General features: G+C 67.8%; 204 protein-coding genes, 2 other RNA genes, 2 pseudogenes and 1 riboswitch (1 of these 209 cut by a window edge). Of the genes and pseudogenes, 115 read left to right on the forward strand and 93 right to left on the reverse strand.

Features of this window, described 5'->3' with window-relative positions:
• Positions 1–3,108: 3,108 nt before the first annotated feature.
• Together EV667_RS18565 and EV667_RS18570 are read left to right on the forward strand one after the other, a co-directional pair.
• Positions 3,109–3,738, forward strand: coding sequence for a TetR/AcrR family transcriptional regulator (locus EV667_RS18565; RefSeq protein WP_131836859.1), 630 nt, complete (start codon positions 3,109–3,111; stop codon positions 3,736–3,738).
• 1,266 nt (positions 3,739–5,004) lie between these two features.
• Positions 5,005–5,502, forward strand: coding sequence for a hypothetical protein (locus EV667_RS18570; protein ID WP_131836860.1), 498 nt, complete (start codon positions 5,005–5,007; stop codon positions 5,500–5,502).
• A 935-nt stretch (positions 5,503–6,437) separates the two neighbouring features.
• Here the strand turns inward: EV667_RS18570 and EV667_RS18575 are convergent.
• Positions 6,438–7,448 (reverse strand): peptidylprolyl isomerase, encoded by a 1,011-nt coding sequence (locus EV667_RS18575; RefSeq protein ID WP_131836861.1) that lies wholly within the window; start codon positions 7,446–7,448, stop codon positions 6,438–6,440.
• A 424-nt stretch (positions 7,449–7,872) separates the two neighbouring features.
• On the opposite strand from EV667_RS18575, the gene secA reads away from it, so the two are divergent.
• Both secA and EV667_RS18585 read left to right on the forward strand, forming a co-directional pair.
• On the forward strand, positions 7,873–10,668 hold the full coding sequence (secA, locus tag EV667_RS18580; RefSeq protein WP_131836862.1) for a preprotein translocase subunit SecA: 2,796 nt from the start codon (positions 7,873–7,875) through the stop codon (positions 10,666–10,668).
• 10 nt (positions 10,669–10,678) lie between these two features.
• A complete protein-coding gene (locus tag EV667_RS18585) occupies positions 10,679–11,071 on the forward strand; it encodes a nuclear transport factor 2 family protein (RefSeq protein WP_131836863.1) in 393 nt (130 codons plus the stop codon).
• A 19-nt stretch (positions 11,072–11,090) separates the two neighbouring features.
• On the opposite strand, the gene EV667_RS18590 is transcribed toward EV667_RS18585, so the two are convergent.
• The 4 genes from EV667_RS18590 to EV667_RS22635 form a co-directional block, all read right to left on the reverse strand.
• Positions 11,091–12,809: a L,D-transpeptidase family protein gene (locus EV667_RS18590; RefSeq protein WP_131836864.1), complete on the reverse strand. Its 1,719-nt coding sequence runs from the start codon at positions 12,807–12,809 to the stop codon at positions 11,091–11,093.
• A 144-nt stretch (positions 12,810–12,953) separates the two neighbouring features.
• Entirely contained in the window at positions 12,954–13,907 is a 954-nt protein-coding gene (locus EV667_RS18595) for an acetyl-CoA carboxylase carboxyltransferase subunit alpha (protein ID WP_131836865.1), read from the reverse strand.
• A gap of 117 nt (positions 13,908–14,024) precedes the next feature.
• The gene (locus EV667_RS18600) at positions 14,025–15,008 is read right to left on the reverse strand and encodes a site-specific tyrosine recombinase XerD (protein WP_131836866.1); all 984 of its coding nucleotides are present in this window, start codon (positions 15,006–15,008) and stop codon (positions 14,025–14,027) included.
• Complete coding sequence (locus tag EV667_RS22635) at positions 15,005–15,148, reverse strand: hypothetical protein (protein ID WP_165901653.1); 144 nt, start codon at positions 15,146–15,148, stop codon at positions 15,005–15,007. Before EV667_RS22635 ends, EV667_RS18600 begins: the two co-directional genes overlap by 4 nt.
• Before the next feature lie 233 nt (positions 15,149–15,381).
• Here EV667_RS22635 and EV667_RS18605 point away from each other — a divergent pair, with 233 nt between their 5' ends.
• From EV667_RS18605 to EV667_RS18615, 3 genes are read left to right on the forward strand one after another with little or no spacing between them, the layout of a single operon-like run.
• A complete protein-coding gene (locus EV667_RS18605) occupies positions 15,382–15,972 on the forward strand; it encodes a shikimate kinase (protein ID WP_131836867.1) in 591 nt (196 codons plus the stop codon).
• Positions 15,969–17,123 (forward strand): 3-dehydroquinate synthase, encoded by a 1,155-nt coding sequence (gene aroB, locus EV667_RS18610; RefSeq protein WP_131836868.1) that lies wholly within the window; start codon positions 15,969–15,971, stop codon positions 17,121–17,123. The genes EV667_RS18605 and aroB overlap by 4 nt, the downstream gene beginning before the upstream one ends.
• A 9-nt stretch (positions 17,124–17,132) precedes the next feature.
• The gene (locus EV667_RS18615; RefSeq protein WP_131836869.1) at positions 17,133–18,443 is read left to right on the forward strand and encodes an HlyC/CorC family transporter; all 1,311 of its coding nucleotides are present in this window, start codon (positions 17,133–17,135) and stop codon (positions 18,441–18,443) included.
• Here EV667_RS18615 and EV667_RS18620 read toward each other — a convergent pair.
• Positions 18,440–18,958, reverse strand: coding sequence for a hypothetical protein (locus EV667_RS18620; RefSeq protein WP_131836870.1), 519 nt, complete (start codon positions 18,956–18,958; stop codon positions 18,440–18,442). The genes EV667_RS18615 and EV667_RS18620 overlap by 4 nt on opposite strands.
• Before the next feature lie 419 nt (positions 18,959–19,377).
• Here EV667_RS18620 and EV667_RS18625 point away from each other — a divergent pair, with 419 nt between their 5' ends.
• Positions 19,378–20,166 (forward strand): META domain-containing protein, encoded by a 789-nt coding sequence (locus tag EV667_RS18625; RefSeq protein ID WP_165901654.1) that lies wholly within the window; start codon positions 19,378–19,380, stop codon positions 20,164–20,166.
• 109 nt (positions 20,167–20,275) lie between these two features.
• On the opposite strand, the gene EV667_RS18630 is transcribed toward EV667_RS18625, so the two are convergent.
• Positions 20,276–20,560, reverse strand: coding sequence for a BolA family protein (locus EV667_RS18630; protein ID WP_131836872.1), 285 nt, complete (start codon positions 20,558–20,560; stop codon positions 20,276–20,278).
• A 290-nt stretch (positions 20,561–20,850) separates the two neighbouring features.
• Between EV667_RS18630 and EV667_RS18635 the strand changes: the two genes are divergently transcribed.
• The 3 genes from EV667_RS18635 (at position 20,851) to cobT (ending at position 24,588) form a co-directional block, all read left to right on the forward strand.
• Complete coding sequence (locus EV667_RS18635; RefSeq protein WP_131836873.1) at positions 20,851–21,471, forward strand: J domain-containing protein; 621 nt, start codon at positions 20,851–20,853, stop codon at positions 21,469–21,471.
• Positions 21,472–21,524: 53 nt separating this feature from the next.
• Positions 21,525–22,511: a cobaltochelatase subunit CobS gene (cobS, locus tag EV667_RS18640; RefSeq protein ID WP_131836874.1), complete on the forward strand. Its 987-nt coding sequence runs from the start codon at positions 21,525–21,527 to the stop codon at positions 22,509–22,511.
• A 76-nt stretch (positions 22,512–22,587) separates the two neighbouring features.
• A complete protein-coding gene (gene cobT, locus EV667_RS18645) occupies positions 22,588–24,588 on the forward strand; it encodes a cobaltochelatase subunit CobT (protein ID WP_131836875.1) in 2,001 nt (666 codons plus the stop codon).
• A 445-nt stretch (positions 24,589–25,033) separates the two neighbouring features.
• On the opposite strand, the gene EV667_RS18650 is transcribed toward cobT, so the two are convergent.
• From EV667_RS18650 to hemC, 4 genes are all read right to left on the reverse strand, one after another.
• On the reverse strand, positions 25,034–26,659 hold the full coding sequence (locus tag EV667_RS18650) for a heme biosynthesis protein HemY (RefSeq protein WP_131836876.1): 1,626 nt from the start codon (positions 26,657–26,659) through the stop codon (positions 25,034–25,036).
• Complete coding sequence (locus EV667_RS18655; RefSeq protein WP_245516263.1) at positions 26,656–27,831, reverse strand: COG4223 family protein; 1,176 nt, start codon at positions 27,829–27,831, stop codon at positions 26,656–26,658. The genes EV667_RS18650 and EV667_RS18655 overlap by 4 nt, the downstream gene beginning before the upstream one ends.
• 302 nt (positions 27,832–28,133) lie before the next feature.
• Positions 28,134–28,835 carry a uroporphyrinogen-III synthase gene (locus EV667_RS18660; protein WP_131836878.1) on the reverse strand — a complete coding sequence of 234 codons (702 nt, stop codon included), beginning with the start codon at positions 28,833–28,835 and terminating at the stop codon, positions 28,134–28,136.
• Positions 28,836–28,845: 10 nt separating this feature from the next.
• Entirely contained in the window at positions 28,846–29,775 is a 930-nt protein-coding gene (hemC, locus tag EV667_RS18665; protein WP_131836879.1) for a hydroxymethylbilane synthase, read from the reverse strand.
• A gap of 178 nt (positions 29,776–29,953) precedes the next feature.
• On the opposite strand from hemC, the gene tsaD reads away from it, so the two are divergent.
• From tsaD to acs, 6 genes are all read left to right on the forward strand, one after another.
• Positions 29,954–31,138 carry a tRNA (adenosine(37)-N6)-threonylcarbamoyltransferase complex transferase subunit TsaD gene (tsaD, locus tag EV667_RS18670; RefSeq protein ID WP_131836880.1) on the forward strand — a complete coding sequence of 395 codons (1,185 nt, stop codon included), beginning with the start codon at positions 29,954–29,956 and terminating at the stop codon, positions 31,136–31,138.
• Positions 31,138–32,127, forward strand: a complete 990-nt coding sequence (locus EV667_RS18675) for an NAD(P)H-dependent glycerol-3-phosphate dehydrogenase (RefSeq protein ID WP_131836881.1) — start codon at positions 31,138–31,140, stop codon at positions 32,125–32,127. The genes tsaD and EV667_RS18675 overlap by 1 nt, the downstream gene beginning before the upstream one ends.
• Before the next feature lies 1 nt (position 32,128).
• Positions 32,129–32,548: an EVE domain-containing protein gene (locus tag EV667_RS18680; RefSeq protein WP_131836882.1), complete on the forward strand. Its 420-nt coding sequence runs from the start codon at positions 32,129–32,131 to the stop codon at positions 32,546–32,548.
• Positions 32,509–33,255 (forward strand): class I SAM-dependent methyltransferase, encoded by a 747-nt coding sequence (locus tag EV667_RS18685; RefSeq protein ID WP_207907809.1) that lies wholly within the window; start codon positions 32,509–32,511, stop codon positions 33,253–33,255. The genes EV667_RS18680 and EV667_RS18685 overlap by 40 nt, the downstream gene beginning before the upstream one ends.
• A gap of 11 nt (positions 33,256–33,266) precedes the next feature.
• Complete coding sequence (locus EV667_RS18690) at positions 33,267–33,677, forward strand: ester cyclase (RefSeq protein ID WP_165901655.1); 411 nt, start codon at positions 33,267–33,269, stop codon at positions 33,675–33,677.
• Positions 33,678–33,840: 163 nt separating this feature from the next.
• Positions 33,841–35,799 (forward strand): acetate--CoA ligase, encoded by a 1,959-nt coding sequence (acs, locus tag EV667_RS18695; protein WP_131836884.1) that lies wholly within the window; start codon positions 33,841–33,843, stop codon positions 35,797–35,799.
• 79 nt (positions 35,800–35,878) lie between these two features.
• Here acs and EV667_RS18700 read toward each other — a convergent pair whose 3' ends face one another.
• Positions 35,879–40,732 carry an NAD-glutamate dehydrogenase gene (locus EV667_RS18700; RefSeq protein WP_131836885.1) on the reverse strand — a complete coding sequence of 1,618 codons (4,854 nt, stop codon included), beginning with the start codon at positions 40,730–40,732 and terminating at the stop codon, positions 35,879–35,881.
• Positions 40,733–40,982: 250 nt separating this feature from the next.
• Here EV667_RS18700 and EV667_RS18705 point away from each other — a divergent pair, with 250 nt between their 5' ends.
• Positions 40,983–41,693 carry an OmpW/AlkL family protein gene (locus tag EV667_RS18705; protein ID WP_207907810.1) on the forward strand — a complete coding sequence of 237 codons (711 nt, stop codon included), beginning with the start codon at positions 40,983–40,985 and terminating at the stop codon, positions 41,691–41,693.
• Between the two features lie 64 nt (positions 41,694–41,757).
• Here EV667_RS18705 and purH read toward each other — a convergent pair whose 3' ends face one another.
• The 3 genes from purH to rsmB all read right to left on the reverse strand — a co-directional run bounded on the left by purH (position 41,758) and on the right by rsmB (position 46,639).
• On the reverse strand, positions 41,758–43,371 hold the full coding sequence (gene purH, locus EV667_RS18710) for a bifunctional phosphoribosylaminoimidazolecarboxamide formyltransferase/IMP cyclohydrolase (protein WP_131836886.1): 1,614 nt from the start codon (positions 43,369–43,371) through the stop codon (positions 41,758–41,760).
• 88 nt (positions 43,372–43,459) lie between these two features.
• Positions 43,460–45,178 (reverse strand): heparinase II/III family protein, encoded by a 1,719-nt coding sequence (locus EV667_RS18715; RefSeq protein WP_131836887.1) that lies wholly within the window; start codon positions 45,176–45,178, stop codon positions 43,460–43,462.
• Between the two features lie 135 nt (positions 45,179–45,313).
• Positions 45,314–46,639, reverse strand: a complete 1,326-nt coding sequence (gene rsmB, locus EV667_RS18720; protein WP_131836888.1) for a 16S rRNA (cytosine(967)-C(5))-methyltransferase RsmB — start codon at positions 46,637–46,639, stop codon at positions 45,314–45,316.
• A 182-nt stretch (positions 46,640–46,821) separates the two neighbouring features.
• Between rsmB and EV667_RS18725 the strand changes: the two genes are divergently transcribed.
• A complete protein-coding gene (locus EV667_RS18725) occupies positions 46,822–47,778 on the forward strand; it encodes a glucokinase (RefSeq protein ID WP_131836889.1) in 957 nt (318 codons plus the stop codon).
• A 23-nt stretch (positions 47,779–47,801) separates the two neighbouring features.
• The gene (locus tag EV667_RS18730) at positions 47,802–48,119 is read left to right on the forward strand and encodes a Dabb family protein (RefSeq protein WP_131836890.1); all 318 of its coding nucleotides are present in this window, start codon (positions 47,802–47,804) and stop codon (positions 48,117–48,119) included.
• A gap of 106 nt (positions 48,120–48,225) precedes the next feature.
• Here the strand turns inward: EV667_RS18730 and EV667_RS18735 are convergent, their stop codons facing one another.
• From EV667_RS18735 to EV667_RS18745, 3 genes are all read right to left on the reverse strand, one after another.
• Positions 48,226–49,005 carry an RluA family pseudouridine synthase gene (locus EV667_RS18735; protein WP_131836891.1) on the reverse strand — a complete coding sequence of 260 codons (780 nt, stop codon included), beginning with the start codon at positions 49,003–49,005 and terminating at the stop codon, positions 48,226–48,228.
• 60 nt (positions 49,006–49,065) lie between these two features.
• Positions 49,066–49,848, reverse strand: coding sequence for a 3-hydroxybutyrate dehydrogenase (locus EV667_RS18740; RefSeq protein WP_131836892.1), 783 nt, complete (start codon positions 49,846–49,848; stop codon positions 49,066–49,068).
• 125 nt (positions 49,849–49,973) lie between these two features.
• Complete coding sequence (locus EV667_RS18745; protein WP_131836893.1) at positions 49,974–50,423, reverse strand: hypothetical protein; 450 nt, start codon at positions 50,421–50,423, stop codon at positions 49,974–49,976.
• Positions 50,424–50,617: 194 nt separating this feature from the next.
• Between EV667_RS18745 and EV667_RS18750 the strand changes: the two genes are divergently transcribed.
• From EV667_RS18750 to EV667_RS18780, 7 genes are all read left to right on the forward strand, one after another.
• Positions 50,618–51,202, forward strand: coding sequence for a Fur family transcriptional regulator (locus EV667_RS18750; RefSeq protein ID WP_131836894.1), 585 nt, complete (start codon positions 50,618–50,620; stop codon positions 51,200–51,202).
• Positions 51,203–51,296: 94 nt separating this feature from the next.
• Positions 51,297–52,595 (forward strand): flavodoxin-dependent (E)-4-hydroxy-3-methylbut-2-enyl-diphosphate synthase, encoded by a 1,299-nt coding sequence (gene ispG / locus EV667_RS18755; RefSeq protein ID WP_131836895.1) that lies wholly within the window; start codon positions 51,297–51,299, stop codon positions 52,593–52,595.
• Between the two features lie 5 nt (positions 52,596–52,600).
• Complete coding sequence (locus tag EV667_RS18760) at positions 52,601–52,996, forward strand: rhodanese-like domain-containing protein (protein ID WP_131836896.1); 396 nt, start codon at positions 52,601–52,603, stop codon at positions 52,994–52,996.
• A gap of 172 nt (positions 52,997–53,168) precedes the next feature.
• A complete protein-coding gene (locus tag EV667_RS18765) occupies positions 53,169–53,465 on the forward strand; it encodes a GIY-YIG nuclease family protein (RefSeq protein WP_131836897.1) in 297 nt (98 codons plus the stop codon).
• A 373-nt stretch (positions 53,466–53,838) separates the two neighbouring features.
• The gene (locus tag EV667_RS18770; RefSeq protein WP_131836898.1) at positions 53,839–54,876 is read left to right on the forward strand and encodes an aspartate-semialdehyde dehydrogenase; all 1,038 of its coding nucleotides are present in this window, start codon (positions 53,839–53,841) and stop codon (positions 54,874–54,876) included.
• 163 nt (positions 54,877–55,039) lie between these two features.
• Positions 55,040–55,678 carry a DUF1007 family protein gene (locus EV667_RS18775; RefSeq protein ID WP_131836899.1) on the forward strand — a complete coding sequence of 213 codons (639 nt, stop codon included), beginning with the start codon at positions 55,040–55,042 and terminating at the stop codon, positions 55,676–55,678.
• Positions 55,669–56,634: a nickel/cobalt transporter gene (locus EV667_RS18780; protein ID WP_131836900.1), complete on the forward strand. Its 966-nt coding sequence runs from the start codon at positions 55,669–55,671 to the stop codon at positions 56,632–56,634. The genes EV667_RS18775 and EV667_RS18780 overlap by 10 nt, the downstream gene beginning before the upstream one ends.
• Positions 56,635–56,641: 7 nt before the next feature.
• On the opposite strand, the gene EV667_RS18785 is transcribed toward EV667_RS18780, so the two are convergent.
• The 9 genes from EV667_RS18785 to EV667_RS18825 form a co-directional block, all read right to left on the reverse strand.
• The gene (locus tag EV667_RS18785) at positions 56,642–57,382 is read right to left on the reverse strand and encodes an acetoacetate decarboxylase (RefSeq protein ID WP_131836901.1); all 741 of its coding nucleotides are present in this window, start codon (positions 57,380–57,382) and stop codon (positions 56,642–56,644) included.
• Positions 57,383–57,483: 101 nt separating this feature from the next.
• Positions 57,484–60,909 (reverse strand): autotransporter family protein, encoded by a 3,426-nt coding sequence (locus EV667_RS18790; protein ID WP_131836902.1) that lies wholly within the window; start codon positions 60,907–60,909, stop codon positions 57,484–57,486.
• A 182-nt stretch (positions 60,910–61,091) separates the two neighbouring features.
• On the reverse strand, positions 61,092–62,087 hold the full coding sequence (locus EV667_RS18795) for a WD40 repeat domain-containing protein (protein ID WP_131836903.1): 996 nt from the start codon (positions 62,085–62,087) through the stop codon (positions 61,092–61,094).
• Positions 62,088–62,161: 74 nt separating this feature from the next.
• The gene (locus EV667_RS18800; protein ID WP_245516265.1) at positions 62,162–62,335 is read right to left on the reverse strand and encodes a hypothetical protein; all 174 of its coding nucleotides are present in this window, start codon (positions 62,333–62,335) and stop codon (positions 62,162–62,164) included.
• A 39-nt stretch (positions 62,336–62,374) separates the two neighbouring features.
• Entirely contained in the window at positions 62,375–63,349 is a 975-nt protein-coding gene (locus EV667_RS18805) for a CobW family GTP-binding protein (RefSeq protein ID WP_131836904.1), read from the reverse strand.
• Positions 63,350–63,485: 136 nt separating this feature from the next.
• Complete coding sequence (locus EV667_RS18810) at positions 63,486–64,493, reverse strand: metal ABC transporter substrate-binding protein (RefSeq protein WP_131836905.1); 1,008 nt, start codon at positions 64,491–64,493, stop codon at positions 63,486–63,488.
• Positions 64,494–64,505: 12 nt separating this feature from the next.
• Positions 64,506–65,372 (reverse strand): metal ABC transporter permease, encoded by an 867-nt coding sequence (locus EV667_RS18815; RefSeq protein WP_131836906.1) that lies wholly within the window; start codon positions 65,370–65,372, stop codon positions 64,506–64,508.
• Positions 65,372–66,121: a zinc ABC transporter ATP-binding protein AztA gene (aztA, locus tag EV667_RS18820; RefSeq protein ID WP_131837087.1), complete on the reverse strand. Its 750-nt coding sequence runs from the start codon at positions 66,119–66,121 to the stop codon at positions 65,372–65,374. Before aztA ends, EV667_RS18815 begins: the two co-directional genes overlap by 1 nt.
• On the reverse strand, positions 66,121–66,426 hold the full coding sequence (locus EV667_RS18825) for a hypothetical protein (protein ID WP_131836907.1): 306 nt from the start codon (positions 66,424–66,426) through the stop codon (positions 66,121–66,123). Before EV667_RS18825 ends, aztA begins: the two co-directional genes overlap by 1 nt.
• Positions 66,427–66,669: 243 nt before the next feature.
• On the opposite strand from EV667_RS18825, the gene ppa reads away from it, so the two are divergent.
• The gene (gene ppa / locus EV667_RS18830; protein WP_131836908.1) at positions 66,670–67,194 is read left to right on the forward strand and encodes an inorganic diphosphatase; all 525 of its coding nucleotides are present in this window, start codon (positions 66,670–66,672) and stop codon (positions 67,192–67,194) included.
• Positions 67,195–67,270: 76 nt separating this feature from the next.
• Here the strand turns inward: ppa and EV667_RS18835 are convergent, their stop codons facing one another.
• Genes EV667_RS18835 through EV667_RS18845 form a run of 3 tightly spaced genes read right to left on the reverse strand, consistent with a single transcriptional unit; the run spans position 67,271 to position 69,566 of the window.
• Positions 67,271–68,320 carry an Ldh family oxidoreductase gene (locus tag EV667_RS18835; RefSeq protein ID WP_131836909.1) on the reverse strand — a complete coding sequence of 350 codons (1,050 nt, stop codon included), beginning with the start codon at positions 68,318–68,320 and terminating at the stop codon, positions 67,271–67,273.
• A complete protein-coding gene (locus EV667_RS18840) occupies positions 68,320–69,138 on the reverse strand; it encodes a creatininase family protein (protein ID WP_131836910.1) in 819 nt (272 codons plus the stop codon). The genes EV667_RS18835 and EV667_RS18840 overlap by 1 nt, the downstream gene beginning before the upstream one ends.
• A 38-nt stretch (positions 69,139–69,176) precedes the next feature.
• Positions 69,177–69,566: a RidA family protein gene (locus EV667_RS18845; RefSeq protein WP_131836911.1), complete on the reverse strand. Its 390-nt coding sequence runs from the start codon at positions 69,564–69,566 to the stop codon at positions 69,177–69,179.
• A 159-nt stretch (positions 69,567–69,725) separates the two neighbouring features.
• Between EV667_RS18845 and EV667_RS18850 the strand changes: the two genes are divergently transcribed.
• From EV667_RS18850 to EV667_RS18895, 10 genes and pseudogenes are all read left to right on the forward strand, one after another.
• Complete coding sequence (locus EV667_RS18850; RefSeq protein WP_131836912.1) at positions 69,726–70,751, forward strand: ABC transporter substrate-binding protein; 1,026 nt, start codon at positions 69,726–69,728, stop codon at positions 70,749–70,751.
• Positions 70,752–70,788: 37 nt separating this feature from the next.
• Positions 70,789–71,604 carry an ABC transporter ATP-binding protein gene (locus EV667_RS18855; RefSeq protein ID WP_131836913.1) on the forward strand — a complete coding sequence of 272 codons (816 nt, stop codon included), beginning with the start codon at positions 70,789–70,791 and terminating at the stop codon, positions 71,602–71,604.
• An 11-nt stretch (positions 71,605–71,615) separates the two neighbouring features.
• A complete protein-coding gene (locus EV667_RS18860) occupies positions 71,616–72,398 on the forward strand; it encodes an ABC transporter permease (RefSeq protein WP_131836914.1) in 783 nt (260 codons plus the stop codon).
• A gap of 2 nt (positions 72,399–72,400) precedes the next feature.
• Positions 72,401–73,707 (forward strand): annotated as a pseudogene (locus EV667_RS18865) (cytosine deaminase).
• Complete coding sequence (locus EV667_RS18870) at positions 73,704–75,155, forward strand: FAD-binding oxidoreductase (RefSeq protein WP_245516267.1); 1,452 nt, start codon at positions 73,704–73,706, stop codon at positions 75,153–75,155. Before EV667_RS18865 ends, EV667_RS18870 begins: the two are co-directional and overlap by 4 nt.
• Entirely contained in the window at positions 75,155–75,742 is a 588-nt protein-coding gene (locus EV667_RS18875; RefSeq protein WP_131836916.1) for an NAD(P)H-dependent oxidoreductase, read from the forward strand. The genes EV667_RS18870 and EV667_RS18875 overlap by 1 nt, the downstream gene beginning before the upstream one ends.
• 123 nt (positions 75,743–75,865) lie before the next feature.
• Positions 75,866–76,360, forward strand: a complete 495-nt coding sequence (locus tag EV667_RS18880; RefSeq protein ID WP_131836917.1) for a MarR family winged helix-turn-helix transcriptional regulator — start codon at positions 75,866–75,868, stop codon at positions 76,358–76,360.
• 88 nt (positions 76,361–76,448) lie between these two features.
• Positions 76,449–77,432: a 2-hydroxyacid dehydrogenase gene (locus EV667_RS18885; protein WP_131836918.1), complete on the forward strand. Its 984-nt coding sequence runs from the start codon at positions 76,449–76,451 to the stop codon at positions 77,430–77,432.
• A gap of 10 nt (positions 77,433–77,442) precedes the next feature.
• The gene (locus EV667_RS18890; RefSeq protein ID WP_131836919.1) at positions 77,443–78,189 is read left to right on the forward strand and encodes a protease inhibitor Inh/omp19 family protein; all 747 of its coding nucleotides are present in this window, start codon (positions 77,443–77,445) and stop codon (positions 78,187–78,189) included.
• Between the two features lie 114 nt (positions 78,190–78,303).
• On the forward strand, positions 78,304–79,779 hold the full coding sequence (locus EV667_RS18895; protein ID WP_131836920.1) for a flavin monoamine oxidase family protein: 1,476 nt from the start codon (positions 78,304–78,306) through the stop codon (positions 79,777–79,779).
• 5 nt (positions 79,780–79,784) lie between these two features.
• Here EV667_RS18895 and radC read toward each other — a convergent pair whose 3' ends face one another.
• From radC to EV667_RS18910, 3 genes are all read right to left on the reverse strand, one after another.
• Complete coding sequence (gene radC / locus EV667_RS18900) at positions 79,785–80,507, reverse strand: RadC family protein (RefSeq protein ID WP_425359049.1); 723 nt, start codon at positions 80,505–80,507, stop codon at positions 79,785–79,787.
• A 59-nt stretch (positions 80,508–80,566) separates the two neighbouring features.
• Positions 80,567–81,394, reverse strand: coding sequence for a type I methionyl aminopeptidase (gene map, locus EV667_RS18905; protein WP_131836922.1), 828 nt, complete (start codon positions 81,392–81,394; stop codon positions 80,567–80,569).
• Between the two features lie 106 nt (positions 81,395–81,500).
• Positions 81,501–82,694 carry a GNAT family N-acetyltransferase gene (locus EV667_RS18910; protein WP_131836923.1) on the reverse strand — a complete coding sequence of 398 codons (1,194 nt, stop codon included), beginning with the start codon at positions 82,692–82,694 and terminating at the stop codon, positions 81,501–81,503.
• A 132-nt stretch (positions 82,695–82,826) separates the two neighbouring features.
• Here EV667_RS18910 and EV667_RS18915 point away from each other — a divergent pair, with 132 nt between their 5' ends.
• The 5 genes from EV667_RS18915 (at position 82,827) to EV667_RS18935 (ending at position 87,587) form a co-directional block, all read left to right on the forward strand.
• Positions 82,827–84,035 carry a pyridoxal phosphate-dependent aminotransferase gene (locus tag EV667_RS18915; RefSeq protein ID WP_131836924.1) on the forward strand — a complete coding sequence of 403 codons (1,209 nt, stop codon included), beginning with the start codon at positions 82,827–82,829 and terminating at the stop codon, positions 84,033–84,035.
• Positions 84,036–84,064: 29 nt separating this feature from the next.
• Positions 84,065–84,640 carry a lysozyme inhibitor LprI family protein gene (locus EV667_RS18920; RefSeq protein WP_245516268.1) on the forward strand — a complete coding sequence of 192 codons (576 nt, stop codon included), beginning with the start codon at positions 84,065–84,067 and terminating at the stop codon, positions 84,638–84,640.
• Between the two features lie 109 nt (positions 84,641–84,749).
• Positions 84,750–85,511, forward strand: coding sequence for an SDR family NAD(P)-dependent oxidoreductase (locus EV667_RS18925; protein WP_131836925.1), 762 nt, complete (start codon positions 84,750–84,752; stop codon positions 85,509–85,511).
• A 148-nt stretch (positions 85,512–85,659) separates the two neighbouring features.
• Positions 85,660–86,568, forward strand: a complete 909-nt coding sequence (locus EV667_RS18930; RefSeq protein WP_131836926.1) for a sugar kinase — start codon at positions 85,660–85,662, stop codon at positions 86,566–86,568.
• 131 nt (positions 86,569–86,699) lie between these two features.
• A complete protein-coding gene (locus EV667_RS18935; protein ID WP_131836927.1) occupies positions 86,700–87,587 on the forward strand; it encodes a cation diffusion facilitator family transporter in 888 nt (295 codons plus the stop codon).
• A gap of 4 nt (positions 87,588–87,591) precedes the next feature.
• On the opposite strand, the gene EV667_RS18940 is transcribed toward EV667_RS18935, so the two are convergent.
• On the reverse strand, positions 87,592–88,839 hold the full coding sequence (locus EV667_RS18940) for a lytic murein transglycosylase (RefSeq protein WP_131836928.1): 1,248 nt from the start codon (positions 88,837–88,839) through the stop codon (positions 87,592–87,594).
• Between the two features lie 117 nt (positions 88,840–88,956).
• A riboswitch (TPP riboswitch) is annotated at positions 88,957–89,084 on the forward strand.
• 94 nt (positions 89,085–89,178) lie between these two features.
• On the opposite strand from EV667_RS18940, the gene thiC reads away from it, so the two are divergent.
• Both thiC and EV667_RS18950 read left to right on the forward strand, forming a co-directional pair.
• Positions 89,179–91,002 (forward strand): phosphomethylpyrimidine synthase ThiC, encoded by a 1,824-nt coding sequence (thiC, locus tag EV667_RS18945; RefSeq protein ID WP_131836929.1) that lies wholly within the window; start codon positions 89,179–89,181, stop codon positions 91,000–91,002.
• A gap of 60 nt (positions 91,003–91,062) precedes the next feature.
• On the forward strand, positions 91,063–91,506 hold the full coding sequence (locus EV667_RS18950) for an NUDIX hydrolase (RefSeq protein WP_131836930.1): 444 nt from the start codon (positions 91,063–91,065) through the stop codon (positions 91,504–91,506).
• 163 nt (positions 91,507–91,669) lie between these two features.
• Here the strand turns inward: EV667_RS18950 and oxlT (EV667_RS18955) are convergent, their stop codons facing one another.
• On the reverse strand, positions 91,670–92,977 hold the full coding sequence (gene oxlT / locus EV667_RS18955; protein WP_207907816.1) for an oxalate/formate MFS antiporter: 1,308 nt from the start codon (positions 92,975–92,977) through the stop codon (positions 91,670–91,672).
• 671 nt (positions 92,978–93,648) lie between these two features.
• Positions 93,649–94,968, reverse strand: a complete 1,320-nt coding sequence (oxlT, locus tag EV667_RS18960; protein WP_131836932.1) for an oxalate/formate MFS antiporter — start codon at positions 94,966–94,968, stop codon at positions 93,649–93,651.
• A 370-nt stretch (positions 94,969–95,338) separates the two neighbouring features.
• On the opposite strand from oxlT (EV667_RS18960), the gene EV667_RS22640 reads away from it, so the two are divergent.
• The 6 genes from EV667_RS22640 (at position 95,339) to frc (EV667_RS18985) (ending at position 102,137) form a co-directional block, all read left to right on the forward strand.
• Positions 95,339–95,497: a hypothetical protein gene (locus EV667_RS22640; protein WP_165901656.1), complete on the forward strand. Its 159-nt coding sequence runs from the start codon at positions 95,339–95,341 to the stop codon at positions 95,495–95,497.
• Positions 95,498–95,510: 13 nt separating this feature from the next.
• Positions 95,511–96,212 (forward strand): GntR family transcriptional regulator, encoded by a 702-nt coding sequence (locus tag EV667_RS18965; RefSeq protein WP_131836933.1) that lies wholly within the window; start codon positions 95,511–95,513, stop codon positions 96,210–96,212.
• Positions 96,213–96,608: 396 nt separating this feature from the next.
• Positions 96,609–97,334, forward strand: coding sequence for a GntR family transcriptional regulator (locus EV667_RS18970; protein WP_131836934.1), 726 nt, complete (start codon positions 96,609–96,611; stop codon positions 97,332–97,334).
• Between the two features lie 43 nt (positions 97,335–97,377).
• Entirely contained in the window at positions 97,378–99,117 is a 1,740-nt protein-coding gene (gene oxc / locus EV667_RS18975; protein WP_131836935.1) for an oxalyl-CoA decarboxylase, read from the forward strand.
• A gap of 100 nt (positions 99,118–99,217) precedes the next feature.
• On the forward strand, positions 99,218–100,495 hold the full coding sequence (gene frc, locus EV667_RS18980) for a formyl-CoA transferase (protein ID WP_131836936.1): 1,278 nt from the start codon (positions 99,218–99,220) through the stop codon (positions 100,493–100,495).
• 391 nt (positions 100,496–100,886) lie between these two features.
• The gene (gene frc, locus EV667_RS18985) at positions 100,887–102,137 is read left to right on the forward strand and encodes a formyl-CoA transferase (RefSeq protein WP_131836937.1); all 1,251 of its coding nucleotides are present in this window, start codon (positions 100,887–100,889) and stop codon (positions 102,135–102,137) included.
• Positions 102,138–102,471: 334 nt separating this feature from the next.
• On the opposite strand, the gene EV667_RS18990 is transcribed toward frc (EV667_RS18985), so the two are convergent.
• Positions 102,472–103,290 carry an IclR family transcriptional regulator gene (locus EV667_RS18990; protein WP_131836938.1) on the reverse strand — a complete coding sequence of 273 codons (819 nt, stop codon included), beginning with the start codon at positions 103,288–103,290 and terminating at the stop codon, positions 102,472–102,474.
• A gap of 382 nt (positions 103,291–103,672) precedes the next feature.
• On the opposite strand from EV667_RS18990, the gene gcl reads away from it, so the two are divergent.
• The 7 genes from gcl (at position 103,673) to sucD (ending at position 111,709) form a co-directional block, all read left to right on the forward strand.
• Positions 103,673–105,436, forward strand: a complete 1,764-nt coding sequence (gene gcl, locus EV667_RS18995) for a glyoxylate carboligase (protein ID WP_131836939.1) — start codon at positions 103,673–103,675, stop codon at positions 105,434–105,436.
• 183 nt (positions 105,437–105,619) lie between these two features.
• The gene (otnI, locus tag EV667_RS19000) at positions 105,620–106,405 is read left to right on the forward strand and encodes a 2-oxo-tetronate isomerase (protein ID WP_131836940.1); all 786 of its coding nucleotides are present in this window, start codon (positions 105,620–105,622) and stop codon (positions 106,403–106,405) included.
• Positions 106,406–106,454: 49 nt separating this feature from the next.
• Complete coding sequence (locus tag EV667_RS19005) at positions 106,455–107,345, forward strand: 2-hydroxy-3-oxopropionate reductase (protein ID WP_131836941.1); 891 nt, start codon at positions 106,455–106,457, stop codon at positions 107,343–107,345.
• 371 nt (positions 107,346–107,716) lie between these two features.
• The gene (locus EV667_RS19010; protein WP_131836942.1) at positions 107,717–108,694 is read left to right on the forward strand and encodes a 2-dehydropantoate 2-reductase; all 978 of its coding nucleotides are present in this window, start codon (positions 107,717–107,719) and stop codon (positions 108,692–108,694) included.
• A 12-nt stretch (positions 108,695–108,706) separates the two neighbouring features.
• On the forward strand, positions 108,707–109,480 hold the full coding sequence (locus EV667_RS19015) for a fumarylacetoacetate hydrolase family protein (protein ID WP_131836943.1): 774 nt from the start codon (positions 108,707–108,709) through the stop codon (positions 109,478–109,480).
• A 133-nt stretch (positions 109,481–109,613) separates the two neighbouring features.
• A complete protein-coding gene (sucC, locus tag EV667_RS19020) occupies positions 109,614–110,813 on the forward strand; it encodes an ADP-forming succinate--CoA ligase subunit beta (protein WP_131836944.1) in 1,200 nt (399 codons plus the stop codon).
• Positions 110,813–111,709: a succinate--CoA ligase subunit alpha gene (gene sucD, locus EV667_RS19025; RefSeq protein ID WP_131836945.1), complete on the forward strand. Its 897-nt coding sequence runs from the start codon at positions 110,813–110,815 to the stop codon at positions 111,707–111,709. The genes sucC and sucD overlap by 1 nt, the downstream gene beginning before the upstream one ends.
• 307 nt (positions 111,710–112,016) lie before the next feature.
• On the opposite strand, the gene EV667_RS19030 is transcribed toward sucD, so the two are convergent.
• Positions 112,017–113,558, reverse strand: a complete 1,542-nt coding sequence (locus EV667_RS19030; RefSeq protein ID WP_131836946.1) for a hypothetical protein — start codon at positions 113,556–113,558, stop codon at positions 112,017–112,019.
• Positions 113,559–113,586: 28 nt separating this feature from the next.
• Positions 113,587–114,879 (reverse strand): adenylosuccinate synthase, encoded by a 1,293-nt coding sequence (locus tag EV667_RS19035; RefSeq protein ID WP_131836947.1) that lies wholly within the window; start codon positions 114,877–114,879, stop codon positions 113,587–113,589.
• Positions 114,880–115,160: 281 nt separating this feature from the next.
• Between EV667_RS19035 and EV667_RS19040 the strand changes: the two genes are divergently transcribed.
• On the forward strand, positions 115,161–116,060 hold the full coding sequence (locus EV667_RS19040; protein WP_131836948.1) for a VOC family protein: 900 nt from the start codon (positions 115,161–115,163) through the stop codon (positions 116,058–116,060).
• Between the two features lie 173 nt (positions 116,061–116,233).
• A complete protein-coding gene (locus tag EV667_RS19045) occupies positions 116,234–117,202 on the forward strand; it encodes a DMT family transporter (RefSeq protein WP_131836949.1) in 969 nt (322 codons plus the stop codon).
• Here the strand turns inward: EV667_RS19045 and EV667_RS19050 are convergent.
• Positions 117,143–117,982, reverse strand: a complete 840-nt coding sequence (locus EV667_RS19050) for a GNAT family N-acetyltransferase (RefSeq protein WP_131836950.1) — start codon at positions 117,980–117,982, stop codon at positions 117,143–117,145. The two genes, EV667_RS19045 and EV667_RS19050, sit on opposite strands and share 60 nt — an antisense overlap.
• A 35-nt stretch (positions 117,983–118,017) precedes the next feature.
• Here EV667_RS19050 and EV667_RS19055 point away from each other — a divergent pair, with 35 nt between their 5' ends.
• Entirely contained in the window at positions 118,018–118,539 is a 522-nt protein-coding gene (locus EV667_RS19055) for an ion channel (protein WP_131836951.1), read from the forward strand.
• On the opposite strand, the gene EV667_RS19060 is transcribed toward EV667_RS19055, so the two are convergent.
• The 3 genes and pseudogenes from EV667_RS19060 to EV667_RS19070 all read right to left on the reverse strand — a co-directional run bounded on the left by EV667_RS19060 (position 118,479) and on the right by EV667_RS19070 (position 120,549).
• Positions 118,479–118,841 carry an MliC family protein gene (locus EV667_RS19060; RefSeq protein WP_131836952.1) on the reverse strand — a complete coding sequence of 121 codons (363 nt, stop codon included), beginning with the start codon at positions 118,839–118,841 and terminating at the stop codon, positions 118,479–118,481. The two genes, EV667_RS19055 and EV667_RS19060, sit on opposite strands and share 61 nt — an antisense overlap.
• Positions 118,842–118,864: 23 nt before the next feature.
• A pseudogene (puuE, locus tag EV667_RS19065) lies at positions 118,865–119,776 on the reverse strand (allantoinase PuuE); the annotation flags it as partial.
• A 113-nt stretch (positions 119,777–119,889) separates the two neighbouring features.
• Positions 119,890–120,549: a TetR/AcrR family transcriptional regulator gene (locus EV667_RS19070; protein WP_131836954.1), complete on the reverse strand. Its 660-nt coding sequence runs from the start codon at positions 120,547–120,549 to the stop codon at positions 119,890–119,892.
• A 54-nt stretch (positions 120,550–120,603) separates the two neighbouring features.
• On the opposite strand from EV667_RS19070, the gene EV667_RS19075 reads away from it, so the two are divergent.
• Both EV667_RS19075 and eda read left to right on the forward strand, forming a co-directional pair.
• Entirely contained in the window at positions 120,604–121,437 is an 834-nt protein-coding gene (locus EV667_RS19075; protein ID WP_131836955.1) for an oxidoreductase, read from the forward strand.
• A gap of 171 nt (positions 121,438–121,608) precedes the next feature.
• Positions 121,609–122,256, forward strand: coding sequence for a bifunctional 4-hydroxy-2-oxoglutarate aldolase/2-dehydro-3-deoxy-phosphogluconate aldolase (gene eda / locus EV667_RS19080; RefSeq protein WP_131836956.1), 648 nt, complete (start codon positions 121,609–121,611; stop codon positions 122,254–122,256).
• Between the two features lie 78 nt (positions 122,257–122,334).
• Here eda and serA read toward each other — a convergent pair whose 3' ends face one another.
• Both serA and EV667_RS19090 read right to left on the reverse strand, forming a co-directional pair.
• Positions 122,335–123,921 carry a phosphoglycerate dehydrogenase gene (gene serA / locus EV667_RS19085; protein ID WP_131836957.1) on the reverse strand — a complete coding sequence of 529 codons (1,587 nt, stop codon included), beginning with the start codon at positions 123,919–123,921 and terminating at the stop codon, positions 122,335–122,337.
• Positions 123,922–124,142: 221 nt separating this feature from the next.
• Positions 124,143–125,318, reverse strand: coding sequence for a phosphoserine transaminase (locus EV667_RS19090; protein ID WP_131836958.1), 1,176 nt, complete (start codon positions 125,316–125,318; stop codon positions 124,143–124,145).
• A 289-nt stretch (positions 125,319–125,607) separates the two neighbouring features.
• Here EV667_RS19090 and EV667_RS19095 point away from each other — a divergent pair, with 289 nt between their 5' ends.
• From EV667_RS19095 to EV667_RS19105, 3 genes are all read left to right on the forward strand, one after another.
• The gene (locus EV667_RS19095; RefSeq protein WP_131836959.1) at positions 125,608–126,213 is read left to right on the forward strand and encodes a hypothetical protein; all 606 of its coding nucleotides are present in this window, start codon (positions 125,608–125,610) and stop codon (positions 126,211–126,213) included.
• A gap of 193 nt (positions 126,214–126,406) precedes the next feature.
• A complete protein-coding gene (locus EV667_RS19100) occupies positions 126,407–126,910 on the forward strand; it encodes an invasion associated locus B family protein (RefSeq protein WP_131836960.1) in 504 nt (167 codons plus the stop codon).
• Positions 126,911–126,945: 35 nt separating this feature from the next.
• Positions 126,946–127,446, forward strand: a complete 501-nt coding sequence (locus EV667_RS19105; protein WP_245516270.1) for an SH3 domain-containing protein — start codon at positions 126,946–126,948, stop codon at positions 127,444–127,446.
• 15 nt (positions 127,447–127,461) lie between these two features.
• Here the strand turns inward: EV667_RS19105 and EV667_RS19110 are convergent, their stop codons facing one another.
• Complete coding sequence (locus EV667_RS19110) at positions 127,462–128,169, reverse strand: outer membrane protein (protein WP_131836962.1); 708 nt, start codon at positions 128,167–128,169, stop codon at positions 127,462–127,464.
• 225 nt (positions 128,170–128,394) lie between these two features.
• The gene (locus EV667_RS19115; RefSeq protein WP_131836963.1) at positions 128,395–129,231 is read right to left on the reverse strand and encodes a tellurite resistance TerB family protein; all 837 of its coding nucleotides are present in this window, start codon (positions 129,229–129,231) and stop codon (positions 128,395–128,397) included.
• 265 nt (positions 129,232–129,496) lie between these two features.
• Here EV667_RS19115 and EV667_RS19120 point away from each other — a divergent pair, with 265 nt between their 5' ends.
• From EV667_RS19120 to EV667_RS19145, 6 genes are all read left to right on the forward strand, one after another.
• Positions 129,497–130,747 carry a sarcosine oxidase subunit beta family protein gene (locus EV667_RS19120; protein ID WP_131836964.1) on the forward strand — a complete coding sequence of 417 codons (1,251 nt, stop codon included), beginning with the start codon at positions 129,497–129,499 and terminating at the stop codon, positions 130,745–130,747.
• 12 nt (positions 130,748–130,759) lie between these two features.
• The gene (locus EV667_RS19125; protein ID WP_131836965.1) at positions 130,760–131,059 is read left to right on the forward strand and encodes a sarcosine oxidase subunit delta; all 300 of its coding nucleotides are present in this window, start codon (positions 130,760–130,762) and stop codon (positions 131,057–131,059) included.
• Between the two features lies 1 nt (position 131,060).
• Positions 131,061–134,111 carry a sarcosine oxidase subunit alpha gene (locus EV667_RS19130; RefSeq protein ID WP_131836966.1) on the forward strand — a complete coding sequence of 1,017 codons (3,051 nt, stop codon included), beginning with the start codon at positions 131,061–131,063 and terminating at the stop codon, positions 134,109–134,111.
• A gap of 10 nt (positions 134,112–134,121) precedes the next feature.
• The gene (locus EV667_RS19135; RefSeq protein WP_131836967.1) at positions 134,122–134,688 is read left to right on the forward strand and encodes a sarcosine oxidase subunit gamma; all 567 of its coding nucleotides are present in this window, start codon (positions 134,122–134,124) and stop codon (positions 134,686–134,688) included.
• 149 nt (positions 134,689–134,837) lie between these two features.
• A complete protein-coding gene (locus EV667_RS19140; protein ID WP_131836968.1) occupies positions 134,838–136,202 on the forward strand; it encodes an L-serine ammonia-lyase in 1,365 nt (454 codons plus the stop codon).
• Positions 136,203–136,284: 82 nt separating this feature from the next.
• Positions 136,285–137,340: a GlxA family transcriptional regulator gene (locus EV667_RS19145; protein WP_131836969.1), complete on the forward strand. Its 1,056-nt coding sequence runs from the start codon at positions 136,285–136,287 to the stop codon at positions 137,338–137,340.
• 12 nt (positions 137,341–137,352) lie between these two features.
• Here the strand turns inward: EV667_RS19145 and EV667_RS19150 are convergent, their stop codons facing one another.
• The gene (locus EV667_RS19150; protein WP_131836970.1) at positions 137,353–138,084 is read right to left on the reverse strand and encodes an anti-sigma factor; all 732 of its coding nucleotides are present in this window, start codon (positions 138,082–138,084) and stop codon (positions 137,353–137,355) included.
• Complete coding sequence (locus tag EV667_RS19155) at positions 138,081–138,650, reverse strand: sigma-70 family RNA polymerase sigma factor (RefSeq protein WP_131836971.1); 570 nt, start codon at positions 138,648–138,650, stop codon at positions 138,081–138,083. The genes EV667_RS19150 and EV667_RS19155 overlap by 4 nt, the downstream gene beginning before the upstream one ends.
• A 166-nt stretch (positions 138,651–138,816) precedes the next feature.
• Between EV667_RS19155 and EV667_RS19160 the strand changes: the two genes are divergently transcribed.
• The 3 genes from EV667_RS19160 to EV667_RS19170 all read left to right on the forward strand — a co-directional run bounded on the left by EV667_RS19160 (position 138,817) and on the right by EV667_RS19170 (position 142,508).
• Entirely contained in the window at positions 138,817–139,605 is a 789-nt protein-coding gene (locus tag EV667_RS19160) for a DUF4394 domain-containing protein (protein WP_131836972.1), read from the forward strand.
• 197 nt (positions 139,606–139,802) lie between these two features.
• Positions 139,803–141,062: an aromatic ring-hydroxylating oxygenase subunit alpha gene (locus EV667_RS19165; RefSeq protein ID WP_131836973.1), complete on the forward strand. Its 1,260-nt coding sequence runs from the start codon at positions 139,803–139,805 to the stop codon at positions 141,060–141,062.
• A 279-nt stretch (positions 141,063–141,341) separates the two neighbouring features.
• A complete protein-coding gene (locus tag EV667_RS19170; protein WP_131836974.1) occupies positions 141,342–142,508 on the forward strand; it encodes an FAD-binding oxidoreductase in 1,167 nt (388 codons plus the stop codon).
• A 171-nt stretch (positions 142,509–142,679) separates the two neighbouring features.
• On the opposite strand, the gene EV667_RS19175 is transcribed toward EV667_RS19170, so the two are convergent.
• Positions 142,680–143,417, reverse strand: a complete 738-nt coding sequence (locus EV667_RS19175; protein ID WP_131836975.1) for a hypothetical protein — start codon at positions 143,415–143,417, stop codon at positions 142,680–142,682.
• Positions 143,418–143,580: 163 nt separating this feature from the next.
• Between EV667_RS19175 and EV667_RS19180 the strand changes: the two genes are divergently transcribed.
• The 7 genes from EV667_RS19180 to EV667_RS19210 all read left to right on the forward strand — a co-directional run bounded on the left by EV667_RS19180 (position 143,581) and on the right by EV667_RS19210 (position 152,965).
• Positions 143,581–144,561, forward strand: coding sequence for a GlxA family transcriptional regulator (locus tag EV667_RS19180; RefSeq protein ID WP_131836976.1), 981 nt, complete (start codon positions 143,581–143,583; stop codon positions 144,559–144,561).
• Between the two features lie 122 nt (positions 144,562–144,683).
• Positions 144,684–145,478, forward strand: a complete 795-nt coding sequence (locus EV667_RS19185; RefSeq protein ID WP_245516271.1) for a YoaK family protein — start codon at positions 144,684–144,686, stop codon at positions 145,476–145,478.
• A gap of 122 nt (positions 145,479–145,600) precedes the next feature.
• Entirely contained in the window at positions 145,601–147,640 is a 2,040-nt protein-coding gene (locus EV667_RS19190) for an NADH:flavin oxidoreductase (RefSeq protein WP_131836978.1), read from the forward strand.
• Positions 147,641–147,692: 52 nt separating this feature from the next.
• Entirely contained in the window at positions 147,693–149,624 is a 1,932-nt protein-coding gene (locus tag EV667_RS19195) for a DUF3483 domain-containing protein (RefSeq protein WP_131836979.1), read from the forward strand.
• Positions 149,621–150,814, forward strand: a complete 1,194-nt coding sequence (locus EV667_RS19200; protein WP_131836980.1) for an electron transfer flavoprotein subunit alpha/FixB family protein — start codon at positions 149,621–149,623, stop codon at positions 150,812–150,814. Before EV667_RS19195 ends, EV667_RS19200 begins: the two co-directional genes overlap by 4 nt.
• A 10-nt stretch (positions 150,815–150,824) precedes the next feature.
• Positions 150,825–151,601: an adenine nucleotide alpha hydrolase family protein gene (locus EV667_RS19205; RefSeq protein ID WP_131836981.1), complete on the forward strand. Its 777-nt coding sequence runs from the start codon at positions 150,825–150,827 to the stop codon at positions 151,599–151,601.
• A 410-nt stretch (positions 151,602–152,011) separates the two neighbouring features.
• A complete protein-coding gene (locus EV667_RS19210; RefSeq protein ID WP_131836982.1) occupies positions 152,012–152,965 on the forward strand; it encodes a phosphatase PAP2 family protein in 954 nt (317 codons plus the stop codon).
• A 140-nt stretch (positions 152,966–153,105) separates the two neighbouring features.
• Here EV667_RS19210 and betA read toward each other — a convergent pair whose 3' ends face one another.
• Positions 153,106–154,776, reverse strand: a complete 1,671-nt coding sequence (betA, locus tag EV667_RS19215; protein ID WP_131836983.1) for a choline dehydrogenase — start codon at positions 154,774–154,776, stop codon at positions 153,106–153,108.
• Positions 154,776–156,947, reverse strand: coding sequence for a betaine-aldehyde dehydrogenase (gene betB / locus EV667_RS19220; protein WP_131836984.1), 2,172 nt, complete (start codon positions 156,945–156,947; stop codon positions 154,776–154,778). Before betB ends, betA begins: the two co-directional genes overlap by 1 nt.
• Positions 156,948–157,327: 380 nt before the next feature.
• Here betB and EV667_RS19225 point away from each other — a divergent pair, with 380 nt between their 5' ends.
• The 3 genes from EV667_RS19225 (at position 157,328) to choV (ending at position 160,518) form a co-directional block, all read left to right on the forward strand.
• Positions 157,328–158,290, forward strand: a complete 963-nt coding sequence (locus tag EV667_RS19225) for a choline ABC transporter substrate-binding protein (protein WP_131836985.1) — start codon at positions 157,328–157,330, stop codon at positions 158,288–158,290.
• A gap of 179 nt (positions 158,291–158,469) precedes the next feature.
• On the forward strand, positions 158,470–159,321 hold the full coding sequence (gene choW, locus EV667_RS19230) for a choline ABC transporter permease subunit (protein WP_091441659.1): 852 nt from the start codon (positions 158,470–158,472) through the stop codon (positions 159,319–159,321).
• Positions 159,322–159,324: 3 nt separating this feature from the next.
• Entirely contained in the window at positions 159,325–160,518 is a 1,194-nt protein-coding gene (gene choV / locus EV667_RS19235) for a choline ABC transporter ATP-binding protein (protein WP_131836986.1), read from the forward strand.
• 21 nt (positions 160,519–160,539) lie between these two features.
• On the opposite strand, the gene glmM is transcribed toward choV, so the two are convergent.
• The 12 genes from glmM to EV667_RS19295 all read right to left on the reverse strand — a co-directional run bounded on the left by glmM (position 160,540) and on the right by EV667_RS19295 (position 172,893).
• The gene (gene glmM / locus EV667_RS19240; RefSeq protein WP_131836987.1) at positions 160,540–161,883 is read right to left on the reverse strand and encodes a phosphoglucosamine mutase; all 1,344 of its coding nucleotides are present in this window, start codon (positions 161,881–161,883) and stop codon (positions 160,540–160,542) included.
• Positions 161,884–162,167: 284 nt separating this feature from the next.
• Positions 162,168–164,090 (reverse strand): ATP-dependent zinc metalloprotease FtsH, encoded by a 1,923-nt coding sequence (gene ftsH, locus EV667_RS19245; protein ID WP_131837088.1) that lies wholly within the window; start codon positions 164,088–164,090, stop codon positions 162,168–162,170.
• A 148-nt stretch (positions 164,091–164,238) separates the two neighbouring features.
• Entirely contained in the window at positions 164,239–165,297 is a 1,059-nt protein-coding gene (gene tilS / locus EV667_RS19250) for a tRNA lysidine(34) synthetase TilS (protein ID WP_131836988.1), read from the reverse strand.
• Positions 165,272–166,141 (reverse strand): tol-pal system protein YbgF, encoded by an 870-nt coding sequence (gene ybgF, locus EV667_RS19255; protein WP_245516272.1) that lies wholly within the window; start codon positions 166,139–166,141, stop codon positions 165,272–165,274. Before ybgF ends, tilS begins: the two co-directional genes overlap by 26 nt.
• 179 nt (positions 166,142–166,320) lie before the next feature.
• Positions 166,321–166,815 (reverse strand): peptidoglycan-associated lipoprotein Pal, encoded by a 495-nt coding sequence (gene pal, locus EV667_RS19260; protein ID WP_131836990.1) that lies wholly within the window; start codon positions 166,813–166,815, stop codon positions 166,321–166,323.
• 156 nt (positions 166,816–166,971) lie between these two features.
• Positions 166,972–168,342: a Tol-Pal system beta propeller repeat protein TolB gene (gene tolB / locus EV667_RS19265; RefSeq protein WP_131836991.1), complete on the reverse strand. Its 1,371-nt coding sequence runs from the start codon at positions 168,340–168,342 to the stop codon at positions 166,972–166,974.
• A gap of 26 nt (positions 168,343–168,368) precedes the next feature.
• The gene (locus EV667_RS19270) at positions 168,369–169,349 is read right to left on the reverse strand and encodes a cell envelope biogenesis protein TolA (protein ID WP_131836992.1); all 981 of its coding nucleotides are present in this window, start codon (positions 169,347–169,349) and stop codon (positions 168,369–168,371) included.
• A gap of 3 nt (positions 169,350–169,352) precedes the next feature.
• Entirely contained in the window at positions 169,353–169,805 is a 453-nt protein-coding gene (tolR, locus tag EV667_RS19275; protein WP_165901657.1) for a protein TolR, read from the reverse strand.
• 3 nt (positions 169,806–169,808) lie between these two features.
• On the reverse strand, positions 169,809–170,486 hold the full coding sequence (gene tolQ, locus EV667_RS19280; protein ID WP_131837089.1) for a protein TolQ: 678 nt from the start codon (positions 170,484–170,486) through the stop codon (positions 169,809–169,811).
• Positions 170,487–170,894: 408 nt separating this feature from the next.
• Positions 170,895–171,419, reverse strand: a complete 525-nt coding sequence (gene ybgC, locus EV667_RS19285) for a tol-pal system-associated acyl-CoA thioesterase (RefSeq protein ID WP_131837090.1) — start codon at positions 171,417–171,419, stop codon at positions 170,895–170,897.
• 7 nt (positions 171,420–171,426) lie between these two features.
• On the reverse strand, positions 171,427–172,323 hold the full coding sequence (locus tag EV667_RS19290) for a hypothetical protein (protein WP_131836994.1): 897 nt from the start codon (positions 172,321–172,323) through the stop codon (positions 171,427–171,429).
• Positions 172,324–172,476: 153 nt separating this feature from the next.
• Entirely contained in the window at positions 172,477–172,893 is a 417-nt protein-coding gene (locus EV667_RS19295) for a DUF2852 domain-containing protein (RefSeq protein WP_131836995.1), read from the reverse strand.
• Positions 172,894–173,029: 136 nt separating this feature from the next.
• On the opposite strand from EV667_RS19295, the gene EV667_RS19300 reads away from it, so the two are divergent.
• A complete protein-coding gene (locus EV667_RS19300; RefSeq protein WP_131836996.1) occupies positions 173,030–173,509 on the forward strand; it encodes a hypothetical protein in 480 nt (159 codons plus the stop codon).
• 12 nt (positions 173,510–173,521) lie between these two features.
• Here EV667_RS19300 and EV667_RS19305 read toward each other — a convergent pair whose 3' ends face one another.
• The 5 genes from EV667_RS19305 to EV667_RS19325 form a co-directional block, all read right to left on the reverse strand.
• Positions 173,522–174,154, reverse strand: coding sequence for a TetR/AcrR family transcriptional regulator (locus tag EV667_RS19305; RefSeq protein WP_131836997.1), 633 nt, complete (start codon positions 174,152–174,154; stop codon positions 173,522–173,524).
• 54 nt (positions 174,155–174,208) lie between these two features.
• Positions 174,209–175,246, reverse strand: a complete 1,038-nt coding sequence (gene ruvB / locus EV667_RS19310; RefSeq protein WP_131836998.1) for a Holliday junction branch migration DNA helicase RuvB — start codon at positions 175,244–175,246, stop codon at positions 174,209–174,211.
• Entirely contained in the window at positions 175,243–175,860 is a 618-nt protein-coding gene (ruvA, locus tag EV667_RS19315; RefSeq protein ID WP_131836999.1) for a Holliday junction branch migration protein RuvA, read from the reverse strand. The genes ruvB and ruvA overlap by 4 nt, the downstream gene beginning before the upstream one ends.
• Positions 175,857–176,408: a crossover junction endodeoxyribonuclease RuvC gene (gene ruvC, locus EV667_RS19320; protein ID WP_131837000.1), complete on the reverse strand. Its 552-nt coding sequence runs from the start codon at positions 176,406–176,408 to the stop codon at positions 175,857–175,859. Before ruvC ends, ruvA begins: the two co-directional genes overlap by 4 nt.
• A 113-nt stretch (positions 176,409–176,521) precedes the next feature.
• Positions 176,522–177,451 (reverse strand): DMT family transporter, encoded by a 930-nt coding sequence (locus tag EV667_RS19325; protein WP_131837001.1) that lies wholly within the window; start codon positions 177,449–177,451, stop codon positions 176,522–176,524.
• A 236-nt stretch (positions 177,452–177,687) separates the two neighbouring features.
• Between EV667_RS19325 and EV667_RS19330 the strand changes: the two genes are divergently transcribed.
• The gene (locus EV667_RS19330) at positions 177,688–178,434 is read left to right on the forward strand and encodes a sulfite exporter TauE/SafE family protein (RefSeq protein WP_131837002.1); all 747 of its coding nucleotides are present in this window, start codon (positions 177,688–177,690) and stop codon (positions 178,432–178,434) included.
• Positions 178,435–178,452: 18 nt separating this feature from the next.
• On the opposite strand, the gene EV667_RS19335 is transcribed toward EV667_RS19330, so the two are convergent.
• The 6 genes from EV667_RS19335 to EV667_RS19360 all read right to left on the reverse strand — a co-directional run bounded on the left by EV667_RS19335 (position 178,453) and on the right by EV667_RS19360 (position 182,943).
• A complete protein-coding gene (locus EV667_RS19335) occupies positions 178,453–179,199 on the reverse strand; it encodes a YebC/PmpR family DNA-binding transcriptional regulator (RefSeq protein ID WP_131837003.1) in 747 nt (248 codons plus the stop codon).
• Between the two features lie 135 nt (positions 179,200–179,334).
• The gene (locus EV667_RS19340) at positions 179,335–180,135 is read right to left on the reverse strand and encodes an FkbM family methyltransferase (RefSeq protein ID WP_131837004.1); all 801 of its coding nucleotides are present in this window, start codon (positions 180,133–180,135) and stop codon (positions 179,335–179,337) included.
• Between the two features lie 56 nt (positions 180,136–180,191).
• On the reverse strand, positions 180,192–181,007 hold the full coding sequence (locus EV667_RS19345; protein WP_131837005.1) for a TIGR00282 family metallophosphoesterase: 816 nt from the start codon (positions 181,005–181,007) through the stop codon (positions 180,192–180,194).
• Positions 181,008–181,010: 3 nt separating this feature from the next.
• Positions 181,011–181,616, reverse strand: coding sequence for a 5-formyltetrahydrofolate cyclo-ligase (locus EV667_RS19350; RefSeq protein WP_131837006.1), 606 nt, complete (start codon positions 181,614–181,616; stop codon positions 181,011–181,013).
• A gap of 11 nt (positions 181,617–181,627) precedes the next feature.
• A non-coding RNA gene (gene ssrS / locus EV667_RS19355) (6S RNA) lies at positions 181,628–181,783 on the reverse strand.
• A 158-nt stretch (positions 181,784–181,941) separates the two neighbouring features.
• Positions 181,942–182,943 carry an NAD(P)H-quinone oxidoreductase gene (locus EV667_RS19360; protein ID WP_131837007.1) on the reverse strand — a complete coding sequence of 334 codons (1,002 nt, stop codon included), beginning with the start codon at positions 182,941–182,943 and terminating at the stop codon, positions 181,942–181,944.
• Between the two features lie 147 nt (positions 182,944–183,090).
• On the opposite strand from EV667_RS19360, the gene EV667_RS19365 reads away from it, so the two are divergent.
• A complete protein-coding gene (locus EV667_RS19365) occupies positions 183,091–183,297 on the forward strand; it encodes a DUF1192 domain-containing protein (protein ID WP_131837008.1) in 207 nt (68 codons plus the stop codon).
• A 271-nt stretch (positions 183,298–183,568) separates the two neighbouring features.
• A complete protein-coding gene (locus EV667_RS19370; protein ID WP_131837009.1) occupies positions 183,569–184,141 on the forward strand; it encodes a DUF1465 family protein in 573 nt (190 codons plus the stop codon).
• 137 nt (positions 184,142–184,278) lie between these two features.
• Here EV667_RS19370 and rpmE read toward each other — a convergent pair whose 3' ends face one another.
• Positions 184,279–184,503, reverse strand: coding sequence for a 50S ribosomal protein L31 (gene rpmE / locus EV667_RS19375; RefSeq protein WP_091441615.1), 225 nt, complete (start codon positions 184,501–184,503; stop codon positions 184,279–184,281).
• A 102-nt stretch (positions 184,504–184,605) separates the two neighbouring features.
• On the opposite strand from rpmE, the gene EV667_RS19380 reads away from it, so the two are divergent.
• On the forward strand, positions 184,606–186,450 hold the full coding sequence (locus tag EV667_RS19380) for an ABC transporter transmembrane domain-containing protein (protein WP_131837010.1): 1,845 nt from the start codon (positions 184,606–184,608) through the stop codon (positions 186,448–186,450).
• Positions 186,451–186,489: 39 nt separating this feature from the next.
• Here EV667_RS19380 and EV667_RS19385 read toward each other — a convergent pair whose 3' ends face one another.
• The 6 genes from EV667_RS19385 to EV667_RS19410 all read right to left on the reverse strand — a co-directional run bounded on the left by EV667_RS19385 (position 186,490) and on the right by EV667_RS19410 (position 190,888).
• Positions 186,490–186,987, reverse strand: coding sequence for a GNAT family N-acetyltransferase (locus EV667_RS19385; RefSeq protein ID WP_131837011.1), 498 nt, complete (start codon positions 186,985–186,987; stop codon positions 186,490–186,492).
• Between the two features lie 17 nt (positions 186,988–187,004).
• A complete protein-coding gene (locus EV667_RS19390; RefSeq protein ID WP_131837012.1) occupies positions 187,005–188,039 on the reverse strand; it encodes a peptidoglycan -binding protein in 1,035 nt (344 codons plus the stop codon).
• A complete protein-coding gene (locus EV667_RS19395) occupies positions 188,039–189,118 on the reverse strand; it encodes a flagellar motor protein MotA (RefSeq protein WP_207907813.1) in 1,080 nt (359 codons plus the stop codon). The genes EV667_RS19390 and EV667_RS19395 overlap by 1 nt, the downstream gene beginning before the upstream one ends.
• Before the next feature lie 139 nt (positions 189,119–189,257).
• On the reverse strand, positions 189,258–190,046 hold the full coding sequence (locus tag EV667_RS19400; RefSeq protein WP_207907814.1) for an inositol monophosphatase family protein: 789 nt from the start codon (positions 190,044–190,046) through the stop codon (positions 189,258–189,260).
• A gap of 149 nt (positions 190,047–190,195) precedes the next feature.
• Positions 190,196–190,579, reverse strand: coding sequence for a cell division protein ZapA (locus EV667_RS19405; RefSeq protein ID WP_131837014.1), 384 nt, complete (start codon positions 190,577–190,579; stop codon positions 190,196–190,198).
• 9 nt (positions 190,580–190,588) lie between these two features.
• Complete coding sequence (locus EV667_RS19410) at positions 190,589–190,888, reverse strand: DUF4164 domain-containing protein (protein ID WP_131837015.1); 300 nt, start codon at positions 190,886–190,888, stop codon at positions 190,589–190,591.
• A gap of 438 nt (positions 190,889–191,326) precedes the next feature.
• Here EV667_RS19410 and tkt point away from each other — a divergent pair, with 438 nt between their 5' ends.
• From tkt to EV667_RS19430, 4 genes are all read left to right on the forward strand, one after another.
• On the forward strand, positions 191,327–193,318 hold the full coding sequence (gene tkt / locus EV667_RS19415; protein WP_131837016.1) for a transketolase: 1,992 nt from the start codon (positions 191,327–191,329) through the stop codon (positions 193,316–193,318).
• 155 nt (positions 193,319–193,473) lie between these two features.
• Complete coding sequence (gap, locus tag EV667_RS19420; RefSeq protein WP_131837017.1) at positions 193,474–194,484, forward strand: type I glyceraldehyde-3-phosphate dehydrogenase; 1,011 nt, start codon at positions 193,474–193,476, stop codon at positions 194,482–194,484.
• A 79-nt stretch (positions 194,485–194,563) separates the two neighbouring features.
• Complete coding sequence (locus EV667_RS19425; protein WP_131837018.1) at positions 194,564–195,763, forward strand: phosphoglycerate kinase; 1,200 nt, start codon at positions 194,564–194,566, stop codon at positions 195,761–195,763.
• A gap of 129 nt (positions 195,764–195,892) precedes the next feature.
• Positions 195,893–196,915, forward strand: coding sequence for a class I fructose-bisphosphate aldolase (locus EV667_RS19430; RefSeq protein ID WP_131837019.1), 1,023 nt, complete (start codon positions 195,893–195,895; stop codon positions 196,913–196,915).
• Positions 196,916–197,051: 136 nt separating this feature from the next.
• On the opposite strand, the gene EV667_RS19435 is transcribed toward EV667_RS19430, so the two are convergent.
• Positions 197,052–199,568: a carbohydrate-binding family V/XII gene (locus EV667_RS19435; RefSeq protein WP_131837020.1), complete on the reverse strand. Its 2,517-nt coding sequence runs from the start codon at positions 199,566–199,568 to the stop codon at positions 197,052–197,054.
• Between the two features lie 314 nt (positions 199,569–199,882).
• Between EV667_RS19435 and EV667_RS19440 the strand changes: the two genes are divergently transcribed.
• The 3 genes from EV667_RS19440 (at position 199,883) to EV667_RS19450 (ending at position 204,981) form a co-directional block, all read left to right on the forward strand.
• Positions 199,883–200,542 (forward strand): thiamine phosphate synthase, encoded by a 660-nt coding sequence (locus EV667_RS19440; protein WP_131837021.1) that lies wholly within the window; start codon positions 199,883–199,885, stop codon positions 200,540–200,542.
• 206 nt (positions 200,543–200,748) lie between these two features.
• Positions 200,749–201,621 (forward strand): tetratricopeptide repeat protein, encoded by an 873-nt coding sequence (locus EV667_RS19445; RefSeq protein WP_245516273.1) that lies wholly within the window; start codon positions 200,749–200,751, stop codon positions 201,619–201,621.
• Positions 201,622–201,909: 288 nt separating this feature from the next.
• Entirely contained in the window at positions 201,910–204,981 is a 3,072-nt protein-coding gene (locus EV667_RS19450; protein WP_245516282.1) for an EAL domain-containing protein, read from the forward strand.
• Positions 204,982–205,035: 54 nt separating this feature from the next.
• On the opposite strand, the gene EV667_RS19455 is transcribed toward EV667_RS19450, so the two are convergent.
• Positions 205,036–205,662 (reverse strand): YqgE/AlgH family protein, encoded by a 627-nt coding sequence (locus tag EV667_RS19455; protein WP_131837023.1) that lies wholly within the window; start codon positions 205,660–205,662, stop codon positions 205,036–205,038.
• 108 nt (positions 205,663–205,770) lie between these two features.
• On the opposite strand from EV667_RS19455, the gene EV667_RS19460 reads away from it, so the two are divergent.
• Together EV667_RS19460 and EV667_RS19465 are read left to right on the forward strand one after the other, a co-directional pair.
• The gene (locus EV667_RS19460; RefSeq protein ID WP_245516274.1) at positions 205,771–206,649 is read left to right on the forward strand and encodes a protein-disulfide reductase DsbD domain-containing protein; all 879 of its coding nucleotides are present in this window, start codon (positions 205,771–205,773) and stop codon (positions 206,647–206,649) included.
• Between the two features lie 132 nt (positions 206,650–206,781).
• On the forward strand, positions 206,782–207,267 hold the full coding sequence (locus EV667_RS19465; RefSeq protein ID WP_131837024.1) for a peroxiredoxin: 486 nt from the start codon (positions 206,782–206,784) through the stop codon (positions 207,265–207,267).
• 118 nt (positions 207,268–207,385) lie between these two features.
• On the opposite strand, the gene EV667_RS19470 is transcribed toward EV667_RS19465, so the two are convergent.
• Complete coding sequence (locus EV667_RS19470) at positions 207,386–207,592, reverse strand: YdcH family protein (protein ID WP_131837025.1); 207 nt, start codon at positions 207,590–207,592, stop codon at positions 207,386–207,388.
• 209 nt (positions 207,593–207,801) lie between these two features.
• Between EV667_RS19470 and EV667_RS19475 the strand changes: the two genes are divergently transcribed.
• Positions 207,802–207,978, forward strand: coding sequence for a YdcH family protein (locus EV667_RS19475; protein WP_131837026.1), 177 nt, complete (start codon positions 207,802–207,804; stop codon positions 207,976–207,978).
• A 221-nt stretch (positions 207,979–208,199) separates the two neighbouring features.
• Complete coding sequence (locus EV667_RS19480; protein WP_131837027.1) at positions 208,200–210,128, forward strand: propionyl-CoA synthetase; 1,929 nt, start codon at positions 208,200–208,202, stop codon at positions 210,126–210,128.
• Positions 210,129–210,214: 86 nt separating this feature from the next.
• Here the strand turns inward: EV667_RS19480 and EV667_RS19485 are convergent, their stop codons facing one another.
• Entirely contained in the window at positions 210,215–210,925 is a 711-nt protein-coding gene (locus EV667_RS19485; protein ID WP_131837028.1) for a DUF1013 domain-containing protein, read from the reverse strand.
• Positions 210,926–211,184: 259 nt separating this feature from the next.
• Here EV667_RS19485 and EV667_RS19490 point away from each other — a divergent pair, with 259 nt between their 5' ends.
• From EV667_RS19490 to EV667_RS19515, 6 genes are all read left to right on the forward strand, one after another.
• Positions 211,185–211,808: a YceI family protein gene (locus tag EV667_RS19490; RefSeq protein ID WP_131837029.1), complete on the forward strand. Its 624-nt coding sequence runs from the start codon at positions 211,185–211,187 to the stop codon at positions 211,806–211,808.
• A gap of 67 nt (positions 211,809–211,875) precedes the next feature.
• Positions 211,876–212,856, forward strand: coding sequence for a 4-hydroxy-3-methylbut-2-enyl diphosphate reductase (ispH, locus tag EV667_RS19495; protein WP_131837030.1), 981 nt, complete (start codon positions 211,876–211,878; stop codon positions 212,854–212,856).
• A gap of 15 nt (positions 212,857–212,871) precedes the next feature.
• Positions 212,872–213,852, forward strand: coding sequence for a homoserine kinase (locus EV667_RS19500; RefSeq protein ID WP_131837031.1), 981 nt, complete (start codon positions 212,872–212,874; stop codon positions 213,850–213,852).
• Entirely contained in the window at positions 213,849–214,373 is a 525-nt protein-coding gene (gene rnhA / locus EV667_RS19505; RefSeq protein ID WP_131837032.1) for a ribonuclease HI, read from the forward strand. The genes EV667_RS19500 and rnhA overlap by 4 nt, the downstream gene beginning before the upstream one ends.
• 151 nt (positions 214,374–214,524) lie before the next feature.
• Positions 214,525–214,650, forward strand: coding sequence for a type B 50S ribosomal protein L36 (gene ykgO, locus EV667_RS19510; RefSeq protein WP_013167868.1), 126 nt, complete (start codon positions 214,525–214,527; stop codon positions 214,648–214,650).
• A 95-nt stretch (positions 214,651–214,745) separates the two neighbouring features.
• Entirely contained in the window at positions 214,746–215,405 is a 660-nt protein-coding gene (locus EV667_RS19515) for a tetratricopeptide repeat protein (RefSeq protein ID WP_131837033.1), read from the forward strand.
• A 10-nt stretch (positions 215,406–215,415) separates the two neighbouring features.
• Here the strand turns inward: EV667_RS19515 and EV667_RS19520 are convergent, their stop codons facing one another.
• The 5 genes from EV667_RS19520 to EV667_RS19540 form a co-directional block, all read right to left on the reverse strand.
• A complete protein-coding gene (locus EV667_RS19520) occupies positions 215,416–215,925 on the reverse strand; it encodes a dihydrofolate reductase (RefSeq protein ID WP_131837034.1) in 510 nt (169 codons plus the stop codon).
• Entirely contained in the window at positions 215,922–217,211 is a 1,290-nt protein-coding gene (locus EV667_RS19525) for a flavin monoamine oxidase family protein (protein WP_131837035.1), read from the reverse strand. The genes EV667_RS19520 and EV667_RS19525 overlap by 4 nt, the downstream gene beginning before the upstream one ends.
• 71 nt (positions 217,212–217,282) lie before the next feature.
• Positions 217,283–218,131 (reverse strand): SspB family protein, encoded by an 849-nt coding sequence (locus EV667_RS19530; RefSeq protein WP_131837036.1) that lies wholly within the window; start codon positions 218,129–218,131, stop codon positions 217,283–217,285.
• Between the two features lie 52 nt (positions 218,132–218,183).
• Positions 218,184–218,537: a transfer-messenger RNA gene (ssrA, locus tag EV667_RS19535) on the reverse strand.
• Positions 218,538–218,574: 37 nt separating this feature from the next.
• Positions 218,575–218,892 carry a hypothetical protein gene (locus tag EV667_RS19540; RefSeq protein ID WP_131837037.1) on the reverse strand — a complete coding sequence of 106 codons (318 nt, stop codon included), beginning with the start codon at positions 218,890–218,892 and terminating at the stop codon, positions 218,575–218,577.
• Positions 218,893–219,087: 195 nt separating this feature from the next.
• On the opposite strand from EV667_RS19540, the gene EV667_RS19545 reads away from it, so the two are divergent.
• The gene (locus tag EV667_RS19545) at positions 219,088–219,882 is read left to right on the forward strand and encodes a thymidylate synthase (protein ID WP_131837038.1); all 795 of its coding nucleotides are present in this window, start codon (positions 219,088–219,090) and stop codon (positions 219,880–219,882) included.
• 103 nt (positions 219,883–219,985) lie between these two features.
• The gene (locus EV667_RS19550) at positions 219,986–220,465 is read left to right on the forward strand and encodes a GNAT family N-acetyltransferase (RefSeq protein WP_131837039.1); all 480 of its coding nucleotides are present in this window, start codon (positions 219,986–219,988) and stop codon (positions 220,463–220,465) included.
• Between the two features lie 128 nt (positions 220,466–220,593).
• Here the strand turns inward: EV667_RS19550 and EV667_RS19555 are convergent, their stop codons facing one another.
• Both EV667_RS19555 and fumC read right to left on the reverse strand, forming a co-directional pair.
• Positions 220,594–221,214: a Spy/CpxP family protein refolding chaperone gene (locus EV667_RS19555; protein ID WP_131837040.1), complete on the reverse strand. Its 621-nt coding sequence runs from the start codon at positions 221,212–221,214 to the stop codon at positions 220,594–220,596.
• A 132-nt stretch (positions 221,215–221,346) separates the two neighbouring features.
• Entirely contained in the window at positions 221,347–222,738 is a 1,392-nt protein-coding gene (gene fumC / locus EV667_RS19560) for a class II fumarate hydratase (RefSeq protein WP_131837041.1), read from the reverse strand.
• 413 nt (positions 222,739–223,151) lie between these two features.
• On the opposite strand from fumC, the gene EV667_RS19565 reads away from it, so the two are divergent.
• The 6 genes from EV667_RS19565 to EV667_RS19590 form a co-directional block, all read left to right on the forward strand.
• A complete protein-coding gene (locus tag EV667_RS19565) occupies positions 223,152–223,340 on the forward strand; it encodes a DUF4169 family protein (RefSeq protein WP_131837042.1) in 189 nt (62 codons plus the stop codon).
• Positions 223,337–223,615 carry a ribbon-helix-helix domain-containing protein gene (locus tag EV667_RS19570; RefSeq protein WP_131837043.1) on the forward strand — a complete coding sequence of 93 codons (279 nt, stop codon included), beginning with the start codon at positions 223,337–223,339 and terminating at the stop codon, positions 223,613–223,615. Before EV667_RS19565 ends, EV667_RS19570 begins: the two co-directional genes overlap by 4 nt.
• Before the next feature lie 180 nt (positions 223,616–223,795).
• Entirely contained in the window at positions 223,796–224,950 is a 1,155-nt protein-coding gene (gene hflK / locus EV667_RS19575; protein ID WP_131837044.1) for an FtsH protease activity modulator HflK, read from the forward strand.
• Positions 224,947–225,891, forward strand: coding sequence for a protease modulator HflC (gene hflC, locus EV667_RS19580; protein WP_131837045.1), 945 nt, complete (start codon positions 224,947–224,949; stop codon positions 225,889–225,891). Before hflK ends, hflC begins: the two co-directional genes overlap by 4 nt.
• A gap of 12 nt (positions 225,892–225,903) precedes the next feature.
• Positions 225,904–226,089 (forward strand): DUF2065 domain-containing protein, encoded by a 186-nt coding sequence (locus EV667_RS19585; RefSeq protein ID WP_131837046.1) that lies wholly within the window; start codon positions 225,904–225,906, stop codon positions 226,087–226,089.
• 231 nt (positions 226,090–226,320) lie between these two features.
• Positions 226,321–226,738, forward strand: partial view of a Do family serine endopeptidase gene (locus tag EV667_RS19590; protein WP_131837094.1) — the start only. 1,070 nt of this gene lie beyond the right edge of the window; the window shows 418 of its 1,488 coding nt (coding positions 1–418); it begins with the start codon at positions 226,321–226,323; the stop codon falls past the right edge of the window.

Consider the following 226,738-nt stretch of genomic DNA (forward strand, 5'->3'; position numbering starts at 1 on the left):
GCCCCCCCCCCCCCCCCCCCCCCCCCCCCCCCCCCCCCCCCCCCCCCCCCCCCCCCCCCCGCGCGGCCCCCCCCCCCCCCCCGCGCTCGGCCGACTATGCGCGTGGCTGCTTGGCGCGTGGCTGCTTGGCGCTTGGCTGCTTTGCGCTTGGCCGCCTATATGCCCCCCTTCGGCAGGCCGGTCGCCTTTCGCGTAAGCGGCCGCGCGGCCGCTTACGCCGCGCGTGACGCTGCAGCGCCCCCCAACGTCATCATCTTCCCATCGTCACGCAAGCTTGGACTATCTCCAGGCCTCTCCCCGTGTCTTACGGTAGCTACGTCGAGTGGAAGGGATGGGACGGCGACAATTTCTCCAGCGCCTGTGCACTACACATCGAGTGGGGGGCAATGGCGTGCCCGCGCGGCAACTTCTGCAGTGGGCCGTGTGCCTGGGGCAAAATTCCGCCCGCCTGAGCGCTCGCCCGACGCGCCCGACCGGTCACCGCGAAGGCGCGCTAAAGTCTCCAAAAGCCTGTCTAGAGGTTCCCCGGGACACCCGTCCTGCCGGCCGCAGCCTCCCGCTGCGATTGGGATGTAGCTCTCTCGGGGGCGTCGAACAGATCCCTGGCGCGAGCGCTTATTCACTAGACACGAAGCCGGCTAAGTAAGTCGACTATGGTTCACCGCCATGATCAGGAGCACGGCGTCACGCGCCGGCACCGTACCCCGGATAGACGGCCATCGAGGCTTCGCTCCGTCCCGGCCTGCACCCCACTCGCCATGGATGCTCTGGCGGGCCGGCGTTGATCGCAGACGCCATTCGGGAGCCCCGCCAAGACAGAAGCGGACATCGACATCTGAGCCTCGACGCCGCGGCCGGCCACCCCTGCCCGTTCGGCCGGAAACCTTTGAAGTACGGGCGCGGCGGGAGACAGTTCATCGAAACGGGGTGGGCGCCGGCCGCCGTGGCTGGAATGCAGGATGGCGCCCCGAGTGTTCCGGCGCGCCGGTGAGATTGCTTGGCCTCAAGGCACCGATCCGGGCGGCAGGGTACTGCACCAGCGCGCGCGGGGCCATAGTACCGACCCAGCTACGGGCTTTCACAGTTGCACGACGCGCGCGCCGCTCGTGGCGACATGCAACGGCTGGAGAACGTCAGCCTCGTAGCAGAAAGAGCCGCTTAAATGGTCACGCGCAAGCATGCGCTGACGAACAGTTTGCCGGCTTTCAATATATCGAAGGCGAGGTGCAACAACCCGGAGGGCGCACCAGGATGACCATTTGTCCGCAGAACGCGTGTCATTCGCCATGATGGCCTCCACCCCCCGTGCGCATCGGGACTGCTTCAGCCGGGTGTTTGCACCCTGGGTCGAGAAGTTGTTTGACGTAATCGAAGGCCGACGGATTTGCGGCATAGAATACCGTTCGACCTCCGACGCAGCCGGGAGAGGATCGCTATTTTCTGATCAGGCTTTCGTCACTAAGGCGGCTGTCGATCCATTCTCTCGGAGCAACGCAAGGCGGCCTCGCATTTTCAGTTCCGCCGGCCTTGTCCGGCATATCAACAGCAGGCGGATGGGATATTCGCCAGATGCGACGCGACGTTCGCGCCTGCACGCCGCAATGGGTATCATCGCCGGGGGCACCCATCCGATGCCTCAGCCTTTCAGACGGCATACTCCCCGGAGATGAGACGCCTTTGCGAGCCATTCTTGGTGCACCAGGGTTGGAGCGCCTCGAACCGCCGGGGCAACGCGGCTGCCGGGCCCGCGGGAGCGGTGGCGTGACGACCCGGCCGATGCGGCGCACGAATGCGCGGCCAAATCGCACCGCAAGGTACGAACGCCAGTGTGAACGGACCGTCGACGCGTAGGGCTCCGGCCCCGCGAAGACGCCAGTCGTGGAAAAAGGCCGGGGCGTTCCCGAATGAGGCTGTGTTCCGCACATTCCCCCGCATCCCCGTGAGAACAAAAGACAGTGCGCCTACCTGATGCAGAGCACCGGCCCAACGAGAAACCACCCGTGCGGGAGGCTTGGCGCCAATCGCCGGGACTGTCACGAGACCAGATTGCTGATGGACCAGGGATGAGCGAAGTGGGCACCCAAAGACCAGGTGCCGAAACACCGCGTGACCAGAGATGGGGCGAGGGGGGGACACGAGACGGGGCCGAGAGACGGGCGCTAGAGACGGGCGCTAGAGACGGAGGCAACAAAACCGCCCCGAAACCATAGGGATCGCAAGCCGGGCCGCCCGAGCGCCAAGACCTTTATGGTGAGTGGAATAGAGGACTGGCTTGGCATGTCCACGTCGAACCGCATCAGCCGCACCCCGCCCAAGGAATCCCCGACCGAGCCGCTCACTACCCGTCGGGGATGATCGCGCCGTGACGCGACGTCGAACGGCTTAGCCCCTCAGCCGGCGCTGGAGCGTAGCCACTTTAGCGGAACGGCCCACTACTGGAACGGCCAGGACTCGCCTCGGGCGGCCCTTCGCAGCCCCCCTCACTTGCGTCGGCTGCCTCCCCCTTCCCTTCCCTTCCCTTCCCTTCCCTTTCCTTTCCTTCCCTTCCCTTCCCTTCCCTTCCCTTCCTTTGTCCCCGCCGTCCCTTTCTCCTTCCCTTGTCGCGTGCTGCTTTCTTCTCGTCCTGACCCCGGCCTTCTGCTTCTGCCGCTGCTGTCCGTCGTGGAAAATCCGCATCACGCGGCGCCCGACCTAACCAGCGTCCGACCAAACTCACGCGGTCCCAACGCCCGCCCCCCACCCGCCGCTCCATATTCCGCCCAGTTGGCGCCGCACCTGCGAAAGTCTTTACCTTCGGCGGGGAACAGGCGAGAAAGGGGGCGCCGCTGGTGCGAGTGATTCGGCCATATCCGACGGTATGGCGGGAAGGGATGCGGGCCCCATAGATGGCAGCAGGCCGCCGACGCATGCCGGCAAGTCGTTCCGTCACGTTAAGAAAAACTTATAAGTGTCATTTAGTTACAATCGTTACGAAACGTACCGTTTTATAACTTAAAACGTTTTGTTTCGTTTTATTGCGTTTGGATAGGGCCTTGTTATGGGGGCAACGCGGCCCGTTTGAACGCCTCGATAATCGTCTCGACACCCTCGTCCTTGTGGTTAATGAAGATGGTTAACGGAACCTTTCGGCAAAGGCCTGTTCGTGCGTTGGGCCGCGCGGGTCGGCGCAGTTCGGCCGGGCCGCGCCGCAGCAAAGCGGCGGCCGAGGCCATTCTTGAGGCGGCCGAGGCGGTGCTCGCGGAAGTGGGGTACGCCGGGTTTACCATCGAACAGGTGGCGCGCCGCGCGGGCGCCGGCAAGCCGACCATTTATCGCTGGTGGAACGGCAAGCCGGCCCTGCTGATCGAGATCTACGCACGACAGCCGCTGGACCTGTCCGACACCGACACCGGGTCGCTGGAAGGCGATCTCGTCGCCGCGCTGGCTCGCCTGCTGACGTTCTGGCGTGAGACCCCGGCTGGCGAAGCGTTCACTGCCCTGCTGGTGGAGGCCCAGCATGATCCGGCGGCGCTGGAAATGCTCCGCGCTTTCCTCGCCGAGCGCAGCTTTCCGTTCGCCGACCTGTTCGATCGGGCCGCGCGGCGTGGGGAACTGGCAGCGGATTTCGATCTCGCGGCCGGCCTTGATCTCGTCAGCGGCTATGTCTGGGCGCGCCTTCTGACACGACGGCTCGACAACGACGCGCCAAGCCTCTCATCCGCCGCCCGGCAGATGGCACGTGGCTGCCTCCGACGCTGAGCCCGCGCCGCCGAACGATGCCGCCGCGCGCACCTGTCTGCCGAAGGTGTGAGGCGGCGACGGCGCGGACGCCCCCACGGATGTGCAGCCGAGCAGGAGAGGATATGCCTCCGGGGTCTCTGAAACCGGACACTTGCGTGCCACGTCGGGTTTCGCACGACAGGGACAGTGCCATAACCAAGTGACAGCCTGTCATCGGCTGAGAACAGTTACGCGTCGCCTCGCCCTTTTCCTCCGGCAGGACTCTGCGCGCCCCACTACCTGGACGCTATCGCCGCCGGGCGCGCCGCGATCGAGGGGGCTCCCCCGGTGATCTTCGAGGCCGGAAGCGGCGGTTACGACTATCGCATTCCCGCATTGGCCGAGCGTATCAATCGACCTTCCCTCGTCACCCCCGCCGGCCAGACAGTTCGCCGGAGCCTGCGTGTCTTGGCCCGCACCGGCACGTCGATGCTACAGGCTTGTCCGGACGTGTCTGACCCCAGGCCTGCCGGTCACCCCCGCCCGCAGTCAACGTGGCAATTTCCTGGTCTTCGCAGACCATCGGCGAAATTGAGCAAGACAGGAAATTCGCGGCGCAGCATCCGTCAGGGCGAAACGGCACTGGAGCGGTTTCGACGTGAACCGATTCGAGTGCGGGCTCCAGGATCAGCGGCCCTCTGGTTCCTGGCCTGCCAGCAAAGTCGATGGAGCTGTAACGTGCATGCAGCCCGGCTCAGCGAGCTCGGACGATCGACGCCAACTCCAGCTGCAGGGAGGATGTGTCGGCGCGCGGCGTCGGGTGGCCGCAGCGGTGGTCCGAAAGCCGCGCGCTCGCGAAACCGGGCTGCGGCCGGGCCAAGCCCAGCGACCTGCCGAACGGCCCGAAGCTCGGCTCTCGCCGGGAGACGCTCCCGGGGGCGGCGACGAGAAGGACGACATTCCCGTCGCGGACATCCGTCAGCGGAGCCGAGAACGGGGCGGGCGCCGGCGGCGTTACGGCCGGGCGTTTCCTCGACAGGAGAGGCCGCACCTGCATCAAGTCCGCGCCCGCCCCCGAGGCGAACCCCGGACGTTCGAGTGGGGCGGAGCGTGGTTCGACGGCCAACTCAACGTCGATCCCGCGCGCCCGGTCCAATAAAGCGCGACCTGATCGACAACACCTGATCGACAACACCCGACGGCGAAATCAGAACCCCAGCCAGAATAGCGCTGCGTGGCTATGAGCCATGGAGGGCGAGCGGTGGCGCGCGGCTGACCCACGGCCATTGGAGAACGACCACCTTCGTGGCGAGCCTGCGCTTGTCCGGGGTCGCCACGCCCTTCGTGCCCGCCGGCCTGATCGACCGCCCCGCCCTCGAGACCTCTGTGGACGCGGTTCGCGTGCCGGAGTTGGCGCCAGGCATCATCGTTGTCATGGGCAACCCGCCGAGCCACGAGGGCCCGAGGGTCGGCGGGATGGTCCACGCAGCCGGCGCAACGTCGCTCCACCTCGCGCCCGACAACCCCGACCTCGACCCCATCAACATGACCTTCTCCCAGCTGAAGCCCCTGCGCGAAGCCGCAGAACGCACGGTCCCGGCGCCGCCGAACGCCATCAGATGCCTGATAGACCCCGTGACGCCGAATAAGCCGGCACAGTCCGGGCCGGCTTTATGTCGGCGCGCGATCGGCGTCTCCGTGCGCTCCACGCCTCGCCGCCTGCACGACGCCATGTGCTTCAAGGGAAAGACGCAGGGCCATCCTTATCGCCGTCCCGCACCCTTCATCGACGCGATGATCTGAAGATCAGCCCCGTCCACTGGCTGGAGCAGTGTTGCCGGGTCGGCAGCACGAGGCGCGCGCCAGCCGCTCTGGCCGATGCCGCCGGCGCGCGGACGCCGGTCGGCATGGTGAGGTTTGGCGCAGAACAGCCGGCAAGCGGCGCCGCAGTTGCGGCCGGCTGAATGCATGGAGGCCTCTCGGCCCGGCAACGGCGGGCGCCGCAGGGGTGCGGCCAGAAGTACCGAGGCCCGTGGGAAGAACCCGTCGGAGGTTCGGCTCATCGGCGAGAGCGTCTCGGCCTGCCTTGTTTGCGAGGGCGGACGGCGTCGGCCTGGCGGAGAAGATTCGGAACCGCCCCCCCCCCACTCGCGCGGCCCTGGACGTTAGACGGGGCCCATCGGACAGTAGCCATGCGCGAGCACCGGCTTCGTCATCCCGTCCTAAGGGCCCACCCCACCCTCGCATCCGGGCAGGCCCTCGCACGCTCGACCAGCACGGTCCGAGCCTGCCGCAGTTCCTGCCCTGTCCTCCACCGCCGCCACGCATGCGAAGGGCCACGGCTCTTGGAACGCGGGACCCTTGATCGTCGACCCGCCTCCGCCGCAGGGCACGGGCCTCTGGCGGATACGTCCAACGAGCGCTTCGAGCCCCAATCGGCGCGTTCGGGCCTGAGGCCGGAAAAATCACGCCCGGGGTCAGCCCCGAAATGCACGCCTGTGCCGGAGCCGGGCGGCGGCTTGCGCGCCGGGGGCCATGCACTCTTGAGCCCAGGCAAATCTGGCCGCGACGGTGAGGTCGCGGCCGGATAACGCTCACGCGCCGGAGCGTCTCGCCGAACAGCCGTTCAGCGGCAGCGCCCCGGCGTGCTGTGAACCGGCCCCGCCCTGCAGGGCCCGGCGCCGCTTGCCCGAAACATCGTGCAAGGCCGCCGGGCGCGGCTCACAGCGTAGCGCGGCTCACGGGGTGGCGGGCTTGGCGGCGGGCGGGGTGAGGAGGTCGCCGGGCTTCGGCGCCGCTTCGGTCTTCTCCACCTTGGCGGCGTCGCGCGTCTTCTGCACCACGTCGGCCTGCGCCTTCTGCGCCACGAACTGCTCGATCTGCGGCTTCACTTCCTCGAAGGTCGGCACGGGCCGCTCGCGCTCTTCCTCAAGCTTGATGACGTGCCAGCCGAACTGCGTCTTCACCGGCTTCGACACGTCGCCGGGCTTCATCTCGAAGGCGACTTCGGCGAATTCCGGCACCATCTGCTCCTTGGTGAAGAAGCCGAGATCGCCGCCATCTTCCTTGCCCGAGGGGTCTTCGGTCAGTTCGGTGGCCAGTTTGGCGAAGTCCGCGCCCTTCTTCAGCTGGGCCTCGACATCCTGTGCCTTCTTCTCGGCGGCGGCACCGGCGGCGGGGTCCTTCGGGTCGGCGCGGAACAGGATGTGGCGGGCGCGCACTTCCTTTTCCGGCTTCTGCTGCGACGCCGCTTCCTGGTAGGTCTTCTGCATGGCCTCGTCGGTGAGGGCAGCCTTGGTGGCCTTGGTGAGAATGGCCTGCATCAGCACGCGCTTGCGGATGAAGTCCATCTCGCGCTTGAAGGCGTCGGTCTCATAGAGCTTCTCGGCCTCGGCGGCCTGCGCCATGGCGTTGAGGTCGATGAGGAAGCCGAGCACATATTCGTCGCGCGCCGCGCCCTGGATCTGCTGGGGCAGGTTCGGCGCCAGTTCGGCGGCGGCGGCGGTCACGTCGCTGCGGCGGATCGGGGTGCCGTTGACGGTGGCGAGCACCGGGTCATCGCCCTGCGTGGCAGCGGTCGCCGGCGTGGCCGCGGGTGCCGCCGCGTCCTGCGCGAGCGCCGGCAGCGCCGGAACGAGGGCCGCGCCGATCAGGGCGGCGAGAAGACCGGCGCGCAGCGGGCCGGCGGTGACCCGGCCGGCGGGGCGATGGGCCCCCTTGGGCGCGGTGTGCGGGCGATGACGGGTCATGAAGCGTTCCTCAATTTTCAGTTGGCCGCTGCGGGCCGCGAAAGCTGGCCCAGCCCGGTTCAGGTTGCAAGCGTGTAAGATCACCGGCGCCAGATATTTCGCCGCCGGAGCGCCGGCGAATGGACCGCCGGGGCGAGAGCCCGCTGGGAAGCAAAACTGTCGCCCGGCCTGCGATTGACAACCCCCAAACCCGTTCATAAGTGTGGCACGCGGTGCGGGTTCTTGCCGGCACTCGCGCTTATGTGACGCAAGAACCCGCAAGCCGTTCGCGGCGGCACGGCCCTGAAGACCCATTTCGGCCGCAAATGGCGTCTCGATGAGGCTTCAGCCCGCGCTCTCGCGCCCGCAGCTTGCTCAAGAGGATGCGGCGGCCCGTCACCGCCCGTTCGACACCTGCTCCTGGCGGACTCGGATTGGAAGTCTCATGTTCGGCGCTCTCGCGCGAAAGCTCTTCGGATCGGCCAATGACCGCCGCGTGCGCGGCTATCAGCCCAAGATCGCGGCCATCAATGCGCTGGAACCGGAGCTGAAGGCACTCTCCGACGACGCTCTGCGCGCCCGCACCGTCATGTTCCGCGAGCAGCTGGCAAACGGCGCCAGCCTTGACGACCTGCTGGTTCCCGCCTTCGCTACCGTGCGCGAGGCGTCCCTCCGGGCACTGGGCCAGCGGCATTTCGATGTGCAGCTGATCGGCGGCATGGTGCTGCATGAGCGCGGCATCGCCGAGATGCGGACCGGCGAAGGCAAGACCCTGGTCGCCACCGCGCCGGTCTATCTCAACGCGTTGACCGGCAAGGGCGTCCACGTCGTCACCGTCAACGACTACCTCGCCAAGCGCGACGCCGAGTGGATGGGGCGCGTCTACCGCTTCCTCGGCCTCACCACCGGCATCATCCATCACGGCCTGGACGATAATGAGCGCCGCGCCGCCTATGCCTGCGATGTCACCTACGCCACGAATAACGAGCTCGGCTTCGACTATCTGCGCGACAACATGAAGTATGAGCTGAACCAGATGGTCCAGCGCCCGCACTTCTATGCCGTGGTCGACGAGGTGGATTCGATCCTGGTCGACGAAGCCCGCACACCGCTGATCATTTCCGGCCCGCTCGACGACCGCTCGGACTTCTACACCACCATCGACGCCTATATCCCCAAGCTCTCGAAGGAAGATTACGACGTCGACGAGAAGCAGCGCTCGGTCGCCCTGACCGAAGCGGGCATGGAAAAGACCGAAAACCTGCTGCGCGACGCCGGCATCCTCAAGGGCGAGAGCCTCTACGACATCGAGAACGTCTCGGTCGTCCACCACGTCAACCAAGCCCTGCGCGCCCACACCCTGTTCCAGCGCGACAAGGACTACATCGTTCGCAGCAACGAAGTGGTCATCATCGACGAGTTCACCGGCCGCATGATGCCGGGCCGGCGCTATTCCGAAGGGCTCCACCAGGCGCTGGAAGCCAAGGAGCGGGTCCAGGTCCAGCCCGAGAACCAGACGCTGGCCTCCATCACCTTCCAGAACTATTTCCGCATGTATGAGAAGCTGTCCGGCATGACCGGCACGGCCAATACCGAGGCGGCGGAATTCCAGGACATTTACAATCTCGAAGTCATCGAGATTCCGACCAACCTGCCGGTGAAGCGCGTCGACGACGACGACGAGGTCTACCGGACGGCGGGCGAGAAATACAACGCCATCATCGACCTCATCGTCGACTGCAAGAGCCGGGGCCAGCCGGTGCTGGTGGGCACCACCTCGATCGAGAAATCCGAACTTCTGGCCGAGCTGCTGAAGAAGCGCGGCTTCAAGCAGAAGGACTTTTCCGACCCGGACGCCTTCCGCCCGCTCTATGACGGCGACCAGGGCACGGGGGACGACCAGGTGTTCGCGGTGCTCAATGCCCGCCACCACGAGCAGGAATCCTACATCGTCAGCCAGGCCGGTGTGCCCGGCGCCGTCACCATCGCCACCAACATGGCTGGCCGCGGCACCGACATCCAGCTCGGCGGCAATGCCGACATGCGCATCTCCCACGAAATCGGCGACATGCCGGAAGGCGAGCAGCGCGCCGCCGCCGAGGCCGGCATCCGCGACGAGGTCGCCAAGCTGAAGGCGAAGGCGCTGGAAGCCGGCGGGCTCTACGTCATCGGCACCGAGCGCCACGAGAGCCGGCGCATCGACAACCAGCTGCGCGGCCGCTCCGGCCGCCAGGGCGACCCCGGCCATTCGCACTTCTTCCTGTCGCTGGAAGACGATCTGATGCGCATTTTCGGGTCGGACCGGCTCGACGGCATGCTGCAGAAGCTCGGCCTCAAGGAGGGCGAGGCGATCGTCCATCCCTGGATCAACCGGGCGCTGGAAAAGGCGCAGCAGAAGGTCGAGGCGCGCAATTACGACATCCGCAAGAACCTGCTGAAATATGACGACGTGATGAACGACCAGCGCAAGGTGGTGTTCGAGCAGCGCGTCGAGCTGATGCAGGACGAGGACGTCGCCGAGACGGTGGCCGAGATGCGCCATGGCGTCATCGAGGACATCGTCATCAAGCACGTTCCGCCCAGCGCCTATCCCGAGCAATGGGACACGGACGGGCTGGACGAAGCGCTCCAGCGCGTGCTGGGGCTCGACTTGCCGGTCAAGGAATGGGCGGCCGAGGAAGGCATCGCCGACGAGGAGATGCGCGAGCGCGTGCAGCGCCGGGCCGACGAGGCGATGGCGCTCAAGGCGGCCAAATACGGCCCCGACATCATGCGCTATGTCGAGAAGTCGATCCTGCTGCAGACGCTGGACCATCTCTGGCGCGAGCATCTGGTCACGCTCGACCATCTGCGCCAGGTCGTCGGCCTGCGTGGCTACGCCCAGCGCGACCCGCTGAACGAGTACAAGTCGGAAGCCTTCCAGCTGTTCGAGGCGATGCTTGCCAGCCTGCGCGAGGCCGTGACCGCCCAGCTCATGCGCGTCGAGGTGATGTCCGCGCCGCAGACCGACGACATGCCGCCCATGGTGCCGCACCACATCGACCCCGCGACCGGGGAGGACGAGTTCGCGCTTGCCGATTCCGAGATCGCCGCCGAGGCGACGCTGGCGCCGGCGGAGGACGCAGCCGCGCCGGCGCGCAACCCTGATGACCCCGCCACCTGGGGCCGGGTCGGGCGCAACGAGGCCTGCCCCTGCGGCTCGGGCCTCAAATACAAGCACTGCCACGGCAAGTTTGTCTGAAGCCGTGGCCATGGATCAGGGCGGCTCGACGGCCCACGACCTGGAGAGCGTCGAAGCCGCCGAGCGGCTTCTGTGCGAGGCCGCTCTCGCGGGCGACGTTGCCGCGCTCGACGCGCTGCTGGCCGACGACCTGGTCTTCGTCAACCAGTTCGGCCATGTGCTGAGCAAGGAAGACGACCTCGACCTTCACCGCACCGGCGCGTTCCGGCTGGAGACGCTGGCCTTCTCGGCCTACCGGCTGAGCCCCATCGCACCGGGCGTGGTGCTCGCGGTGCTGCGCGCCGAGGCCACCGGCACGGCGGGCGGCGCGCCCTTCGAGGCGACGCTGCGCTTCACCCGCATCTGGCGGCAGGACCCGGCGGGCTGGCGCGTGGCCAGCGCCCACAGCACAGCCATCGCCTGAAACGGCCCAGCCGACGTTTTTACTGGACGGTGGAGAAGCTGCCTGGCGCCAATATGCCGGCGGCACCCGGCAGGGTCGGCACCGCCCCGGGCAACGCCTCGCTGCCTGACGATGCCACGGAGGGCGACCCCACTGAGGACGAGGCGGCGGTGGGCGCAGCGGCAGCCGGCCGGCTCACGCGCGCAGGCTGTGCCGCGGGCGCTGCCGTCGCCTGGCGCGGCACCGGCGGACGGGCGGGCGGCATCGGCACATCGGCGATCGGCTCGGCCGGTGCGGCAGCCGGCGGTGGGCTGCCGCCGAACCAGTTCTTCAAACTGTCGAGAAAGCCGCCATTGCTGCCCGCGTCGAGCGAGGCCAGCTGTGGCAGCGCCGCCCGCTCCGGCGGCCGTGCCGGGGTGCCCGCCGTCGCCGCCGGGGCGTCCCCGGCCTGCGGAGGCAGGAGCACCATGTTGGGCGCCGCACCCGCCGACGTGGTGGACGCTGCAGCCTCGGCCGGTGCGGGCGTGGCAGGCGCCGGCGACAGGCCGCTGAACAAATTGTCGAAGAACCCGCCCGAGGCCGGGGCGGCGGCGATAGCGGTGCGCGGGCCTCCCGGCGCGTCGTCGGGACGCGCCGCCGGCAGCGGGACATTGACGGTCTCGCTCACCGTGTCGGCATTGGCCAGCGCGATACTCTCGGCCGGCGCCGGCTCGGTAGTGGAAACCCCATAGTCGACGCCCGGCGGCTTCACCACCGGCGGCAGCGAGCCCGGGGCGGAAAGCTCGGGATTCTCCAGCTTGGCGAGGAACACCTTGTGCATGCCGCCATCCTTGCCGGTCTTGACCGGGGCGGCCGGCTGCAGCGTGCCGGCGCTGGCGATCTTGGTGCTGACGTCCTTCTGGCGGGCGGCAAGCGCCTCCTCCAGCCCTTCCGGCAGGGTGTAGTCCGGGCAGGGAGCGGAGGCCTGCAACTTCTGGCCGGGGTCGGTCGGCGTGGCGTTGAACACGTAGCGCTTGCCGCAATAATCCACCTTCGGCGGCGCCTTGGTCAGCTCGAACACGTCGCTGCCCTGCTTCAGCATCTTCCAGAAGGCGAGGTGCGGGTTGTTGCGGTGGCGAACCAGATTGTCGGTGGTCATACGGAACGGGTAGGCCTGCACCTGGAACGAGCGCTGGCCGCCGAAGAAGCTCTCGCGCCCGAGCGCGAAAATCTCCTGCACCTGCTCGTCGGTCATGGCGTAGCAGCCACGCGAGGAGCAATCGCCATGCACCATCAGATTGCTGCCCGAGCGGCCCCAGGCGCGATCATAGGCGTTGGGGAAGCCAAGGTCGAAGGCGAGGTAATAGCTGGAATTCGGGTTCATCTGGCCGGGGGTGATGGTGTAGAAGCCCTCCGGCGCCTGCCGGTCGCCCTCCTTCACCTTCGGCCCCAGTTCGCCGGACCAGCGGCAGATCGGGTAGGTCTTCAGCAGCGCATAGTCGCCGCCGGCGGTTTCCTTCCAGACCTCCAGCTCGGATTCTTCCTTGAAGATCCGCACCACGATCGGGCTGGACTTGGTCATGTCCTTCTCTTGGATCAGCGCAAGCGTCTTCGGCGACAGGGTCCTGCTGGCCTTGGACATGGGCGAGTTGCTGTCGCCGCCATTGCAGCCCGCCAGCACCAGCGCGGTACAGCCGGCGAGCAGGGCCGCGCGCCAGGGCGCGCCGAGTCCCCGGTCACGCGCCTGGCGCGAGAGGCTCGATAACCCGTGAAACCTCAACCCCGGAGTCTCCCCGAAAGCCCGGCGCTCGAAGCACCAGGCCAAAGCGTTATACCGAGCCGACGGGGCGCGCAATCCCGTCCCCGGCTACCACCGTCGTCTGCCCCGCCCCGCCGGGATCGCCCCCGAGCGCGCGGCCGCGCTCTAGAGGGTCCGGCCGATGGCGAGGAACTTCTCGCGGCGCGCCTTGCGCAGCGCTGCCGGGTCCATTCCGTCCAGCTCGCCAAGCGCCGCCTCGATGGCATCGCCCGCCGCCTGCATCGCCGCCTCGGGCCCGCGATGGGCGCCGCCGGCGGGTTCGGAGATGATCGAATCGATGACATGGAAGCGGAGCAGGTCCTGCGCCGTGATCTTCATGTTCATCGCCGCTTCCTGCGCCTTGGCGGTGTCCCGCCAGAGAATGGAGGCCGCGCCTTCCGGCGAGATGACGCTGTAGATCGAATGCTCCAGCATGAGCACCCGATTGGCCGTGGCGATGGCAATCGCGCCGCCCGAGCCACCCTCGCCGATGATGACGGCAACATTGGGAACGCCGAGCGAGAGGCACGCATCGGTGGAGCGGGCGATCGCCTCGGCCTGCCCGCGCTCCTCGGCGTCGAGGCCGGGGAAGGCGCCGGCGGTATCCACCAGCGTGATCACCGGCAGCGAGAAACGGTCAGCCAGTTCCATCAGCCGCACCGCCTTGCGGTAGCCCTCCGGCCGGGCCATGCCGAAATTGTGCTTGATCCGGGTCTCGGTGCTGGAGCCCTTTTCCTGCCCGATCAGGCAGACGGCGCGCCCGCGAAAGCGCGCGAGGCCGCCGAGAATGGCGTAGTCGTCGCCGAACTTGCGATCGCCGGCCAGCGGGTCGAATTCCTCGAACAGGTGCGCGGCATAGTCGGAGAAGTGCGGGCGCAGCGGGTGGCGCGCCACCTGCGTCTTCTGCGAGGGGGAGAGATTCGCGTAAAGCTGGAGCAAAGCGTCGCGCGCCTTGCCCTCCAGCCGGACGATGTCATCGCCAATGGCGACCGCGTCGCCCTGCGCCGCCATGGCGCGCAATTCTTCCAGCTTGGCCTCAAGCTCGGCCACGGGCTTCTCAAAATCGAGGTAGCTGCGCATTGGAAATGACTGAACCGGCTGACAAGATAAGGGGGGCTGCCCGGAGAGGCGACCCGCGAAGTTGCGCGGAAGCTGCCCCGAGAGGGTGGCGACGTCAAGGCAAGGCCGCAAATGCGCTTAATCGCCGCTGCCGTCGCCCAGCGGATGCAGATCGCGCACCAGACTTTTCAGCCGCTCGTCCAGCACATGGGTATAAATTTGCGTGGTCGAGATGTCGGCATGGCCGAGCAGCGTCTGCACGATGCGCAGCTCCGCCCCATGCGCCAGAAGATGGCTGGCGAAAGCGTGGCGCAGCACATGCGGCGAGAGTCGTGCCGGGTCGATCCCCGCCGCCAGAGCGAGGTCCTTCAGGTCCAGCGCCACCTGCTGCCGGGTAATGTGGCCAGTGGCGGCACCGGAGGGGAACAGCCAGCGCGTGCGCTCCTGCGGTACCTTGCCCTGGCTCTTCGCCGCCTTCCCGGCCGCCGCCCTGTCCAGCGCGGCGCGATAGAGCCCCATGGCCGCCTTGGCCGGCTCGCCCAGCGGCACGAGGCGCTCCTTGTTGCCCTTGCCGCGCACGATGAGCGCATCTCCCTTCATGGTCGCCGCCGAGGCGGGCAGCGCCGCCAGCTCGGAAACGCGCAGCCCGGTGGCGTAGAGCAGCTCGATGAAACAGGCGGTGCGCGCCCGCCGCGCGCCGTCGGCAAAGCTCGACACCGCTTCGCCGGCCCGCGCATGGGCGGTGGCGATGAGGCGGCTCACCTCTTCCAGCGTCAGCACCTTGGGCAGAGGCCGGCTGCGGCGCGGCCCTTCCAGCACGGCGGCGGGGTCGTCGCCGCGATGGCCCTCGGCGTAGAGAAAGCGGTGGAACTGGCGCACCGCCGAGAGCTTTCGCGCCACGCTGGCGCTGGCAAGGCCGCGCACGGAGAGCGCCGCCAGCCAGGCCCGCAGGTCGCGGGTTGCCGCGCACGCGGCATCCGTGCCCTGCGTCGCCAGAAACCCTTCATAGTCCTCAAGGTCGCGCTGATAGGCGCCCAGCGTGTTCGCCCCGGCCCCGCGCTCGGCCGCCATCATGTCGAGAAACAGCTGCGCCAGCCCGGGCGACAGCGCCGGCGCGCTCATTTGGCGAACCGATCCGGCGGCACCACGACGCTCATCTCGCGCATCTGCGGCTTCACCAGATTGGCGAAGGCCCACAGCGTGCCATAGCCGATGCCGCCGAGAATGCCGAGGATGACGAGAAGACGGATGAGGCTCGGCATGGGGAGGCAGGGCCTTGCGCGATTCGATGGTGGGTGGCGCCGATCCTACGGCCTTAGGGGGCCGTCGGAAACGCGCGCGACACGGGCGATTTCGGTTTCACCCTGCCATCTCTATCTGAACGGAGCGTTACACCGCCACCGTCACGCGCGGCCGTTTCTCTTTGCGCCCCCCTCGCATTGCGTCACCCTTGCGCCAATGCTAGTCCGCGCTTGGTTTGAGCGAGCATGGTGCCATGACGGCGGAACCCGAACAGGACGAGAAGGCGACGCGCCTGCGCGAGCTTCAGGGCGCGCGCTCCATCGTGCTCGTCGGCATGATGGGCGCCGGCAAGTCATCCGTCGGCAAGCGCCTCGCCCGCCGCCTCGCTTTGCCCTTCGCCGACGCCGACACCGAGATCGAGCAGGCGGCGGGAATGACGATCCCCGAGATCTTCGCCCTGCATGGCGAGCCCGCCTTCCGCGACGGCGAGAAAAAAGTGATCGCCCGCCTGCTGGAGGCCGGGCCAATGGTGCTCGCCACCGGCGGCGGCGCCTATATGAGCGAGGAAACGCGTGCCGCCATCGCCGCCCGCGGCATATGCGTGTGGCTCAAGGCCGAACTCGACGTGCTGCTGCGCCGCGTGCGCCGGCGCGACGACCGGCCGCTGCTGAAGAACGACCCCGAGGCGACGCTGGCGCGGCTGATCGACCAGCGCTATCCGGTCTACGCGCTGGCGGACGTCACCGTGGTGTCGCATGACGTGCCGCAGGACGTGATGGTCGACACCGTAATCGAGGCGCTCACGGGCCATCTCGCCGCGCCGGCTTCGGGAGACGAGACATGAACACGCCCGCCGCATCTGCGGCTGCCGCCCCTTCCGCCGCCGACCGCACGCAGCTGCGCGTCGGGCTTGGCGAGCGCTCCTATGACATCGTCATCGGCCCGGGCCTGCTCGCCGAGGCGGGGGCGCGCATCGCCGCCCTGCGGCCGGGCGCCCGCGTCGGCATCGTCACCGACCACAATGTCGCCGACCGCCATCTCGGCACGGTGGAGACATCGCTGCGCGAGGCCGGCCTGTCCCCCACCCCGGTGCATGTCGCACCCGGCGAGAAATCCAAGTGTTTCGCCGTCTTCGAGGACGTGGTGGACGCGCTGCTCGCCGCGCGGATCGAGCGGGGCGACCTCGTCCTCGCGCTCGGTGGCGGCGTGGTCGGCGATCTCGCGGGCTTCGCCGCGGCGGCGCTGCGGCGCGGCGTCGATTTCGTCCAGGCCCCGACCAGCCTGCTGGCGCAAGTCGATTCGTCCGTCGGCGGCAAGACCGGCATCAATTCGCGCCACGGCAAGAACCTCGTCGGTGCCTTCCACCAGCCCATCCTGGTGCTCGCCGACACCGGCGCGCTGGACACGCTGCCGCTGCGCGAGTTCCGCTCCGGCTATGCCGAAGTCGCCAAATACGGGCTGATCGACAACGCACCCTTCTTCGCCTGGCTGGAGCGCAAATGGCAGGCCGTGTTCGGCGGCGGCCCCGAGCGCATCGAGGCCATCGCCACCAGCTGCGCCTCCAAGGCCGCGGTGGTCAGCCGCGACGAGAAGGAGACGGGCGATCGCGCCTTGCTCAATCTCGGCCACACCTTCGGCCACGCGCTGGAAGCGGGCGCGGGCTTCTCGCAGCGCCTGCTGCATGGCGAGGCGGTGGCCATCGGCATGGCGCAGGCCTTCCGCTTCTCCGCCGCGCAGGGCCTGTGCGCGCAAGGCGATGCGGCGCGGGTGGAAGCGCATCTGCGCAGCGTCGGCCTGCCCACCCGCATCGCCGACATCCCGGGCGAGCTGCCGGACACGGACGGGCTGATGAACCTGATCGGCCAAGACAAGAAGGTCTCGCGCGGCGCGCTCACCTTCATCCTCGCCCGCGGCATCGGCCAGAGCTACATCGCCCGCGACGTCGACCCCTCGCAGGTGCGTGCCTTCCTTGAGGTGGAACGCCGGCCCGGCTAAGAAGGCCCCATGACCTCTTATGACTGGATTGCCCTCGGCGCCGTCGTCATCTGCCTCCTGCTGTCCTTTTTCTTCTCGGGCAGCGAGACGGCACTGACGGCCTCCTCCAAAGCGCGGATGCACACGCTTGAAAAGAATGGCGATACCCGTGCCGCGCTGGTGAACCGGATGATGGGGCAGCGCGAGCGCCTCATCGGCGGCATCCTGCTCGGTAACAACCTCGTCAATATCGCCGCGTCCTCGCTCACGACAGGGCTGCTGCTGGCCTGGTTTGGCACCGCCGGCATCGCCTATGCGACGGTGGGCATGACGATCGTCGTCGTCATCTTCTCCGAAGTCCTGCCCAAGACCATCGCCATCAACCACCCCGACCGCGTCTCGCTGCTGGTGGCCGGGCCGATCCGTTTCATCGTCGGCCTGTTCGGGCCGCTGACGCTGGCGATCGAGGCGCTGGTGCGCACGATCCTGCGTGCCATGGGCGTGCCGCTCGGCGCGACCACCAATGTGCTCTCCGCCTCGGAGGAACTGCGCGGCACGGTCGACCTGCTGCACCGCGAGGGCAGCGTGGTGAAGGACGAGCGCGACATGCTCGGCGGGCTGCTCGACCTCGGCGAGCTGGCCGTCTCCGACATCATGGTCCACCGCACCAAGATGGCCAGTCTGAACGCCGACGAGCCGCCCGAGAGGATCGTCAACGAGGTGCTCGCCTCCCCGCACACCCGCCTGCCGCTGTGGCGCGAACGGCCGGATAACATCGTCGGCGTGCTGCATGCCAAGGACCTGCTGCGCGAGTTGATCGCGGTCGGCAACGACACCTCGAAGCTCGACGTCGAGAAAATCGCCCGGGCGCCCTGGTTCGTGCCGGACGTGACCTCCCTGCCCGACCAGCTCAAGGCCTTCCGGCGGCGCAAGCAGCATTTCGCCCTCGTCGTCGACGAGTATGGCGAGGTGATGGGTCTCGTGACGCTGGAGGACATTCTGGAGGAGATCGTCGGCGACATATCCGACGAGCACGACAAGGCCTTCACCGGCGCCCGCCGCAACCCCGACGGCTCGGTCAGTGTCGAGGGCACGGTGGCGATCCGCGACCTCAACCGCGCCATGGGCTGGCATCTGCCGGACGAGGAGGCGACCACCATTGCCGGCCTCGTCATCCACGAGGCCCGCATCATCCCCGAGCCGGGACAGGCCTTCATGTTCCACGGCTTCCGCTTCCAGGTGATGCGCAAGCAGCGCAACCGCATCACCCTCCTGCGCGTCTCGCCGCTGCGGCGGACGACGGTGGCGGCGCCCGGGAGTGCCGCCACCCGTCAGACCTAGCCTTTCGCGTCGCGGCGGGCCTGTGCGGCCTTGGTGCGCTGGGAAACGCGCCCCACCTTTCCGGGATGAACCGAGGTACGCCGGCGCCGGCTGGCAATAACCTGCATGCCCTCATTCGCGGTGTCGGGGGCGGTCGGCGCCGTGAAGTTCTCCCGGCGCATCGCCAGGGCCTTCTCGGCCAGTTCGACCTGCGGCGCACGTGCCTCAAGCCGCGCCCGACGCTCGATTTCCTTGCTGAGCCGCTTTACCGCGGCGGCGAACACCTGCTTGCGCTGGCTCGGACGTTCCTGGGTCCCGGGAAAGCTGCCGCCACGCGGCTCGGCCTTGCCGCGCGAGATGCGCCGCTTCTCCCACGCCAAGGTGCGCGCCTTCTGCTGCAGGTCGCGCAGGCGCTTGCGGGTGGCGTGGAGATCGTCGCTGGTCACATCGTAGATCTCGGGATGATGCGTCAGCCGGACAATCTCGTATTCTTCGTGGTTTATCAGGCTTCTCTCGGCCCGGTTGGTCAGAGACATCAATACCCTCCCACATTTTTCAACGTAACGAACGGCTACCCCGGCGAATGATGAACGTACACGCAGGGAAATCAGGCCATCCGGTCCGACGGTACACTTTGAATATGGAAACAATGAGCACAAAGGCAACAAGGCGACGCTACGTCAATTCCGCCCGGCGCGAGTCGCCCTGACGGGCATCGGCGGGCGGCATCGGGGGCCGGCGGCACCCCCCCGGCCGCAGGGGAAGGCGGCCATCTCAGGCGCCTCTCGAACGCCCCGGCCCGGCCTGTCGGCGCCCGGCGCGGCGGTATCAAGATGAACGGCGGCTAAACCTCGATTTCATCGCCAGTTCAGCCGCGAGCGCCATTATCCTACCCGTGTCGAGCAGGACATTGGGGAGCATCATGATTATTTCAGTCGTAAGGAAATTTCTGGCCGTGTCTTTCGTAACCGGCCTTCTGAGCGTCCCGGCCCTGGCGGCCGATATCGTCATCCAGTGGGCGTCGACCAATGCCAATGTGACCGTGCGGTCGGGCATGCTGGTCGCCGCCGGCAATACGCGCGACGCCGCCCGCTTCGATGTGGTGCGGCTCGAAGGCCGGCGCATCGCCCTGCGCGCCAAGGATGGCACCTATGTGCGCGCCGGCATCGGCCCGCGCACCCTGCTCGGCACGGGCAGCCCGCACATTCGCGGGTGGGAAACCTTCGAGATGGACGCGCACGGCAATTCCGTGTCGCTGCGCTCGGTGCAGAACGGAAAATACGTGACGGTCGAGCGAAACGGCGAACTCGCCGCCTCGTCGGACCGGCGCGGCACCCATGCCGAATTCCGCTTCATCACCGTGCCGGACCGCGCCCCGCCTCCGCGCCCCGAGGCGCCCGCCGTCAATTGGCAGGGCCAGTGGAACCGGATCTGGATCGCCGGCGCCGACGGCCGGGGCGTTCCGGCCCCACGCGAATCGCGCGCCAGCCTCACCGTCGGCCCGAACCTGGGAGTGTCCTTCACCGCCGGATGCAACAGCCTTGGCACACGGATGGAACTGCGCGGGCGCAACGTGACCTTCGCGCCCGTCATGTCGACCCGCCGCGCCTGCAACAATGCGCAGCAGGTCTATGAGCAACAGGTCGCCTCGGCGCTGCGCGCCGTGCGTTCCTGGGACTTCCGCGAGGGCCAGATCGCCTTCCTGGACGGCTCCGGCCGCAGGGTCCTGCAGATCGGCAGATAGAATTCGGCGGACAGATTTGGCAGGTGGATTCCGGCAGGTGGATTTCGGCAGATGGATTTTCGCGCCGTGCCACCCATATAGGGCACAAGCAAACGAACGGGGCGTCCGGCTACTCGCCGGGCGCCTTCGCCTCGATGGAGAGGGCGTGCAGGCCGCGCGCGATTTCTTCCGCCAGCAGGCCGTTCACCAGGCGATGGCGCGCCAGCCGGCTCTGGCCGAGGAACGCCTGCGCGACAATTCGCACGCGAAGATGCGTGAGCTGACCGGGACGATGCCCGCCATGGCCTTCATGCCGATGACTTTCATCTTCAAGTTCCAGGACGCTCGGCGACAGTTCGGCCAGCGCCGCGCGCACGCGGGCCAGCGCCTGCGCTACGGCGTCGTCGGAGGGCATGGGCGGGCTTGGGATTTGCGTGCTCATGAGCGATGCGGTACGCCCACCCCCTAGCCGCGTCAACATCCCGGGCCGGCCTCCCGGGCCAACATCCCGCCATGGCCTCCGCCGACCCGATAGAACCGTAATCGGATCGGATACTCCCTTCTCCCCCGCCCGGTCAGGTGAGGGAATCACCGATCCTGCACACCGCAATCCGATCGGCTCAGGCTCCGCAATGATCCTGCGGGGCGGTGACGAACCAGCGGTTTCTTGTATACCTGCTCCAGCAACAGCATAATCGTCAGACCATGAAGCTCGACTCCCCCCTCTTCGATCGCATCCGCGTGAAGCCCAATCGCGATCGCCGCCTGAAGGCGGAAGGCCCCGCTTGCGAGTGGGAGGGCTGCTGCAACCCTGCGACTCATCGCGCGCCGAAGGGCCGGCAGATGGAGGGGCAGTTCTGGCGCTTCTGCTTCGAGCATGCTCGCGCCTACAACCAGTCCTATAATTATTTCAACGGCATGGCCGACGACGCCGTGGCCGCCTACCAGAAGGACGCCGCCACCGGCCATCGCCCGACCTGGAAGATGGGCTCGAAGGGCGGGGCGGCCCGCGCCGCCGAGCACGCCAAGCGCCACGCGACGGAGAACATCGCCGATCCGTTCGGCATGTTCGGCGAAGTGGGCGGACGTGCCCGCCCGGAGCCGGAGCCCCCGCGCGAAAGCCGGATGATCCGCAATGCCGAGCGCCGCGCCTTCGAATCCCTCGGCGTGGAGATTTCCGCCACGCCCGAGGAGATCAAGGCCCGGTTCAAGGTGCTGGTGAAGAAATATCACCCCGACGCCAATGGCGGCGACATTTCAACCGAGGACCGTCTGCGCGACGTGATCCAGTCCTATAATCATCTCAAGAACGCGGGCTTCTGCTAGGAAGTGCGCGTGCCAGACCAGCCCGCGCGACCACGCGCGGCAACGGAGGAAGAATGACCGCCCCGCTCACGCAAGCGCCCGCGCTGCCGGACATGAAGGTCTCTGTTCGTCAGGTATTCGGCCTCGATGTCGATCTGGATGTGCCGGCCTACGCCGAACCGGACGCCCATGTGCCGGAAATCGATCCCGATTACCTGTTCGACCGGCCGACCACCCTCGCCATCCTCGCCGGCTTCGCCCATAACCGCCGGGTGATGGTCACGGGCTATCACGGCACCGGCAAGTCGAGCCATATCGAGCAGGTCGCCGCCCGGCTCAACTGGCCCTGCGTGCGGATCAATCTCGACAGCCACATCAGCCGCATCGACCTGATCGGCAAGGACGCCATCGTGGTGCGCGACGGCCTTCAGGTCACGGAATTCCGCGACGGCATCCTGCCCTGGGCCTACCAGAACAACGTCGCGCTGGTGTTCGACGAGTACGACGCCGGCCGCCCGGACGTGATGTTCGTGATCCAGCGCGTGCTCGAATCCGCCGGGCGCCTGACCCTGCTGGACCAGAACCGCGTCATCCGCCCGCACGGCGCCTTCCGCCTGTTCTCGACCGCCAACACCATCGGCCTCGGCGACACCACCGGCCTCTATCACGGCACCCAGCAGATCAATCAGGCGCAGATGGACCGCTGGTCCATCGTCACCACGCTGAACTATCTGGCCCATGACAAGGAGGTCGATATCATCGTCTCCAAGGCCAAGAACCTGCAGACCCCGGAAGGGCGCGACACCGCCGCCCGCATGGTGCGGCTGGCCGATCTCACCCGGCAGGCCTTCATCAATGGCGACCTGTCCACCGTGATGAGCCCGCGCACCGTCATCACCTGGGCCGAGAACGCCGAGATCTTCCAGGAGCTGGCCTTCTCGTTCCGCGTCACCTTCCTCAACAAGTGCGACGAGCTGGAGCGCCCGCTGGTGGCCGAGTTCTACCAGCGCTGCTTCGGCAAGGAACTGACCGAATCGGCCATCAACGTCGTCATGTCCTGACGGCCTCCCCGGGACCGGCCGGCCGCCGGTCCCGCCTTCTCCATCGGGAGAGGGCCGCCAACCTCCAAGGCTTGCCATGTCCACGTCGAACCGCATCAGCCGCACCCCGCCCAAGGAAGCCCCGACCGAGCCGCTCAAGCGCGCCGTCACCGGCTGCCTGCGCGCCATTGCGGGCAATCGCGAGATCGACGTCACCTTCGGCTCGGAAAAGCCTGGCTATGCCGACGGGCGCGCCCGCCTGCCCGAGCCGGCGCGCCGCATGTCGAAGCAGGACGCCGCCATCATGCGCGGCCACGCCGATTCCATGGCCCTGCGCATGGCCTGCCACGATCCCAAGGTGCATCAGCGTCTCGTGCCGATGGGCCAGGAGGCCCGCGCCGCTTTTGAAGCCGCCGAGCAGACACGCTGCGAATCGCTCGGCGCCCTGCGCATGGACGGCGTCGCGCTGAACCTCTCGGCGATGCTGGAAGACCGCTACCAGAAGGCCAATTTCGCCAATCTGTCCGACCGCTCCGACGCGCCGCTGGAGCATGCGCTCTCGCTCATCCTGCGCGAGCGCATGACCGGCATGGCCCCGCCCGCCGCCGCCCGCGAGATGGTCAACCTCTGGCGCGGCTTCATCGAGGAGCACGGCGCCAGCGCGCTCGACGAGCTCTCCGGCGCCGCCGACAACCAGGCCCGCTTTGCCGAAGCGATGCGCGACCTGCTTTCCTCGCTCGGCATGGGCGAGGATATCGCCCCCTTCGACGAGAACAACGACCCCTCCACCGAGGCCGACGACAGCCGCGACGACGACAACGGCAAGGGCAGCGACAGCGAGGAAGAGGACAACGCCGACGGCCAGACCGAGGTCGACACCGAACTGTCCTCCGACCAGAACCCGGAAGAATCCGAGGAGCAGCAGGACCAGCCCAATTCCGAGCTTTCCGACGACGCGGAGCTGGGCGAATCCGACGACGCCTCCGAGCCCTGGAAGCCCGAAAACGCGGTGCCGGCCGAGCCGCGCGCGCCGGAATATCATCCCTTCACCCCGCGCTTCGACGAGACGGTGAACGCCGACGAACTGTGCGACGCCGACGAACTGGCGCGGCTGCGCGCCCATCTCGACAAGCAGCTGGTGCATCTGTCCGGCATCGTCGCGCGTCTTGCCAACCGGCTGCAGCGCAAGCTGATGGCGCAGCAGAGCCGTGGCTGGGAGTTCGACCTGGAAGAGGGCATGCTCGACCCGGCGCGCCTGCACCGCATCATCCTCGACCCGATGCAGCCGCTGTCCTTCAAGCGCGAGCGCGACACCGATTTCCGCGACACCGTCGTCACCCTGCTGCTCGACAATTCCGGCTCGATGCGCGGGCGCCCGATCACGGTCGCCGCCGCCTGTGCCGACATCCTGGCGCGCACGCTGGAGCGCTGCGGCGTGAAGGTCGAGATCCTCGGCTTCACCACCAAGGCGTGGAAGGGCGGGCAGGCGCGCGAATCCTGGCTCTCGGCCGGCAAGCCGGGCGCGCCCGGCCGTTTGAACGATTTGCGGCATATCATCTACAAATCCGCCGACGCCCCCTGGCGCCGCGCCCGCCGCAATCTCGGCCTGATGATGCGCGAGGGGCTGCTCAAGGAGAACATCGACGGCGAGGCGCTGGAATGGGCGCATAATCGCCTGCTGGCACGCACTGAATCCCGCCGGATCCTGATGATGATCTCCGACGGCGCGCCGGTCGACGATTCCACCCTCTCGGTGAATCCCGGCAATTATCTGGAGCGGCATCTGCGCTGGATGATCCAGCAGATCGAGGACAAGTCCCCGGTCGAGCTGATCGCCATCGGCATCGGCCATGACGTGACGCGCTACTACAAGCGCGCCGTCACCATCGTCGACGCCGAGGAGCTGGGCGGCGCCATGACCGACAAGCTCGCGGAACTGTTCGGCGAGCAGAGCCCGCGCGGCGGCGCGAAGGAGCAGAAGGGCCGCAGCGCGGCGGCCTTTGCGCCCGCAGCCAAGGCGGCCAAGCCTGCCGCGCCCGGGTCTGCCGCGCCCGGGCCTGCCGCACTCAAGCCGCTGTCCACCCGCCGGGTACATTGAGCCGAAGCGGCGTGGCAGCGACGGCATTGGCCGAAGCGCGGCCGTGCCGCCCCGCGATCGTCAGGGCCGCGCTCGGCCCGGCCGGGCATGAGGGCCTGAGAGCGGAAACGGGCAACGGGCGAAGACCGCACGAGATGCCTCTCGCCGAGACACCCCTTGCAAAGCCGGCGTGGCATCCCACATAGGTGACAACCCAGTCAGAACAGGGCTTCCGGCATGTTGACACCTCGTCAGTGTCTCGCCGGATGAAGCGCGGTCAGGACGGATGTACTCCGACTGCACTTGCACCCTCCGGCCGCTTGACGAGCGGCCGGCTTCTGACCGGGCACCTTTAGGGGAAATCAGCGCGCCGCTCCGGCGCGCTTTTTTTGTGCTCTTCATCGGCCGGAAGAGGCCGGCGAGGCGCACCGCCCAGCCGGCCATCGCCCGTCCTCGGCAAGGCGCCTCACATATAGGGTCCGCGCGGCACCGCGCCGGGCTCGTCGGCGAAGGGCGCGCCGGGGCCGGGGTCGTCCGGCAAATGCGGCATCGCCACCACGGGGGTTGCCATGGCCGGCTGAGGCGAGGCCTTCGCCACCACCTTCTCCGGTTTCGCCTTCTCTTCCGGCTCCAGCATCGGATTGGCCGACACCGGCGTTGACTGCACCGGACTTGCCGGCGCCAGGGTCGGCGAGGCGCCCGCAGGCCCCAGATCGACCACCGGGCCCTCCGCTGCGGGCGGACGGCTCTCGATGGCGGCCGCGATCGCCAGCTTCACCCGCTCCGCCTCGTTCTCCAGCATCGGCGTCGTGGCGAGGCCCGGCGGCAGTTTCCATTCAAAGGCGTCGAGCCGCCCGCTGACCGGGGAGATCGGCCCCCAGGCCTCGGCCACCACGCCATCGGCTACCCAGGCGGGGTCGCGCTGGGCGCGCACGGCGCGGGCGGTCCATTCGCGGGCCTTGCCGACATCGCCATGCTCGCCCGCTTCCAGCTCGGCCATCAACAGGCAGGCGCGCTGCGTCGGCGACACCATCAGCGGCGCCAGCGCCGTGCGGGCGACGTCGAAATCCTGCGCATCGAGCGCGGCGCGCGCCAGCGCCATGGCGCTTTCCGGATGCGCCGGCTGGTGGGCGGTGAGCGTGCGCACGCGCTTCAGCCGCTCGCGCGAGGCATCGCCCGGCCGCAGATGGAGATAGGCATCGGCGAGATCGGGGTGGGGGGTGGCGGCATAAGCCGCCTCGATGATCTTGGCCGCCTTGCGCACATCGCCGGCGGCGCCGAGCAGGCGTCCGGCAATATCGGCCGCCGGAACCAGCGTCGGGGCGAGGCGCGCGGCTTCCTGCGCCTTGTCGCGTGCGCCAGCGGGGTCGGAGAGTTCAAGCGCCTGTGCCTGCGCCGCCAGCAGCACCGCGCGCCGGCGACGATGGGTCGCCCGGTCCAGCGCGCCATGCGCCGCCTCGCGCTCCAGCATGGCCAGGGCCCCGGCGAAATCACCATTGAGGCAGCGCGCCTCGATCACCGCGTCAGCCGCCCAGGCAAGGCCGGGCTCGTGCCGCGCCGCTTCCTCCGCCGCCTGCAGGGCCGCGCTCTGGTCGCCGCGCCGGCGCGCCTCCACATGCAGGCCGCGCAGGCCGAGAAGGCGCGTGCCGGGGGTTTCGGTCATCGAGCGGAACACCGCTTCGGCGCCGGCGGCATCGCCGGAAAGCTGGGCCGCCTGCGCCGCCAGCAGCTTGCTCAACGGCTCCTCGCCGAGCAGGCGCTGGGCGTCGTTGGCCGCCCTGCGCGCGCCCACCGCGTCACCCGAGCCCACCGCGACAAGGCCGCGCGTCACCGCCGACCAGCCGCGATTGCGGCGCCGGTTGCGCCAGGAATGGGCGATGGTATCGGGCGAGCGCACGATCAGGCGCAGCAGCGTCCACAGCAGGATCACCGCCGCCAGCAGCGCCAGCAGGGCGCTGGCCGCGACCAGGATGCTGGTCTCGACCTGCCAGCCCTGCCAGTCGATCACCACCGCGCCCGGCCGGTCTGCCAGCCAGGCGATGCCGAAGGCCACAAGGGCGAGGACGAGGAGATAGACGACAAGCCGGATCACTGGCTTCCTCCCGCAACAGATGCAAGCACGCGACGGTCAAGCTCGGCGAGGGTGGCAAGCGCGGCCTGCCGGGCATCGAACGTGGCGAGGACCGGCTGCGCGGCGGCACGCTGCGTCTCGGGCAGGGTGGCGATAGCCGCGCGCGCGGCCTCGACATCGCCCTTCGCCAGCGCCGCCTCAGCCCTGGCAAGGTCAGGCGTCGCCGCCGCCTCGTCGGTGCGACGGACGGTGACGAGCTTCTGCGCTCCCTGCAGCAAGGCGGCGACGATCCCTTCATCCGCGCCCGTGCCGGAGGCCGGCTCCGTCGTCGGGGCGGGTGCGGTGGCGGCGCGCAACTGCGCGGCCAGCCCGGCGTCGGTGGCGAAGCCGGTGGCAGCAGTGGGCTCCAGCGTGGCCAGCGGCGTTGCCTCGTCCGCCAGCAGCGCCTGCGCCGCCTTCAGTTCGGTGGCGAAGGGGCGACCGGCGACGATGGCCTCGCGCAACCGGCCGAGCACCACGAGTTGCGCCGCGCCTTCACCGCTGGCGCGCTGGGCGTCGGTGGTGGCGGCGACCTTGCTTTCCAGCGCGCCGAGGCGGGCCGTGGCGGCGGCGAGCGCCTCGGGCGAAGCGGTGGGCATGGGGGCCGGAATCGCACTCACCCGCTGCTCCAGCGCCTCGACCTGGCCTTTCACCGCCGCGACATCCTCGGGCGACGCCGCCGGCGTCGTCTCGGACGGGGCGGAGGCCGGAAGGGCATCGACGCTGGAGCCGAGCGCATTCAGCCCGCTTTCCAGCGCGTCGAGCCGGGTCGCCAGCTCGGCGGGTGCGGCGAGGCCGGCAGCCGTCGCCTCGCCGGCGCGGGCCTCCAGCAGTTCCACCCGCTGGCGCAGGTCCAGCGCCCGCGCTTCAAGCTCGGTGATGGCGTCGACATTCTCCTCGGCGCCGTAGAAGGTCGACACCACGCCCAGCGCGAAGGCGCCGCCGATCAGGCCGGAGATCAGCGCGACGACGAGCGTGCCGAAAATGCCGAGCTGGCGCTTCGGGCGCGGTTCGGCGGGCGGGGGAACGGGATGCACCGGCTGGGGCACCTCGTCCGCCTCGCCCTTCGCGCTGCCGCCCTCGCCCCCGGCGTCGAGCACCGGCACGTCATCGGCCACAACGGCGGCATCGGGCTTGAGTGTCTCTGGGGGCATGTCCGGGGATGTATCCGCTTTGGTGGGCTCGGGCGTGGAAGCCTCTGGACCGGGGGCTGGCCCTGCCGGCTCGCCTGTCTTCGCCTCGTCGGAAACGGGCGTCACTTCCCGAGCGGAAAGGTCGAGCGTCGGCGGCTTGCGGCGCGTGGGCTTGCCCCCGGCCTCAACCTTGTCCTCAGCAGCCTTTTTCGGATCGTCTGTCGCCACGTCCTTACCTCTACGTTGATAAAGCGCCGGGCCGGCCCTTGTTCCGGGATAGACCGCCTGTTCCTGCGCCGCAACCTCCCGGAGACCGCAATGGCCTACCCGCCGAGAAGCGCGAACAACCCCTCTTCCGTCGGCGCGGCGGCGATCCGGGTCGGCCAGCCGGCGGCCGCCAGCGGCTTCGCCACATTGGCAGAGAAGCACAGATGCTCGACATGGCGGAAATACGTCGCCACGCCGGCGGCCTCCGCCCGGTCGGCAAGGGTGGCGGCGGTGCGCGGCGAAAAGTGGAAGGCCGCGTCGATCCGCCCCGCCCTCGCCGCCTCCGCCGTCGTGCCCGCCAGTGCCTTGGCCGGGACGGTGCGGTAGATCACGAAAAGTTCGGTGGAAATGCCGTCCCCCGCCAGCACGGCGCCGAGGTCCACCGCCCGCTCCTCGCCGGCGACATAGAGCAGCCGCGCCCCGCGCGGCAGTCTGGCGCGCAGCAGTTCGGCCAGCGCCGCGCCATCGCCCCCGGCGACATGCACCGCGCCGAACGCCGCCGGCGCCGCCGCCGCCGTCCGCCGGCCGACCGCGTAGAGCGGCAGCGCGGCCAGCGCCGGCAGTTCCGGGCGGGCCGCCAGCAGGCGGGCGCCGTTGACACTGGTCAGCGCCACCGCATCGAAGGCCCCCGGCGGCAGGCGGGCTTCCACCGCCTCCACCGCGAGCATGGGATCGACGAGCGCGCCATGCCCGGCAGCGGCGAGCCGTGCGGCAGTGGCCTGCGCGTCGGGCTGTGGCCGCGTCACCAGCACCCGCATGTCGCGCCCCTCAGTGCGGAAGGAGTTCGGGCGGCACCAGAGCGCGCATCTCCTGGCCGGCGGCGATGCCGAGTTCCAGCGCGCGATTGCGCGGCCCATAGCGCACGATCTCGTAATAGCGCGCCCCGTCGGGCGAGAGCACGGCGCCGCGAAAGCGGATCTCGTCGCCTTCCAGCTGCGCCAGCCCGCCGATCGGCGTGCGGCAGGAACCGTCGAGCTGGCCGAGATAGGCCCGCTCCACCCGCAATGCCAGCCCGGTGGCCGGGCACGCCACCGGCACCACCAGCGCGTCCACGGCGATGTCGCCGAAGCGCGTCTCGATCGCCACCGCCCCCTGCCCGACGGCGGGAAGGAAATCGGCCGTCTCCAGCACCGAGCTCACTTTGTCGGCGAGGCCGAGGCGGCTCAGCCCGGCATAGGCGAGCAGCGTGCCGTCGAACTCGCCGCTCTCCACCTTGGCGAGGCGGGTGTGCACATTGCCGCGCAGCAGCGAGACATGGAGGTCCGGCCGCAGTCGCCGCAGCTGGGCCTCGCGCCGCAGCGAGGCGGTGCCCACCTTTGCCCCCGGCTTCAGGTCGCGCAGCGCCACGCCTTCGCGCAGGATCAGCGCGTCGCGCACATCCGCGCGCGGGAGATAGCCGACCAGATGCAGCCCGTCCGGCAGGCGGGTCGGCATGTCCTTGGCCGAATGCACCGCGAGGTCGATGCGCCGGTCGAGCAGCGCTTCCTCAAGCTCCTTGGTGAACAGCCCCTTGCCACCGGCCTCGGAGAGCGCGCGGTCGGTGATCGCGTCGCCGGTGGTGCGGATCACCTGCACCTCCACGGCCTCGTCCGGCCAGCGATGGGCCTTGAGCAGCGCGTCGCGCACCGCATGCGCCTGCCAGAGCGCCAGCGGGCTGCCGCGCGTGCCGAGCCGGAGTTTGGGAAGCGATTGCGTCATGCGGTCCTGCGGTGCTAGTGGGTAAAATCCGGCGGCTGAAACTCAGATGTCGGGTTTTTGGCCACAATATCAATATTTTGTGGGCCGATAGGACCGTATCATTGCAGAGCCGGATGATACGGTCGGGCCACAAGCGGTTCGGTGCCGGCTCAGTTCACTGTCCAACCCCGTAAAGTCAATGCGCGATCTTCTCCTGCTCGGGATCGAGACCACCTGCGATGAAACCGCCGCCGCGGTGGTGCGCCGGCGTGCCGACGGCACCGGCACGATCCTGTCCAACATCGTCCATTCCCAGACCGAGGACCACGCCGAATTTGGCGGCGTGGTGCCGGAGATCGCCGCCCGCGCCCATGTCGAGGTTCTCGACCATCTGATCGCGCGCGCCCTGCGCGCCGCCGGGCTCACCCTCGCCGAGGTCGATGGCATCGCCGCCGCTGCCGGGCCGGGGCTGATCGGCGGGGTCATCGTCGGCCTCACCACCGCCAAGGCGCTGGCGCTGGCAGCGAAGAAACCGCTGATCGCCGTCAACCATCTGGAAGCGCACGCCCTCACCGCGCGCCTCACCGACAAGGTGCCCTTCCCCTTCCTGCTGCTTCTGGTGTCGGGCGGCCACACCCAGCTGGTCGCCGTTACCGGCATCGGCGAGTATGCCAAGCTCGGCGGCACCATCGACGATGCCGTCGGCGAGGCCTTCGACAAGACCGCCAAGATGCTCGGCCTGCCCTATCCCGGCGGCCCGGCGGTAGAGCGCGCGGCGCTGAAGGGCGACCCCGGCCGCTTCGCCCTGCCGCGCCCGCTGCACGGCAAGCCGGTGCCCGATTTCTCGCTCTCCGGCCTCAAGACCGCCGTGCGGATCGAGGCTTTGAAGATCGCCCCGCTGAGCGAGCAGGACGTGAACGACCTGTGCGCCTCCTTCCAGGCGGCCATTGTCGACGTCCTGTCCGACCGTGTGCGCTGCGCCCTTCGGCTGATGCGCCAGCGGGGGCTCAAGCCCTCGGCGCTGGTGCTGGCCGGCGGCGTCGGCGCCAACCAGGCGGTACGCCGGGTGCTGCACAAGGTGGCGGCCGATGGCGGCACCCGCCTCGCCGTGCCCCCGCCGGAACTGTGCACCGACAATGGCGCGATGATCGCCTGGGCGGGCGCCGAGCGGCTGGCCCGCGGCCTCCAGGACGGGCTCAACGTCTCCCCCCGCGCCCGCTGGCCGCTGGCCGAGGTGGACGCGGCTACCCTCCCGGCCTCTGGCAACGCAGCGGGTGCGGATGCGACGGCCCCGGCGGTTGCGACCGACGTGGTGGCAGCAGTCGACGCGGCGGCTCCCGTTCTTCCGGTACCGTCCTTTGGCCCGGCCGGGGCCGGCGGCTGATGGCCGCACGCTACGCCTCCATCGGTGTGGTCGGCGCCGGCGCCTGGGGCACCGCGCTCGCCAATGCCAGCGCCCGCGCCGGCCGCGAGGTGGTGCTCTGGGGCCGCGACCGCGACCTCGTGGCAGCGATGGCGCGCAGCCGCACCAACCCGGCCCATCTGCCGGGCGTCGTTCTCGCGGATACGGTGCGCCCGACCGCCGATCTCGCGGCTCTGGCGGGCATGGATGCCATTCTTCTCGTCGTTCCGGCGCAGGCGAGCCGCAGCGTGGCCGCCGAACTCGCCCCGCATCTGGCCCCCGGAACCCCGGTCGTCACCTGCGCCAAGGGCATCGAGCGCGGCACCTCGCTGTTCATGACGCAGGTGCTCGGCGAGGCCTGCCCGCAGGCGGTCCCCGCCATCCTCTCCGGCCCCAGCTTCGCGGCCGATGTCGCGGCCGGCCTGCCCACCGCCGTCACCCTCGCCTCGCGCGATCCCGGCATTGCCGAGGCGCTGGCCGCCGCGCTCGGCTCCTCCTCGTTCCGGCTCTACCACAGCGCCGATGTGCGCGGCGTCGAGATTGGCGGCGCGGCCAAGAACGTGCTCGCCATCGCGGCCGGCATCGTCGGCGGCCGCAAGCTGGGCGCCAGCGCCGGGGCCGCGCTGGTGGCGCGCGGCTTTGCCGAGCTGATGCGGTTCGGCAAGGCGTATGGCGCCCGCGCCGAGACGCTGACCGGCCTGTCGGGCCTCGGCGACCTCATCCTCACCTGCTCCACCGCGCAGTCGCGCAATTACGCGCTCGGCCTCGGCCTCGGGCAGGACGAGGGCCTGCACCCGCCCGGCAAGCTGGCGGAAGGCGCGCTCACCGCCAGCGTGCTGGTGGCGATGGCGCAGGCGCGCGGCGTCGACATGCCCATCGCCCGCGCGGTGGAAGACGTGCTCGCCGGGCGCAGCGATATCGAACAGGCGATCGGGTCGCTGCTGGCCCGCCCCCAGAAAGCGGAAGCGTGAGATGGCGCACTGGCTCTACAAGTCCGAACCGTTCAAATGGTCCTGGGAGAACCAGGTCGCGGCGGGTGCCAAGGGCACGCACTGGGACGGCGTGCGCAACCACCTCGCCAAGCAGCAGCTTCTCGCGATGAAGCTCGGCGACCGGGGGTTCTTCTACCATTCCAACGAGGGCAAGGAGATCGTCGGCATCGTCGAGGTGATCCGCGAGGCCTATCCCGACCCTTCCGACCCCTCGGGCAAGTTCGTCATGGTCGATGTGAAGGCTGTGGAGCCGCTGAAGAACCCGGTGTCGCTGGCCGCCGTCAAGACCGAGCCGCGCCTCGCCGAGATGGCGCTGATGAAATTCTCCCGCCTGTCGGTGCAGCCCGTCACCGATACCGAATGGGACATCGTGCTGGAGATGGCGGGCGGCACGCGGTGACGCCGCGCGCCGTCGCCGATCCCGCCGCCTTCATCCGCGCCGAGACGCGCCGCCTCGCCCCGCCGCTGGTGCCGGAAATCACCCTCCACCTCGCCGAGGAATCCCTGCCGATCTGGCAGCGCACCGAGGAGGAACTGGGCGAAATCGGCCTGCCGCCGCCCTTCTGGGCCTTCGCCTGGGCCGGCGGCCAGGCCCTCGCCCGCTACATCCTCGATCATCCCGAGACGGTGCGCGGCCGGCGCGTGCTGGATTTCGCCGCCGGCTCGGGGCTGGTCGGCATCGCCGCGGCAAAGGCGGGAGCGGCCTATGTCGACTGCGCCGACATCGACCCTTTCGCCCACGCCGCCATCGCGCTGAACGCTGCCCTGAACGAGACCGATGCCATCACGGTGCGGACCACGGACGTGATCGGCACGACCGGCGGCTGGGACGTGGTGCTCGCCGGCGACATCGCCTATGAGCGCGACCTCGCGGCCAAGGTCTTCGCCTGGCTGGAGGCGCTCTCCAACGAGGGCGCGCGGGTGTGGATCGGCGATCCCGGCCGCTCCTACCTGCCGCGCGAGAGGCTGGAAAAGGTGGCAGACTACGCCGTCCCGGTCCCGCGCGAGTTGGAGGATGCGGAGATCAAGGCCACCAGCGTCTGGCGCCCGCGCCCCGAACGCACGGGCGGTGCCGCGCCTTCCCCGATATCAGGCCACGAGCCATGACAGGAACGGATATGACCGAGGATAACAAGCAGTTGGTCCGCGACTTCATCGAGCGGGCGATCAACGGTCACGACCCCGACGTCGCCGGCGACTACATGGCCGAGGACATGATGGAGCAGGTGCCGTTTCCCGGCCAGGGACCGGGTCTGGCGGGGCTGAAGGATGTCTTGCGGGGCCTGTTCTCCGCCTTTCCGGACATGCATTGGACCGTCGAGGAGCAGATCGCCGAAGCCGACAAGGTGCTGACGCGCTTCACATGGACCGCCACCCATGGCGGCGAATTCTTCGGCATGCCGGCTTCCGGCAGCACGGTATCGGTCTGGGGCATGGTGATCGACCGCATCGAGGACGGCCGCATCAGGGACACCCGTATCCTGATGGACGTGCCGGCGCTGATGCGGCAGATCGGGGCCGGGGCCTGAGCGCGGGCCGACCGAGCCCTCGGACCGTGCGGCAAGGCCGCACCCGACCAAAGTTCGGCGCACCCGCGCTTGTCGCGCGTCAAGGCGCCGCCCATAATTTCATGAGAAACAGGAGCGAGGCGGCCCCAGAGAGGCCGCCGCCCGAGCCTTGGAGGGAGACGCCATGACCGACAAGATTTACGATGTGCCCGCGGAATGGGCCAAGCGTGCTTTCCTCGATGATCGCGCCTATCAGGCGAAATACGAGGCCTCGCTGCGCGACCCGGAAGCCTTCTGGGCAGATGAGGGCAAGCGGATCGAGTGGTTCGAGCCCTATAGCGTGGTCAAGAACACCTCGTTCGCACCCGGCAACGTCTCGATCAAATGGTTCGAGGACGGCGTGACCAACGTTGCCTGGAACTGCATCGACCGGCATCTGCCGACCCGTGCCGACCAGGTCGCCATCATCTGGGAAGGCGACGACCCGTCCGAGCAGCGTCACATCACCTATCAGGAGCTGCATGACGAGGTCTGCCGCTTCGCCAATGTGCTGCGCAATCGTAATGTCGAGAAGGGCGACCGCGTCACCATCTACATGCCGATGATCCCCGAGGCGGCCTTTGCGATGCTCGCCTGCGCGCGGCTCGGCGCCGTTCATTCGGTGGTTTTCGGCGGCTTCTCACCGGACAGCCTGGCCAGCCGGATCAGCGACTGCAGCTCAAAGGTCGTCATCACCGCCGATGAGGGCCTGCGCGGCGGCCGCAAGGTTCCGCTGAAGGCCAATGTCGACGCCGCCATCGCCAAGCTCACCGACATCGAGGTCGATCACGTCGTGGTGGTCCGTCGCACCGGGGGCACGGTCAACATGGAGCCCGGCCGCGACGTCTGGTATCACGAGGCCGCCGAGCTGGTGACCCGCCATTGCCCCGCCGCCCATGTGAACGCCGAGCACCCGCTGTTCATCCTCTACACCTCGGGCTCGACCGGCCTGCCCAAGGGCGTGCTGCACACCACGGGCGGCTATCTCGTCTATGCCGCGATGACCCACCAATACGTGTTCGACTACCATGAGGGCGACATCTACTGGTGCACCGCCGATGTCGGCTGGGTCACGGGCCACAGCTACATCGTCTATGGCCCGCTCGCCAATGGCGCCACCACGCTGATGTTCGAGGGCGTGCCCAACTACCCCACCAATTCCCGCTTCTGGGAGGTGATCGACAAGCACAAGGTCAACATCTTCTACACCGCCCCCACCGCCATCCGCGCCCTGATGCAGGGCGGCGACGCCCCGGTGAAGAAGACCAGCCGCGCCTCGCTGCGCCTGCTCGGCTCGGTGGGCGAGCCGATCAACCCGGAAGCCTGGGAATGGTATCACCGGGTGATCGGCGACGAGCGCTGCCCCATCGTCGACACCTGGTGGCAGACGGAGACCGGCGGCATCCTCATCTCGCCGCTGCCCGGCGCCACGGCGCTCAAGCCCGGCTCGGCCACCCGCCCCTTCTTCGGCATCATCCCGGAAGTGGTGGACGCCGAGGGCAAGCCGCTCGACGGCCCCGCCGAGGGCAATCTGGTGATCGCCGATTCGTGGCCGGGGCAGATGCGGACGGTCTATGGCGACCATGAGCGCTTCATGCAGACCTATTTCTCCACCTATCCCGGCAAGTATTTCACCGGCGACGGCTGCCGCCGCGACGCCGACGGCTATTACTGGATCACCGGCCGCGTCGACGACGTGATCAACGTCTCCGGCCACCGCATGGGCACGGCCGAGGTCGAGAGCGCGCTCGTCGCCCACCCCAAGGTGTCCGAGGCCGCCGTGGTCGGCTATCCCCACACCATCAAGGGACAGGGCATCTATGCCTATGTGACGCTCATGTCCGGCATCGAGCCGACCGAGGAATTGCGCAAGGAACTGGTGATCTGGGTGCGCCAGGAAATCGGCCCCATCGCCTCGCCGGACCTCCTCCAGTTCGCCCCCGGCCTGCCCAAGACCCGCTCCGGCAAGATCATGCGCCGCATCCTGCGCAAGATCGCCGAGGACGAGTTCGGCAATCTCGGCGACACCTCGACGCTGGCGGACCCCGCCGTGGTCGACGACCTCATCTCCCACCGCCAGAATAAGAAGCACGCGACGGTGTAGGAGGAATCAAACTTCCGCACGGAGGGGGGCCTCCCCTCCGTCATCCCGGCCGAAGCGCAGCGCAGAGCCGGGCTCTCTACTACCCCCGCACCAGATCGCCGATCAGGCTGGCCGCCACCGAGAGCTTGGACACGCTGAGCCCCGAGCCGGCGATCTCGTGCACGCCGTTGCGCGCCCGCTCCACCACCTCGCCGCGAGCCCGCGCCCAGCTCGACACCCCGGCGACGCCGGCCCCGTGATCTTCGATCACCTCGGCGGTGAGCCGCCGCACCGCAGCCTCGAAGGCGGCGAGCGCCCGCTCCAGCGCCAGCCGGTCGTAATAGTCGCTCACCGAAAGGGTGCGCGCCGGGCCGAGGATACGGTCGAGGCGGAACAGCAGGGCGACGGCGAAGAAGGTCACGGCGGCGTCCGCCAGCGGCGCCCGGGTGCGGTCGGCGATCAGCACGATGTCCGTCGCGCTCTCCACCGCCGGCAGCCGGGCGATGCGCCGCGCCAGCACTTCGGGCACGCCGGCCTGCGTCCACTGGCTGATGCGGGCATCGTGCAGCACCCGCGTCTCCTCGGGCAGCAATTCGCGCACCGGGCCGGCGAGCACCTTCTCCACCGGGCCGATGCCGGCGGCGTAATGGCCGACAAGCTCGTCGAGATTGCGCCGGAGGTCGACATTGCGCAGGAACCAGATCGAGCGGTCGAGCAGCATGTCCTGCACGACGCCATAGAGGTCGAGCTGCACCGCGCCCGACACCAGCCCGTCCAGCGCGTCGATCTCGCCGTTGAGCGCCGAGAGCCCGAAACCGTCGCGCACCACGGCGAAGGCCTTGGCGATGCTGTCGATCCCCGCCCCGGTCTCGTCCGTCAGCCGGGCGACGAAGGCCGGGCCGCCATGGTTGATCATGGCGTTCGACAGGCGGGTCGCGATGATGTCGCGCCGCAGCCGGTGGTGCTCGATACCCTCGGGGAAATGCTCGCGCAGCTCGGCGGGAAAATAGGCCACCAGTTCGCGCGCCAGATAAGGGTCATCCGGCACGTCGGTGTCGATCAGGTCGGCCTGGGCGGAAAGCTTGGCATAGGCCAGCAGCACCGCCATTTCCGGCCGGGTAAGCGCCTCGCCCCGGCCGCGCCGCTCGTTCAGCTCGCTGTCGGTCGGCAGATATTCGACGGCGCGGTCGAGCAGCTCGCGCTCCTCCAGCCGCTGCATCAGGCGCTGGAGAAAGCCGAGATCGTCGAGGCCGCGCATCTCGGCCAGCGAGAGCGCCAGCGTCTGCAGGTAGTTGTTGGCCAGCACCAGCGCGGCGACATCGCCGGTCATGCCCGCGAGCACCTGCGCCCGCGCCTGCGGGTCGAGCCGCCCCTCGCGCAAGGCGGGGGCCATGGCGATCTTGATGTTCACCTCGATATCGGAGGTGTTCACCCCTGCGGAATTGTCGATGGCGTCGGTGTTCAGCCGCACGCCGCGCCGCGCCGCCTCGATGCGCCCGCGCTGGGTGACGCCGAGATTGGCGCCCTCGCCGATCACCCGCGCCCGCACCTGGCTGCCGGTGATCCGCAGGCCGTCATTGGCGCGGTCGCCCGCCTGCGCGTCGCTCTCGGCGGTGGCGCGCACATAGGTGCCGATGCCACCGAACCACAACAGGTCGACCGGCGCCCGCAGAACCGCGCTGATCACCTCGGAGGGGGAGGCCGAATTCTTGTCGAAGCCCAGCACCTCGCGCATAGCGAGGGTCAGCGGGATGCTCTTGGCGGTGCGCGGGAATACGCCGCCGCCGGGCGAGATCAGCGACTTGTCGTAGTCCTGCCAGGAGGAACGCGGCAGCGCGAACAGCCGCTGGCGCTCGCGGAACGAGGCTTCCGGGTCCGGATTGGGATCGAGGAAGATGTCGCGATGGTCGAAGGCGGCGACAAGGCGGATCGTGTTCTCCAGGATCATGCCATTGCCGAACACGTCGCCGGACATGTCGCCGACGCCGGCCACGGTGAAGGGCGTGCGGCGGATGTCGACATCCATCTCGCGGAAATGCCGGCGCACCGCCTCCCAGGCGCCGCGCGCGGTAATGCCCATCGCCTTGTGGTCATAGCCGACCGAGCCGCCGGAAGCGAAGGCGTCGCCCAGCCAGAAGCCGCGTTCCAGCGAGAGCGCGTTGGCGGTGTCGGAGAAGGTCGCCGTGCCCTTGTCGGCGGCCACCACCAGATAGGGGTCGTCCTCGTCGTGCCGCACCGTGTGCGCGGGATGGACGGTGCGGCCGTCCTCGATATTGTCGCTCACGTCGAGCAGGCTGGAGATGAACAGCTTGTAGGCCTCGACGCCCTCGGCCTGGATGGCCTCGCGCGGGCCGGCGGGAAGCTGCTGGGGCACGAAGCCGCCCTTGGCGCCCACCGGCACGATGACCGCGTTCTTCACCTGCTGCGCCTTGACGAGTCCCAGCACCTCGGTGCGGAAATCCTGCGGCCGGTCGGACCAGCGCAGTCCGCCCCGCGCGACGCGGCCGAAGCGCAGATGGATGCCCTCGACACGCGGCGACTGGACGAAGATCTCGAACAGCGGGCGCGGCTGCGGCAGCCCCTCGACCTCGGCGCTGGCGAACTTGAAGGCGATGGTCGGCCGGTGGCTGCCCTGCGGCCCGCGCTGGAAGAAACTGGTCCGCACCGCCGCGCCTATGAGGTTGACGAAGCGGCGCAGGATGCGGTCCTCGTCGAGGCTCGGCACGTCGGCCAGCGCGGTCTCGATGGCGGCCCGCAGTTCCTCCTGCCGCTCCGCCCTACGCTCGGCGTGGTCGGGGTCGAAGCGGGCATGGAACAGCGCCACCAGCTTCTGGGCAAGGGCGGGATGGGCGTTCAGCGTCTGCCAAAGATAGTCCTGGCTGAAGGGAATGCCGACCTGGCGCAGATAACGCCCCAGCGCCCGCAGCAGCGCGATGTCGCGCCAGCCGAGCTGGGCGTTCAGCGCCAGCGCGTTGAAGCCGTCGCTCTCGCCGCCGCGCAGCACCGCCATCAGCGTCGCATGCAGCCTCGGCCCGAGCGTATCGAGCGCGATGTCGCCGCCGCCGCGCCGCGACAGCAGCATGTCGTGCAGATAGACCGGCGCGCCGCCGGCGGGCCGGACGGTGAAGGTGCGCTCGTCGATGACAACGAAGCCCATCGATTCGAGCAGCGGCACCCGCTCGGAGAGCAGGCGCGGCACCTTGTGGCTGAACACCTTCAGCGAAACCCGCCCACGCTCGCCCAGCGCCGAAGCCCGGAAATCCGCTGCCACCGGGCTCGCATCGCCCAGATCCTCGATCAGCCTGAGATCGTCGATCGCCTCGGCCGGCGCGGTGGCCGCCTGGTAGCCGGCCGGGAACGCCCTGGCGTAGCGCTCCATCAGCTCGCTCGCCTTGCTGGCGGGCACGGTCGCGGCCAGCGCTTCGGCAAAGCCATCGCCCCAGGTGCGGATGATGGCGCCGATCGCCTCTTCCAGCGTGGCACGATTGACCGTCGGCACCTCGCCGGGGCCGCGCTCGATGATGAAGTGGACGCGGATGAGCGGCCCCTCCAGGAACATCGGCCGGAAGGCGACGATCTGGCCGCCGAAGCTCGATGCCAGCAGGTTGCCGATCTTCTCGCGCGCCTCGCTGTCGTAGCGCTCGCGCGGCACGAAGACGAGGATCGAGACGAATCGGTCGAACCGCTCATTGAGCGCCAGCACCCGCACGCGGGGGTGCTCGTCGAGCTGGAGAATGGCGAGCGAGAACTGATAGAGCGCGGTCGTGTCGATCTGGAACAGGTCGTCGCGGGGATAGGTTTCGAGCACCTTCACCAGCGCCCGGCCGGAATGGCTCTCGGGGGCGAAGCCGGCCCGCGCCAGCACGGTGGCGGCCTTGCGCCGCAGCATCGGGATGGTGCGGACGGAGCTCGTATAGGCGGTGGCGGTGAACAGCCCGGCGATGCACAGCCCGCCGACCACGCGCCCCTGCGAATCGTAGCGCTTGACCAGCACGACATCGATCCAGGCCCGCCGGTGGACATTGGACACGGCGCGCGACTTGGTGACGATCAGCGGGCTGGGGTCGGCCAGCGCGTCGGCAAGGTCGGTGCTCACGGTCCGCGGGTCGCCGGTGGGGCGGAACAGCCGGAATTCCTCGTCCGTCATCAACCCCAGCGCGTCTTCCATGCGCCGCTCGAACACCGTCGCCTTCGTGCCGCCGGGCGTGCCCGTGGCCTGGTAATGGCGGCAGCCGAGAAAGGTGAAGCGCCCGGCCAGCAGCCATTCGAGAAAGGCGATCGCCTCTTCGCGGTCCTCGCGCGGCACCATGGCAGGGGCGAGGGTGAGGTTGGTCACGGCGGCGCGCACCTGCGCCATCATCGGCTGCCAGGCGCCCACCACCACGCGCACCTGGTTCAGCACCAGGCCGAGGTCCTCGATCAGCGCGGCGCGCCGGCCCTCGTCCTCGATGCGCGGAACGTGGATCTGGATCAGGCTCTCGCGCCGCATGCGCGCGCCGGCCGGCGTCTCGCCGGGGACGAGGCCCGTCACCTGCCCGCTCGCGTCGCGGTCGACGCCCATGATCGGGTGCACCACGAAGCTCGCCGTCAGGCCCTGCGCGTTGAGCGCGCCCATGACCGAGTCGAGCAGGAAGGGCATGTCGTCATTGACGATCTCGATCACCGACACCCGGGCGAGCCGGTCGCCGCCCTCGGCGGGCTCGGGCTGGTCGATGCGGATGTCGAAGCTGTCGCGCCGCCGGACCCTCAGATGCGCATAGGCGAGGCGTGCCAGGCCGGCGAGTTCGTGCGGGGTGTAGACACGCACATCCTCTGCCACTGCCCGACCGAACAACCCGTGGGCGAACCGGGCCGGCACATCGCCGTCGGTCGCTTGCAGGATAAGGTCCGCCTGCTCGACGAGCTGGCGCGCGACGCGCTCGTCTTCGCTGGCCAGGAACCCTTCGACGCCCATCATTTCCCCCCGCCGGATGCCGCAGGCCCCGCATGGGCGCCCGCGTACCGGCTGTAGCCGATTGTTCTAGTATACGTCTATTCCACCCGCTGAAATGCCGCGACGGCCGTCGCTGTTCCCCCTGTTGCGCCCCGGTCACAGGAATACAAGAGTATCGCCGGATTGATCTCGATCAAGCTCACGGCCGTCCCCTCCCCCCACCACTAGCCGCGTGCTCCGCACAGGGGCAGGGGAATCAAGGGGTTTGGGCATGCCGTCCATCGGATCAACATTACATCGTCTTTCCGCTCCGGCGGCGGGTCTGGTTCTTCTCGGCGCCGTACTCGGCGGAGCGCCGGCGCGCGCGGCCGACATGGCAGGCACGCCCCCGCTCGCCTACAAGGTCCCCGCCCCGGTGGTGGAACAGAGCCCGTGGCAGATTCGCCTGCGCCTGCTCGGCGTGTTCCCGGAGGATGGCGGGTCGGTACACGGCGTCAACGGCTCGAATCTCGACTATTCCGACGCCGTCGTCCCGGAACTCGACATCACCTACTATTTCACCAAAAACTGGGCCGCCGAGCTGATCCTCGGCGTCACGCCGCACGACATCAGCGGCGCCGGCACGATTTCCAGCCTCGGCAAGATCGCCGAGGTCTGGCTGCTGCCGCCGACCCTGACGCTGCAATATCATTTCACCGATTTCGGCGCCTTCAAGCCCTATGTCGGCGCCGGCATCAACTACACCTTCTTCTTCGATCAGAAGGCCTATTCGGCCGATTCGATCGACGTGAAGGACACGTTCGGCTGGGCGCTGCAGGTCGGCTTCGACTACATGCTCGACGACCATTGGGGCCTCAACGTCGATGTGAAGAAGCTCTTCCTGAAGCCCGATTTCGACGTCGTGGTCGCCGGCCAGGCCCTCTCCGGCACCGCCGATCTCGACCCGTGGATCGTCGGCGTCGGCGTCACCTACCGCTTCTGAGGGCGGTCGCCGCCTCCATCGAAGGGCCGGCCGCACGCCGGCCCTTTCGCGTTTCGCCCTCCGCTCAGTGCCGGAAGTGCCGCACGCCGGTGAACACCATGGCGATGCCGGCCGCGTCCGCCGCCGCGATCACGTCAGTGTCGCGGATCGAGCCGCCCGGCTGGATCACGGCGGTGGCTCCCGCCTCGATGGCGGTGACCAGCCCGTCGGCGAAGGGGAAGAAGGCGTCGGAGGCCACCACGCTGCCCCGCGTCAACGGCTCGGCCATCCCGGCGGCGGCCGCCGCGTCGCGGGCCTTGTGGGCGGCGATGCGCGCCGAATCCACCCGGCTCATCTGCCCGGCGCCAATGCCGACCGTGGCCAGGCCCTTCGCGTAGACGATGGCGTTCGACTTCACATGCTTCACGACGCGGAAGGCGAAGGCGAGGTCGGCCAGTTCGGCCTCGGTCGGCGCGCGCTGGGTCACCACCTTCAGCGTCATGTCGTCCACCACCGCATTGTCGCGCGACTGCACGAGATAGCCGCCCGCCAGCGACTTCACCAGCCGGCCGCCCCCGCGCGGGTCCGGCAGCGCGCCGGTGACCAGCAGGCGCAGGTTCTTCTTGGTGGCGATGATGGCGGCGGCTTCCTCGGTGGCGTCGGGGGCGACGATCACCTCGGTGAAGATGTCGACGATGGCACGGGCGGCCTCGGCGTCCAGCGTGCGGTTCAGCGCGACGATGCCGCCAAAGGCCGAGGTCGGGTCGCAGGCCAGCGCCTTGCGATAGGCCTCGACCAGCGTCTCCCCCTCGGCGACGCCGCACGGGTTGGCGTGCTTGACGATCACCACCGCCGGCGCCCGCGCCGGGTCGAACTCCGCCACCGCCTCGAAGGCGGCATCGGTGTCGTTGAGGTTGTTGTAGGAGAGCGCCTTGCCCTGAAGCTGGCGCGCCGTGGCGACGCCGGGCCGGGCCGGGCCGCCGACATAGAAGGCGGCGCTCTGGTGCGGGTTCTCGCCATAGCGCAGCGCCTCGGCCAGCCGACCGCCGAAGACGCGGCTTTCCGCCGCCGCCCCGGCGCCCTCGCCAGCGTCTTCCTTCGCCTCCACCTCGGCGAACCAGCTCGCGATCGCCCCGTCATAGGTGGCGGTGCGGGCATAGGCGAGCTGCGCCAGCTTGCGGCGGGTGGCGAGCGTGGTGCCGCCCTTGTCGTTGAGATCGGCCAGCACGGTGGCATAGCTCGACGGGTCGACCACGACCGCGACATCGGCGTGGTTCTTGGCGGCGGCGCGGATCATCGCCGGCCCGCCAATGTCGATGTTCTCGACGCAGTCGTCATAGCCCGCACCCGCCGCCACCGTCGCCTCGAACGGGTAGAGATTCACCACCACGAGGTCGATCGGCAGGATGTTGTGCGCGTCCATCGAGGCGCGGTGGCCGGCATCGTCGCGAATGGCGAGAATGCCGCCATGCACGCCCGGGTGCAGCGTCTTCACCCGCCCGTCCATCATTTCGGGAAAGCCGGTGAGGTCCGACACGTCACTCACCTCCAACCCCGCCTGCGCCAGCGCCTTGCGCGTGCCGCCGGTGGAGACCAGCGCGATTCCCTTTTCGGCCAGCGCCTGCGCGAAGGGCACGAGGCCGGTCTTGTCGGACACCGAAAGGAGGGCGCGGGCGATGGGGCGGATGTCAGCGGACATGGGAGCGGCCAGTGCGTTGAAAACAGGATGGCCGCCGCCCTATCACGTCTGGCCTTCCGGGTGAACCTTCCACCACGCGGCCCGCCCGCTATCCCCGCAGCGCCCGCAGCTGGACGAAGGTCCATTCCACCCGCGGCGTCTGCCGGGCCGTGCCTGTTATCACCAACTGCTCGGTGCGACGGGGACCGGCGCCGCTGCCGAGGAAGATGCTTTCCTCGATGACGACGGCACTGTCCGGGGCGGTGAAGGCCCAGTCGTCGCCGTCGGGCAGCCGCAGGATCACCGTCTGCCCGTCCGAGGCACGGGAGGGCTCGACCGAGGGGTGCAGGTGGAAGCGCACCGCATAGCGGCCCGGCTGGTCGGCGGGGAATTCCTCGCCCTGCGAAACGCGGAACAGGTCCTCGCCGTCCAGCCGCATGCCGTCTGCCGACAGCCGCCAGGAGCGCTGATGGACCACGCCGAAGCGCCGGGCATAGCCGTCATGGCTGGCGCGCAGCACATCGGCGCCCCCACGCTCGCCACGGTCGACATGCAGGTCGCCCGGGCCGCCCAGCACCGGCGCTCCGCACAGCCGGGTCAACGGCCCGGCGGAGAGGAAGCGGCAGGATGACGCGTCTTCCACCACCACGGTGGAATGGGCCGCCGTCTGCCGTGCGATCGCGCGCCATTCCTCCCGCCCGGCGGCAGGCAGGCCGCAATTGACCACGATACGGTGCCGCCCGGCGGAGAGCTCGAAGGAAAGGCAGCCGGCATGCGCTTCAAGGCTCAGCGGCATGGGCGGCGGCGCGCCGGTGTCGGCGATCACCACCGTCGCGCCCGCCTCCATGCGCTGATAGCCGGAATAAGGCGCGTTCGACACCGGGCGCCCGCGCGCATCGTCATAGGCGAGCACGGTGGCGAGCACATCCGCCGGCGTCGGTCCCATGCCGTTGAACAGCCCGAAGGCGCCGTCCACATGCCGGAAGAAGCGCAGCATCGGCATCATGCGGTCGATGGCGTTGAGCAGCGCCGGCGGCGGCGGCAGATGGCGGGCGGCGTAGCTCTGGCGCAGCGGCAGCAGGTCGAGCAGAACCTCGACCAGCATGCCGGGATTGCGGCTGACATGGCCGCCATCTCCCAGCACCTGCCGATCAAGTTCGTCGACCAGGCGCTTCTGCGCAGTGCGCATCAGCCGGGTCTGGTCGGCCATGCACAGGCTGGCCAGCGCCAGGGTGAGCGCACAGGCAAGGCGCGCCCTCCCGTCCGGCGCGTGCGGGCCGACGCTCTTGATGTAGCGCACCTGCGCGGTGAGGCTGCGGATGAAGCGGCGGTGAAAGCCGGGGTCGGCATCCTGCAGGATCAGCGGCGCCTGGGTGAGCCAGCTCGCCACCCGCCGCGCCGCTATTTCCGGCAGCGAGGCCTGTGGCAGCCGGTGGCCGCGCATGGCGATCCAGTCACCCACCAGCGCGCGGGCATGCGCCCGGGCGAGGGGCGAAGCGGCGGCCTGCAAATGCCGCAGCCAGCAGAAGGAATAAAGGTCGCGCGCCCATTCCGGCGAGGGCGGCAGCATCTCGAAGGGCGAGGCGCCATCGGTCAGGACCAGCTTGCCGGCGAAGCTGTAGCGCCCGGCATACAAGTCGGCGGCCCGCGCCGGGTCGCCGGTGCGCAGCTCATGCGGGGCGAACAGCAGGCGCGAGGGCACCGGCACGGCTGTCGCGCGCCACGGAAACCACGGATGCGCCAGGGTTCGCGCCACCAGGCCGTTCCAGCCGGTTTCGGCCGCGAACCGCGCCAAACGGGCACGGTCCGCAAAGATATCGCGGGCCATCAGCGTCTCAGCCCCACTCGAAGACGCCGGGAATCACCAGCTCTGCCATGGCCGCGAGCTTAGCGAAGCGAGTCCGCACGTCCAGCCGCACCCACCCACGCCCGCGAACCGGCCTGCCGGTCCCTGTGAAATCCCTCACCCCTTGCGCAGCCGCGCGGCGAAGAAGCCGTCGAGGCCGGCATAGCGCGGGTCCTCGTCCGGCAGATGGGTGGGCAGGGTACGAACCTCGCCCTCTCCATTGATCCATTCCGCCGGAATGCCGCACTCGCCGGGCACCACCGGGTCGCGGACGAAATCGGGGCGGAGGGCGAGGAAGGCGGCGATCTGCCGCTCGCCCTCTTCCGGCTCCAGCGAGCAGGTGGAATAGACCAGCACCCCGCCCGGCCTCACCAGTTCGGCGGCGTTGGCGAGAAGGCGGGCCTGCAGCGAAGCGAGGCTGACAATATCGGCCGGCGCCTTGGTCCACGCCACTTCCGGGTGGCGGCGTATGGTGCCGGTAGCCGAACAGGGGGCGTCGATCAGCACGCCATCGAACGGACCGGCCTTGAGGCGGGTGGCGTCGGCCTCGATGATGTCGGCGGCAAGGCTGAGCCGCTCCAGATTGGCCTTGAGCCGACGCAGGCGCGGGGCGGAACGGTCGACCGCCACCACCCGCGCGCCGGCAGCGGCCAGCTGCGCCGTCTTGCCGCCGGGTGCAGCGCAGAGGTCGGCAATCGTCATTCCTGCAGCAGGGCGAAGCAGCAGCGCCGGCAGTGCCGCTGCCGCGTCCTGCACCCACCATTCGCCTTCGTTGAAGCCCGCCAGCGCGGTGACGTTGCCGGCCTCGACAAGACGTACCGAGCCTGTCGGCAGCAACCGGCCGCCGAGCTTTTCCGCAAGCGCTTCAGGATGTTGCCGGGCGGTGAGGTCAAGCGGGGCCTCACTGGCCAGCGCCCGCGAAATCGCCTCGCCCGAGGCCGGGCCATAGGCGGCCGTCCAGCCCTCAACCATCCATTCCGGCTGGTCCGCGACGTCGGGAAGGATCGCCTTGCCCTCCCGCGCGATCCGCCGAAGTACAGCATTTGCAAGGCCTTTGAAGCCGGCGGTGCTGGCCTGCTCGCCCACCAGCGTCACGGTGGTGCCCACCGCCGCGTGGTCGGGCACGTCCATGAACAGGATCTGCGCGGCGCCAACCAGCATCAGAACCTCGACCCGCCGGGCCTTTTCGGGGATGGCCCGCTCCATCAGGCTGCGCAGCAGCGCGCGCAGGCTCCCCAGCCGCCGCAGCGTGGTTGCAGCGAGCATCCGCGCCAGCCCCCGATCCCGCTCATCCAGTTCGCGGGTCAGCCGTTCAAGGGTTTCCTCCAGCGGATGGCCGTTTTCGAGCACGGCTTCGACGGCATCGGCCGCCGCCCGGCGGGCGGCAAGGCCGGGCGCTTCTGCGGCGGGAGCGGATCGGGAGGCGGAGCGCGGTTCTTTCATCGCGATGGGACTAGGCCCAGCCACGCGGGAAGGCAACCTTATCCGTCGATCGCGCCGGGGCGAGGCATCCAAATAGCCGCTCGGGGGTTGTCGAACCGGGCGAGATTGGGTCCTATCCCCCTTCAGCCCGCCCACCCGCCTTCCCGGCCCGCCTCACGCCTTGCGCCAGCAGCGAACGGAACATGCCCAACCTGATCCTCATCGCCGATATCGGCGGAACCTCCTCGCGCCTGGCCCTTGTCGACACGGGCGGTGTCCCGCGCGACATCCAGATCCACCGCAATGACGACTTCGGCGGCTTCAAGCAGATGATCGAGGCCGACCTCGCCCAGCGTGGGTCGGAGGCCCGCGCGGCGGTCGGCGGCGCGGTGCTCGCGGTGGCCGGGCCGGCGGATGAGGAGGTCATTCGCCTGACCAACCGCGACTGGTCCTTTTCCAAGCGCGACATGCGCCGCCATTTCGGCTGGCAGAAATTCGCCGCGCTGAACGATTTCGAGGCGCTCGCCCTCGGCGTGCTGGCGCTCACCCCGGAACACCTCGTCGCGGTGGGCGCCGGCCGGGCGGAGCGCGATGCGCCCATTCTGGTCTGCGGCCCCGGCACCGGCTTCGGAACCGCCATGCTGGTAAAAGCGGGTCGCAACCGCATGGTGCTGACCGGCGAAGGCGGGCGCGTGCGGCTCGGCGCCGCCGATTCCGAGGAGGCGCTGCTGCTCGGCCACATGGTGCAGGAGCTTGGCCCTGTCGTGGTAGAGCATGCGCTCTCCGGCTCCGGCCTTGCCCGCATCCACCGCATCTTGTCCGGCGCCAGCCTTTCGCCGGAGGAGGTGATCGCGGCCGCCTTGCGGGGCGAGGATGCGGCGCATCACAGCTGCGCTGTTTTCCTTCGGTTGTTCGGTCGCATCGCCGGGGATCTCGCGCTCATCACCAATGCGCGCGGCGGCGTCTATCTCGCCGGCGGCGTCTCGGTCGGGCTTGCCACCCTGTTCGCCGGCTCGGCGTTCCGCGCCGCCTTCGAGGAGCATCCGCCCTTCGAGGCGCGGCTCGCCGAGATGCCGGTGCAGGTCATCACCCATCCGACACCCGGGCTGATCGGCTGCGGCCAGTTCGGCGGCCGGCTGGCGAAGACCCTGAAGAGCTAGCGCCCCCGGAGACATGGCAGACCATGATCACGCACATTGTTCTTCTGCGCTTTCCCGACAACATGCCCGGCGCTCGCATCGATGAACTGCTCGCGCCGTTTCTCCGGCTTCCCGAGGTCATTCCCGGCCTCGTCGCCGTGAGCGCCGGCAGCAACACCAGCCCGGAAGGCCTGCACAACGGCTATCGCCATGGCCTCGTCATGCAGTTCAGTTCCGCCCTTGACCGCGACGCCTACCTCACCCATCCCGCCCATGTGCGCCTTGCCGAGCCGCTCGTCGCGGCGCTCGCGCACGGGGTTGGCGACGTTGCGGTGTTCGATCTGGAATCGGGTGACCGCTAGGAACTAGAGCATTTTCGAGCGAAGTGGGTTCCGGTTCGCGTGAATAAAATGCGTAAAAACAAAAACCTCGAGGACGTCCGGCGAGCCGGAATTCACCGAGCGTGCTCTAGCCACCCAGCTTTGTGAAGCCGGCTTCATCCGCCAGCGCCTCCAGCGCGGCCGGGTCGAACCCGGCCCGCTCCAGCGTGGCGCGCATATGAGCGGGCAAAGGCGCGCGCGCATCGACCGGATCGCGGCCCTTCTTCTGCGGAATGATCGCCCGCCGCGAATGCAGGTGCAGGATCGGCCCGCCCGGCAGGCGCGAGGCGCCGCCATAGATGCTGTCGCCGAGAATCGGGTGGCCGATGGCGTCGAGATGCACGCGCAACTGGTGCGTGCGCCCGGTGAGCGGCGAGAGCGCCAGCACCGCCAGCCCCTCGCCCTCAGCGATCTTACGCCATTCGGTGATGGCTTCCTGGCCCTTCGGGTCGACCGCCATCCACCAGCCACGCGTCGGCGAGCGCTTGGCGAGCTTCAGTTCGATGCGCCCGCCTGCCTCGGCCGGCACGCCGCGCACAACGGCCATGTAGGTCTTGCCCACCGTCCCGTCGGCAAACGCCTTGCCAAGATCGGCCAGCGCCTTGCGGTGACGGCCGAGCACGAGGCAGCCGGAGGTGTCCTTGTCGAGCCGGTGAGCGAGTTCCGGTGCATTGGGCAGGCCGAAGCGCAGCGCGTCGAGATGGTCGGCCAGCGTCTCACCACCCTTCGGCCCCTTGTGGACCGCAAGGCCGGGCGGCTTGTCGATGACGAGCATCATCCCGTCGCGGTGCAGCACGCGGGCGGCTATGTCGAACGTCCCCTCATTGGCGGGGACGGCGTCTTCGGAAGACGAGGCGGTCTGGCTCATCGCGCCGTCACACCACAAAGCCGGCCGCGCGTCGAGAGGCGCCTGCTTTTAGCGAAGCGGCTATTTCGCCACCCAGCCGCCATCCATCTGCTGCAACGCGCCGGTGATCGAGCGGGCATTGTCGCCGGCGAGGAACACCGCCAGAGCCGCTACCTCCTCGACCGTGACGAACTGCTTAGTCGGCTGCTCGGACAGCAGCATGTCCTTCACCTGTTGCTCGGTCATGCCACGCGCCTTCATGGTGTCGGGAATCTGCTGCTCCACCAGCGGCGTCCAGACATAGCCGGGGCAGATGGCGTTGACGGTGATGCCGAACGGCGCGGTTTCCAGCGCCACGGTCTTGGTCAGGCCGGCAATGCCATGCTTGGCGGCGACATAGGCCGATTTGAACGGCGAGGCGACCAGCGCATGGGCCGAGGCGGTATTGATGATGCGGCCCCATTTGCGCGCCTTCATGCCGGGCACGGCGGCCTTGATGGTGTGGAAGGCGGCGGAGAGGTTCAGGGCGATGACGAGGTCCCATTTGTCGTCCGGGAATTCGTCCACCGGCGCGACATGCTGCACGCCGGCATTGTTCACGAGGATGTCCACCGAACCGAGCGCTTCCTGCACAAAGGCGATCAGCCCGGCACAGGCGGCCCCCTTGGTGAGATCCGCGTCGGAATAGAGCGCCGCGACGCCGAAATCGCTCTCGATGCCGGCCCGCAGCCGCTCGATCTCGGCCGCGTCGCCGAAGCCGTTCAGCGTGACATTCACGCCCTCGGCAGCGAGGGCGCGGGCTATGGCGAGGCCTATGCCGCTGGTCGACCCGGTGACGACGGCGTTCTTACCCTTCAAGGACATGCACGGTACCTCATTCGACAGGACGAGCGGCAAAGCACGAGCAGCATTTGGCCGCCCGCCGGAACTTAAGGCGGGGCGATGACGCGCGCATCACCGCCCCGCCTGGAAGATCGGCTACCGGAGGATCACGGCTGCTTGAGGCAGACCGCGACGACTTCCTTCACCGGGTGCTCGCACGCCACCACGGTCTTGCCGCCATCATCGGCGAAGGACGCGATGTGCTGGAAGCTGCGTTCGGTGTTGACGCAATAGCCCGAGACGATCACCTCGCCGCTCTCGCAGCCGCTGGTGCAGCCTGCCGACGGGCAGGGCGCGCTGCGCACGGTGATGGCGGAGGACCCCGGCGCGCCGGGCGTGCCCGCCGTGCCGGCAGGACCCTGCGGACCCGTGGGACCGGCAGGGCCGGAAGGACCCGCAGGCCCGGCGGGCCCGGTGGCGCCGGCAGGGCCTGCCGCCCCGGCGGGACCGGCCATGCCGGCCTCGCCCTTCGGACCCGCAGGACCGGAAGGCCCCTCGAAACACCCCGCCAGAGGCAGCGCGAGCGCCGCGACCAGAATGAATTTGAAAGCCTGCATGGAACCCCCAATGAACGAACCGGCGGCCGTATCCTGCTCCGGCGCACAGAGCCTCACAAGGGCGAAGCGCATGCGACCATCAACCTTTGCGCCAACTCGTTCGCCATGCCCGGCCGGCCGGCGTGATGGCGGGGTGATCGCAGCGTGATAGCGCCGTCATGGCGCCGTGACCGGGGAAGGTTTATATTGGCAGCATGTCGACCACCTCTCCCCCGCCCGGTGGCCCGCAAGGGCATGACCATGATGGCCACGACCACGACCATGCCGCCTGCGTGGCCGGCGCCATCGCCCGCTTCGAGCAAAGCTGCGCCCGCAGCGGCGCGCGGCTGACGCCCTTGCGCCGCCGTGTGCTGGAGGAACTGGCCGACAGCCACACCCCGCTCGGCGCCTATGATCTGGTGGAGCGCCTCGGCAATTCCGGCGAGAAGCCGCCGCCGATGTCGGTGTACCGGACGCTGGATTTCCTCGTGAGCGAGGGGCTGGCCCACCGCATCGAGAGTCGCAACGCCTATCTGGTCTGCGGGCGCGAGCATGGTGCCGACGACGTCATCGTGTTCCTCATCTGCGAAGGCTGCGGCGTGACGGCGGAAGTCGCCTCGCACGCTATCGGCCGCGATCTCGCCTGGGCGACGCGGGCAGCCGGCTTCACCCCGCGCACGCCTGTCATCGAGATCGCCGGCACCTGCGCCCGCTGCCGCACGGCGGCCGGAGCGGATGCGGCCGCAAACGACGCGCGGGAGGCGGCCCACCCTCACGCCCATGCCGAGACGACGCCGTGAGTTCCCGCCCGAGCCCCCGCCCGTTGACGCACCGCCCGCACCGGCTTAACCCCAGCCGCACGCTGCGCACCCCAGTCCCCGGACGATGAACGCCATGGACGCCCTCTCCCCCGCCTCCGTCGTCGCGCCCGATCTCGAAGCCGCCGGCCCTGCCCCGCGCCGTGCCACCGTCGCGGTGAAGGTCGGCAGCGTCACCGTGGGTGGCGGCGCGCCGGTGGTCGTTCAGTCGATGACCAATACCGATACCGCCGACGCCGACGGAACCGCCCGGCAGATCGCGGCACTCGCCCGCGCCGGCTCGGAAATCGTGCGGATCACGGTGGATCGCGACGAGGCCGCCGCCGCCGTGCCCGAAATCAAGGAGCGCCTGCTGCGCATGGGGCTCGACACCCCGATCGTCGGCGACTTCCACTACAATGGCCATCTGCTGCTGACGAAGTACCCGGACTGCGCGCAGGCGCTCGACAAATACCGGATCAATCCCGGCAATGTTGGCTTCGGTCAGAAGCGCGACCGCCACTTCGCCACCATCGTCGAGCAGGCAATCAAATACGCCAAGCCGGTGCGCATCGGCGCCAATTGGGGCTCGCTCGACGACGACCTGCTCACCGCGCTGATGGACGAGAACGCGAAGCTGCCGAGCCCGGCGCCGGCGCGCGCGGTCACCCGCGAGGCGCTGGTGCGCTCGGCCCTGCTCTCGGCGGCGCTGGCCGAAGACATCGGACTCCCGCGTGAAAAAATCATCCTCTCCGCCAAGGTCTCGGCGGTGCAGGATCTCATCACCGTCTACGCCGAGCTGGCGCGCCGCGCCGACTATGCGCTGCATCTGGGCCTCACCGAAGCCGGCATGGGCTCGAAGGGCATCGTCGCGTCCTCGACCGCGATGGGCGTGCTTTTGCAGCAAGGCATCGGCGACACCATCCGCGTCTCGCTCACCCCGGAGCCCGGCGGCGACCGCACCCGCGAAGTGACGGTGGCGCAGGAAATGCTGCAGACCATGGGCCTGCGCACCTTCGTGCCGCTGGTCGCCGCCTGCCCCGGCTGCGGGCGCACCACCTCAACCACCTTCCAGGAACTGGCCTTCGAGGTGCAGGACTTCATCCGCACCTCCATGCCGGAATGGAAGAAGCACTATCCCGGCGTCGAGACCCTGAACGTCGCGGTCATGGGCTGCATCGTCAACGGCCCGGGCGAGAGCAAGCATGCCGATATCGGCATCTCGCTGCCCGGTACCGGCGAGTTTCCCACCGCCCCGGTCTATCTCGACGGCAAGAAGGCGATGACCCTGCGGGGCCCGAGCCTGCGCGAGGATTTCAAGAAGATCGTCGAGGACTATGTCGAGCGCCGCTTCGGCGTCGGGCGCCCGGCCTCCGGAGCCGACGCCGCGGAGTGACCGCGATGAAGAAGGGCTACAAGCAGCTTTTGGCGGAAGCCGAGGCCGTGGTCACGGGAATCGAGGTGGCGGAAGCCGCGGCCCTGCAGGCCCGCGACGACGTGGTCTTCGTCGATCTGCGCGACCCGCGCGAGCGAGAGCGCGAAGGCTCCATCCCTGGCGCCTTCCCCTGCCCGCGCGGCGTGCTGGAATTCTGGATCGACCCGGAAAGCCCCTACGCCAAGGAGGTTTTCCAGCAGGACAAGCGCTTCGTGTTCTACTGCTCGCTCGGCTGGCGCTCGGCGCTGGCGACAAAGACGGCGCAGGAGATGGGGCTGGAAAAGGTCTGCCACCTCAAGGGCGGTTTCACCGCCTGGAAGGCCGCCGGCAGCGCGGTGGAGACGATGGCGGCGAAGGGGTGAACGGGGATCCTGGTTGCCAAACGACCATCCTTCGAGGCTCGCTGCGCTCGCACCTCAGGATGACGTGGCTCTCACGGCCGCCGAAGCGGGGTTCTTGTCTTCCACCCACACACCGTCATCCTGAGGCGCCCGGCGCAGCCGGGCCTCGAAGGATGGTCATCCGGGAGCGACGATGGGTGCGTTCGTCTACATGCTCCGCTGTGCCGACGGCTCGTTCTATGTCGGGTCGACCAGCGGCCCATTGGACAAGCGCCTCGCCGAGCACGAGAGCGGCAGCTATCCCGGCTACACGTTTCGGCGACGTCCGGTAACGCTGGTCTGGTCGGAAGCGTTCGAGCGCATCACCGACGCCATCGCGGCCGAACGGCAGATTAAGGGCTGGACCCGGGTCAAGAAGGAAGCCCTCATCTGCAGTGACTGGGAGACACTCCGTCATGCCGCTCGGCGACAGTCTGTGCGGGAAGGGTGACGCGCCTGGGCGACCATCCTTCGAGGCTCGCTACGCTCGCGCCTCAGGATGACGTGGCTCTGTGAGCGACCGGCAGAGACTTGACCTCATCTGAGCATCACCGTCGCCCCGAGAAGCCCGGCATCGCTGGGCTTCCAAGGAGGATCAACCACACCACTTTGCCTTCCCCTTGCCCGCCGTCATCCTGAGGTGCGAGCGTAGCGAGCCTCGAAGGATGGTGATCCGGGAACAGTCCGCAGGCGCCTGTCCGTATGGGTGAGGAAAACGCCTTCGCCCGCCCCCTCCTCCCACCCGTTGCCCTTGCGTCCCTTATCGCGTAAAAGCCCGCGCTCGCCCGAGCCTGTGAATGGCAGGGCCTTCAGGAGATCAGCACATGGGCTACAAGGTCGCCATCGTCGGTGCCACGGGTAATGTGGGCCGCGAAATGCTCGACATCCTCTCCGAGCGCGGGTTTCCCGCCGACGAGGTGGTCGCGCTTGCTTCTCGCCGCTCGGTCGGCACCGAGGTTTCCTTCGGCGACAAGACGCTCAAGTGCAAAGCCCTGGAGAATTACGACTTTTCCGACACAGACATCTGCCTGATGTCGGCCGGTGGCGACGTTTCCAAGGAATGGTCGCCGAAGATCGGCCGCCAGGGCTGCGTGGTGATCGATAATTCCTCCGCCTTCCGCTACGACAGTGACGTGCCGCTGATCGTGCCGGAAGTGAATGCCGACGCCATCACAGGCTTCACCAAGAAGAACATCATCGCCAACCCGAACTGCTCGACCGCCCAGCTTGTCGTGGCTCTCAAGCCGCTGCACGATCTGGCGACGATCAAGCGCGTGGTGGTGGCGACCTATCAGTCCGTCTCCGGCGCCGGCAAGGACGCGATGGACGAACTGTTTGCACAGACCCGCGCGGTGTTCGTCTCCGACCCGGTGGAAGCCAAGAAGTTTCCCAAGCGTATCGCCTTCAACGTCATTCCTCACATCGACGTCTTCATGGAAGACGGCTACACGAAGGAGGAATGGAAGGTGATGGTCGAGACCAAGAAGATCCTCGACCCCAAGATCAAGCTCACCTGCACCGCCGTGCGCGTGCCGGTGTTCATCTCGCATTCGGAAGCCGTGAACGTCGAGTTCGAGAAGCCGATCACCGCCGAGGAGGCGACGCAGGCGCTGCGCAACGCGCCGGGCGTGCTCGTCATCGACAAGCGCGAGCCCGGTGGCTACATCACCCCCTACGAGGCCGCCGGCGAGGACGCCACCTATGTCTCGCGCATTCGCGAGGACGCGACGGTGGAGAACGGCCTCTCCTTCTGGTGCGTGTCGGACAATCTGCGCAAGGGCGCGGCGCTGAACGCGGTGCAGATCGCCGAAGTGCTGGTCAACCGCAAGCTGATCAAGCCGAAGGCCCGGAAGGCGGCGTGACCTGCCTTCAGTCGCTTGCTGCAATCGCTTGCTGCACGCGCTTGTGAACCTATAGAACGGCCGCCTCCGGGCGGCCGTTGCCGTTTGCGGTGCAATCCGTCACCATTCCGCCGAACTCCACCGCCACCAGTCCGTCACCTTGGCGGCTTCGGAGAGGCCCGACGTGATTCAGCGACTTCTGGCGACGCTCGTCATTCTCACGGCCCTCACCGGCGCCGCGCTCGCCCATCCCCATGTATGGGTCGAGGTGCATTCCGAGCTTGACTACACGCCCGCCGGCACGCTTTCCGGCGTGCGCCACCACTGGAAGTTCGACGAGGCGTTCTCGACCTATGCGCTGCAGGGGCTGGAAACCACGCCCGACGGCAAGCCGAGCGAGAAGACGCTGAAGGAACTCGCTCAGGTGAACATCGAATCCCTGCACGAATTCGATTTCTTCACCTATGCCAAGCGCGGCAAGCAGGACATCAAGTTCCTGCCCCCCAAAGACTATTCCCTCACCTATGACGGCACGGCGCTGACCCTGCACTTCACCCTGCCCTTCGCGGAACCCCCGGCGAAGAAAGGGGAGATGGCGCTTGATGTGTACGACCCCACTTATTTCGTCGCCTTCCAGCTCGCCGACAACGATCCTGTGAAACTCGCCGGCAATGCGGGCGATTGCGCGCTGACGCTGCACCGGCCGGACCCGGCGGCGACCGGCAACTCGACGACGCTCTCGGAAGGCTTTTTCAACGCCCTCACCTCGGCCAGTGAGTTCGGCTCGCAATTCGCCAACCGCGTCACGGTGAAATGCTCGTGAGCCGGCGGGCTGCGGCCTTCGCTCTGGCGCTGGTCGCTGGTGCGCTCCTGCTGCACCCCGCCTTCGCCCAGAGCCCGTTCGGCGTCGGCGCCCCGGCTGCGCCGGAAAGCGGGGGGATTGCCGGCTTCATCCTCGCCAAGCAGGCCGAATTTTATCGCCTGCTCACCTCGGCGGTGCGCGCCTCGAAACAGGACGGGCACGCCGTGTTCCTGCTCGGCGGCATCTCCTTTGCCTATGGCGTCTTCCACGCCGCCGGCCCCGGCCACGGCAAGGCGGTGATTTCGTCGTACCTGCTCGCCAACGAGGCGACGCTGAAGCGCGGCGTCGGCCTCGCCTTCGCCAGCGCGCTGGCACAGGCGCTGACCGCCATCCTCGTCGCGGGCATTCTCGCCGCCATCATCGGCGCCACCGCCGCCACGATGAGCCGGGCGGTTGCGATCATCGAACTTGCCGCCTATGGGCTGATCGTCGTCGTCGGCCTGCGGCTGGCCTGGACCAAGGGCCGCGCCGTTCTTTCCGCGTGGCGCGGTACCCCGGCGCATCGGCATGGGCCCGATTGCGGCTGCGGCGACGACCACGCCCATATGCTGGCGCCGGACGACCTGCCCCGCAGCAATGGCTGGCGCGAATGGTGGGGCGCCGTGATGTCGGTAGGTCTACGGCCCTGCTCGGGCGCGATCCTCGTTCTGGTCTTCGCGCTGGCGCAGGGCATCTTCTGGGTCGGCGCCGCCTCGGCGCTGCTCATGGGCGTCGGCACCGCGCTGACGGTAAGCGCCATCGCCGCGCTCGCGGTGTTCGCCAAGCACGCGGCCGTGCGGCTCGCCGCCAACCGCTCCGGCTCGACGGCGGCGCTGGCGTTGCGCGGCATGGAATTCCTCGCCGCTCTGATGCTGCTGGCCTTCGGGCTGGCGCTCTTCTTCGGCTTCATGGCTACTGAGCGACTGACACTGGGATGACGCCCGCTCAGTCCTTCAGATAGTCGTGCACCACCTTGCCGAGGCCGAGGGTGAGATCGGTGCGGAAATGCGCCGCTGAGATCACCTCCAGCACGGGCAGCTTGGCGACATCGGCCAGCGCATGTGGAAACAGGCCCAGCGCCCCCGGGCCGGTCCACGCCTCCTGCACGGTGATATCTTCGAGATAATACTCGACCAGTTCGCACACCCGCGTCGTGCCATCGACATGGGGAATGATCTTGATCACCCAGTTCGGCCCCAGCAGCGATTGATGCAGGGCCGCCTTGTCGAGCGCCGCGTATTTGTAGCCCATGGTGGCGGAGGCGACGAGCACGCTGCCATAGTGCAGCGTCCCCACCAGCGTGTCGCTCTCAACCTTCAGGCTGGGTCGCGCGAGCTTCTTGGGGAAACCCCACAGCTCGCGCCCGCCGGCGATCGGCGCCTCGTCGTCGAGATACATGGAGTGGACATAGCCGCCCTTCACCCCATTCAGCTCGACGGGGATCACCTGCCCGGTCTCCGTATAGTCGCCGAAGCCGGTCGAATCCGGCATGCGGATGAACTCGTATTTGACGATCGGCTCGATCACCTTCAGCGGCTCGGGCACCACCTTTTCCAGCGCAGCCATGTCGGTGCGATAGGTGACGACGAAGAATTCGCGGTTGAAGAACTTGTAGGGCCCCTTCGGGTAGGACGGGCTCGTGAGCGGCATGGAATAGGCGGTGCGGCGAACGTCCTCGATCTTCATGCGGGGCAAACTCCTGTGATGCGTGAGCGTAGCCCATTTGCCGCGCGGCGGTAGGGGCGTGCGGCCGGACCTGATGCATTCAGGCCCGGCCGCACGCCACCTCAGAAGCGGTAGGTAAAGCCGCCCTTGATCGCGTTGCTGTTCACGTCGCTGGCGAACTGCCCCTCATAGCCGATATTGAGCAGCACGTTCTCCCCCACCGCGAAATCGACGCCGGCGCCGAACAGGAAGCTGTCCTCGGCAATAGGCGCCCCGGCCACGGAGAAGGCGATGCCGGTGGAGGCGAAGGTCATGCCCAGCTCCGGGGTGATGTCGCCATAGGCATGGCGCCAGGCGAGGCTGGCATGCGGCGTCACCGTGCCCTCGCCCAGGGCGAGCGTGGTGGCGAGGCGCAGGCCAAGCGTGGAATAGGGCACGTCATAGGACAGGCCGGAGGAGGCGAGCCCGCTGGTGAAGGCACCCGTCTCGGTGAAGCTGTCCGTATCGATCCAGCTCCATGCCATCTGCGCGAAGGGCTCGAAGGCGATGCCGCCGGCCTCCATCGCATAGGCGGCCTCGACGAAGACGTTAGCCGTCGCGCCGTCATAGGAACCGAGCGGATTCTCGAACAGGCTGAGCATCGCGACGCTGCGCGTCGTGTCGATGTCGCTCCAGCCATAGCTGGCGCCACCGCGCAGGCGGAAGGCGTCGAAGCTCGCTCCGGCATAGGCGGCGAGGAGCACCGTGTCGGCATCGGCGCTGCTCATCCGGTCGTCGACATCGAGGGTCGCGGAGGCATAGCCGGCCGCCAGACCGAAGGTGTAGTTGCCGGAGGTGACGTCGCCGCCGGCAAGGAAGCCGCCGAGCGAGGAATCGACATCGGCGGAATTGCCGGTGCCGTTCGCCGAATTCCACTGGCCGAAGCCCTGCGCCCAGGCGGCGTAGACCGGACCCACCGGCTCCACGGGCAGGGCCTTGACCGGGAAGGGGCTCGTCGCTTCCGGCGCCTTCGCCGCGTAAGCGGTAGTAGGTCCGCCGGTGGCGAGCGCCACCAGTGCCGGCGAAGCCCCACTCGCGGAGGTCTGGCGCAGGCGGCCGATCAGCGTGTCGGCCACCAGCGTCGACTGGAAGTAGAGCGTCGTGCCGACCGAGGCATGCACCTCGCCGGAGAGCAGGTCATAGCCGGCGCGGATAGCCTGCGATTGGGCGCCTGTGCCGGCGAGCACCGTGCCTTGCAGCAGGCTGCCATCGGCGCGGTCGAGAGCGCCGGCGACGCTCGCCTGGTTGGCGGTGTGTGCGAGGCTGGCGAGGGCAACCTCGTTACGGGTAATGGTGAGCGTCACCGAAGCGTCATCGCGGCCGAGTTCGGCATCGACGAACAGGAAGTCGGGGTCCTCAAGCGCGAACTGCGCCATCGGCGTGGTCGTGGCGGAGGCCGAGACGATGTCGTAGACGGTGCCATCATAGAGCGGCCCGATCGCCGAGAGTGTCACCGTGCCGCCATTGAGGGCGAGGGTGTCGGTAACGATCTGGTCCGAGGCGAGCCCGCTCAACTCGACCTCGTAGACCGAGCCGGCCGCGAATGTCGTGGTGCCCAGCACAGTGACGGTGCCGATGGAATTGCCGGGCGACACCGTGCCGCCGGCGCCGACGGCGAGAGCGCCCAGGGTCGCGTTCCCGCCGAGGACGGCATCCTCGCCGATACCGACCGAGGCCGAGCCGAGCGAGCCGTTCAGCACGAAGGTGCCGTCGATCTGGACCTCGCCATCGAAGGTCGAGCTGCCAATGCCGATGAAGCTGGAGCCCTCATCCACGAAGAGCGTGCTGAAATCGCGGTACTGCGCGTCGTCGCCGAGCAGCGACAGGTCGAACGTGCCGAGGCCACCGAGTTCGAGGGTATTGTAGCCGTCATTGCCGATGACGAGGCCGACGACCTCGCTGCCGTCGACATAGACGAACAGATCGTCGCCGCCGCCCATATCGACCGCGACGTCGTTGTCGCTGGAGATCAGGCCGGTATTGACGATGGTGTCGTCCTGCGAGCCGATCAGGGTGATCGCCGTGCCGTCGGAGCGGATGATCCCCTCATTGACGATCTGGGTCGCAAAAGGCGCCGCCCCTTGCGAGCTGTCGTCGATCAGGATGGCGCGGCCGACATCATCCAGACCGTCATTCGGGTAGTTGTCGAACGCTTCGATGACGGCGCCCGCATGATTGATGATCGTGCCGCCGCCAGCGGCGATGCCGTCGGCCGTGTTCGGGTCGCCATCATTGGTGCCGGTGGCGCCGGTGCCCTGGATCAGGCCGTAATTGCTCAACAATATCTGGCCGTCGACATCGACGCCGTCGCCATCGCCGTCCGGCACGCCATCGGGATCGCCGTCATCGTCGATGAGGCCCGTCACCTCGCCGCGGATGGTGCCGTGATTGACCACTGTGACTACCGTGTCGCCGGAGCTGTCGACATTGATGCCCGACCCGTTGCGACCGACGATCAGGCCGCCGGCCTCGTTGAGAACCGCGATCGCGCCGTCGCCAGTCACGCCGTGCTTGGCACCGAGGATCTGGCCGGTCGCCTTGTTGAACACGGTGCCGCCGGCGTCCTGGAAATCAACGCCGTCGCCGTCGCTGGTGAGGTCGGTCGACTGGATGATGCCGTGATTGGTCACCACGGCGCCGGCACCGGGGCGGATGCCGTCGGCGACGGAGGACTGAAGCGTACCGTAATTGACGATGGAAATTTTGTTGTCCGGCGAGGTCAGGTCGGCGAAGTCGAGGGCCTGGCCGATGCCGCCGTCGATAAGGCCATGGTTCTCGATGTAGATCGTTGCGTCAGACGTGTCGGAATCGGCGGCGAATTTGAAGCCGTCGTCGAGGCCGAGAATCTGCCCGCCTTCCTTGTTGATCAGGGTGAACGAGACCAGCGTGTCGATATTTTCGTCGCCGTCGAACTTCAGGGCGCGGCTCTCGGCCTCCAGCGTCTGGATCGTCCCCGAATTGGTGAGGACGATGGTGCCGGCGCCGAAGCGGATGGCGTCGTTGTCGAGCGCGGTGATCGTGCCGCTGTTGTCGATGTTCACATAGGCGCTTTCCGCCGTCGCCTTGTTGAGATCAAAGACCTGGCCGCTGGTGGCGGTCATCGAGCCGGTATTGACGACGTACAGCTCGCCATCGGCAAAGGCGCCGTTGATCCGCACCGTGTCGTCGCCAGAAGTGATGTCGCCATTGTTGGTCAGGGTCAGCGTACCGCTTACATCGGACGCGGTGTCGAGCGCCCGGCCGGTGCTGGCGATCGTGCCGTTATTGCGCAGATCGACACCCGCTCCCGTCGCCGGTGCGCTCCAGGTGATCGCGGTGCCGTCGACGTCGAGCGCGCCACGCTCGGCGATCACGCCGCTATCCGTGCCCGCCACACTTTGCGGCGCGGTCTCGGTCACGCCGGTCGGCACCGTGAAAGATTGGGCGCGAGCCCCGGCAATCGGCACAACGAACAGGGCGCCGGCGGCAAGCAGGGCCGCAGGGCTGGCAGATGAAAACAGGCGGTTCATGGCGGTCAGTTCCCCGGATATCGCGTTCTGATATCCGCGCTACCGAGGAGGGATGACAGGCAGGTGACTATTGGGCGACACGCGCCCGCTTGTTCGCCCGACGGCGACATGCCCCGCGCAAGCGTGGTGCCGGTGCAACAGGGGAGACGGCCAGAGCCCTCATTTTACGGTACTAAATAACCTCAAAAGGTGGTGAGCCCGCCCATCCCGCTCTCGGTGCCGATGGCGAGCGCGCTGCCATCGCCGCGCCACGCCAGGGCGGTGACGGCGCCACCGTCGGGCGCGCGCAGCAGGATTTCGGCGCCGTCCGAAATCCGCACCATCAGCACCAGCCCGTCCTCATAGCCGCAGGCGATCACCTCGTCGCGCGGATGGGCGGCAACGGCGCAGACGCGCACGTCGCGCGGCGCCAGCATGGAGGGCTGCTTGCCCATCGGCCCCTCCTTGCTCGAGAAGGGCCAGAGGATCGCCTCGCTGGAACCGGAGGTGGCGAGGAATTTGCCACCGGCGGTGAAGGCCATCGACGTCACCCGCGAGGGATAGCCGGTCATCCGCATGTGGCCGGCGTCGGCGAGGCGCCAGCCATGCAGCGCCGCCTCCTGCATGGTCGTCACCACGAAACGCATGTCCGGGCTCCACATCACGCCGCGATGCGAACCCTTCCACTCCAGCCTTTCCGGCTTGGCGACCGCGTTGGGAAACCACAGCGAGACGCCGCCATAATGGGCGATGGCAAGGCGTGTGCCCTTCGGCGCGAAGGCGAGCCCGCCCACGGTAGAGGGCAGGTCAAGCGACTTCGCCTCGCCCTTGGCGGGCTGGAAATGGGCCGTCTTGCCTGCCGAGAAGGAGAAGGCCCCATCGGCGCCCGCCGCCACCTGGTCGATCCAGCGGCCCTTCTGCTCGAACAGCACCTGCGCCGAGCCGTCGGCCCGCGTCGCCACCACACGGCCGTCATCGCCTCCGGTCAATATCCGCTTGTCGTCGCCAGCGACCGAGAGCACCGCACCGTGATGCGCCCGCACCCGGGCTTCGTCGTCGCCCACCAGCACGATCTCGCCCTCGCCCAGCACGAAGGCGGCCAGCGGGCCGAGGAAGCGCAGGCCAACCACCGCGCCGCCGAGGTCGAGCGGACGCAATTTCGAGGTGAGGGAAGACGGAGGGGAGGAGGGCAAGGCCATGACGCTATCGTTGTTCGCAAAGGGCCACAGGCTTAGCCGATGCCGGAGACCGCGTCACGCCCCAGAGCGGGCGATCAATGCGCGATCCAGGCGCCATCGACCAGGGCGAGGGTCTCGCGCCCGCTCTCCTCGTCAATGTCGGTGATAACGACATGGGCGCCTTCGCGCGCGAAGGCGAGCGCGGTCACCCGCCGGAGTCCCCGCGCCGCGCACGTCACCAGCGCGACACGACCCTCGAACTCCCCCATCGCCCCTCTCCGCTTACGCCGGGCACCTGTGCCGGCCGTTCACGCCACGCAGCTGAGAAAACCCTTTTCCAGTGCCGCCGCGTCCAGCTGCCGGCCGATGAACACGATGCGGCTCAGCTTCGGCTCGTCGGCCCGCCACGGGCGCTGATGGTCGCCGTCGAGGATCATGTGCACGCCCTGGAAAACGAAGCGCTCCGGGTCGTCCTTGAACGCGAGAATACCCTTGGAGCGCAGGATGTTCGGCCCTTCCGTCTGGGTCAGGTTCTGGATCCAGGGGAAGAACTTGTCCGGGTCGAGCGGCTTGTCCGAGGAGAACGAATAGGAGCGCATCTCCTCGTCGTGAAAATGCCGGTGGCCGCCTTCCAGAAAATCGGGGTCGATCGCCTGGATGCGGTCGAGGTCGAACGCGCCCTGTCCCAGCACCTTGTCGATGGCGATCTCGGAGCGCTGGGTACGGTGGATGCGGGCGAACGGGTTGATGGCGCGGATCCGCATCTCCACGTCCTTGAGATCGGTCTCGGTGACAAGGTCGGTCTTGTTGAGCAGGATCACGTCGGCGAAGGCGATCTGACTTTTCGCCTCGGGCGCGTCCTTCAGCCGGTCCTTCAGCCATTTGGCGTCGGCCACCGTCACCACCGCGTCGAGCGTGGTCTTGGCACCCACCGTCTCGTCGACGAAGAAGGTCTGGGCCACCGGGGCCGGGTCGGCAAGGCCCGTGGTCTCGATGATGATGCCGTCAAAGTCGTTCTTGCGGCGCAGCAGGCCGTCGATGATGCGGATGAGGTCTCCGCGCACGGTGCAGCAGATGCAGCCGTTGTTCATCTCGAACACTTCCTCGTCGGCGCCCACCACGAGGTCGTTGTCGATGCCGATCTCGCCGAACTCGTTCACGACGACGGCGAATTTCTTGCCGTGCGGCTCGGAGAGGATGCGGTTGAGCAGCGTCGTCTTGCCGGCACCGAGATAGCCGGTGAGCACGGTGACGGGAATCTTGGTGGAAGCCACGTCGGGCATGGTGAACTCCAGTGGTCATTTAAAAAGCGTCATCCCGGATGCCGCCACGCGGCGATCCGGGCTCGCTTGTTCCGTTCAACGGTGCCGAGCGATCCCGGATCGGCCTGCGGCCGTGCGGGATGACGACAGACCAGCGTCAGCTCGAAAGGGCCGAGGAGAGCTGGGCGACGTTGTTTTTCATCATGTCGATGTAGGTGCTGGCCGGGCCTTTGTCATCGGAGAGCGCATCGGAAAAAAGCTCGCCGCCGACCTTGGCCTTGGTCTCCTTGGCGATGCGCTTGACGAGGCGCGGATCGGAGATGTTCTCCATGAACACGGCCGGGATCTTGGCGGCCTTGATCTGGCGGATGATGCGGGCAACATCCTTGGCGGAGGCCTCGGAATCGGTGGAGACGCCCTGCGGGGCGATGAACTCGACGCCATAGGCGGCTCCGAAATAGCCGAAGGCATCGTGCGAGGTGATGATGCGGCGGTTGTTTTCCGGAATGGTCGCAACGGCCGCCTTCACTTCGGCGTCGAGCGCCTGCAGCCGGGCGGTGTAGGCGGCCGCGTTCGCCTCATAGGCCGCCTTGCCTGCGGGATCGGCGGCAATCAGCGCGTCGCGGATATTGGCGACATAGACCTGCGCATTCGCCACCGACTGCCAGGCGTGCGGATCGACGCCGCCATGGTCGTGCCCCCCGTGGTCATAGTCATGCCCGTCCTTCTTGGCATGGTCGTCATGATCATGTTCCTCGTCACCCTTGCCGTGGTCGTGCGAAGCGTGGTCGTGGCCTTCCTCGTCCTCCTTGGCCATCGCGCGCGGCGCGATGCCGTTGGTGGCGACGACGATCTCGGCCTTGGTGCCGGACGCCTTCACCAGCCGGTCGATCCAGCCCTCGAAACCGAGGCCGTTTACGAAGACGATCTGCGCGCCCGCCACCTTCTTGGCATCGCCGGGAGCCGGCTGGAACACATGGGCGTCGCCATTGGGGCCGACGAGGGTCGTGACCTCGACGCGGTCGCCGCCGACCTGCGTCACGAAATCACCGAGGATCGAAAAGGAAGCGACGACGGGGATTTTCGGCGCGGTGTCCTGCGCGGCAGCGGGGAGAGCGAGGCCGAGCGCGAGCGCGCCGGCGAGAGTGAGGCGGCGGGTGAGCATGCGGGGGGCTCCTCAGGCTTCAAGATGGCGGTTGGGCAGGAAGCGGGGCAGCAGCCCGCCCACCGGCCCGAACAGCACGGACAGCGCATAGGCGCCGCCGGCGACGAGGATGATGGCGGGCCCGGAGGGCACGCCAGAATGATAGGACACCAGCAGCCCCAGCACGCCGGAGGCACAGGCGATCAGCACCGAGAGGCCGACCAGCGCGGTCAGCTCGCGCGTCCAGAAGCGACCGGCGGCGGCCGGCAGCATCATCAACCCGACGGCGAGCAGCGTGCCCAGCGCATGGAAGCCGCCGACGAGATTCATCACCACCAGCGCCAGGAAGATGAGGTGGGTGGGCGCCCCGGCCCGGCTCACCGAGCGCAGGAAGCCGGGATCGACGCTCTCCAGCACCAGCGGCCGCCAGGCCAGCGCCAGCGCCAGCAGCGTGAGGCTAGAGATCGACACGATGAGCAGCAGCGTCGCGTCGTCGAGCGCCAGCACGGTGCCGAACAACACATGCAGCAGGTCGACATTGGAGCCGCGCAGCGACACCAACAGCACGCCGAGTGCCAGCGAGATGAGGTAGAAGGCAGCCAACGCCGCGTCTTCCTTCATCTGCGTCGCCCGCGCCACCGCGCCGGCGCCGAGCGCCACCGCAAAGCCGGCCACCAGCCCGCCCACCGTCATGGCGAACAGGTTGAGCCCGGCAGCGAGGAAGCCGACCGCCGCGCCGGGCAGGATGGCATGGGCCATGGCGTCGCCGGCAAGGCTCATGCGGCGCAGCATCATCAGCACGCCGATGGGCCCGGCCCCCACGCCGAGCGCCAGCACGCCGACCAGCGCGCGGCGCATGAAATCGAACTCGGCGAACGGCCCGATGACATAATCATACATCACGCCGCCCTCCCCGAAGTCGGGGCGCAGGCGGGGGCGTCCTCGTCCCAGGCCTCGCACATGCGCCGCGCCTGCGCGAGATTGTCCGATGTCAGCACGTCCCCAGTGGCGCCCCAGGCCACCGCCTCGCGCGCCAGCAGCAGCGTGCGGGGGAAATGCCCGCGCACCAGCTCGAAATCGTGCAGAACCGCGATGACGGTGCGGCCTTCCCCGTTCCAGCGCTTCACCAGCGCGGTGAGATCGGTGATGGTGCCGGCGTCGAGCGCGGTGAAGGGCTCGTCGAGCAGCAACAGGCGCGCATCCTGCAGCAGCATACGGGCGAACAGCGCGCGCTGCATCTGTCCGCCCGACAGGGTGCCGATGGGGCGCGCCTCGAAGCCTTCCAGCCCGACGGCAGCCAGCGCCTGCTCGATGCGCGCACGATCGGCGCGGTTGATGCCGCCGAACAGCCCGGCTCGGCGCCAGAGGCCCATGGAGACGAGGTCATAGACGTCGATGGGGAAGGAGCGGTCGACCTCCGCCGCCTGCGGCAGATAGGCGATTTCCCGCGCCGGCACATGGCCCTCGATGCGGCCGGTGAGCGGCGTCAGCACGCCTGCGATACCCTTGAGCAGGGTCGATTTGCCCGCACCGTTCGGCCCGCAAATGGCGAGCAGGTCGCCATCGGGCACCTCGCCCTCGAGATGGTGCACCGCCGGGTGGCGGTCATAGCCGAGGGTGAGGTTGCGAAAGGCCAGGACGTTTCCCATCACGCGCCCACTCCGATCACTGCCAGCGCCAGTACCCAGAGCGCTGCCGCCAGCGGCAGGGCGATGGCGAGGCGCTGCAAAGCGGAGAGCCGCAGCAGCGAAAAGCCCGGGCGGGCCGGAGGGTGGCGTTCGCCCGCCGCGTGGGAATGGCGCCGGTGGCGAGACGCGCCGGCCGGGTGCCCGTGACCATGATCATGGTCTGCAGAATGAGCATGCCCGTGCCCGCCGGCTCCTGTCGTTCCACGCCCTTCCGAAGGGGCGGAACCGTGGGCGTGGTCGTGCAGGCGGACGGGGGCGACGGACATGCTCAATCTCCAGAGACGGAATTGATACTGTATATCGGCGCCACTCGTCCAGATGAAAGATATACTGTATCAAGCGACAGACGGAGCGTCCTCGCTTCCGCCTTCCTGCCGCAGCAGCGGCCTGCCCGTCGAATTGATGGGACGACACATCTCGACGGCGCGCCCGCATCGACCTATGAGAGGGCGCCTTTGTGCCCGCCGGCCTTGCCGGCCCCGTCGACCTGGAGCCGTTGGAGCCCATTCATGGATATTTCGCGCATTTCGGTCGGGCCCAACCCGCCTGACGAAGTCCACGCCATCATCGAAATCCCGGCCGGCGGCGCGCCGGTGAAGTACGAGATCGACAAGGAATCGGGCGCGCTGTTCGTCGACCGCTTCCTGCACACGCCGATGTTCTACCCCGGCAATTACGGCTTCGTCCCGAACACGCTCGGTGACGATGGCGACCCGATCGACGTGATCGTCATCTCGCCGATGCCGCTGCTCGCCGGCTCGGTCATTGCCTGCCGGCCGATCGGCGTGCTGATGATGACGGACGAGAAGGGCGGCGACGAGAAGATCCTCGCCGTGCCGGCGGACTCGGTCTACCCCTACCATTCCAAGATCAAAAGCTACGAAGACCTCCCGGGACTGATCATCGAGCAGATCGGCCACTTCTTCACCCATTACAAGGATCTGGAGAAGGGCAAGACGGTCACGGTCGCCGGCTGGGAAGGCCCGGAGCGCGCCCGCGAGTTGATCCTCAAGGCGATCGCCGCCTATAAGTGAACGGAGCGCCGGTCCGGCACCGCGACGCGCGAAAGGCCCGGGCATGCCCGGGCCTTTTTGTATCTCCCGTTGCGATTCAGTCGGTGGTGTCCACGAACCCCATCTGCGCCAGCGCCCGCTGCACGCCCGCGCTAAGCGTTACGCCTTCCCGCGCGGCGCGCTCGCGGTTGAACAGCCGCCTTGTGCCCGGCAGCCGCGCGCCTGGCTCGCTTTCGATTGCCAGCGCCAGCCGCTCCAGATGGTCGAGATAAGCGTCGCCCGCGACCGCACCGGGATTTATGGCGATGACGACATGGCCGACCGCCGCCGGCGGCCCATCGCCGTCGAAGAAGCTCGGGGCGTCTAAGGCGAAGGTCGAGGCGGTCAATGCCGCCGCCATCACCTCGATGACGAAGGCGAGCGCCGTGCCCTTGGCCTCGCCCATCGGCACCATGGTGCCGGCGAGCCCGGCCTTGGCATCGGTGGTCGGATTGCCCTCGCTGTCCAGGGCCCAGCCCTCGGGAATGGCGGCCTCGCCGCGCTGCACGGCGGCAAGAATATTCCCGCGCGCCACCTTGGCGACCGAAAGGTCCACCACAGCCGGCGCGCGACCCTTCAGCGGTGTCGCGAACGCTATGGGGTTGGTGCCGAAGACCGGCCGCTTGCCGCCCCAGGGCGCAATGGCGGCCGGAGCATTGGAAAAGGCGAGGCCGACCAGCCCCTCATGGGCCAGCGCTTCCACCGGCTGGCCGGCGACGCCGAAATGACTTGAGCGCCGCACCGCCATCAGCGCGATGCCGCTCGCGCGCGCCATCCCGGCGAGCGCCGGCAGGCCAAGCGCAAGGGCGGGATAGGCGAAGCCATTGCCCGCATCCACCGCCAGCACGGAGGGCGCGACGCGGCGCATCTTCGGCACGGCGTGGCCGTCGATCTTGCCGGCCGCCGCCATGGCGCCATAGCTCGGCAGCCGGGTCAGGCCATGCGTGCCGAGCCCGTCCGCCTCGGCCCGCATCAACGCGTCGGCCGTGACGGCGGCATTCTCCGGCGAGGTGCCGAAACGCTCCAACACCCGCGCGGCATAGGCACGCGCCGCCGGGAGGTCGAGAGACCGACTGTGGAAAGCCGGGCGGGCGATCGACCCTTCCATCAGACAGCCGCCCCGCCGAGTGGACCGGCCGGCAGCCGCGACAGGTCGAAGCGATGCACGTCGGCGAGCAGTTCCACAAAGGCGCGCGCGCCATAAAGCGAGCAGGCCTCCCCCTTCTCGAGGCTCGCCTCGCGTGCATCGCCCATCGCGCCCGAGGGCTGGATATCCTGCGCCATCCAGCCGAAGCCGGCCGGCGAGCCGGCGCGCAGGAAGGCAAATTCCTGTTCCATAGCGAGCGTCACCGGCGGGAAGTCGCGCACCTCGTCAACCCGCACCGTGTCGGGCCGGAAGGCCAGCATGAGCGACGTTTCCACCCCGCCGGCATGGATGCCGTGCTGGCGCTCCTGTGCGGTGAACAGCCCCTCGGGGTAGCCGAAGCGATGCCAGGACACCATCACCGCCAGCATGCCGAGCCGGGCGCGCAGTTCGCGCGCCACGATGTCGAGGATTGGCACGTTGCCGCCATGCGAATTGACCAGAACCAGCTTACGCACCCCGGCGCGGTGGACGCTTTCGCCGATCTCGGTCCAGGCGCGGATCACCGTTTCGGCCGAGAGAGTCAGCGTGCCGGGAAAATCAATGTGCTCGTTGGACTTGCCGATCGCCTGCATGGGCAGGAACACGGCAGGAATGTCGTCGGGCAGCAGGCGCGCCACTTGATTCAGATAGCCCTCGCCGATGAAGGCATCGACCCCGACCGGCAGATGCGGCCCGTGCTGTTCCACCGCCGCCACCGGCAATATGGCGATCCAGTTCTCGGTGTCGCCTTGGGCGAAATCGGTCCAGCTCAGTTCGGTCCAGAAGCGTTTGGGAGGCATGGCAGCAAGTCCGGTGTGGGAATGGGCGCGTTCTAGGTTCAATCCACCCGCGAGGCTAGCGCCTCGATCTCCACCTTGAACTCCGGCCGAGCGAAGCCGGAGACGATCATCAGCGTCGAGGCCGGCGGCGGATCGGCGATGAAGCGGTCGCGCGCCGCCATGTAGCCGGGCAGATGGGCGCGGTCGGTGACGTAGGCGTTCAGCCGCACGATATCCTCGCGCGCCATTCCCGCCTCACCAAGACAGGCGGCGATGGCGGCGAAGCAGAGGGCCGCCTGCGCTTCCACGCTCTCGGGGATGACGTCTTCCACCGAAATGCCGAGCTGGCCGGAAACCAGCAGCAGCCGCGCCCCTGCGGAAATCTCGACGGCGTGGCTGTAGCGGGCGAAGGGCGGGCGGATGGTGGGCGGCACGAGATGGCGGAGCATTGGCGGCGTTCTCGGGTTTGGCCGGCCGGGCTGTTGCCGGCCGATGCTGCGCATGCACAGTCTAATCGCCGCAGCATATGTGCATGACGATTAAGCTCGCCTATCATGAGGGCATGGGTTTCGTCACGCACCGCCCTTTTTAGTCGGATGGAGATTTCGATGCGCCCGCGTCTGTCGCGCTTGCGTTGCCTCTTCCCCCTCGCCGCGCTCTGTGCGCTGGTCGCCGCCACCCTGCTGCCCACTGCTCCGGCACGGGCGGCCGACAAGGTGACGTTCGGCACAAACTGGGTGGCCCAGGCCGAGCATGGCGGTTTCTACCAGGCGTTTGCGGACGGCACCTATGCCAAATACGGGCTGAACGTCACCATCCTGCCGGGCGGACCGCAGGCCAATAACCGGCTGCTGCTGCCGGTCGGCAAGATCGACTTCTACATGGGCGGCAACATGCTGCAGGCGATTTCCTCGGTGGTCGAAGAAATCCCCACCCAGGTGGTAGCCGCCATGTTCCAGAAGGACCCGCAGGTCCTGATCGCCCATCCGGATGTCACCGCCTTCGAGCAGCTGAAGACGCGGACCCTTTTCATCTCCAAGGAAGGGCTGGCAAGCTATTATCAATGGCTTGTCGATGCCTACGGGTTCAGCGAAGACCAAGTGAAGCCCTACACCTTCAACGCGGCGCCGTTCCTCGTGGACAAGAACAGCGCCATGCAGGGCTACATCACCTCCGAGCCCTATGCGGTGGAGCAGCAGGGCGGGTTCAAGCCGACGCTCTTCCTCCTCGCCGATTACGGCTTCCAGACCTACGCAACCACCATTGAGACGCGCAACGAGCTGGTGAAGCAGAACCCCGATCTGGTGCAGCGCTTCGTCGATGCCTCGATCATCGGTTGGTACAATTATCTCTACGGCGACAATGCCAAGGCCAATGCCCTGATCAAGCAGGACAACCCCGAAATCACCGATGCCATGATCGCCTTCACCATCGCCAGGATGAAGGAATACGGCATCGTCGATTCCGGTGATACGGCCTCGCTCGGCATCGGCGCCATGACCGATGCGCGGATGAAGGGGTTCTACGACACGATGGTGAAGGCCAAAGTACTGGAGCCCGGCATCGACATCGCCAAATCCTACACGCTGCAATTCGTCAACAAGGGCGTCGGCAAGGAGCTGGCGCCGAAATGAGCCGCCCCGTTCCCGTTGCTCCATGCGCGTGCCGGGCATGAACGCTGCGACGCTTGACCTCTTGCCCCGCGCGGAGGCGGACGGCGCGCCGCTGCTGCGCCTTTCCGGCGTCGGCAAGCGCTTCGCCAATGGCGTCACCGCGCTGGAAGGGCTCGACATGGCGGTGCGCGAGGGCGAATTCGTCTCGCTGCTCGGCCCGTCCGGCTGCGGCAAGTCGACCGCGCTGCGCCTCATCGCCGGACTGACCGAGCCGAGCGAGGGCCGGCTCGACTGGGACGAGGACGAAACGGCCCGCCGCGGGCGGGAGCGCCACTCCATCGGCTTCGTGTTCCAGGACCCGACGCTGATGCCTTGGGCCAGCGTGTTCGGCAATGTCCACTTGCCGCTCAAGCTCGCGGGCGTCGGCCGGCGCGAGGCCGAGCCCGCCATCATGGAGGCGCTGGAGCTGGTCGGCCTTGCCGCCTTCCGCGATGCCTATCCGCGCGAACTTTCCGGCGGCATGAAGATGCGCGTCTCCATCGCCCGGGCGCTCGTCACCAAGCCACGCCTGCTGCTGATGGACGAGCCCTTCGCCGCGCTGGACGAGATCACCCGCTTCAAACTCAATAACGACCTGCTGGACGTGTGGCGACGCCTGCGCTGCACCATCGTCTTCGTCACCCATTCGGTGTTCGAATCGGTCTACCTGTCCTCGCGCATCCTGGTGTTCCGGGCCCGGCCGGGGCGGGTCTCTGCCGAACTCGTCATCGACCCGAACCAGCCGCGGGACGAGACCTTCCGCACCTCGCCGGAATATGCGGGCCTGTGCCGCGAAACCTCCCTCGCCCTCGCCCGGGCGATGGACGCGCCGTAGCGGAGGCGGCGATGTCCACCTCGCCGCTGCGCTGGCTCCTGCCCTTCGGTGTGCTGGCGGCCCTCATCCTCGCCTGGGCAGCGGTGGTGAAGCTCAACAACCTGCCGCCCTATGTGCTGCCGGCGCCGGGCAAAGTGCTGGAAACACTGATCGAGGACCGTGCGGTCCTCTTCGCTTCCATGCTGGTAACGCTGAAGACCACGGTGATCGCGCTCCTGCTCGCGGTCGCTGGCGGGGCGGCGCTGGCGCTGCTCTTTGCCAGCGCCCGCATCGTCGAATTCTCCCTGTTTCCGATTGCCGTCATCCTGCAGGTGACGCCTGTGATCGCGGTGGCGCCGCTTATGCTGATCTACCTCTCCACCGATGCCGCCGTGCTGGTTTGCGCCTGGATCGTCGCCTTCTTCCCGGTCCTGTCCAACACCACGCTGGGGCTGAAATCGGTCGATCCCAATCTGCGCGACCTATTCCGGCTGTCTGGCGCCACGCGCTGGCAGACGCTGGCGCAGCTCAAATTGCCGACTGCCCTGCCCTATTTCCTCGGCGGGCTGCGCATTGCCGGCGGGCTGGCGTTGATCGGCGCGGTGGTGGGCGAAATCGCCGCCGGCTCGGCCGGGCAGGGTTCGGGTCTCGCCTTCCGCATCGTCGAATCCGCCTACCGACTGAACATCCCGCGCCTGTTCGCGGCGCTCCTGCTCATCTCGCTCACCGGCATCCTCATCTATGCCGGGCTGAGCCTGCTCTCCTGGCTGGTGCTGCGGCGCTGGCACGAGAGCGAACTGGGCGGCCGGGCGTGATGATGGCGGGCCTCAAAGCCCCGCCCGCCGCCTTCGTGCTCGCCCATGCGCGGGTGCCCGCCGGCCTCGTCCCCAGCTTCGCCGGGCCGGTGGATGCCGAGGGCTGGTGGCGCTCGACATCGCGCTGGAAGGGGCGCGTATCGCCCGCCTCGCGCCGGTCGGCACGCTCATGGACGCCGGTCCGCGCCTCGACCTCCAGGGCCGGCTGGTGCTGCCCGGCCTCGTCGATATCCACACCCATCTCGACAAGGGCTTCATCTGGAAGCGGGCGGCGAACCCCGATGGCACCTTCGACGGGGCAGTGCGGGCCGTCGCCGCCGACCGGGCGGCGAACTGGAGCGAGGAAGATATAAGCCGACGTTTCGACTTCGCCCTGCGCTGCGCCCATGCCCATGGCACGGTGGCGATCCGCACCCACATCGATTCCGACGGCCCGCGTGCCGCCACCGCATGGAAGGTCTTCGCGCAGATGCGCGAGACCTGGCGCGGGCGGATCGAACTGCAGGCCGTGGGCCTGACGGCGATCGACAGCGTGCTGGACGCCACCGCTTTCGCCAGCCTGCTAAGCCTGGTGCGGGAGCATGGTGGGCTGCTCGGCAGCTACACCTATGCGACGCCCCAGCTCGAAGCCGGGCTGGAGCGTCTGTTCGAGGCCGCCGAGCGCTTCGGCCTCGGCCTCGACCTGCATGTGGACGAGCGTGACCGCGAGGGGCGTGGCCTCGACCTGCTGGCGCGGATGGCGCTGGCGCGCCGCTTCGAGGGGCCGATTCTCGCCGGCCATTGCTGTGCCATCGCAGCGCAGGACGCGGACGAGGCCGACCGCACGCTCGACCGCGTCGCGCAGGCGGGCATCGCTGTCGTCTCCCTGCCCATGTGCAACCTCTATCTCCAGCACCGGGAGGCCGCCCGCACCCCGCGCTGGCGTGGCGTCACCCTGCTGCATGAGATGAAGGCGCGCGGCATTCCCGTGATGGTGGCTAGCGACAATGCGCGCGACCCGTTCTTTGCCTATGGCGACCTCGACCTTGCCGAGGTCTACCGGGAGGCCAGCCGCATCGCCCATCTCGACCATCCCCATGGCGACTGGCCGACCAGCATCACCCGCGCACCCGCGACCCATATGAACGTCGCTGCCGGTACGCTCGCCCCCGGCGCGGTGGCCGACCTCTCGCTGTTCGCGGCGCGCAGCCTCAACGAATGGCTCTCCCGCCCGCCGACAGGCCGCACCGTGTTGCGGGGCGGGCGCGCCATCGACAGCACGCCGCCCGACTATGCCGAACTCGACGACCTAATGGAGCGCCCCGCGTGAGCCAAGGCAAGAGCTTCAGCCACGGCAAGAGATTCGACCTCGCCGCCCTCAAGGCCCGGCTGGAGGGCATCCGCACCGAGGACAATCCCGCCCTCCTGCGTCAGAAGAGCCGCGACTTCTACTGGTACTCGCCGACATTGAAGCGCCAGCTCGACGGAGTTGTCGCCGACATCGTCGCCTCGCCCGTTGGCGAGGAGGAGGTGCTGCGCGTCCTCGCCGCCTGCTTCGAGCTCGGCATTCCCGTCACCCCGCGCGGCGCCGGCACCGGCAATTACGGGCAAGCCATGCCGCTGGCCGGCGGGCTGGTGCTCGACCTCTCACGCCTCGACAGGGTGCTGGAGATCGCCCCCGGCCGGGCGGGGGCGCAGGCCGGCGCCCTGCTCGCCGATATCGACGCCGCTTGCGCGCCAAGCGGACAGGAGTTGCGCCTGCACCCCTCCACCTACCGCACGGCGTCCATCGGTGGCTTCATTGCCGGCGGCTCGGGCGGGGTCGGCTCCATCACCTGGGGTGGGCTGCGCGACCTCGGCAACATCCTCTCGCTGCGCATCGCCACCATGGAGGCGACGCCACGTATCTTCACGCTTTCCGGCGAGGAGGTGCAGAAGGTCGCCCATGCCTATGGCACCAACGGCATCCTGCTTGAGGTCGAGATGCCGCTCGCCCCGGCTTATACCTGGATCGAGGCCATTGTCGGCTTCACCGACTTTCTTGACGCCGCCGCCTATGCGCAGGCGCTGGGCGAGCAGGACGCGCTGCTGAAGAAGCTCGTCTCGGTCATCGCCGCGCCGGTGCCGCAAACCGCCTTCCTGCGCCATCGCCGCTTTCTGCCGGACGGAATGCATGCCGTGCTGGTCATGCTCGCGCCGATGGGATGCGCGGCGTTCGAGAGCTTCACCGCCCGCCATGGCGGGGCAATGCTGTTCCGGTCCGACCTCTTGCCGCCGCAGGAGACGAAGGGCCTGCCGCCGCTCTATGAGCTTGCCTGGAACCACACGACGCTCAGGGCACTGCGGGTCGAACCGTCCATCACCTATCTGCAAACCCTTTATCCGCACCCCGACCCGCTGGCGCGGCTGGCGCGCATCCACTCTCTTCTCGGCGACGAATTGCCGGCGCATCTGGAATTCGTCCGCTTCGACGGCCGAATCACCTGTTTCGGCCTGCCGCTGGTGCGCTACATCAGCGACGAGCGGCTGGACGCCATCGTCGCCCTGCACGAGGAATGCGGCATCCCGGTTTTCAACCCCCACCGCTACACGCTTGAGGAAGGCGGCATGAAACAGACCGACCCGGCGCAACTGGCGTTCAAGCGGCAGGCGGACCCTCAAGGCCTGCTCAACCCCGGCAAGATGATCGCCTGGGAGAACCCCGCCTTCGATTTCGCCACCGGACGCACCTATCTCTTCCCCGGGCTGGACAGCCGCAACGCGGGAGAGGCCGGCTGATGCGCGCGCTTGTCGTCTATTGCCACCCGGTGGCCGAAAGCTTCAACGCTGGCATGCGCGATGCCGTGATCCGCGGGCTGAGGACCGCCGGGCATGAGGTCGATCTGATCGACCTTCACGCGGAAGGGTTCGATCCGGTGATGGACCGCGACGAGCGGCTCGCCTATCACGAGCCGGGGGTTAATGTGCGGCCCGTTGCCGGCTATCTCGAACGGGTAAAGCAGGCTGAGGCCCTCATCTTCGTGGCGCCCACCTGGTGGTACGGGCCGCCCGCCGTGCTGAAGGGTTGGCTCGATCGCGTGCTGGTGCCGCACGAGACGTTCGGCATGCCCCAGCCCTATCGCCAGTTGGAACGCCGGCTCACCAATATCCGCCTCGTCGCCGCCGTCACCTCGCTCGGCTCGCCCTGGTACTGGTGGCTGTGGATCGGCCAGCCGGGCCGGCGGATTCTGCTCGATGGCGTCGGCGGGATCGTGCATCCGCGCGTAAAAAAGCTCTGGCTGGCCCTGCATGGCATGGATTCCGCCAGCGCTGAGCACCGCGTCGCCTTCCTCGCGAAGGTCGAGGCGCGCTTCGCCCGGCTCTGAAATCAATGCGCGACAAGGTGCCTTCGCCGCACCCCTGGGTGCCGCCTGTTTTGTGTCACGGCAATGGGTTATCATTGCGTTGGATAATTGTACCGTGGCGTGTTTTGGATCGCAGGGGCACCCATGAAGGACGGCTTCGACAAGAAGATTGGCCAGCGGCTGCATCACGTGGCCCGGCTCCAGCGCGCCCTGGCGGCGCGCCGTCTTCAGGAGATCGGTCTGTTTCCCGGGCAGGAAACGGTGCTCAAGCTGCTCTGCGAAACCGACGGGCGCACCATGACGGAGCTCGCCGCCGCGTTGAAGGTTCGCCCGCCAACCGCCTCCAAGACGGTGGGCCGGCTGTCCGCCCAGGGGCTGCTGGTGCGCCGCGCCTCGGAAGGCGACGCGCGCCTGGTGCGCGTCCATCTCACGGAGGAAGGCCGCCAGCGGTCCGGCGCGATCGACGAGATTTCCGATTCGATCGAGGACACGATGACAGCCGGGCTCGACGGCAAAGACCGCAAGCGGTTCCGCAAGATGCTGCGCCGGATCGAGCGCAACCTTTCGACCCAGCTTGGCACTGTGACTTCTGACGCGGACGAGGACACCGAGGATGGGCTGGAGGAAGAGCCGGCCTGAGAACGAAAGGATATTTCGGCCGAATCGGGCTTGAAACGTGCCCGGCTTTGGTGAGGAATGTCGGCCCCTTCGTCCGCAGGAGTGCCCCATGTCCGGCCGCCCCGACCTTCTCCAGACCGGCCCGATGATGGGCATGATCGAGGCGCAGTTGAACGAGCACTTCACCGTTCACCGCCTAGACGCGCCCGACGCCGAGGCCGTGCTGGCCGAGATCGGCCCGCGCATCCGCGCCGTCGCCACCGGCGTCGGCTCCACCGGCGGCGGCGCCCGCCGGGTGACGGACGCGCTGATGGCTCGATTGCCGGCGCTGGAAATCGTCTCCAATTTCGGTGTTGGCTATGATTCGGTGGATGCTGAGGCCGCCGGCCGGCGCGGCGTCGTCGTCACCAACACCCCCGGCGTGCTCGACGACGAGGTGGCCGACCTCACCATCGGGCTGCTGCTCGCCACCATTCGCCAGATCCCGCAGTCCGAGCGGCATCTGCGGGAGGGGAAATGGCCCTCCGGCGGCTTCCCGCTGACCGCGACCTTGCGCGACCGCACGCTCGGCATCGTCGGCATGGGCCGTATCGGTCGCGCCATCGCCCGCCGGCTGGAAGGCTTCGGCCGGCCCATCGCCTATCACAGCCGCCGCCCGGTGGCGGATGTGCCCTACACCCATTACCCTGAACTGATCGGGTTGGCGAAGGATGTTGACGCGCTCATCGTCATCGTGCCCGGCGGGGCCGAAACCGATCGCATGATCAATGCCGAGATACTGGCGGCGCTCGGTCCGAAGGGCGTTCTGATCAATGTCGCGCGCGGCTCAGTGGTCGACGAGCCGGCGCTGATAAAGGCGCTCGAAGACGGCACCATCGCCGCCGCCGGGCTCGATGTCTTCGCCAATGAACCGCATGTGCCCGACGCGCTGATCGGCATGAGCAATGTCGTACTGCTCCCCCATGTCGCCTCCGCCACCCATGTCACCCGCGACGCCATGGGCCAGTTGGTGGTCGACAATCTCCTCGCCTGGGTGGCCGGCAAGCCGGTTCTCACCCCGGTCCCGGAAACGCCCGTGAAACAGGCCGGCTGAGGGCGTGCGCATGTCAGCGCCCCGGATAGTCACGCGCCGCACCATCCGCGTGGGCGCCGCCCTCGCGGCCGGTGCGCTCGCCCTTTCGCTCGCGGATCGGGTTTTCGCGCAGGAAAGCGACGCTCCCTCGGCCACATCGCTGGCGGCAGACTACCGGCTAACCAACGCCGATGGCGACAGGGTCTGCGCCATCACCCTTTCCGACAAGCCGGAGGGCCGCACCCGCTCCGGCCCGGCGCGCTTTGACCTCGCCTTCGACCGGCCGGCCTGCGCCGACGCCATCCTGTTCAGCGTCGACATCGCCTCCTGGGCCCCCGGCCCCGGCCAGTCCATCCGCCTGCACGGGCCGGACGGGGCGCTGGTGGCCGAATTCACGGAAGGCGTGGGCGGCACCTGGGAAGCGCTGCGCGAGGGCGATGGCGTCTATTTCCTGGTCAATCCCCGCCTCGCCGATCCCGGCCTGCACGCCGGCGACCTCGTTGGCGCCTGGGATATCTCCGAGACCGCGGCCAAGCCGGTGTGCCGGCTTGAGCTCACCGCCACCGACGCCGGCGGCGGCACCTTCCGCGCCCGGCTCCTGGCGGGCTGCCCGGCGCGCTTCGTCGCGCTGGCGCCCGATCGCTGGCGCCTCGACAGCGGCAGCCTTGTGCTGCTCACCGCCGGCGGCGAGGGCCTGCGCTTCGCCGCGCAGGAGGATGGCGGCTGGGAGAAAGTGCCACCGGACGAAGGAGCCCCGCTGCTGCTCAGCCGGCCGTGAACGGCGCTTCTAACTCTCGCAAAGAGGTTCTACTTTGAGCTGTTCCGGGGACGGCAAAAGACTCCTTAACAGGTCTCCTGCTAAATTCCGTGAAGCATGGCGGAGCTTGGACAGATGACCACCGACACTTCCCCCCGCACGTTTTCCCGTCGTTCGCTGCTGGCCGGGACCGCCGCAACGGTAGGCGCCCTGGCGAGTGTGCCGCTGGCAGGCCCCGCGCTGTCCCAGACCCAAACGGGGCAACCGATCGAGGTCCTTGTCCTTGGCGCCGGCATGGCCGGCCTTACCGCCGCATTGGCGCTGCAGCGGCGCGGCCACAAGGTGACGGTGATCGAGCGGCAGGGACGCATCGGGGGCCGGCTTCTCTCCATCCCGCTGGGCGACGGCATGTTCACCGAGGCCGGCGGCGGCCATTTCCGCTCCGACATGCCGCTGGTGCTGAACTATGTGCGCCGCTTCAACCTGCCCCTGCTCAGCCTGAATGATGGGCTGCCGGTCTACATGGTCGACGGAAAGACCGCGAAGTCGGCCGACGTCACCAACTGGCCGTGGGACCTCACGGCGGAAGAACGTAACGTCACCGTATCGGCAAATCTCAACCGCTACCTGTTCCGCGCCGGCCTCGACACCCACACCGTGCTCGGCCCGGACTGGCCCGACCAGGACCTGCTCGACCGGCTCGACGACATCACCCTGGAGGACCTGCTACGCCCCGTCGGCGCGTCGCCCGCCTTCCTCAAGCTGCTCGCGGCAAATGCGGGACTGTTCACCCCCTACGCGCAGACGCTGAGCATCATTCCCGACCTCGCCTATCATTTCGGCGACCAGAACGTTTTCCGCATCCAGGGCGGCAATAACCGCCTGCCCATGGCGATGGCGAACTCGCTTGGCCGCGGCAACATCGTGCTCGACGCGCAGGTGACGGCCATCGACCAGACCGGCGCGCGGATCCGCGTCGGCACAAAGGGCGGAAAGGAATTCATCGGCGACGCCATCGTCTCCACCATCCCCTTCAGCGTGATGGACGAGGTCGAGGTCACGCCCCGCTGGTCCGCCGGCAAGGCGCGGATGATCGCCGAGATGGAATGGGACAAGACGGTCAAGGTCATCGTCAAGACGCAAAAGCCAAGCTGGCTCACGCAGAATGTGCGCGGCTGGCCTATGGCCGGCGGCGACCGGCCCTGGGAGCGCTTCATCGACATCACCGGCAACGAGCCGGGTGGCCATGGCAGCGGGTTCTTCTATCTCAATGGCGAGAATGCGGACCGCGTGCTCGCCGCCCCGCGCGACGTGCGCGCCCAGCAGGTCGTCGATATCTTCCAGCAGGACCTGCCCGGCCTGCTCGGCGACGTCGTCAGCGTCAGCGATTTCGCCTGGAGCGAGCAACCGTGGATTCGCGGCTCCTTCGGCTCCACGCCCATCGGCGGCGGCTGGATGGTGAAAGAATGGACCGTGCCGGAAGGGCGTATCCATTTCGCCGGGGACTTCACCACGCTGAAGACCGGCTGGGTGGAAGGCGCCATCGAATCCGGCCTGCGCGCCGCCCGGCAGATCGACCCGGAGGCAAGGCCGCTTTCCGGCCCGCGCTGACCGCGTCAGATCAGCCGCAGGCCGCGCAAGGACGCATGGCCGTCCTTGCCGACGATGATGTGATCATGCACCTCGATGCCGAGGGGCTTGGCCACATCAATTATGGTCTTGGTCATCTGGATGTCGGCAGTGGAAGGCGTCGGGTCGCCGCTCGGGTGGTTATGGACGAGGATGACGGCGCTCGCCGCTACCTCCAGCGCCCGCTTCACCACTTCGCGTGGATAGACCGGGGTGTGGTCCACCGTGCCGCGCTGCTGCACCTCGTCGAGGATGAGCTGGTTGCGCTTGTCGAGAAACAGGATGCGGAACTGTTCCTGCTCGACAAAGGCCATGCTGGCGCGGCAATGGGCGATCACAGCGCTCCAGGAAGAGAGCACGGGGCGCGCCCGCACTTGCCCGCGCGTCACCCGCTCCACCGCAGCGCCGATGAGCTTCAGCTCGGTGACGATGGCCTCGCCCACGCCCTTCACCTCGCGCAGCCGCCCGGGCGGGGCCGTGACCACCTCGGCAAAGGAGCCGAAGCGGTCGATCAGCGCCTTCGCAAGCGGCTTCACGTCCGCCCGCACGACGGCGCGGAACAACACCAGTTCAAGCAGTTCGTAGTCGGGCAATGCCTCGCCGCCCGCCTTTCGAAAGCGCTCGCGCAGCCGCTCGCGATGGCCGAGAAAATGCGGCTCCGCCTCGGCGAAGCCGGCCGGCGCGGCTCCTGAATCAGGATCGGCCGGCAGGTCGTCACGGCCGCCGCTCCGCCCTGTTCCGTTGCGCGCCATGCGGGCTCCCGCCTCGCTCAGTCGTTGCTGAAGATCGGCTTGTCGTAGCCCTTGGGCGAACGGGTGAAAATCTCACACCCGGTCTCCGTCACGCCCACCGTGTGCTCGAACTGGGCGGAGAGCGAACGGTCGCGCGTCACCGCCGTCCAGCCGTCGGACAGCACCTTCACATGCGGGCGACCGAGATTGATCATCGGCTCGATGGTGAAGATCATGCCGGGCATCAGTTCCGGCCCGTCGCCGCGCCGCCCGACATGCACGATGTTCGGCTCGTCGTGGAAAATCTGGCCGACGCCATGGCCGCAGAAATCGCGCACCACGCTCATGTGCAGCGGCTCGACGAAAACCTGGATCGCCGCGCCGATATCGCCGACATGGCGGCCCGGCTTCACCTCGGCGATGCCGCGCATCATGGATTCGTAGGTCACGTCCAGCAACCGCTCGGCGCGGCGGGGAATTTCGCCCACCGGGTACATGCGGCTCGAATCGCCATACCAGCCGTCGACGATCAGCGTCACATCGACATTGACGATGTCGCCCTCGCGCAGCGGCTTGTCATTGGGAATGCCGTGACAGACCACATGGTTGATCGAGGTGCAGGTCGACTTGCGGTAGCCGCGATACATCAACGTCGCCGGCAGCGCGCCATGGTCCATGGCGAACTCGAACACCAATTGGTCGATCGCCTCGGTGGTGACGCCCGGCGCCACCAGCTCGTGCACGAGGTCCAGCGCCTGCGCCGTCATCTGCCCGGCCTTGCGCATGCCGGCAAAGCCCTCGGGGCCGTGCAGCTTGATATGGCCGGTCTTGCGCAGCGGCGCGCCGGCCGCCTCCACATAGTTCATCGTCGAACGTCCAACAGCACAGGTTCAGGGCGAATGCCCGCGCCGAATGTAAGCCATCCGCGCTCTGGCGCAAGGAAAGCGCGCGCGGAACAGGCGCGCACCGCCCTCACCCCACCGGATCAGCCAGGGGTTTGGCCATATGCACCAGCCGCCTGTCCGGCAGTTGCTCGACCCTTTCGATGGCGTAGCCCTTGCGGCGGTACCAGTTGATGTTGGCCGATAGCGGCTCGCCGGTATAGAGTCGCAGCGTGGTCCGGCCGAGCGCACGGGCCCGCGCCTCGGCCGCTGCCAGCAGCAGATTGCCATAGCCGAAGCCCTGCGCCCGCGGGCAGGCGGCGAGGCTGTCGGCTAGCAAATCCTCGCTGCGCGGCTGCAGGATGGCGACGGCGACGACCCCCTCGCTGCCGTCGAGCACCCAGACCTCCCGCTCGCGAAACACTTGGCCATAATCCCACAGCAGCGGCACAGGCTCCACGCCGAGCAGGATGCGGTTGCGTGCATAGGCTGCGCGCTGCAGAGCCTCCACGGCGGCGAGATCGGAAAGGTCGGCGCGGCGTAGCTTACGGCCCTCGACCTCCAGCTCGCGCGCATTGAGCACCGCGAGCGAGACCTTCTGCCGGCCTGCCGCGTCGAAATTCTCCGCCGCCAGCCACGCTTCCATCGCCACTGCGATCTGCGGCCATTCCTCCGACAGGATGGAGAACCACGCCGTGTCGCGGTTGCGGCCCTTCACGATCATGTGGTGGCGGAACAGCCCCTCGAAGCGGAAGCCATAGCGTTCCGCCGCGCGGCGCGAAGGAGCGTTGAGCGCGTTGCACTTCCACTCATAGCGCCGGTAGCCGAGCGTCTCGAATGCGTGCCTGGCCATGAGATACATGGCCTCGGTGCCGCCCGGCGTCCGCATCAGCGCCGGTGTGTAGAGGATATGGCCGACCTCGATCGTGCGGTTGGCCGGGTCGATCCTGAGATAGGTCGCATGGCCGACCGCGACGCCGCTCGCCTTGTCCACGATCGTGAACATCAGTGGATCGTCGCGCTCCGCCGCCGCGCCGTAATAGGCCTCGAAGGCGGCGTAGTCCTCATAGGGACCATTGGGCAGATAGGCGAAGATCGCCTCGCTCTCCGGCCCGTGGCTGGCGGCGAACAGCGCCGGGCCGTGGGCCGCGAGATCGAACGGCACCAGATCGACGTGCTGCCCGATGAGGCGGGTGCGCGCGGGCCGCAGCGCCGGCGCGGTGTCGACGGGGGCGCCGAGGGGCAGCGTCTGCGGCGGGGAGGTCTGGTCGTGCGGCACACCCATCAGCATCTCACCCAACTCACGCGCCACCGGCCCCTTGAACCTCGCCCCGCTCCCGTGTGACACGAATGCGAAAGACTGCAAGAGCTTTGATGCACCGCCCCGACGGAAACGCCAACGGAACGCGACGAGGACATGATGACGCCTGCCACACGCCTGCCCCTGCACCCCGTCGCGGCCTTTGACCGGATCGGCGAGGAGAACGCCTTCGCCGTGCTGGCGCGCGCCGCCGCCCTCTCGGCACAGGGGCGCGACATCATCAATCTCGGCATCGGCCAGCCCGATTTCGCCACGCCCGGCCACATCGTCGAGGCCGCCATCAAGGCGCTGCGCGACGGCCAGCATGGCTACACCCCTTCCGTCGGCATCCAGCCGCTGCGGGAGGCGGTGGCGGGCGACATTCACCGCCGCTTCAACCTCGACATCGACCCCGGCCGGGTGATGATCGTGCCCGGCGGCAAGGTGACGATGTTTTCGGCCATCCTCATGCTGGGCGAACCTGGCGCGGAAATTCTCTATCCCGATCCCGGCTTCCCCATCTACCGCTCGATGATCGAGTTCACCGGCGCAACCCCCATTCCGGTGCCGGCGCGGGAGGAGAACGGCTTCGCCTTCTCCGCCAGCGAGGCTCTCTCCCTCATCACCGAGCGCACCCGCCTCGTCATACTCAACTCGCCGGCCAATCCGACCGGCGGCGTCACCCCGAAAACCGAGATCGACGCCTTCGTCGCCGGTCTGGCGGCGCATCCCCATGTCGCCATTCTTTCCGACGAGATCTACGACCAGTTCCTGTTCGACGGCGAGGCGCATACCACGCTGCTGGCCTATCCCGAGATCCGTGACCGGCTGATTCTGCTCAATGGCTGGTCGAAAACCTATGCCATGACCGGCTGGCGGCTCGGCTGGGCGTTGTGGCCGGAAGGCCTGTTCGACGCCGCGCGAAAGCTGGCGGTCAATGCATGGTCCTGCGTCAATGCCCCGGCGCAATATGGCGCGCTCGCGGCACTCACAGGGCCGCAAGACTGCGTGGCGGAAATGGTGGCGGAGTTCGACCGCCGCCGGCATCTGGTGGTCGATGGCCTTAACGCCCTGCCGGGCGTGCGCTGCGCCGTGCCGAAGGGGGCCTTCTACGCCTTCCCCAACATATCAGGCACCGGCTGGAGTTCGGCGAAGGCGCTCGCCACCGCCTTGCTGGATGAGACCGGAGTCGCCACCATTGGCGGGCCGGATTTCGGCGTGTTCGGCGAGGGCTATATCCGCCTGTCCTACGCCAACTCGGCCGAGAATATTTCCCGCGCTCTGGAGCGCATGGATGCCTTCCTGCAGACAGCCCGCGCCGCCTGAGCACGCTATCGCGGCAAGGAGCGAAGACGATGACGCACCCGCTTCGCCTCCTCGGCTCGCTTGCCGCCGTGGCGCTTTTGTTCTGCGCGCCGGCGCGGGCTGCCGTCGCCGGGAGCCCAGGGGAATGCCGGCGCCAGCATGCCGAGCCGCGCGCCTATCTCGACTGCCTTACCGCTCTGCAGGTGGCGGGCGAGCGGGACCTCCAGCGCAGCGTCGAGGGCGTCGCAGCGACGATCGAGGCGCGGGCCGATCTGCAACCCTCGCAGCGCCGACGCTGGATCGGCCTGTTCGAGGAAGCGCAGGGCCGGTTCGTCCACTGGCGAAACTTCGAGTGCCAGAGCATCGCCCCGTTCGAGGGCGAAGGCCCGCGCCAGAGCATTGGCGGGCGGCTCGGCGGCTCGGGTGTCATCGAGCAGCGGCTGATTTGTCTTCTCAGTCACAACGAGCGCCGCGCCCGCGACCTCGAATCCCGCTACGCTCCCGAGGGCGACTGGCCGCCGGCGCCGCCCGCACCGGCCGCCACGGCGCCGGGGCCAGCCGACGCCACCGCAGCCGCGCCGCCGGCCCAGCCCACCATCGCGCCGCGCATCATCATCGCGCCGTGAACGCCTCGCCGCACGCCGCACTGGGATAAACCGGCGCGGCGGCTTGTGCCTTTGCCATGGTGCGGGGATCATGGGTCGAGACACCCCCGCTCGTTAAGGATCACCGACCATGGATCTCGGACTCAAGGGACTGCGCGCCGTTGTCACCGGCGGCACCAAGGGCATCGGCCTCGCCATCGCCGAAACGCTGGCGGCCGAAGGCTGCGATGTCGCCGTGTGCAGTCGCCACGAGGCGGAGGCGCAGGCCACCGCCGCCCGGCTGGGCGGGAGCGGCGTGAAGACGCTCGGTGTCGGGGCCGACGTGGCCGATGGCAGCGCCCTTGCCGATTTCGTGGAGAAGGCGGCCAGCGCGTTTGGCGGCCTCGACATCGTCGTCGCCAATGTCAGCGCCCTCGCGGTCGGCCATGAGGAAGAGCACTGGAAGAAGGGCTTCGATACCGACCTCATGGGGACGGTGCGCCTCGTCAACGCCGCCATGCCTTATCTGGAGAAGAGCGCCGCCGGTTCCATCGTCACCATTTCCTCGGTATCGGGCCGCGAGATCGACTTCGCCTGCGGGCCCTATGGCGTGTTCAAGGCGGCGCTGATCCACTACACGCAAGGCCTCGCCTTCCAGCTGGCGCCGAAGAAAATCCGCGCCAACACCGTCTCCCCGGGCAACACCTATTTCGACGGCGGCATCTGGAACCAGATCAAGGACGGCAACCCCGCTTTGTACGCCGAGGCGCTGGCGCTCAATCCGACCGGACGCATGGCGACGCCGCAGGAAATCGCCAACGCCGCCGTGTTTCTCGCAAGCCCGGCGGCCAGCTTCATCTACGGCACCAATCTGGTGGTCGACGGCGCCCTGACCCGCGGCGTCCAGCTCTGAGCGCGTCTTTTCCGTCGCGTCGCGTCGCGTACGGGACGGAAAACCGCTGTGACCTTGCCGAGCGGGGCGGGAAAACGCCCCGACCTTGCCTCGCGGGGGGAATAAAGCGAGGCTCCCGCGCGAATCGGCACGCGATAGGGAGGGACGCATGACCCGGGTAATTTCGATCGGCGAAGTCATGGTCGAGCTGGCGCGCGGCGCCGATGGCCGCTTCGGCCAGTCCGTCGGAGGCGACACCTTCAATACCGCCGTCTATCTCGCCCGCGCCGGCGTGGAGACCGCCTACGCCACCGCGCTTGGCGACGATCCCTATTCCGACGCCATCCGCGCCTCTGCCCAGGGCGAGGGCCTCGACACAACGCTGATGGCGCGCGTGCCGGGGCGGACAGCCGGCCTCTATCTCATCGACACCGACCCGCAGGGCGAGCGCAGCTTCACCTATTGGCGCGATACCGCCCCGGCGCGCGAGTTGTTCGAGCTGCCGGGTTGGGAAGCGATGTGCGAGGCGCTGATCGAGGCGAACCTCATTTATCTCTCCGGCATCACTCTCTCGCTCTATTCCAATGCCGGGCTCGGGCGCCTGCTGGCGACGCTGGAATTCGCCCGCGAGCGCGGCACCCGCATCGTCTTCGACGGCAATTTCCGTCCGCGCAACTGGCGCGGTGACGTGTCCCGGGCGCGCGCCGTCTATGCCGAGGCGCTCAAGCGCAGCTCGATTGCGCTGCCCACCTTCGAGGACGAAGCGACATTGTGGGGCGACGGCTCCCCCACCGCCACCGCCGAGCGCCTTGCCACCTTCGGCGTTCAGGAAATTGTGGTGAAGAACGGCGCCGAGGGCGCGCTGGTGGTTAGCGGCGGCACCTCGCAGCTCGTGCCCATTCCCCAGCCGGTCGAGCCGATCGACACCACGGCGGCGGGCGACAGCTTCAATGCCGCCTATCTCGCCGCCCGCCTCGCGGGCGAGGTGCCCGCAGCAGCGGCAGAGGCCGGCCATCGCCTCGCCGGCCGCGTCATCCGCCATCGCGGCGCGCTCCTGCCGCGCCACGCCAACGCCTGAGACGCCCGGCTCAAACGACTGCGAATGCTTCTGCGAATGACTTGCAAGTCATTGGTCTTGCTTGATTTTCGCCCGCTGACCGACTAAGCGCTGCCGTATCGGGCGCGCGGCGCCATAACGGGTATGCGCCGATGGCTCTCTCCTCGCGGATCGCCTTGATCAATGTCGGCATCAGCCTGGTCGTGCTCGGGCTGAAATACGCCGCCTTCCTGCTCACCGGCAGCGTGGCGCTGTATTCCGATGCGCTGGAAAGCATCGTCAATGTGGCCACCGCCATCGCCGCCGTGGTGGCGCTGCGCGTCAGCGCCAAGCCGGCCGATGCCGCCCACCCCTATGGCTATGCCAAGGCGGAGTATTTTTCCGCCGTCATCGTCGGCGTGCTGATCGTCGTCGCCGCCATCACCATCTTCCGCGAGGTCTATCTCGGCTGGCTCGAACCGCACAGCTTCGAGGCCTCGCCCTTGGGTCTGGCGATCAACGCCGCCGCCACCGTCATCAACGGCATCTGGTGCGCGGTGCTGATTCGCGAAGGACGGCGCGCCCGCTCTCCCGCGCTGGCGGCCGACGGGCGGCACCTGCTGACCGACGTGGTCTCCTCGGCCGGTGTGCTGATCGGCGTCGCGCTGGCGGCGGTCTCGGGCTGGGAGAAGCTCGACCTCGTGCTGGCCGGGCTCGTCGCCGTCAACATTCTGTGGTCGGGCTTTTCGGTGCTGAAGGAAAGCGTAGGCGGACTGATGGACCAAGCGGTGCCGGCGGAGACGCTGGAGCGCATCCGCAAGCGCATCGCCGCCGAGGCCACCGGCGCTATCGAGGCGCACGACCTGCGCACGCGTCAGGCCGGCCGCGTGATCTTCGTCGACTTCCACCTCGTCGTGCCCGGCGACATGCCGGTGAGCCACGCACACGCCATCTGCGACCGCATCGAGGACGCGCTGGAGGCGGAAGTCGCGGATGTCTTCGTCAACATCCATGTCGAGCCGGAAGTGAAGGCCAAGCAGCAGGGCGTCCCGGTGCTGTAGGCCGTCACTTCCCCGCGCGCAGCGCCGCCACCAGTTCCGGGGTCGGGTAGGAATCGGCCGGCAGGCCGAGCCGCATCTGTTCCACCTTGATCGCCTGTCGCGTCGCCGCGCCGACAATGCCGTCGATCCGACCGACATGGTGACCACGCGCGTTGAGCAGCGTCTGCAGTTCCTTCGCCTGCGCCATGGAGAGCACCGGGATCTTGTCGCCCTGCCCCCGTTTGAACGGCCCGGCCCCGGCAACGCGCGAGGCGAGATAGGCCGCCGAGGTGGCGTAGACCAGCGAGTTGTTCCACTCGGTGAAGACGTCGAAATTGGGATAGACGAGGAAGGCCGGGCCATTGCGCCCCATTGGTAGCAAAAGCGAAGCGGGAAGCTGGTCAGCGGGAAGCTGGCCGCCGCCCGCCCGCACCACACCCATGCGCGCCCATTGGGAGCGGGGAACCTTGATCGAGAGGTCCGCCTGGTCCCAGGGCAGGTTGGGCGGCACGCTCACCTCCTCCAGCCAGGGCTGGCCGGGCTTCCAGCCCAGCGCCTTGACATAGTTCGCCGCCGAGGCCAGCGCGTCGGGCGCCGAGCGGATGAGGTCGACCCGCCCGTCACCGTCGAAGTCGACGCCGTAATTGAGATAATGGTCGGGCAGAAACTGGAACTGGCCCAGTTCTCCCGCCCAGGGGCCGCGCATGGTCTGCACGGTCAGGTCGCCCCGGTCGATGATCTTCAGCGCCGCCATCAGCTGGGTGCGGAACATCTCCGACCGGCGGCAGTCCCACGCCAGCGAAGCCACCGAGCGAATCGTCTGCTTGTCGCCCATGAAGGCGCCGAAATCGGTCTCCAGCCCCCAGAAGGCGACCAGCACGGCGCCCGGCACGCCGAATTGCTGCTCGATCCGGCTGAACAGCGCCGGATTCTTCTGCATCTGCTGCCGGCCCTGCTGGATGCGGTAATTGGCGACCATACGGTCGGAGAACTGGAAGAAGCTTTGCCCGAAAACCTTCTGCCCGCGATCGGTGCCGACAATGTCGGGGGCATAGCTCACGCCGTTGAGCGCGGCCGCCACCGTGCGCGGCGAGACGCCCTGCGCCACCGCCTGCTGCTTGAAGCCGGCGAGCCAGGCGTCGAAGCCGGCGCCCGAAGTGCCGCAATTCTGCTGCGCCGAGGCCGCGGCAGGCGCGAGCAATCCGAAAGCGAGCGCGCCGGCGATCAGTGCGCGGCGTGCGGCAGTGCGGGGCAGAAGCGTCTGGCTGGCCATGGGTCCCCCGATATCTCAGGCATCGTTTCGTTGCGATCAGCAATCTACAGGAAATACGGCAGCCGCAGGGTGACGGTTCAGCTGAATTGACCCCGCGCCGACTTTCGTCGAAGATCATTCTGTTCCAAGGGGAGCCCCGCTAGGGGGCTGAGAGAGCGCCGGCTGTGCCGCAAGGCATGGCAACGCGATGACCCTTCGAACCTGATCCGGGTCATGCCGGCGAAGGGATCGGAACCGAATGGCGTCGCCGCTGCGGGCATGGTCCCGCGCCGTGCATTGTCATCCTTCCCCAACGTCAAACACCCGGATCTCCCCAACCTTTGGTTCTGGAGATCCATGATGACGACCAAAAATCCTGAGAGCACCGCCATCGGCGTCGCCACCGGGCCGATTCCGGGCTCGCGCCGAATCTATGCCGAGTGCCCGGCGCGCGGCTTTCGCGTGCCGTTCCGCGAAATTCTGCTGCACCCCTCGGCGAACGAGCCGAACCTCGCGGTCTATGACGCCTCGGGGCCCTATACCGACGCAAGCGCCCACATCGACATCGCCGCCGGCCTCGCGCGCCCGCGCGACGCCTGGGTGCGTGCGCGCTCGGACGTAGAGGCCTATGACGGGCGCCTCGTGAAGCCGGAGGACAATGGCAATGTCTCCGCCGACAAGCTGGTGACGCCCTTCCCGCTGCGCCATCGCCCGTTGCGCGCCAAAGCCGGCGCGGTGACGCAGATGGCCTATGCGCGGGCCGGCATCGTCACGGCGGAAATGGAATATGTCGCCCTGCGCGAGAACGGCCTGCGCGAGCGGATGCGCGACATCATCCGCGACGGCGAGGATTTCGGCGCGGCGATCCCCGATGTGGTGACGCCGGAATTCGTGCGCGACGAGGTGGCGCGCGGGCGCGCGGTCATCCCCGCCAACATCAATCACGGCGAATTGGAGCCGATGGCGATCGGCCGCAACTTCCTCGTCAAGATCAACGCCAATATCGGCAATTCCGCCGTCACCTCCTCGGTCGCCGACGAGGTGGACAAGATGGTGTGGGCGATCCGCTGGGGCGCCGACACGGTGATGGACCTCTCCACCGGCCGAAACATCCACAACATTCGCGACTGGATCGTGCGGAACTCCCCCGTGCCGATCGGCACCGTGCCGATCTATCAGGCGCTGGAGAAGGTCGGCGGCATCGCCGAGGACCTCAACTGGGAAGTGTTCCGCGACACGCTGGTCGAACAGGCCGAGCAGGGCGTCGATTATTTCACCATCCATGCCGGCGTGCGGCTGCCCTATGTGCCGCTGACCGCGAATCGGGTGACGGGCATCGTCTCGCGCGGCGGTTCCATCATGGCGAAGTGGTGCCTCGCCCATCACCGCGAGAGCTTCCTCTATGAGCGATTCGCCGAGATCTGCGAGATCATGCGCGCCTATGACGTCACCTTCTCGCTGGGCGACGGGCTGCGCCCCGGCTGCATCGCCGACGCCAACGACGCCGCCCAGTTCGCCGAGCTGGAGACGCTGGGCGAACTGACGCAGATCGCGTGGAATCACGATTGCCAGGTCATCATCGAGGGGCCCGGCCATGTGCCGATGCACAAGATCAAGGCCAACATGGACAAGCAGCTCGCCACCTGCGGCGAGGCGCCCTTCTATACGCTCGGGCCGCTGACCACCGATATTGCCCCCGGCTATGACCACATCACCTCCGCCATCGGCGCGGCGATGATCGGCTGGTTCGGCACGGCCATGCTTTGCTACGTCACGCCAAAGGAGCATCTGGGCCTGCCCAACCGTGATGACGTGAAGACCGGCGTCATCACCTACAAGATCGCCGCCCACGCCGCCGATCTCGCCAAGGGCCACCCGCTGGCGCGGGCGTGGGACGACGCGCTCTCGCGGGCGCGGTTCGAGTTCCGCTGGCAGGACCAGTTCAGCCTCGCCCTCGACCCTGATACGGCGATGGCCTTCCATGACGAGACGCTGCCGAAGGAGGCGCACAAGCTGGCGCATTTCTGCTCCATGTGCGGGCCGAAATTCTGCTCGATGAAGATCAGCCACGAGATTCGCGACAACGCCCGGCAGGCGGAAGCTGAACGGGGCATGGAGGAGATGGCCGGGCGCTTCCGCGCCGGCGGCGGCCAGCTCTATCGCGACGCGAGCGCGGCGGAGTAGGCTTTTTCCCTGCGCGGCCGGGCTTCGTCCGGCCGCGCACCGCTCAGGAGTACGCCAGGAATGTCATCGCCGCCTCCGGTCCGCCCTATCCCCGCCGTTCTCGCCCTCGTCGCGCGGGGGGAGGAGATGCTGCTGGTGCGCCGGGCCAATCCGCCCGACCAGGGTCTCTGGGGATTTCCCGGCGGCCGGATCGAGCCGGGCGAGACCTATCTCGACGCGGCGCTGCGCGAACTCCACGAGGAAACCGGCATTGCTGCCGACGCACCGCGCCTGCTCACCGTGCTCGACTTCATCGAGCATGACGGTTCGGGCGCGCTGGCCCATCATTTCGCGATGATCGTGGTGCTGTGCCGCTGGCGCTCCGGCGAGGCCGTGGCCGCGGACGACGCGCTTGAGGCCCGCTGGTTCGACCGTTCGGCCGTCGCAGATCTCGGCTCCCGTGCCAGCCTCAAGGTGACCTACCTCGCCGACCTCGCCCTCGCTCTTCCCGGCGAGGCTAGTTGAACCGCCCTCCGGGGGGGGGGGCACGCGAATAAGCTCGAAGCGGCCCCCGAAACCTCGCGCGCGAACGAAAAGGGGGCCCGCGAGGGCCCCCAAGTCGAGAAGGTAACGTCAGGAACGTATCTGCGAGACGTTCCGGCCGGCGGCCGCGCGGGCCGCCGATGGATCAGGCATGCGCCGAAGCGGTCGCCGTCTTCTCCACGGCAGGCGGCATGGTGGCGGAACGTACCACATGCGCCTTGAGCACCTTCGGCAGGACCGCGATGGCCAGGAAGGCCGCGAACAGGTCCATGGCGGCAACCGTGTAGAGCACGGTCGACCAGGTGCCGGTCGCTTCCATCAGCAGGTTGCCGACCGGCACGAACAGCGCGCCGATACCCTTGGCGGTGTAGAGCACGCCGTAGATCTTGCCGATGTGCTTGGTGCCGAACGCGTCGCCAGCGAGAGCCGAGAACAGCGAGTAGACTTCACCCCAGGCGAGGAACACCACGCCGGAGAGGATGAGGAACGCCCACGGATTGTGACCGAAGGCGCCGAGCGCGATGATGCCGATGCCTTCGAGCGTGAAGGCGATGACCATCGTCTTCTCACGGCCGATATGGTCCGAGATCCAGCCGAACAGCGGGCGCGAGATGCCGTTCATGACGCGGTCAAGCATCAGGGCGAGCGGCAGCGCGGCCATGACGAAGAAGTACAGGTCGACCTGGAACTCCTTCACGCCGAGATCCTGCGCGATGACGCCGAGCTGGGCCACCGCCATCATGCCGCCGGTGACGACGCAGATGAACATCAGGAACATGAGCCAGAAGAGCTTGGTGCTCATGGCTTCGCCGAGCGTGTAGTCGCGGCGGCTCTGGTTGAGCTTGCTGGAGGCCTTGACCTCACCGACCTTGGGCGAGCGCAGGAACCAGGCGGCGACAAAGGCGAGACCGCCCTGCAGCAGACCGAAGAAGAAGAAGGTCTCCTGAAAGCCCGACGTCTCGATCATCGCCGCGATCGGCAGGATCGTGGCGGCCGAGCCGGCGCCGTAGCCGCCCGCCGTCAGGCCGACGGCGAGGCCGCGGCGATCCGGGAACCACTTCAGGGCGTTGTTGATGCAGGTCGCGTAGATCGAGCCCACGCCGATGCCGCCGATGGCCGCGCCGAGGTAGAAGCCCATCAGGCTGGTGGCCTGCGAGTTGATCACCCAGGCCGCGCCGATGAACAGGGCGCCGAAGGCGACCATCAGGCGGGGGCCGAGCTTGTCGATGAAGAAACCTTCGATCGGCGCGAGCCAGGTCTGCACCAGAACGAAGATGGTGAACGCGATCTGGATCGACGCGCGCTCCCAGCCGAAGGTTTCCTGAATCTCAGGAACGAACAGCGTCCAGGCGTACTGGATGTTCGCGGTCGCCACCATACAGACGACGCCGACGACGAGCTGAAGCCAACGACGGCTTTCCGAATAATCCTTGCCCGGCCCGACGGCCGCCATGGTCTTGGACGTATTCAAGGGCGATCTCCTCTCCCAAATCGATAAATGCCGCGGATCGGCTTTTTATTGCGGTCGTTCCGTTGCCTTTCGGCTCGGCGCCGGCTTGTCGTTGGCCCCGGGGGCGCTTTCTGCGTCGCCCCCGCGACGGCCGCTTGAGCGGCATTTCATTCCCAAAGGTTGCGCGGTATCCGCCCCCTTACGTCGCGTTCCGAAACCTCGGAGGCGCCCTGACGCAGGGTTGCGGAACCGACCCGCTGGGGGCGGATCATAATCGACAATATTATGTATGCCAATTGCGATTTATGACTCACCACACGTTCCGTAAGCCAAAAGACGCCGTAGAATTTCCACTTGCCGTCGAACCACCCTTTAATAGATGTCACATCGTTGTCGCGTAGCGACCTTGCGTCAGTTGAGATCTAAATAGAAGATGAATAACAAGAACCTTCGGGAACGTTAACTTGCCGTTGTCGCTAACGACATCCATATCGATGTGGCGATGACATGAAAGAGAACGTCTCGCGCCCCATTTTCGTCGCGAGTTTACAATTTTAATGCTGGCCGCTTTCCAATTCCCCGCGCAAGTGCGCAGAGCCTTCGGCGCTGCGGACAAGAAAAAGGGCCCGTCCGAGGACGGGCCCTGAAAGAAATCTGGCCGTAGGGAGAGGCGGCTACTCGGCCGCCACCACCTTGGTCGGCCCCTTCGCCGCGCCCGCAGCAGCAGCCGCCGCGCGGCGGCCATGGGCGTTGGCCAGCGGCTTCAACACCGCGAGCGCCATCACCGCAGCGACGATGTTCAGCACCGCTGCCGTGATGAACACGGCGTGCCAGCTGCCCGTCACGGTGGTGAGAATGCTGGTGAAGGGCACGATCAGCGCCGCCGTACCCTTGGCGGTGTAGAGCAGGCCCGCATTGGTGGTGGCGAACTTCGAGCCGAACGCATCGCCGCACATCGCTGGGAACAGAGAGTAGATCTCGCCCCAGGCGAAGAACACCAGGCCGGTTAGGATGACGAACATCACCGGGTTGTGGCCGAGCACGCTCAGCGCGTAGATGCCGACGCCCTCGATGGCGAAGGCCACGAACATCGTGTTTTCACGGCCGATCTGGTCCGACACCCAGCCGAAGAACGGGCGGGTAAGGCCGTTCAACACGCGGTCGATCGCGGCGGCGAAGGTCAGCGCCGGAAGGGTGATGCCGATCAGGCTCACCGGAATATCGGCGATGCCGAAATCCTTGGCGATCGGGCCAAGCTGGGCGGTCGCCATCAGGCCACCGGCGGCCATCATGACGAACATCGCGTACATCACCCAGAAAAGCGGGGTGGAGAGCATCTCCTTCGGCGCGAAATCGCGGGCCGACTGCGAGACCTTGGCGATCGCCTTCGCGGCGAAGGCAACGATCTGCTCCTTCTTCGGCGCGGCAAGAAAAAGCGCGACCAGCGTGATCACGATGCCCTGACCCACGCCGAAATAGAAGAACGCGGCCTCATAGCCCTGGTTCTTGATCATGTTTTGGATCGGGATGACCGTCAGCGCCGAGCCGGCGCCGAAGCCGGCGGCAGTGATGCCGGCCGCAAGGCCGCGGCGATCGGGAAACCACTTAAGCGAATTGCCCACGCAGGTGCCGTACACCGCGCCGGCACCGACGCCGCCCAGCGCCGCACCGACATAAAGCATGGTGAGCGTGTCGGCGTAGGAGTTGATCACCCAGGCGAGGCCGCAGAACACGCCGCCGAAAAGCACCACGACGCGCGGGCCGTATTTGTCGACGAACCAACCCTCGACCGGCACCAGCCAGGTTTCGGTGACGATGAAGATGGAGAACGCCACCTGGATCGCGGCGCGATCCCAGCCGTGGGCTTCCTGCATCGGATTGACGAAGAAGGTCCAGCCATACTGCATGTTGGCGATCATGCACATGCAGATCACGCCGAACACCAGCTGAAGCCAGCGCTTTTTATTAATGGATGCCGTTGCGTCAGATGTCATGTTGTCCTCGAACGTTTCCCAACGTAAAGAGAGTCGATAATCTCTGTTATTCTTTTTGAATGCCCGTCTTTCGTGACCACATAAACGGGTCGTCGATCAGCCATTCCGGCGACCCTACTACGTATTTTCGGTAATGCAAAATTCTGCATACCACAAACAACTAAAATTCTATGGAGAACGACTGACCTAACGGCACCTTACCGAAGGGAATACTTGTTCTTTATTACCCAACGTCAGATGAGCAGGAACCCTTGGCGCGACTGAACCGGCGCCCGGTGGCGCATCGCGGCGCGGCGGCGATCGGGAAAAGACTGCCGAGGCGAGTGCGGGCGCGGATCGTCCCGGCTTCGTGCGCCCCGGACCCTCCCGCATGGACATTCTGTATGTGTTATACGATGCTCACAAAGGCCGTTCCGCCCTAGAGAATCGCGAAAGATCCCGAGGAATGGCACGTATTGGCCGGGCGAAAGCGGCCGCCCTGCAGAAAACTGCAGCGGACAACAACAAGAACAACATCTTCAGCAACTGACGAGGAAACGCCCGTGGAAAGCGCCGACACCCAGACGAGACTGAACATCGCCCCTCTCGCCGCCAATACCAGCCTTCGTACACTGGCCTATGACGCCATCAAGAAGGCCATCACCGAGATGGACATGTATGGGCAGGACAGCGAGATCCGGCTCGACGAGCGGCAGTTGTCGCACGATCTCGGCGTGAGCCGCACCCCGATCCGCGAGGCTCTCACCGTCCTCGAACAGGAAGGCTTCGTGCGCTCGGTGCCCCGGCGCGGCATCTTTGTGGTGCGCAAGTCCAAGCGCGAGATCATCGACATGATCGTCGTCTGGGCGGCGCTGGAGAGCATGTCCGCACGGCTCGCGGCCAGCCGGGCCAGCGACCGTGAGCTCGCGGAACTGCGGGAGCTGTTCCACGACTTCGAGGGCGAAGCGCCCGCGGACCACATGAACGAGTATTCCAACGCGAATATCCGGTTCCACCAGAACATCATCCGGCTCGGCGGCTGCGATATGATCGCCGAGATGACGGAAAACCTGTTCATCCATATTCGCGGCATCCGTGCTGTTTCAGTGCGGCAGGAAAACCGCTCGGAACGCTCGCTGCAGGAGCATCGCGGCATCATCGCCGCTCTGGTCGCCCGTGACGCCGATCTCGCCGAGCGGCTGGTGCGCGAGCACACGCTAGGCCTCGCCGCCCATGTCGAGAAGCACGGCAAGTTCCCGTCCTGAGCCCGCACCGGCCCCGTCTCACTGTCCCGCGCCGCCCTCGCCCGCGTTTTCGACCCCTGCGCCACACGGCGAAGGCGCCTTTCGTATCAAGGGCTTGCGGTGATGGCAGCACGGGAGCGGCCTGTCCGGGCGCCGCCGGAGGCGAACTTTTGGCTGCGCCACGCCGCAAAGTGTTCCAGCGCTCTCGCATTGCCCGATCGTCCGTGGTATATTGCATACGCAAGTGCGCTCCACCCTCCTTACCAAAGGTCAGGAACGGCTGAGAAGGCGCTCGGCAAAGGTGAGGAAAAGGAGCCGGAGGCGCCCCCGTGACGGGGGCATACGAATTGACATGTTGGTATTTGGTATGCCACTTTTTCGGAAATCCGCTGTGGGTTTTCCGCAGAGGACGCTTCCGTGAGCAGCAAGGCAGTTGTGAGCAAGCACTGGCAAAGCGGTGAGAATGGTCTGACCATCGAGCGCCTGCCGGCCAAGGAGAGCTTCAAGAGCAAGGCCTATGCCGCTCTCAAGGAAGCCATCACACACATGAATATCTACGGCTCTAGCGAGCCGATGCTGCTCGACGAGCGCGATATTTCCGAGCGTCTCGGCGCAAGCCGGACGCCGATCCGCGAGGCGGTCGCGATGCTGGAGCAGGAGGGCCTGCTCCGCGCCGTGCCCCGGCGGGGAATTATGGTGGTTCGCCGCTCCAAGGCCGAGATCATCGAAATGATCGAGGCCTGGGCGGCGCTGGAAAGCATGGCGGCCCGCCTCGCCACGCAGCGCGCAAGCGATGAGGCGATCGCCGAGCTGAGGACGTTGTTCAAGAAGTTCGATCTGGCGCGGATCGAGCGTGATCGGTGCGACGAATATTCGAGTGCGAATATCGCGTTTCACCAGGCGCTGATCCGGCTGAGCGGCTCTTCGCTGCTCGTGGCGATGACGGAAAACCTGTTCTTCCATGTACGGGCCATCCGCCACCGCACGATCTTTGAGATGGACCGGGCGCAGCGTTCGGCATCCGACCATCTGGAGATCATTGTTGCACTCGAGGCGCGGGACGCGGACCGCGCCGAGCGTCTGGTCAGAGGCCACACGCTCCGGCTCGCCGAGCATGTCGAGAACCACGTAGACCTAGATTAGGGCGGCAAAAACCCGCCGAAGGACGTTTGGGAGGGAATACGGGATGTCCGCAGTCGCACAGGTAATTGACGTGAATGCCGCAGCTGAGACCGAACAGGAGCTCACCGATGGCTTCCACCTGGTCATTGATGCGCTCAAACTGAACGATATCGACACCATTTACGGCGTGCCGGGGATTCCGATCACGGATCTGGGCCGCATGGCGCAGGCCGAAGGCATCCGCGTCGTCTCGTTCCGCCACGAGCAGAACGCGGGCAACGCCGCCGCCATCGCCGGCTTTCTGACCAAGAAGCCGGGCGTGTGCCTCACCGTTTCGGCGCCGGGCTTCCTCAACGGCCTCACCGCCCTGGCGAACGCCACCACCAACTGCTTCCCCATGATCCTCATCTCCGGCTCTTCGGAGCGCGAGATCGTCGACCTGCAGCAGGGCGACTATGAGGAGATGGACCAGCTCGCCATCGCCAAGCCGCTGTGCAAGGCCGCCTTCCGCGTTCTGCACGCGGCCGATATCGGCATTGCGGTCGCCCGCGCCATCCGCGCGGCCTGCTCCGGCCGTCCCGGCGGCGTCTATCTCGACCTGCCGGCCAAGCTGTTCTCGCAGGTGATGGATGCCGATGCCGGCGCCAAGTCGCTGGTCAAGGTGATCGACCCCGCCCCGGCGCAGCTCCCCTCCCCGGCCGCCATCACCCGCGCGCTCGACGTGCTGAAGTCGGCGAAGAAGCCGCTCATCATCATCGGCAAGGGCGCCGCCTATGCGCAGGCCGATGACGAGATCCGCTCCTTCATCGAGACCTCCGGCATTCCCTTCCTGCCGATGTCGATGGCCAAGGGCCTGCTGCCCGACAACCATCCGCTCTCGGCCGGCGCCGCCCGCTCGACGGTGCTGAAGGATTCCGACGTCGTCCTGCTGATCGGCGCCCGCCTCAACTGGCTGCTGTCGCACGGCAAGGGCAAGACCTGGGGCGACGCCCCGAAGAAGTTCATCCAGGTCGACATCGAGCCGAAGGAAATGGACTCGAACGTCGAGATTGCCGCGCCGCTGGTCGGTGATATCGGCTCGGTCGTCGAGGCCCTGAGCGAGGCCATCAAGACTGGCTGGAAGGCGCCCGCCGCGGAGTGGATCGACGCCATCAACGCCCGCAAGGAAGTCAATATCGGCAAGATGTCTCAGCGCCTGCTGAAGAACTCGACCCCGATGGATTTCCATTCCGCGCTCGGCGCGCTGAAGCAGGTCATCAAGGAGCGCCCGGACGCGATCCTCGTCAATGAGGGCGCGAACACGCTGGACCTCGCCCGTGGCGTGATCGACATGTACCAGCCGCGCAAGCGCCTGGACGTCGGCACCTGGGGCGTGATGGGCATCGGTATGGGCTTCGCCATCGGCGCGGCGGTCGAGACCGGCAAGCCGGTGCTGGCCGTCGAGGGCGACAGCGCCTTCGGCTTCTCCGGCATGGAAGTTGAAACCATCTGCCGCTACAACCTGCCGGTCTGCGTCGTTATCTTCAACAATAACGGCATCTATCGCGGCACCGACACCGACCCGACGGGTCGCGATCCCGGCACCACCGTGTTCGTCGCCGACTCGCGCTACGACAAGATGATGGAAGCCTTCGGCGGCGTGGGCGTCCATGTCACGACCCCGGACGAGCTCAAGCGCGCCGTGGACGAGGCGATGGATAGCGGCAAGCCGACCCTCATCAACGCCGTGATCGACCCGGCCGCCGGCAGCGAGAGCGGCAATATCGGCAGCCTCAACCCGCAGAGCGTCGTGAAGAAGAAGTAAGTCAAACCGGGACGGGTGGGGAGCGGCAAATTCCCCACCCGTCCCATCCCCGCTGCAACGACACAACGGCGAAAAGCCGGGTCATCTCGAGAGGAACCCCATGGGCAAGGCATTGGACGGCGTTCGCGTCCTCGATTTCACCCATGTTCAGTCCGGCCCCACCTGCACGCAGCTTCTCGCGTGGTTCGGGGCCGATGTGATCAAGGTAGAGCGGCCCGGCGAGGGTGACGTGACCCGCGCCCAGCTGCGCGATGTCCCCAACGCGGACAGCCTCTACTTCACGATGCTGAACTCCAACAAGCGCTCCATCACGCTCGACACCAAGAACCCCGAGGGCAAGAAGGTCCTTGAGGAGCTGGTGAAGATTTGCGACGTGATGGTCGAGAATTTCGCACCGGGCGCGCTCGACCGCATGGGCTTCACCTGGGAGCGCATCCAGGAACTCAACCCGCGCATCATCCTCGCCTCGGTGAAGGGCTTCGGTCCCGGGCCGTTCGAGGATTGCAAGGTCTATGAGAACGTCGCCCAGTGCACCGGCGGTTCGGCCTCGACCACGGGTTTCCGCGACGGGCTTCCTCTCGTCACCGCCGCCCAGATCGGCGACAGCGGCACCGGCCTGCACCTCGCCCTCGGCATCGTGACGGCGCTCTACCAGCGCACGCTGACCGGCCGTGGCCAGAAGGTGCTCTGCGCCATGCAGGACGCCGTGCTGAACTTCTGCCGCGTGAAGATGCGTGACCAGCAGCGCCTGGAGCGCGGCCCGCTGCGCGAATACAGCCAGTTCGGCGAGGGCCTGCCCTTCGGCGATTCGGTGCCGCGTGCCGGCAATGATTCCGGCGGCGGCCAGCCCGGCCGCATTCTCAAGTGCAAGGGTTGGGAAACCGATCCCAACGCCTATATCTATTTCATCACCCAGGCCCCGGTCTGGGCGAAGATCTGCGACGTCATCGGCGAGCCGGACTGGAAGACCGATCCGAACTACGCCACGCCGGCGGCGCGCCTGCCCCACCTCAACGAGATCTTCCACCGCGTCGAATCGTGGACCATGGCCCACACCAAGTTCGAAGCGATGGAAATCCTCAACGAGGTCGACATCCCCTGCGGCCCGGTGCTCTCGATGAAGGAGATCGCCGAGGACAAGTCGCTCTACGCGACCGGGACGCTGGTCGAGATCGACCACCCCACGCGCGGCAAGTACCTCACCGTCGGCAACCCGATCAAGCTGTCGGATAACGATGTCGAGGTCGAGCGTTCGCCGCTGCTGGGCGAGCACACCGAGGAGATTCTCGCCGGGGTGCTTGGGTTCGGCGGCGACGAGATCGCCCGCATCAAGGCGTCCGGCGCCGTCGGCGAGCCGGTGCGCCTCGCGGCCGAGTGACGCCCGTTGCGTGAGGCTTTGCCGCCTGCGGGCGGCACAGGAAATTGACGGTCGGCGTTCACGCCGGCCGTCAAGCAGGCCTCCCGGCGGCGGGAGGAAACGAACGAACGGGGCGCCCGGCGAATAGCGTCGCGGCGCGTCGCGAGGAACGGTCTGCCGGGCGAAGAGCGCGATCTGCGCCGACGCCCGATGGAACGTGAGACCAGGGTGGACGAACAAAATCGTGAGTCGTTCCGAAGTCGATCCCCCCCTGGGAGATGTCTGCCGATCCCGTCGGGAATTGGGGGCATGGGGAGAAGTATGATGTCCATCCAAGAGGGATGGGCGTCTCATTCCGGCGGCAGGGTGAGCCTCCGTCGGACTGTTAACGGAAAAAGGGAAGTCGACTACAATGTCTAAGCCCCTCGAAGGTATTAAGATCATCGATTTCACGCACGTCCAGGCCGGTCCGGCCTGCACGCAGCTTCTTGCCTGGTTCGGCGCCGACGTGATCAAGGTCGAGCGCCCCGGTTCGGGCGACGTCACGCGCTCGCAGCTGCGTCATGTCAAGGACGCCGACGCGCTGTATTTCACCATGCTGAACTCCAACAAGCGCTCGCTGACGCTCGACACCAAGACGGCGCAGGGCAAGGAAGTTCTCACCAAGCTCATCAAAGAGTCGGACGTGATGGTCGAGAATTTCGGCCCCGGCGCGCTCGACCGCATGGGCTTCACCTGGGAGCACATCCAGTCGCTCAACCCCGGCATGGTTCTCGCCTCGGTCAAGGGCTTCTCGGAAGGCCACGCCTATGAGGACCTGAAGGTCTACGAGAACGTCGCGCAGTGCGCCGGCGGCGCCGCCTCCACCACCGGCTTCTGGGATGGCCCGCCGACCGTGTCGGCCGCCGCTCTCGGCGATTCCAACACCGGCATGCATCTGGCCATCGGCATCCTCACCGCCCTTCACCAGAAGGGCAAGACCGGCAAGGGCCAGAAGGTCGCCGTGTCGATGCAGGATTCGGTGCTCAACCTCTGCCGCGTCAAGCTGCGCGACCAGCAGCGCCTGGATGCTCTCGGCTATCTCGAAGAGTACCCCCAGTACCCCCACGGCGAGTTCTCCGACGTCGTGCCGCGCGGCGGCAATGCCGGCGGCGGCGGTCAGCCGGGCTGGGTGCTGAAGTGCAAGGGCTGGGAAACCGACCCGAACGCCTACATCTACTTCACCATTCAGGGCCATGCCTGGGCGCCGATCTGCAAGGCGCTGGGCAAGCCGGAATGGATCGACGACGCGGCCTACAACACCGCCGAAGCGCGCCAGGACAAGATCTTCGACATCTTTGCCTTCATCGAGTCCTGGCTCGCCGACAAGACGAAGTTCGAGGCCATCGACATCCTGCGCAAGTTCGACATCCCGTGCGCCCCGGTGCTGTCGATGAAGGAAATCGCCAACGACCCGTCGCTGCGCAAGAGCGGCACCGTGGTCGAGGTCGATCACCCCAAGCTCGGCAAGTACCTGACCGTCGGCTCGCCGATCAAGTTCTCCGACGTCGAGGTCGAAATCACCGCCTCGCCGCTGCTCGGCCAGCACACCAATGAAGTGCTCGCCGATCTCGGCTATTCGCAGGAAGAGATCGTCGCCCTGCACGACGCCAAGGCTGTCTGACCACTTTGGTCTGATCAACTTCCGGGCGGCGCGCCGGTCGCGCCGCCCGCCTCCCCGCGGGAAACCGCGCGGACCTATCGGCATTTCTCTCGAAGCTGCGCGGCTAGAGCATTTTCCGCGAAAGTTGAACGACTTTCGCGACGAGAAAATGCTCCAGCTTCTTAATTAATGAGCACCTTCTCTTCGATCAGGTGATTCCACCTGATCGGAAAGGGCTAAGCGGCGGAGTGGAATAGCCAACGAGCCTCCCGGAGCAGGACGAAGGTTTACCCGACGTTCGGTTCCTCCTAGGCGACTGGTGCCGGCGCTCAATGCGCCGGCATTTTTTTGCCGTCTACCGCCCCGAATATTGCGTCGTCAGCCGCCGCGCGGCCTCGCGCACGCGGGCGCCGAGATCGGCGATGCGCTCGGGCGGCATCCGCACCGTCGGCGCCGAAATCGAGATCGCCCCCACCGGCTCGCGCCATTCGTCCAGTACCGCCGCCGCCACGCAGCGCATGCCCGGCGTGTGCTCCTCATCGTCGATGGAGAAGCCGCGCTCGGCAATCTCGGCGAGGTCCGCCTGCAGGGCGCGCCGGCTGACATGCGTATGCTCGGTGTAGCGCTGGAGTTGATCACCGCCCAGCCAGGCGCGCCGCGCCTCCAGGTTCATGCCCGAGAGGATCGCCTTGCCACCACCCGACGCATGGATCGGCAGGTCGCCGCCGATGCGGAAGAAGGCGCGCACGGCCGCATGGCTTTCCACCTGCGCGACGCAGACCAGATGCGGCCCCTCGATCAGCGACAGGTTCACCGTCTCGTTCACCCCGTGCGACAGCTCGCGCAGCAGCGAACGGGCGATTTCCGGCAGCTTGCGGATGCGCAAATACGCCGAGCCGACGCGGAACAGGCCGATGCCGACCATCCACAGCCCGGTCGCGGCATCGTGGCCGACAAGGCCCCGCCGCTCCAGCGTGGTCAGCAGCCGGTGCACGGTGGAGGTCGGCAGTTCGGCGGCGCGCGCCACCTCGCTCAGCGTCAGCCCGTCCGCGAGCGCCAGCACTTCCAGAAGGGCGATGGCGCGGTCAAGCGACTGCACCTCGCCCCCGCCCTCTGTGCCGGTGGCGGAGGAAGGACGGCCACGGCGGCGCACGGTCGGAACAGCCTGGTTCATCCGCAGATAACCTCCGAAATTCGGGGACGGGAACACGGTCCCTGCCCACTCTCCGCTCGCCGCCGATCCATGCCACCGCTCGGTCGCGTCGCTTCCCCCGCATAAAGGCGCATCCGTTCTTTTTTCGCAAACTAGAAATACATCCCGTATTGCGGAAATGAGGATGACGTGGCATGTTTTCCGCGATTTCGGAAATTCATTCCGCAGCGCGGAAAGAATGATGCCGCTTTGCAGCATGCACCCGGTTCTCTGAACCCGGTGCCTGACAAGGCGTGCGGTGGCCGAATAAACGTTTTGAACAGGTCGGAATGGCCGGTGCCGGGCGCCGCCAGCCCCATGAGGGGCGAGCCCCCGCCAGCCTGCGACGCGAGGAGGAAGTGCCATGGCCAAGATGCGTGCCGTCGATGCCGCGATCCGGATTCTTGAGAAGGAAGGCATCACTGTCGCCTTCGGCGTTCCCGGCGCCGCGATCAATCCGTTCTATTCCGCCATGCGCGCCCGCGGCTCGATACGGCATATCCTTGCCCGTCACGTCGAAGCCGCATCGCACATGGCCGAGGGTTACACCCGCGCCGCCGCCGGCAATATCGGCGTGTGCATCGGCACCTCCGGCCCGGCCGGCACCGACATGATCACCGGCCTGTATTCGGCCGCCGCGGATTCGATCCCGATCCTCTGCATCACCGGCCAGGCGCCCCGCGCCCGCCTCTACAAGGAAGACTTCCAGGCCGTCGACATCGAATCGATCGCGAAGCCGCTCGCCAAGTGGTCGGTCATGGTCCGCGAGCCGGCGCTCGTGCCGATGGTGTTCCAGCAGGCCTTCCACGTCATGCGCTCCGGCCGTCCCGGCCCGGTGCTGATCGACCTGCCGATCGACGTGCAGATGGCCGAGATCGAATTCGACGAGGAGACCTATTCCCCGCTCGAGGTCTACAAGCCCAAGCTGACCCGCAAGCAGGCCGAGAAGGCCATTGCCATGCTCAACGAGGCGGAGCGCCCGCTCATCGTCTCCGGCGGCGGCGTCATCAACGCGGATGCGTCCAAGCAGCTCGTCGAGTTCGCCGAATTGACCGGCGTGCCTGTCATCCCGACCCTGATGGGCTGGGGCACGATTCCCGACGATCACGACCTGATGGCCGGCATGTGCGGCCTGCAGACCTCGCACCGCTACGGCAATGCCACGATGCTGGCCTCGGACTTCGTGTTCGGCATCGGCAATCGCTGGGCGAACCGCCACACAGGCTCGGTGGACGTCTACACCAAGGGCCGCAAGTTCATTCACGTCGACATCGAGCCGACCCAGATCGGCCGCGTGTTCGGCCCCGATCTCGGCATCGTCTCCGATGCCGGCGCGGCGCTGGACATGTTCCTCGATGTCGCCAAGGAAATGAAGGCCGCCGGCAAGCTGAAGGATCGCAGCGGCTGGGCCAAGGAATGCCTCGACCGCAAGAACACCATGCTGCGCAAGACGCATTTCGACAATGTGCCGCTCAAGCCGCAGCGCGTTTATGAAGAGATGAACGAAGCGTTCGGGCGCAACACCCGCTACGTCTCGACCATCGGCCTCAGCCAGATCGCCGGCGCGCAGATGCTGCACGTCTATGAGCCCCGCAACTGGATTAATTGCGGCCAGGCCGGCCCGCTCGGTTGGACCCTGCCGGCGGCGCTCGGCGTGCGCGCGGCGGACCCGGACGCGGAGATCGTGGCGCTCTCGGGCGATTACGACTTCCAGTTCCTCATCGAGGAACTGGCGGTGGGCGCCCAGCACAAGCTGCCCTACATCCACGTCGTCGTGAACAACTCCTATCTCGGCCTGATCCGTCAGGCCCAGCGCGGGTTCAACATGGACTTCGAGGTCTCGCTCGCCTTCGACAACATCAACGCCGAGGAAAATGCCGGCTACGGCGTCGACCACGTGGCGGTGGCCGAGGGCCTCGGCTGCAAGGCGGTCCGCGTCTCCTCGCCGAACGAGTTCAAGGACGCCTTCGTCCGCGCCAAGGCGCTGATGAAGGAGCACCAGGTGCCCGTCGTGATGGAATTCATCCTTGAGCGCGTCACCAACATCGCCATGGGCACCGAGATCGACGCCGTGAACGAGTTCGAGGACGTGCTCGACCTGCCGCTGGAAGGCGCTTCCAAGGCGTGAGCATGGGTTCGCGTTCATTCGCGGGCCGAATAATCTTTACTTTCCTCTCCCCGTTGGGGAGAGGTCGCCGCGTAGCGGCGGGTGAGGGAAAAAGCCTCCGCAGTGCGGTAGCTCCCTCACCCCACTCCTCTCCCCGCCGGGGCGAGGGGCCCGTCCATCTTCCGAATGCCCCAGGAGCGGTCCATGCCCCGTTTTGCCGCCAATCTCACCATGCTGTTCAACGAGGTGCCCTTCCTCGATCGGTTCGAGAAGGCCGCCGCCGCCGGTTTCACCGGCGTCGAATACCTGTTCCCCTATGACTTCCCCGTCGATGAGCTGGTCGCCAAGCTGAAGGCCAACAACCTGAAGCAGGTGCTGCACAATCTCCCCGCCGGCAATTGGGGCGGCGGCGAGCGCGGCATCGCGATCCTTCCCGAGCGCGTGGACGAGTTTCGCGCCGGCGTCGACAAGGCGATCGAGTACGCCACGGCGCTCGGCTGCCCGCAGGTCAACATCCTCGCCGGCATCGTGCCCGCCGGTGCCGACCGCGAGCTGCTGCACAACACCTTCGTCAACAATTTGAAGTTCGCCGCGCCGAAGATCAAGGAAGCCGGTCTCAAGCTGCTGATCGAGCCGATCAACACGCGGGACATTCCCGGCTTCTTCCTGAACTACACGAAGCAGGCGAAGGCGATCATCGAGGAAGTCGGCTCCGACAACCTCTTCATCCAGTACGATATCTACCACATGCAGATCATGGAGGGCGATCTCGCCCGCACCATCGAGGCGAACCTTGCCTCCATCGCGCATGTGCAGCTTGCCGACAATCCCGGCCGTAACGAGCCCGGCACCGGCGAGATCAACTACCCCTTCCTGTTCCGCCATCTCGATGCCATCGGCTATGAGGGCTGGGTGGGCTGCGAATACAAGCCGAAGGGCGACACCGAAGCGGGCCTCGGCTGGCTCAAGGAACTCGCTGGCGCGGCGTGAGGCCATGCCGGTCAAGAAACGAAACTCCTAGGAAAACGAGGATAAGACGATGGCGAATGTTGGATTTGTCGGTCTCGGCATCATGGGCGCGCCCATGGCCGGTCATCTCATCGACGCGGGCCACACGCTCTATCTCTACGACGTCAAGCCGGTTCCGGCCGAGCTGACGGGCAAGGGCGGCGTCGCCTGCGCCAGCGGCACGGAAGTGGCGAAGAACGCCGACATCATCATCACCATGGTGCCGGACACCCCCCACGTCGCCGCCGCCCTGTTCGGCGAAAACGGCATCGCGGCGGGCCTCTCGGCCGGCAAGATCGTCGTCGACATGAGCTCCATCGCTCCGGTCGAAACGAAGGAGTTCGCCAAGAAGATCAACGAGCTCGGCTGCGACTATCTCGACGCCCCGGTTTCCGGCGGCGAAGTGGGCGCCAAGGCGGCTTCGCTCACCATCATGGTCGGCGGACCGGATGGCGCCTTCGCCACGGTGAAGCCGCTGTTCGAGAAGATGGGCAAGAACATCACGCTCGTCGGCGGCAATGGCGATGGCCAGACCACCAAGGTCGCCAACCAGATCATCGTCGCGCTAAACATCCTCGCCGTCGGCGAGGCTCTGCTGTTCGCCTCCAAGGCGGGTGCGGACCCGGCCAAGGTGCGTCAGGCGCTGATGGGCGGCTTCGCCAATTCGCGCATCCTGGAAGTCCATGGCGAGCGGATGATCAACCGCACCTTCAACCCGGGCTTCCGCATCGAGCTGCACCAGAAGGACCTGAACCTGGCCCTGAACGGTGCGCGGCAGATGCAGATGGCGCTGCCCTCGACGGCTCTGGCGCAGCAGCTTTTCAGCACCTGCGCGGCCAATGGCGGCTCGGCCTGGGATCACTCGGCGCTCGTCAAGGCTCTGGAACTGATGGCAAATCACACCGTCGCGCCGGATGCCTGATACCATCTGAATTCATAATTCAGAAAGACCTTCGGGGGCGCTTGGCGCCCCCGAACTGTTTTTGGCGAGAAAAGTAAGCATTGCTGTCCGGCCAGTGAAACGCGGCACCCCGCGCCGTCTTTTGCGTATTCATTCAGACAATTGTTCTGGCCTATACACCGTGGACAAGGCGGTGTCGGCCGAAGTAACTTAAGTGACCCGTCGCAAACACGCCCCGCGAGGAAATGCGAAGCGGCTAAACATGCGCGACGTTTTATCACGCCCGTGCCTTCGCTCTTGACTAGGGGCTCATCGCACCTAATCATGGCATACAAAATACCAAACAAAGTTCCGGGCGCCGCGGGGGTAGCCTGGACATAGGAGGGAATCCCATGAAGGTCTGCATCTATGGTGCCGGCGCCATCGGCGGTTATGTCGGCGTTCAGCTCAAGCGGGCGGGCGTCGATGTCAGCCTCGTTGCCCGTGGCGCCCATCTCGAAGCCATGAAGAAGAACGGCCTCAAGCTGCTCATCGACGGCGAAGAGCGTGTCGAGCACATTCCCTGCTCCGACAACCCGGCCGAACTCGGCCCGCAGGACTATGTCATCGTCGCCCTCAAGGCCCATTCGGTGCCGGGTGTGGTCGATGCCATGCAGCCTCTGCTGGGCAACGACACCGCCGTGGTCACCGCCGTCAACGGCGTGCCCTACTGGTACTATTACAAGCATGGCGACCACCTCGAAGGTAAGACGCTGGAAAGCGTCGATCCCGGTGGCAAGCAGTGGGCCGGCCTGCGCCCCGAGCGCGCCATTGGCTGCATCGTCTATCCCGCCACCGAAGTGGTCGAGCCGGGCGTCATCAAGCACGTCTATGGCGACAAGTTCCCGCTGGGCGAGCCCTCGGGCGAGATCACCGAGCGCGCCACCAAGCTGTCGGAAGCCTTCACGGCGGGTGGCATGCGCGCGCCTGTGCTTCCCAACATCCGCGACGAGCTGTGGCTGAAGCTGTGGGGCAATCTCTGCTTCAACCCGATCAGCGCCCTCACCCACGCCACGCTGGACGTGATCGCCTCCGATCCCGGCACCCGTGCCATTGCCAAGGCGATGATGCTTGAGGCGCAGGAAATCGCCGTCCAGTCCGGCGTGAACTTCCGCGTCGGCGTCGAGCGCCGCATCGACGGCGCGGGCGCGGTCGGCGCGCACAAGACCTCGATGCTGCAGGATCTCGAACGGTCCCGCGCCATGGAGATCGACGCGCTGGTCACGGTCGTCCAGGAAATGGGCCGCCTCGCCGGAATCCCGACCCCCACCCTCGACGTCGTGCTCGCCCTGGTTCGCCAGCGCGCGCAGATCGCCGGCTGCTACAACTGAGTTCGGCGACACATGGCACACTGGGTTCGTTACCAGCGCTCGGGCGCTGCCGGCTTCGGCACGCTTGAGGGCACCACCATCACCGTCTACAGCGGCGACATGTTCAATGACGCCACCCCGACCGGAGAGCGCGTCGCGCTCTCCGAGGTCGACCTCCTCGCCCCGACGGAGCCGACCAAGATCATCGCGCTGTGGAACAATTTCCATGCCCTCGCGGCAAAGCTCAACTCGCCCGTCCCGGCCGATCCGCTCTATCTGCTGAAGGCCGGCTCCAGCCTCACCAGCCCCGGCGCCACCGTCCACCGGCCGGCTTCCTATGACGGCAAGGTCGTCTATGAGGGCGAGCTTGGCATCGTCATCGGCCGGAAGGCGACCGCCGTCTCCGAGGAACAGGCGGGCGACTACATCTTCGGCTACACCTGCGTAAACGACATCACGGCGGCGGACATCATCAACAAGGATGCTACCTTCGCCCAGTGGGTGCGGGCCAAGAGCTTCGACGGCTTCGGCCCGTTCGGCCCCGTGGTCGCGACCGACGTCGATCCCGCGAGCCTCGTCGTCTGCACCGTGCTCAACGGTGACGAGCGCCAGCGCTACCCGATCAGCGACATGGTGTTCTCGGCCCACCAGTTGGTGAGCCGCATCTCGCACGACATGACGCTGAACCCCGGCGACATAATTTGCTGCGGCACGTCGGTGGGCGTCGGCGTGATGAAGGCCCCGAGCAACACGGTGGATATCGTGATCGAGGGCATCGGCACGCTCAGCAACACCTTCGTGCAGTAGCGGCATAGGGCGCCTGCGTTTCGGCGCAGTAGCGTCTTGGCGCGTCAGCGCCTATAGGGAAATAGGATACGCCAATCGACGGGGGGGCCTTCGGCAGCCCTCCCGACCGTCCGGTTGTGGAGGAGCGGAATTTATGAACATCCATGAGTATCAGGCCAAGGGAGTGCTCCGCGAATACGGGGTCCCGGTGCCGAACGGCGTTGCCATTATCGACGCCGCCGAGGCGGAAGCCGCTGCGGCCAAGGTCGCCGGCCCGGTCTGGGTGGTGAAGAGCCAGATCCACGCCGGCGGGCGCGGCAAGGGCAAGTTCAAGGAGGCCGATGCCGGCGAGAAGGGCGGCGTGCGCGTCGTCAAGTCCGCCGCCGATGCCGCCGCCAATGCCAAGCAGATTCTCGGCAAGACGCTGGTGACGATCCAGACCGGACCGGCCGGCAAGCAGGTCAACCGCGTCTATATCGAGGAAGGCTCCGAGATCGAGAAGGAGTTCTACCTCTCCGCCCTCGTCGACCGCGCCACCTCGCGCGTCGCCTTCGTCGTGTCCACCGAAGGCGGCATGGACATCGAGGAAGTCGCCCACTCGACGCCCGAGAAGATCCACACCTTCTCCATCGACCCGGCCACCGGCGTGATGCCCCATCACGGCCGCACCGTCGCTCAGGCGCTCGGCCTCACCGGCGACCTCGCCAAGCAGGCCGGCGACATCGTCTCCAAGCTCTATGCCGCCTTCGTCGGCAAGGACATGGCGATGCTGGAGATCAACCCGCTGGTCGTCACCAAGGACGGCAAGCTGAAGTGCCTCGACGCCAAGATTTCCTTCGATTCCAACTCGCTCTACCGCCATGCGGACGTGGTCGCGCTGCGCGACGAGACCGAGGAAGACGCCAAGGAGATCGAGGCCTCGAAATATGACCTCGCCTATATCGCGCTCGACGGCTCGATCGGCTGCATGGTCAACGGCGCCGGCCTCGCCATGGCCACGCTCGACATCATCAAGCTCTACGGCGAAGAGCCCGCCAACTTCCTCGACGTCGGCGGCGGTGCCACCGAGGAGAAGGTGACGGCGGCGTTCCAGATCATCACCTCGGACCCGAGCGTGAAGGGCATCCTCGTCAACATCTTCGGTGGCATCATGAAGTGCGACGTCATCGCGCGCGGCGTCATCGCTGCGGTGAAGACGGTCGGCCTCAAGGTTCCGCTGGTGGTGCGCCTCGAAGGTACCAATGTCGAGGAAGGCAAGACCATCATCCGTGAAAGCGGCCTGAACGTCATCCCGGCGGACGATCTCGACGACGCCGCCCAGAAGATCGTCAAGGCTGTGCAGGGAGCCGCCTGATGTCCATTCTCATCAACAAGAACACCAAGATCATCACCCAGGGCTTCACCGGCAAGAACGGCACCTTCCACTCCGAGCAGGCCATGGCCTATGGCTCGAACGTGGTCGGCGGCACCTCGCCGGGCAAGGGTGGCGCGGTCCATCTCGGCCTGCCGGTGTTCGACACCGTCGCCGAGGCCCGTGACAAGACCGGCGCCGATGCGTCGGTGATCTATGTCCCGCCCCCGGGCGCGGCGGACGCCATCTGCGAGGCGATCGCGGCTGAGATCCCGCTCATCGTCTGCATCACCGAAGGCATTCCGGTGCTCGACATGGTGAAGGTGCGCCGGGCGCTGGACGGTTCCAAGTCCCGCCTCGTCGGCCCCAACTGCCCCGGCATCGTCACCGCCGGCGAGTGCAAGATCGGCATCATGCCGGCCAACATCTTCAAGCAGGGCAAGGTCGGCATCGTCTCGCGCTCCGGCACGCTCACCTATGAAGCGGTGTTCCAGACCTCGCAGGAGGGCCTGGGCCAGACCACCGCTGTCGGCATTGGCGGCGATCCGGTCAAGGGCACCGAGTTCATCGACATGCTGGAGATGTTCCTGGCCGACGACGCCACCGAGTCCATCGTCATGATCGGCGAAATCGGCGGCTCGGCCGAGGAAGAAGCGGCGCAGTTCATCAAGGACGAAGCCAAGCGCGGCCGCAAGAAGCCGATGGTCGGCTTCATCGCCGGCCGCACGGCTCCCCCCGGTCGCCGCATGGGCCATGCCGGCGCCATCATCTCGGGCGGCAAGGGCGGCGCGGAAGACAAGATCGCGGCGATGGAAGAGGCCGGGATCGTCGTGTCCCCCTCGCCCGCGCGCCTCGGCAAGACGCTGGTGGATGTGCTGAACAAGCGCGCCGCCGCCTGACCTCTCAGGCAGGCCTGCAACACAAAGCCCCGTGGCAGCGATGCCGCGGGGCTTTTTCATATGTCCGGCCGGCCAAGCATCCCGGCTCCCGTGCCGCGCCCTCTTCCGCGCCCGGCCGTTCCGCAAACACGGCCGCCATTATTCTAGCCCCGCCGGGTTGCTCCTGCCGACTGCCGCTCACGCCCGGACGCATGACGCCGCAGACGGGGGCATGCTCGTGGCGCGCGGCGCCCCGTACCGGGCCCAACAAAAAGGGGGAGCGCGACGCTCCCCCCGAATAGCCGACCGAGACCGTGGCGGTAGCCTGTCAGTTGGCGTTCTGCGCCGGGCCAACCGGAAGGCCCCAGGCCGTGAAGGCCTCGCGGAACGCCTGATCGCCCGCACCGCCCTTTTCCAGAACGAGAATGGCGCGGCGGCCGTTCTCGAACACTAGCGGCAGGTCGAGCCAGTTGCGGGTGATGATGAAGCCGAGATTGCGCTGCACATCCGCCGGCAGCGACGACAGGCCGACCAGGAAATAGTTCGGCGCCACGCGCACGGCGAGGCCGACCAGCGGCGCCCCCTGGGCGCCCTCGGAAGCCTTGGCCCGCATGCCCGGCACGCTGGAAATGCTGCCGAGATCGAAGCCTGCCGGCAGCTTGAACTGGATTTCGAGAATATGCGAGGCCGGAATCGACGGGTCCTGATTGCGGCGGAAGGTCAGCGTGGCGCTGACATTGCGGGCCGGGATCGAGATTTCCGCCCGCACGCCGATATCGGCCGGCTGGCCGTCGCTGGCGCTCGCACTTTCCGTGCTCCACTCGACCGTGCCGACATATTGCTGCAGGCCCTGCTCGCCGCCGCCCGGGCTCTCCTCGAACAGCACGGCGCGCTGCTCGGCGCCGATGGCCGTGCCGGCGGCACTGCCGGCTTGCGGAGCGGTCGAGGCCGCCGGGGCGGCCACGTCGTCGGCCTGCACGATACGGTCGGTCGACTTGGCGGCATCCGCAGGCGCGGAGGTCGCCGGAGCCTCGGCCGAGGGCGATGAGGTGACACCGCCGGCCCCATTGATCAGCGCGACAATGGTCTCGCGCTGGGTATAGCCGACAACGCCACCGGCGATCAGCAGCAGCAGGAAGACAAGAATGGCCACGAGGCGGCCGCGTCCGCCCTTGGCAGGCGGCGGCACCTCGGCAGCGGCGGGCTCGTGTGCCGACGGTTCTTCGGCGCCGGCGTGATACGCGGCTTCTTCCGCTTCCCGCTCGCGCACCAGCCGCGTGGCCTCCCGGCGCCAGTCGGACGAGCCGCCGGCGCTACGGGGAGGCTCCAGCCCGGCGGCAACCGCTTCCGCTTCGGTCGGATGGAACCCCGTCGTCGGCTCGGCCGCACGCTCGAACGGCCGCTCCGGGGTACGCGCGGGAGGAGCTGCAGCAGGAAAGGTCGACGGCGCAGGGGGGGCTGTCAACGGCGCCCGGGCGGCGGGCGGCGGCGCGGGCACTGGCGGCACCGGAGGGGGAGAAACCGGCGCCGAAGGCGCGGAAGCGGCCGGTGGCGGCGCGGACGCTGCAGGTGGCGCTGCCGGCGGCGCGGCAGGCGTGAGGCCGGCAGGCGGCCAGCTCGGAGCCCGGGGCGGCGGCGCGGCGGCAGGCGGCGGCGCCACGGTGCTGAAGTCGGCTTCCGCCCGGCTGATCGCCGTCTCAAGCGCCTGCTGCTCCCGGGCGACATCGGGCTGGGAGAGGGGCGGGTCGACGGCTGTCAGCTGGGCGAGAAGCGCCCGCCGGGCCCGCTCATAGACAGCCTTGCGCGCCTCCCCGGTCTTTTCGGGGAGGCCGCCAATGGCGCGGGCGATGAGCGGGTAGTAGTCGGCCATGGGGAGCGATCGGGTCCGGGGTGGAGCGTCAGGATTCGAAAGGGTTCTGCACGAGAATCGTATCATCCCGCTCGGGGCTGGTGGACAGCAAAGCCACCGGGCAGCCGATCAGTTCCTCGATGAGGCGCACATACTTCACCGCTTCGGCCGGCAGATCGGCCCAGGAACGGGCGCCCGCCGTCGATTCGGTCCAGCCCTCGATGGTCACATAGATCGGCTCCACCCGCGCCTGAGCGTCCTGCCCGGCGGGAAAATAGTCGATCTCCTGCCCGTCGAGGCGGTAGCGCGTGCAGATCTTCAGCTCGTCGAATCCGTCGAGCACGTCGAGCTTGGTCAGCGCGATGCCGTTGATGCCGGAAGTCCGCACCGTCTGGCGCACCAGCGCCGCGTCGAACCAGCCGCAGCGGCGCGGACGGCCGGTGACGGTGCCGAATTCGCGGCCGCGCTCGCCGATCCGGCGGCCGGTGTCGTCGTGCAGCTCGGTCGGGAACGGGCCTTCGCCGACGCGGGTGGTGTAGGCCTTGGTGATCCCCAGCACATAGCCGATCGCGCCCGGGCCGAGGCCGGAACCCGTGGCCGCCTGCGCCGCCACCGTGTTGGACGAGGTGACGAAGGGATAGGTGCCGTGGTCGACATCTAGCAGCGCGCCCTGCGCGCCCTCGAACAGGATCTTGGCGCCGCGCCGGCGCTCATCGTCCAGCAGGGCCCAGGCGCGGTCCATATAGGGAAGAACCTTCGGCGCGATCTCGGTCAGCTCGTCGCGCAGCCGCGCGCCGTCGACCTCCTCGATGCCAAGGCCGCGCCGCAGCGCGTTGTGGTGCGCCAGCAGCCGGTCGATCTTGGCGTCGAGCGTCTCCGGCGTGGCGAGATCGACGAGGCGGATGGCGCGCCGGCCCACCTTGTCCTCATAGGCCGGGCCGATGCCGCGCTTGGTGGTGCCGATCTTGGTGCCGGCGGAGGCGTTCTCGCGAATCGCGTCCAGTTCGCGGTGCAACGGCAGGATGAGCGCGACAGTCTCCGCCACGCGCAGCCGCTCCGGCGTCACCTCGATGCCCTGCCCGGTGATGCGGGTGATCTCGTCGACCAGCGCCCACGGGTCGAGCACGACGCCATTGCCGATGATCGACAGACGCGCGCCGCGCACTACGCCGGACGGCAGCAGCGACAGCTTGTAGGTCTTGTCGCCGACAACGAGCGTATGGCCGGCATTATGCCCGCCCTGGAAGCGGACAACGACGTCCGCCTGCTCGCTGAGCCAATCGACAATCTTGCCCTTTCCCTCGTCGCCCCACTGGGAACCGACGACGACCACATTCGCCACTGAGCCACGCTCCTGCATTGCGAGGCGGGGTGCGGCGGCGTGCCGTGCCCGCGCACAGACAAAGCCCCGGCGAAACGTCCGACCGGGGCTGCATCGTCTTAAGGGATGACACCGGGAGAGGCAAGAACGCCGGCACTGCCAGCGATGCGGTGCACATTTCGCCGGTCTTCGGGCGGCAATGGCAGGGCGGTATTGCGAGCCTGCAATCATCTGCCGATTGCGGGGCGGCGGGCGTTGCACGACCTTAGGGACAGTGAACGCCGTCGTCGCGAGGACCCGATATGACAACCACCTCCATTGCCCCGCCCCCCTCCGCCGGCCCGGTGCCGACCCTGCCGGCCGGGCTGCGCATGGGGGCGGTGCGCCTGCGCGTACGTGACGCGGCCCGCGCGGCGGCGTTCTACACCGGCACGGTGGGGCTTGCTCTCCTTGGCAGGAACGACGACGGCAGCCTGCGCCTGGGCGTCGAGGGGGAGACGCTGATCGAACTGGTGGGTGCGCCCGACGCCGGCGCCCGCCCGCGCGGCACCACCGGCCTGTTCCACGTGGCCCTGCTGGTGCCGGACCGGCCCGCCCTCGCCGTCGTGCTCCGCCGGCTGATCGCGCAGGGCGTGCGGCTCGGCGCTTCCGACCATCTGGTGAGCGAGGCGCTTTATCTCGACGATCCCGACGGCAACGGCATCGAGATCTATCGCGACCGGCCGGAAAGCGACTGGCGTTGGGACAGGAAGACAGTCGAGATGGCGACCCAGCCGCTCGACCTGCGCCAGTTGCTGGGCGACGCGCCCGAGGCCGTCCCGCTCGACGCGCCGATGCCCGAGGGCACGCGCGTCGGCCATGTGCATCTCCAGGTCGGCGATCTTGCGGCCGCGCGCCGCTTCTATGTCGATGGGCTCGGCTTCACGGTGACGACGGATCGTTATCCCGGCGCGCTGTTCGTCAGCGCGGGTGGCTATCACCATCATCTGGGGCTCAACATCTGGCAGAGCCGGGGCGGCGAGCAGGCCCCCTCGGGCAGCGTCGGCCTGGTCGCGTTCGAGGTCATCCTGCCCGATACCGCCTCGGTGGAAGCGGTGCGAGACCGGCTCGCCGCGTCGGGCGAGGCCGTGACGATACGCCCACAGGGTTTTGCCGTCGCCGACCCCTGGGGCACGAGGCTGCACATCCGCGCCGAGGCTTGAACATCGCCCCTCCCGTGCGCCCGCGCCTGCCACCGCGCCGCGCCGCACACATCGCCTCCGCGCGAGGATGGATCAGAATATTTCATGGAGGCGCCAAGGGGCGCGGCAGCGCCAGCGCGGCGAAATTGCTTTAGAGCCTCGGTGGGCCACCCGTTCCGCACCCGGCCTTGCTGATGTTCCGCCGCCTGTTCGACGCGCCCTATCTGCTGCTCACCCTCGTCTCGCTCTTCTGGGCGGGCAACATCGTGATGGGGCGCCATGTGGCCGGGCATGTGCCGCCGGCGAGCCTTGCCTGGCTGCGCTGGGCGCTGGCGGTGCTGATTCTACTGCCCTTCGCGTGGCAGGCGATGCGGGCGGACTGGCCGCTGCTGCGCCGCCACTGGAAACTGGTCGGCCTGCTCGCGCTCACCGGCATCACGCTGTTCAACACCATGCAGTACCACGCGCTGGAATTCACCCCGGCGCTCAACGCCCTGCTGATCCAGTCGACGGGACCGCTGCTCATCGCCCTGTGGTCGCTGCTGATAAATGGCGAACGGCTCTCGATGGGCCAGGCGGCCGGCATCTTCCTGTCGCTGCTGGGCGTGCTGACCATCATCTGCCGGGGCGATCCAGCGGTGCTGGTGAACATCGCGTTCAATGAGGGCGACCTCTGGATGATCGCGGCGATGGTGCTCTATGGCGCCTATTCTTCGCTGCTGGCGCGCCGACCGGCCTTCTCCGCCCTCGGCTTCCTCGGCTTCAGCCTCGGCCTCGGCATGCTGATGCTGACGCCGCTCTTCCTCGTCGAACGGGCGGTCGGCCCGCCGCTCGTCTTCGACGCGAAGGCGCTCACCGCCATCATCTATGTCGCGCTGTTCCCCTCGGTGCTGGCCTATCTGTTCTTCAATCGCGCGGTGCAACTGGTTGGGCCGAACCGCGCCGCGCCGTTCTTTCACCTGATGCCGGTGTTCGGCTCGGCGCTGGCCATCGTCTTCCTCGGCGAGCGCCCCCATCTCTACCACGCCGCCGGCTATGCGCTGGTGCTGGCCGGCGTGGTTATTGCCACGCTGTGGGCGCCGAAAACCGGGCGTCGCAGGGGTTCAGCCGAGCTCGAAGCTGGTGACGCCAAAGAGCGGCTCAAGCGTCGCCGGGCGGAGTGAGCCGCGATACATCCGGGCAGTCTCGAACACCGGGCCGAGCCGATGCCGCTGGGCCAGCGCCACCGCCTGCACATTCGGTTCGGGCACGTCGAGCACGATCGGCGCGTCCCCCGCCGCCGCCCGAAGCGCCCGAAACAGCTCGTCCGCGACTTCGGCGTCTTCGGCGATGAGCGGGCCGATCTTCCACCCCGCCCGCGCCGGGCGGACCACGCCCCAGCCTTTGAGCCGCCCCTCGCGCAGCACCGCCCGGCCGGCATGGCGTGGGGCTGTAAGCCAGGCTTTCAGGAACGCCGCGCGGGGAGCGGGAAACACCTGCGCGTCGGTCGTCGCTATCGCCTCGAACGGTACCTGCGCGAGATCGACCGTCGCACCGGCCTCGCCCGGCCCCGGCACGCCCTCAAAGCGGATGTTCCGATGGGCGAAGACAAAGCCTTCCCGCGCATAGTTCGCCTGCTGCGCCAGCACACCGTCGAGCCCGATCGTGCGTTCCCCGGCATGGGCCAGGCCCGCCTGCCACAGGCGAAAACCAATCCCCCGCCCGCGCATCTCCGGCCGCACGATGTAAAAGCCGAGAAAGGCGAAGCGCGCGTCGTAATTCACCACCGAGATCACCGCCGCCGGCGCGCCCTCCATTTCCGCCACAAGAAAGCCGCCCGGGTCCACGGCGGCAAAGCAGGCGGCGTCACCAAGACCAGGATTCCAGCCCTCCGCGCCGGCCCAGTCGAGCGCCAGCTGGATTTCCGCCGTATTAAGCGCGCGAATGCTTATATCCTGAGGCATTTCTTCCCTCCTCCGCCGCCCCCCGGGAGACCACGATGTTCTTCAACGAGGTCGCCACCGGCATCACCGTGATGCTGCTGGTGATGCTGGTCCACCTGATGGCGACCTATGTCCTCATCGACTACACGGACCCGTATGAAAACCTGCTGTCCCATCACCCGCGCCTGCGTCTGATGGTGGCGCTGATGGTTGCCAACGTCGTGCTGCTCGCGGCTCATCTGGTGGAGGTCGGCATCTGGGCCTTCGTCTATGCCCATAAGGGCCTCGTGGTGCATCACGAGGACGCCTACTACTCTGCCTTCGTCAACTACACCGCCCTCGGCTATGGCGATTCGCTCCAGCAGACCACGACGCGCCTGATCGGCCCGATGACGGCCGGCAGCGGCATCATGATGTTCGGCTGGACCACCGCTTTGCTGTTCCAGGTCATCCAGCGCCATCTTCCCGAAGTTCGCCGCCCGCCGCGCAAGCGTCCCGCGCATCGAGAGGAGCCCGCTCAGGGCGTCGTGGAACAGGAGGCGACCGGCGCCGCATCCTCGCCCAAGGTCACGTCGTAGAGGTCGGCCTTGTTGCCCTTGGTCCACCAGATGTATGTGCCGCCGGCATAGCGCGCGCCCGAGCCGGCGATGACATTCGACACCACCATGAACTCGCCCTTGAACGCCAGGCTCGCCAGCGCCACCGGCGGCGCGTTGAAATAGCGCGCCTCGACAGTGCCGAAGGTGCCGCAGGTGTAGTGCGCCTTGATGGTCTCGGCCTTGGCACCGGCCGGCAGTGGAATGACGAGTTCCCCCGCCTGCGCGACGGCTGGCGCCCCGGCGAGCAGCAGGCCGGCGAGGAAGGTCTTGCGAGCGTTCATGGGGTCACTCCGGCGTCGGGGGATGGCGTGTGGTGTGTGTGCCAGTGCCGGGCGATGTCGATCCGGCGCGGCACCCACACCCGGTCATGCCGCGCGATGTGGTCGAGGAAACGCTGCAGCGCGAGGAAACGCCCGGGCCGCCCGGCGAGCCGGCAATGCAGCCCGACGCTCATCATCTTCGGCGCCTGTGCCCCCTCGGCATAGAGCACATCGAAGCTGTCGCGCAGATAGGCGAAGAACGGTTCGCCATGATCGAACCCGGCGGGAATGGCGAAGCGCATGTCGTTGGTGTCGAGCGTGTAGGGAATGCTCAGATGCGGCCCGCGCGGCCCTTCCACCCAGAACGGCAGATCGTCGGAATAGATATCGGAATCATAGAGGAAGCCGCCATCCTCCATGACGATACGGCGCGTGTGCTCGGAGGTGCGGCCGGTATACCAGCCGAGCGGACGCTCGCCGACAATCTCTGTGTGCAGGCGCAACGCCGTCGCGAAATCGACTTTCTCGGCGGCGTAGGAGTGGTTGCGATAGTCGATCCATTTCAGCCCGTGGCTGGCGATCTCCCACTCCGCCTCCTTCATCGCGGCGACTGCTTCAGGGTTGCGCGCCAGCGCGGTGGCCACGCCATAGACCGTGACCGGCAGGCCGCGCGCGGTGAACAGCCGCCACAGCCGCCAGAAGCCGGCGCGCGAACCGTATTCGTAGATCGACTCCATGTTCATGTGTCGCTGCCCCGGCCAGGGCTGGGCCCCTACGATCTCGGACAGGAAGGCCTCGGAAGCGGCGTCGCCATGCAGCACGCAGTTCTCCCCGCCCTCCTCGTAATTGATGACGAACTGCACCGCGATCCGCGCCCCACCCGGCCATTTCGGGTCCGGCGGGGTGCGGCCATAGCCGACCAGATCGCGGGGATAGATCGAATCGATGTTGAACATGGCTCACTCGGGCCGGGGGAGGTGTCGTCCGTCAGGCTAGGTCATCAACGCGAAAACGGCTAGGCGATGCCGACTGTGTCGACCCTTGCCGCACCACATGCCGAACGGGGCGTTCAGCCCGGCGGCGGCGCGGTCGGGCCCTGATCGGCTTCGAGAAGAGAAAGAAGTCTGGCCCGGTCGGCGGGCCCGCTGAACCCGAGAAGAACACCCGCCGCCGCCGCGCGCGCTTCTGGGCCAAGCGCTTCGTCCGAAAGCTCGCCCGCCGTCCAGAACGACAGGACGCCGCGAAAAGCGATGGCGAGTTGCCGGGGAAGCACGGCGATCGCCAGAGAGCGCACCCCGGCCGGCAGGTCGGCACCCGCGCCAAGCGCCTCGGCCCACCACGCACCGGAGCGCAATGCCACACTGCCGGGCGGGTCATTGGGCGCGCCTACCGCCGCCATGACGGCGCGATTGACGGCGGACGAACCCAGCATGACCGCCGTCGCGATATCGGTCGCCACAAGCACACGCTCCACCGCCGTCGCCGGAAGCGTCGCGCGGGCAAGCCGGTCCCGCATGGCATCGATGCGGCGCTCTGATAGGGCGAGCATGATGCCGGCCTTGCTGCCGAACTGGTTGAACGGCGTGGCGAAGCTCACTCCCGCTTCCTCGGCAAGCTCGCGCATCGAGAAGCCGGCGCCGCCCTGCCCCAGCAGCCGCTCGGCCGCATCCAGAATGCGCTCACGCGTCGTTGATTTCGGCCGGTCGGGCCGGGGCTTGCTTTGGTCCATATCGAAATTATATCATGATATAAATTCACGATCGATCAACAGCAGGAATCCACCATGACCAACTCCAAAACCTTCCTTATCACCGGCGTCGCCTCCGGTCTCGGGCGGGCCTTCGCCGCCGCCGCCCTCGCCGATGGCCACCGGGTGATTGGCACCGTGCGCCGCGCGGCCGACGCCGAAACCTTCGGCGCGTCGGAACGCGCCTTTCCGCTGCTGCTGGATGTCACGGACTATGCCGCCATACCCGAGGCGGTCCGCGCCGCCCAGCGCGAGGCCGGCCCGATCGACGTCCTGGTCAACAATGCAGGGTACGGCCATGAGGGCATCCTCGAAGAATCCTCCATCGACGACCTTCAACGCCAGTTCGCGGCCAACGTGTTCGGTCCGGTCGCGATGATGAAGGCCGTGCTGCCGGGCATGCGCGAGAGGCGGCGCGGCCACATCGTCAACGTCACGTTGATGGGCGGCTTCATCACCATGCCGGGCATAGCCTTCTACTGCGGCAGCAAGTTCGCGCTGGAGGGCATTTCCGAATCCCTCGGCAAGGAGGTCGCCCCCTTCGGCATTCACGTCACCGCACTGGCGCCGGGCCAGTTCCGCACCGATTGGGCGGGGCGCTCGATGGATCGCACCGCGCGGAGCATAGGCGACTACGACGCGGTGATGGATCCCCTGCGGACGGCGCGCCAGGCAAAAAATGGCCACCAGCCCGGCGACCCGGACAGGGCAGCGCAGGCCCTGCTTCGGCTGGTGGAGGCGGAACATCCCCCGACCCGCCTGTTCCTCGGCGAGGATGCGCTCGGCCTCGTGGCGCAGAAGCTCGATCAGGTGAAGGCGGAAATGGCGGCGTGGGACGCGCTCTCCCGCTCGACCAGCTTCGCCTCCTGATCGGCAGGGCCGGTGCGCGGGCCGCTGCCCGGCGGATGGCCAATGGCGGGGCGGGGAAGGGCTCAGGATTTACCCCGCAGCGCACAAAACTTGCCGCTGGCTCTCGACAAGGCGGTGCCCGGCGGTCTTCATGGGCCAAGCAACTCTCGCCAGATCCCCGCAAGGTGCCCGATGTCGCTTCCCGATCCCAGCTTCCTGCTCGCCCGCGCCCCTGTCGTCCCCGTCGTCACCGTGGCGAGTGTCGCCGCCGGCGTGAAGCTGGCGAGGGCGCTGGCCGAGGGCGGCCTGCCGCTGATCGAGGTGACGCTGCGCACGCCGGCCGCGCTGGAAGCCATCGCCGCCATCGCCGCCGAGGTGCCGGACGCTATTGTCGGTGCCGGCACGGTGACGCGGCCGGACCTGATCCAGAAATGCATTGATGCCGGCGCCCGCTTCCTTGTCAGCCCCGGCTGCCCGCCGGCGCTGGCCGAAGCGCTGGCCGAGGCGCCGGTGCCGGTCATGCCCGGCTGCGCTACCGCCACCGAGGCGATGGCGCTGCACGCGATGGGCTTTCCGGTGCTCAAGCTGTTCCCGGCCGAAGCGGTCGGCGGCGTCGCCCTGCTGAAATCGCTGGCCGGCCCGCTGCCCGATCTGCGCTTCTGCCCGACCGGCGGCATCGGCCCGACCAATGTCGGCACCTACCTTGCCCAGCCCAATGTGCTCGCCGTCGGCGGCTCCTGGGTGGCGCCGAACGATGCGGTGACGATGGGCGACTGGGAGCAGATCGTCGCGCTGGCCAAGGCCGCCGCCAAGCTGCACCGCGCCGCCTTCCCGCTCTGAGCGACGCCGCACACTCGCCACGAAAAAGGCCCTCCGGAGCGTTTCCGGAGGGCCTTTTCATGTAGCTGGAGGCGCGGCTCAGAACGCCAGCGGCTTGGCCTGCTTCACGGAAGGCAGCTGCTGCACCTTGTCGACAAGCTCGGCCGGTACCTTGCCGTCCACCTCGACCAGCGCGATGGCGTCGCCGCCCTGCCGGTCGCGGCCGAGCGCGAAGGTGGCGATGTTCAGCCCGGCATCGCCGAGCAGGCTGGCGAAGCGGCCGACGAAGCCGGGCCGGTCCTCATTGGTGACATAGAGCATGGAGGGCGCGAATTCGGCGTCCACCTTGATGCCCTTGATGTCGACGATGCGCGGGCGCCCATCGGCGAACACCGTGCCAGAGATGGAGCGCTCCATCTTCTCGGTGATGACGGTAAGGGTGATCAGGCTCTCGTAGTCACCGGCAATTTCGCGGGTGGTCTCTTCCACCACGATGCCGCGCTCCTTGGCGATGGAGGGCGCCGAGACGACGTTGATGTCGGCCAGCGCCGGGCGCAGCAGGCCGGCCACCGCCGCAGAGGTCAGCGCCTTGATCTTCAGCCCGGCGACCGCGCCATCATAGGTGATGCGCACGGTCTGGATGTCGGTGTCGGTGAGCTGCCCGGCAAACGAGCCGAGCTTTTCCGCCAGCTCGATGAAGGGCTTCAGCTTCGGAGCTTCCTCAGCCGTGATCGAGGGGAAATTCACCGCATTGGAAATGGCGCCGCGCAGCAGGTAATCGCTCATCTGCTCGGCCACCTGCAGCGCGACATTCTCCTGCGCCTCGGTGGTGGAAGCGCCCAGATGCGGGGTGCAGATCACGTTGGGATAGCCGAAAAGCGGGTTCTCGGTCGCCGGCTCGGTGATGAACACGTCGAAGGCCGCGCCCGCGACATGGCCGCTCTCCAGCGCCTGCGCCAGTGCCGCCTCGTCGACCAGCCCGCCACGCGCGCAGTTGACGATGCGCACGCCCTTCTTGGTCTTGGCGATCGCCTCGGCCGAGAGCACGTTGCGGGTCTTGTCGGTCAGCGGCGTGTGCAGGGTGATGACGTCGGCGCGGGCAAGCAGGTCGTCCAGTTCCACCTTCTCCACGCCGATATCCTTGGCGCGCTCGGGCGAGAGGAACGGGTCAAAGGCGATGACCTTCATCTTCAGGCCAATGGCGCGGTCGGCGACGATGGAGCCGATATTGCCGCAGCCGATGATGCCCAGTGTCTTGGCTGTCAGTTCCACGCCCATGAAGCGGTTCTTCTCCCACTTGCCGGCCTGGGTGGAGGCGTCGGCGGCGGGAATTTCGCGGGCCAGCGCAAACATCATGGCGATGGCGTGCTCGGCGGTGGTGATGGAGTTGCCGAACGGCGTGTTCATCACGATCACGCCCTTGGCGGTCGCGGCCGGGATGTCGACATTATCGACGCCGATGCCGGCGCGCCCGACCACTTTCAGCCGCGTCGCGTTGGCCAGGATCTTCGGCGTCACCTTGGTGGCGGAGCGGATGGCGAGGCCATCGTAATTGCCGATGATCTCGGCCAGCTTGTCCTTGTCCTTGCCCAGCGCCGGCTGGAAGTCGACCTCGATGCCGCGATCCTTAAAGATCTGCACGGCGGCGGGGGAGAGAGCGTCAGAAATGAGAACGCGGGGAGCCATGGGCTTCATCCTGTTCGGAAAAAGGGTGAGATCGACCCGCGTCGCGCGGGAAAGAAGGAGGCTTCCCGCCGCTGGCGGGAGAGGACGACGAAGCGTTCGTCGGGCGCACGCGGGAAGAGTTTGAGGGCGAAACGCGGCCGGGAGAGGAGCCATTCGCCATCAAGCCACACGCGGCCCCTTCGCCGTCCCCTTGCGTCAGCGGCGGGACTTTCGAAGGGTGTTCAGGCGGCCTGCTTGAGGCCCGCCTTGGCGCTGGCGAAGGCCCAGTCGATCCAGGGCAGCAGCGCTTCGAGATCGGACGTCTCGACCGTGGCCCCAGCCCAGATGCGCAGGCCCGCCGGCGCGTCGCGATAGGCGCCGATGTCATAGGCGACGCCGGCCTTTTCCAGCGACGCCGCCAGCGCCTTGGCGAAGGCCGCCTGCGCGTCCGGCGCCAGTGCCTTCACCTCGGGGTCGGCGACCACCAGGCACACGCTGGTGTTGGACCGGGTCTCCGGCACTTTGGCGAGGAAGTCGATCCACGGAGTCTTCGCCACATAATCGGCGAGCACCTTGAAATTGGCGTCCGAACGCGCGCGCAGGCCCTTGAGCCCACCGACCGCCTTCGACCAGTTCAGCGCGTCGAGATAGTCCTCGACGCAAAGCATGGACGGGGTATTGATCGTCTCGCCCTCGAACGTGCCCTCGATCAGCTTGCCGCCCTTGGTCAGGCGGAAGATCTTCGGCAGCGGCCAGGCCGGCACGTAGCTCTCCAGCCGCTCGACCGCGCGGGGGCTGAGGATCAGCATGCCGTGCGCCGCCTCGCCACCCAGCACCTTCTGCCAGCTATAGGTCACGACATCGAGCTTCGACCAGTCGAGGTCCTGCGCGAACACGGCAGAGGTGGCGTCGCAAATGGTCAGGCCCTGCCGGTCGGCGGGAATGAAGTCCGCGTTCGGCACGCGGACACCGGAAGTAGTGCCGTTCCAGGTGAAGACCACGTCATGGTCGAAATTCACCTGCGCAAGGTCCGGCAGTTCGCCATAGGACGCCTTCAGGACGCGGGCGTCCTTGAGCTTGAGCTGCTTGACAACATCCGTCACCCAGCCTTCGCCAAAGCTTTCCCAGGCCAGCAGGTCGACAGGCCGGGCGCCGAGCAGCGACCACAGCGCCATCTCCACCGCGCCGGTGTCGGAGGCGGGAACGATGCCGATACGGTAGTCGGCGGGAATATCGAGGATTTCGCGGGTGAGGTCGATGGCGAGCTTCAGCTTTGCCTTGCCGACCTTGGCACGGTGCGAGCGGCCGAGCGGTGCGTCGCTCAAGGCCTCAAGCGTCCAGCCGGGACGCTTGGCGCAGGGGCCGGACGAAAAATTGGGATGGGCCGGCTTGGTCGCCGGGAGAGCGGTGTTCGTCATGGTGCCATCCTTTCAGATGGAAGCCTCTCGTTGGGGAGAGGTGGCCCGAGGAGCGAATTACTCCCGCCGGTGGGGAAACGCAAGGGGGCGTCGCACGGGCGTGCGGACGGGTGGCTCGCCCCGACAGCCGGCATGGCGCGCACATTTTCTCTGGCGTCGCCCGCCGCAATCGCGACACTCGGTGCTACGCGGCCGCTCTCGCCTTGAGGGCTGCGACAACATGCCGGAGGGGCCGCCCTCGGCTCTCGTCCGGCATCTGAGGGACGGACAGCACCAAGAAGGACGCAGGATGAGTTCGATCGAACCCACGGACGACGTCACGACGGAATATAGCGAGCGCGAAGCCGTGGCCGTCTTCAGCTCGGAGGCCGCGCTGCACGCCGCGGTCGATTCGCTGCTGCAGATCGGCCTTGAAGAGAAGGACATGAGCGTTCTGGGCGCACATGGCGCTTTCTCGTTGAAGTCGCTTAGCGAACTCGAAGAAGCCGGGGACGTGCCACGCGGGGCCTATGTGCCGGCCGATGAACGGGCGGAAGGCCTGGCCGCGTTGGCCGGCAGCCCGGCGCTGGTCGCCGGCCTGTGCGCGGCGCTGGTCGCCGGCACGGGTGGCGCGGCGTTGATTCCCGCCATTGCCGTCACCGCCGGCAGCACGGCGGCGGGCGGCGTGGTCGGCCTGCTGCTCGCCCGCGTGTTCGGACGCAAGCACGCCGCCTTCATCGAGCGCCAGATCGGCGACGGCGGGCTACTGCTGTGGGTGCATGCCCCCGACACAGCCAAGGATACGCAGATCGCCGAAATCCTCGCCGCCGAGGGCGGAAAGGACGTGCATTTCCACACGGTGCAGCGCCAGTGGACGCTACACGCCCTGAACCCCGATCCGCTGCTGCGCATCTGATCTGCCAGCCATCCGGACCCGGCGGGCGGCCCGCATCGGCCGCCCGCTTCCAGGCGCGGCGGCCGCGAAAACGTCGTCAATCCGCCGGCCTGTCCACATTGTGATCGCGATCCGGCCCCCCGCCTTAACGCCGTCTTAACGCTGACCGACAAGTGTCCTCCGCTCAACCACAGACGAGAGGAGGCTTCCCCCCATGATTGGACGGACCGCCATCGCACTGAGTGTGATGTTCCTTGCCAGCACCGGCGCCATGGCTGCCAAGCCGACAGCAATGGGCGAATACAAGGACTGGAGCGCCTGGCGCTTCAACACCAACGGCAAGCCGCAATGCTACACGATCAGCACGCCGACCTCGGCTATGCCCGCGCAGCTTACTCATGGTGACGTCACGTTCTTCGTTACCGCCCTGCCCGACACGGCACAGCGCACCGAGGTCAGTTTCCAGACCGGCTACACTTTTGCCAGCGGTTCGCAGGTCGTTGCCAGCATCGGCGACGACAAGTTCGTGATGATGACCGAGGGCAGCAGCGCCTGGCTGCGGCGGGCCGAGCGCGAACCGGCCTTTCTGGAGGCGCTGCGTGGCGGCAGCCAGATGAACATCAGCGCCACGTCGGCGCGCGGCAACGATACGAGCTACGCGTTCTCGCTCGACGGTGTCACCGCCGCCACCAACCGCATCCTCTCGGGCTGCCGCTGAAAGGCGACCGGCGCGGCAGGGACAGACAGAGGAGCATGGTCGTGAGGAACGAGGGAGCAACAGTGCTTTTCGTCCTCGCGACCCTCTTTCTGTCGGGCGGGCCGGCGCTCGCCGAGCGCGAGCTTCCCTATTTCGCCGCGCTCAGAAACGGTGTCACCAATGTGCGCGTCGGGCCGGGAGTCACCTATCCCGTTCACTGGGTGTTCCATCAGCGCGGCTGGCCGGTCGAGGTGGTCAACCGTTTCGGCAACTGGCGCCGCATCCGCGACAATACCGGCGATGTCGGCTGGGTCCACAGCGCGCTGCTCACGGTGCGCCGGACGGCGGCGATCCGCACGCGCGACGGTCAAAATGTCGCCTTGCGCGTCGCCCCAGACGCCGAGGCGCCCATTCGCGCCTATCTCGCGGCTCATGTGCTGGTGCGCCCGGCAAGCTGCACGGGCGGGTGGTGCGCGGTGGAGGTGACGGGCCACGGCCTTGAAGGCTTCGTCAAGCAGGCGCGGCTCTGGGGCGTCTATCCCGACGAGAATTTCTGACGGCGCGGCGGGCGTTCAGTCGAACAGGTAGCGCACGCCGAGCCGCACTTCATGCGCGCTCTGGCTGAGGTCGGAGAATATCCCGTCGATCGCGACGTTTTCGATGCCGAGATAGCGGTAGCCGAGGTCAAGCTGCCAGTTCGGCGCCAGCGTCACCGCCACGCCCCCCGTCACCGCCCAGGCGAAGCCCCAGCCGTCGGCATCACCGACGCCGGCGGGAGCAAATCCGGAGAGCGAGACATGGCTAGCGCCAAGGCCCGCCCCGACATACGGGGTCAGCCCGTGCCAGGTGCCGAGGTCGAGATAGAGATTGCCCAGAACGGTGGTCGCGCTGGCCTCGCCGCTTATCCCGCGCGTGGAAAAATCCGCCGGGCCGCGGTAATCGGCCGTGATGTCGACCCGCACGAGATCGCTCAGCCGCGCGCCAACACCGAGGCCGAACACGCCGGCATCGTCGAGTGGGGCGTGGCCGGCGGCCCCGAAGTCGGCCGCCTCATTGAAGACGTAACCAATATCGCCGCGCAGATACCAGTTGCGCCCCTCGTCGATCTCCGGCGCCATCGCCAGCAGGTCGTCGGCCAGCAGATCGTCGCCGCCCAGCCCATCGATCGGGTCCGCCGCCTGCGCTGCGCCGCCGAGCAGCACGACGGCCAGCGCCGCCGCCAGAAGCCGGCCTCCTCGGCGCAGGCCCGCCCCACGCTTCAACGCCCCGAAAACTCGCATGCAACCATCCCGGATGAGCCGGGAGATTCCCGGCGCTCTTCGACGGCTGCACTGTGCCCGCGAGTGATTAAGAGTGGCTTAACCTTAACGCTTAACCTTGATTACCTCCGGCAAGAAGCAGGGCTTTGCCTCCGCGGGATCTCTTGGTCCTGCCGCCCCGGCGGAGCTCTTGGTCCTCGGCTCCGGCCGGGATGACGGGCGTTCAGGGGCGAAGGCCAAGACGCCTCAGCCCACGCGGGCGGCGCGGGCGCTGGCCTCCAGATGCGGCACCAGCGCGGGGTCGAGCTTGAGCGCCGTCGCCAGCCGGGCGAGGAACACCCGCTCCGAGGTGGTGTCGGCGTCGATGGCGAGCAGGGCAGTCATGTAAATCTCGGCTGCCTGCTCGGGCGAGGTGGCCTCGCCCGCCAGCGCCTCGGGCGTGGCCGGCGCGCCGAGTTCATTGGTGAGGAAGCGCTCGGCCTCGTCGAGCTGGGCGCCGCCCAGCTTGGCCGAGATCACGCCGCGCTCGGTCTCGTCCACATGCCCGTCCGCGAGCGAGGCGGCGATCATGGTGCGCAACAGCGTCACGTCGAAATGGCTGCGCTCGGCCTGCGCCGGGTGAAAGGGCGACTGCGCCGGGGGAAGCTGCGTCGGCACCGGCTCGGCCGCCGTCTGCTGCGGCTTCTGGCCCTGCTGGTAGTTCTGGTAGGCCTTGTAGGCGAGCGTGCCGACCAGCGCGAGGCCGCCCAGCGCCGCTGCATTGCCGGCCATCTTGCGCCCGCCCTTGCTGCCGAGCACCAGCGAGACGAGCGCACCAGCCGCCGCGCCGGAGGCGAGCGAGCCGCCATTATTGCCAAGGTAGTCCTTGGCACGCCCCATCAGGTCGCCGCCGCCGGCGGTTCCCGCCCCGGGGGGCTGGGCGTTGGCACTGCCGGTAATGCCGCCGGAAAGGCCGCCCGTCAGCCCGCCGAGCAGCCCACCCAGCGAGTTCTGCTGCGCCGGGAGCCCTCCCTGCGTGCCCGTCTGCGGCGTGAGGAACTGGTCGAGCAGCCGCTTGGCGTCGAAACTACCGCTGTTGAACATGGTGCATCCCGTGTTGCTGTGTCGGCACGCAGGTAATCAGCGATCATGGCTTCCGCAAGGAAAGCCCGGTGCCTTCCGTCACCAGCGCGTGAAGAGGCTGTCAAAGCCGCGCGCCGCGCCGCAGGGTGATGTCGCATCCAATGTCGCATCTGTTCAACGCCGGCGCCGAAACAGTGCTCGCGCCCGCAGGGACGCCGCGCAACCATGCGGCTCAGGTTAAAGGCGGTCAGGGTACCGCAGGCGTCTATCTCCGTCGGAGGCGAATGTGCAGAAATTCTCCGGCTTTGAACTGTTCCGCCGCGCGCTTGGTGGCCACAAGAGCTGGCAGCCGCAATGGCGCAATCCCGAGCCGAAGGCCGAGTACGATGTCGTCATCGTCGGCGCCGGCGGGCATGGCCTCGCGGCGGCGTATTACCTCGCCAAGGAACACGGCATCACCAATGTCGCGGTGATCGAGCGCGGCTGGCTCGGCGGCGGGAATACCGGGCGCAACACCACCATCGTGCGCTCCAACTATTTGTTCGACGAAAGCGCCGGGCTCTACGAGCACGCGGTAAAGCTGTGGGAAGGCCTTTCGCAGGACCTCAACTACAATGTGATGTATTCGGCGCGCGGCGTGCTCATGCTGGCGCACAATCATCACGACGAGATCAGCTTCAAGCGCCATGTCCACGCCAATCGCCTGAACGGCGTCGACAATGAATGGCTGACCGCCGAGCAGGTGAAGGAATTCTGCCCGCCGCTCAACATCAAGTCGATGCGCTACCCCATCATCGGCGGCGCGCTGCAGCGGCGCGGCGGCACCGCCCGCCACGACGCGGTGGCCTGGGGCTATGCCCGCGCGGCGGATTCGCGCGGCGTCGACATCATCCAGAACTGCGAGGTCACGGGCATCCGGCGCGGCCCTTCGGGCGCGGTCGAAGGCGTGGAAACCTCGCGCGGCTTCATCCGGGCGAAGAAGGTCGGCGTGTCCGCCGCCGGCCATTCCAGCGTGGTGATGGCGATGGCCGGCGTGCGCATGCCGCTGGAAAGCTATCCGTTGCAGGCGCTGGTGTCGGAGCCGGTGAAGCCCGCCTTCCCCACCGTGGTGATGAGCAACACCATCCACGCCTATATCTCGCAGTCCGACAAAGGCGAGATGGTGATCGGCGCCGGCACCGACGCCTACACCTCCTATTCCCAGCGCGGCGCGCTGCACATCGCCTCGCACACGCTGGACGCCATCTGCGAACTGGTGCCGCAGTTCCGGCGCCTGCGCATGCTGCGCAACTGGGGCGGCATCGTCGACGTCACCCCGGACCGCTCGCCGATCATCGCCAAGACGCCGGTGCCGGGCCTCTACGTGAATTGCGGCTGGGGCACCGGCGGCTTCAAGGCGACGCCGGGCTCGGGCCATGTCTTCGCCCACACCATCGCCCGCGACACCCCGCACGCGATCAACGCGCCGTTCACGCTGGAGCGTTTCCGCGACGGCTTCCTGATCGACGAAGCGGCCGCCGCCGCCGTCGCGCACTGAGGAGGGCAGGACATGCTCATCATCACCTGCCCCTGGTGCGGCGCCCGGCCGGAAGTCGAATTCCGCTATGGCGGCGAGGCCCACATCGCCCGCCCGGCCGACCCTTCCGCCCTCACCGACCAGGAATGGGCGGATTTCCTCTACAACCGCACCAACCCCAAGGGCCTGCACGCCGAGCGCTGGCGCCACATGCATGGCTGCGGCCGCTATTTCAACGCGCTGCGCGACACGGTGAGCGACTTCTTCGTCACCACCTACAAGGCCGGCGAGCCGCGCCCGGATATCGACGGCTCCAGCGGCGGGAACCCGTGACATGACCAACCGCTTCCGCACCGCTTCGGGCGGGCGCATCGACCGCGCCGCGCCGCTGTCCTTCCGCTTCGACGGGCAGACCTTCTCGGGCTTCAAGGGCGACACGCTGGCCTCGGCGCTGATCGCCAATGGCGTCCACCTCGTCGGCCGCTCGTTCAAATATCACCGCCCGCGCGGCCTGCTCTCCGCCGGCTCGGACGAGCCGAACGCGCTGGTCAACGTCGCGCGCGACGCCGCCCGCGCGGCACCGAACCTGCGCGCCACGCAGGTGGAAGTCTATGAGGGGCTGAAGGCGGAAAGCCAGAACCGCTGGCCCTCGCTCGCCTTCGACGCCGGCGCGGTCAACGACCTCGCCTCGCCTTTCCTGCCATCGGGCTTCTACTACAAGACCTTCATGTGGCCGGCCGGGGCGTGGAAGCGCTTCTACGAGCCGAAGATCCGTGCCATGGCGGGCCTTGGCGTCGCCCCCACCTTGCCGGACCCGGACCGCTACACCCAGAACCACGTCCATTGCGACGTGCTCGTCGTCGGCGCCGGCCCGGCTGGGCTTGCCGCCGCGCTGGCCGCCGCCGAGAGCGGGGCGCGTGTGATCCTGTGCGACGAGCAGGCGGAACTCGGCGGCTCGCTGCTCAGCGAGACCACCGCCACCATCGAGGGCCAGCCGGCGGCCGACTGGCTCGCCGCCACGCTGGCGACGCTGGCCGGCAAGGACAACGTCACCCTGCTGCCGCGCACCACCGCCTTCGGCTATTACCCGCACAACCTCGTCGCATTGGCCGAGCGCGTGACCGAGCATCTCGCCGTCCCCGGCGCCGGCCTGCCGCGCGAGCGGCTGTGGCAGGTGCGGGCGAAGGAAGTCGTGCTCGCCGCCGGCGCGCTGGAGCGCCCGCTGGTGTTCCCCGAAAACGACCGGCCCGGCGTGCTGCTGGCCGATTCCGGCCGAACCTATGCCAACCGCTACGGCGCCAAAGTCGGCGAGCGCGCGGTGATCTTCACCGCCTGCGATGCCGGCTACCGCACCGCCCTGGACCTCAAGGCCGCTGGCGTCACCATCGTCGCCGTCGCCGATCTGCGCACTGAGGTCTCGGGCGAGCTCCCGGCTCGCGCTCTGGCCGCCGGCATCGACGTGCGCCCCTCCACCGTGCTGGTGGGCACCAAGGGCCGGCTGCGCGTGTCCTCCGCCCAGTTCGCCAAGGCCAGGAATGGCGAGGTTGGCCCGACTGAGACGATCGCCTGCGACACCGTGCTGATGTCCGGCGGCTTTACGCCGAGCGTGCATCTGTTCTCGCAGTCGCGCGGCAAGCTGGTCTGGGACGGCGCGGCCGGCGCCTATCTCCCCGGCACCTCGGTGGAGCGCGAGCGTTCCGCCGGGTCCTGTCGCGGCGTCTACGGCCTCCAGCGCGTGCTGGAGGATGGCTATGCCCAGGGCGAGGCCGCCGCCCGCGCTGCAGCCACCTTCACCTCCCCCGCACGCGGCGCCACGCCGGCCCCGGCCACGCCCTCGCGCACGATCCCGGCCAGCGCCGACGATCTCGGCACCGCCGGCTTCATCGGCGCCACCCCGCACGGGCGCAACCCGGCACTGGCGAAGGCCTTCGTCGACTGGCAGAACGACGTCACCTCCAAGGACATCCTGCTCGCCACCCGCGAAGGCTTCCGCTCCATCGAGCATGTGAAGCGCTACACCACCACGGGGATGGCGACCGACCAGGGCAAGACCTCGAACATGAACACCCTCGGCATCGTGTCCGAGGCGCTCGACACGCCGGTGCCGAAGATCGGGCTCACCACCTTCCGGCCGCCCTTCACCCCCACCACGTTCGGCCTGTTCGCCGGAGCGGCGCGCGGCGATGTGTTCGATCCGCTGCGCAAGACCGCCATCCATGACTGGGCCGCCGAACAGGGTGCCGCCTTCGAGGATGTCGGCAACTGGAAGCGGGCGCTCTACTTCCCGCGTGCAGGAGCAGGCGGGCGCATGGAGGACATGCACGCCGCCGTCGCCCGCGAGTGCAAGGCGGTGCGCGCCAGCGTCGGCATGTTCGACGCCTCCACCCTCGGCAAGATCGAGATTGTCGGGCCGGATGCGGCGGAGTTCATGAACCGCATGTACACCAACGCCTGGGCCAAGCTGGAACCCGGCCGGCTGCGCTACGGCGTCATGCTGCGCGAGGACGGCTTCGTGATGGATGACGGCGTGGTCGGCCGCATGGCGTCGGATCGCTTCCACGTCACCACCACGACCGGCGGTGCCCCGCGCGTGCTGGCCCATATGGAGGACTACCTCCAGACCGAATGGCCGGATCTCGACGTGTGGCTCACCTCCACCACCGAGCAGTGGTCAGTCATCGCCGTGCAGGGGCCGAAAGCCCGCGAGGTCATTGCCCCGCTGATCGAGGGCATCGACCTTTCCAAGGAGGGCTTCCCGCATATGTGCGTGCGCGAGGGCACCATCCTCGGCGTGCCCACCCGCCTGTTCAGCGTCTCCTTCACCGGCGAACTGGGCTTCGAGATCAACGTCCCCTCGGCCTATGGTCGCGCAGTCTGGGAGGCGGTCCATGCGGCGGGCGAGCGCTTCGGCATCACGCCCTACGGCACCGAGACCATGCACGTGCTGCGCGCCGAAAAGGGCTACATCATCGTCGGGCAAGAGACGGATGGCACCGCCACACCGGACGACGCCAATCTCGGCTGGGCGGTCGGCAAGGCGAAGAAGGACTTTGTCGGCAAGCGCTCGCTGGCGCGGGCGGCGATGAGCGCCCCGGACCGCCGGCAACTGGTCGGGCTGAAGACCACCGATCCGGCCGTCGTGCTGGAGGAAGGCGCGCAGATCGTCGCCGATCCGTCGGCGCCCGTGCCGGTGCCGATGCTCGGTTTCGTCACCTCCTCCTATCACAGCGCCGTCCTCGGCCGCTCCATCGCGCTGGCCATGGTCAAGGGCGGGCGCGCCCGCATCGGCACGAAGCTCATGGTGCCGATGCCCACCCACGCCATCGAGGTCGAGGTGGTCGAGCCGGTGTTCTACGACCCCAAGGGAGACCGCCTCAATGGTTGAGAGCGCATCCATGACGACGCCCCTGACTCCGGCCAACCCGCTTCATGTTCTCGCCGCCGCGTCGCGCGATGTCGCGGCCGTGCGACTGGCCGCGCTCGCCCCGGCCGCCCGGCTGGTGTTTCGCGGCCGCGAGGCGGCGATCGGGCCGGCGGGGGAAGCCTTCGGCGTGCCCCTGCCGCGCGAGGCCTGCCGCTTCAACACGGCGGGTGGCCGCTTCGCCTTCTGGCTCGGCCCCGACGAGTGGCTGCTGCTCGTTCCCAATGCCGAGGCCGCGCCGCTCTTCACCGCCATCGAGGCCGCCACTACGGGCCTGCCGCATGCGCTGGTCGACGTCTCGGAACGCAGCGTCGGCATCGAGGTGGCGGGCGAAAAGGCTGCCTTCGTGCTGAACCAGGGCAACCCGCTGGACCTCTCGCTGGCGGCGTTCCCCATCGGCATGTGCACCCGCACCGTGTTCCACAAGGCGGAAATCCTGCTGGTGCGCCATGCTCCTGACGTGTTCCACCTCGATGTCTGGCGCTCCTTCGCGCCCTATGTCTGGGAACTGCTGGAAGACGCCCGCCGCGAGCTGGCCTGACTTTTGCCGATCAGAACCTGAATTCGACACAGCAGATACTCAACGTCATCCCGGACGGCCGCAGGCCGATCCGGGATCGTAGCCGGATGGAGAGCGATCCCGGCTCTTCACTCCGCTTTGGCCGGGATGACCTATCGGGACAGGCAGCCATGATCAGCGCCTTCGAGCTCTTCAAGATCGGCATCGGCCCGTCATCGTCGCATACGGTGGGGCCGATGCTGGCGGCGCTGCGCTTCGCCGAAAATCTTGCAGCGGACGACCTGCTGGCCCGCACCGCCCGGGTCGAGGTGACGCTCTACGGCTCGCTCGCCTGGACCGGCAAGGGTCACGGCACCGACAAGGCGGTGATCCTCGGCCTCGCCGGCCTGCACCCGCGCAATGTCGACCCCGACCGCGCCGACGCGCTCGTCGCCGGGGTGGCCGACGACAGCCGCCTGCCGCTCGGCGGCAGCCATGGCCTCCGCTTCGACGCCGCCCGCGACATCGTCTTCGACGGCGTCTCGCCCACCCCGCAGCACCCCAACACGCTGGCTTTCCGCGCTTTTTCCGCCGAGGGCACCCTCATCGCCGAGGCCCGCTGGTGCTCCATTGGCGGCGGCTTCGTCGTACCGGAGCACGAGGTGGGCCAGCCGCCCGGGCCAGACGAGGTCGCCCTGCCCTATCCGTTCCGCAACGCCCGCGAGCTGCTGGCCTATGCGGCGCGCGAAAACCTCTCCATCGCCGAGCTTGTGCTCGCCAATGAGCACGTCCGCCGCCCGCCCGCCGAGGTGGAAGCGCGGCTGGACGGTGTCGTCGAGGCGATGATGGCCTGCATTGATCGCGGCCTTGCTACGTCGGGCGAACTGCCCGGCGGGCTGCAGGTGAAGCGCCGGGCCAAGGCGATCCGCGACGCCCTCCTCGCCCGCAACGCCCCCACCCCGCACGAGATCATGGACTGGGTGAGCCTCTACGCCATCGCGGTCAACGAGGAGAATGCCGCCGGCGGGCGCGTCGTCACCGCCCCCACCAACGGCGCGGCCGGCGTCGTGCCGGCGACGCTGCGCTATTATCGGGATCATTGCCCCGGTGCCGACCGGGCCGGGCTGCACACCTTCCTACTCACCGCCACCGCCATCGGCGCGCTGTTCAAGATCAACGCCTCCATCTCCGGCGCCGAGGTCGGCTGCCAGGGCGAGGTCGGCGTCGCCTGCTCAATGGCGGCGGGCGGGCTCGCGGCCGCACTGGGCGGCACGCCGGCGCAGGTGGAGAACGCGGCCGAGATCGGCATGGAGCACCACCTCGGCATGACCTGCGACCCGATCGGCGGGCTGGTGCAGGTGCCCTGCATCGAGCGCAACGCTTTTGGCGCCATCAGCGCCGTCAACGCCGCCTCGCTGGCCCTGCATGGCGACGGCACGCACATCGTCTCGCTCGACAAGGTCATCGTCACCATGCGCGAAACCGGCCGCGACATGGCCTCGAAATACAAGGAAACCTCGCTGGGTGGCCTCGCGGTCAACCTGCCGGAATGCTGACCTCGACCCCCGCCCGCGCGAAACCTCAACGCGCTTGCACCCGGGGGCTGCAAATTTGCTATGGTACCGGCAGGAGCAGGCCATGAACCATCAGCGACCCATCTCCCCCGGTACATCGAGCCCGTCGCACACGACGGCCGCACCGGCGCTGAATGTCGGGTTCATCCTTGCCGACAATTTCACCCTGTCCGCCTTCTCGCTGATGGTCGACCAGCTGCGTCTCGCCGCCGATGATGGCGACCGTTCGCGCCCCATCCTCGCCCGCTGGCAGGTGATGTCGTCGCGGCCGGAGCCGATCCGCGCCAGCTGCGGCATCACAGTGGCGCCCTCCGGCCCGTTCCTCGACCCCGCGAACTTCGCCTACATCATCGTGGTCGGCGGCCTGCTGCACGGTGGCCAGCAGCTCGACGAGGAGAGCATCGCCTATCTCAAGCGCGCCGCCCGCGCCGGCGTGCCGCTGGTCGGCGTGTGCACCGGCAGCTTCGTGCTGGCGCGCGCCGGTCTGATGACCGGACGACGCTGCTGCGTTTCTTGGTATCACTACCAGGACTTCATGGAGGAGTTTCCGCACCACACCCCGGTGGCGGACCGTCTCTATGTCATCGACGGCGACCGCATCACCTGCGCCGGCGGCGGCGGCGCGGCAGACCTCGCCACGGCGCTGGTGGAGAAGTATCTCGGCCGCTCCATCGCCCAGAAGAGCCGCCATGTGCTGCTGCTGGATCGCCAGCGCCCCGGCACCGAATCCCAGCCGCACCCGCCGATCGCCGATCTCGTCGCCGATGACCGCGTGCGCCGGGCGCTGCTGATGATGGAGCAGCACCTCGCCGACCCGCTGCCCATCGCCGACATTTCCCGCCGGCTGCAGCTTTCCACCCGCCAGCTGGAGCGCCTGTTCCAGACCGTGATGGGCCAGCGGCCGGCCGAGTTCTATCGCCGGCTGCGGCTGCGCTATGCCCGCTTCCTGCTCGATACGACAGGCCGCTCGGTCACCGATATCGCGCTGGAGGCCGGCTTTTCCGACTGCGCGCATTTCTCCCGCCAGTTCAAGGCCCAGCACGGCTTTACCCCGTCCGATGCGCGCTCGCGCGCGCCGGTGGCGGTGCAGAGCATGGCGGCGCAGCGGCTGTTCGAGTAGCGGGCGCCGCCCTCAGATTCCAACCTCGGTCGGGCTGGCATTGCCCTTCATAAGGATCGGCCCGGTCGGGCGGCCGGTGGGTGAGCCCCCCGCCGGCTCCAGCGTCACCTCATAGAGCTGCGCAGCGGCCGGGCGCGGCAGGCCCTCGACGCTCAGCTCCACATTGCGCATCGCTTCCAGCAGGCCAACCGAGACCGGCCCGCGCTCCCGGTCCCACAGCGTCCACACCTGCAGCGACTTGCCCTCCGGCGCCCTCAAGGCGCTCAGCGCCAGAAGCTCCGTGCGCCCGTCGCGGAAGGCGTTCACCACCGCCGCCGGCTGGTTCTGGTCGGAAAGCAGCACCGCCACCAGCACCGGCGCCTGCGCCGCCTGCCGCGCCAGATGAAGGGTGCCGAGGGCGAGCAAGACGAGCGCGGCCGAAGCCGCCAGTCCATAGCCTCGCCACAGGCTCAGGCTCTCCCACCACGTCGCGATCCGGGAGGGCCGCGCGGGCGTCTGGCGTGGCGTCTGCGGCGCAGGGGCAATCGGCCCGAGCGCCGCCTCGATGCGCGTCCACAGCGCCGGATCGGGCGTCACCGGCGCGGCCGTGGCGTCGAGTTCGGCGAGGCGCGCCCGCCACAGCTCCACCTGAAGCGCGAGCCCGGCGTCGCGCGCCAGCCTTTCCTCGCAACGGCGCGTCTCATCGGCATCGAGCAGGCCGAGCACATATTCGCTCGCCAGCCGGTCGCGCTCGTCCGCGCTCATGTCATGCACTCCCGCAGGGTGAGCAGGCTGCGCCTTATCCACGCCTTCGCCGTCCCCAGCGGCACGCCGAGCCGGCCCGCCAGTTCGCCATGGGTGAGCCCTCGCATATAGGCGAGCAGGATCGCCCGGCGCCGCGCCGGCTCCAGCCGGTCGAGGCAGCGCCGCAGCGCGCTCGCCTCGGAGAGCGCCATGACCAGCGTCTCGGCATCGGCCTCCTCCGAGGCGGGCTCGATCGCCTCGTAATCCGCCACCAGATCCATCCGGCCTTCGCCGCGCAGCACGTTGAGCGCGGTATTGCGCAGGATGGCGAAGGCCCAGGAGGTGGGCTTGCCGCGTGCCGCGTCGAAGCTGTCCGCCTTTTCCCAGATACGCAGAAAGGTGTCGTGCACCACCTCGTCGGCAAGGTCGCGACGGCGCAGCATGCGCAGCGCGACGCCGGTCATCTTCGGTGCCAGCCGGTCATAGAGCCGCTGCAGCCCGGCGCGCTCGCCGCGCGCGCAGCCACGCAACGCCTCGGCGAGGTCGTCATCGGCGGCGCCATCGGCGGTGTACAGCAGGGTCGTCATCTCGCGGCTCCCGCAAAGTAAGGCTTGTTACTCATACGCCCCGGCTTCGGTTTCGGATGCAAGGGGAAGAGATTTTTTCGCATCCTTCTGCATCCGCCGGTCGATCTCGCGTGTAGCCGCTTTGTCCCAGCCGACACAGGTTCGGCGCGAAACGGAGTTCGCCACCATGAAAAGCTCGATGATCGCCCTCACCTTCAGCGCCGTCACCGGCCTCGCTCTCGCCACCACCGGCGCGCAGGCGCAGTCCGTCGCCGCCCTGCTCGACGGCAACATGATCGCCATCGTCGATGTGAAGGCCGCCAAGGTCGGCACCCCGATGAAGATCGCCGGCGACGGCAAGCTCGTCGGCATCGACGTGCGCCCCGCCGACGGCATGCTCTACGGGCTGTTCGCCGACGGCACCGTCGTCACCATCGACCCGATGAGCGGCAAGGCGATGAAGAAGTCGACGCTTGGCACCATGCTGCCGGCCGGCTCCATGGCCACCGTCGATTTCAACCCGGTCGCCGACCGGCTGCGCGTCATCGGCAGCGACGGCACCAACCTTCGCGCCAATGTCGACGACGGCAAGGTGACGACGGACGGCGCGCTGAAATACGCCGAAGGCGACATGCACAAGGGCAAGGCCTCGAAGGTCGTCGCCGGCGCCTACACCAATTCGGTGAAGGGCACCAAGGAAACCGCGCTCTACGACATCGACGCCACCGCCGGCACCCTCGTCAAGCAGGCCCCGCCCAATGATGGCGTGCTGAACTCGGTCGGCAAGCTCGGCGTCACCGGCGACACCTTCGCCTTCGACATCGTCACCACCCCGGCCGGCGCCAATGAGGGCTGGCTGATGGCCGGCGACACGCTCTATTCGGTCGATCTCGCCACCGGCAAGGCCACCGCCGTGGGCAAGATCGCCGGGGTCGAGGGCAAGGTGCACGACATCGCCATCCTGCCCGCGATGTGAGCTCTCTCGCCCTTCAATAAGTGAGCACGAGGACGGCGCGGCTGCGCGCCGTCCTCACTACGTTCTGCGCGTCACAGGGGAATGTCGCTTCCAGCAAATTGTCTGTCGTTTCCAGAGAAGTCGCCGTCGCTCTTCCGTCGAACAATTCCAGACGACGCGACAAGCGGGCCCGGGACCCGCGCGAGGGAGAACAGACGATGCTGGATTCGACCGCCACGCCGCTGAAGGCGTTGCTCCGCCGCCGCAAGCCCGGCTACAGCCTTGAGGCGCCGTTCTACCTCAGCCCCGAGATCTTCGAGGCGGACATGGACGTGATCTTCGGCCAGCACTGGATCTTCGTCGGCGTCGATCCCGATGTTCCCGAGCCGGGCGACGCCATGACGCTGAACATCGGCAAGGCCAGCATCTTCCTGGTGCGCGACGACGATGGGGAGGTCCGCGCCTTCCATAATGTGTGCCGCCATCGCGGCGCGCCGATCGTGCACGACTACAAGACCACGGTCGGCAACCTCGTCTGCCGCTATCATTCCTGGACCTACGGCCTCGACGGCAAGCTGCTCGCCGCCTCGCATATGGGCGAGGGGTTTGATCCCTCGTGCCATGGCCTGAAGCCGGTGCATGTGCGCTCGCTGGAAGGGCTGCTCTTCGTGTGCCTGTCCGACGAGCCGCCGGCCGACTTCGACGTGATGGCGGCGAAGATGGGGCCCTATCTCGCCCCGCACGATCTGAAGAACGCCAAGGTCGCCTTCGAGAAGGACATCATCGAGCCGGGCAACTGGAAGCTCACCATGGAGAACAACCGCGAGTGCTATCACTGCGCTGGCAACCATCCCGAGCTGACCGTGCCACTCTTCGCCTATGGCTTCGGCTTCGCGCCCGAAGAACTCGACGAGCATGAGCGCAAGGAGGCCGAAGATTACGCCAGGCTGCTGACCACCAGCCATCGCGAATGGGAGAGCTGCGGCTTCCCCTCCACCATGCTGGAGCACCTCGACGACATGGCGACCGGCTTCCGCACCGAGCGCCTGCCGCTGGCGGGCGACGGCGAAAGCCACACCAACGACACCAAGGCGGCGTGCAAAAAGCTGCTCGGCAAGATCAACGATCCCCGCCACGGCGCGCTGCATTTCTGGACCCAGCCGAATTCCTGGCACCATTTCATGTCCGACCACGCGGTGGTGTTCTCGGTACTGCCGCTGGATGCCGAGCGCTCGCTGCTGCGCACCAAGTGGCTGGTGCACAAGGACGCGGTCGAGGGCGTCGACTACGACCTCGAAAATCTGGTCGGCGTGTGGGACGCCACCAACGACCAGGATTCGACGCTGGTCAGCTATTGCCAGGAAGGCGCCCGCAGCCCGGCCTATGAGCCCGGCCCCTACTCCCCTCATACCGAGATGCTCGTGGACAAGTTCTGCAACTGGTACGTCAACCGGATGATCGCGCATCTGGGGCGTTGAGGCGATCCGCCGGGCACAGCCCGGATCCACCGTCATCCCCGGGCTCGGCACGGGGGATCCACGATTTGTGGACCTAGGCGTGGAGGGCCCGGCCAGCCGTCATCCCGGTCGAAGCGCAGCGTCGAGCCGGGATCGCTCACGATTTCTTCGAGCGATCCGGATCGGCCCTGCGGACCGTCCAGGATGATGACACGGCGCCCCTATTCCAACCCTCTCCCCGACGGGGAGAGGGAGCAACGCCCGCCCAATGGCCAAAGCCGCTCACACGAGACAGACCTCATGGACGCCGCCACATTCACCGTCCTGCCCGAACCCGCCGCGCTGCGGCTGACGGGCGCCCTGCCGGAGTGGAATCCGGAGGGCGACGACGTGCTCATCGTCCTCGCCATCCGCGAGGAGACGGCGGATGTGAAGACCTTCGTACTGGCGCCGAAGGACCCCTGCGTCTTCCGCTACAAGCCCGGCCAATTCCTCACCCTCGATATCGAGATCGGCGGCGAGAGCGTCAATCGCTGCTACACCATCGCCTCCGCCCCCACGCGCCCGCACACGCTCTCCATCACGGTCAAGCGCGTGCCCGGCGGCCCGGTGTCGAACCATCTGCACGACCATGTCAGGGTCGGCTCGCACCTGCGCGCCATCGGCCCGATGGGCGAGTTCTCCTGCTTCTCGCAGGGCACCCCGTCACCGGCGCCGAAATATCTCCTGCTGTCCGGCGGCAGCGGCATCACGCCCGTCATGTCGATGGCCCGCACCCTCCACGACCTCGCCGCCCCCCGCGACATCGTCTTCGTGCACGCCGCCCGCTCGCCGGACGACATCATCTTCCGCGAGGAGCTGGAACTGATGGCGCGTAACCAGCCCGGCACGTTCCGCTTCGCCCCCGTCTGCGAGGCAGACAGCCCGCGCGCGCCCTGGCACGGCCTGCGCGGCCGGGTCAGTCTTGGCGTGCTCGAACATGTCGCGCCCGATTACCGCGAGCGCGAGGTCTTCGTCTGCGGCCCGGCGCCGTTCATGAAGGCGGTGCGGGAAATGCTGAAGGGCGCGGGCTTCGACATGTCCCGCCACCATGAGGAGAGCTTCGACTTTGCCGAGCTGGCCAAAGCCGAGCCGGAGGTGGCGGCGGAAGTGGTCTCGGCCGAACTTCTCCAGGCGGTACCCGAGGCACTCGAGGCGCCGGTCGTCACCTACACGGTGGAGTTCGCCAAGCAGAAGCGCAGCATCGAGTGCCGCTCCGACATGTTCGTGCTGGACGCGGCCCGCCGCGCCGGGGTGCGCCTGCCCTCTTCCTGCTCGAAGGGGCTGTGCGGCACCTGCAAGTCCAAGCTCATCGAGGGCACGGTCGACATGAAGCATGGCGGCGGCATCCGCCAGCGCGAGATCGACGCCGGCATGGCGCTTCTGTGCTGCTCGAAGCCGACCAGCAACCTCGTCGTCGACCGCTGAGCGGACGCGGCGACGTCATTCTGGCAAAACGTCATCCCGCAAAACGTCATCCCGGAAGGGCCGCAGGCCCTGTCCGGGATCGCTGTCCCTTCCCGCTGGACGATCCCGGCGCGTCGCCTCCGGCTCCGTCCGGGATGACGGCTACCTGATGTCGCGCAGTCCCATGCGCGCTCAGCGCCAGAGGTCGAGCGCGCCGTTCACCGCCTGCTTCATGCCGTCATAGGCGCGGTTGGTACCATCGACGGTGAGATCGACAATCTCGGTCGCGGTGGGAATGGGCGGCAGGCCGAGGAAACCTTCCTTCTTCTCCGGTTCCCGGGCCATCACCGGCGCCGGCGGCACCACCGCCGGATCGGCCGACGCCAGATCGAGCGGACGGCCGGGGGCGGCGGAAGGCAAGGTGGCCGGCTCGGGCGGCATCTGCTGTGCGCCGACCACCACCGGCACCGAGGCGTGCGTCACCATCGGGTCGCGGCTGTCGCAGCGGGCGCCGCACTGGTCGAAGCGCTCCACCCCGGCCGGCAGCGAAGCCACCGTGATGTCACTGGACAGCGGCGCCTCGCCATTGGTCACACGCGGCACAACCGACTTCGCGGCGGACTTCTGCGGCGGCTTGTAGACCGAGCCGGGCTCGATGGCACGGATCATGGTGGGAATGTCGAGCTGGTCGCCCTTGTCGGTCGGCTCCTCGGCGAGATCGACCGGCAGCGCCACCAGCCGGGCGAGCGTCTTGACGCTCTCCTGCGCCTGAAGTGCGCCGGCCTCGTCCGCCTTGCCGCGTGCATAGCCATTGCCCTCGGCGATCACATAGGTGCCGGCGGCGATGGCGAGCGCGAAGCCTACCGGCAGCATGATGCGGCCGGGCAGCCAGGACTGAAAAGTGGAGCGCGAGCGCATCATGGACCGCATGGAAGGAATCCCCCGTTATCTCGTCGCATTTCCCCCTGCTTTGGCGACCATTTTGCGGCATGATTGGCGCCGGCCGGTGACGAAGCCGAGGTAATCCTGCGCGCCGCTTTCCGAACATCATCCCCAGCAACATTGGGCAAGCCATCCCCCGGGTGCCTCTGACGTGCTCGACACAGCCTCCCTCACCCGCATCGGCTTCCTGACCCTGCCGAACCATTCGATGATCGCCTGCGCCAACGCGCTGGAGGCGCTGCGCATGGCCAATTACGTGACCGAGGGCGAGCTCTATTCCTGGCGCATCGTCACGATGGACGGCACGCCCGCTGTGGCCAGCAACGGCCTGAGCCTGTCGCCCACGCACGCCCTCGCCGAGGCGGGCCCGCTCGACCTCCTGCTGGTCTGCGGCGGCACGGATGTGCGCCACGCCGCTACCCCGGCCATCGCCGACGCGCTGCGACGCCTCGCGCGGCGAGGCGTCGCGCTTGGCGCGCTGTGCACCGGCAGCTTTGTCCTGGCCGAGGCGAGGCTTCTGGATTTCTACCGCTGCGCCGTCCACTGGGAGAACCTGCCGGCGCTGCGCGAGGAATTCCCCCGAATCACCTTTGTCGAAGAGGCCTTCGCCATCGACCGCGACCGGCTCACCTGCACCGGCGGCGTCGCGCCGCTGGAGATGATGCTCACGCTGATCGAGGCCAAGGGTGGCCGCGCGCTGGCCGACAAGGTGTCGGAGCAGTTCATCGTCGACCGCGCCCCGCGCCGGCCGGAGAAGGTGGTCGCCCGCCCGCGCCCGCTATTGCCCGATCCGACGCTTGCCCGCGCGGTGCGGCTGATGGAGGCGGCCATCGAGCAGCCGCTCGGCGTCTCCGGCATTGCCAACCGGCTCGGCGTTTCCGCCCGCCAGTTGGAACGGCTGTTCCAGCGCCATCTCGGCGTCGCCCCGGCGGCCTATCAGCTGCGCCTGCGGCTGGAGCGGGCGCGGGAATTGCTGCGTCTCTCGCCACTGCCCGTCACCGATGTCGGGCTGGCCTGCGGCTTCCAGTCGGCGGCGCATTTCTCCACCGCCTATGCCCGCCATTTCGGACGCCCGCCCAGCCGCGAGCGGCGCGAGGCGCTGCCGGCGGCGCCGGCCCGCCCCGGGGGCTGAGCGCCGCGACAGCCCTGCGCACTCCCCGCTGGCGCCGGCCGGATCATGGTATTAATCACACGGGGCACTTCCACGCCCCCAAGCCATGCGGACATCTCCGCGCACCGTCGATGAACGCGCCCATGAATGCGCCCCTAAATGCGCCCAGCAAGCCGACCGGCTACCGCCGGCTGGCCGCCCGCTACGGCGATCTGACCTCCGGCATGCTGGCGCCCGAGCGCACGCCGCTCGCCGATGCCTGGCTCGGCCTGCCCATGACCTTCGTCGCCGGCGCCACGAATGCCGGCGGGCTGCTGGCGGTCGGCCAATACACCTCGCACATGTCGGGCATCATTTCCTCGGCCGCCGACCACGCCGTGCTCGGGGCGATCGACCTCGTCCTCGCCGCCGCGGGCGCACTCACCGCCTTCGTGCTCGGCGCTGCCATCTCGTCGGTTCTCGTTAATTGGGGGCGGCTGCATGTCGCCGGGCGCGAATATTCGCTGCCCCTCACGCTGGAAGCCCTGCTGCTGCTCGTCTTCGCCGCGATCGGCCCGTTCACCCGCCAGTCCGGCCTCATGCTCGGTCTCGCCGTTGCGGTGCTGTGCTTCATCATGGGCCTGCAGAACGCCACCGTCACCAAGATGTCCGGCGCCAAGATCCGTACCACCCATGTCACCGGCATCGTCACCGACATCGGCATCGAGCTGGGAAAACTGCTCTATTCCAACCGGCGGCGGCGGACCGCCGACGCGCCGCTGGTGCTGGCCGACCGCGAGAAGCTGAGGCTTCTGAGCTATTTCCTCGTCGCCTTCTTCGGTGGCGGGGTCGTCGGCGCGGTCGGCTTCAGCTCTGTCGGATTCGTCTTCGCGGTGCCGCTGGCGCTGCTGGTGCTGGCGCTCGCCGGCCCTTCGGCGCTGCGCATACTGCTGCGCTGAAGCAGCCCGGTCGCAACGCTACCGGCGCGATGGCGCAAATCTTCTGTCCGGCATAGGCGCACGCGACCTATCGTGTCAGCATCGGGTTTCGACCGTCACGGCGAGGGAGCGCGCCGCCCATCATGATCGCCAATGCCGAGGCACTGCTCAAACCGTTGACCATCAAGGGTCTCACCATCCGCAACCGGGTGATGTCGACCTCCCATGCGCCGGGCTATGGCAAGGACGGCAAGCCGCAGGAGCGCTATCAACTCTACCACATGGAAAAGGCCAAGGGCGGCATCGGGCTCACCATGTTCGGCGGCTCCTCCTCGGTCGCCATCGACAGCCCGGCCGCGCCGTGGAACCAGATTTCCGTCACCGACGACAGCGTCATTCCCTATTTCCAGCAGTTCTCCGAGCGGGTGCACGCCCACGGCGCCAAGCTGATGATCCAGCTCACCCATATGGGCCGGCGGACCAAATGGGACACGGAAAACTGGCTGCCGACGCTCTCCGCCTCGGTTCGGCGCGAGCCGGCCTCGCGCACCATTCCGCGCGTTATGGACAAGCACGACATCCGCCGCGTGGTGAAGGCGTTCGCCGACGCCGCCCGGCGCTGCAAGGAAGGCGGGCTGGATGGGTGCGAGATTTCCGCCGCCCATGGCCATCTCGTCGACCAGTTCTGGTCGCCTTCCGTCAACCAGCGCACGGATGAGTATGGCGGCAGCCTGGAAAACCGCATGCGCTTCGGCAAGGAAGTGCTCTCCGCCATGCGCGAGGCCACCGGCGACGACTATGTCATCGGCATGCGGATGTCCGGCGACGAGTTGATCGCCGACGGGCTGAACCATGAGGACTGCGTCGCCATCGCCACGGAATATGCGAAGCTCGGCCTTGTCGACTTCCTCAACGTGGTCGGCGGGCAGGCCCGGGACGAGATGGCCCATGCCCTGTCCCTGCCCAACATGTCCTTCCCCGTCGCGCCCTTCCTCTATCTGCCGAGCGCCATCAAGCGCGAGGTCGACGTCGCCGTCTTCCACGCCCAGCGCGTGACCGACCTCGCCACCGGCGCGCGTGCCGTCGCCGAGGGCCATGTCGACATGATCGCCATGACCCGTGCTCACATCGCCGATCCGCACCTCGTCAAGAAGCTGATGGAAGGCCGGGACGACGACATTCGCCAGTGCGTCGGCGCCGGCTACTGCATCGACCGCATCTATGTCGGCGGCGACGCGCTGTGCCTGCAGAACGCCGCCACCGGCCGCGAAGCCACCATGCCGCACGTCATCCCCAAGGCGGATGTGGCGCGCAAGGTGGTCGTGGTCGGCGCCGGCCCGGCCGGGTTGGAAGCCGCCCGCGTCAGCGCCGAGCGCGGGCATAGCGTGGTGCTGTTCGAGAAGGAGCCGGTCGTCGGCGGCCAGGTCAACATCGCCGCGAAGGCCACCTGGCGCGAGGCGCTGTCCGGCATTCCGCGCTGGCTGTTCGCGCAGGTGCAAAAGAAGGGCGTCGATCTCCGCCTCGGCCATGCCGCCACCGCAGACGACATCGCCGCCGAGCAGCCGGACGTGGTCATCATGGCGACCGGCGGGGTGCCCAATCTCGGCCACGCCAAGGGTAATGAGCACGCCGTCTCCACCTGGGACATCCTCACCGGCAAGGTCGAGCCCACCGGCTCGGTGCTGCTGTTCGACGAGATCGGCGGCCACAACGCTGCCTCCACCGCCGAGGCGCTGGCGAAGAAGGGCTGCCTGGTCGAAATGGTGACGCACGATGTGCAGATCGCGCAGGAGGTCGGCACCACCAACAAGCCGGTGCATCTGCGCGAGCTGTACAAGCTCGGCGTGGTGATGACCGCCAACACCGAACTGATCGAGATCTACCCGGAAGGCAACCGCCTCATCGCCGCGTTACGCAACACCATGACCGAGGCGGAGGAAGAGCGCGTGGTCGACCGCGTGGTGGTGGATTACGGCACGCTTCCCGTCGACGCCCTGTTCGAGGCGCTGCGCGGCGCCTCGGTGAATGACGGCGAGACCGACCTCGACGCCCTCATCGAAGGCCGCCCGCAACGCTGGACCGGCCAGCCCGGCTTCGCGCTCTACCGCGTCGGCGACGCCTGGACCGGCCGCAACATCCACGCCGCGCTCTATGATTCGCTCCGTCTCTGCAAGGATTTGTGAGGCGCGATCATGAGCACCGTCATCCCTAGGGAACGAGCGACGGCGGCGCATCATGACTGAGCTCGCTTTCCTCCTCTCGCTCACCATTCTCGCCATGCTTCTCCTCGCCGGCGCGCTGGCCGCGCGCCGCGCGCGTCTGTGGCGCGTCGGGCGGGCGGCGAAAATCGACTGGGCCGCCGGCCTGCTCGCCCTGCCCCGGCGCTACCTCGTCGACGTCCACCACATTGTCGGGCGCGACCCCTATGCCGCACGGATGCACGCGCTGGCTGCCGGCGGACTGCTGGGCGCCTCGGCGCTGGCGCTCCTCGGCGTGATTCCCCTTCTCGGCGGCTCCCGGCTGTTCTGGTGGCTCACCGCGCTGGCCTTTGCGTTCGCCTTTGCCGGCGGGGCGATGGTCGGGCGCCGGCGCCTGCCGGTGAAGCCGGCGCGGCTTTCGGGCGGGCGGTTCCAGCTCCTGCCCTTCCTGCTCGCGGCCTATACCGGCGGCGGCTTCCTCGTCGCGCTGGACACCGCGCTCGGGGGTGCCCTGTACCCGCTCGGCTGGCTCGGCCTCGCCTGCGCCGTCCTCGGCGGCCTCGGCCTCGCGTGTCAGATCGAGCGCGGCCCGATGCGCCACGCCTTTGCCGGTGCGGCCCATCTCGTCGCCCATCCCCGTCCCGGTCGATTCGGGGGCGAGCGCGCCACCGGCCTCGCCCCGCTCGATCTCGACGCCCCGCGCCTCGGCGCCGCGACGATAGAAGACTTCGCCTTCAACCGGCTGATCGGCTTCGACGCCTGCATCCAGTGCGGGCGCTGCGAGGTGGCCTGCCCGGCTTTCGCCGCCGGCCAGCCGCTGAACCCCAAGCGGCTGATCCAGGACCTCGCCGCCAGCCTGCAACCCGGCGCCACCAACGCCGCCTATGCCGGCAGCCCCTACCCGAACGCCCGCCCCGTCGCGGGCATAGGCGGGCCGGGCCTGCCCATTGTCGGGGCGGGCGCGATGATCCACCCGGACACGCTGTGGTCCTGCACCACCTGCCGCGCCTGCGTCGAGGAATGCCCGATGATGATCGAGCATGTCGACGCCATCCTCGATCTGCGCCGCTTTCAGACGCTGGAGCTCGGCGCCGTGCCAGCGAGGGCCGCCGCGCCGCTGATGGAACTGCGCTATGCCGACGAGCCGGGCGGGCGGGCGCTCACATCCCGCACCGATTTCGCCGCCGGCCTGACCCTGCCGCTGATATCGGCGAAGGGGGAGGCACAGGTGCTGCTCTGGCTTGGAGAGGGCGCCTATGATCTGCGCTATGGCCGCACGCTGCGCGCCCTGATCACCCTGCTGCAAAAGGCGAAGGTCGACTTCGCCGTGCTCGGCGAGGAAGAACGCGATTGCGGCGATCTCGCCCGCCGGCTCGGCGACGAGGCCACCTTCCAGCGCCTCGCCCGCGCCAATATCGAGACGCTGTCGCGCTATCGGTTCAGCCGCATCCTCACCGCCGACCCTCACGCCCTGCACGCCCTGCGCAATGAATACCGCGACTTCGGCGGCGCCTACGAGGTCGTCCACCACACCGCCTTCCTCGACGAGCTGGCGGCGGCGGGACGGCTCGACCTCGGCGCGCTGGACGCCCCGCGCATCACCTATCACGACCCCTGCTATCTCGGCCGCTACAATGGCGAGGTCGACGCCCCGCGCCGCCTGCTCGACCGGCTCGGCATTGAGCGGCGGGAGATGGAACGGTCCGGCAAACGCTCCATGTGCTGCGGCGGCGGCGGCGGCGCGCCGGTGTCCGACATCGAAGGCGAGCGGCGCATCCCCGATATCCGCATGGCACAGGCGAGCGCGACCGGCGCCGGCATCGTGGCGGTCGCCTGCCCGCAATGTTCCGCCATGCTGGAAGGCGTCACCGGCGAGCGCCCGGCCGTGCATGATATCGCCGAGCTGGTGCTGATGGCGGTGGAAAAGGCCGGCACCACTCCCGCCCGCCCGGCGGAGGCGCTGGTATGAGCCGCCCGCGCAAAGACCCGCGTGCCGCCCGCGCCGCCCATCGCATCGCCGGCGGCGCCCGGCCGCGCTTCGACCTCGCGGCAGCTCCCGCGCCCGCCGGCCGCCCACGACGCGACCCGCGCGCGGAGGAACGCCTCGCCCTCGTGCCCGGCACGCTGCGCCGCCGGCTGGACCGCGCCCAACGCGTGGCCGTCGCCTCGGCCATGCCGCCCGCCCTCCCGGAGGCGCCGGAGGCCGCGCCGCGCCTGCGTGTCATTGCCGAGCCCGCCTTTCTCGTCGCAGTGGTGCCGGATGCGCCGGGCGGGCGGCTCTCCGCCCATGATCGCCAGCTCTTCGGCGCGGCGCGGATGCTGGCGGATGAAGGCGGCGGCGCGGTGCTCGCTTTTGTCGCGCAGCCGGGCGAGGATCTCGGCCCGGCCGGCGCCGACCGCGTGCTGGCCCTGCCCGTTTCCGGTCACGACCCGGAGGCGAAGGCGCTGGCGCTGAACGCCGCGCTCGCCGCGCTCGACCTGCGCCATGTGCTGTTCCCGGAAAGCACAGACGGCGGCGATCTTGCTCGCCGGCTCGCGGCCCTCTCGGGCGAGCCCTTCTTTGCCGGCGCCGAGAGCCTCTCGCCCAAGGCCGTCACCCGCGCCGCGCGCGGCCGGCGTGTGGAGCAGCGCCGCGTGCCCCCGCGCCTCGTCAACCTCGCCCCGGACGCCGTCGCCCCCCATGCCGGCACGTTGCACGAGGCGCTGCCCGTCGCCTTCGCCTTCCCGCAACCGTCCGGCGGCGCCGTTCTCTCGGCCGAGTTCATCCCCGCCGATCCGGCGAAAGTGTCGCTTGCGGAGGCCGATTTCGTCGTCTCCGCCGGCAATGGCGTGAGCGACCTCGACACGTTTCGCGCGCTGGTGGCGGCGCTGAACGGTACGCCCGGCGCCAGCCGCATGCTCTGCGATGCCGGGTTGATGCCGCGCAGCGCGCAGGTCGGCGCCTCCGGCACCGTGCTGGACGCGCGCGTCTATTTCGCCCTCGGCATTGCCGGCGCGCCCCAGCATCTGCAGGGCGTGGCGAAATGCGAGCAGGTGATCGCCGTCAACACCGACCTGCACGCCGCGATGATCGAGCGCGCCGGCCTCGCCATCGTGGCGGACGCGCAGAAAGTGATGCCGGCCCTGCTGGCGTTGCTGCAACAGGAGCGCCAGCCGTGAGAACTTCACCATGAAGATCGCGGTGCTGCTTTCAGCTGGCCGGCATCCGGTGTCCGGCCGTCCCGCCCCGGTGCCGGTGGAGCTGCAGGCGATTCGCCTCGCCGTCGAGATCGGCCGCCAATTCGGCGGTGACGTCACCGGCCTGCATGCCGGCCCGGAGCTCGGGCCGCTCACCGATGCGCTGGGCCATGGCCTTGCCCGTCTTGTGCATCTCCACAATGAGGGCGAGTCGGACCCCGCCCCCAGCCTTGCCGCCGCCCTGGCGGAAGGCGCCTACGACCTCATCCTCGCCGGCCGCGCCGGACAGGGCGGCGAGGATTCCGGCCTGCTGCCCTACACGCTGGCGCGCACGCTCGGCCTGCCGATCATCGCCGATGCCGCCGCGCTGGCGCTCGGCGAGGCGCCGGGAACGCTCGGCGTCGAGCAGGCACTGGCGCGCGGCGCGCGGCGGCGCCTCCTTGTTCGGCTGCCGGCGCTCGTCACCGTGCACCCCGCCGCACCGGCGCCGCTGCCCTTCGCCTTCGCCGCCGCCCGGCGGGGCAGCAGCGAGGCCCGCCCCGGCCGGCACGCTCCCGCCCCCTCGCCCACCGTGGAGGAACGGCCCTACCGCCCCCGCCCGAAGCTCATCGCCAAGGCGGCGGCGGGTTCCACCGCGCTGGAGCGGCTGCGCGCCGCCACGGAGGCCGCCAGCGGCGGCGGCCGCCTGCTGGTGGACCCGGCGCCGGAAGAGGCGGCGCGCGAAATCCTCGCGCATCTGCGCGCGCTCGGCCTGGTCACCGCGCGCTAATACACCCCGCCATCTGGGGATTGCGGGTGGCATAGCGGCGAACTTTGCCTATGCTCGACGCGCGTTTCCTCATGCAATCGCCACGAAGAGACGCTAACAAGCTACCGCTTCCCGGGGGCCGGCGACGCATGCGCGAGAGAGGGAAACCGTTCATGAGCGATACCGTCGAGGCGGGATGCGGGCCGCGTGGCCCTGCCCTCCTTCGCCATAAGCCGCCGGCGCTCGCTGTCGCGGCGGCCCGGTGCGGCCGGCACGCGCCCTGCGACGCCACGCTCCCGACCGGCGCCAGCCGATCCGACTGAAGGGCGCGCGCCAACGCTCCTCCCGCCGGCCGGCACGCCTGCCTTCATCCGATGGTCATATGGGCGTGCTTTCTCCGACCGCCTTCCTGAGACAGACAAGACTGAACAATGGTCTCCCCCAGCAATTTTTCGCGCGATCTCATGGATGGCTGCCGGCGCTCGCCGCTCTTGGCCACCGTTCTTGTGACAGCTTTGCTGTCGTTGATGTTCTATCTGTTTCCTCAGATTGATCTCGCTTTTTCCGGCCTTTTCTACGTTCCGGGCCAGGGATTCCCGGCAGCCCATATCGGCCTGCTGCAGGATTTCCGCACCTTCGCCTCCAACATTTCCATCTCGCTGCCGCTGCTTATTCTGGTCTGCCTGATCCTCAAGCTCTCCTTCCCCGCCAAGGCGAGCCTGCTTCCGCCTCGCATGGCGCTTTTGTTCGTTCCTCTGTACCTGCTCGGCCCGGCCCTGCTGGTGAACGGCATTCTCAAGCCTTATTGGGGCCGTCCGCGCCCGCTGAACGTCACTGAGTTCGGCGGCCCGTGGCCGTTCGAGGACCCGTGGGTGATCGGCGTGCAGGGGCTGGGCAACCACTCCTTCTCGTCGGGCGAGGCCGCAACCACCGCCTGTCTCCTGCCGCTCATCCTGTTCGTGCCCCGCGAATGGCGCTGGCAGGTGGGCACGTTGATCGGCATCTTCGTCGCGGCGGTCGGTCTCAACCGCATCGCTTTCGGCGGGCATTTCTTCTCCGATGTGGTCATCTCCATCGGGCTGATGTTGATTCTGGCGGCGGCGCTCCACCACCTCATCTTCGTGCGCTATCGCGATACCCTGTCCGATGCGGCGCTGGAGGAGCGGTTGACCGCGCTCGGCTACCGTTGGGCCGATGACCGCGCGGCACTTCGGCGCCGGGTACGACAGGGTGCAGCTTCCGCGTACCGTGCCGCCCGCAGCCTTCGCCGCGCCGAACGTTCAATCCATCCCGGAGCGGCTGCCCGCGCCGCCGCCATGGACGTTCCGGCAACCGCTGCCGGCAAGCCGGCCAGCCCGAACCCGATCACGCCGAACCTGTCATAGCGGCCGGCGAAGCTTTCAGCGCGCTCGAGAGCCTTTCCGATCAGGTGGAACCACCTGATCGAGGAGAAAGTGCTCTTTATATTCAATGAGCTGGAGCATTTTCTCGTCGCGAAAGTCTGTCAACTCTCGCGGAAAATTCTCTAGCGTTGCGCGCTTTGCCAGTTTGCCGCGACATAGACGGGCGCGTTGGAGGGCGCCAGCAGCGGCCGGCCGAGAATATGGTCCGCCGCCTTCTCCGCCATCATGATGGTCGGCGCGTTGAGATTGGCGTTGGTGATGGACGGCATGGCGGAGGAATCCACCACCCGGAGCCCCTCCACCCCGATCACCCGCATCTGCGGGTCGAGCACCGCCAGCGGGTCGGAGGGCGCGCCCATCCGGCAGGTGCAGGAAGGGTGATAGGCGCTCTCAACCTTTTCCTCGACAAAGGCGTCGATCGCCTCATCGCTCGTCACCCCCGCCCCCGGCGCGATCTCCCTGCCGCGATAGGGTGCGAACGCCTCCTGCGCGAAGATCTCACGGGTCAGGCGCACGGCGGCGCGGAACTCGGTCCGGTCGTCGGGATGGGTGAGGTAGTTGAACTGGATGCGCGGTGCCTCGAACGGGTCGGCCGAGTTGAGCCGCACCCAGCCCCGGCTCTTGGAGCGCATCGGCCCGACATGGGCCTGGTAGCCATGTTCGCTCGCCAGATCCTGCCCGTCATAGGTCACGGCGAGGGGAAGGAAATGATACTGGATGTCCGGCGAGGCGATGCCGGGGCGCGAGCGAATAAAACCGCACGCCTCGAAATGATTGGTCGCGCCGAGCCCGTCCTTGCGCAGAAGCCAGCGCGCGCCGATCAGGCCGCGGGCAAACAGCCCCATCTGCGAGTAAAGCGTGATCGGCTGGGTGCAGGCCTGCTGGAAATAGATCTCCAGATGATCCTGCAAATTCTCGCCCACTCCCGGCCTGTCGGCCATCACCTCGATGCCGAGCGGGCGCAATTCCTCGGGATTGCCGATTCCGGAGAGTTTCAGAAGCTGCGGCGAGTTGATCGACCCGCCCGACAGGATCACCTCGCGGGCGGCCCGCACTTCGTGCACGGCCCCCCCGCGCGACCAGCGCACCCCGACGGCGCGGCGCCCCTCGAACAGAATGCGCTCCACACGCGCATGGGTCTCGACCTTCAAATTGCTGCGCTTCATCGCCGGCCTGAGATAGGCATTGGCCGCCGACCAGCGCACGCCGTCCTTCACGGTCATGTCCATGCGGCCGAAGCCTTCCTGGCGGTAGCCGTTCACGTCGTCGCTGGCGGGGTAGCCGGCCTGCTCCGCCGCCGTGATGAAGGCCTTGTAGAGCGGATTCTCCAGCGTGCCGTAGCGGTTGGCGAGCGGGCCATCGCTGCCGCGATAGGCGTCGCCGCCCTCGCGCCGGGCCTCCGCTTTCTGGAAGTAGGGCAGCACGTCGGCATAGGACCAGCCCTGCGCGCCCTCCTCCTGCCAGCGGTCGAAATCCGCCGGCGCGCCGCGCATATAGACGAGCCCGTTGATCGAGGACGAGCCGCCGAGCACCTTGCCGCGCGGGCAGTGCATCCGCCGCCCGCCAAGGCCCGGCTCCGGCTCGCTCTCGTACATCCAGTTGTATGTCTTCATGTTCATCGGGATGGAGAGCGCACTCGGCATCTGGATGAACACGGAGCGGTCGGAGCCGCCATATTCCAGCACGAGAACGCGGGTGCTCCCATCCGCACTCAGCCGGTCGGCCAGCACGCAACCGGCCGAGCCGGCACCGATGATCACAAAATCATAGAGATCGTGGGCGCCGTTGCGCATCAGTAAGGCGCCTCGACGCGGCCGAGATTGACGTAGACGCTCTTGAGCTGCGTGTAGTGCTCGATCGCCGCCTTGCCGTTCTCGCGCCCGAGGCCGGATTGCTTGACGCCGCCGAAGGGCAGCTCGATCGGCGTGATGTTGTAGGCGTTGATCCAGCAGGTGCCGGCCTGAAGCTGCGCGATCACCCGGTGCCCGCGCGAGAGATCGCGGGTGAACACGCCGGCGGCAAGGCCGAAATCGGTGTCGTTGGCCCGCGCGATCACCTCGTCCTCGTCGGTGAAGGACAGCACCGCCATGACCGGCCCGAAAATCTCCTCGCGCACGATGCTCATGGCCTCGTCGCAGCCGTCGAACACGGTAGGGGCGACGAAGCAGCCCTTGCCCAGCGCCCCGCTGGTGACGCGCTCGCCGCCAGCCAGCAGCTTGGCCCCCTCCGCCTTGCCCTTGGCGATGTAGCCCAGCACCTTTTCCATATGGTCCGGCGAGATCAGCGCGCCGACCTGCGTCGCCGGGTCGAGCGGGTCGCCGACCACCATCTTCGCCACGCGGGCAGTGAGCTTTTCGAGGAAGGCCGCGCGCACGCTCTCATGCACGAAGACGCGGGTGCCATTGGAGCAGACCTCGCCGGCCGAATAGAAATTGGCCAGCATCGCGCCGGACACCGCATCGTCGAGATCGGCGTCGTCGAACACGATCAGCGGCGACTTGCCGCCGAGTTCCAGCGTCACATATTTCAGTGTGCCGGCGGCGTCCGCCATCACCTTCTTGCCGGTGCCGACCTCGCCGGTGAGCGACACCTTGGCGATGCCGGGGTGGCGGGTCAGCAGGCGCCCCGTCTCGGCAAAGCCTTGCACGACGCTGAACACGCCTTCCGGCACGCCCGCCTCGGCATAGATTTCGGCCAGCTTCAGCGCGGTGAGCGGGGTCAGTTCGGCCGGCTTGAAGATCATGGCATTGCCGCAGGCGAGCGCGGGGGCAGATTTCCAGCAGGCGATCTGCAGCGGGTAGTTCCACGCGCCGATGCCCGCGACGATGCCGAGCGGCTCGCGGCGGGTATAGCCGAAGGCGCTGGGGCCGAGGTCCACATGCTCGCCCGAGAGCGTAGCGGCGAGGCCCGCATAATATTCGAGGCATTCCGCGCCCGAGAGCACGTCGACCACGCTGGTTTCCTGGATCGGCTTGCCCGTGTCGAGCGTTTCCAGATGCGCGAGTTCGTCATTGCGCGCCCGCAGCAGGTCCACCGCCCGCTTGAGAATGCGCCCGCGCTCGGCGCCGGTCATCGTGCCCCACACCTTCTGGCCCTTGCGCGCGGCCGCCACCGCCGTCTCGACCTCGGCCTCGCCGGCGATTTCGATCTCCGCCAGCACCTCGCCGGTGGCGGGGTTGGAGGTGGTGAAGGTGGCGCCGCCCGTCGGGCGGTAATGCCCGCCGATATGGTTGGCGTGCAGCTTGGGTCGGGTGCTCATGGAAGAAGGTCCACTGCTGGAAGGCGCCGGCGCGGCGGCGGCGATCTGGGCGTCGACGAAAAGCGAGGCGACCTGCCGGGCGCTGACCGAATCGGTCTCGCCGGCGGCGGAAAGCGAGGAGCGCAGCCACAGCCCGTCGATGATGGCGGCGATGGTGATGGCGACGCGGGACACGTCGGCGGGCGCGACGAGGCCGCGCAGGTCGTGGCGGAGATTGGCCAGCATGCGCGCCTGGTAGATGCGCTGCACCCGGCGCAGCCGCTCGGAATGCAGCACCTGCCCCCAGAAGGCGAGCCAGACGCTGGAGGTACGCTGGTCGAATTCCTCGGGCGCCAGATTGGCGTCGATCAGAGCCTGCACCCGGGCGCGCGGCGTGCGCGCTTCCCGCAGGCGCTGGGCCGAGGCGCGGTAGAGCCGCAGCGAGAGATGGCGGAGCGTCGCCTCCAGCAGGCCGTCCTTGTCGCCGAAATAATGCGCGACGAGGCCGGGGGAGACGCCGGCACGCCGGGCGATCTGCGCCAGGGTCGAGGCGTTGAAGCCGATTTCGGCAAGGGAATCGATGGTGGCGTCGATCAACTGGCGGCGGCGCACATCCTCCGGCGCGCGGCGACGGGTCTCTTCGTCCACACGCGCCGGGCCGGCCGGACCCTCCACCTGATCGAACCGCGCCTGAGGCTTCTGCGCCTGCGCACTCGCCCGGGCCACCGGCACCTCCTGATCGTCACGAACGGCGTTATTGAATGCTCGTACAATACATGGATCAGGCGTGCCGACAATCCCCACTCCATCGGCAAACGCCCGTGTCGGAACGCTTCTGTCGACGTGGCGCGATTCGGCAAACGGCCTCCAAAAGCGTCGAAAATTCGACATTTTTGAGCAAAAATTGCGCGTGACAAATAGTCCAATCGCGTTTTGAATAGCTGTTCAAAAGAAGCCTCCAGAGGCCGCATCCGGGTGGAGCGGGTCGGGCCCGTTCGGGCGCCGCGAGACGCCGCCGTCCCCGACTTGTCGATTCCGGCCGTGCCGGGCTTGGCGTCAGGCCATGCCGGTTCCATGATCCAGCCAGGATGCCAACGGGAACAATAATGATGCGCATGTTCAATTTCATCGCCGCCGCCGCCCTTGGGCTGGCGCTCGGTGTCGCCCCCCAGCCGCACGACGTGGCCCACGCCGCCGAGCCGGCCGCCTGCAAGACGGTCCGCTTCGCCGATGTCGGCTGGACCGACATCACCGCCACCACTGCCCTCGCCTCCGCGCTCCTGGAGGCTCTAGGCTACACCCCGAAGACGCAGGTTCTTTCGGTGCCGGTGACGTATAAATCCATGCAGACCAAGGACATCGACGTCTTCCTCGGCAACTGGATGCCGACCATGGAAGCGGACCTTGCCCCCTATCGCGAGGACAAGAGCGTCGAAGTCATCGGCGTGAACCTCGAAGGCGCCAAGTACACGCTGGCGGTGCCGACCTATCTCTATGACGAAGGCCTGAAGTCCTTCGCAGACATCGCCAAGTTCAAGGACAAGCTCGACGGCAAGATCTATGGCATCGAGCCCGGCAATGACGGCAACCGCCTGATCCTCGACATGATCAAGGACGACAAATACGGCCTGAAGGGCTTCGACCTCGTCGAATCCAGCGAGCAGGGCATGCTTGCCCAGGTCGAGCGCGCCTCCCGGCGGAACGAGGGCATCGTCTTCCTCGGCTGGGAACCGCACCCGATGAACTCGAAATACAAGATGAGCTACCTCTCGGGCGGTGACGACGTGTTCGGCCCGAACTATGGCGGCGCCACGATCTACACCAATGCCCGCGCCGGCTACACCGCCGAGTGCCCCAATGTCGGCACGCTCATCAAGAACCTGAAATTCTCGCTCGACACCGAAAATGTGGTGATGGGCTATATCCTGCTCGACGCCATGGAGCCTTCCAAGGCAGCCGACAAGTGGCTCAAAGCCAATCCCACCGTGTGGGAGCCCTGGCTCGCCGGCGTCACCACGATCGACGGCAAGCCGGCCGTGCCGGCGGTGAAGGCCGCGCTGAAGCTCTGAAAACCAGCACGTCATCCCGGCCGCGCGCAGCGTGAGCCGGGATCGCTCTCCGCCTTTACGCGATCCCGGATCGGCACTGCGGACCGTCCGGGATGACGGGAGAGACAACCCGGCCGCGCCCGGATGTGGCGCGACCATCACGCCTTTTCCGCCCTCACTCACCCCGCCGAGGAGCGCCCATGTATGACTGGCTGACCGAGCACAAGATTCCCCTGGGACTCTGGCTCCGCGACTTCGTCGACCTGCTCACCACGCATGGTCAGGGCTTCTTCGACTTCGTCTCGCTGGTGCTGGGGGCGCTGATCGGCGGCTTCACCGACGCGCTGCTCTGGGTGCCGCCGCTGCTCCTCATCGCGCTGTTCGGGCTGGCGGCATGGCTGGTCCACCGCTCCATTGGGCTGGTTGTGTTCATCGTCGGCGCGCTCCTGCTGGTGACAAATCTCGGCTACTGGTCGGCGACGATGGAGACGCTCTCGCTCGTCATCTGCGCTACTCTGGTCTGCGTGGTGGTCGGCGTGCCCATCGGTATTGCCGCCGCCCACCGGCCGTGGCTCTACACCGCAATCCGGCCGATCCTCGACCTGATGCAGACCATCCCCACCTTCGTCTATCTCATCCCGACGCTGGTGCTGTTCGGCCTGGGCGCGGTGCCGGGGCTAATCTCCACCGTCATCTTCTCCATCCCTGCCCCCATCCGCCTGACGCATCTGGGCATCTCTTCGGTGCCGCCGGCGCTGTATGAGGCCGGCAAGGCCTTCGGGGCGACGAAGACGCAGTTGCTGTTCAAAGTGGAACTGCCCTATGCGCTGCCCACCATCATGGCCGGCATCACCCAGTGCATCATGCTCAGCCTCTCCATGGTGGTCATCGCCGCGCTGGTGGGCGCCGACGGCCTCGGCAAGCCGGTGGTGCGGGCGCTCAATTCCGTCAACATCGCCATGGGCTTCGAGGCGGGCCTCGCCATCGTCGTCCTCGCCATCGTGCTCGACCGCGTCTGCAAGCGGCCCGAGCGTCGCTCGCGAAAGGGTTGAGCCATGCCTGCCGTCGAATTTCGCAACATCGACATCGTCTTCGGTGCCGACCAGAAGAACGCGCTCAAGCTCATCGACGAGGGCCGCTCGCGTGACGAAATCCTCGCCGCCACCGGCTCCGTGCTCGGCGCGGCGGGGGTGAGCCTTGCCATCGAGCGCGGCGAGATCTGCGTGCTGATGGGCCTCTCCGGCTCGGGCAAGTCCACCATATTGCGCGCCATCAACCGGCTGAACGAGGTGGCGCGCGGCGAGGTGCTGGTGGAGCACAACGGCGCCGCCGTCGATGTCGCCCGCTGCAGCGAGGAAACGCTGCGCGACATCCGCATGCACACGGTGTCCATGGTGTTCCAGCAGTTCGGCCTGCTGCCCTGGCGCACGGTGCGCGACAATGTCGGCTTCGGGCTCGAACTGCGCGGCATGGGCGCGGCCGAGCGCAACCGCATCGTCGACGAGAAGCTCGCCATGGTCGGGCTCACCAACTGGTCGGAGAAATACACCAACGAACTCTCCGGCGGCATGCAGCAGCGCGTCGGCCTCGCCCGCGCCTTCGCCACAGATGCCGATATCCTGTTGATGGACGAGCCGTTTTCGGCCCTCGATCCGCTGATCCGCGACAAGCTGCAGGACGAACTGCTCGATCTGCAGCGGCGCATCCACAAGACCATCGTCTTCGTCAGCCACGATCTCGACGAGGCGCTGAAGCTCGGCAACAAGATCGCCATCATGGAAGGCGGGCGCATCGTCCAGGCCGGCACCGCCGAGGACATCCTGCTGCGCCCGGCCACCGCCTATGTCGCCGAGTTCGTCAAGCACATGAACCCGCTCAACGTGCTGCGCGGCACGGCGGTGATGCGCCCGGCCGCCAGCCTCGCCCGCGAGGGCGACGAGGTGGTGCTCGACAAGGACGGCCATGTCCGGCTGAAGGTCGACGGCGAAGGCCGCCCGCTCTCCCTCGATCTCGACGGTCGTGCCGGCCTGCTGGCAACCGCCGATGGCGAGGCCGGGCTCATCGACGACAAGCTGGCGCACGATGCCGACTGCATCGTCGCGCCCGTCGATCTCAAGCTGAAGGCGGCGATCGAACTCAAGCGCCACACCGACCTGCCGATCCTGCTCGTCGACAGCCTCGGCCGCCTCGCCGGCCTGTGCGACGACGACGAGATCTATCGGGGGTTGCTGAGAAGGCTGGACGGTTAGCCGGGGAAACCCGGCCAGCCCCTACGCGGCCGCCAGCCCCACCGCCTCGACCACGTCGTTGACCACGGCCTCGACCAGGTCGCGATTGTCGCCCTCGCCCATCACCCGGATCACCGGCTCGGTGCCGGAGGGGCGGATGAGCAGCCGCCCGTGGCTGTTCAGCTTCAGCTCGGCGGCGGCAATGGCCCTCAGCACACCGTCATTTTCCAGCGGCCGGCCGCTCTTGTAACGCACATTGCGCAGGATCTGCGGCAGCGGCTCGAAACGGTGGCACACTTCGGAAGCCGGCTTCTGGCGACGCTGCACCATGGCCAGCACCTGCAGTGCCGCGACCAGACCATCGCCGGTCGTGGAATAGTCCGACAGGATGATGTGGCCGGACTGCTCGCCGCCGACATTGAATCCGTTGGCGCGCATGTGCTCCAGCACATAGCGGTCGCCCACCGGGGTACGGGCCAGCGTCAGGCCCAGATCGGCCAGATGGCGCTCTAGGCCGAGATTGGACATGACGGTGGCAACGATTCCGTTGCGCGAGAGCCGGCCGTCCTCGTGGAAGCTCTCGGCCACCACGGCCATCAACTGGTCGCCATCCACCAGCCGGCCCTTTTCGTCGACGATCAATACCCGGTCGGCGTCGCCATCGAGCGCGATGCCGATATCGGCGCGCACTTCCCGCACCTTGGCCGCCAACGCCTCGGGGGCAGTCGAGCCGACATCGCGGTTGATGTTGAAGCCATCCGGCTGGTCGCCGATGGTGATGACCTCGCAGCCGAGTTCCCACAGCGCTTCCGGCGCGACGCGATAGGCCGCGCCATTGGCGCAGTCGACCACGACCCGCAGCCCGTCAAAGGACTGGTTGCGCGGCAAGGTACGCTTGGCGAACTCGATATAGCGCGCATGCACGCTCTCGATGCGCTTGGCGCGGCCCATATCGGCGGGCTGGGCGAGCATGCTGCCCATGTCGCCGGCGATCAGCGTCTCGATCCGGGTTTCAAGCTCGTCGGAGAGCTTGTAGCCGTCGGGACCGAACAGCTTGATGCCGTTATCATCATAGGGGTTGTGCGAGGCGGAGATCATGACGCCGAGATCGGCACGCATGGAATGCGTCACCATAGCCACCGCCGGCGTCGGCATCGGGCCGAGCAGCAGCACATCCATGCCCACGGCCGTGAAACCGGCGACCAGCGCATTCTCGATCATGTAGCCGGAGAGGCGGGTATCCTTGCCGATGACCACCCGGTGGCGGTGGTCGCCACGCTGGAACACCAGGCCGGCCGCCATGCCGACCCGCAGCGCGAGTTCCGGCGTGATGATGCCATTGGCCCGGCCGCGAATGCCGTCGGTGCCAAATAATGTGCGTGCCATGCCCTGCCTCATGCGAATCGGCGCCGTCGCGGCGCGCCAGCGGCGCCTCGCCGCTCACTCTTCTCTATCATCCAGCCTACAGGTAAGGCTTTCACAAAGTGTAAGCGTTCGTTGCGGTGCCGACCCGGCCGAATAAGACCGTCCATCGACGCCGGCGCGATCAGGTCACGCGATTTTATCTCGCGGGATACTTCGCCAGCCTGCCGCGCCGCGCCACTGGAGACAAATAAAAAGGGAAGACTTGCTTGCGCAAATCTTCCCTTCAAATCACCCCGAGGAGGGGATCAGGCCTGCGGTTGCGGCTCCATGCCGGCATCCGGGCGCGGCGGGCGGTTCTTGCCGGCGCTCGGCACCACCGAACCGCGCGTATTGGCGGGCTCGATGGTGGTGTCGCGCACCGGCGCATTGCCGTCGAGCAGGCCGATGATCTCGTCGCCGGACAGCGTCTCGTATTCGAGCAGGCCGCGCGCCAGCATTTCGAGCTGGTCCTTGTTCTCGGTCAGAATGCGCTTGGCCTCGGCATAGCCTTCATCCACCAGCCGACGCACTTCGCTGTCGATGGTCTGCGCCGTGGCCTCCGAAACATTCTGCTGGCGCTGCATCGACATGCCGAGGAACACCTCGTCATTATTGTCGCCATAGGCGACATTGCCGAGCTTCTCCGAGAAGCCCCAGCGCGTCACCATCATCCGGGCGAGGCGGGTGGCCTGCTCGATGTCGGAGCTCGCGCCAGACGTCACCTTCTGCGCACCGAAGACCAGTTCCTCGGCCACGCGGCCACCCATCATGATGGCGAGGCGCGAAGTCATCTGCTCATAGGACATGGAGAGCTTGTCGCGCTCCGGCAGTTGCATGACCATGCCGAGCGCACGTCCGCGCGGAATGATCGTCGCCTTGTGCACCGGGTCGGTCGCCGGCACCTTCAGCGCGACGATGGCGTGGCCACCCTCGTGATAGGCGGTCAGCATCTTCTCGTCCTCGGTCATGACGAGCGAGCGGCGTTCCGCGCCCATCATCACCTTGTCCTTGGCGTCCTCGAAGTCGCTCATCGTGACCATGCGCTTGTTGCGGCGCGCGGCCATGAGGGCGGCCTCGTTGCACAGGTTCGCGAGGTCAGCGCCGGAGAAGCCGGGCGTGCCGCGGGCGATCACCTTGAGGTTCACGTCCGGCGCGACCGGGATCTTGCGGGCATGCACCTTGAGAATCTGCTCGCGGCCGACCACGTCCGGATTGGGCACCACCACCTGACGGTCGAAGCGGCCGGGGCGCAGCAACGCCGGGTCGAGCACGTCAGGGCGGTTGGTCGCGGCGATGAGGATAATGCCCTCATTGGCCTCGAAGCCGTCCATCTCGACCAGAAGCTGGTTCAGCGTCTGCTCGCGCTCATCATTGCCACCGCCGAGGCCCGCGCCACGATGGCGGCCGACCGCGTCGATTTCGTCGATGAAGATGATGCAGGGCGCATTCTTCTTCGCCTGCTCGAACATGTCGCGCACGCGGCTGGCGCCGACGCCGACGAACATCTCGACGAAGTCGGAACCGGAAATGGTGAAGAACGGCACATTGGCCTCACCGGCGATGGCGCGGGCGAGCAGCGTCTTGCCGGTACCGGGGGGGCCGACCAGCAGCACGCCGCGCGGAATGCGCCCGCCGAGCCGCTGGAACTTCTGCGGATCACGCAGGAAGTCGACGATCTCGGTGAGGTCGCTCTTGGCCTCGTCGATGCCGGCCACGTCCTCGAAGGTGACGCGCCCATGCGCCTCGGTCAGCAGCTTCGCGCGGCTCTTGCCGAAGCCCATGGCCTTGCCGCCCGCCCCGCCCTGCATCTGGCGCGACAGAAATATCCACACGCCGATCAGCGCGATGAAGGGCAGCCAGGAAATCAGCAGGCTGACGAACCACGGCACATTGTCGGTCAGCGGCTTGGCGGTGATCGACACGCCCTTGCCATACAGACGCTGGATCAGCGAGGGATCGTTGGGCGAATAGGTCTGGAAGGCGCGCCCGTCGGTGAAGGTGCCGGTAATCTCCGGGCCCTGGATCACCACGTCGCGCACGCGGCCCTGATCGACCTCGTTGAGCAGCTGCGAGAAGCTGACATCGTTCGTCGCCTGACGCTGCGCCGGGTTCTGGAACAGCGAAAACAGCGCCAGAAGAAGAAGAACGATGATCACCCAGAGGGCGAAATTCCGAATATTGGCGTTCATCATGTCCCTTTCGGCGTCGGAATAGACCGACGCGCGGGCACCGCCGGCGCTGGCGGCCCTCCCTTGTCGCTCCGTAATTTAGGTGGCGCAGGGGTAATTGCCAAGATGTCCGGGGCAAGGCGCCTGCGACCTTCCGCGCAATTCGACGTCAGCGGGCCTGCCGAAACGCCCGCCGTGCCGGTGCCCGGCCGATGGCGACGGCCCGGCGGTTCACCCGCACCAGCGCCCCGGCGAGCGTGCGGGCGCCGTGCTCGTCGCCCGCGAGCGCCCTGATCCAGGCGGCGAGGGCCTCCAGCTTGGCGAGTTCAACCGGCCCTTCCCCCACCGCCGCGACGGCCCGCCCGAGGAGGCGCAGGGCAATCTCCTCCGGCAGGGCGGCGAGCCCGGCGCGGGTGAGGCGGATCGTCCCCTCGCCCGTTCGCTCCGCCGCTGAAAGCCACAGCGTGCGCAGGGCCTCGTCGGTCGCCGCCTCCAGCGCGGCATCCGCGCGGGCCATGCGGCGGGCGAGCCGCTCCATCGCTGCAGCATCGAGGCCTTCTGCAGCTAGAGATGGCAGCAGTGTCCGCAGTCGCGCCCGGGCGAATCGCGGGTCGCTGTTCGAGGGGTCTTCGACGAAGCTGATGCCCGCCGCCCGGCAGAGCGCGACCAGCTCCGCCTTCGGCCGGCTGAGAAGCGGGCGCAGGAGCGTGAGCGGGCCGTGCGGCCGCGCCGCGCGCATGCCGGCCAGCCCTCCAATGCCGGAGCCGCGCATCAGCCGGAACAGCACCGTCTCGGCCTGGTCGTCGCGTGTATGTGCCGTGGCAATCGCGGTGGCGCCGATCGCCCCGGCATGGGCGGCAAGTGCCTGATAACGCTCATGGCGCGCCGCTTCCTGAAGCCGCGTACCCGGTAGCGGCACCGGCAGGTCGAGACGCGCATGCGCCAAGCCGAGCCGCCCTGCCAGTGCGCCGACGGCCTGCGCCTCCGCGCGCGATTCGGGCCGCAAGCCATGGTCGACAGTGGCGACGTGAAGCCGCGTGGGGGGGCGGCATTGCGCCTGCCAGCGCTGGGCCAGCAGCATCAGCGCGGTGGAATCCGGCCCGCCGGAAACCGCGAGCAGCACATCGGAATGGACGGTGAAAGGCGCGAAAAGCGTCGCAAGATCGGCCGTGGCCGGGCCGGCGGGGTCAGCGAGCGCCGGCTCAGCAGCCGGCGCGCTTCTGCTCACGCTCCACCCCCTGCTTAACCGTGGCCGAGGCGCGCGGATATTTGTTGCCGACGGCGTTGAGCGTCGCGCAAGCGGCATCCTTCTCACCGATGCCCGCGAGCGACTGGCCAAGACGCAGCAACGCGTCCGGCGCCTTCACCGCATTCGGGTAGTCCGTTGAAACCTTGAGAAAATTCTGCGCAGCTTCCTTGAAGGATTTGCGCAGATACTGGCTCTCTCCCAGCCAGTAATAGGCGTCGGGCGTGGCGCGGTCGGTGGGGTAAAGCTTGACGAACTGCTCGAAGGTGTCGCCCGCCCCGGCATAATCCTGGCGCTGGAGGGCGCCGAAGCCGAGATCGAACAGTTCCTTCGGCGAGGCCGCCGGCTGGCCACTCCCGCCCGCCACGGCTCCCGACAGCGTACCAAGGTCCATCGGCGCGCCGCTCGCGCCACCGCCGCCCAGCGGGCGAGGCGCGCCGGGAGCTCCGGCCTGCGCGGCGGGATCGAACACGTCAGGACGGCGCGCGGGCTCGCCCGCAGCCGCCGTGCCGGCGCCCGTGTCGCCCTGCAGCAGCCGCAGCTGCTGCTCAAGCTGCTGGTTGCGATACTGCAGCTGCTCCATCTGCCCGGTCATCTGCCGCAGCTGGCTCTCCAGCCGGTCGATGCGCGTGACCATGCTCTCGGTCTGGTCGGGCTGCGCCTGCTGGTTGCCGGAACGTACCTGTCCCGGCGGCTTGAAAAGATTGCCGAAGAAATTGTTGTCGGCCTGCGCCTGCGCTGCCTCGAACGGAGCGGAAGAAGCGGCGAGAGCGGCGACAAGAACGAGAGCGGCGAAACGGAGCGGGCGGACGGTCATCATGGCCATGCACTGAAACGGGAGCAGCGAAGCGGCGGCAGAAAGCCACGCACTTTCCATTTGAGCATACGGGGCCGATCACGTCCAAAGTTTGACCTAGGGTCATCCCTTTGCACGCCACCGTCCCCACAAACGCCAAACCCGGCCCGCAGGGCGGGCCGGGTCAAGCCGATGCGCGGATAAGGCGATCAGGTGCCCGTGGCGTTCAGCACCGTGACGGCGCGGCGGTTCTGCGACCAGCAGGAAATGTCGTTGCAGACCGCGACCGGGCGCTCCTTGCCGTAGGAAATGGTCCGCATGCGGTTTGCCGGGACGCCGCGCTGCACCAGATAATCGCGCACGCTCTGGGCGCGGCGGGCGCCGAGGGCGATGTTGTATTCGCGCGTGCCGCGCTCGTCGGCATGGCCTTCGATGGTGAAGCTGTAGCGCGCATACTGGTTCAGCCACTGCGCCTGCTTGTCGAGCGTCGCCTGCGCCTGCGGCGTGAGGCTGGTCTGGTCGCTCTCGAAGAACACGCGGTCGCCGACCGAGACGATGAACTCCTGCGGGCTGCCGGGAGGCGCCGAACCCAGAGCGGCGCCGGCGCCGTCCATCGGGTTCTTGGCGCAGGCGGCCGCGAGCATCGCGAAACCGACGATGAAGGCGACGCGCGCGCCGCCCAGATGGCGCAACATACGGATCATACCGCTGACTCCTGAATTCCCGACTGATCTGCCGACGTGGCTGCTGGCATCCATCAATGTTCCGTCGTGCTTTACGAAACCTTGCCGAAATACGCCAATTTCACGACCCTGCCGTAAACCGTCGCTTATGGTTAATCGTTCCCTGACAGAACCGGCTCAGGAGCGCAAGGGCGACCAGGCCGGGTCCGAGGCGTAGCTCGGCGTTGGCACGCGCTGCTCGTTATAGCCGGTGATGTCGACCGTATAGAGCTGCGGCCCGCCCCCGCCGCCGGCATCGCGGAAGAACATGATGACCCGCCCGTTGGGCGCGAAGGTTGGCCCTTCATTGTGGTAGCCCTCGGTCAGGATGCGCTCGCCCGAACCGTCCGGCCGCATCAGGCCGATGGCAAAGCGTCCCTGCGCCTGCTTGGTGAAGGCGATCACGTCGCCGCGCGGGGACCAGACCGGGGTCGAATAGCGCCCATCACCGAACGAAATGCGGTGCTGGTTCGAGCCGTCGGGGTTCATGATGTAGATCTGCGAGCCGCCGCCACGGTCGCTCTCGAAGCAGATCTGCGAGCCATCCGGCGAGTAGCAGGGCGCGGTGTCGATCGCCGCCGTGTCGGTGAGCCGGGTGGTGGCCTTGGAGCGCAGGTCCATTACGAAGATGTTTGAATCAGAGCCCTGCTGCAGGCTCAGGATCACCCGTTGGCCATCCGGGGCGAAGCGCGGCGAGAAGCTCATATTGGGGAAGTTGCCGACCACCTCGCGCTGGCCGTTCTCGATGTTGAGCAGATAGACGCGCGGCTCGCCGCCGCCATAGCTCATATAGGTGATTTCCTGGCTGGTCGGCGAGAAGCGTGGGGTCAGCACGAGATCGTCGCCGCGTGTGAGATAGGTCACGTTGGCGCCGTCCTGGTCCATGATCGCCAGGCGCTTGATGCGCTTTTCCTTCGGCCCGCTCTCGTCGACGAAGACGATGCGGGTGTCGAAATAGCCCTTCTCGCCGGTCAGCCGCTCATAGATCGCGTCGGCGATGATGTGGGCGACACGCCGCCAGTTCTCCGGCTGGGTGAAATATTGCTGGCCGATCAGCTGCTGGCCGGCAAACACGTCCCACAGCCGGAATTCCGCCTTCACCCGGCCGTCCGGCTGGCGGGTGATGCGCCCGGTGACGAGCGCCTGGGCATTGATGACGCGCCAGTCCTGGAAACGCGGCGAGGCGTCCGGGTTGCTGATGTTCTCGACGAAGGCGGCCGGGTCGATGGGGGCGAAAAGGCCCGAACGGCGCAGATCGGCCGAGATGATCTGCGTCACCCCCTTGCCGGCCTCGATATCCTGCGGGCTGCCGCCGCCGACGAACTCGGTGATGGCGATGGGCAGCGGCTGCACCGTGCCGGAGGTGATGTCGAGGCGCACGGCGGCATTCGCCACGTCTGGCGCAAGCGCCGACCCGCCAAGCCCGGCCCCGCCGAGCGCCGCCATGCCGACGAGGACCGACCGGCGGCCGACAAGGCCGTTGGCTTCAAGGGAAAAACGCCGCGACATTCTGGGTACCTCGGAAAAAACGGGCATCAATTAAGCATGGCCGGATTGAAGCCGAGCTCCAGTTCCCGCCACGTATCGTAGCGGTCGGCGCGCAGCATCGGAAAAGGATTGGGCTGGTTGGCGATCTCGTACAACGCCCGCTGGGCGGTCTCGCGCACCACCGGCGCGTAAGGATTGCCGACGCCCTGCACCTCGACCAGATGCGGCGCGCCGATCATCTTACGGTCGGGACTGAGCACGATCTTGAACACCACCGTGACCTGGCCGGCATCCACGGCACCGGCCGGCAGCTTCCAGAAGCGGGCGATATAGGCGCGCAGCGCGTCGATCTCGGTCTGCGACAGCGAACTCGCCGTGCCGACCGAAGCGCCGAGCGAGGCGGTGTTGTTGATCGTGTCGCCGAGCGCGGCCATGCGGCGCGGGTCCTGCTTGTTCAGCAGGGCCGCGATCTGGTTCGGGTTGAAATCGCGCTCGGGGGCGGGCTCCTGCACCACCTTGGGCGGAATGTTCTTCGGCTTCTTCGGCGGCGCGGGCGGCGGCGGGGTGGCCTGCGCCTGCTCTTGCGGCTTGGGCTGTTCCTTTGGCGGCTCCGGCGGCTTGGCGGCCAGCGCCTCGGCATCCTGGGGCGGCGGCGGGGCGGGCTTGGCCTCGGCCTGCGCGGCCGGGGGCTTGGGCTCGGCCGGCTTCGCCTCGGGCGGCGGGGGCGGAGGCGGCGGCGGGGCGGAAGGCTCGTTGGCGGCCTTCACCTCGGGCTTCTCCGAAACCTTGGCGTCGAGATTCTCCGCCTGCTTTGGCGCATCGACTTTCTCGACGACGGGCTTCGGGTTCTCTTTCGGTGCGTCCTTCTTGCCGGCCATCATCTTCGACATTTCGGCATCGGAGATGATGTCGATCGGCATGGACTCGGTCGGCGTCGCCTCGAACGGCGAGGGAGACGCGAAGGAGACCGCCATGAAGCCGATGATGCCGACGTGAAGCGCCGCCGAGGAGAGAAAGCCCGCCCGCATGCGTCAGCCCCCCTGCTCGACTTCGGAGACCAGCGCCACGCGCTTGAATCCGGCGCCGGACAGGCGACCCATCACGCGCATCACCGAGCCATAGTCGAGGCTCGTGTCGGCACGCACGAAGATACGCTCCTCATAGCCGGCCTTGCCGATGGCCTGCAGCTTCGGCACCAGCTCGTTGACCGGAATCTCGGTTTCCTGCAGGAAAATCTTGCCGTCCTTGGTGATGTTGATGACCAGCGGTTCGCTCTCCTGCGGCACCGCCTTGGCCTCGGTCTGCGGCAGGTCGAGCGGCACGCCCATGGTGAGCATCGGCGCGGCGACCATGAAGATGATGAGCAGCACCAGCATCACGTCGACCATCGGCGTGACATTGATCTCGGACATGACGGCGCCGCCCGCCCGACGACGCGAACGCCGCGAGTGCCAGCCGCCTCCTGCTCCTCCGGACATGCCCATGGATCAGCCCCGTTCGTCGATCTGGCGCGACAGGATGGCGGAGAACTCGTCAGCGAAGCCCTCCAGCCGCGACGCCTGCCGGTTCACCTGCGAGACGAACTTGTTATAGAAAATCGTCGCGGGAATGGCGGCGATAAGGCCGATTGCCGTCGCGAAAAGGGCTTCCGCGATGCCGGGGGCCACCACGGCGAGGCTGGTGTTCTTCGAGGCGGCGATGGACTGGAAGCTGGTCATGATGCCCCAGACCGTGCCGAACAGGCCGATGAACGGGCCCGCCGAACCGACCGTCGCCAGAACCAGCAGCCTGTTCTCGAGCCGCTCCACCTCGCGGGCGATGGTGACGTTCATCACCTTGTCGAGCCGTTGCGTCAGCCCGGAAAGCGAGCGCGCGCCCCCTTCATAGGACCGCTTCCACTCCCGCATCGCCGCCACGAAGATCGCCGCCATGGCGTGGTTCTGCCGCGACGACAGCGAGCGGTATAGTTCCTCCAGGCTCTGGCCGGACCAGAAGGTGGTCTCGAAGCGGTCCATTTGCCGCTTCATGCGGCCGAACAGGATGGTCTTGTCGATGATGATCGCCCAGACCCAGATGGACGACAGCACGAGGCCCGCCATCACCAGCTTCACGATCAGGTGTGCCTGAAGGAAAAGGCCGATCAGCGACAGGTCGGCGCTGCCCATGCCGGCACCTGCCGGGGCGGCGACCGTGCCGTCGGGGGCGGCGACCGCCTGCCCGTCGACCTGGGCCGTGGGTGCTGCGGTAACGGGCACGGGCGCAGTCTGGGCGATGGCAAAGGACGTCGGTGCCGCGAGAACCAGCATCACCGCGAATAGAAGCTTCTTCAGCGTCATCAAGCCAATCCTGCCAGCTCGTTAAGGGTCGCACGGCCACCATGCATGAGCTGCCGCCGCAGCGAATGCCCGCATGGCTGCTGTGGGAACGCGCACGCCATCAACCGACCGAGTCTGTCCAAACTTGGGCGATCGAGGCCGGGCCGCACCCGCAGCCGGCCGATACAACACCCTATTAGGGTTAATACCGGGTTAGCGTTACCGCATCGCAACAGGGGCAGGAACGAACCGCACGCTCTAGAGAGGCGGCGCCTCGTCCAGCGCCAGCTTCATGGCGGCGCGCAGCGCGTCAGGTATCCGGCGGGCGCGGCCCTGGGCGACGAAGGCCACCTTCACCTTGCCCTCGACGATGAGATCGTCACCGCGCTTCACCTTCTGGACGAGGGTGATGGAGGCGCCGGCGACCTCGACCGGGCTGGTGTGCACTTCCAGCACGTCGTCGATGCGCGCGGGGCGGACGAATTGTAGCTCCATAGAGCGCACCACGAAGGCAAAGCCCGGCGCCTCGGCCAGCGCCTGCCCGAACAGTTCGCCCTGCACCACGCCGATCAGGCGCAGATGGTCGGAGCGGGCGCGCTCCATGAACTTGAGGTAGTTCGCGTGGTAGACGATGCCGGAAAAATCCGTGTCCTCGTAATAGACCCGCACGGGGAGCACATGCCCGCCCGGCACCAGCGTTCCCGCCAGATGCAGGAAGGGGTCCGCCCGGAGGGTCTCGGGAGACAGAGGATGCGGGGAGAGAGGGTCGGTGCGCTCGTTCATGCCGCCGTCATAGACGAGGGCGCGGCTCTTGTGAACAAAGGGGAACAGCTTTCGGGTCCGCTCCGCCACCGCCGCCTGCTGCCCCTTCTGCCACCAGCAGGCGAGCAAGATTGTGGGCGAAGGCAGCCACGTCCCGGTTGGGCATTTCGATTGGCGTCACGGGGGCGCCGCTCTCCGTCGACCAAAGCACCGAAGCGGCGAAGAAATCGCACTTCATGTCCTGGAAAAGCTGAACCTGCCGTTCGGGAGTGATCGCGGTTCCGCGCTGAACCATCACCGCCTGTACTGCGCCCTCGAAGGCGACGAACGTGCTCGGAAGATCGAAGAACACTGGCCGCTCATCCGGCGCTCCGCCGCCGATGGGTCGGACGCGGAATACCTGCCGAAACCAGGAGGGATCTCCCTGCCCATAGAGCGAAACCATCTCGAACCCGTTGCGCTGAAGCGCCGCCGGCAATTGCTGGCCGAGGAAATCGGCGAAATCCAGCCGCGCCTGCACGTTGAAGCTCGGCGAGGCAATGACAAAACGCGGTGCTGGTAGGCCCTTGTCGGCAAAGCTCTTGGTGACACGGTCGAGAAAATTCACCGCGTAGCCATGCCAGAGACCGGCGCCGAAGGCGCGTCGCAGCTCCATTTCCCGCTGCATGGCCACGACATCGCGCCACAAGCTGATACCGGTAGCTGTGGAGGTGAAGAGGAAGGCCAAGCACAAGGCGGCCGGACCGTGCAGCACCGCCCAGGAATAGCTCCAGATGTAGCCGCCGAAGCTCATCCCCTCCGCAGCGGCGAGCCGGGTTAGCTCCCGCACGAAGGCAAATCCCGTCACCAGCGTGAAGACGATCGACAAGCTGAGCGCCAAGATACCGAACACCCACGCAAGAATGTCATGGTCCCCTGGAAGCATGCCCACCTCCTTCGATTACCGCCATCTTACCGGCAATCGCGAGGCAGCAAAGCCCTCGGTTGCACAAAAAGAAACCGCACCCCCTGCGACCAGGAGGTGCGGTTCTTTCAAGCCTACGTCGATCCGGCGGCCTATGGCCACCACCGGGAACGATCAGCCCTGCGCCTCGCCCATCGGGGCGGAAGGCGGGGTCGGACGGTCGCGGCGGTCGGCCATGAACTGGTCGAACTCCGCCTTGTCCTTGGCCTGGCGCAGGCGGTCGAGGAAGGAACGGAAGTCCTTCTGCTCGTCCTCAAGCCGGCGCAAGGTCTCCTGGCGATACTCGTCGAAGGCGCGGTTGCCACTGGAGGGGAACCCGCCGCTGAAACGGCTGCCGAAATTGCGGACCGCTTCCGCGCCTTCATCCTGCCAGCGGCCGAAGCCGCGCTTGCCACCACAAAACATCCGTCCACTCCCTATCGTGAAGGCCAGGACCGCAAGACCCACGGGCCACCAGGCCATGAAGCCCAGCACCGTGAGCGCGATCCAGGCCGGCTTGCCGTAACTGTCGAGCTTCTGTGCGAGCTCCATGGGCTTCCGCTCCTGCTTGAAACCCGCACGACCGTGGCCGATTGGGTTAATGTTAATCACATTTACATAGATAGAAATCCGGTTGCCGCTTGTCAATAGGCAGGTCCTGCGGGATTTAGGGGCAAAGGACGCTTCGATGACAGCACCGATTCCCCCATGGACCGATGTCGCCTGGCTTTTCGAGCCGGATGGCGCCTCACGCGACATCTATGTGCTCGATGCCGGCCCAGATGGCTGGCAGGATGTGCTCGACGGCCTGCGGGCGCTCGACCCGTCGCCCGTCTTCGAGATCGACGGCGAACCGGCCGCCCTGCCCCCGCGCATTGAAGATGTGTTTGCCGTTTGGGAAAGCGCAAGCCCACGCCTGCGGTGGAATACGGGCGAAGTGCTCGTCACCCTGCGTTTTTTCCGCAGCGACGATATCGAATTCGACATCGATCCCGCCGATGTCGATACGCCGGAAGACTGGCAGGCGCTTGCCCGTTTCATGCTCTGGCTCGCGGAAAAGGCCGAGCGCCCGGTGGTGCTGACCCCGGAGAACATCCCCGACGACATCTTGCTGTTCTGCCGGACCGCGCAGGACGGCATCGAACTCAACGCGACGCCCGAGCCCTGAACGGCGTGCGCGCTAGCCGCCGGCGCCAAGACCCTTGAGATAGACCAGAAACGCCGCCTCGAGCAGATCCTCCGGCGCCATGGGCAGCTTGCGCCGCGCCCCATCCGCCCGGCCGAACAGCGAGGCGACGCCGTGCGCCAGCGCCCAGGTGTGCAGCGCCACCATCAGCGCGGGCGGGCGCCCCGAGCCCGGCATGGAGGTGACAAGCGCATCCGCCGCCTCGCGCAGCACCCCGAAGGCGCGCTGGCCGGCCTGGTCCAGCGCGGGAAAGGCGTCGTTGCGCAGGCCGGATTCGAACATGGCGACATAATCCGCCGGGTGCTCGCGGGCGAAGCCGAGATAGGCCCGGCCGAGCCGCTCATAGGCTTCCGCCGGGCTCGGCCTTCCCTCGTTCCAGCCCGCTTCCAGCGCCTTGGTGAAGCGCTCGAACCCATCCGCTGCCACCGCCGCCAGCAATTCGTCGCGGTCGCGGAAATGCCGGTAGGGCGCGGCGGGGCTCACCCCGGCCCGGCGCGCGGCCTCGGCGAAGGTGGCGCCGGCAGTGCCCTTCTCGGCGATGAGCTCAAGCGCCGCCTTCATCAGGGCTTCCCGGAGGTTGCCGTGATGATAGCCGCGCGATTCTCCGCCGTTTCGGGACCAGCTCATGTGAAGGGGACTTACATCACCGGGGACGTGGCGTCGATGGCAACGCGCCCCGGCTCACTCCCCGCCCTCGTCGAACAGCGGCATCTGGTTGACGCTTGACGGGGTGGCAAGGCCGAGATGCTTGAAGGCGTGCGCGGTGAGCATCCGCCCGCGCGGCGTGCGCTGGAGAAAACCCTGCTGCACCAGATAGGGCTCGATGATCTCTTCGATGGCGTCGCGCGGCTCGGAGAGCGCGGCAGCGATGGTTTCCACTCCCACCGGCCCGCCGCCATAATTATGCGCGACCACGGAGAGGTAGCGCCGGTCCATCTGGTCGAGGCCGAGCCCGTCCACCTCCAGCGCCAGCAGCGCGTGGTCGGCGGCGGCGCGGTCGATGATGTCCTTGCCCGCCACCAGCGTGAAGTCACGCACCCGGCGCAGCAGCCGGCCGGCAATGCGCGGCGTGCCGCGCGCCCGGCGGGCGATCTCGCGGGCACCGTCTTTGGCGATAGGAATACCCATCACCCGCGCCCCGCGCGTCACCACGAGTTCCAGCTCGTCCACCGTGTAGAAATTCAGCCGGACGGGGATGCCGAAACGGTCGCGCAGCGGCGTGGTCAGCAGGCCCGAGCGCGTCGTCGCGCCCACCAGGGTGAATTTCGACAGCGAGATTTTCACCGAGCGCGCCGCCGGCCCCTCGCCGATGATGAGGTCGAGCTCATAATCCTCCATCGCCGGATAGAGGATCTCCTCCACCGCCGGGTTGAGCCGATGAATCTCGTCGATGAACAGCACGTCGCGTTCTTCGAGATTGGTCAGCAGCGCCGCGAGGTCGCCCGCCTTGGCAATGACCGGGCCGGAGGTGGAGCGGAAGCCCACCCCGAGCTCGCGCGCCACGATCTGCGCCAGCGTGGTCTTGCCGAGCCCCGGCGGGCCGACGAACAGCACATGGTCCAGCGCCTCGCCGCGCGCCTTGGCCGCCCGGATGAAGATGTCGAGATTGGCCCGCGCCTGTTCCTGCCCGACGAATTCGGCAAGGTTCTGCGGCCGCAGCGAGGCCTCGGCGAGGTCTTCCTCGCGCTTGTCGGGGGCGATGAGGCGGCTCTCGCTCACTTCGCCAGTTCCTTGAGCCCGAGGCGGATCAGCCGGGCGGTGTCAGCGTCCTCGCCCGCTTCACGCACCGCGCCGGCAATCGCGGCGCTGGCCTGTATCTGCCCATAGCCGAGATTGACCAGCGCGGAGACCGCGTCCGCCACCGGCCGGGGCGCCTGCCGGTCCTCGATCTGCGCGACAAGACCCGCGACCCCGGGATCGACGCTGGAAAAGCCGGGCGCCTTGTCCTTCAGCTCGGCGACGATACGCGCGGCGACCTTCGGCCCGACGCCATTGGCCCGTGCCACCATGACCTTGTCGCCCAGCGCCACGGCATTGGCGAGTTCCGAGGGCGAAAGCGTCGAGAGAACGTTCAGCGCGACCTTGGAGCCGACACCCTGCACATTCTGCAGCAGCAGGAACCAGCTTTTTTCGGCCTGTGAGACGAAGCCGTAGAGGCGGATCATGTCCTCGCGCACCAGCATCTCGATAAAAAGCGTCGCCGCCTCGCCCACGCGCGGCAATGCCTGCAGCGTGCGTGCCGAGCAGTGCACGAGATAGCCGACCCCCTGCACGTCGAGGATCAGATGGTCGTCGCCATATGAGTCGACGAGGCCCTTCAGCTTGCCGATCATCGTGCTGCCACCCGTGACGTGAGCTTTGCCGAAACCTTGGCCGCCATCTGCGCCTTCATCGCCGCCATGCCCCGATGCTGCGCATGAGTAACGGCCACCGCAAGCGCGTCGGCGGCATCGTCGGTGGTGAAATCAGCCTGGGGGAGCAGGATCTTCATCATCATGCGGATCTGCCCCTTCTCGGCGCGGCCGGCGCCGACCACGGTCTTCTTCACCAGCAGCGCCGCATATTCGGAAACCGGCACCCCCGCCAGCGCCGGGGTGAGCATCACCACGCCGCGCGCCTGGCCGAGCTTCAGCGTCGAGGCCGGGTTGACGTTGACGAAGGTTTCTTCCACCGCCGCTTCGTCGGGCGTGTAGGCGCGCAGCACTTTCATCAGGTCGGTGTGCAGGCAGGCGAGCCGTTCCGCCAGCCCGCCCTCCTCCGGCGGCATCACCGTGCCGCAGGCGATGAAGGCGAGCCGGGTGCCGGCAGCCTCGATCACCCCCCAGCCGGTGCGGCGGAGGCCGGGATCGAGGCCGAGGATGCGAATCGGAGACGGCGCCATCCCTTAGGGCGTACCCGAACAAAGGACGAACGCCTAGGGGCGATGCGGCGTGTGGCTTGGCCCGGATGGCGGCGAACGCCCTTCATGGTTAACCCGCCATTAACGCGCAAAGCCTAGCGCCGCCCGCTGAATGCCCCGCTCGCCAGCACGACGCCGACCCCCGTCGCCGTCACGCCGATGATCGCCGCCATGTCGGGGTGTTCGCCGAGCGCCGGCACGGCGATCAGCGCCGCCAGCGCCGGAACCAGCCCGGTGAAGGCGGCGGCGCGCGAGGAACCGAGCCGCTCGATGGCGATGCCAAAGGCCACCAGCGCGACCACGCCCGACAGCAGACCCTGCACGACCAGTTGGAACAGAACTTCGCGGCCATAGCCGCTGGCCACCGCGTCGACCACGCCCGGCAGGCCATAGGGCGTCAGCACCGCCGTGGACCACAGCCCCACCAGCCCGACCGTCTCCGTCGCCTTCATGCCGGTGCGGCGAAAGGCGAGCGTATAACAGGCCCACATAGAGGCGCCGACCAGCAGCAGCGCGTGCCCGCGCCACGCGCCATCCCCGGGATAAAGCAGCCCGCGACCGCCCAGCGTCACCACGCCAAGGGCGATGGCGGCAAAGCCGATCGCCCGCGCCGTCCCCAGCCGCTCGCGGAACACCAGCACCGAGATCGCGGCGACGATCAGCGGCATGGTGCCGGGCAGCAGCGGGCCGACATCGGCCGCCGGGACGAAGCGCATCGCGTTCGCCACATCGAGGAAGAAGAAGGCGCCGGCGCCGATGAAGCAGAGCAGGAAGGGCAAGAAGTTCCGCTTCGGCCACAGTCCTATGCGTATCCAGGCCGGAGCCAACACCACGGCCGGCACCACGAAGCGCAGCCAGCCCACGGTCGCCGGCGGCAGATGGCCGTGCACGGCGTGACGAGTGGAGACGATCCACCCTCCCCAGATGACGACGGCGAGAAGTGCGCAGCCGGCACCAATGAGGCGGTCTGAAAGCGAAGGAGCGGCCGTGCCGCCAAGCGCGGCCGCGGAGACGGATTTGTCCATGATCGAAATCCCGCCGCAGCGCGGCGCAGGAAAGAGTGGCGCCCGGCATGAGGCCGGACCGCGAGTTGAGCCGAATGTGGCGTGCGCGACCCCTTCGCGCAAACGCGTTTTGCGAATAGCCACGTTCGCGAAAGCTGATGGATGTCGGAAATCCATCACCAACCGTGTTGACGCTACACGGCGGCGGGACTAGGTCTGCGATCCACGCTCCGGCGACGTGCCTCCCGCGGTTCCCCATGGTGCTCGATCCCACCCTCGTCTGGGCCTTCCTCACCGCGCTGGTCGCGGGCGTGACGCGCGGCTTCTCGGGATTCGGCGGCGCGCTCATCTTCGTGCCGCTGGTCAGCGCCGCCTATGGCCCGCGCGTCGCGGCACCGTCGCTCATGGTCATCGACACGCTGCTGACCCTGCCCTTCCTGGTCCCGGCGCTGCGCGCCTGCATCTGGCGGCAGGTGGCGCCGCTGGCGGCCGGGGCGGTGGTGGCGGTGCCGGCTGGCGTGTGGGTGCTCGCCCATCTGGACCCGATGCTGCTGCGCTGGGCGCTGGCGCTGCTCGGCCTCAGCCTTCTGGTGCTGCTGGTTTCCGGCTGGCGCCATACGGGCCGCCACAACCTGCCGACGACGCTGGCGGTCGGCGCCGTCGCCGGCTTCTGCGGCGGCGCGGCGCAGATGTCGGGGCCGGCCGTGGTGGCCTATTGGCTCGGCAGCGGACAGCCCTCCGCGCTGGTGCGGGCGAACCTGTTCGGGTTCTTCGCGCTGGTGACGCTGGCGAGCGGCACCGCCTATGCGCTGGGCGGCATGTTCACCGCCGAGGTCGGCCGGCTCACCCTGCTGCTCGGCCCGGCCTATGCGGTGGGCCTTTATGCCGGCGCCCGGGCCTTTCGCGGCGCCTCGGACCGGCATTACCGCATCGCCGCCTATTGGGTGATCGCGGCCGCCGCCCTTCTCAGCCTGCCACTGTTCGACACGCTGATCGGGCGGTGACGAGCGGGCGAGCGACGCTCAATCGCTCATCTTGGCGACGAAGGCGTCGGACAGCTCGAAATTGGCATAGACGTTCTGCACGTCGTCATTGTCGTTGAGGTTGTCGACCAGGCGGATCAGCTTCTCCGCCACCTCGTCATCCACCGCCACCGTGTTCTGCGGGCGCCAGACCAGGCCGGACTTGCGCGGCTCGCCGAATTTCGCTTCGAGCGCGCGGGCGATCTCGTGCAGGTTTTCCACCGAGCAGACGATCTCGTGGCCGTGCTCGTCGGAAGTCACATCGTCCGCACCCGCCTCGATAGCGGCTTCCAGCATGTCGTCGGCCGAGGCCTTGGCGGCGTCGAACTCGACGGTGCCGATGCGGTCGAACATGAAGGAGACGGCGCCGGTCTCCGCCAGCGCACCGCCGGACTTGGTGAAGTAGGAGCGCACTTCCGAGGCGGTGCGGTTGCGGTTGTCGGTCAGCGCCTCGACGATGACGGCGACCCCGCCCGGGCCATAGCCCTCGTAGCGGATCTCGTCATAATTCTCGGCATCGCCGCCCAGCGCCTTCTTGATGGCCCGGTCGATATTGTCCTTGGGCATGTTTTCCGCCCGGGCGGCGAGCACGGCGGCGCGCAGGCGGGGGTTCAGCGCCGGATCGGGCATGCCGAGCTTGGCGGCAACGGTGACTTCACGCGCCAGCTTGGAGAACAGCTTGGAGCGCACCGCGTCCTGCTTGCCCTTGCGGTGCATGATGTTCTTGAATTGCGAATGACCCGCCATGGCCGCCTCCACGTCACACCGGGCGGGCCTGTGGCCAACCCTGTCCGGATACCTGAAACAAAAGGGTGCCGGCTTATAGGCGAGACGGTAGGCGCGCGTAAAGCACAGAGCGCGCCGCCTTATGCTGCACAGCACTCAGGCGGTCTGGCCAGCCTCCCGGCTCGCCAGCACATCATAATGCGTGCCGCCGCCGATCTGGTCGAAGTGATTTAGCCCCATGCCGCGCAAGCCTGCCTTGAGATTTTCCGGGTCCGACCACGCGACATCGACCTCGTAGAACACGGAAGCCACCCGGTTGGCGAAATCGCTCCGCGCCAGTTCCCCGATCACCACGTCCTCATGTCCCTCGGTGTCGATCTTCACGACCAGCGGGAGCCCCGAGGCAAGATACGGCTCAAGGATAGCGGCGGTGGATATCTGAATCTCCTCGGCACCTTCGGCGGCACCAAACGTGTTGTGAAGGGAGGCCGCGCCGCTGTGACCCGCCTTCAAGCGTATTTTCACCCGCGCATTTTCGGATGATAGGCCGCAATTCAGAGCGACGATAATGTCGGCCAATCCATTAACCCGGATGTTGGAAGCGAGAAGATCAAACGTCTTGCTCACGGGCTCGAGACTTACAACCTTCTCGCAAAACATATTTTGCGCTGCGATGAGGGAGTACAATCCCTGATTGGCACCAATATCGATAAAAATAAAGGGGTAGTCGATACCACGCAGATAGTTCGATAAAAATTTTCCATAGCTGCCATGCATGCAAAATCGAAACGTTGCATCATCCCAGTTAGCCGTCAGAAGGACTCCGTAGTACGATTTCACGATTTTTGTATTGAACAGTCTGTTCGCTCTCCAAATGCAAACTCTCTTTATCTTGCGTTGCGCCTTGTAAAGGAACGTTAACAACCCCTCGTTCCTGAGAACGCCCACGATGCCCATCAATTCCTCCGACAAACGAGACAGGCAAAGCGGATCTGAGTTCTTTGCCGTAGCCGCTACCAGAAGCCCGGCACGGCCTCGCTCAGGCTACCACCGATCCGCACCGGCGCCACCGCGACGGCGCGCCCGGTGCTGTCGGTTTCCACCGCGAGGCCGGACAGCGTGCCCGGTCCGGCGACGGGCTCGAAGCGGGTGGAGCCGATCTTGCGGGTGAAGCGGCGCAGCGGCTCTTCCTTGTCCATGCCGATCACCCCGTCATAGCAGCCGCACATGCCGACATCGGTCATGAAGGCGGTGCCGGCCGGCAGGATGCGATGGTCGGCGGTCGGCACATGGGTGTGGGTGCCCACGACAAGGCTCGCCCGCCCGTCGCACCAATGGCCGAAAGCCTGCTTCTCGCTGGTGGTCTCGGCGTGGAAATCGACGATGGTCGCGTCCGCCACCAGCCCGAGTGGGGCGGCGTCGAGCTCGCGGTCGATGCTCGCGAAGGGATCGTCGAGCGGGTCCATGAAGACCCGGCCCATCATGTTGACCACCAGCACCTGCGCGCCGTTCTGCGCCTCGATCAGCGCCGCGCCGCGCCCCGGCGTGCCGGGCGGGAAATTGGCGGGGCGAATGAGGCGCGGCGCCCGCTCGATGAACACCAGCGCCTCGCGCTGATCGAAAGCGTGGTTGCCGAGCGTCACCGCGTCGGCTCCGGCCTCCAGGAATTCCTCGTAGATCGCCTCGGTGATGCCGAAGCCGCCGGCGGCGTTCTCGCCGTTCACCACCACGACATCGAGCGCCCAGTCGCGGCGCAGGCGCGGCAGGTGTTCCAGCACGATCTGGCGGCCGGCGCGCCCCACCACGTCACCGAGAAAGAGAAGGCGCATGCGTCAGTCCTCGGCCGGGCAAACGATGCCGGCATCCGTGGCGATGGCGTCGAGCCGCTCGTCGTGCGGCTCGGCCGGCACGGCGGCGAGTTGCTGCACGGCGAAGGCATAACCCAGCGCCTCGATACGCTTGGCGCGCCGCAGCAGGCAGAGCGTGCGGTCATAGAAGCCGGCACCATAGCCCAGCCGGTTGCCACGGGCGTCGAAAGCGGCGAGCGGCACCACCAGCACATCGGGCGAGACCGCTGGCGCCCCCTCCGGCGGTGCGGGAATGGAAATCCGGCCCGGCCCGACTGAGGGCACCAGTTCCGCGCCCGGCTCCCACAAGCGGAACAGCAACGGCTTGCCGACATCCAGCACGATGGGCAGGGCGACGGCGGCGCCGGCTTCCCGCAGCCGACGCACCAGCGGATCGGTGGCGATTTCGCCGCCGATGGGCGCGAAGACGGAAACAACCTCACCCTTGACCTCGCCAAGCCACTGCATGGCGTGGAGAGCCGCCGCTTCGGCGGCAACCTCGCGCGCAGGCCCGGCAAGCGCCGCCCGCCGGGCGAGAGCCACGGTGCGAAGGCTGGCCTTGTCGAGTTGGGCGTCGGTCAACTGGGGCATGATGAGATGAGTGCGGAGCCGCGATGGCCGTTGGAGGCTCGATCCCGGGAACCTACAACGTAGGTGGGCGCCATATGTCCAAGCCCAGGGGCTTGGTCAGGGACAGCTCCCTTTGAGATCGATAAGGCCCCGGAAATATATGCTCCTGACGAACCCCGCAGCCCCGCGCGACAAATCTAGGATGCCGCCGGGCAAATTGCCAGAGGGAGAACGCCGAGGGTGAACAGCTTTCGGTGAACGGGCACCCTCATCCCGGCCGAGAGGCGAAGCGGTGGCCGGGATGCCCAGTCCTTCCGGCAATACCGGCTCCGCCGTTCAGAAGAGATCACCCCACCGTCAGCATGATCTTGCCGATGTGGGCGCTGGTCTCCATCCGGGCGTGGGCCTCACTCGCCTTCTCCAGCGGGAAGGTCTGGTCGAGCACCGGCTTCACCTTGCCGTCCTCGATCAGCGGCCAGACCTTCTCGACCAGCGAGGCGGCAATGGCCGCCTTCTCCGCCTTCGGCCGCGAGCGCAGGGTTGAGCCCATATGCGACAGGCGCTTGAGCATCAGCCGCATGAAGTCGATCTGCACCTTGGAGCCTTCCATGAAGGCGATCTGCACCAGCCGGGCCTGCGGCGCGGCGACCTCGTAATTGCGGGCGATATAGGAGCCACCCACCATGTCGAGGATGACGTTGACCCCCTTGCCGCCGGCTTTCTCCTTCACCACGGCCACGAAATCCTCGTTCTTGTAGTCGATGGCGACATCGGCGCCGAGTTCCCGGCAGACGGCGCATTTCTCGGCGCTGCCCGCCGTCGTGTACACGGTGGCGCCGAACGCCTTGGCGAGCTGGATCGCCGTCGTGCCGATGCCGGAGGTGCCGCCATGGACGAGAAAGCGCTCGCCCGCCTTCAGCCCGGCAAGGTCGAACACATTGGTCCACACGGTGAAGAAGGTTTCGGGCAGCGCCGCCGCCTCGACCATGGAAAGGCCGGCCGGCACCGGCAGCGCGGAGCCCTCGTCGGCGAGGCAATACTGCGCATAGCCGCCGCCGGAAACCAGCGCGCACACCTTGTCGCCCAGCTTCCAGCGCGTCACGCCTTCGCCGAGCGCCACCACCTCGCCGGAAATCTCAAGCCCCGGAATGTCGGGCGCGCCGGGCGGCGGCGGGTAGAGCCCCTTGCGCTGCATGACGTCCGGCCGGTTGACGCCGGCAGCCGCGACCTTGACGAGGATTTCGCCCGCGCCGGGCACCGGCACCGGGCGCTGCTCGGGAACCAGGGCTTCCGGGCCGCCCGGGACGGGAAGGCCGATGGCGGTCATGGTGGCGGGCAGCTCGGTCACGGCGTCTTCCTCATCCTGTCGAATGTGATGTCCGTCCTAGGTCAAGCCGCCATCGCTGGCAACCGCAGGCCTCGGCGGCTAGACTGGAGACGACAGCCATCCGCCGGGTGGGCGAGGGTCCTGCCCGCGGTCAACAGGAGCGGCGCCATGGCGATCGACGACGACCTTTTCTCCTCGGCGGCCCCGGCCCTGAAGCCGGCAGGGCACACCGTGGGAAGCGATATCTCCACCCTCTCCGAAAGCGAGATCGAAGAGCACATCGCCCAGCTTTCCGCCGAGATCGAGCGGCTTCGCCGCGCTCTGGAAGCCAAGCGCGCCTCGCGCTCCGCCGCCGACAACGTCTTCAAGCGCTGAAAGCCGGCGTCTTAACCCGCCATTAAGCTTTCCAACCTATTACTGGCGGTGGTCTTTTTTGACCGCGAGTGGCCTCTGTCCACTCTGTTTGACGCATCCCTGTCTACCACTTAGCGAGCCGCCCCCCGGGCGGCTCTTTTTTCATCCCCGCTATCCCGAGGACGAATCGGACCCGTGCCGAATTGAGCGCCTCCGACTGGACAGCGCCCCGCCGCTGCGCGACAGACTGCGGTGTCGGGCGCCGTCATGCGCCCGTGAGGGGTTCGGCACGATGGGCAGCTTCCGTGGAGATTCGGGCAGAGACGGCACGCTGGACGCCCGCCCGCACGCGGCCAGCGAGGCACCCTCCGCCGAGATGATCCGCTTCGCCGAACGCCGCCTGGCCTCGCCCGCCTTCTTCGCCCTCTTTCAGGAGGGCATGGCGCTGGTCGAGGAGACCGCCGCTTATCTCGACGGTGAGGGGCGCGCCACCAGCGGCACGCTCTCCCGGGGGCTCCTCGCCACCTATGTGCAGCAGAGCATGCGGCTGTCGACCCGGCTGATGCAGCTCGCCTCCTGGCTGCTGCTGCGCCGCGCCGTCGCCGAGGGCGAGATGGCGGAGGCCACCGCCCGCCGCGAGGCCGGAAAGATCGACATCCGAGGACCGCTGCGCGACATCGACCAGGAGGCCCTGTTGCCGGAACCGCTGGTCGCCCTCATTCAGCGCAGCTTCGCGTTGCAGCAGAAGATCGCGCAGCTTGAAGCGGCTCTCGCCGCGCCTTCAGCGGTGGATGAAGCCGCCCTGCGACCGAATGTCGTCGCCGGGCAGATCGGCCGGCTGCGCCGCGCCTTCGAGAATCGTTGATCGCCCCCTATCGCGGAGCGAGCCCGTCGCCAGGCAAACGAAAACCCTCGCGCCAGACCATGCCTTGCGCGAGGGTGGATCTCGTTGGTTCGACAAACGCTGCGGTGGCGCGCCCGAGGGCGCCCCTCCCCGGCCGATCAGGCCTTGAGGAAGCCCGCGAACTTCTTCTGGAACTTGGACACGCGGCCGGCGCGGTCAAGCAGCTGGCCGGAGCCGCCGGTCCAGGCCGGGTGCGAGGTCGAATCGATATCGAGCTGGAGGACATCGCCCTCCTTGCCCCAAGTCGTCCGGGTCGTGTACTCGGTGCCGTCCGTCATCACCACCTTGACGAAGTGGTAGTCGGGATGGATGTCGCTCTTCATGGGTAGCATCCTCAGCCGCCGCACGGCTGGCCCCTTTCGGGAGCCATGCGGCGATCTACAAAACGATCCTGCCGGAAATCCGAGCGGCTCTATAACCGAGACATGCCCGTGACACAAGCCGCCTCCAAGCCTTCACAGCCTGCTTCCACCATCGCTTCCACGACAGATGTGCCGGACAAGGCCGCCACGCGCCGCCCGCGCCTCAGGCCGCTGATGGCGCTCTGGCCGCATTTGCTGCGCTATCGCGGCCGCGCCCTGGCCGCCTTGGCGGCGCTTCTGGTGGCCGCCATCGCCACGCTGGTGGTGCCGATCGCCGTGCGGCGGATGATTGATTTCGGCTTCGACGAAAGCCATGCCGGCTTCATCGACCGCTATTTCGCGGTGATGATCTGCGTCGTGGCGGTCCTGTCGATGGCCTCGGCGGCGCGCTACTATCTGGTCATGACGCTGGGCGAGCGCATCGTCGCCGATCTACGCACCCAGCTGTTCTCCCATGTCCTCACCCTCGACGGCGCCTTCTATGACGGCGCCAAGTCGGGCGAACTCATCTCGCGCCTGACCGCCGACACCACCCAGATCAAGTCGGCCGTTGGCGCCTCCGCCTCCATCGCCCTGCGCAACATCGTGCTGTTCTTCGGCGCGACGGTGATGATGGTCATTACCAGCCCGTGGCTCGCCGCCACGCTGCTCATCGCCATTCCGGTCATCGTCGCGGCGCTGCTCCTCGCCGGGCGCGGGGTACGCAAGCGCTCGCGCGGCGCACAGGACACGCTGGCGGAAGCCTCAGCCTATGCCGCCGAGGCCATCGGCTCGGTGCGCAGCCTGCAGGCCAACACCGCCGAGGGCGCCGCCTCCCGCCTTTTCGCCGGCGAGGTGGAGCATGCGTTCGAGGCCGCGCGGAGCGCCGTGCAGGCGCGCTCCTGGCTCACCGGCGTCGGCATCTTTCTGGTCTTTGCCAGCGTGGTCGGCATTCTCTGGGCTGGTGCCAACGCCGTCCTCGCCGGCTCGATGACCGCGGGCACTTTGGGACAGTTCGTGCTTTACGCGGTGCTGGCGGCCAGCGGCCTCGGCCAGCTCGGCGAGGTGTGGGGCGAGATTTCGCAGGCGGCCGGCGCCACCGAGCGCATCGCCGAGCTGCTGCACGAGAAGCCAAAGGTCGTGGTCTCCTCACGGCCCGTGCCGCTGCCCGTGCCGGCTCGCGGTGCCATCGCCTTCAGGGACGTGGCCTTCGCTTATCCCGCCCGGCCCGATGTGCCGGCGCTTGCCGGCGTCACCTTCAGCGTCACGCCGGGCGAGCGCATCGCCGTGGTCGGCCCCTCCGGAGCCGGCAAGAGCACGCTGTTCCAGCTGCTGCTGCGCTTCTATGACCCGATTGCGGGGCAGATTCTGGTGGACGGCGTCGACCTTGCCGAGGCCGATCCGCAGGCCGTGCGCGCCCGCATCGCGCTGGTGCCGCAGGATGTCGCCATTTTCGCCACCTCGATCCGCGAGAACATCCGCCTCGGCCGCCCCGATGCGAGCGACGCCGAGGTGGAGGAAGCCGGCCGGCTCGCCCGCGCCGACGAGTTCGTCGGCCGCCTTCCCGAAGGTTGGGAGACCCCGGTGGGCGAGCGCGGGGTGACGCTGTCGGGCGGTCAGCGCCAGCGCCTCGCCATCGCCCGCGCCATCCTGCGGCAGGCGCCCATCCTGCTACTGGACGAGGCCACCTCGGCGCTTGACGCGGAAAGCGAGACTCTGGTCCAGCAGGCGCTCGACCTCTCGATGCAGGGCCGCACCACGCTGGTCATCGCCCATCGCCTGGCGACGGTGCTGTCGGCAGACCGCATCCTGGTGATGGAGCGCGGGCGTATCGTGGAGGAAGGCACCCATGCCAGCCTGGTCGGGCGGGGCGGCCTCTATGCGCGCCTTGCCGCGCTCCAGTTCGGCGAGGCGAACGCCGGCAAATAGGGGCGACGGGCAAAACGGCAAACGGACAAGGGCCGCCGTTCAGGCCTTGTCCGCCGGTCCCTTGGCCTTGCGCTCCATGCGAAGCGTCGGGCGGCCAGAAGTCGGGTTGACGCCGTGCCCCACCACGGTGAAGCCGGCCTTCTCGTAGAAGCGCACCGCGCGCTCGTTCTGCTCGTTTACATCGAGCACGAGGTGGCGCGGCGAGTGGGCGGCGGCGGCGGCGACCAGCCGGCTGGCTACACCGGCCCCCCAATGGTCGGGATGGACGACAAGCTGGTCGACATAGCCAGTGCGCGGGTGGACCGAGACGAAGCCGAGCAGCGCGCCCGCAACGCCGCCCTCCCCTTCCGCCAGCGCGAGGTCAATCGCCGCGCCCTCGTCGATCAGCGCGCCGATGCGGTGGCATAGCCAGCCCCGCCGGGCCTCGAAGTCGATTTCCGGCAATGCTTCCTGCCACGCCTCGACCCACAGGCCGGTCATGGCGGGCATGTGGCTCCAGTCGAAGCCGGCCAGTAGAGCGGCGCGCGGTTCGCTCATCGCGCGTCGCTCATGGCTCATCGCTCGGTGAGCTTGAGTTCGATGCGGCGGTTGCGGGCGCGGGCCGCGTCGTCGCTACCGGAATCGATGGGCTGGTACTCGCCAAAGCCGGCGGCAACGAGATGCTGCGGCGACACGCCTCGCTGCGCCAGATACTGCACCACCGCGATGGCGCGCGAGGCCGAGAGCTCCCAGTTCGAGGGATAGAGCGGGGTCGCAATCGGCCGGTCGTCCGTGTGCCCGTCGACACGCAGCACCCAGGGGAGGTCGGCGGGAATCTGCTTTTCCAGCTCCATCAGCGCCGCCGCGAGCTTGTCGAGCGCCGGCCGCGCATCGTCCCGCAGTTGCGCGGCGGCGGGATCGAAGAAGATTTCCGACTGGAAGACGAAACGGTCGCCGACCACCCGCACATCCGGCCTGTCACCCAGAATGGAGCGCAGCCGGCCAAAGAAGTCCGAGCGGTAGCGCGTCAGTTCCTGCACCCGCTGCGCCAGGGCGACATTGAGCCGCCGGCCGAGATCGGCGAGGCGTGACTGGCTCTCCTTGTCCTTCTGGTCGGAAATGTTCAGCGCCTCTTCCAGCGCGGCGATCTGCCGGCGCAGCGCGGCGATCTGCTGGTTGAGGATGGCGATCTGCGCCGCAGCCGAGGCTGATGCGTCCTTTTCCGCGCCGAGCTGGCGGTCGAGTTCCGCGCTCCGGCTCTGGGCGGAGGCGATCTCCTCCGGGCTGGCCACTGCGGCGGCCGCATCCCTCAGCACGTCGCGTTCCTGCTCCAGCCGCAGCAGGCTGGCGCGCAGCGCGCCCATCTGGCTGTCGGTTTCGGCATCGCTCGCCCGCTCCAGCGCCAGCAGGTCGGTCAGTTCGCGGATCTGCGCCTGCAGCCGCGCCATGGCGTCGTCCTTGGAGCCGATTTCCTGGGTCAGCACGAACTGCGCGAGCACGAAGACCGAGAGCAGGAAGACGAAGACCAGCAGCAGCGTCGACAGCGCGTCGACGAAGCCGGGCCAGTAGTCGATTTGCCGATCGCCACGGCGGGAACGTCCTAGGGCCATCAGGCGCTCTCGCGATCCGACTTGGCGTCAGCGATGCGTTCCAGCAGGCGCTTGATGTCGCGCTGCTGTTCGGCCTGCGCCTCCACCCAGTCGCGCACCATCTGCTGCTCGCTGCGCATGTGCTGCACGAGGCCCTGCAGGCTCTCCGCCAGATGCGCCATGGCGGTCGTGACGCGCTGCGAGCCGGCTTCGGTCATGGTGCGCTCAAGCCGCGCAATGGCGGCGGAAAGGTCGCTGAAATCCGGTGTCGGCGCCGGCGGGGGCGGCAGGGGTATCGACAACGGCAGCGGCAGTGGCAACGGGCCGATCGGCGCCGTATGCGACGGCACGGGAACAGGCCCTCGGGTGCGCGCCGCCTCCGTGCCGAGATCCTCGACCGTGGTCGAGAGCCAGTCTTCGAGGTCGATGTAGAAGCGGTTCTGCGCCTGTCCGGCCTGGAGATCGAGAAAGCCGAGCACCAGCGAGCCGGCAAGGCCGAACAGCGAGGAGGAGAAGGCGATGCCCATGCCGCCCAGAGGCGCGGCAAGGCCGGTCTTCAGCGTGTCGAGCACCGAGGCCGATTCCGGCCCCACTTCGAGCGAGCCGATCACCCCGGCGATCGAGCTGACGGTCTCCAGCAGTCCCCAGAAGGTGCCGAGCAGGCCGAGAAAGACGAGCAGGCCGGTCAGGTAGCGCAGCAGGTCGCGGGCCTCGTCGAGGCGGGTCCCGATGGATTCGAGAATGCCGCGCATCGTTGCCTGCGAGATCGACATGCGCCCGACGCGGTCGCCGAGCAGCGCCGCCATCGGCGCCAGCAGCACCGGCGCCCGCCGCACTTCAAGGCCGGGATCGGCGATGCGGAAGCTGTTCACCCATTCGACTTCCGGCAGCAGGCGCACCACCTGGCGGAAAGCGAAGATGATGCCGATCAGCAGAACGCCGAAGATGACGCCGTTCAGGCCGGGATTGTTGAGAAAGGCACGCCAGATCGGCTCGTGCAGAATGGAGGCCAGCGCCACGCACAGCAGGATAAACACGAACATCCGCACCAGAAAGATGCGGGGCGATGACAATTTATGAAATGAATCCGTAGCGCTCATACCGTCGGCCGTCCCCGTGAAGGACGGCGATGGCCCCAAAAGACCGCCCTTCGGGCCGGACTATGCCACAGACGCACGGAAAAGGAACGCGGCAGAGCCCGGATGAACGGGCGTTATCTCTCTGCCGTCAGGGCTTTCCCTACGCCTTGCTTACGAGCGCCAGGAGGTCGCGGCGCACCGTGTCATTGCCGACGATGATGTCGCCCTTGGCCAGCATCTTGTCGCCGCCGTCGAGGTCCGAGACATAGCCGCCCGCCTCGCGCACCATCACGATTCCGGCCGCCATGTCCCAAGGGCTGAGGCCCCGCTCCCAGAAGGCGTCGAAGCGGCCGGCGGCCACCCAGGCAAGGTCGAGCGCGGCGGTGCCGGTGCGGCGCAGGCCGGCCACTTTCGGCGCGATGGCGCCATATTCGCGGCCGAACTGCGCGAAGTCGCCGCGCCCCATATGCGGCAGCCCGCAGCACACCACGGCATCGGCCAGATTGCGCCGGGCGGCGACGCGGATGCGGCGATCGTTCATGAAGGCGCCGGCACCCTTCTCGGCGACGAAAAGCTCGTCCGTGACCGGGTTGTAGATCACCCCCGCCACCGGCACGCCGTCGCGCGCCAGCGCCAGCGAGACGCAGAACAGCGGGATGCCGTGCAGGAAATTGGTCGTACCGTCGAGCGGGTCGATGATCCAGCGATGGCTCTCATCGGTCCCATCGACGTCGCCGCCCTCCTCCATGATGAAGCCGTAGCTCGGCCGCGCCTTGGTCAGCTCGTCCTGGAGGATGCGCTCGGCCTTGCGGTCGGCGTTGGAGACGAAATTCGCCGGCCCCTTGAGCGACACCTGCAGGTTCTCGACCTCTCCGAAATCGCGGATCAGGGAGCGGCCAGCCTTGCGGACGGCCTGGACCATGACGGTCATCAGGGGGGTACGGATCATGTCAAATTCCAGATGAAGCGCGATCGGAAGCCAGAGAACGGTCTGCTCCTGTGCGCCGCGCGGCGAGGCGCGTCAAGCCCGCCGGGCCAGCCGCCCGGGCCGCACCGGCGCAGGGCGTCGGGCAGAAACCCGCGCGCCCGCGACGTTTCTCAACCCATGCCGACGCCGCCGGATGGGCTGGTACCCAGTTCCCGGGTCAGCCGCTCCAGTCGCTCGGCGGCGGAGACGACGCTGCGCGCCAGCCGCGCCTCGGTCTCGCCAAGGCGCTGGGTCGCGGCGCTGCGTGCGGCGCGCTCCGTGGCCGCCTCCTGCTCCAGCGCCGCAAGCCGCCGACGCGCCTCGCTCAGTTCATCGGCGATGGTGATGGCCGCCATGATGCTCAGGCGCTGGTCGCCGATCTCGCCAAAGGCGATGCGCAATTGGTCGATGCGCGCATCGACCTCCTCACCAAGCCCGCTGAGATGGTCTTCCTGACCGTCGTCGCAGGCCATGCGATAGGCGCGCCCGCCAATGCTGATGGTCACATAGGCCATTGCCGCCCCTCAGCGTTCATGCGCGGCGAGCACCGCGCGAATGGTTTCCATGGCGCTGCCGAGCCGGCGCGCCACCTCGTCATTGGCGGTATCGAGCCGGTCGGCGCGGGCCTGCGCACCGTCAAGGGCATCGGCAAGACGCGAACGGTCGGCACCGAGCACATGCAGCTGCTGGGCAAGCGCGGCCTCCTGCCGCTCCACTTCCAGCCGGCGCTCGATCGCGCCTTCGAGTGCATCGACCGCACTGTCGAAGCGCCGCAGCGCCGCGTCCAGCACGTTCGTCGGTTCGCCCGCCTCAGGCGCGTTCATGACGTCTCCGTTCTTTCGCCCGGCACGGGCGGCAAGCAGGGGCCGAAATCTAGGGTGGGAAGGCGACGCCGCCGGCCCGCATCCCCTCCCCCCGTCAAGCGATTCATCGCCGAACGATTCCGGCGATATTGAGCCTGCGGGGGGAAACCGCGTCAACTAACGCACATGATGGGGGAACAACGCACATCTTCCGCCCCGAGTGGCGGCGGCGGCGGGAGGCGGCAGCTCTTGGCGCCGGGCAGCCCCGGTTGCGCGCTTTCTCGTTACAGGCCTGCTCGTCACAGGCCTGTCTTTGACAGCGCGCCCGGTGATGCTATCACTCGCCGGCACCCGCCCGCATGCTGAGCAGGCCGCCCGGGAGCAACGCCGCCCGGCCTGCGGCCTCTAAACGTCGCGCCCTGACACAGCAACCCATCTGCCTCGGAGACATCCGTCCTCATGTCAAACCGCGAGAAGCACGATCGCATGGCCAATGCCATTCGGGCACTGGCCATGGATGCCGTCGAAGCTGCCAATTCCGGTCATCCGGGCATGCCGATGGGAATGGCGGATGTCGCCACCGTCCTGTTCGGCAAGGTGCTGAAATACGACCCGACCGACCCGCATTGGCCGGACCGGGACCGCTTCATCCTCTCCGCCGGCCACGGCTCGATGCTGATCTATGCCCTGCTCTACCTCACCGGGTATGAGGGCATGTCGATCGACGACATCAAGAATTTCCGCCAGCTCGGCTCGCGCACGCCCGGCCACCCCGAATACGGCCACACGGTCGGCATCGAGACCACCACCGGCCCGCTCGGCCAGGGCCTCGCCAATTCGGTTGGCTTCGCGCTTGGCGAGCGCATGCTCGCCGCCCAGTTCGGCGGCGAACTGGTCGATCACCACACCTATGTCATCTGCGGCGATGGCTGCCTGATGGAAGGCATCTCGGAGGAGGCGATCGAGATCGCCGGCCGCCAGAAGCTGAACAAGCTCACCGTGCTGTGGGACGACAACCACATCACCATCGACGGCTCGACCGCGCTCTCCGTGGCGACCGACCAGCTCGCCCGCTTCGAGGCCTCGGGCTGGCACGCCACCCGCGTCGATGGCCATGACCCGGACGCCATCCTCGCCGCGCTGGAGGCCGCCAAGACCAGCGACAGGCCGACGCTGATCGCCTGCCACACCACCATCGGCTATGGCGCGCCCAACAAGGGCGGCACCAACGCCGTCCATGGCGCGCCACTCGGCGCCGCCGAGATCGCCGCCGCCCGTGCCTTCCTGAACTGGGAATACGAGCCCTTCGTCATTCCCAGCGACGTGCTCGACGCCTGGCGGCTCGCCGGCCTGCGCTCGCGTCAGGCGCACAAGAACTGGAACCAGCGGCTCACCGAGGTCGACGTCGAACTTCGCGGCGAGTTCGAGCGCCGCGTGCGCGGCGACCTGCCCTCCAAGATGGGCGAGACGATCGCCGCCGTGATCGCCAAGGCCCGTGCCGATGGCGGGGCGGTGGCGACGCGCAAATCCTCCGAGATCGTGCTGGAGGCCCTCACCGCCGCTCTGCCGGAGATGGTGGGCGGCTCGGCCGACCTCACCCACTCCAACAACACCAAGACCAAGGCGACCTCGGTCTATGTCGAGCCGCCGAAATACGACGGCCGCTATGTGAACTGGGGCATACGCGAGCACGGCATGGCGGCGGCGATGAACGGCATCGCCCTGCATGGCGGCTTCATCCCCTATGGCGGCACGTTCCTGGTCTTCTCCGACTATTGCCGCCCCTCCATCCGCCTCGCGGCGCTGATGGGCGTGCGCGTGGTTTATGTGTTCACGCATGATTCGATCGGCGTGGGCGAAGACGGCCCGACGCATCAGCCGGTCGAGCAGATCGCCGCGCTGCGGGCCATTCCGAACCTCCTCGTCTTCCGCCCCTGCGACACGGTGGAGACGGCGGAAGCCTGGAAGCTGGCTCTGGAGCACACGACCGGCCCGAGCGTGATGGCGCTGACCCGCCAGAACCTCCCGCTGCTGCGCACTGACGACAGCGAGCGCTGCCTCACCGCGCGCGGTGCCTATGAACTGGCCTCCGCCTCCGACGAGGCGCAGGTCACGCTGTTCGCCTCCGGCTCGGAAGTCTCGCTGGTGATGAAGGCGCGCGAGCAGCTGGAAGCGCAGGGCGTGGCGACCCGCGTCGTCTCCGTGCCCTGCTTCGAGCTGTTCCTGAACCAGCCCGAGGAAAGCCGCCGCCAGGTGGTGGGCACGGCGCCGGTGAAGATCGCGGTCGAAGCCCTGATCCGCCAGGGCTGGGACGAGATCGTCGGCTCCGACGCCGCCTTCATCGGCATGCGGGGATTTGGCGCCTCCGGTCCGGCCCCCCAGGTGTTCGCCCATTTCGGCATCACCGTGGAAGCCGTGGTCGCGACCGCGCTCAGCCGCCTCAAGCGCTGAACACGCCCTTCAAGCCATGCAGCTGGCGCATGAACAATGCGCCAGCCCTGCGTCCGGGTAGCAGCGTCAAAAGAGCGACTGGTGTCGTAGCGTCCGCCGCGCTATGAGGCCAACGCGCGGATCGTGATGATAAAGCTTACCTGGGGAATAAACGCATGACGCTCAAGGTTGCCATCAACGGCTTTGGTCGCATCGGTCGCAATGTGCTGCGGGCCATTATCGAGTCTGGCCGTACCGATATCGAAGTTGTCGCCATCAATGATCTCGGCCCGGTCGAGACCAACGCGCACCTGTTTCGCTTCGACAGCGTCCATGGGCGTTTCAACGGCACCGTGACGGTCGACGGCGACACCATCGATGTCGGCCGCGGCCCGATCAAGGTGACGGCGGTGCGCAATCCGGCCGAACTGCCGCACACGGCGCTGGGCGTCGATGTGGCGCTCGAATGCACCGGCATCTTCACCGCCCGCGACAAGGCCGCCGCCCATCTGGCCGCCGGCGCCAAGCGCGTGCTGGTTTCCGCCCCGGCGGAAGGCGCCGACCTCACGGTCGTGTTCGGCGTCAACCATGACAAGCTGACCAAGGACCACCTCGTCGTCTCCAACGCCTCCTGCACCACCAATTGCCTCGCGCCGGTGGCCAAGGTGCTGAACGACGCCGTCGGTATCGACCACGGCTTCATGACCACGATCCACTCCTACACCGGCGACCAGCCGACGCTGGACACCATGCACAAGGACCTCTACCGCGCCCGTGCTGCGGCGCTGTCGATGATCCCCACCACCACCGGCGCCGCCAAGGCCGTTGGCCTCGTGCTGCCCGAGCTGGCCGGCCGGCTCGACGGCACCTCGATCCGCGTGCCGACCCCGAACGTGTCGGTCGTCGACTTCAACTTCGTCGCCAAGCGCAAGGTGACCAAGGAAGAGATCAACGAGGCGATCAAGGCCGCTGCTGCCAGCGGCCCGCTCAAGGGAATCCTCGGCATTACCGACCAGCCGAACGTTTCCACCGATTTCAACCACGACCCCCATTCCTCGATCTTCCATCTCGACCAGACCAAGGTGCTGGAAGGCAATTTCGTCCGAGTGCTGTCCTGGTACGACAATGAATGGGGCTTCTCGAACCGCATGTCCGACACGGCGGTCGCCCTCGGAAAGCTGATCTGAACATCCGGCCCGGCCGGGCCTCCCGCCAAGGAGGTCCGGCCGTTTCGCATTCAAGATCAACAATCCAAGGGAGAAGACCATGAGCGAGGCCTCCGCCTTTCGCACCCTCGATGACGCCGACGTCGCCAACAGGCGCGTGCTCGTGCGCGTCGACCTGAACGTGCCGGTCGATAATGGCCGCGTCACCGACGACACCCGCATCCAGGCCGTGCTGCCCACGATCCGCGAGATTTCCGACAAGGGCGGCAAGGTCATCCTGCTCGCCCATTTCGGCCGCCCCAAGGGCGAAGACCCCGCACTGTCGCTGGGCTTCCTCGCGGATGAGGTGGCGAGCCGCCTCGGCAAGCCGGTCGCCTTTGCCCCCGCCACCATCGGCCCCGTCGCCGAGGCCGCGGTGGCGAAGCTCCAGCCCGGCGAGGTGCTGCTGCTGGAAAACACCCGTTTCGACACGCGGGAAGAGAAGAACGACCCGGATTTCGTGGCGGCGCTGGCCAGCCTCGGCGACCTCTATGTCAACGACGCCTTCGCCACCGCCCACCGCGCCCATGCGTCCACCGAGGGCCTCGCGCACACGCTGCCCGCCTTTGCCGGCCGCTGCATGCAGGAAGAGATCGAGGCGCTGGCCAAGGCGCTGGAAAAGCCCGAGCGCCCGGTGCTCGCCGTCGTCGGCGGCGCCAAGGTGTCCTCCAAGCTGGACCTGCTCGGCAATCTCGTCGCCAAGGTCGACATTCTGGTGATCGGCGGCGGCATGGCCAACACCTTCCTCGCCGCGCAGGGCAGACAAGTCGGCAAGTCGCTGTGCGAGCATGACCTCGCCGGAACCGCGCTGGAAATCCTCGACAAGGCCAAGGCCGCCGGCTGCACCATCGTGCTGCCGGTCGACGCGCTGGCCGCAACCGAATTCAAGGCCAACGCGCCGCACCGCGTCGCCTCGGTCGACGACATCCGGCCGGACGAGATGATGCTCGATGCCGGCCCGGCCTCGGTCGAGAACGTTGTGGCCCGGCTGAAAGACGCGAAGACCGTCGTCTGGAACGGCCCCTTCGGCGCCTTCGAGCTGCCGCCCTTCGACACTGCGACCGTCGCGGTCGCCAAGGCAGCGGCGGAACTCACGGATGCCGGGAGACTTCTGTCGGTAGCGGGCGGCGGCGACACTGTCGCGGCCCTCAACCATGCCGGGGTGGCGGAGCGCTTCACCTATGTGTCGACAGCGGGCGGCGCCTTCCTCGAATGGCTTGAGGGCAAGCCCCTGCCGGGCGTCGAGGCCCTGAGACGTTGAACGACGCCCGGGCGGCGCGCGGTCCCCTCATTCGGGTTCGCGCCGCCCGGTGCTAGTATCCGATCGGTCCGGCCCCGCGTTCCATCCGGCTGCGGTGCCGGCCGGTCTGTTTCGCGCGGGAGAGAGAGAATGACGGCAAGCCTGGAAGAGGTGGCGTTCAAGCTGGCAGCGGGGGGCAAGGGCCTGCTGGCGGCGGATGAAAGCGCCAGCACCATCAAGAAACGCTTCGATGCCATCGGCGTCGAGTCGACGGAGGAAAACCGCCGCGATTACCGCGAGATGCTGTTCCGCTCCGAGGCGATGACCCAGTATATTTCGGGCGTCATCCTGTTCGACGAGACCATCCGCCAGAACGCCAAGGACGGCACGCCGCTGGTCAAGCTGATCGAGGCCGCAGGCTCCATCCCGGGCATCAAGGTCGACCTCAGCGCCAAGCCGCAGCCGGGCTGCCCCGGCGAGACGATCACCGAAGGGCTCGACGGCCTCGCTGGCCGCTTCAAGGAATATTACGACCTCGGCGCCCGCTTCGCGAAGTGGCGCGCGGTGATCGACATCGGCCAGCACATTCCCAGCTACACCTCGATCCTCGCCAATGCGCAGGCGCTCGCGCGCTATGCCGCGCTGGCGCAGCAGGCGGGCATCGTGCCGATCGTCGAGCCGGAGGTGCTTATGGACGGCGACCACGACATCGACCGCTGCTACGACGTGACCGAATGGGTGCTGAAGGAAGTGTTCCAGCAGCTCTTCTATGGCCGCGTGAAGCTGGAAGGCATGGTGCTGAAGCCGAACATGGTCATCGCCGGCCGCAAGTCGCAGAAGCAGGCCTCGGTCGCGGAAGTGGCGGAGAAGACCGCCCGCTGCCTCAAGAACTGCGTGCCCTCGGCTGTCCCCAGCGTCGCCTTCCTCTCCGGCGGCCAGTCGGACGAGGAGGCCACCGCCCATCTCGACGCGATGATCCGCAATGGCGGGTTGCCGTGGAACCTCACCTTCTCGTATGGCCGCGCTCTGCAGGCCGCGCCGCAGAAGGCTTGGTCCGGCAAGCCGGAGAACGTCGCCGCCGGCCAGGCCGCCTTCACCCACCGAGCGAAGATGAACTATCTCGCCGCGCTGGGCCAGTGGACGCCGGAAATCGAGCATCAGAAGGCGGCCTGAACGGCCTGGCCTGACGCTTCACCAAGACGCGAACGCCGCCCCGGAGGGCGGCGTTTTTGTTTGCTCCCGCCGGAAAAAAGAACGCCGCCCCCGGGAGGGCGGCGCTTACTATCGTCAAACCTAGGCGAAGCTGGCCTCAGCGGCGCCCGCCACCGAAGCCGCCGCCGCCACGGAAGCCGCCGCCAAAGCCACCACCACCAAAGCTGTCGTGGAAACCACCGCCGTAGCCGCCAAAGCCGCCGCCATAATGGTCGCCGCCGAACCCGCCATAGCCGCCGGCGCGGGCGAAGCTGTCGGCACGCGCGTCGCCATAGCCCTGATACTGGCGCTGCTGGTTCAGCCGGTCGATCTGGCCCGCATCGGTGTCACCCTTCCAGCCGTCGATGGACTGGTGCTGCCAGCCATTATTGGCGTCGTATTGATGAATCGAGCCGTCATGGTCGGTGTAGACCTTGCCATTGTTCCAGGCCACGGCATTGCCGGTCTTGGCATTGCCGGCGACGCCGCGGCTGTCGACGCTGACATGGCCGTCATTGTCGACGACGCCGGTCTGCGAGGCATGGCCGACACCCGTCGTCGGGTTGTAGCCCGCTGATTCGCGCCCGGCGACGGCGTTGCCCGTATAGGCATTGCCCGCCACGCCGGCGCGCGCCTCGCCATGGGCGCCGGTATAGGGATTGAAGAAGGCGGCCGAGCGCCCGGCGGCATAGTTGCCGGTCCAGGGGTTGAAGGCGGCGCCGGAGCGGCCGGCGAAGCCCGTGCCCCAGCCGGTCACGCCATGTACGGCGTTGGCGCCCCAGGCGGTACCATAGGGGCCGACACCCCAGGCATGGTCCCAGGTCGCCGCGCCGCCCCACGCGCCATAGATGTTGGTGCGGGCGATGTCGACGCCGGCCCAGGGACCGCCCCAGGGGCCGGGCCGCCAATAGGGCCCCCACCAGGGATACATGGCGCCCCAGCCGAAGGCGGCGTCGTAGCCGAAGCCGAAACCGTCGGTCCAGGCGAAGGCCGCGTCATAGCCATAGGTGGCGGGGCAGCCATACCAGAAGGAGCCGATATAGCCGACGCAGTTATAGCCGGTGCCATAGACCACCGTGCCGCCGGGCTCGATCACCACGCCCATATAGCCGGGCGTGTAGCCAACTGTGACCACATCCGCCGTCGAGGCGTAGACCCGCACATAGGTGACATAATGGAGCGGCGAGGACACCGGGATGGTGTAGATCGCGTCCGGCACCACGTCGGAGACCACCCACGGGCCGGTCGGTGTCGTCGAGACGAACCACGCCCCCTGGAACAGCGCGTAGTAGCGGCCCGGGTCGAGCTGGATGACCGGCGTGCGGGTGTTCACCGCGGAGGCCAGGATGGTGCCCTTGATCGGCTCGAATTTCGGGGCCCCGCCGTCATACTGGATCGCCAGTTGGGTGTCGCGCTTGATGGTGGCGGTCTGCGGCACGGTGGCGGCAATCGCCGCCTCCTTGGCCTGCGGCGTACCGGGCACCGCGACCAGCGCATTGGCCGCCGGGTCGGTCGGTGCGATCTTGGCGAAGCCGGCCGGCAGGCTGGTGCCGGGCACGAAGCTCCACGGGCCGGCAAAGCCGGCGGCACGGAACCAGCGGCCGGAAACCAGCACATAGTACTGGTTGCTGTCGGGATCGAGGATGATCGCGTGGTCGGCATTGCTGACGCGCAGCAGCGAGGTGCCGCCCACCGGCGTCATCTGCGGCGCGCCGGCGGTGATGACGAGCTCGGTCGGGGTGGTCGAGACGATGATCGCCGGCGGCGTTGCCGGCTTCTGGCCGTTGGCCGGCAGCATGGTCTGCGCCGGCTCCTCATAGGTCGCGGTGCTGCCGGCAGCCTCCAGCGCAGGGTCCGGCTGCGCGGTCACGGTCCACGGACCCTCGACGGCAGGCGCCTGATACCAGGTTCCCGCGGCCTGCAGGTGATAGAGGCCGGCGCCGTCGACCAGCATCAGCGGCTGGGTGTTGACGATGCGCTGGAAGCCCTGCACCCCGTCGATCGGCCGGGGTACCGGCTGGCCGGCGACGAGCACGAGCAGGGTCGGCGTCTCAGCGAAGACCATGCGGGGCGGCGTGTTCTCCACCGGCTGCGTCATCTCCTTGTCGAGCTGCTTGGTCGCGGCATAGCTGGTCATCAGATGATCGAGGGCGAAGGTCATGCCCTGCGGCGAAATGCGCGACTGCAGCGCGGCCAGCAGCACCGAATCCTGCGCGGCATCGGTCGGCACGTCCACCGAGGTGATGCGGATATTGCTCAGCTGCGCCAGCTTGGACGGCTTGTCGATCGCCACCCGCGCGGTGAAGCGGGCAAGGCCATAGGTCGGGCCGGCCGCCGGGGCGGCGGAGGCACCAGAGGCGGCGGAGGGGGCATCGGCCGGCTTCGGCCCGATGGCGACGGCGGCACGGCCAGTAATCTGATCGCCGTTCCACTGCTCGATCATCGGCTGATAGACCTGCAGCAGCTTGTCGCCGAGGTCGAAACTACGCGGCCAGGCCAATGCCGGCGGGATGGCGGAGGCCGGGGCGGTCGCGGTCGCGGCGGCCGGAGCGGCCGGCTGCTGCGCGAGGGCCGGCGTGACGCTTAGAGCGAGCACCGCCGCAAGCGCGGCAGCAGGATGAGGATGGTGGCGCATATTTCCCCCAACGGGCAGCAACAAATGCGGATACAGGCAAACACGCCCGGCCAACCAGTATCACCGCCGTTTCGCGTCGATAAGACGTCGATAAGACATAGTCCCGTGAAACCTGTCGCGACCCGAAATGACGGGAGAAGAGAACGCCGTCAAAATGTTACCGCATTGAGGCAGAGCGATGCCGTCCTTCGTTCCCGGCGCCGTCACTGGACCGGCAAGGGCCGAGCGCGCTAGACAGACAGGCGCGCGTGCCGTGCTTTCGCCGCCATCCTGCACGATGGCTTCCCCATGGCTCGTCACAAGACTGTTCCCTGATGGCTCGTTCCTCCACCCGCTCCGATTCCACGCCGACCCGACTGGCGCCTCGCCTCTATGTGCTCGTACCGGCCCTGGCCGATCCGGCCGGCATCGCGGCGCAAGCCGAGGCGCTCCGCCAGGCCGCGCAGGAGGTCGACATCGCCGCCGTGCTGCTGCGCCCGTTGGATGGCGCGGCGGCTCAGGCTTTGGGGCCGCTGCTTGATGCCAGCCACGCCATCGGCGCCGCCGGGATCGTGGACGGCAATCCCGCACTCGTTGCCACCCTTGGCGCCGACGGCGCTCATTTCGACGAGGCGGCAGCGCTGAAAAGCGCCGCGCCGACGCTGCGGCCCGACGGTATCGCCGGCGCAGGCGGCCTGCGCACCAAGCACGACGCCATGACGGCGGCGGAAAACGGTGCCGATTATGTGATGTTCGGCGAGCCGGACGCCGAGGGGCGCCGCCCGCCCTTCGAGGTGACGCTGGAGCGCACCGAATGGTGGGCGCAGCTCTTCGAGCCGCCCTGCGTCGGCTATGCCCGCACGCTGGACGAGGTGGCGGCGCTTGTCGCCGTGGGAGCCGACTTCGTGGCCGTGGACACGCTGGTCTTCGAGGCACCGCGCGACGGCGCCCGCGCTCTGGCCGAGCGGTTGGCCGCCATCGGAGAGGCCTCCTGATGCGACCGGCCCGCCCGCCCGGCCGCCATATGGCGCGATCCTTGGCCCGAGGTTGGGCGATCCCGGTCGGCCTGCTGCTGGCGCATCTGGCAGGGGTCGGGCCGTGGGGCGCCGCACAGGCGCAGTCCCCCTCACTGGCCGCGACATCCCCCGCCGCGACCCCGGGCGCGGCAAAAACGGCCGCGCCGAATCCTGCGGTGCCTAGAATGGGCCCGCCAAGGACCATGGCCCCTTCAGGCGTCGACCCCGACCCGGCTTTCACCGCCTATCAGCGCGGCCGGTACCGCACGGCGCTGGACCTCGCGGTCAGCCGCGCCAATGCCCAAGGCGACCCGGTCTCCATGACGCTGGCGGCGGAACTGCTCTCCCAGGGCTATGGGGTACGCCAGAACCCGACGGTAGCACGCGAATGGTACGAGGCGGCGGCGGCGAAGGGTAATCCCGACGCGCTTTTCACCCTTGGCGCCATTCTCATGGCCTCGCCCTCGGCCGCTAACAAGGATCAGGCGGTCGACTTCTTCCGCCGGGCCGCCGAAAACGGCAATGCCCGCGCCGCCTATAATCTCGGGCTCGTCTATCTCCAGGGCCAGGTCGCGCCGAAGGAGCCGGCCATTGCCGCCGAATGGTTCAAGCGCGGGGCCGAGAGCGACCAGCCGGACGCCCTCTACGCGCTTGCGACGCTCTACCGCGACGGCAATGGCGTTCCGCAGGACCCTGTCGAATCGGCCCGGCTGCTGCAGCGCGCCAGCGAGATCGGCAACGACGTCGCCACCACCGAACTTGCCATCGTCGTGTTCAACGGCACGGGCGTGCCGAAGGACGAGGAGCGTGCCGCCGCACTTTTCCGCAAGGCGGCGCTGCAGGGAAACGCCATCGCGCAGAACCGCTACGCCCGTATCCTCTCCGCCGGACGCGGCGCTCCCAAGGACGTGATCGCTGCCGCCTCCTGGCATCTCGCCGCCAAGGCGCAGAAGCTCGATGATCCGATGCTCGACAAGCTGGTCGCCTCTCTCACTCCCGAACAGCGCGCGCAGGCACAAACGCGCATCAAGCCATGGACGCCCGCCCCGGCCTATTAGCCGGGCGTGGCGTTTTCGATAACGAGCCGGTTGCGGGGGGCGGGCCATCCTTTCCACCCCGACGGAAGCGCAGGGCGCGGAGTTCCCGCCTTGCTCATGCCGCCGGGCACCTTTACTCATCGTGGCGCTTCGCCGTCGGGAGCCGGCGGCGCGGCGTTCAAGGCAGCCTTCTGGGGATTTCGTTTGGTCATCGCTCGTCCAGTGCCGTCGCGGGTAACACCGCGTCCTACCTCCCGCCGGCCGGCCCTCGCCCGGGCGTTCGCGGTGGTGGCGGCGCTGCTGTTCGCGATGCTCGCGCTGGGCGTGCCGGGCGCCCGCGCGTTGGAGGCGGTGGCAATCCGGCTCGACGCCCCGGTGGTCGACCTCGCCCCTGCCATCGAGCGCCGCACCAGCGACACCGACCGCATTCAGGTCTCCACCGTGCCCGGCGCCGATGGCATCGTCCGCCGCATCGAGGTGCGCTCGGTCGCAACCGGGCCGAATGGCAGCAAATGGGCCGTCTTCGCCCTCGCCAACAACACCGACGAGCAGGTCGACCGGCTGATCGTCGCCCCGCATTACCGTATGGTCGGCTCGGGCGTGTTCTGGCCGGATCTCGGCAATCGCCGCATTCTCAACGTGACGACGAGCCAGGGCTTCCGCCCCGAATTGCAGAACGCCCCCGATGCCGACGTGTTTTTCCTCACGCTCGACCCCGGCACCACGGTGACGCTGGTGGCCGAACTCGGCGATGGCGGCCTGCCGCAGCTCTATCTGTGGGAACCGGAAGCCTACAAGGACAAGGTCAACAGCTTCACCCTCTACAACGGCATCGTCATCGGCATTGCCGGCCTTCTCGCGCTCTTCCTCACCATCCTGTTCGTGGTGAAGGGCAGCGTGATGTTCCCGGCGGCGGCAGCGCTCGCCTGGGCGGTGCTTGGCTATATCGGCCTCGATTTCGGCTTCTGGTCGAAAGTGTTCGGCATCTCGCCGCTGGCGCAGCAATTCTGGCGCGCGGCGGGCGAGGCGATCCTCGCCGCGACGCTGGTGGTGTTCCTGTTCGCCTATCTCAATCTCAACCGCTGGCATGTGCGCTACGCCCATGTCACCGCCGGCTGGCTGGTGTTCCTCGCCGCCATCGTCGGCCTCGCTCTGCTCGACCCCTCCGCCGCAGCCGGCATCGCCCGGCCGTCGCTGCTGGTCATCTCCTTCATGGGCTTCGGCGTCGTGGTCTGGCTGGCGCTGCATCGCTACGACCGGGCCGTGCTCATCATCCCGACACTGTTCCTGCTGGTCGTGTGGGTGATCACCGCCGGCATGGCGGTCTCGGGCCGCATCGGCAATGACCTTGTCGCCCCGGCCCTGCTCGGCGGCCTCGTGCTGATCGTGATGCTCATCGGCTTCACCGTGATGCAGCACGCCTTCGCCGGCATCGGCTCGGTCGCCGGCAGCGCGCAGGAACTGGAGCGCCGGGCGCTGGCGGTGGCCGGCTCGGGCGATATCGTCTGGGATTGGGACGTCGACACCGACCGCATCCATGTCAGCCCCGAGGCCGAGCACATGCTGGGCCTCAAGCAGGGGACGCTGGAGACCGAGGCCGCCGGCTGGCTCGACATCATCCATCCCGGCGACCGCGACCGCTTCCGCGCCACGCTGGACGGGCTGCTGGACCAGCGGCGCGGGCGCATCGACCAGGATTTCCGCCTGCGCGCGCATGACGGCCATTATCTCTGGTTCAACCTGCGCGCCCGGCCGGTGGTGGGCACCGATGGCGAAGTGGTGCGCTGCATCGGCACGCTTTCCGACGTCACCGACAGCCGGACCGCCGAGGAGCGCATGCTCCACGACGCGGTGCACGACAATCTGACCGGCCTGCCCAACCGCGAGCTGTTCCTCGATCGCGTCGCGGCCGCCAGCGGCCTTGCCCGCAGCGACGACCAGATACGCCCGACGGTGATGCTGATCGACCTCGACCGCTTCAAGCAGGTGAATGCCTCTCTCGGCATGCCGGCGGGCGATTCCATCCTGCTCACCGTCGCCCGCCGCCTGATGCGCCTGGTCAAGCAGCAGGACACGCTGGCGCGTCTGGGCAGCGACCATTTCGCCCTGATCCTGCTCTCCGAGCGCGACCCCGAGCGCATCACCGCCTTCGCCGACACGCTGCGCCGCACGCTGCGCGCGCCCATCACATTTGGCGACCGCGAAATCTTCATCACCGCCTCCATCGGCCTGCTGCTCGCCGACGGCCAAAAGCGGACCCCGCTGGAGACGTTGAAGGACGCCGAACTGGCGATGTACTTCGCCAAGCGCGTCGGCGGCGACCGCATCGAGGTGTTCCGGCCCAACATGCGCACGCAGAAGCTCGACCGGCTGACGATGGAGCAGGACCTGCGGGACGCGCTGCAACGCGGCGAGATCAGCGTTCTCTACCAACCCATCGTCGACATCGCGACGCGCCGGATCGCCGGCTTTGAAGCGGTGATGCGCTGGCAGCACCCCACGCTGGGGTCCATGGCCGCCATCGACTTCCGCGGCCTTGCGGAAGAATCGGGGCTGATTGTCGATCTCGGGCTTTTCGTGCTCGACACCGCCGCCCGTCAGCTCGGCGTGTGGCAGCGAACCCTGCGCGGCGAACCGATTTTCATCTCGGTCAACATCTCCTCGCGCCAGATGCTGCGCCACGACATGCTGCAGGACCTCAAGGCGGTGCTCGCCCGCAATGTCGTCGCCCCGGGCACGCTGAAGCTGGAGCTTTCCGAGTCGCTGGCGATGGAGAATCCGGAATATACGGCGCAGATCCTCCTGCGCATGCGCGAACTCGACGCCGGCCTGACGCTGGAAGATTTCGGCTCCGGCTATTCGGCGCTCGCCTATCTCCAACGCTTCCCGTTCGACAGCATCAAGGTCGACCGCACCTTCACCAAGGCACTGGGCCGCAGCGGCAACAAGGCCCAGCGCCCCGTCATCCTGCGCACCATCGTCAACATGGCGCAGGATCTGGGCATGGACATCATTGCCGAAGGCGTCGAGACCGAGCAGGTTGCCGTCGCGCTCGGAAAGCTCGGCTGCCGCTATGGCCAGGGACGCTTCTTTGGCGAGGCGATGACGGCTGACGAGGCCCGCAAGCGCCTGCAGCCCGAGCAGCCACCCACCTCGCTTCTCGAACGCGGGCGCCAGTTGTCGCGCGGCGCCCGTGCAAGTGTCGGCTCGGCCACCACGCCTCTGGCCGCCGCACGGCCCGCCAGCGCCGCCGAGGCCGCGCAACGCATCGCTCAGCCAACCTCCGCTGCGGCGAGCCCGCAGCAGGCAGCGACAGCTACGGCAACGCAACCCGCCTCCGCGCCGCCCCGTCCTGCAGCCGCGCCGACGTCACAAGCCTGAGACTGACGATAATCGCTTAAAACGGCGGCAAGCGCTGGAGACGACCGCGCACGCTCAGGCGTGACCCGCCTCGCTGGAAAGCATGCCGGGGTCGATGCCGATCTTGCGCAGCGCCAGATCGTATTTCTGGCCGGCATCGGCCTCGAACACCAGCGCCGGATCGGCCGGACAATGCAGCCAGCCATTCTGCTGGATCTCGTTTTCCAGCTGCCCGGGCGCCCAGTCGGCATAACCGAGCGCCAGCATCGCGCTCGCCGGCCCGCTGCCGGTCGCCATCGCCCTCAAAATGTCGAGCGTTGCGGTCAGGCAGATGCCGTCGTCGATCGGCAGGGTCGAATCCTGGATGAAGAAATCGGCGGTGTGCAGCACGAAGCCGCGCCCGGTTTCCACCGGCCCCCCGCGCAGCACCTTCACGCCGCCGGCGCTGCGCGGCAGATGAATGCGCTCCTCCTGCGGAATGACGTCGAGCTGGACCAGCAGATCGGGAAAATTGACGTGGCTGGCCGGCTGGTTGACCACGATGCCCATCGCCCCTTCCGGGGAGTGGGCGCACAGATAGATCACCGCGCGGGCGAAACGCTCGTCCCGCATGCCCGGCATGGCGACCAGCATCTGTCCATCGAGGAAGGTCCCGCCCGCAGGGGCGTCGGAGTTCCGGGGGCGCTCGCGTCCGATCCACATGGGGCAAGCGTAATCCCCGCCGGGGCATTTTTGAAGCCCACTCGCCGATGTCGGCCCGGCGGGACGTGCCGCCTCACACGAAAGTGCGCCCCGCGCGACTTCCCCATCGTGAGCGGAGAGGCTATCGCCAAGGCCATGCTGTCTCGTCTGCGTCGCTTCACTCTGTGCTCGCTCGCGCTCGTGCCCTTCGCGGGCCCGGCCCTGGCCGGCGACACCTCCGCCTGGTCTGCCCGGGAGGGCACCGCTGCGCGCCTCGTTGCGGGCGGCGCCCAGGAAGGCAGCCACGACGGCAGCCTGATTGGCGGCGTCGAAATCCGCCTGCCTGAAGGGCTCAAGACCTATTGGCGCTATCCCGGCGACAGCGGCGTGCCGCCGCATTTCGACTGGAGCGGCTCACGCAATGTGGAGGCCGTCGAGGTGCTGTGGCCCGCGCCGGTGCGGTTCGACGATGGCGGCTCCTTCTCGATCGGCTACAAGCGCGATGTCGTTTTGCCCCTGCGCATCACGCCGAAGGACCGCTCGCAGCCGGTCGATCTGAAGCTCAACCTCGATTTCGCCGTGTGCGGCAAGATCTGCCAGCCGGCCAATGCCGCGCTCGATCTGGCCCTGCCGCCGGGCGGCATCGGCGCGCCCTCCGCCGCCCTGACGCAGGCGCTGGCGAGCGTGCCCCGCCCGGCAGAACTCGGCGCCCGGAGCGAACCCGGCATCGCCGCCGCCGAGCTGCATCACGCCTCCGATGGCGCCACCATCCGCATCGCGACCCATGTCGGCAACGCCGCCACCGCCGATCTCTTTGTCGAGGGGCCTGACGAGGACTGGGCACTGCCGCTGCCGGCGCGCGAGACCGGCGCCGACGGGCGGACCATTTTCGTGCTGCCGGTCGATGGCATTCCCAAAGGTGCGGATGTCACCACCGCCCGCCTGCGCTTTACCCTCGTCGATGGCGACCGAGCGATCGAAGTGGACACCCCCCTTTCCGCCCGCTGAACCCGTTTCCCGTCAGGCGGGAAACCGCTATGGTACCAGCCGACCGGACCCGCTGGTTGCGGCGGCACCGTTCGGCACGGCCCGTCGGCGGGTCCGCTCCCATCCCTTCCTGCCGTATGAAAGGACATCTCCATGACGATCAAGGTCGGCGACCAGCTTCCCAGCGTCACCTTCCGCGTGGCCACGGAGGACGGCCCGGTGCCGAAATCCACCGATGAGCTGTTCAAGAACAAGAAGGTCGTGCTGTTCGCCGTGCCCGGCGCCTTCACGCCCACCTGCCACAAGAACCACCTGCCGAGCTTCATCGCCCGTGCCGAGGAAATCCTCGCCAAGGGCGTCAGTACCATTGCGGTGACGGCGGTCAACGATCCCTTCGTCATGGCGGCGTGGGAGAAGGCCTCCAATGCCAACGGCAAAATCGTCTTCCTCTCGGACGGCAATGCCGAGTTCGCCAAGGCGGTCGGCCTCATTTTCGACGCCTCCGGCGCCGGCCTCGGCGTGCGCTCCAAGCGCTATTCCATGCTGGTCGACGATGGCGAAGTGCTGATTCTCAATGTCGAAGACGTGCCGAGCAAGGCCGACAAGACCAACGCCGACGTGCTGCTCACCCAGTTCTGAGCCTGTCGACACGGATCCCGGCCGACGGCGCAGCCCTCGTGCCGGGATCGCGACACCCCTGACAAGCCGTCCCTCAAGCGGGACGCCAATCCGCGCCCCCTTCCACGCATCCCGCCGATCAGGCGATGATGTCGGGGCAGATCTGATCCTCGATATAGCCGATGCGGTCGCGCAGCTGGAGCTTGCGCTTCTTGAACCTGGCGAGCTGAAGCTGGTCGCTGCCCGGCATGTCCTGCAGTGCCTGGATCGCGACATCCAGATCACGGTGTTCCTGCCGCAAGCGCTCAAGGTGAGCCAGGAGCTCGCGTTCCTCTTCCGCCGTCATCTGTGTCAAACGCCCGACCCAAAACCGACTCATCCCCGGCAGGCCCGGGGTCGGTATCGAGTATCGCCGCCCTCGCGGCCGGCCGCAACAGCGGCCCCGCCCGCCGCCTCCCATTACCACGGTGCAGTGCAGCACATCCTTTCATCGACAGCCCGTTTCTCTCGTGACAGACTGATGACGTTCGCTTCGGAAGACAGGAGATACTGTCCATGACCATGCAGTCGCATGTTGCCGAGTTGGAACGCCGTCATCAGGCACTCGAAAAGCAATTGCGGGAAGAGACCATTCGCCCCGCGACCGACGATACCCGTATCGCGGATCTGAAACGGCGCAAGTTGATCCTCAAGGACGAGATCGCCCGGCTCAAGGGCGCAACGCTGCATTAGCAGCGCTGGCCGGCCTTTCCGGCTTTTCCACCGATTGGACGCGAAGACCCGGCCGCCGGCACCCTGCCGGCGGTTCGTTTTTGCGCACCCGTTGAACCCTCCGGCGCGATCCCGACCAAGGGCGTAAGCATTTCAGCGTCTTGCCAGACGTTCGCGAAAGGCGAAATCTCGAGCAACAAAAAGCCCGCTCGACAAGAACGTTCCTCTGGAGAGACGCCGCGATGCCCGCTCCCGCCAGCCGCTATCCCGACATGCATGCCCGTTCCATCCGCGACCCCGAGGGATTCTGGCGCGAGGCCGCCCGCGCCATCGACTGGATGTCGGAAGGCGAGCGGGTCTTCGATGCGGCTCTGGGGATTTATGGCCGCTGGTTTCCGGGCTGGACCACCAATGTCTGTCACAATGCCGTGGACCGGCACGTCGAAGCCGGGCGCGGCCCGCAGCCGGCGATTTTCTATGACAGCCCGGTCGCCGGCGCCCGGCGCACCGTTACCTATGCTGAGCTGAAGGATGAGGTAAGCCTGCTCGCCGGCCTGCTGCGCGACCTCGGCGTCGGCAAGGGCGATCGCGTCGTGATCTACATGCCGATGATCCCCGAGGCGATGTTCGCCATGCTGGCCTGCGCCCGCATCGGCGCGGTCCATTCGGTTGTGTTCGGCGGTTTCGCCGCCGCCGAACTCGCCGGCCGCATCGACGACGCCCAGCCGAAGGTCGTGCTCTCCGCCTCCTGCGGCATCGAGCCGTCGCGGGTCGTGAGCTATAAGCCGCTGCTCGACCTCGCCTTGACCCTGGCGACGCACAAGCCGCAAGCCTGCCTCGTCTTCCAGCGCCCGCAGGCCGAGGCGACGCTGACCCCGGGCCGGGACCATGACTGGGCCACCCGGCGCGAGCAAGCCCGCGCCGCCGCCATGCGGGCGGAGTGCGTGCCGGTGGAGGCCACCGATCCGCTCTACATCCTCTACACCTCGGGCACGACCGGAAAGCCGAAGGGCGTGGTGCGCGACAGCGGCGGCTACATGGTGGCGCTGCGCTGGTCGATGGCGGGGCTCTACGATACGCGGCCGGGTGAGGTCTACTGGTCGGCTTCGGACATCGGCTGGGTCGTTGGTCATTCCTACATCGTCTACGCCCCGCTGCTCGCCGGCTGCACCACGGTGCTCTATGAGGGCAAGCCGGTCGGCACCCCCGACTCGGGCGCCTTCTGGCGGGTGATCGAGGACTACAAGGTAGCGGTTCTGTTCACCGCCCCCACCGCCCTGCGCGCCATCAAGAAGGAAGACCCGGAAGGCCGGCTGATGGCCGACTATGACCGCTCCAGCCTGCGCACGCTGTTTCTGGCCGGCGAGCGGGCCGACCCCGACACGGTGGAATGGGCCAAGGCCCGGCTCGGCGTGCCGGTGGTCGATCACTGGTGGCAGACCGAAACCGGCTGGGCCATCGCCGGCAACCCGGTCGGCCTCGGCGCCCTGCCGATCCGCGTCGGCTCAACCGGCGTGCCGATGCCGGGCTATCAGGTCGATATTCTCGACGAGGGCGGCCATCCCACGGTCCCCGACCGCATGGGCTCCATCGCCATCAAGCTGCCGCTGCCGCCCGGCTGCCTGCCCACGCTGTGGCGGCAGGACGAGCGCTTTCGCGACAGCTACCTCATGGATTTCCCGGGCTACTACAAGACGGCGGATGCCGGCTTCACCGATGCCACTGGCCAGCTCTTCATCATGGGCCGCACCGACGACATCATCAATGTCGCCGGGCATCGCCTTTCCACCGGCGGCATGGAGGAAGTGCTCGCCGCCCATCCCGATGTCGCGGAATGCGCCGTCATCGGCATTCATGACGCGCTGAAGGGCGAGGTGCCCTGCGGCTTCGTGGTGCTGAAGGCAGGCGTCGCCCGCTCGCCGGCCGATATCGAAGCGGAGATCGTGGCGCTGGTGCGCGAGCGCATCGGCCCGGTGGCGGCGTTCCGCCTCGCCATCACCGTCAACCGCCTGCCGAAGACACGCTCCGGCAAGATCCTGCGCGGCACGATGAAGAAGATCGCCGATGCGCAGGCGTGGAACATGCCCGCCACCATCGACGACCCGGCCGTGCTCGACGAGATCGCCATCGCGCTGAATGCCCGCGGACTCGCCAAGAGTTCGGCGGCGTAACGAGATGCGCTCGTGAAAACGCCCGGCCGCGTTGCCGCCCCGGGCGTTTCACGTTCAGGCCTGATGCCGGCAGGTGCCGGCGGGGCTCACTCCTCGTCGTCGGCCTCGCTCTTGCGCGAGCCGCCGAGCTTGGCGAACACGGTGTCCAGGTTGATCGGCTCCTCGCGCGGCCTGGGGGGCGGCACGAAGGGCTCCGGCCCGTCGCCGGTCGACACGTCGACCGGGAGCAGCGTCGCTTCGTTCTCGCCGGACGGGGCGGCCGAGGCGGGGCGGTCCTTGGAGGAGCGCTGCACCTCGATGTCGAGGTCGATCTGCGAGCACAGGCCGAGCGTCACCGGGTCCATCGGCGTCAGGTGAGCCGCGTTCCAGTGGGTGCGCTCCTTGATCGATTCGATGGTGGTCTTGGTCGTGCCGACCAGCCGCATGATCTGGCTGTCCTTCAGCTCCGCATGGTTGCGCAGCAGCCAGAGAATCGCGTTCGGGCGATCCTGGCGCTTGGAAACCGGGGTGTAGCGCGGGCCGCGGCGGCGCTTGGGCTCCGGCAGGCGCACCTTCGATTCCAGCAGCTTCAGCCGGTAATTGGGGTCCTTCTCGGCACGCTCGATTTCCTCGCGGGCGAGTTGGCTGGTGGTCATCGGGTCGCTGCCCTTGATCCCCTGCGCGACCTCGCCATCGGCGATGCCCTTCACCTCAAGCACGTGCAGCTTACAAAAGTCCGCGATCTGGTCGAACGTCAGAGCGGTATTCTCGACCAGCCACACGGCGGTGGCCTTCGGCATGAGGGGGGCGTTCGCCATGGGACGCAGCTCCATCCAGTGAGGCGCCGGACTGGCGATGAAACCGAGCCGGCGTACAGATTTGAGGTCTTTCGGCCGCGCAAACTTCTCCCCGCGCCCCACCACCCTGCGGGGCGGAGCCTCGGACCGTCTCGCGATGACCGGGATGCCGCGAATATAGGCTTCCGCGCGCCGTCCTGCAATTCCTAAGACGAGGGTCGGTGTGGCCGTGCGACGGGGCGACTGATAGCGTCCGCCCTCCCGAATCGAGGAGAAACCAATGAAGCCATTTCGACTTCTGGCGACAGCCCTGCTGATCGGATTCACCTCCGGCGCGATCGCGCAGGACGCGCCTCGCGAAATGCCCGGCACCGACGATGTCGCGGGCATCACCGGCGGCACTTATGGCGTGGACCCGGACCACACGCAGATCGTCTGGACCGTCGATCACATGGGCATCAGCCCGCTCGCCGGCATGTTCGGCGCCTCCAGCGGGACGCTGGTTCTCGACCCGACCAAGCCCGACGAGGCGAAGCTCGAGATCACCGTTCCCATTTCCGGGCTGCGCGTCACCTCGGAAGGCTTCGCCACCCATCTGGCGAGCCCGGAGCTTTTCGACGCGGCGAAATTCCCGACCGCCCGCTTCACGTCCAAGCGGGTCACGGTTGAAGGGTCCGATGCCACCATCGAGGGCGAGCTGACGATCCATGGCGTGACCAAGCCGGTCACGCTGGACGTCAGCTTCTTCGGCGCCGGCATCAACCCGATGACCAATGTGGAGAATATCGGCTTCACGGGCACCGCCGAGATCAAGCGCAGCGATTTCGGCCTCGGCTTCGGCGTGCCCGCCATCTCGGACGAAGTGATGCTCGACATCGTCGGCGCCTTCATCAAGCAGCCCTGATCCGCCCAAGCTTGACAGCGCGGGCCCCGGCACCCATGACGGTGGCGAGGCCCCGCTGGACCCTGCGATGACCCCCGAAACATCTGCCCGGAAGCCCGAGCTTCGCGTCCTACTCTGTGCCCCGCGCGGCTTCTGCGCCGGCGTGGTGCGCGCCATCGACGCGGTGGAGCGGGCGCTGGAGATGTATGGCCCGCCGGTCTATGTGCGGCACGAGATCGTGCATAACAAATATGTCGTGGAAGGGCTGAAGGCGAAGGGCGCCGTCTTCGTCGAGGAACTCCACGAGGTCCCGGCCGGCACCACCGCCCCCGTCATCTTCTCCGCCCATGGCGTCGCCCGTTCGGTGCCGGAGGACGCGGCCCGGCGCAATTTCTTCGCCATCGACGCCACCTGCCCGCTGGTGACCAAGGTCCACCGCGAGGCCACCGTCCATCACAAGCGGGGCCGCGAGGTCGTGCTCATCGGTCATGCCGGCCACCCGGAGGTCATCGGCACGATGGGCCAGTTGCCCGAAGGCGCCGTCTCGCTGGTCGAGACCGCCGAGCAGGCCCGGATCTTCCAGCCCCGCGAGCCCGGCAATCTTGCCTTCACGACGCAGACCACCCTCTCGATAGACGACACCGCCGAGATCGTGGCGATCCTCCGGCAGCGCTTCCCGTCCATGGTGGCGCCGCACAAGGAAGACATCTGCTACGCCACCACCAACCGGCAGGAAGCGGTCAAGCGCGTCGCCCCTGACGTGGACGCGATGATCGTGGTCGGCGCGCCGAACTCCTCCAATTCCCAGCGCCTGCGCGAGGCCGCCGAGCGCGAGGGCTGCCGCCACGCCGTGCTGGTGCAGCGCGCCAGCGAGATCGACTGGAACGTCTTCGGCGCCATTGCCTCGCTCGGCGTCAGCGCCGGCGCCTCGGCCCCGGAAGTCCTCGTCGAGGAAATCCTCGATGCCTTCGCCGCGCGCTACACGCTGAAGGTGGAGACGGTGCATACCGCCCACGAGGACGTGTTCTTCCCGCTGCCCCGGCAGCTTCGTTCCGACGCCGCCGAATAGGCTCGACCCCACCCCATGGCCGTTTACACCGATGTCTCCCCGGAAGAGCTCGAAGCCTTCCTCGCCACCTATGATCTCGGCCGCCTGCGCGCCTTCAAGGGCATCGCCGAGGGCGTGGAGAATTCCAACTACCTGCTGCAGACCGAGGCCGGCAGCTTCATCCTGACGCTCTATGAGAAGCGGGTGAACCCGGCCGACCTGCCGTTCTTCGTCGGGCTGATGGAGCATCTGGCGACGCGCGGCATAGATTGCCCGCAGCCGGTGAGGAACCGCGAGGGCATCGCGCTCGGCACGCTGGCCGGGCGGCCGGCGCTGATCGCCACCTTCCTTCTGGGCACATCGGTCCGCCGCCCCACGGCCGCCAATTGCGCCGCGCTCGGCGCCGCGCTGGCGGGCCTGCACAAGGCCGGCGCCGACTTCACCGCGCTGCACCGCGCCAATGCGCTCTCCGTTGCCGGCTGGCGCCCGCTCTACGAACAGGCGCGTGACCGGGCGGACATCGTCTCCCCAGGCCTTTCCACCCTCATCGCCGACGAACTGTCGGTGCTGGAGGCGCGTTGGCCGGCGGGCCTGCCGGCGGGTGTCATCCATGCCGACCTGTTCCCGGACAATGTGTTCTTCACCGACGGGCGCCTGTCCGGCCTGATCGACTTCTATTTCGGCTGCAACGACCTGTTGGCCTATGACGTCGCCATCTGCCTCAATGCCTGGTGCTTCGAGCCGGATGGCGCCTTCAACCAGACCAAGGGCCGCGCGCTGCTCGCCGCCTACCAGGCCGAGCGTCCGCTCGGCGCGGACGAGATCGCCGCGCTGCCACTGCTGGCGCGCGGGGCGGCGCTGCGGTTCCTGCTCACAAGGCTGGTCGACTGGCTGAACGTGCCGCCCGGCGCGCTGGTGCGCCCGCACGACCCGCTGGAATATCTGCGCAAGTTGCGCTTCCACCGCTCGGTGACGAGCCCGCGCGATTACGGCATCAGCGAAGGCACAGCGGCGTGAAGACAGCCCCCGGAACCGCCCGCGTCTTCGCCGACGACGCCACCCCGCAGACGCCCGGCGACGCGCCGAAAGGCATCGTCGCCATCTGGACCGACGGCGCCTGCTCGGGCAACCCCGGCCCCGGCGGCTGGGGTGCGATCCTGCGCTATGCCGGCTCGCAGAAAGAACTCTCCGGCGGCGAATCGCCCACAACCAACAACCGCATGGAGCTGATGGCGGCGATCTCCGCGCTGGAGGCGCTCAAGCGCCCCTGCACCGTCGATCTGCACACAGACAGCGAATATATGCGCAACGGCATCACCAAATGGATCGCCGGCTGGAAGCGCAATGGCTGGCGCACCGCCGACAAGAAGCCGGTGAAGAATGTCGACCTGTGGGAGCGGCTGGAGGCCGCCATCGCCCGCCACGAGATACGCTGGCACTGGGTCAAGGGCCACGCCGGCGACGAGATGAACGAGCGCGCGGATGAACTCGCCCGCGCCGGCATGGCGCCCTACAAGGCGGCGCGGGGCGGCTTTTAAAGGCTTCGTTACCCGGGGAAAAGCCCGCCGGCGATTGACAAGGCCCCCTCCCCTCCGCTATCAGCCGGGCCTCAATTTCTGCTGGCGGATCGAGGCGCGGCCATGGGGCGCGGTCTCAAACGCAGGCGCCGTCGATCCGAAGGTTAGTGTCATGAAGATTCGCAACTCGCTCAAGTCGCTGCTCGGCCGTCACCGCGACAACCGTCTGGTGCGCCGCAAGGGCCGCGTCTACATCATCAACAAGACCCAGAAGCGCTTCAAGGCCCGCCAGGGCTGATCGAAGTCCGCTGAGGCGTCCGGCCGCGTTCACGATTTCGCGGACATCGGCCTGCCAATATTGCTCAAGGGCGCCGTGGCTCCTAACATGGGGACATGCGCGCCCTTTTTGCTGCCCTGATCCTCGCCGCCGCGCCGCTTGGCGCCATGGCCCAGACCGTCGCCCCGCCCGATGCCGTGGAGCGGCCTGATGTCGCGCGGCCTGATGTCGAAGCCGCCAAACCTGCCGAAGCCGCCAAGCCTGCTGAAGTCGCGAAACCCGCCGAGCCCGATCGCGCCAAGCGGCTCGATGCCCTGTTTGCCGCACTGAAGGTCGCCCCGGACAAGGAATCGGCCAAGGCCGTCGCCGCCCGCATCGACGTGGCGCTGACCCCCTCGGGAAGCGACACGGCCGACCTGTTGATGGCGCGCGCCTCGCAGGCGACGCAGGCCAAGCAGTTCGACCTCGCCGTGGAACTGCTGGACGGCCTGCTAACGATCGAGCCCGATTATCTGGAGGCGTGGAACAAGCGCGCTACCGTCTTCTTCCTGCGGCAGGATTTTTCTAACGCGTTGATCGACCTGCGCCAGGTCGTCGCCCGCGAACCCCGCCATTACGGGGCCTGGGCGGGCATCGCCATCATCTGCAAGGAAATCGGCGACGAGAAGCGCTCCCTGGAGGCGGCCCGCCAGGCCCTCGCCCTCTATCCCCATCTCGACGAGATCGAGGATCTGGAAGAGGAACTGTCGATCAAGGTTGAAGGCCGGCCGATCTGAGAGGCGCCGCTCACGCCCGGTCGTAATCCACGAAGCTGAAGGCGAACTCGTCTTTTTCGCCCTGGATAGGCCCTTCGCGGCCGACCTCCCGCCAGTCCTCACGAGGGAAGTCGGGAAAATGCACGTCGCCCTCCGGCCGGCCGTGCACCTCGGTGAGGCGCAGCCGGCTCGCGTGCGGAAAGGCCTGCGCATAGATCTGCGCGCCACCCACCACCGCCATCTCGTCGACGCCAAGCCTTTCCGCCTCCTGCGCCCCCCGCTCCAGCGCCGCGCCGAGCGAGGACACGACCAGCACGCCCTCCGGCGGGCGGAAGCCGGTGTCGCGGGTGATGACAAGGCTGGTGCGCCCCGGCAGCGGCCGGCCAATCGATTCGAAGGTGCGCCGCCCCATCAGGATCGGCTTGCCCCAGGTGATCGCCCGGAAGCGCTTCAGATCACCGGAAATATGCCAGGGCAGCGCGTCGCCGCGCCCTATCACACCGTTCTCCGCCACGGCGGCGACAAGCGTCAGCACGGTCATGCGGCTCTCCCGCGCAGCAGCGCCAGCGCCGTGCCGGCGGCAACAAGGCCGGTCTGGTGCGCGCCATGGGCGGTGGAATAGGCGTGCGGCGAGGAGGCCTCGCCGGCGAACAGCACGCGCGCGCCAAGGGGCTCGGTCAGTGTCCGGGTCAGCCGCGCGCGCAGAGGCGCGAGGCCCGGCAGCGCGCAGCTATAGCCGCCGCCGATCAGCGGATCGGCAACCCAGCCGGTGGTAGCGACGCTCACAATGTGCTTTTCGATTCCCGCGCCGAAGGCGTCCTTGAGCGCGGCAAGGGCGAAATCGCGCATCGCTTCCGGCCCCGCCTGTACCAGCCGCGCCGCATTGGCGCCGCCGAGCTGGCCGATCGCCATCGGCTGCCCGAACGGGTTCAGCACGAAATTGACGGGCTTGCGCTCGGGATCGCGCAGGTCGAGCGTGTCGATATAGCTGGTGGGCTCGACCCCGAAGACATCGCGGTCGAACAGGAACGCCACCTTCTCCGCCGCGCCCAGCGGCAACGCCTCGAAAGCTTCGGCGAGGTCGGGCGGCAGCAAGGGCGCAAAGGCGAGCCCGCCGCGCGCGATCACCGAGGTCGGCACCGCGATGATGGCGAGCCGGGCGGTGAGCGTGCCGCGCGAGGTGGCGAGCGCCACCCCCTCGCCCGACCAGTCGACGGTGGAGACGGCGCAGCCGGTGACGATGTCGAGATCGGGCGCGGCGCGGGCGGCCACCGCCTGCACCAGCGCGCCATAGCCCTTCTCGACCGGATAATTCTCGCCCGTGTCGGAATAGGCGGCATAGTCCAGCGTCGACAGCCGCTCCGGCTCGGCCGCCGAGAGCAGGGTCAGCCAGTGCCGGGCAAGCCGCGTCCACGGCGTCTGCGGGCCAAGCACCTCGCTGGCGGCGATGTCGCGCCCCTCATTGCCGGCTTTGTGGATGGCGTCATAGCTGTGCTGGATCGCCTGCCAGATCGCCTCGCGCTCGCCCTCCTCGGCCCAGTGGTCGCCGAGATGGGTCGCGCGCGCCTTGCGGTTGCCGCGGGAAAGATAGGCGAGGCCGAGATCGTCAGCCGCCGCCCGCAGCGGGTTCACCGAGGCGGAATGCAGCCAGTGGCAGCCGCGATCCCAGGCAACGCCGAAGGTCGCCGTATCGGTAAAAGCCCGCCCGCCGGTCCGGGCCGCCGCTTCCACCACGCGCACGTCGATCCCGGCCTGTTTCAACCGGGCCCCGGCCGCAAGGCCGGCCGCACCGGCGCCGACGACGATCACATCATGCTGTGCGGCCACGGGCGCGTCCGGATTCGGGGAGGGTTATCTGGCCACGGCGCGCACGACGCAGCGCGGCGACGCCGACGGATCTATTTCTTGCGGAACGCATCGAGCCGCACGACCTGCGCGCCGCCGGAGCCGCCATCGGTCGGCTCGTCGTCCTCCGCCGGCTTCGGCGCGCTCCTGGCGTTCGATGCCTTGCCGTCAGCAACCTTGCTGTCGGTCGCCGTGGTGTCGGCCTCGGTCGGGCGCGGGGCGTCATCCTTGCCGGCGTCATCGACGGAAGGCGCGGTATCGAGAGAAGGCTTGACCGGCGTGCGCGGAGCGGGAGCCGACTTCGGCGCCGCCTTGGCATCCGGCACCGCGACCGCAGGCTTGGAACCACTGGAATTGGGCGCGCTGGGCTTCGACCCGATGGACCGGGCCGCCACAGGCTCCACCGGCGCCGGCTTGGGCGGCACTTCGGTCAGGCGCGTAGGCGCGCGGGTTGAGGGAACCGATGTCGGCCGCCCCTCGCCGATCGGCGTCGGCGCCGCGGCGGTCGGCTCGTCCGAGCCGTCCTCGTCCGTGTCGGCCTCGTCTTCCACCGATTCGAACTGCAGCCCGAATTTGACCGAAGGATCGAAAAAGCCCTTCAGCGCCGCATAGGGCACATGAAGGCGCTCGGGAATGCCATTGAAGGAAAGGCCAACCTCGAAGAACTGGTCGGTGACGATCAGGTCCCAGAACTGATGCTGGAGAACGATGGTCATCTCTTCGGGGTAACGCTCCTTCAGGCGCGTCGAAATCCGCACGCCGGGCGCGCAGGTATCGAAGGCCAGATAGAGATGATGTTCCCCCGGGAGCCCGTCACGGGCCACATCGGTAAGGACGCGGCCAACGACGCCACGCAACGCATCCTGCACCAGCAGGTCATATCGGATCAGATCGACGCTCATGCCGGCAATGAACCCGATTTCAGCCCCGACGGCCAGTGCGTTGTGAGAATGAAGTGCAGGCTTCTGTTGCCAGGTGCCTGCGAACCCCGCCTCACGGTGCTACCCGCTTGGACTTATTTTCCGTAGATCAAACCGCTCACGCGGCCTGAGCAACCGGAGCATAGTTGTCATTGCCAACTACATGTTTGGTCCGATGACGGTGGTACCATGCCGGGCGAAAGAAGATCCTTTACGCTCTCGTCGATCCTGTTTCGCCCCCGCCGCAGCCCGCCCTTCAGTGGGCTCCGGTGGAGGCGCCGGGTACTGCCCCCGGGTCCGAAGAGTTTATTTCGATATCCGTTTATCGCCATATCCGGCTTGCACCGGCACGTCGAATATAGGGGTTTGCCCGGCCGGTTGGAAGGGGGCAGGCGCAACTCCCCCTTCCTGTCCCCTTGCAAAACCTACGCCTCGGTCTGGTCGCCATATTGCAGATGCTCGATCGGGCGGTTGCCGCCATTGGTGCCGAGCAGCTTTTCCTCCTGCGCGGCAATCTCCGTCCGCAGCGTTTCCATAAAGATCTGGCGCATCATCTCGTAGTCGAGTCGCACGTCGGAATGGGCGCTGCGCAGGGCCTGGCCCTCACGAAGCACCAGAGCCGGCGCCGTGTGGGAATGCTCCACCGTGAAGTCGAGCGGATGTGTCGCATCCTTCTCCAGCAGGTTCAGGTGCATGCGCAGGCGATGCAGATCGGTGTTGAGCGCGTCGGTACTTTTGGTCACGTGGTCCTCCCTCAGACTTTAGCCGCATCGGGACAAGTCGGCCCCCACGGGGAATGTTCCCCGTTACCGCCGCTAGCGGGCCGTGCAAGCAAACTTGGACGGTTGGGGACGGAAGGACGTTTGGCCGCTTGCCGGGTGTGCCGGCGCCCGCGCGTGCTATATGTAGTGGGCATGAACGCCTTGGGAACCACAGGCATGAGGAACTATCACGAGCTTCTGGAACGGGTGCTGCGCGAGGGCACGCGCAAGGACGACCGCACCGGCACCGGCACGCTGTCGGTGTTTGGCCACCAGATGCGGTTCGACCTTGGCGAGGGCTTCCCGCTCGTCACCACCAAGAAGCTGCACCTGCGCTCCATCATCCACGAATTGCTGTGGTTCCTCGCCGGCGATACCAACATCGCCTATCTCAAGGAAAACGGCGTCTCCATCTGGGATGACTGGGCGGATGCCGAGGGCAATCTCGGCCCGGTCTATGGCCATCAGTGGCGCTCCTGGCCGGATGGGCAGGGTGGCGTCATCGACCAGATCGCACAGGTGGTCGCCGATATACGACGCAATCCCGATTCGCGCCGGCTGATCGTCTCGGCGTGGAACCCGGCCGACGTGCCGAAAATGGCCCTGCCGCCCTGCCACTGCCTGTTCCAGTTCTACGTGCAGGACGGGCGGCTTTCCTGCCAGCTCTACCAGCGCTCGGCCGACATTTTCCTCGGCGTGCCGTTCAACATCGCCTCCTATGCCCTGCTCACCCACATGGTGGCGCAGGTGACGGGGCTGAAGGCGGGCGACTTCGTCCACACCTTCGGCGACGCGCACATCTATCTCAACCATCTCGACCAGGTGCACGAGCAGCTCTCGCGCGCGCCGCGCGCCCTGCCGCGCCTGAAGCTGAACCCAGAGGTGAACGACCTGTTCGCCTTCCGCTTCGAGGATATCGCCATCGAGGGCTATGACCCCCACCCGGCCATCAAGGCGCCGGTGGCGGTCTGACTCTCGCCCGCCCTCGCCGAGTTTTCCGGAGGCGCTCGCGCAGCGAGCCTCGAACGCACTTCAGGATGACGGCGACCTCCATAAAGACGAAAGCCGAGCCCCCATGTCTCTCACCTTGCGCCCTGCCCGGCCGGAAGACGCCGCGCTGATCCTCGCCTTCGTGCGCGAACTCGCCGAGTACGAAAAGCTGCTGCATGAGGTGGAGGCGAGCGAACAGGATTTCGCCCGCGAGCTCTTCGGGCCTCAGCCGCGCGTGTTCTGCGACATCGCGGAGTGGGAGGGCGCGCCGGCCGGCTTCGCCCTCTGGTACTACACCTTCTCCACCTTTCGCGGGCGGCAGGGCATTTTCCTGGAAGACATCTATGTGCGCCCGGCCTTGCGCGGGCGCGGCATCGCCAAGGCACTCATGCAGCGGCTGGCGAAGCGCTGCCGCGACGAGGCGCTCGGCCGCTTCGAGTGGAACGTGCTCGACTGGAACGCGCCCGCCATCCGCTTCTACCGCTCGGTCGGCGCCGTGCCGCTCGACGCCTGGACCATGCAGCGCGTCACCGGCGAGGCGCTGGACACGCTCGCCGGCGACTGAATCCCTCCAACCGCCTTCGCGACCGAGCGCAGCGGGAGCCGCGCTCGGCGCAAACGCGTCGGCGAACGGGTCGGCGCACGGTCCCGGATCGGCCTTTCGGCCGTCCGGGATGACGTTGCGCAGGTCGGTCAGAGCGGTTCGGCATCCGGGCCGGCGGCCGGCCCGTTCGGGCCATCGTTCATCGGGCCGGGCGGCATGCGGTGGTGCATGGGGCCGTCCGGACCATGGCGGCCGGGGCCGGCGCGATGGGGGCCATGGTCCTTGCCGTGGCGGCCGGACGCCATGCGCGGATGCTCGACCTGCTTGAACAGGATGGCGAAGCGGCGCTGCTGCGACCCATCGAGGCTGTCATAGAGCGGGGCAGCCGCGTCGGCGACCTTCTTCATCGTCTGGCCGCGCTCGACCATGCCGTCGGCCTGCGCGCGCAGCCGCTCGATCACGTCGGGGCGCTCGCCCTTGGGCTTGTCCGCCCTCTCGGCGCGGCGCTCGGCGCGATTTTCCATCCGTTCCTTGGCGGCAGCCTGCAGCGCGCTCTCCAGCGCCGGCCACAGCTTCTCCTGATCGGCGGTCAGGCGCAGCCCGGCCTGCAGGGCGGCGATACGCGCTTCGCTCATGGCGCCGGAGAATTCGGCCATTTGCTCCACGCTCGGGCGCGGATGGTCGCCCGCACCCGGCTTCGGCGCAGCCACGCCGAAGGTCACACCAGCGAGTAGGGCAGCGGCCGTTGCAGCAATGATCGTATGTTTCATCGGGCTCATCTCCTGTGAAGGTGAGCCCGATGCTGGGTCATGACTCAGAAAGATTCAAATGAAACTTCTGTAATGAAACAGTATTACCTTCAGAAACGAAGATGAATGACCGTTCAGGTTCATGAATTTACATTAACCAGGCGAGATCATCTTCTCAGGCCGAACGATAGCGTCGAACTCTTCATCGGTAACATAGCCCCCACCGACAGCTTCCTCGCGCAACGTAGTGCCGTTCTTGTGCGCGGTCTTGGCGATCTTGGCAGCATTGTCGTAGCCGATCTTCGGCGCCAGCGCCGTCACCAGCATCAGCGAGCGCTCCAGCGCCGCCTTGATGTTGTCCTCGCGCGGCACGATGCCGACGACGCAATTGTCGGTAAAGCTGATCGCCGCATCGGCGAGCAGGCGCACCGATTGCAGGAAATTATAAGCCATCACCGGGTTGTAGACGTTCAGCTCGAAATGGCCCTGGCTGCCGGCAAAGCTCAGCGCGGCATTATTGCCGAACACCTGCACGCAGACCTGGGTAAGCGCCTCGCACTGGGTTGGGTTCACCTTGCCCGGCATGATCGAGGAACCCGGCTCGTTTTCCGGCAGCGCCAGTTCGCCGAGGCCCGAGCGCGGGCCGGAGCCGAGCAGGCGGATGTCGTTGGCGATCTTGAACAGCGACACCGCGACCGTGTTGATCGCGCCATGCGAGAACACCATGGCGTCATGCGCGGCCAGCGCTTCGAACTTGTTCGGCGCGGAGGTAAAGGGAAGGCCGGTGATGGCGGCGATCCGCTCGGCCACCTTCTCGGCAAAGCCGATCGGTGCGTTGAGCCCGGTGCCGACCGCCGTGCCGCCTTGCGCCAGTTCCATCAGCCGGGGCAGCGTCTGCTCGATGCGCTCGATGCCGACCGCGACCTGCTGGGTGTAGCCAGAAAACTCCTGACCAAGTGTCAGCGGCGTGGCGTCCTGCGTATGCGTGCGGCCGATCTTGATGATGTGCTGCCATTGCGCGGCCTTCTCGCCCAGCGCGTCGCGCAGCAGGGCAAGGGCGGGGATGAGGCGCTGGACGATTTCCTCGGCGGCGGCGACATGCATCGCCGTCGGGTAGGTGTCGTTGGACGACTGGCTCATATTGACGTGGTCGTTCGGGTGCACCGGCTTCTTGGAGCCGAGCGTGCCGCCCAGAATCTCGATCGCCCGGTTTGAGATCACCTCATTGGCGTTCATGTTCGACTGCGTGCCCGAGCCGGTCTGCCAGACCGCGAGGGGGAAATGAGCGTCGAGCTTGCCGTCGATAACTTCCTGCGCCGCCGCGACGATGGCGTCGGCGAGTGCCGCATCGAGATGGCCGAGATCGCGATTGGTCTCCGCCGCTGCCCGCTTGACGATGCCGAGCGCCCGCACCACCGGCAGCGGCTGCTTTTCCCAGCCGATCTTGAAATTACCGAGCGAGCGCTGCGCCTGGGCGCCCCAATATTTGTCGCCCTCCACCTCGATGGGCCCGAACGTGTCGGTTTCGATGCGGGTATTGCTCATCGTCAAAGCCTTTCGGAGGTCGCGTGCGTCAAGATGGCCCGATCATAGGGGGCGCCAGTGTTCGCGGCCGGTTTAGCACGCGGCGCCGGGGGACGAAATGCAGCACCGGGGCGGTGACGGTCTCCGCAAGGCTCCGGACCAGAAGATCACAAATGCGTGACAAGCACAGCTTCTGAGCCCGCCGCCGGCTGTCTTTTTCAAGCACCCCAATACCGCAGTCGCGTCTGAATCTTCCGGCAGCCCGCTACCCGCAACGCTTCACGTTCGCCCCCGCGCGCGCGCCGGCGATGACGGCCGCCGCATACCGCAAAACGGCAAATTCTTGGAAAGAGCCATTTTCGCCGATATTATGAGAGAACTAATGCAGCGCGACGCGAAGATTCTGCACCCCCTTTCACTGGAGGCTGGCGCCTGTGGGCGACATCGTAAACCTCAATCGCCATCGCAAGCGGATCGCGCGCAGCCAGGCGGAACAAAGCGCCGCGGCCCGGCGTTTGGAGTTTGGCCGTCCAAAGCGTCAGCGCGAGCTCGCGGCGGCCGAGGAACGAAAGCAGGAAAAGATGCTTGAAGGGCATAGGCGCATACGAGAGGACGAGACATGAAGAGCCCCGTGGTTAAGCGGTCGATCGTGATTGCCGGGCACAAGACCAGCGTCAGTCTGGAAGATCAGTTCTGGGACGCCCTCAAGGAGATTGCGGCCAACCGGCGCAGCACCTTGTCGGAAATCGTCGCCTCGATTGATTCCGGACGCAATCAGGGCAACCTGTCATCGGCGATCCGGCTTTATGTTCTGGCGCATTACCGTAGCCCGGCCCCCGGCCGCGAAGCCGTTGAACATGCCGAGCGCAATGGATCGCTGCGCTCTACCGTTGCGTAAACCCGCCGCAGAACCCATATCGGGAGGTGGCGGCGCGTTGTAACCTGATGCCTCGTCACCTATAACCGCCTCGTCACGTCGTTCGGACGGCGAGGCGCGGGTTTTCTTGCACGGTGGCGTCTGCCGGTTCTGCGCTTGCGAGCCCGGACAAGCCGGGCGCGCAAACGGAGTTGGCGCGGAATGTCATGGAAGAACCAGAGCGGCGGGCCATGGGGCGGTGGTCCGCGCGGCCCGTGGGGCACTGGTCCGCAATCGTCAGGACCGAACTCTCCCGATCTTGAAGATCTGATCCGTCGCGGTCAGGAGAAGTTGCGGACGGCGATACCGGGCGGTTTTGGCACCGGCAAGGGCATCGTGGTGGTGGTGGCGCTGGCCATCGTCATCTGGCTGCTCTCCGGCTTCTACCGCGTCGAGCCCGACGAACAGGGCGTGGTTCTGCGCTTCGGCAAATTTGTCGGGACGACCAATCCCGGCCTGAACTACCATCTCCCCTATCCCGTCGAGACCGTGCTGACCCCCCAGGTCACGCGCGTCAACCGCATCGACATCGGCCTGCGCACCGGCGACGATCCGCGCCGTGGAGCGGCAGTGCGCGACGTTGCGGAAGAAAGCCAGATGCTGACCGGCGACGAGAACATCGTCGACGTGGATTTCGCCGTTTTCTGGATGGTGAAGCCTGCGGCGGCCGGCTCGCTCGAAGACGTCGGCGCGGCCAACTTCCTGTTCAACGTCCAGAACCCCGAAGGCACCATCAAGGCCGTGGCGGAGAGTGCCATGCGCGAGGTGGTCGGCCGCACCAACATCCAGCCCATCCTCACCGGCGCGCGCCAGAACATCGAAACGGCGGTGCAGGAACTCATGCAGCGCACGCTGGATGGTTACCGGGCGGGCGTTCTCGTCACCCAGGTCCAGTTGCAGAAGGTGGATCCGCCCTCGCAGGTGATCGATTCCTTCCGTGACGTGCAGGCGGCGCGTGCCGACGCCGAGCGTCTCCAGAACGAGGCCCAGTCCTACGCCAACCGCGTGGTGCCGGAAGCCCGAGGCGATGCCGCGCGCATCACCCAGGGCGCCGAGGGCTACAAGGAGCGGGCGATCATCGAGGCGAGAGGCCAGGCGGCGCGCTTCCTCAGCGTTCTGGGCGAGTACCAGAAGGCGCCCGAAGTCACGCGCCAGCGCCTCTATCTCGAAACAATGGAACGCGTGTTCGGCGGAATGGACAAGGTGATCATCGATCCTGCGGCAGGCGGCTCTTCCGGCGTCGTCCCCTATCTGCCCCTCGCACCGCTCACGGGCAGCACCACCGCTCCGGCGGCCGCTCAGGGAGCCGCGAAATGAGGAACAGTCTCGGTCTCATTCTGGCGGTCCTTGTCGCCGCCGTCCTCATCGGCCTGTTCTCGGCCCTGTTCAGCGTCTACCAGACCCAGCAGGCGCTCGTTCTGCGTCTCGGCGAACCCATCCGGGTCATCGAGGAGCCGGGCCTGCACGCAAAGATCCCGCTGGTCGACAGCGTGATCCTCATCGACAACCGCATTCTCGATCTCGAAAACCCGTCTCAGGAAGTGATCGCTTCCGATCAGAAGCGCCTCGTCGTGGACGCCTTCGCCCGGTATCGCATCGTCAATCCGCTGCGCTTCTACCAGTCGGTCGGCACCATCGACGCGGCCAACTCGCGTCTCGCCACGATCCTGAACTCGTCGCTGCGCCGCGTGCTGGGCGAATCCACCTTCATCGAGGTGGTCCGCGACCAGCGCGAGGCGCTCATGGGGCGCATTCGCGACCAGGTGAACCGTGAGGCAACCGGCTTCGGCATCGACGTCATCGATGTCCGCATCCGTCGCGCGGACCTGCCGGAGGCCAACAGCCAGGCGGTGTTCCAGCGCATGCAGACCGAGCGTCAGCGCGAAGCCTCCGAGATCCGCGCGCAGGGTGCCGAAGCGGCCCAGACCATCCGCTCCCGCTCCGACCGCGACTCGACGATCATCGTCGCCGAAGCCAATGCCACCGCCGACCAACTGCGCGGCGAGGGCGAGGCCCAGCGCAACGAGATCTTCGCGCAGGCCTATAATCAGGACCGGGGCTTCTTCGACTTCTATCGGTCGATGCAGGCCTATGAAGCCTCGCTGAAGGGCTCGGACACGCGGATGCTGCTGGCGCCGGATTCGGAATTCTTCCGCTTCTTCGGCAATCCGGCGGCCCGCCCGGCCGCGGCTCCCAGCGCGGCGGCTGCGCCCGTCGCGCCGGCGGCACCGGCGGCGCCTCTCGCGCCCGCCAACTAACGCGGCGCGACGATGTACGATCTCATCGTCGCGCTCGGCCTCGTCCTGGTGATTGAGGGTCTGGTGCTCGCCGCCGCTCCGGCGGCGGTGCGCCGCTCCGCCGATGCGATCACGCAGTTGACCGATTCGCCGTTGCGGGTGGCCGGCATCGTCGGCGCCGTCCTGGGCTTGGCCATCGTTTGGCTTATCCGAGGCTAAAGAGGCGGGGCCACGCGCCCCGCCTCGCGCTCTTTTGGCTTGCATCGCATCTTGCGGCGGTTAGCGTCTGACGCAACGGCCCCTGAGTTTCGGGCCGTTCCGCCCGGATCCGCGTGGCGGCGTCAAGGAGGCTTCATGATCAACTGCCTTGAGGGCCCCGGCCTTAAGCGTTCCACCGTCGCGCTTCCTGCCCTGGAGCGGGCCCCTTCCTCCCCCCGGCCGCACCGCACCATGGGCCGCCTCGTGCGCCGCCTCGGCGCCGTGCTCATCGCCTTCAGCCTGGCCGCACCGCTGGCCGTGATGCCGCAGCCGGCCGACGCTGCCGCCGTCAAGGGCCCCGACACGGTGGCCGACACCGCCGCCCTGATCATGGACGCGGTGGTCAATATTTCGACCTCGCAGACCGTCGCCCCCTCGCGCAGCGTGCCGACGCCGGAACTCCCGCCGGGCTCGCCTTTCGAAGAGTTCTTCGAGGAGTTCTTCAAGCGCCGCCAGCAGCAGGGCGAAGACCAGGCGCCGCGCCGCGTTTCCTCGCTCGGCTCGGGTTTCGTCATCGACGCGAGCGGCTTCATCGTCACCAATAATCACGTCATCGCCGATGCCGACGAGGTCTATGCCAACTTCGCCGACGGCTCGAAGCTGAAGGCGG

It is taken from the genome of Ancylobacter aquaticus, from assembly GCF_004339465.1.
Classification (GTDB): domain Bacteria; phylum Pseudomonadota; class Alphaproteobacteria; order Rhizobiales; family Xanthobacteraceae; genus Ancylobacter; species Ancylobacter aquaticus.

Excerpts from the sequence above, each read along its gene's own strand:
- EV667_RS18565 (WP_131836859.1), top strand. The coding sequence starts at position 3,109 with ATGGTTAACGGAACCTTTCGGCAAAGGCCTGTTCGTGCGTTGGGCCGC.
- EV667_RS18575 (WP_131836861.1), bottom strand. The coding sequence starts at position 7,448 with ATGACCCGTCATCGCCCGCACACCGCGCCCAAGGGGGCCCATCGCCCC.
- secA (WP_131836862.1), top strand. The coding sequence starts at position 7,873 with ATGTTCGGCGCTCTCGCGCGAAAGCTCTTCGGATCGGCCAATGACCGC.
- EV667_RS18585 (WP_131836863.1), top strand. The coding sequence starts at position 10,679 with ATGGATCAGGGCGGCTCGACGGCCCACGACCTGGAGAGCGTCGAAGCC.
- EV667_RS18595 (WP_131836865.1), bottom strand. The coding sequence starts at position 13,907 with ATGCGCAGCTACCTCGATTTTGAGAAGCCCGTGGCCGAGCTTGAGGCC.
- EV667_RS18600 (WP_131836866.1), bottom strand. The coding sequence starts at position 15,008 with ATGAGCGCGCCGGCGCTGTCGCCCGGGCTGGCGCAGCTGTTTCTCGAC.
- EV667_RS22635 (WP_165901653.1), bottom strand. The coding sequence starts at position 15,148 with ATGCCGAGCCTCATCCGTCTTCTCGTCATCCTCGGCATTCTCGGCGGC.
- EV667_RS18605 (WP_131836867.1), top strand. The coding sequence starts at position 15,382 with ATGACGGCGGAACCCGAACAGGACGAGAAGGCGACGCGCCTGCGCGAG.
- aroB (WP_131836868.1), top strand. The coding sequence starts at position 15,969 with ATGAACACGCCCGCCGCATCTGCGGCTGCCGCCCCTTCCGCCGCCGAC.
- EV667_RS18615 (WP_131836869.1), top strand. The coding sequence starts at position 17,133 with ATGACCTCTTATGACTGGATTGCCCTCGGCGCCGTCGTCATCTGCCTC.
- EV667_RS18620 (WP_131836870.1), bottom strand. The coding sequence starts at position 18,958 with ATGTCTCTGACCAACCGGGCCGAGAGAAGCCTGATAAACCACGAAGAA.
- EV667_RS18630 (WP_131836872.1), bottom strand. The coding sequence starts at position 20,560 with ATGCCCTCCGACGACGCCGTAGCGCAGGCGCTGGCCCGCGTGCGCGCG.
- EV667_RS18635 (WP_131836873.1), top strand. The coding sequence starts at position 20,851 with ATGAAGCTCGACTCCCCCCTCTTCGATCGCATCCGCGTGAAGCCCAAT.
- cobS (WP_131836874.1), top strand. The coding sequence starts at position 21,525 with ATGACCGCCCCGCTCACGCAAGCGCCCGCGCTGCCGGACATGAAGGTC.
- cobT (WP_131836875.1), top strand. The coding sequence starts at position 22,588 with ATGTCCACGTCGAACCGCATCAGCCGCACCCCGCCCAAGGAAGCCCCG.
- EV667_RS18655 (WP_245516263.1), bottom strand. The coding sequence starts at position 27,831 with ATGCCCCCAGAGACACTCAAGCCCGATGCCGCCGTTGTGGCCGATGAC.
- EV667_RS18660 (WP_131836878.1), bottom strand. The coding sequence starts at position 28,835 with ATGCGGGTGCTGGTGACGCGGCCACAGCCCGACGCGCAGGCCACTGCC.
- hemC (WP_131836879.1), bottom strand. The coding sequence starts at position 29,775 with ATGACGCAATCGCTTCCCAAACTCCGGCTCGGCACGCGCGGCAGCCCG.
- tsaD (WP_131836880.1), top strand. The coding sequence starts at position 29,954 with ATGCGCGATCTTCTCCTGCTCGGGATCGAGACCACCTGCGATGAAACC.
- EV667_RS18675 (WP_131836881.1), top strand. The coding sequence starts at position 31,138 with ATGGCCGCACGCTACGCCTCCATCGGTGTGGTCGGCGCCGGCGCCTGG.
- EV667_RS18680 (WP_131836882.1), top strand. The coding sequence starts at position 32,129 with ATGGCGCACTGGCTCTACAAGTCCGAACCGTTCAAATGGTCCTGGGAG.
- EV667_RS18685 (WP_207907809.1), top strand. The coding sequence starts at position 32,509 with ATGGGACATCGTGCTGGAGATGGCGGGCGGCACGCGGTGACGCCGCGC.
- EV667_RS18690 (WP_165901655.1), top strand. The coding sequence starts at position 33,267 with ATGACCGAGGATAACAAGCAGTTGGTCCGCGACTTCATCGAGCGGGCG.
- acs (WP_131836884.1), top strand. The coding sequence starts at position 33,841 with ATGACCGACAAGATTTACGATGTGCCCGCGGAATGGGCCAAGCGTGCT.
- EV667_RS18700 (WP_131836885.1), bottom strand. The coding sequence starts at position 40,732 with ATGGGCGTCGAAGGGTTCCTGGCCAGCGAAGACGAGCGCGTCGCGCGC.
- EV667_RS18705 (WP_207907810.1), top strand. The coding sequence starts at position 40,983 with ATGCCGTCCATCGGATCAACATTACATCGTCTTTCCGCTCCGGCGGCG.
- purH (WP_131836886.1), bottom strand. The coding sequence starts at position 43,371 with ATGTCCGCTGACATCCGCCCCATCGCCCGCGCCCTCCTTTCGGTGTCC.
- EV667_RS18715 (WP_131836887.1), bottom strand. The coding sequence starts at position 45,178 with ATGGCCCGCGATATCTTTGCGGACCGTGCCCGTTTGGCGCGGTTCGCG.
- rsmB (WP_131836888.1), bottom strand. The coding sequence starts at position 46,639 with ATGAAAGAACCGCGCTCCGCCTCCCGATCCGCTCCCGCCGCAGAAGCG.
- EV667_RS18725 (WP_131836889.1), top strand. The coding sequence starts at position 46,822 with ATGCCCAACCTGATCCTCATCGCCGATATCGGCGGAACCTCCTCGCGC.
- EV667_RS18730 (WP_131836890.1), top strand. The coding sequence starts at position 47,802 with ATGATCACGCACATTGTTCTTCTGCGCTTTCCCGACAACATGCCCGGC.
- EV667_RS18735 (WP_131836891.1), bottom strand. The coding sequence starts at position 49,005 with ATGAGCCAGACCGCCTCGTCTTCCGAAGACGCCGTCCCCGCCAATGAG.
- EV667_RS18740 (WP_131836892.1), bottom strand. The coding sequence starts at position 49,848 with ATGTCCTTGAAGGGTAAGAACGCCGTCGTCACCGGGTCGACCAGCGGC.
- EV667_RS18745 (WP_131836893.1), bottom strand. The coding sequence starts at position 50,423 with ATGCAGGCTTTCAAATTCATTCTGGTCGCGGCGCTCGCGCTGCCTCTG.
- EV667_RS18750 (WP_131836894.1), top strand. The coding sequence starts at position 50,618 with ATGTCGACCACCTCTCCCCCGCCCGGTGGCCCGCAAGGGCATGACCAT.
- ispG (WP_131836895.1), top strand. The coding sequence starts at position 51,297 with ATGGACGCCCTCTCCCCCGCCTCCGTCGTCGCGCCCGATCTCGAAGCC.
- EV667_RS18760 (WP_131836896.1), top strand. The coding sequence starts at position 52,601 with ATGAAGAAGGGCTACAAGCAGCTTTTGGCGGAAGCCGAGGCCGTGGTC.
- EV667_RS18765 (WP_131836897.1), top strand. The coding sequence starts at position 53,169 with ATGGGTGCGTTCGTCTACATGCTCCGCTGTGCCGACGGCTCGTTCTAT.
- EV667_RS18770 (WP_131836898.1), top strand. The coding sequence starts at position 53,839 with ATGGGCTACAAGGTCGCCATCGTCGGTGCCACGGGTAATGTGGGCCGC.
- EV667_RS18780 (WP_131836900.1), top strand. The coding sequence starts at position 55,669 with ATGCTCGTGAGCCGGCGGGCTGCGGCCTTCGCTCTGGCGCTGGTCGCT.
- EV667_RS18785 (WP_131836901.1), bottom strand. The coding sequence starts at position 57,382 with ATGAAGATCGAGGACGTTCGCCGCACCGCCTATTCCATGCCGCTCACG.
- EV667_RS18790 (WP_131836902.1), bottom strand. The coding sequence starts at position 60,909 with ATGAACCGCCTGTTTTCATCTGCCAGCCCTGCGGCCCTGCTTGCCGCC.
- EV667_RS18795 (WP_131836903.1), bottom strand. The coding sequence starts at position 62,087 with ATGGCCTTGCCCTCCTCCCCTCCGTCTTCCCTCACCTCGAAATTGCGT.
- EV667_RS18800 (WP_245516265.1), bottom strand. The coding sequence starts at position 62,335 with ATGGGGGAGTTCGAGGGTCGTGTCGCGCTGGTGACGTGCGCGGCGCGG.
- EV667_RS18805 (WP_131836904.1), bottom strand. The coding sequence starts at position 63,349 with ATGCCCGACGTGGCTTCCACCAAGATTCCCGTCACCGTGCTCACCGGC.
- EV667_RS18810 (WP_131836905.1), bottom strand. The coding sequence starts at position 64,493 with ATGCTCACCCGCCGCCTCACTCTCGCCGGCGCGCTCGCGCTCGGCCTC.
- EV667_RS18815 (WP_131836906.1), bottom strand. The coding sequence starts at position 65,372 with ATGTATGATTATGTCATCGGGCCGTTCGCCGAGTTCGATTTCATGCGC.
- aztA (WP_131837087.1), bottom strand. The coding sequence starts at position 66,121 with ATGGGAAACGTCCTGGCCTTTCGCAACCTCACCCTCGGCTATGACCGC.
- EV667_RS18825 (WP_131836907.1), bottom strand. The coding sequence starts at position 66,426 with ATGTCCGTCGCCCCCGTCCGCCTGCACGACCACGCCCACGGTTCCGCC.
- ppa (WP_131836908.1), top strand. The coding sequence starts at position 66,670 with ATGGATATTTCGCGCATTTCGGTCGGGCCCAACCCGCCTGACGAAGTC.
- EV667_RS18835 (WP_131836909.1), bottom strand. The coding sequence starts at position 68,320 with ATGGAAGGGTCGATCGCCCGCCCGGCTTTCCACAGTCGGTCTCTCGAC.
- EV667_RS18840 (WP_131836910.1), bottom strand. The coding sequence starts at position 69,138 with ATGCCTCCCAAACGCTTCTGGACCGAACTGAGCTGGACCGATTTCGCC.
- EV667_RS18845 (WP_131836911.1), bottom strand. The coding sequence starts at position 69,566 with ATGCTCCGCCATCTCGTGCCGCCCACCATCCGCCCGCCCTTCGCCCGC.
- EV667_RS18850 (WP_131836912.1), top strand. The coding sequence starts at position 69,726 with ATGCGCCCGCGTCTGTCGCGCTTGCGTTGCCTCTTCCCCCTCGCCGCG.
- EV667_RS18855 (WP_131836913.1), top strand. The coding sequence starts at position 70,789 with ATGAACGCTGCGACGCTTGACCTCTTGCCCCGCGCGGAGGCGGACGGC.
- EV667_RS18860 (WP_131836914.1), top strand. The coding sequence starts at position 71,616 with ATGTCCACCTCGCCGCTGCGCTGGCTCCTGCCCTTCGGTGTGCTGGCG.
- EV667_RS18875 (WP_131836916.1), top strand. The coding sequence starts at position 75,155 with ATGCGCGCGCTTGTCGTCTATTGCCACCCGGTGGCCGAAAGCTTCAAC.
- EV667_RS18880 (WP_131836917.1), top strand. The coding sequence starts at position 75,866 with ATGAAGGACGGCTTCGACAAGAAGATTGGCCAGCGGCTGCATCACGTG.
- EV667_RS18885 (WP_131836918.1), top strand. The coding sequence starts at position 76,449 with ATGTCCGGCCGCCCCGACCTTCTCCAGACCGGCCCGATGATGGGCATG.
- EV667_RS18890 (WP_131836919.1), top strand. The coding sequence starts at position 77,443 with ATGTCAGCGCCCCGGATAGTCACGCGCCGCACCATCCGCGTGGGCGCC.
- EV667_RS18895 (WP_131836920.1), top strand. The coding sequence starts at position 78,304 with ATGACCACCGACACTTCCCCCCGCACGTTTTCCCGTCGTTCGCTGCTG.
- map (WP_131836922.1), bottom strand. The coding sequence starts at position 81,394 with ATGAACTATGTGGAGGCGGCCGGCGCGCCGCTGCGCAAGACCGGCCAT.
- EV667_RS18910 (WP_131836923.1), bottom strand. The coding sequence starts at position 82,694 with ATGGGTGTGCCGCACGACCAGACCTCCCCGCCGCAGACGCTGCCCCTC.
- EV667_RS18915 (WP_131836924.1), top strand. The coding sequence starts at position 82,827 with ATGATGACGCCTGCCACACGCCTGCCCCTGCACCCCGTCGCGGCCTTT.
- EV667_RS18920 (WP_245516268.1), top strand. The coding sequence starts at position 84,065 with ATGACGCACCCGCTTCGCCTCCTCGGCTCGCTTGCCGCCGTGGCGCTT.
- EV667_RS18925 (WP_131836925.1), top strand. The coding sequence starts at position 84,750 with ATGGATCTCGGACTCAAGGGACTGCGCGCCGTTGTCACCGGCGGCACC.
- EV667_RS18930 (WP_131836926.1), top strand. The coding sequence starts at position 85,660 with ATGACCCGGGTAATTTCGATCGGCGAAGTCATGGTCGAGCTGGCGCGC.
- EV667_RS18935 (WP_131836927.1), top strand. The coding sequence starts at position 86,700 with ATGGCTCTCTCCTCGCGGATCGCCTTGATCAATGTCGGCATCAGCCTG.
- EV667_RS18940 (WP_131836928.1), bottom strand. The coding sequence starts at position 88,839 with ATGGCCAGCCAGACGCTTCTGCCCCGCACTGCCGCACGCCGCGCACTG.
- thiC (WP_131836929.1), top strand. The coding sequence starts at position 89,179 with ATGACGACCAAAAATCCTGAGAGCACCGCCATCGGCGTCGCCACCGGG.
- EV667_RS18950 (WP_131836930.1), top strand. The coding sequence starts at position 91,063 with ATGTCATCGCCGCCTCCGGTCCGCCCTATCCCCGCCGTTCTCGCCCTC.
- oxlT (WP_207907816.1), bottom strand. The coding sequence starts at position 92,977 with ATGGCGGCCGTCGGGCCGGGCAAGGATTATTCGGAAAGCCGTCGTTGG.
- oxlT (WP_131836932.1), bottom strand. The coding sequence starts at position 94,968 with ATGACATCTGACGCAACGGCATCCATTAATAAAAAGCGCTGGCTTCAG.
- EV667_RS22640 (WP_165901656.1), top strand. The coding sequence starts at position 95,339 with ATGGACATTCTGTATGTGTTATACGATGCTCACAAAGGCCGTTCCGCC.
- oxc (WP_131836935.1), top strand. The coding sequence starts at position 97,378 with ATGTCCGCAGTCGCACAGGTAATTGACGTGAATGCCGCAGCTGAGACC.
- frc (WP_131836936.1), top strand. The coding sequence starts at position 99,218 with ATGGGCAAGGCATTGGACGGCGTTCGCGTCCTCGATTTCACCCATGTT.
- frc (WP_131836937.1), top strand. The coding sequence starts at position 100,887 with ATGTCTAAGCCCCTCGAAGGTATTAAGATCATCGATTTCACGCACGTC.
- EV667_RS18990 (WP_131836938.1), bottom strand. The coding sequence starts at position 103,290 with ATGAACCAGGCTGTTCCGACCGTGCGCCGCCGTGGCCGTCCTTCCTCC.
- gcl (WP_131836939.1), top strand. The coding sequence starts at position 103,673 with ATGGCCAAGATGCGTGCCGTCGATGCCGCGATCCGGATTCTTGAGAAG.
- otnI (WP_131836940.1), top strand. The coding sequence starts at position 105,620 with ATGCCCCGTTTTGCCGCCAATCTCACCATGCTGTTCAACGAGGTGCCC.
- EV667_RS19005 (WP_131836941.1), top strand. The coding sequence starts at position 106,455 with ATGGCGAATGTTGGATTTGTCGGTCTCGGCATCATGGGCGCGCCCATG.
- EV667_RS19010 (WP_131836942.1), top strand. The coding sequence starts at position 107,717 with ATGAAGGTCTGCATCTATGGTGCCGGCGCCATCGGCGGTTATGTCGGC.
- EV667_RS19015 (WP_131836943.1), top strand. The coding sequence starts at position 108,707 with ATGGCACACTGGGTTCGTTACCAGCGCTCGGGCGCTGCCGGCTTCGGC.
- sucC (WP_131836944.1), top strand. The coding sequence starts at position 109,614 with ATGAACATCCATGAGTATCAGGCCAAGGGAGTGCTCCGCGAATACGGG.
- sucD (WP_131836945.1), top strand. The coding sequence starts at position 110,813 with ATGTCCATTCTCATCAACAAGAACACCAAGATCATCACCCAGGGCTTC.
- EV667_RS19030 (WP_131836946.1), bottom strand. The coding sequence starts at position 113,558 with ATGGCCGACTACTACCCGCTCATCGCCCGCGCCATTGGCGGCCTCCCC.
- EV667_RS19040 (WP_131836948.1), top strand. The coding sequence starts at position 115,161 with ATGACAACCACCTCCATTGCCCCGCCCCCCTCCGCCGGCCCGGTGCCG.
- EV667_RS19045 (WP_131836949.1), top strand. The coding sequence starts at position 116,234 with ATGTTCCGCCGCCTGTTCGACGCGCCCTATCTGCTGCTCACCCTCGTC.
- EV667_RS19050 (WP_131836950.1), bottom strand. The coding sequence starts at position 117,982 with ATGCCTCAGGATATAAGCATTCGCGCGCTTAATACGGCGGAAATCCAG.
- EV667_RS19055 (WP_131836951.1), top strand. The coding sequence starts at position 118,018 with ATGTTCTTCAACGAGGTCGCCACCGGCATCACCGTGATGCTGCTGGTG.
- EV667_RS19060 (WP_131836952.1), bottom strand. The coding sequence starts at position 118,841 with ATGAACGCTCGCAAGACCTTCCTCGCCGGCCTGCTGCTCGCCGGGGCG.
- EV667_RS19070 (WP_131836954.1), bottom strand. The coding sequence starts at position 120,549 with ATGGACCAAAGCAAGCCCCGGCCCGACCGGCCGAAATCAACGACGCGT.
- EV667_RS19075 (WP_131836955.1), top strand. The coding sequence starts at position 120,604 with ATGACCAACTCCAAAACCTTCCTTATCACCGGCGTCGCCTCCGGTCTC.
- eda (WP_131836956.1), top strand. The coding sequence starts at position 121,609 with ATGTCGCTTCCCGATCCCAGCTTCCTGCTCGCCCGCGCCCCTGTCGTC.
- serA (WP_131836957.1), bottom strand. The coding sequence starts at position 123,921 with ATGGCTCCCCGCGTTCTCATTTCTGACGCTCTCTCCCCCGCCGCCGTG.
- EV667_RS19090 (WP_131836958.1), bottom strand. The coding sequence starts at position 125,318 with ATGACGAACACCGCTCTCCCGGCGACCAAGCCGGCCCATCCCAATTTT.
- EV667_RS19095 (WP_131836959.1), top strand. The coding sequence starts at position 125,608 with ATGAGTTCGATCGAACCCACGGACGACGTCACGACGGAATATAGCGAG.
- EV667_RS19100 (WP_131836960.1), top strand. The coding sequence starts at position 126,407 with ATGATTGGACGGACCGCCATCGCACTGAGTGTGATGTTCCTTGCCAGC.
- EV667_RS19105 (WP_245516270.1), top strand. The coding sequence starts at position 126,946 with ATGGTCGTGAGGAACGAGGGAGCAACAGTGCTTTTCGTCCTCGCGACC.
- EV667_RS19110 (WP_131836962.1), bottom strand. The coding sequence starts at position 128,169 with ATGCGAGTTTTCGGGGCGTTGAAGCGTGGGGCGGGCCTGCGCCGAGGA.
- EV667_RS19115 (WP_131836963.1), bottom strand. The coding sequence starts at position 129,231 with ATGTTCAACAGCGGTAGTTTCGACGCCAAGCGGCTGCTCGACCAGTTC.
- EV667_RS19125 (WP_131836965.1), top strand. The coding sequence starts at position 130,760 with ATGCTCATCATCACCTGCCCCTGGTGCGGCGCCCGGCCGGAAGTCGAA.
- EV667_RS19130 (WP_131836966.1), top strand. The coding sequence starts at position 131,061 with ATGACCAACCGCTTCCGCACCGCTTCGGGCGGGCGCATCGACCGCGCC.
- EV667_RS19135 (WP_131836967.1), top strand. The coding sequence starts at position 134,122 with ATGACGACGCCCCTGACTCCGGCCAACCCGCTTCATGTTCTCGCCGCC.
- EV667_RS19140 (WP_131836968.1), top strand. The coding sequence starts at position 134,838 with ATGATCAGCGCCTTCGAGCTCTTCAAGATCGGCATCGGCCCGTCATCG.
- EV667_RS19145 (WP_131836969.1), top strand. The coding sequence starts at position 136,285 with ATGAACCATCAGCGACCCATCTCCCCCGGTACATCGAGCCCGTCGCAC.
- EV667_RS19150 (WP_131836970.1), bottom strand. The coding sequence starts at position 138,084 with ATGAGCGCGGACGAGCGCGACCGGCTGGCGAGCGAATATGTGCTCGGC.
- EV667_RS19155 (WP_131836971.1), bottom strand. The coding sequence starts at position 138,650 with ATGACGACCCTGCTGTACACCGCCGATGGCGCCGCCGATGACGACCTC.
- EV667_RS19160 (WP_131836972.1), top strand. The coding sequence starts at position 138,817 with ATGAAAAGCTCGATGATCGCCCTCACCTTCAGCGCCGTCACCGGCCTC.
- EV667_RS19165 (WP_131836973.1), top strand. The coding sequence starts at position 139,803 with ATGCTGGATTCGACCGCCACGCCGCTGAAGGCGTTGCTCCGCCGCCGC.
- EV667_RS19170 (WP_131836974.1), top strand. The coding sequence starts at position 141,342 with ATGGACGCCGCCACATTCACCGTCCTGCCCGAACCCGCCGCGCTGCGG.
- EV667_RS19175 (WP_131836975.1), bottom strand. The coding sequence starts at position 143,417 with ATGCGGTCCATGATGCGCTCGCGCTCCACTTTTCAGTCCTGGCTGCCC.
- EV667_RS19185 (WP_245516271.1), top strand. The coding sequence starts at position 144,684 with ATGAATGCGCCCCTAAATGCGCCCAGCAAGCCGACCGGCTACCGCCGG.
- EV667_RS19190 (WP_131836978.1), top strand. The coding sequence starts at position 145,601 with ATGATCGCCAATGCCGAGGCACTGCTCAAACCGTTGACCATCAAGGGT.
- EV667_RS19195 (WP_131836979.1), top strand. The coding sequence starts at position 147,693 with ATGACTGAGCTCGCTTTCCTCCTCTCGCTCACCATTCTCGCCATGCTT.
- EV667_RS19200 (WP_131836980.1), top strand. The coding sequence starts at position 149,621 with ATGAGCCGCCCGCGCAAAGACCCGCGTGCCGCCCGCGCCGCCCATCGC.
- EV667_RS19205 (WP_131836981.1), top strand. The coding sequence starts at position 150,825 with ATGAAGATCGCGGTGCTGCTTTCAGCTGGCCGGCATCCGGTGTCCGGC.
- EV667_RS19210 (WP_131836982.1), top strand. The coding sequence starts at position 152,012 with ATGGTCTCCCCCAGCAATTTTTCGCGCGATCTCATGGATGGCTGCCGG.
- betA (WP_131836983.1), bottom strand. The coding sequence starts at position 154,776 with ATGCGCAACGGCGCCCACGATCTCTATGATTTTGTGATCATCGGTGCC.
- EV667_RS19225 (WP_131836985.1), top strand. The coding sequence starts at position 157,328 with ATGATGCGCATGTTCAATTTCATCGCCGCCGCCGCCCTTGGGCTGGCG.
- choW (WP_091441659.1), top strand. The coding sequence starts at position 158,470 with ATGTATGACTGGCTGACCGAGCACAAGATTCCCCTGGGACTCTGGCTC.
- choV (WP_131836986.1), top strand. The coding sequence starts at position 159,325 with ATGCCTGCCGTCGAATTTCGCAACATCGACATCGTCTTCGGTGCCGAC.
- glmM (WP_131836987.1), bottom strand. The coding sequence starts at position 161,883 with ATGGCACGCACATTATTTGGCACCGACGGCATTCGCGGCCGGGCCAAT.
- ftsH (WP_131837088.1), bottom strand. The coding sequence starts at position 164,090 with ATGAACGCCAATATTCGGAATTTCGCCCTCTGGGTGATCATCGTTCTT.
- ybgF (WP_245516272.1), bottom strand. The coding sequence starts at position 166,141 with ATGGCCATGATGACCGTCCGCCCGCTCCGTTTCGCCGCTCTCGTTCTT.
- pal (WP_131836990.1), bottom strand. The coding sequence starts at position 166,815 with ATGATCCGTATGTTGCGCCATCTGGGCGGCGCGCGCGTCGCCTTCATC.
- tolB (WP_131836991.1), bottom strand. The coding sequence starts at position 168,342 with ATGTCGCGGCGTTTTTCCCTTGAAGCCAACGGCCTTGTCGGCCGCCGG.
- EV667_RS19270 (WP_131836992.1), bottom strand. The coding sequence starts at position 169,349 with ATGCGGGCGGGCTTTCTCTCCTCGGCGGCGCTTCACGTCGGCATCATC.
- tolR (WP_165901657.1), bottom strand. The coding sequence starts at position 169,805 with ATGGGCATGTCCGGAGGAGCAGGAGGCGGCTGGCACTCGCGGCGTTCG.
- tolQ (WP_131837089.1), bottom strand. The coding sequence starts at position 170,486 with ATGGGCAGCGCCGACCTGTCGCTGATCGGCCTTTTCCTTCAGGCACAC.
- ybgC (WP_131837090.1), bottom strand. The coding sequence starts at position 171,419 with ATGAACGAGCGCACCGACCCTCTCTCCCCGCATCCTCTGTCTCCCGAG.
- EV667_RS19290 (WP_131836994.1), bottom strand. The coding sequence starts at position 172,323 with ATGCTTCCAGGGGACCATGACATTCTTGCGTGGGTGTTCGGTATCTTG.
- EV667_RS19295 (WP_131836995.1), bottom strand. The coding sequence starts at position 172,893 with ATGGAGCTCGCACAGAAGCTCGACAGTTACGGCAAGCCGGCCTGGATC.
- EV667_RS19300 (WP_131836996.1), top strand. The coding sequence starts at position 173,030 with ATGACAGCACCGATTCCCCCATGGACCGATGTCGCCTGGCTTTTCGAG.
- EV667_RS19305 (WP_131836997.1), bottom strand. The coding sequence starts at position 174,154 with ATGAGCTGGTCCCGAAACGGCGGAGAATCGCGCGGCTATCATCACGGC.
- ruvA (WP_131836999.1), bottom strand. The coding sequence starts at position 175,860 with ATGATCGGCAAGCTGAAGGGCCTCGTCGACTCATATGGCGACGACCAT.
- ruvC (WP_131837000.1), bottom strand. The coding sequence starts at position 176,408 with ATGGCGCCGTCTCCGATTCGCATCCTCGGCCTCGATCCCGGCCTCCGC.
- EV667_RS19325 (WP_131837001.1), bottom strand. The coding sequence starts at position 177,451 with ATGGACAAATCCGTCTCCGCGGCCGCGCTTGGCGGCACGGCCGCTCCT.
- EV667_RS19330 (WP_131837002.1), top strand. The coding sequence starts at position 177,688 with ATGGTGCTCGATCCCACCCTCGTCTGGGCCTTCCTCACCGCGCTGGTC.
- EV667_RS19335 (WP_131837003.1), bottom strand. The coding sequence starts at position 179,199 with ATGGCGGGTCATTCGCAATTCAAGAACATCATGCACCGCAAGGGCAAG.
- EV667_RS19340 (WP_131837004.1), bottom strand. The coding sequence starts at position 180,135 with ATGGGCATCGTGGGCGTTCTCAGGAACGAGGGGTTGTTAACGTTCCTT.
- EV667_RS19345 (WP_131837005.1), bottom strand. The coding sequence starts at position 181,007 with ATGCGCCTTCTCTTTCTCGGTGACGTGGTGGGGCGCGCCGGCCGCCAG.
- EV667_RS19350 (WP_131837006.1), bottom strand. The coding sequence starts at position 181,616 with ATGCCCCAGTTGACCGACGCCCAACTCGACAAGGCCAGCCTTCGCACC.
- EV667_RS19365 (WP_131837008.1), top strand. The coding sequence starts at position 183,091 with ATGGCGATCGACGACGACCTTTTCTCCTCGGCGGCCCCGGCCCTGAAG.
- EV667_RS19370 (WP_131837009.1), top strand. The coding sequence starts at position 183,569 with ATGGGCAGCTTCCGTGGAGATTCGGGCAGAGACGGCACGCTGGACGCC.
- rpmE (WP_091441615.1), bottom strand. The coding sequence starts at position 184,503 with ATGAAGAGCGACATCCATCCCGACTACCACTTCGTCAAGGTGGTGATG.
- EV667_RS19380 (WP_131837010.1), top strand. The coding sequence starts at position 184,606 with ATGCCCGTGACACAAGCCGCCTCCAAGCCTTCACAGCCTGCTTCCACC.
- EV667_RS19385 (WP_131837011.1), bottom strand. The coding sequence starts at position 186,987 with ATGAGCGAACCGCGCGCCGCTCTACTGGCCGGCTTCGACTGGAGCCAC.
- EV667_RS19390 (WP_131837012.1), bottom strand. The coding sequence starts at position 188,039 with ATGGCCCTAGGACGTTCCCGCCGTGGCGATCGGCAAATCGACTACTGG.
- EV667_RS19395 (WP_207907813.1), bottom strand. The coding sequence starts at position 189,118 with ATGAGCGCTACGGATTCATTTCATAAATTGTCATCGCCCCGCATCTTT.
- EV667_RS19400 (WP_207907814.1), bottom strand. The coding sequence starts at position 190,046 with ATGATCCGTACCCCCCTGATGACCGTCATGGTCCAGGCCGTCCGCAAG.
- EV667_RS19405 (WP_131837014.1), bottom strand. The coding sequence starts at position 190,579 with ATGGCCTATGTGACCATCAGCATTGGCGGGCGCGCCTATCGCATGGCC.
- EV667_RS19410 (WP_131837015.1), bottom strand. The coding sequence starts at position 190,888 with ATGAACGCGCCTGAGGCGGGCGAACCGACGAACGTGCTGGACGCGGCG.
- tkt (WP_131837016.1), top strand. The coding sequence starts at position 191,327 with ATGTCAAACCGCGAGAAGCACGATCGCATGGCCAATGCCATTCGGGCA.
- gap (WP_131837017.1), top strand. The coding sequence starts at position 193,474 with ATGACGCTCAAGGTTGCCATCAACGGCTTTGGTCGCATCGGTCGCAAT.
- EV667_RS19425 (WP_131837018.1), top strand. The coding sequence starts at position 194,564 with ATGAGCGAGGCCTCCGCCTTTCGCACCCTCGATGACGCCGACGTCGCC.
- EV667_RS19430 (WP_131837019.1), top strand. The coding sequence starts at position 195,893 with ATGACGGCAAGCCTGGAAGAGGTGGCGTTCAAGCTGGCAGCGGGGGGC.
- EV667_RS19435 (WP_131837020.1), bottom strand. The coding sequence starts at position 199,568 with ATGCGCCACCATCCTCATCCTGCTGCCGCGCTTGCGGCGGTGCTCGCT.
- EV667_RS19440 (WP_131837021.1), top strand. The coding sequence starts at position 199,883 with ATGGCTCGTTCCTCCACCCGCTCCGATTCCACGCCGACCCGACTGGCG.
- EV667_RS19445 (WP_245516273.1), top strand. The coding sequence starts at position 200,749 with ATGGGCCCGCCAAGGACCATGGCCCCTTCAGGCGTCGACCCCGACCCG.
- EV667_RS19450 (WP_245516282.1), top strand. The coding sequence starts at position 201,910 with ATGCTCGCGCTGGGCGTGCCGGGCGCCCGCGCGTTGGAGGCGGTGGCA.
- EV667_RS19455 (WP_131837023.1), bottom strand. The coding sequence starts at position 205,662 with ATGTGGATCGGACGCGAGCGCCCCCGGAACTCCGACGCCCCTGCGGGC.
- EV667_RS19465 (WP_131837024.1), top strand. The coding sequence starts at position 206,782 with ATGACGATCAAGGTCGGCGACCAGCTTCCCAGCGTCACCTTCCGCGTG.
- EV667_RS19470 (WP_131837025.1), bottom strand. The coding sequence starts at position 207,592 with ATGACGGCGGAAGAGGAACGCGAGCTCCTGGCTCACCTTGAGCGCTTG.
- EV667_RS19475 (WP_131837026.1), top strand. The coding sequence starts at position 207,802 with ATGACCATGCAGTCGCATGTTGCCGAGTTGGAACGCCGTCATCAGGCA.
- EV667_RS19480 (WP_131837027.1), top strand. The coding sequence starts at position 208,200 with ATGCCCGCTCCCGCCAGCCGCTATCCCGACATGCATGCCCGTTCCATC.
- EV667_RS19485 (WP_131837028.1), bottom strand. The coding sequence starts at position 210,925 with ATGGCGAACGCCCCCCTCATGCCGAAGGCCACCGCCGTGTGGCTGGTC.
- EV667_RS19490 (WP_131837029.1), top strand. The coding sequence starts at position 211,185 with ATGAAGCCATTTCGACTTCTGGCGACAGCCCTGCTGATCGGATTCACC.
- ispH (WP_131837030.1), top strand. The coding sequence starts at position 211,876 with ATGACCCCCGAAACATCTGCCCGGAAGCCCGAGCTTCGCGTCCTACTC.
- EV667_RS19500 (WP_131837031.1), top strand. The coding sequence starts at position 212,872 with ATGGCCGTTTACACCGATGTCTCCCCGGAAGAGCTCGAAGCCTTCCTC.
- ykgO (WP_013167868.1), top strand. The coding sequence starts at position 214,525 with ATGAAGATTCGCAACTCGCTCAAGTCGCTGCTCGGCCGTCACCGCGAC.
- EV667_RS19515 (WP_131837033.1), top strand. The coding sequence starts at position 214,746 with ATGCGCGCCCTTTTTGCTGCCCTGATCCTCGCCGCCGCGCCGCTTGGC.
- EV667_RS19520 (WP_131837034.1), bottom strand. The coding sequence starts at position 215,925 with ATGACCGTGCTGACGCTTGTCGCCGCCGTGGCGGAGAACGGTGTGATA.
- EV667_RS19530 (WP_131837036.1), bottom strand. The coding sequence starts at position 218,131 with ATGAGCGTCGATCTGATCCGATATGACCTGCTGGTGCAGGATGCGTTG.
- EV667_RS19545 (WP_131837038.1), top strand. The coding sequence starts at position 219,088 with ATGAGGAACTATCACGAGCTTCTGGAACGGGTGCTGCGCGAGGGCACG.
- EV667_RS19550 (WP_131837039.1), top strand. The coding sequence starts at position 219,986 with ATGTCTCTCACCTTGCGCCCTGCCCGGCCGGAAGACGCCGCGCTGATC.
- EV667_RS19555 (WP_131837040.1), bottom strand. The coding sequence starts at position 221,214 with ATGAAACATACGATCATTGCTGCAACGGCCGCTGCCCTACTCGCTGGT.
- fumC (WP_131837041.1), bottom strand. The coding sequence starts at position 222,738 with ATGAGCAATACCCGCATCGAAACCGACACGTTCGGGCCCATCGAGGTG.
- EV667_RS19570 (WP_131837043.1), top strand. The coding sequence starts at position 223,337 with ATGAAGAGCCCCGTGGTTAAGCGGTCGATCGTGATTGCCGGGCACAAG.
- hflK (WP_131837044.1), top strand. The coding sequence starts at position 223,796 with ATGTCATGGAAGAACCAGAGCGGCGGGCCATGGGGCGGTGGTCCGCGC.
- hflC (WP_131837045.1), top strand. The coding sequence starts at position 224,947 with ATGAGGAACAGTCTCGGTCTCATTCTGGCGGTCCTTGTCGCCGCCGTC.
- EV667_RS19585 (WP_131837046.1), top strand. The coding sequence starts at position 225,904 with ATGTACGATCTCATCGTCGCGCTCGGCCTCGTCCTGGTGATTGAGGGT.